Source organism: Brevibacterium metallidurans, assembly GCF_037101285.1.
In the GTDB taxonomy this organism is placed as follows: domain Bacteria; phylum Actinomycetota; class Actinomycetes; order Actinomycetales; family Brevibacteriaceae; genus Brevibacterium; species Brevibacterium metallidurans.
In genome coordinates, this window is record NZ_BAAAAF010000003.1 from 171,799 (window position 1) to 361,376 (window position 189,578).

173 protein-coding genes, 3 tRNA genes, 1 other RNA gene and 2 pseudogenes (1 of these 179 running past the window's edge) are annotated in these 189,578 nt (G+C 68.5%); 82 read left to right on the top strand and 97 right to left on the bottom strand.

The genetic code is table 11. The features are described from left to right. The 3 genes from truA to AACX88_RS05635 all read left to right on the top strand — a co-directional run. Positions 1 to 603, top strand: the 3' portion of a protein-coding gene (gene truA / locus AACX88_RS05625) for a tRNA pseudouridine(38-40) synthase TruA (protein WP_339392119.1). 252 nt of this gene lie to the left of the window's left edge; only the last 603 of its 855 coding nucleotides appear in the window; its start codon lies beyond the left edge, outside the window; its stop codon occupies positions 601 to 603. Between the two features lie 261 nt (positions 604 to 864). Further along, positions 865 to 1,458 (top strand): DUF1269 domain-containing protein, encoded by a 594-nt coding sequence (locus AACX88_RS05630; protein WP_339392120.1) that lies wholly within the window; start codon positions 865 to 867, stop codon positions 1,456 to 1,458. Positions 1,459 to 1,711: 253 nt separating this feature from the next. Continuing rightward, the gene (locus tag AACX88_RS05635; RefSeq protein ID WP_339392121.1) at positions 1,712 to 4,354 is read left to right on the top strand and encodes a 5'-nucleotidase C-terminal domain-containing protein; all 2,643 of its coding nucleotides are present in this window, start codon (positions 1,712 to 1,714) and stop codon (positions 4,352 to 4,354) included. A 313-nt stretch (positions 4,355 to 4,667) separates the two neighbouring features. Here the strand turns inward: AACX88_RS05635 and AACX88_RS05640 are convergent, their stop codons facing one another. Both AACX88_RS05640 and AACX88_RS05645 read right to left on the bottom strand, forming a co-directional pair. After that, positions 4,668 to 6,941: a hypothetical protein gene (locus AACX88_RS05640; protein WP_339392122.1), complete on the bottom strand. Its 2,274-nt coding sequence runs from the start codon at positions 6,939 to 6,941 to the stop codon at positions 4,668 to 4,670. Further along, positions 6,938 to 9,625, bottom strand: a complete 2,688-nt coding sequence (locus tag AACX88_RS05645; protein ID WP_339392123.1) for a hypothetical protein — start codon at positions 9,623 to 9,625, stop codon at positions 6,938 to 6,940. Before AACX88_RS05645 ends, AACX88_RS05640 begins: the two co-directional genes overlap by 4 nt. Positions 9,626 to 9,948: 323 nt before the next feature. On the opposite strand from AACX88_RS05645, the gene rplM reads away from it, so the two are divergent. From rplM to glmM, 3 genes are all read left to right on the top strand, one after another. After that, on the top strand, positions 9,949 to 10,392 hold the full coding sequence (gene rplM, locus AACX88_RS05650) for a 50S ribosomal protein L13 (protein ID WP_339392124.1): 444 nt from the start codon (positions 9,949 to 9,951) through the stop codon (positions 10,390 to 10,392). A 33-nt stretch (positions 10,393 to 10,425) separates the two neighbouring features. Beyond that, entirely contained in the window at positions 10,426 to 10,929 is a 504-nt protein-coding gene (rpsI, locus tag AACX88_RS05655) for a 30S ribosomal protein S9 (RefSeq protein ID WP_339392125.1), read from the top strand. Positions 10,930 to 11,164: 235 nt separating this feature from the next. After that, entirely contained in the window at positions 11,165 to 12,517 is a 1,353-nt protein-coding gene (gene glmM / locus AACX88_RS05660) for a phosphoglucosamine mutase (RefSeq protein WP_339392126.1), read from the top strand. A 145-nt stretch (positions 12,518 to 12,662) separates the two neighbouring features. Here glmM and phnE read toward each other — a convergent pair whose 3' ends face one another. The 4 genes and pseudogenes from phnE to AACX88_RS05680 all read right to left on the bottom strand — a co-directional run bounded on the left by phnE (position 12,663) and on the right by AACX88_RS05680 (position 16,515). After that, entirely contained in the window at positions 12,663 to 13,520 is an 858-nt protein-coding gene (gene phnE, locus AACX88_RS05665) for a phosphonate ABC transporter, permease protein PhnE (protein WP_339392127.1), read from the bottom strand. After that, a complete protein-coding gene (locus AACX88_RS05670) occupies positions 13,517 to 14,323 on the bottom strand; it encodes a phosphonate ABC transporter ATP-binding protein (RefSeq protein WP_339392128.1) in 807 nt (268 codons plus the stop codon). The genes phnE and AACX88_RS05670 overlap by 4 nt, the downstream gene beginning before the upstream one ends. Continuing rightward, positions 14,323 to 15,228, bottom strand: a pseudogene (locus AACX88_RS05675) (phosphate/phosphite/phosphonate ABC transporter substrate-binding protein). The gene AACX88_RS05670 and the pseudogene AACX88_RS05675 overlap by 1 nt, the downstream one beginning before the upstream one ends. Positions 15,229 to 15,366: 138 nt before the next feature. Then, positions 15,367 to 16,515 carry a TIGR03364 family FAD-dependent oxidoreductase gene (locus AACX88_RS05680; protein ID WP_339392129.1) on the bottom strand — a complete coding sequence of 383 codons (1,149 nt, stop codon included), beginning with the start codon at positions 16,513 to 16,515 and terminating at the stop codon, positions 15,367 to 15,369. A gap of 165 nt (positions 16,516 to 16,680) precedes the next feature. Between AACX88_RS05680 and AACX88_RS05685 the strand changes: the two genes are divergently transcribed. The 3 genes from AACX88_RS05685 to AACX88_RS05695 all read left to right on the top strand — a co-directional run bounded on the left by AACX88_RS05685 (position 16,681) and on the right by AACX88_RS05695 (position 19,661). Continuing rightward, positions 16,681 to 17,457 carry a GntR family transcriptional regulator gene (locus AACX88_RS05685; protein ID WP_339392130.1) on the top strand — a complete coding sequence of 259 codons (777 nt, stop codon included), beginning with the start codon at positions 16,681 to 16,683 and terminating at the stop codon, positions 17,455 to 17,457. Between the two features lie 66 nt (positions 17,458 to 17,523). Continuing rightward, positions 17,524 to 18,213 (top strand): phosphonatase-like hydrolase, encoded by a 690-nt coding sequence (locus tag AACX88_RS05690; protein WP_339392131.1) that lies wholly within the window; start codon positions 17,524 to 17,526, stop codon positions 18,211 to 18,213. A 431-nt stretch (positions 18,214 to 18,644) separates the two neighbouring features. After that, on the top strand, positions 18,645 to 19,661 hold the full coding sequence (locus AACX88_RS05695) for a hypothetical protein (protein ID WP_339392132.1): 1,017 nt from the start codon (positions 18,645 to 18,647) through the stop codon (positions 19,659 to 19,661). Between the two features lie 464 nt (positions 19,662 to 20,125). Here AACX88_RS05695 and AACX88_RS05700 read toward each other — a convergent pair whose 3' ends face one another. Next, entirely contained in the window at positions 20,126 to 21,988 is a 1,863-nt protein-coding gene (locus AACX88_RS05700) for an ABC transporter ATP-binding protein (RefSeq protein WP_339392133.1), read from the bottom strand. A 314-nt stretch (positions 21,989 to 22,302) separates the two neighbouring features. After that, entirely contained in the window at positions 22,303 to 23,340 is a 1,038-nt protein-coding gene (gene coaA, locus AACX88_RS05705) for a type I pantothenate kinase (protein WP_339392134.1), read from the bottom strand. Between the two features lie 206 nt (positions 23,341 to 23,546). Here coaA and glmS point away from each other — a divergent pair, with 206 nt between their 5' ends. The 8 genes from glmS (at position 23,547) to AACX88_RS05745 (ending at position 32,162) form a co-directional block, all read left to right on the top strand. Next, a complete protein-coding gene (gene glmS / locus AACX88_RS05710; RefSeq protein WP_339392135.1) occupies positions 23,547 to 25,421 on the top strand; it encodes a glutamine--fructose-6-phosphate transaminase (isomerizing) in 1,875 nt (624 codons plus the stop codon). Between the two features lie 124 nt (positions 25,422 to 25,545). Then, entirely contained in the window at positions 25,546 to 25,953 is a 408-nt protein-coding gene (locus AACX88_RS05715; RefSeq protein WP_339392137.1) for a holo-ACP synthase, read from the top strand. Positions 25,954 to 26,158: 205 nt separating this feature from the next. Next, positions 26,159 to 27,436 (top strand): M20 metallopeptidase family protein, encoded by a 1,278-nt coding sequence (locus AACX88_RS05720; RefSeq protein WP_339392138.1) that lies wholly within the window; start codon positions 26,159 to 26,161, stop codon positions 27,434 to 27,436. Between the two features lie 60 nt (positions 27,437 to 27,496). Continuing rightward, entirely contained in the window at positions 27,497 to 29,107 is a 1,611-nt protein-coding gene (locus AACX88_RS05725; protein WP_339392139.1) for a bifunctional ADP-dependent NAD(P)H-hydrate dehydratase/NAD(P)H-hydrate epimerase, read from the top strand. Beyond that, positions 29,104 to 30,348, top strand: a complete 1,245-nt coding sequence (gene alr / locus AACX88_RS05730; protein WP_339392140.1) for an alanine racemase — start codon at positions 29,104 to 29,106, stop codon at positions 30,346 to 30,348. The genes AACX88_RS05725 and alr overlap by 4 nt, the downstream gene beginning before the upstream one ends. Continuing rightward, the gene (tsaE, locus tag AACX88_RS05735) at positions 30,345 to 30,956 is read left to right on the top strand and encodes a tRNA (adenosine(37)-N6)-threonylcarbamoyltransferase complex ATPase subunit type 1 TsaE (RefSeq protein WP_339392141.1); all 612 of its coding nucleotides are present in this window, start codon (positions 30,345 to 30,347) and stop codon (positions 30,954 to 30,956) included. The genes alr and tsaE overlap by 4 nt, the downstream gene beginning before the upstream one ends. Next, a complete protein-coding gene (gene tsaB, locus AACX88_RS05740) occupies positions 30,953 to 31,654 on the top strand; it encodes a tRNA (adenosine(37)-N6)-threonylcarbamoyltransferase complex dimerization subunit type 1 TsaB (RefSeq protein WP_339392142.1) in 702 nt (233 codons plus the stop codon). The genes tsaE and tsaB overlap by 4 nt, the downstream gene beginning before the upstream one ends. A gap of 10 nt (positions 31,655 to 31,664) precedes the next feature. Further along, positions 31,665 to 32,162: a GNAT family N-acetyltransferase gene (locus AACX88_RS05745; RefSeq protein WP_339392143.1), complete on the top strand. Its 498-nt coding sequence runs from the start codon at positions 31,665 to 31,667 to the stop codon at positions 32,160 to 32,162. Here the strand turns inward: AACX88_RS05745 and AACX88_RS05750 are convergent. Then, positions 32,159 to 32,815, bottom strand: a complete 657-nt coding sequence (locus AACX88_RS05750; protein ID WP_339392144.1) for a biliverdin-producing heme oxygenase — start codon at positions 32,813 to 32,815, stop codon at positions 32,159 to 32,161. The genes AACX88_RS05745 and AACX88_RS05750 overlap by 4 nt on opposite strands. Positions 32,816 to 32,873: 58 nt before the next feature. Here AACX88_RS05750 and AACX88_RS05755 point away from each other — a divergent pair, with 58 nt between their 5' ends. The 4 genes from AACX88_RS05755 to AACX88_RS05770 are packed head-to-tail and all read left to right on the top strand — an operon-like array spanning position 32,874 to position 36,058. After that, entirely contained in the window at positions 32,874 to 33,821 is a 948-nt protein-coding gene (locus tag AACX88_RS05755) for an aldo/keto reductase (RefSeq protein ID WP_339392145.1), read from the top strand. After that, the gene (locus AACX88_RS05760) at positions 33,818 to 34,447 is read left to right on the top strand and encodes an SRPBCC family protein (RefSeq protein WP_339392146.1); all 630 of its coding nucleotides are present in this window, start codon (positions 33,818 to 33,820) and stop codon (positions 34,445 to 34,447) included. Before AACX88_RS05755 ends, AACX88_RS05760 begins: the two co-directional genes overlap by 4 nt. Continuing rightward, entirely contained in the window at positions 34,444 to 35,523 is a 1,080-nt protein-coding gene (tsaD, locus tag AACX88_RS05765; RefSeq protein ID WP_339392147.1) for a tRNA (adenosine(37)-N6)-threonylcarbamoyltransferase complex transferase subunit TsaD, read from the top strand. The genes AACX88_RS05760 and tsaD overlap by 4 nt, the downstream gene beginning before the upstream one ends. Continuing rightward, positions 35,510 to 36,058, top strand: a complete 549-nt coding sequence (locus AACX88_RS05770; protein WP_422614411.1) for an NUDIX domain-containing protein — start codon at positions 35,510 to 35,512, stop codon at positions 36,056 to 36,058. The genes tsaD and AACX88_RS05770 overlap by 14 nt, the downstream gene beginning before the upstream one ends. 49 nt (positions 36,059 to 36,107) lie before the next feature. Here the strand turns inward: AACX88_RS05770 and AACX88_RS05775 are convergent, their stop codons facing one another. Further along, entirely contained in the window at positions 36,108 to 37,235 is a 1,128-nt protein-coding gene (locus tag AACX88_RS05775) for a glutamate--cysteine ligase (protein WP_339392149.1), read from the bottom strand. Positions 37,236 to 37,363: 128 nt separating this feature from the next. Here AACX88_RS05775 and AACX88_RS05780 point away from each other — a divergent pair, with 128 nt between their 5' ends. Then, entirely contained in the window at positions 37,364 to 38,956 is a 1,593-nt protein-coding gene (locus AACX88_RS05780; protein ID WP_339392150.1) for a glycoside hydrolase family 3 N-terminal domain-containing protein, read from the top strand. 35 nt (positions 38,957 to 38,991) lie between these two features. Here AACX88_RS05780 and AACX88_RS05785 read toward each other — a convergent pair whose 3' ends face one another. Then, the gene (locus tag AACX88_RS05785; protein WP_339392151.1) at positions 38,992 to 39,693 is read right to left on the bottom strand and encodes a M15 family metallopeptidase; all 702 of its coding nucleotides are present in this window, start codon (positions 39,691 to 39,693) and stop codon (positions 38,992 to 38,994) included. An 86-nt stretch (positions 39,694 to 39,779) separates the two neighbouring features. Here AACX88_RS05785 and AACX88_RS05790 point away from each other — a divergent pair, with 86 nt between their 5' ends. After that, positions 39,780 to 40,454, top strand: a complete 675-nt coding sequence (locus tag AACX88_RS05790; protein ID WP_339392152.1) for a response regulator transcription factor — start codon at positions 39,780 to 39,782, stop codon at positions 40,452 to 40,454. Further along, complete coding sequence (locus tag AACX88_RS05795) at positions 40,447 to 41,598, top strand: sensor histidine kinase (protein WP_339392153.1); 1,152 nt, start codon at positions 40,447 to 40,449, stop codon at positions 41,596 to 41,598. The genes AACX88_RS05790 and AACX88_RS05795 overlap by 8 nt, the downstream gene beginning before the upstream one ends. A 74-nt stretch (positions 41,599 to 41,672) precedes the next feature. Here AACX88_RS05795 and AACX88_RS05800 read toward each other — a convergent pair whose 3' ends face one another. Further along, positions 41,673 to 42,506 carry a sulfurtransferase gene (locus AACX88_RS05800; protein WP_339392154.1) on the bottom strand — a complete coding sequence of 278 codons (834 nt, stop codon included), beginning with the start codon at positions 42,504 to 42,506 and terminating at the stop codon, positions 41,673 to 41,675. A gap of 120 nt (positions 42,507 to 42,626) precedes the next feature. After that, the gene (locus tag AACX88_RS05805; protein WP_339392155.1) at positions 42,627 to 43,862 is read right to left on the bottom strand and encodes a class I SAM-dependent methyltransferase; all 1,236 of its coding nucleotides are present in this window, start codon (positions 43,860 to 43,862) and stop codon (positions 42,627 to 42,629) included. Positions 43,863 to 44,036: 174 nt separating this feature from the next. Here AACX88_RS05805 and rsmA point away from each other — a divergent pair, with 174 nt between their 5' ends. Genes rsmA through AACX88_RS05820 form a run of 3 tightly spaced genes read left to right on the top strand, consistent with a single transcriptional unit; the run spans position 44,037 to position 46,662 of the window. Then, the gene (gene rsmA / locus AACX88_RS05810; RefSeq protein ID WP_339392156.1) at positions 44,037 to 44,882 is read left to right on the top strand and encodes a 16S rRNA (adenine(1518)-N(6)/adenine(1519)-N(6))-dimethyltransferase RsmA; all 846 of its coding nucleotides are present in this window, start codon (positions 44,037 to 44,039) and stop codon (positions 44,880 to 44,882) included. After that, complete coding sequence (locus AACX88_RS05815; RefSeq protein WP_339392157.1) at positions 44,879 to 45,829, top strand: 4-(cytidine 5'-diphospho)-2-C-methyl-D-erythritol kinase; 951 nt, start codon at positions 44,879 to 44,881, stop codon at positions 45,827 to 45,829. Before rsmA ends, AACX88_RS05815 begins: the two co-directional genes overlap by 4 nt. After that, positions 45,829 to 46,662 carry a FadR/GntR family transcriptional regulator gene (locus AACX88_RS05820; RefSeq protein WP_339392158.1) on the top strand — a complete coding sequence of 278 codons (834 nt, stop codon included), beginning with the start codon at positions 45,829 to 45,831 and terminating at the stop codon, positions 46,660 to 46,662. Before AACX88_RS05815 ends, AACX88_RS05820 begins: the two co-directional genes overlap by 1 nt. A 129-nt stretch (positions 46,663 to 46,791) precedes the next feature. On the opposite strand, the gene AACX88_RS05825 is transcribed toward AACX88_RS05820, so the two are convergent. Further along, positions 46,792 to 48,195: a GntP family permease gene (locus AACX88_RS05825; protein WP_339392159.1), complete on the bottom strand. Its 1,404-nt coding sequence runs from the start codon at positions 48,193 to 48,195 to the stop codon at positions 46,792 to 46,794. Further along, positions 48,192 to 48,749, bottom strand: coding sequence for a gluconokinase (locus tag AACX88_RS05830; protein WP_339392160.1), 558 nt, complete (start codon positions 48,747 to 48,749; stop codon positions 48,192 to 48,194). Before AACX88_RS05830 ends, AACX88_RS05825 begins: the two co-directional genes overlap by 4 nt. 123 nt (positions 48,750 to 48,872) lie before the next feature. Between AACX88_RS05830 and gndA the strand changes: the two genes are divergently transcribed. Then, positions 48,873 to 50,396, top strand: coding sequence for an NADP-dependent phosphogluconate dehydrogenase (gndA, locus tag AACX88_RS05835; RefSeq protein ID WP_339392161.1), 1,524 nt, complete (start codon positions 48,873 to 48,875; stop codon positions 50,394 to 50,396). A gap of 341 nt (positions 50,397 to 50,737) precedes the next feature. After that, positions 50,738 to 51,895, top strand: coding sequence for a pyridoxal-phosphate-dependent aminotransferase family protein (locus AACX88_RS05840; RefSeq protein ID WP_339392162.1), 1,158 nt, complete (start codon positions 50,738 to 50,740; stop codon positions 51,893 to 51,895). A gap of 571 nt (positions 51,896 to 52,466) precedes the next feature. On the opposite strand, the gene AACX88_RS05845 is transcribed toward AACX88_RS05840, so the two are convergent. The 4 genes from AACX88_RS05845 to AACX88_RS05860 form a co-directional block, all read right to left on the bottom strand. Next, positions 52,467 to 53,516 carry a homocysteine S-methyltransferase family protein gene (locus AACX88_RS05845; protein ID WP_339392163.1) on the bottom strand — a complete coding sequence of 350 codons (1,050 nt, stop codon included), beginning with the start codon at positions 53,514 to 53,516 and terminating at the stop codon, positions 52,467 to 52,469. 326 nt (positions 53,517 to 53,842) lie between these two features. Further along, entirely contained in the window at positions 53,843 to 54,157 is a 315-nt protein-coding gene (locus AACX88_RS05850; RefSeq protein WP_339392164.1) for a hypothetical protein, read from the bottom strand. A 55-nt stretch (positions 54,158 to 54,212) separates the two neighbouring features. Then, positions 54,213 to 54,566 carry a TraR/DksA family transcriptional regulator gene (locus AACX88_RS05855; RefSeq protein ID WP_339392165.1) on the bottom strand — a complete coding sequence of 118 codons (354 nt, stop codon included), beginning with the start codon at positions 54,564 to 54,566 and terminating at the stop codon, positions 54,213 to 54,215. A gap of 135 nt (positions 54,567 to 54,701) precedes the next feature. After that, positions 54,702 to 56,576 (bottom strand): ABC-F family ATP-binding cassette domain-containing protein, encoded by a 1,875-nt coding sequence (locus AACX88_RS05860; RefSeq protein WP_339392166.1) that lies wholly within the window; start codon positions 56,574 to 56,576, stop codon positions 54,702 to 54,704. A gap of 294 nt (positions 56,577 to 56,870) precedes the next feature. Between AACX88_RS05860 and AACX88_RS05865 the strand changes: the two genes are divergently transcribed. From AACX88_RS05865 to AACX88_RS05905, 9 genes and pseudogenes are all read left to right on the top strand, one after another. After that, on the top strand, positions 56,871 to 57,944 hold the full coding sequence (locus AACX88_RS05865) for a BMP family lipoprotein (RefSeq protein ID WP_339392167.1): 1,074 nt from the start codon (positions 56,871 to 56,873) through the stop codon (positions 57,942 to 57,944). Positions 57,945 to 58,018: 74 nt separating this feature from the next. Continuing rightward, positions 58,019 to 59,626, top strand: a complete 1,608-nt coding sequence (locus tag AACX88_RS05870) for an ABC transporter ATP-binding protein (protein WP_339392168.1) — start codon at positions 58,019 to 58,021, stop codon at positions 59,624 to 59,626. Continuing rightward, entirely contained in the window at positions 59,623 to 60,855 is a 1,233-nt protein-coding gene (locus AACX88_RS05875; protein ID WP_339392169.1) for an ABC transporter permease, read from the top strand. The genes AACX88_RS05870 and AACX88_RS05875 overlap by 4 nt, the downstream gene beginning before the upstream one ends. Before the next feature lies 1 nt (position 60,856). Continuing rightward, positions 60,857 to 62,137 (top strand): ABC transporter permease, encoded by a 1,281-nt coding sequence (locus tag AACX88_RS05880; RefSeq protein WP_339392170.1) that lies wholly within the window; start codon positions 60,857 to 60,859, stop codon positions 62,135 to 62,137. Positions 62,138 to 62,239: 102 nt separating this feature from the next. Then, positions 62,240 to 62,689, top strand: a pseudogene (locus tag AACX88_RS05885) (cytidine deaminase); the annotation flags it as partial. A 179-nt stretch (positions 62,690 to 62,868) separates the two neighbouring features. Further along, positions 62,869 to 64,158 (top strand): thymidine phosphorylase, encoded by a 1,290-nt coding sequence (locus AACX88_RS05890; RefSeq protein ID WP_339392171.1) that lies wholly within the window; start codon positions 62,869 to 62,871, stop codon positions 64,156 to 64,158. A gap of 53 nt (positions 64,159 to 64,211) precedes the next feature. Next, positions 64,212 to 64,865, top strand: a complete 654-nt coding sequence (gene deoC, locus AACX88_RS05895; RefSeq protein WP_339392172.1) for a deoxyribose-phosphate aldolase — start codon at positions 64,212 to 64,214, stop codon at positions 64,863 to 64,865. A 58-nt stretch (positions 64,866 to 64,923) separates the two neighbouring features. Further along, positions 64,924 to 65,154: a hypothetical protein gene (locus AACX88_RS05900; protein WP_339392173.1), complete on the top strand. Its 231-nt coding sequence runs from the start codon at positions 64,924 to 64,926 to the stop codon at positions 65,152 to 65,154. A 5-nt stretch (positions 65,155 to 65,159) separates the two neighbouring features. Then, on the top strand, positions 65,160 to 65,561 hold the full coding sequence (locus AACX88_RS05905; RefSeq protein WP_339392174.1) for a type II toxin-antitoxin system VapC family toxin: 402 nt from the start codon (positions 65,160 to 65,162) through the stop codon (positions 65,559 to 65,561). 141 nt (positions 65,562 to 65,702) lie between these two features. Here AACX88_RS05905 and AACX88_RS05910 read toward each other — a convergent pair whose 3' ends face one another. Beyond that, positions 65,703 to 67,490, bottom strand: a complete 1,788-nt coding sequence (locus AACX88_RS05910; protein WP_339392175.1) for a phospho-sugar mutase — start codon at positions 67,488 to 67,490, stop codon at positions 65,703 to 65,705. Between the two features lie 10 nt (positions 67,491 to 67,500). After that, positions 67,501 to 68,310, bottom strand: coding sequence for a purine-nucleoside phosphorylase (locus tag AACX88_RS05915; protein WP_339392176.1), 810 nt, complete (start codon positions 68,308 to 68,310; stop codon positions 67,501 to 67,503). 46 nt (positions 68,311 to 68,356) lie between these two features. Here AACX88_RS05915 and AACX88_RS05920 point away from each other — a divergent pair, with 46 nt between their 5' ends. Then, positions 68,357 to 69,397 (top strand): GNAT family N-acetyltransferase, encoded by a 1,041-nt coding sequence (locus AACX88_RS05920; protein WP_339392177.1) that lies wholly within the window; start codon positions 68,357 to 68,359, stop codon positions 69,395 to 69,397. On the opposite strand, the gene AACX88_RS05925 is transcribed toward AACX88_RS05920, so the two are convergent. The 8 genes from AACX88_RS05925 to AACX88_RS05960 form a co-directional block, all read right to left on the bottom strand. Then, entirely contained in the window at positions 69,358 to 73,197 is a 3,840-nt protein-coding gene (locus AACX88_RS05925; RefSeq protein ID WP_339392178.1) for an FtsK/SpoIIIE domain-containing protein, read from the bottom strand. The two genes, AACX88_RS05920 and AACX88_RS05925, sit on opposite strands and share 40 nt — an antisense overlap. 168 nt (positions 73,198 to 73,365) lie before the next feature. Continuing rightward, positions 73,366 to 73,821 (bottom strand): pilus assembly protein TadG-related protein, encoded by a 456-nt coding sequence (locus AACX88_RS05930; RefSeq protein WP_339392179.1) that lies wholly within the window; start codon positions 73,819 to 73,821, stop codon positions 73,366 to 73,368. A gap of 4 nt (positions 73,822 to 73,825) precedes the next feature. Beyond that, complete coding sequence (locus tag AACX88_RS05935; RefSeq protein WP_339392180.1) at positions 73,826 to 74,329, bottom strand: hypothetical protein; 504 nt, start codon at positions 74,327 to 74,329, stop codon at positions 73,826 to 73,828. Then, positions 74,322 to 74,720 (bottom strand): TadE/TadG family type IV pilus assembly protein, encoded by a 399-nt coding sequence (locus tag AACX88_RS05940; RefSeq protein WP_339392181.1) that lies wholly within the window; start codon positions 74,718 to 74,720, stop codon positions 74,322 to 74,324. Before AACX88_RS05940 ends, AACX88_RS05935 begins: the two co-directional genes overlap by 8 nt. A gap of 176 nt (positions 74,721 to 74,896) precedes the next feature. Further along, on the bottom strand, positions 74,897 to 75,175 hold the full coding sequence (locus AACX88_RS05945; RefSeq protein WP_422614412.1) for a hypothetical protein: 279 nt from the start codon (positions 75,173 to 75,175) through the stop codon (positions 74,897 to 74,899). 127 nt (positions 75,176 to 75,302) lie between these two features. After that, positions 75,303 to 76,241, bottom strand: a complete 939-nt coding sequence (locus tag AACX88_RS05950) for a type II secretion system F family protein (protein ID WP_339392182.1) — start codon at positions 76,239 to 76,241, stop codon at positions 75,303 to 75,305. Then, positions 76,238 to 77,167, bottom strand: coding sequence for a type II secretion system F family protein (locus AACX88_RS05955; RefSeq protein ID WP_339392183.1), 930 nt, complete (start codon positions 77,165 to 77,167; stop codon positions 76,238 to 76,240). Before AACX88_RS05955 ends, AACX88_RS05950 begins: the two co-directional genes overlap by 4 nt. After that, positions 77,164 to 78,387 carry a TadA family conjugal transfer-associated ATPase gene (locus tag AACX88_RS05960; RefSeq protein ID WP_339392184.1) on the bottom strand — a complete coding sequence of 408 codons (1,224 nt, stop codon included), beginning with the start codon at positions 78,385 to 78,387 and terminating at the stop codon, positions 77,164 to 77,166. Before AACX88_RS05960 ends, AACX88_RS05955 begins: the two co-directional genes overlap by 4 nt. A 291-nt stretch (positions 78,388 to 78,678) precedes the next feature. Between AACX88_RS05960 and prfB the strand changes: the two genes are divergently transcribed. The 6 genes from prfB (at position 78,679) to ssrA (ending at position 83,963) form a co-directional block, all read left to right on the top strand. Further along, positions 78,679 to 79,797, top strand: a complete 1,119-nt coding sequence (gene prfB / locus AACX88_RS05965) for a peptide chain release factor 2 (RefSeq protein ID WP_339392185.1) — start codon at positions 78,679 to 78,681, stop codon at positions 79,795 to 79,797. A gap of 154 nt (positions 79,798 to 79,951) precedes the next feature. Then, complete coding sequence (gene ftsE / locus AACX88_RS05970; RefSeq protein WP_339392186.1) at positions 79,952 to 80,641, top strand: cell division ATP-binding protein FtsE; 690 nt, start codon at positions 79,952 to 79,954, stop codon at positions 80,639 to 80,641. After that, on the top strand, positions 80,638 to 81,552 hold the full coding sequence (ftsX, locus tag AACX88_RS05975) for a permease-like cell division protein FtsX (RefSeq protein WP_339392187.1): 915 nt from the start codon (positions 80,638 to 80,640) through the stop codon (positions 81,550 to 81,552). The genes ftsE and ftsX overlap by 4 nt, the downstream gene beginning before the upstream one ends. Position 81,553: 1 nt before the next feature. Continuing rightward, complete coding sequence (locus AACX88_RS05980; protein ID WP_339392188.1) at positions 81,554 to 82,783, top strand: peptidoglycan DD-metalloendopeptidase family protein; 1,230 nt, start codon at positions 81,554 to 81,556, stop codon at positions 82,781 to 82,783. A gap of 137 nt (positions 82,784 to 82,920) precedes the next feature. Then, on the top strand, positions 82,921 to 83,391 hold the full coding sequence (smpB, locus tag AACX88_RS05985) for an SsrA-binding protein SmpB (RefSeq protein ID WP_339392189.1): 471 nt from the start codon (positions 82,921 to 82,923) through the stop codon (positions 83,389 to 83,391). A 194-nt stretch (positions 83,392 to 83,585) separates the two neighbouring features. Further along, positions 83,586 to 83,963, top strand: a transfer-messenger RNA (tmRNA) gene (gene ssrA / locus AACX88_RS05990). Between the two features lie 64 nt (positions 83,964 to 84,027). Here ssrA and AACX88_RS05995 read toward each other — a convergent pair. Beyond that, positions 84,028 to 85,680 carry a thiamine pyrophosphate-binding protein gene (locus AACX88_RS05995; RefSeq protein ID WP_339392190.1) on the bottom strand — a complete coding sequence of 551 codons (1,653 nt, stop codon included), beginning with the start codon at positions 85,678 to 85,680 and terminating at the stop codon, positions 84,028 to 84,030. 470 nt (positions 85,681 to 86,150) lie between these two features. On the opposite strand from AACX88_RS05995, the gene AACX88_RS06000 reads away from it, so the two are divergent. The 5 genes from AACX88_RS06000 to AACX88_RS06020 all read left to right on the top strand — a co-directional run bounded on the left by AACX88_RS06000 (position 86,151) and on the right by AACX88_RS06020 (position 90,149). Next, positions 86,151 to 86,738 carry an alternate-type signal peptide domain-containing protein gene (locus tag AACX88_RS06000; RefSeq protein WP_339392191.1) on the top strand — a complete coding sequence of 196 codons (588 nt, stop codon included), beginning with the start codon at positions 86,151 to 86,153 and terminating at the stop codon, positions 86,736 to 86,738. A gap of 69 nt (positions 86,739 to 86,807) precedes the next feature. Then, a complete protein-coding gene (locus AACX88_RS06005) occupies positions 86,808 to 87,371 on the top strand; it encodes a hypothetical protein (protein WP_339392192.1) in 564 nt (187 codons plus the stop codon). Between the two features lie 53 nt (positions 87,372 to 87,424). Beyond that, positions 87,425 to 88,540 carry a hypothetical protein gene (locus tag AACX88_RS06010; RefSeq protein WP_339392193.1) on the top strand — a complete coding sequence of 372 codons (1,116 nt, stop codon included), beginning with the start codon at positions 87,425 to 87,427 and terminating at the stop codon, positions 88,538 to 88,540. After that, entirely contained in the window at positions 88,537 to 89,493 is a 957-nt protein-coding gene (locus AACX88_RS06015) for a hypothetical protein (protein WP_339392194.1), read from the top strand. Before AACX88_RS06010 ends, AACX88_RS06015 begins: the two co-directional genes overlap by 4 nt. A gap of 161 nt (positions 89,494 to 89,654) precedes the next feature. After that, positions 89,655 to 90,149: a signal peptidase I gene (locus AACX88_RS06020; RefSeq protein ID WP_422614409.1), complete on the top strand. Its 495-nt coding sequence runs from the start codon at positions 89,655 to 89,657 to the stop codon at positions 90,147 to 90,149. A gap of 137 nt (positions 90,150 to 90,286) precedes the next feature. Here AACX88_RS06020 and AACX88_RS06025 read toward each other — a convergent pair whose 3' ends face one another. From AACX88_RS06025 to speB, 3 genes are read right to left on the bottom strand one after another with little or no spacing between them, the layout of a single operon-like run. Further along, positions 90,287 to 91,882 carry a sodium:solute symporter family transporter gene (locus tag AACX88_RS06025; RefSeq protein WP_339392196.1) on the bottom strand — a complete coding sequence of 532 codons (1,596 nt, stop codon included), beginning with the start codon at positions 91,880 to 91,882 and terminating at the stop codon, positions 90,287 to 90,289. A 23-nt stretch (positions 91,883 to 91,905) separates the two neighbouring features. Beyond that, positions 91,906 to 93,621: a thiamine pyrophosphate-binding protein gene (locus AACX88_RS06030; protein ID WP_339392197.1), complete on the bottom strand. Its 1,716-nt coding sequence runs from the start codon at positions 93,619 to 93,621 to the stop codon at positions 91,906 to 91,908. Then, positions 93,614 to 94,624 carry an agmatinase gene (gene speB, locus AACX88_RS06035; RefSeq protein ID WP_339392198.1) on the bottom strand — a complete coding sequence of 337 codons (1,011 nt, stop codon included), beginning with the start codon at positions 94,622 to 94,624 and terminating at the stop codon, positions 93,614 to 93,616. Before speB ends, AACX88_RS06030 begins: the two co-directional genes overlap by 8 nt. A 134-nt stretch (positions 94,625 to 94,758) precedes the next feature. Between speB and AACX88_RS06040 the strand changes: the two genes are divergently transcribed. Then, positions 94,759 to 96,168 carry a PucR family transcriptional regulator gene (locus AACX88_RS06040; protein ID WP_339392199.1) on the top strand — a complete coding sequence of 470 codons (1,410 nt, stop codon included), beginning with the start codon at positions 94,759 to 94,761 and terminating at the stop codon, positions 96,166 to 96,168. Between the two features lie 47 nt (positions 96,169 to 96,215). Here AACX88_RS06040 and AACX88_RS06045 read toward each other — a convergent pair whose 3' ends face one another. From AACX88_RS06045 to AACX88_RS06075, 7 genes are read right to left on the bottom strand one after another with little or no spacing between them, the layout of a single operon-like run. Then, the gene (locus tag AACX88_RS06045; protein ID WP_339392200.1) at positions 96,216 to 97,367 is read right to left on the bottom strand and encodes a histidinol-phosphate transaminase; all 1,152 of its coding nucleotides are present in this window, start codon (positions 97,365 to 97,367) and stop codon (positions 96,216 to 96,218) included. Between the two features lie 31 nt (positions 97,368 to 97,398). Continuing rightward, the gene (locus AACX88_RS06050; RefSeq protein ID WP_339392201.1) at positions 97,399 to 98,199 is read right to left on the bottom strand and encodes a tetratricopeptide repeat protein; all 801 of its coding nucleotides are present in this window, start codon (positions 98,197 to 98,199) and stop codon (positions 97,399 to 97,401) included. After that, positions 98,196 to 99,365 (bottom strand): vWA domain-containing protein, encoded by a 1,170-nt coding sequence (locus AACX88_RS06055; RefSeq protein ID WP_339392202.1) that lies wholly within the window; start codon positions 99,363 to 99,365, stop codon positions 98,196 to 98,198. The genes AACX88_RS06050 and AACX88_RS06055 overlap by 4 nt, the downstream gene beginning before the upstream one ends. Beyond that, on the bottom strand, positions 99,362 to 100,336 hold the full coding sequence (locus AACX88_RS06060) for a vWA domain-containing protein (RefSeq protein WP_339392203.1): 975 nt from the start codon (positions 100,334 to 100,336) through the stop codon (positions 99,362 to 99,364). Before AACX88_RS06060 ends, AACX88_RS06055 begins: the two co-directional genes overlap by 4 nt. Beyond that, positions 100,327 to 100,779 carry a hypothetical protein gene (locus AACX88_RS06065; RefSeq protein ID WP_339392204.1) on the bottom strand — a complete coding sequence of 151 codons (453 nt, stop codon included), beginning with the start codon at positions 100,777 to 100,779 and terminating at the stop codon, positions 100,327 to 100,329. Before AACX88_RS06065 ends, AACX88_RS06060 begins: the two co-directional genes overlap by 10 nt. Next, positions 100,766 to 101,650, bottom strand: a complete 885-nt coding sequence (locus AACX88_RS06070; protein ID WP_339392205.1) for a DUF58 domain-containing protein — start codon at positions 101,648 to 101,650, stop codon at positions 100,766 to 100,768. Before AACX88_RS06070 ends, AACX88_RS06065 begins: the two co-directional genes overlap by 14 nt. Before the next feature lie 12 nt (positions 101,651 to 101,662). Beyond that, positions 101,663 to 102,658, bottom strand: coding sequence for an AAA family ATPase (locus AACX88_RS06075; protein WP_339392206.1), 996 nt, complete (start codon positions 102,656 to 102,658; stop codon positions 101,663 to 101,665). 527 nt (positions 102,659 to 103,185) lie between these two features. Between AACX88_RS06075 and nrdH the strand changes: the two genes are divergently transcribed. From nrdH to nrdF, 4 genes are read left to right on the top strand one after another with little or no spacing between them, the layout of a single operon-like run. Beyond that, positions 103,186 to 103,434, top strand: coding sequence for a glutaredoxin-like protein NrdH (gene nrdH, locus AACX88_RS06080; RefSeq protein WP_339392207.1), 249 nt, complete (start codon positions 103,186 to 103,188; stop codon positions 103,432 to 103,434). Continuing rightward, a complete protein-coding gene (nrdI, locus tag AACX88_RS06085; RefSeq protein WP_339392208.1) occupies positions 103,434 to 103,847 on the top strand; it encodes a class Ib ribonucleoside-diphosphate reductase assembly flavoprotein NrdI in 414 nt (137 codons plus the stop codon). Before nrdH ends, nrdI begins: the two co-directional genes overlap by 1 nt. A gap of 5 nt (positions 103,848 to 103,852) precedes the next feature. Next, positions 103,853 to 105,979 (top strand): class 1b ribonucleoside-diphosphate reductase subunit alpha, encoded by a 2,127-nt coding sequence (gene nrdE / locus AACX88_RS06090; protein ID WP_339392233.1) that lies wholly within the window; start codon positions 103,853 to 103,855, stop codon positions 105,977 to 105,979. A gap of 59 nt (positions 105,980 to 106,038) precedes the next feature. Further along, on the top strand, positions 106,039 to 107,010 hold the full coding sequence (gene nrdF / locus AACX88_RS06095) for a class 1b ribonucleoside-diphosphate reductase subunit beta (protein WP_339392209.1): 972 nt from the start codon (positions 106,039 to 106,041) through the stop codon (positions 107,008 to 107,010). 317 nt (positions 107,011 to 107,327) lie between these two features. Here nrdF and AACX88_RS06100 read toward each other — a convergent pair whose 3' ends face one another. From AACX88_RS06100 to AACX88_RS06120, 5 genes are all read right to left on the bottom strand, one after another. Further along, positions 107,328 to 108,254 carry an amidohydrolase family protein gene (locus tag AACX88_RS06100; RefSeq protein WP_339392210.1) on the bottom strand — a complete coding sequence of 309 codons (927 nt, stop codon included), beginning with the start codon at positions 108,252 to 108,254 and terminating at the stop codon, positions 107,328 to 107,330. A 23-nt stretch (positions 108,255 to 108,277) separates the two neighbouring features. Then, complete coding sequence (locus tag AACX88_RS06105) at positions 108,278 to 110,233, bottom strand: acetoacetate--CoA ligase (RefSeq protein WP_339392211.1); 1,956 nt, start codon at positions 110,231 to 110,233, stop codon at positions 108,278 to 108,280. After that, positions 110,230 to 111,102: a fumarylacetoacetate hydrolase family protein gene (locus tag AACX88_RS06110; protein WP_339392212.1), complete on the bottom strand. Its 873-nt coding sequence runs from the start codon at positions 111,100 to 111,102 to the stop codon at positions 110,230 to 110,232. Before AACX88_RS06110 ends, AACX88_RS06105 begins: the two co-directional genes overlap by 4 nt. A gap of 5 nt (positions 111,103 to 111,107) precedes the next feature. Continuing rightward, the gene (locus AACX88_RS06115) at positions 111,108 to 111,989 is read right to left on the bottom strand and encodes a VOC family protein (protein ID WP_339392213.1); all 882 of its coding nucleotides are present in this window, start codon (positions 111,987 to 111,989) and stop codon (positions 111,108 to 111,110) included. Positions 111,990 to 112,053: 64 nt separating this feature from the next. After that, positions 112,054 to 113,856 (bottom strand): FAD-dependent monooxygenase, encoded by a 1,803-nt coding sequence (locus AACX88_RS06120; RefSeq protein WP_339392214.1) that lies wholly within the window; start codon positions 113,854 to 113,856, stop codon positions 112,054 to 112,056. Positions 113,857 to 113,977: 121 nt separating this feature from the next. Here AACX88_RS06120 and AACX88_RS06125 point away from each other — a divergent pair, with 121 nt between their 5' ends. Both AACX88_RS06125 and AACX88_RS06130 read left to right on the top strand, forming a co-directional pair. Next, positions 113,978 to 114,646, top strand: a complete 669-nt coding sequence (locus tag AACX88_RS06125; RefSeq protein WP_339392215.1) for a GntR family transcriptional regulator — start codon at positions 113,978 to 113,980, stop codon at positions 114,644 to 114,646. A 339-nt stretch (positions 114,647 to 114,985) separates the two neighbouring features. Further along, a complete protein-coding gene (locus AACX88_RS06130; RefSeq protein WP_339392216.1) occupies positions 114,986 to 115,204 on the top strand; it encodes a hypothetical protein in 219 nt (72 codons plus the stop codon). 100 nt (positions 115,205 to 115,304) lie between these two features. Here the strand turns inward: AACX88_RS06130 and AACX88_RS06135 are convergent, their stop codons facing one another. The 7 genes from AACX88_RS06135 to sdhC all read right to left on the bottom strand — a co-directional run bounded on the left by AACX88_RS06135 (position 115,305) and on the right by sdhC (position 123,082). Next, on the bottom strand, positions 115,305 to 116,732 hold the full coding sequence (locus AACX88_RS06135) for an amidohydrolase family protein (RefSeq protein ID WP_339392217.1): 1,428 nt from the start codon (positions 116,730 to 116,732) through the stop codon (positions 115,305 to 115,307). Between the two features lie 774 nt (positions 116,733 to 117,506). Continuing rightward, positions 117,507 to 117,671 carry a hypothetical protein gene (locus AACX88_RS06140; RefSeq protein WP_339392218.1) on the bottom strand — a complete coding sequence of 55 codons (165 nt, stop codon included), beginning with the start codon at positions 117,669 to 117,671 and terminating at the stop codon, positions 117,507 to 117,509. Between the two features lie 549 nt (positions 117,672 to 118,220). After that, entirely contained in the window at positions 118,221 to 119,489 is a 1,269-nt protein-coding gene (locus AACX88_RS06145; protein ID WP_339392219.1) for a D-alanyl-D-alanine carboxypeptidase family protein, read from the bottom strand. A gap of 203 nt (positions 119,490 to 119,692) precedes the next feature. After that, the gene (locus AACX88_RS06150) at positions 119,693 to 120,484 is read right to left on the bottom strand and encodes a succinate dehydrogenase iron-sulfur subunit (protein ID WP_009379493.1); all 792 of its coding nucleotides are present in this window, start codon (positions 120,482 to 120,484) and stop codon (positions 119,693 to 119,695) included. Then, complete coding sequence (sdhA, locus tag AACX88_RS06155; protein WP_009379491.1) at positions 120,484 to 122,244, bottom strand: succinate dehydrogenase flavoprotein subunit; 1,761 nt, start codon at positions 122,242 to 122,244, stop codon at positions 120,484 to 120,486. Before sdhA ends, AACX88_RS06150 begins: the two co-directional genes overlap by 1 nt. A gap of 9 nt (positions 122,245 to 122,253) precedes the next feature. Further along, a complete protein-coding gene (locus AACX88_RS06160; protein ID WP_009379489.1) occupies positions 122,254 to 122,703 on the bottom strand; it encodes a succinate dehydrogenase hydrophobic membrane anchor subunit in 450 nt (149 codons plus the stop codon). Position 122,704: 1 nt separating this feature from the next. Continuing rightward, positions 122,705 to 123,082 carry a succinate dehydrogenase, cytochrome b556 subunit gene (sdhC, locus tag AACX88_RS06165; protein WP_009379486.1) on the bottom strand — a complete coding sequence of 126 codons (378 nt, stop codon included), beginning with the start codon at positions 123,080 to 123,082 and terminating at the stop codon, positions 122,705 to 122,707. 270 nt (positions 123,083 to 123,352) lie between these two features. On the opposite strand from sdhC, the gene AACX88_RS06170 reads away from it, so the two are divergent. Next, positions 123,353 to 124,462 (top strand): mannose-1-phosphate guanylyltransferase, encoded by a 1,110-nt coding sequence (locus AACX88_RS06170; protein ID WP_339392220.1) that lies wholly within the window; start codon positions 123,353 to 123,355, stop codon positions 124,460 to 124,462. Between the two features lie 11 nt (positions 124,463 to 124,473). Here AACX88_RS06170 and AACX88_RS06175 read toward each other — a convergent pair whose 3' ends face one another. Beyond that, a complete protein-coding gene (locus tag AACX88_RS06175; protein ID WP_063249140.1) occupies positions 124,474 to 125,682 on the bottom strand; it encodes a globin domain-containing protein in 1,209 nt (402 codons plus the stop codon). A 187-nt stretch (positions 125,683 to 125,869) separates the two neighbouring features. Here AACX88_RS06175 and AACX88_RS06180 point away from each other — a divergent pair, with 187 nt between their 5' ends. From AACX88_RS06180 to AACX88_RS06200, 5 genes are all read left to right on the top strand, one after another. Beyond that, the gene (locus AACX88_RS06180; RefSeq protein WP_167560066.1) at positions 125,870 to 126,508 is read left to right on the top strand and encodes a helix-turn-helix domain-containing protein; all 639 of its coding nucleotides are present in this window, start codon (positions 125,870 to 125,872) and stop codon (positions 126,506 to 126,508) included. Positions 126,509 to 126,601: 93 nt separating this feature from the next. Next, positions 126,602 to 127,933, top strand: coding sequence for an amidohydrolase (locus AACX88_RS06185; RefSeq protein ID WP_223289953.1), 1,332 nt, complete (start codon positions 126,602 to 126,604; stop codon positions 127,931 to 127,933). Positions 127,934 to 127,971: 38 nt separating this feature from the next. Beyond that, entirely contained in the window at positions 127,972 to 129,120 is a 1,149-nt protein-coding gene (locus AACX88_RS06190) for a BMP family ABC transporter substrate-binding protein (protein WP_190247143.1), read from the top strand. Between the two features lie 43 nt (positions 129,121 to 129,163). After that, a complete protein-coding gene (locus AACX88_RS06195; RefSeq protein ID WP_009379474.1) occupies positions 129,164 to 130,270 on the top strand; it encodes an adenosine deaminase in 1,107 nt (368 codons plus the stop codon). A 53-nt stretch (positions 130,271 to 130,323) separates the two neighbouring features. Next, positions 130,324 to 130,698: a hypothetical protein gene (locus tag AACX88_RS06200; protein ID WP_223289954.1), complete on the top strand. Its 375-nt coding sequence runs from the start codon at positions 130,324 to 130,326 to the stop codon at positions 130,696 to 130,698. Positions 130,699 to 130,710: 12 nt separating this feature from the next. Here the strand turns inward: AACX88_RS06200 and AACX88_RS06205 are convergent, their stop codons facing one another. From AACX88_RS06205 to AACX88_RS06215, 3 genes are all read right to left on the bottom strand, one after another. Further along, positions 130,711 to 131,421 carry a hypothetical protein gene (locus tag AACX88_RS06205; RefSeq protein ID WP_144589035.1) on the bottom strand — a complete coding sequence of 237 codons (711 nt, stop codon included), beginning with the start codon at positions 131,419 to 131,421 and terminating at the stop codon, positions 130,711 to 130,713. Positions 131,422 to 131,558: 137 nt separating this feature from the next. After that, complete coding sequence (locus AACX88_RS06210; protein ID WP_144589033.1) at positions 131,559 to 132,281, bottom strand: GNAT family N-acetyltransferase; 723 nt, start codon at positions 132,279 to 132,281, stop codon at positions 131,559 to 131,561. 3 nt (positions 132,282 to 132,284) lie between these two features. After that, positions 132,285 to 132,779: a MarR family winged helix-turn-helix transcriptional regulator gene (locus AACX88_RS06215; RefSeq protein ID WP_009379468.1), complete on the bottom strand. Its 495-nt coding sequence runs from the start codon at positions 132,777 to 132,779 to the stop codon at positions 132,285 to 132,287. A 214-nt stretch (positions 132,780 to 132,993) separates the two neighbouring features. On the opposite strand from AACX88_RS06215, the gene sucC reads away from it, so the two are divergent. The 4 genes from sucC (at position 132,994) to AACX88_RS06235 (ending at position 138,159) form a co-directional block, all read left to right on the top strand. Continuing rightward, positions 132,994 to 134,163, top strand: a complete 1,170-nt coding sequence (gene sucC, locus AACX88_RS06220; RefSeq protein WP_063249139.1) for an ADP-forming succinate--CoA ligase subunit beta — start codon at positions 132,994 to 132,996, stop codon at positions 134,161 to 134,163. Positions 134,164 to 134,181: 18 nt separating this feature from the next. After that, entirely contained in the window at positions 134,182 to 135,084 is a 903-nt protein-coding gene (gene sucD, locus AACX88_RS06225) for a succinate--CoA ligase subunit alpha (protein ID WP_144589031.1), read from the top strand. 444 nt (positions 135,085 to 135,528) lie between these two features. Further along, entirely contained in the window at positions 135,529 to 136,845 is a 1,317-nt protein-coding gene (locus tag AACX88_RS06230; protein WP_101624894.1) for a collagen binding domain-containing protein, read from the top strand. Positions 136,846 to 136,998: 153 nt separating this feature from the next. Further along, the gene (locus tag AACX88_RS06235) at positions 136,999 to 138,159 is read left to right on the top strand and encodes a threonine aldolase family protein (RefSeq protein ID WP_339392221.1); all 1,161 of its coding nucleotides are present in this window, start codon (positions 136,999 to 137,001) and stop codon (positions 138,157 to 138,159) included. A gap of 59 nt (positions 138,160 to 138,218) precedes the next feature. Here AACX88_RS06235 and AACX88_RS06240 read toward each other — a convergent pair whose 3' ends face one another. Then, entirely contained in the window at positions 138,219 to 138,623 is a 405-nt protein-coding gene (locus AACX88_RS06240) for a universal stress protein (protein ID WP_009379462.1), read from the bottom strand. A gap of 110 nt (positions 138,624 to 138,733) precedes the next feature. Between AACX88_RS06240 and AACX88_RS06245 the strand changes: the two genes are divergently transcribed. Next, complete coding sequence (locus AACX88_RS06245) at positions 138,734 to 139,993, top strand: class I SAM-dependent methyltransferase (RefSeq protein ID WP_063249136.1); 1,260 nt, start codon at positions 138,734 to 138,736, stop codon at positions 139,991 to 139,993. 43 nt (positions 139,994 to 140,036) lie between these two features. Further along, complete coding sequence (locus AACX88_RS06250; protein ID WP_144589027.1) at positions 140,037 to 140,609, top strand: hypothetical protein; 573 nt, start codon at positions 140,037 to 140,039, stop codon at positions 140,607 to 140,609. 54 nt (positions 140,610 to 140,663) lie between these two features. Here the strand turns inward: AACX88_RS06250 and AACX88_RS06255 are convergent, their stop codons facing one another. Next, entirely contained in the window at positions 140,664 to 142,019 is a 1,356-nt protein-coding gene (locus AACX88_RS06255) for an APC family permease (protein ID WP_009379459.1), read from the bottom strand. A gap of 14 nt (positions 142,020 to 142,033) precedes the next feature. Continuing rightward, the gene (locus AACX88_RS06260; RefSeq protein ID WP_009379458.1) at positions 142,034 to 143,674 is read right to left on the bottom strand and encodes an amidohydrolase; all 1,641 of its coding nucleotides are present in this window, start codon (positions 143,672 to 143,674) and stop codon (positions 142,034 to 142,036) included. A gap of 94 nt (positions 143,675 to 143,768) precedes the next feature. Here AACX88_RS06260 and AACX88_RS06265 point away from each other — a divergent pair, with 94 nt between their 5' ends. Further along, positions 143,769 to 144,389: a TetR/AcrR family transcriptional regulator gene (locus tag AACX88_RS06265; RefSeq protein ID WP_040342135.1), complete on the top strand. Its 621-nt coding sequence runs from the start codon at positions 143,769 to 143,771 to the stop codon at positions 144,387 to 144,389. A gap of 14 nt (positions 144,390 to 144,403) precedes the next feature. Here the strand turns inward: AACX88_RS06265 and AACX88_RS06270 are convergent, their stop codons facing one another. After that, entirely contained in the window at positions 144,404 to 145,108 is a 705-nt protein-coding gene (locus AACX88_RS06270) for a hypothetical protein (protein WP_009379454.1), read from the bottom strand. 111 nt (positions 145,109 to 145,219) lie between these two features. Beyond that, complete coding sequence (locus AACX88_RS06275) at positions 145,220 to 145,684, bottom strand: GNAT family N-acetyltransferase (protein WP_063249135.1); 465 nt, start codon at positions 145,682 to 145,684, stop codon at positions 145,220 to 145,222. A gap of 96 nt (positions 145,685 to 145,780) precedes the next feature. Here AACX88_RS06275 and AACX88_RS06280 point away from each other — a divergent pair, with 96 nt between their 5' ends. Next, entirely contained in the window at positions 145,781 to 146,026 is a 246-nt protein-coding gene (locus tag AACX88_RS06280) for a hypothetical protein (RefSeq protein WP_009379447.1), read from the top strand. After that, positions 146,023 to 147,012, top strand: a complete 990-nt coding sequence (locus AACX88_RS06285) for an SRPBCC family protein (RefSeq protein WP_063249134.1) — start codon at positions 146,023 to 146,025, stop codon at positions 147,010 to 147,012. The genes AACX88_RS06280 and AACX88_RS06285 overlap by 4 nt, the downstream gene beginning before the upstream one ends. On the opposite strand, the gene AACX88_RS06290 is transcribed toward AACX88_RS06285, so the two are convergent. From AACX88_RS06290 to AACX88_RS06305, 4 genes are all read right to left on the bottom strand, one after another. After that, on the bottom strand, positions 146,993 to 147,340 hold the full coding sequence (locus AACX88_RS06290) for a TfoX/Sxy family protein (RefSeq protein ID WP_063249133.1): 348 nt from the start codon (positions 147,338 to 147,340) through the stop codon (positions 146,993 to 146,995). The genes AACX88_RS06285 and AACX88_RS06290 overlap by 20 nt on opposite strands. Before the next feature lie 37 nt (positions 147,341 to 147,377). Continuing rightward, positions 147,378 to 147,737: a nuclear transport factor 2 family protein gene (locus AACX88_RS06295; RefSeq protein WP_063249132.1), complete on the bottom strand. Its 360-nt coding sequence runs from the start codon at positions 147,735 to 147,737 to the stop codon at positions 147,378 to 147,380. Between the two features lie 65 nt (positions 147,738 to 147,802). After that, positions 147,803 to 148,246, bottom strand: a complete 444-nt coding sequence (locus tag AACX88_RS06300) for an SRPBCC family protein (protein ID WP_063249131.1) — start codon at positions 148,244 to 148,246, stop codon at positions 147,803 to 147,805. Beyond that, positions 148,239 to 148,562, bottom strand: a complete 324-nt coding sequence (locus AACX88_RS06305; RefSeq protein WP_063249130.1) for an ArsR/SmtB family transcription factor — start codon at positions 148,560 to 148,562, stop codon at positions 148,239 to 148,241. Before AACX88_RS06305 ends, AACX88_RS06300 begins: the two co-directional genes overlap by 8 nt. Positions 148,563 to 148,765: 203 nt before the next feature. Here AACX88_RS06305 and AACX88_RS06310 point away from each other — a divergent pair, with 203 nt between their 5' ends. Next, positions 148,766 to 149,146: a hypothetical protein gene (locus AACX88_RS06310; RefSeq protein WP_063249129.1), complete on the top strand. Its 381-nt coding sequence runs from the start codon at positions 148,766 to 148,768 to the stop codon at positions 149,144 to 149,146. A 342-nt stretch (positions 149,147 to 149,488) separates the two neighbouring features. Here the strand turns inward: AACX88_RS06310 and AACX88_RS06315 are convergent, their stop codons facing one another. Then, on the bottom strand, positions 149,489 to 150,196 hold the full coding sequence (locus AACX88_RS06315) for an alpha/beta fold hydrolase (protein WP_339392234.1): 708 nt from the start codon (positions 150,194 to 150,196) through the stop codon (positions 149,489 to 149,491). Positions 150,197 to 150,249: 53 nt separating this feature from the next. On the opposite strand from AACX88_RS06315, the gene AACX88_RS06320 reads away from it, so the two are divergent. Continuing rightward, positions 150,250 to 150,948 carry a helix-turn-helix transcriptional regulator gene (locus tag AACX88_RS06320; protein ID WP_339392223.1) on the top strand — a complete coding sequence of 233 codons (699 nt, stop codon included), beginning with the start codon at positions 150,250 to 150,252 and terminating at the stop codon, positions 150,946 to 150,948. A gap of 46 nt (positions 150,949 to 150,994) precedes the next feature. On the opposite strand, the gene AACX88_RS06325 is transcribed toward AACX88_RS06320, so the two are convergent. The 7 genes from AACX88_RS06325 to AACX88_RS06355 all read right to left on the bottom strand — a co-directional run bounded on the left by AACX88_RS06325 (position 150,995) and on the right by AACX88_RS06355 (position 157,948). Next, a tRNA-Leu gene (locus AACX88_RS06325) sits at positions 150,995 to 151,076 on the bottom strand. Between the two features lie 69 nt (positions 151,077 to 151,145). Next, on the bottom strand, positions 151,146 to 151,619 hold the full coding sequence (gene bcp, locus AACX88_RS06330) for a thioredoxin-dependent thiol peroxidase (RefSeq protein ID WP_101624893.1): 474 nt from the start codon (positions 151,617 to 151,619) through the stop codon (positions 151,146 to 151,148). Between the two features lie 92 nt (positions 151,620 to 151,711). Further along, a complete protein-coding gene (locus AACX88_RS06335) occupies positions 151,712 to 153,463 on the bottom strand; it encodes an acetyl/propionyl/methylcrotonyl-CoA carboxylase subunit alpha (protein WP_339392224.1) in 1,752 nt (583 codons plus the stop codon). A 3-nt stretch (positions 153,464 to 153,466) separates the two neighbouring features. Beyond that, positions 153,467 to 155,119 (bottom strand): 5-oxoprolinase subunit B/C family protein, encoded by a 1,653-nt coding sequence (locus AACX88_RS06340; RefSeq protein ID WP_339392225.1) that lies wholly within the window; start codon positions 155,117 to 155,119, stop codon positions 153,467 to 153,469. Beyond that, positions 155,116 to 155,886: a putative hydro-lyase gene (locus AACX88_RS06345; protein ID WP_095376003.1), complete on the bottom strand. Its 771-nt coding sequence runs from the start codon at positions 155,884 to 155,886 to the stop codon at positions 155,116 to 155,118. The genes AACX88_RS06340 and AACX88_RS06345 overlap by 4 nt, the downstream gene beginning before the upstream one ends. After that, positions 155,883 to 156,671: a LamB/YcsF family protein gene (locus AACX88_RS06350; RefSeq protein WP_095376002.1), complete on the bottom strand. Its 789-nt coding sequence runs from the start codon at positions 156,669 to 156,671 to the stop codon at positions 155,883 to 155,885. The genes AACX88_RS06345 and AACX88_RS06350 overlap by 4 nt, the downstream gene beginning before the upstream one ends. Positions 156,672 to 156,673: 2 nt before the next feature. Beyond that, positions 156,674 to 157,948 carry an NRAMP family divalent metal transporter gene (locus AACX88_RS06355; protein WP_201672006.1) on the bottom strand — a complete coding sequence of 425 codons (1,275 nt, stop codon included), beginning with the start codon at positions 157,946 to 157,948 and terminating at the stop codon, positions 156,674 to 156,676. Between the two features lie 235 nt (positions 157,949 to 158,183). On the opposite strand from AACX88_RS06355, the gene AACX88_RS06360 reads away from it, so the two are divergent. After that, positions 158,184 to 158,822 carry a GntR family transcriptional regulator gene (locus tag AACX88_RS06360; RefSeq protein ID WP_009379415.1) on the top strand — a complete coding sequence of 213 codons (639 nt, stop codon included), beginning with the start codon at positions 158,184 to 158,186 and terminating at the stop codon, positions 158,820 to 158,822. A 77-nt stretch (positions 158,823 to 158,899) separates the two neighbouring features. Here the strand turns inward: AACX88_RS06360 and AACX88_RS06365 are convergent. From AACX88_RS06365 to AACX88_RS06385, 5 genes are all read right to left on the bottom strand, one after another. Then, positions 158,900 to 158,975, bottom strand: a tRNA-Lys gene (locus tag AACX88_RS06365). A gap of 102 nt (positions 158,976 to 159,077) precedes the next feature. Further along, a complete protein-coding gene (locus AACX88_RS06370; protein WP_009379413.1) occupies positions 159,078 to 159,398 on the bottom strand; it encodes a GroES family chaperonin in 321 nt (106 codons plus the stop codon). After that, complete coding sequence (locus AACX88_RS06375; RefSeq protein WP_009379411.1) at positions 159,391 to 159,678, bottom strand: DUF3618 domain-containing protein; 288 nt, start codon at positions 159,676 to 159,678, stop codon at positions 159,391 to 159,393. The genes AACX88_RS06370 and AACX88_RS06375 overlap by 8 nt, the downstream gene beginning before the upstream one ends. 174 nt (positions 159,679 to 159,852) lie before the next feature. After that, on the bottom strand, positions 159,853 to 161,394 hold the full coding sequence (locus AACX88_RS06380) for a hypothetical protein (protein WP_339392226.1): 1,542 nt from the start codon (positions 161,392 to 161,394) through the stop codon (positions 159,853 to 159,855). A gap of 108 nt (positions 161,395 to 161,502) precedes the next feature. Further along, entirely contained in the window at positions 161,503 to 163,302 is a 1,800-nt protein-coding gene (locus AACX88_RS06385; RefSeq protein ID WP_063249118.1) for a hypothetical protein, read from the bottom strand. A 224-nt stretch (positions 163,303 to 163,526) separates the two neighbouring features. Between AACX88_RS06385 and AACX88_RS06390 the strand changes: the two genes are divergently transcribed. Further along, positions 163,527 to 163,602: transfer RNA gene (locus tag AACX88_RS06390), tRNA-His, on the top strand. Here the strand turns inward: AACX88_RS06390 and AACX88_RS06395 are convergent. The 8 genes from AACX88_RS06395 to AACX88_RS06430 all read right to left on the bottom strand — a co-directional run bounded on the left by AACX88_RS06395 (position 163,595) and on the right by AACX88_RS06430 (position 171,387). Next, a complete protein-coding gene (locus AACX88_RS06395) occupies positions 163,595 to 165,274 on the bottom strand; it encodes a recombinase family protein (protein WP_144589013.1) in 1,680 nt (559 codons plus the stop codon). The genes AACX88_RS06390 and AACX88_RS06395 overlap by 8 nt on opposite strands. 176 nt (positions 165,275 to 165,450) lie before the next feature. Further along, positions 165,451 to 165,657 carry a hypothetical protein gene (locus tag AACX88_RS06400; protein WP_144589011.1) on the bottom strand — a complete coding sequence of 69 codons (207 nt, stop codon included), beginning with the start codon at positions 165,655 to 165,657 and terminating at the stop codon, positions 165,451 to 165,453. Between the two features lie 3 nt (positions 165,658 to 165,660). Further along, positions 165,661 to 166,224, bottom strand: a complete 564-nt coding sequence (locus AACX88_RS06405; RefSeq protein WP_374935762.1) for a hypothetical protein — start codon at positions 166,222 to 166,224, stop codon at positions 165,661 to 165,663. A gap of 11 nt (positions 166,225 to 166,235) precedes the next feature. Further along, a complete protein-coding gene (locus tag AACX88_RS06410; protein WP_026926260.1) occupies positions 166,236 to 166,673 on the bottom strand; it encodes a single-stranded DNA-binding protein in 438 nt (145 codons plus the stop codon). An 82-nt stretch (positions 166,674 to 166,755) separates the two neighbouring features. Continuing rightward, positions 166,756 to 168,534, bottom strand: a complete 1,779-nt coding sequence (locus AACX88_RS06415) for a type IV secretory system conjugative DNA transfer family protein (protein WP_144589010.1) — start codon at positions 168,532 to 168,534, stop codon at positions 166,756 to 166,758. Next, positions 168,531 to 169,079, bottom strand: coding sequence for a hypothetical protein (locus AACX88_RS06420; protein WP_026926262.1), 549 nt, complete (start codon positions 169,077 to 169,079; stop codon positions 168,531 to 168,533). The genes AACX88_RS06415 and AACX88_RS06420 overlap by 4 nt, the downstream gene beginning before the upstream one ends. After that, on the bottom strand, positions 169,076 to 170,560 hold the full coding sequence (locus tag AACX88_RS06425) for an ATP-binding protein (RefSeq protein ID WP_144589008.1): 1,485 nt from the start codon (positions 170,558 to 170,560) through the stop codon (positions 169,076 to 169,078). The genes AACX88_RS06420 and AACX88_RS06425 overlap by 4 nt, the downstream gene beginning before the upstream one ends. Then, on the bottom strand, positions 170,557 to 171,387 hold the full coding sequence (locus AACX88_RS06430; protein ID WP_144589006.1) for a hypothetical protein: 831 nt from the start codon (positions 171,385 to 171,387) through the stop codon (positions 170,557 to 170,559). Before AACX88_RS06430 ends, AACX88_RS06425 begins: the two co-directional genes overlap by 4 nt. A 115-nt stretch (positions 171,388 to 171,502) precedes the next feature. Between AACX88_RS06430 and AACX88_RS06435 the strand changes: the two genes are divergently transcribed. Further along, positions 171,503 to 172,564 (top strand): CHAT domain-containing protein, encoded by a 1,062-nt coding sequence (locus tag AACX88_RS06435; RefSeq protein WP_144589004.1) that lies wholly within the window; start codon positions 171,503 to 171,505, stop codon positions 172,562 to 172,564. Between the two features lie 2 nt (positions 172,565 to 172,566). On the opposite strand, the gene AACX88_RS06440 is transcribed toward AACX88_RS06435, so the two are convergent. The 3 genes from AACX88_RS06440 to AACX88_RS06450 are packed head-to-tail and all read right to left on the bottom strand — an operon-like array spanning position 172,567 to position 175,735. After that, positions 172,567 to 174,036, bottom strand: coding sequence for a PrgI family protein (locus AACX88_RS06440; protein ID WP_144589002.1), 1,470 nt, complete (start codon positions 174,034 to 174,036; stop codon positions 172,567 to 172,569). A 3-nt stretch (positions 174,037 to 174,039) separates the two neighbouring features. Then, the gene (locus AACX88_RS06445) at positions 174,040 to 175,407 is read right to left on the bottom strand and encodes a conjugal transfer protein TrbL (protein ID WP_144589000.1); all 1,368 of its coding nucleotides are present in this window, start codon (positions 175,405 to 175,407) and stop codon (positions 174,040 to 174,042) included. Positions 175,408 to 175,438: 31 nt separating this feature from the next. Next, a complete protein-coding gene (locus AACX88_RS06450; protein ID WP_375544631.1) occupies positions 175,439 to 175,735 on the bottom strand; it encodes a DUF6112 family protein in 297 nt (98 codons plus the stop codon). Between the two features lie 187 nt (positions 175,736 to 175,922). Between AACX88_RS06450 and AACX88_RS06455 the strand changes: the two genes are divergently transcribed. Next, positions 175,923 to 176,789 carry a TIGR02391 family protein gene (locus tag AACX88_RS06455; protein WP_144588998.1) on the top strand — a complete coding sequence of 289 codons (867 nt, stop codon included), beginning with the start codon at positions 175,923 to 175,925 and terminating at the stop codon, positions 176,787 to 176,789. An 8-nt stretch (positions 176,790 to 176,797) separates the two neighbouring features. On the opposite strand, the gene AACX88_RS06460 is transcribed toward AACX88_RS06455, so the two are convergent. Both AACX88_RS06460 and merA read right to left on the bottom strand, forming a co-directional pair. Next, the gene (locus AACX88_RS06460) at positions 176,798 to 177,064 is read right to left on the bottom strand and encodes a DUF6112 family protein (protein WP_144588996.1); all 267 of its coding nucleotides are present in this window, start codon (positions 177,062 to 177,064) and stop codon (positions 176,798 to 176,800) included. A gap of 445 nt (positions 177,065 to 177,509) precedes the next feature. Further along, positions 177,510 to 178,940, bottom strand: a complete 1,431-nt coding sequence (gene merA, locus AACX88_RS06465; protein WP_144589450.1) for a mercury(II) reductase — start codon at positions 178,938 to 178,940, stop codon at positions 177,510 to 177,512. A gap of 94 nt (positions 178,941 to 179,034) precedes the next feature. Between merA and AACX88_RS06470 the strand changes: the two genes are divergently transcribed. Beyond that, positions 179,035 to 179,424 (top strand): heavy metal-responsive transcriptional regulator, encoded by a 390-nt coding sequence (locus AACX88_RS06470; RefSeq protein ID WP_144589451.1) that lies wholly within the window; start codon positions 179,035 to 179,037, stop codon positions 179,422 to 179,424. Between the two features lie 403 nt (positions 179,425 to 179,827). Here the strand turns inward: AACX88_RS06470 and AACX88_RS06475 are convergent, their stop codons facing one another. The 6 genes from AACX88_RS06475 to AACX88_RS06500 all read right to left on the bottom strand — a co-directional run bounded on the left by AACX88_RS06475 (position 179,828) and on the right by AACX88_RS06500 (position 186,560). Then, complete coding sequence (locus AACX88_RS06475; RefSeq protein WP_318547303.1) at positions 179,828 to 182,296, bottom strand: heavy metal translocating P-type ATPase; 2,469 nt, start codon at positions 182,294 to 182,296, stop codon at positions 179,828 to 179,830. 41 nt (positions 182,297 to 182,337) lie between these two features. Continuing rightward, a complete protein-coding gene (locus AACX88_RS06480) occupies positions 182,338 to 182,547 on the bottom strand; it encodes a heavy-metal-associated domain-containing protein (RefSeq protein WP_144589453.1) in 210 nt (69 codons plus the stop codon). 56 nt (positions 182,548 to 182,603) lie between these two features. After that, a complete protein-coding gene (locus AACX88_RS06485; RefSeq protein ID WP_144589454.1) occupies positions 182,604 to 183,086 on the bottom strand; it encodes a heavy metal-responsive transcriptional regulator in 483 nt (160 codons plus the stop codon). A 330-nt stretch (positions 183,087 to 183,416) separates the two neighbouring features. Then, complete coding sequence (locus tag AACX88_RS06490) at positions 183,417 to 185,081, bottom strand: hypothetical protein (RefSeq protein ID WP_144589455.1); 1,665 nt, start codon at positions 185,079 to 185,081, stop codon at positions 183,417 to 183,419. A gap of 7 nt (positions 185,082 to 185,088) precedes the next feature. Beyond that, complete coding sequence (locus AACX88_RS06495; RefSeq protein WP_144589456.1) at positions 185,089 to 185,433, bottom strand: helix-turn-helix domain-containing protein; 345 nt, start codon at positions 185,431 to 185,433, stop codon at positions 185,089 to 185,091. Then, entirely contained in the window at positions 185,430 to 186,560 is a 1,131-nt protein-coding gene (locus AACX88_RS06500) for a tyrosine-type recombinase/integrase (RefSeq protein ID WP_144589457.1), read from the bottom strand. Before AACX88_RS06500 ends, AACX88_RS06495 begins: the two co-directional genes overlap by 4 nt. Positions 186,561 to 187,043: 483 nt before the next feature. Between AACX88_RS06500 and AACX88_RS06505 the strand changes: the two genes are divergently transcribed. From AACX88_RS06505 to AACX88_RS06515, 3 genes are read left to right on the top strand one after another with little or no spacing between them, the layout of a single operon-like run. Continuing rightward, a complete protein-coding gene (locus AACX88_RS06505; RefSeq protein ID WP_272027574.1) occupies positions 187,044 to 188,546 on the top strand; it encodes an MFS transporter in 1,503 nt (500 codons plus the stop codon). A gap of 25 nt (positions 188,547 to 188,571) precedes the next feature. Then, positions 188,572 to 189,165, top strand: coding sequence for a TetR/AcrR family transcriptional regulator (locus AACX88_RS06510; RefSeq protein WP_339392227.1), 594 nt, complete (start codon positions 188,572 to 188,574; stop codon positions 189,163 to 189,165). A 2-nt stretch (positions 189,166 to 189,167) separates the two neighbouring features. After that, positions 189,168 to 189,530, top strand: a complete 363-nt coding sequence (locus AACX88_RS06515) for a hypothetical protein (RefSeq protein ID WP_339392228.1) — start codon at positions 189,168 to 189,170, stop codon at positions 189,528 to 189,530. Positions 189,531 to 189,578 lie beyond the last annotated feature (48 nt).

The window sequence follows — 189,578 nt, forward strand, 5'->3', positions numbered from 1 at the left end:
GCGCTGCTCTCCCGTCTGCGCGGGGTCCTCACCGTCGACGGCTCCGATGACCTCGTCGTCCACGCCGTCACCGAGGCGCCCGAGGACTTCGACGCCCGCTTCTCCGCCCTGTGGCGCTCCTACCGGTACCGGCTCGCCGACCATCGGTCCTTCCTCGACCCCCTGCTCACCGAGGTGACCCCGCGTCACAAGGGAGAACTCGACGCCGAGGCGATGGCCGAAGCCGCGGCAGAGGCCCGCGGACTCCACGACTTCCTCCCCTTCTGCAAGCCACGGGAGGGGGCGACGACGATCCGCACGCTTCACGACCTCGACGTCGCCCGTGACGACGACGCCGTCATCACCATCGACCTGCGCGCCGATGCGTTCTGCCATCACATGGTCAGGGCGCTCGTCGGCGGCCTCATCCGGGTCGGGTCCGGTGCCTGGCCGGTGACCCGACCGGCGGAGATGCTCGCCGAGGCGGATGCCGGGATCACTGCCGAGACCCCGATGTTCGTCACCCCGGCCCATGGCCTCGTCCTCACCGGAGTCGGCTATCCGCCCCCGGAGGACTACGCTGCCCGGGCCGCCCAGACGATGGCCCGCCGCGACCTCGACTGACGCCGAGCGGCGGCGCGAGATCGCGCGCATGAGGTCACGAGCACGTGCACACGCGCAGGCGGACCAGCGTTCTCGACAATGTGCTGCCGAGCGAACAGTGCGGCTTGCGTTCCTGACCGCCTCCTGGGAGAACGATCCGTGTCGGTGGCCGAGGCCTTGACCGCCCACTGCAGGGGTGGTGGACTTGGTGGCCCGGCACCGGCGAGCCGAGCCTTCCCCGACCGCCACACCCACCCACCGTCACATGCGAAGGAAAGCGCAATGTCGGAAAAGAACATCATCCTCCTCACCTGGGACAACTCGAGCACCGCCTACGAAGCATTCAGCAAATTCCGTGACCTCGACTCCGCGGCGATCACGATCGTCGCCTCGGCCGTCGTCGAACGCACCGAGAACGGCCAGCTGCGCGTCACCGACGGGCAGGACAACGAGATCGGACTCTCCACGCTCGGAGGTGGGGGCATCGGAGCCCTCATCGGCATCCTCGGCGGGCCCTTGGGCATGCTGCTGGGATTCGCCACCGGCGCCCTCATCGGATCGACCGTCGACGCCGAGCGATCCTTCGACGCCGAGGACGCGCTCTCCGTCTTCAGCAGCGCCCTGCCCTCGGGCAGGACCGGTGTCATCGCCGAGGTGGACGAGACCGATCCCGCCGTCCTCGACGATTTCGCCGCCACGACCGGAGCGACCCTGCTGCGCCGCCCCGAGGACGAGGTCCTCGACGAGGTCGCCGCCGCCGAGGATGCCGCCCTGGCCGCCGCCGACGCCGCCCGGGAGAAGGCTCGGGAGGCGAAGAAGGCCGAACGCAAGGAGAAGCGTCAGGAGCGGATCGACAAGATCAAAGCGAAGTTCTGACCGCTGGCAGTCGCTGCGGCGTCCGACTCGGCCCGAGTCGGACGCCGCAGTCGCGTGTGCTCATTCGCACCGCCTGCCTTGCCGTCATTCACGACGAGTTTGTGAGGAATCCTCTTCCCAGATGTGAGAATCCTGTGTAGATTCACGTAAAGGTCACTCGTCGTTCGCTTCCCTGCGACACGATGAGTTCGCTCGATCCTCTTCTCTCTCCGCCCTCGACGCGGCGGACGTCATGACCAAAGGATGCGAATCTATGTCGAAGCTTCTCACCAAGGCGCTGGCAGCCGGTGCGGCCGTGTCGCTGCTGACCCTGCCGGGCATCGCCCCGACCCAGGCGGCCACGCTGGGCAGCACCCCGGAGTCGGGGCCCGTCCAGGAGTCCGAGGTCGGATCCGGAAGCACCGCCCCGGAGACCGCTCCCGCCGAGGCTGAGGCCGGCACACCGGGGGCCGCGGAGTCGACGAGTGAGCCCTCGGCGGCGCCCAGTGCCGACCCCTACGCTGCCCCCGCGGGCACGAAGGTCCAGCTCATGGGCATCACCGACTTCCACGGTCGGATCGTCGAAGCGGGATCGCAGGTCGCCTCGGTCGTCGAAGAGGAGCGGGCGAAGTTCGCCGGTGTCGAGGGTGCGGCCGGCACGGCCTTCCTCTCCGCCGGTGACAGCATCGGCGCCTCGACCTACGTCTCCTCCTCGCAGCAGGACTCGCCGACGATCGACGTCCTCAACGCGATCGGCCTGCAGGGATCGGCGACGGGCAACCACGAATACGACAAAGGCATCGACGATCTCACCGGTCGGGTCGCCTCGGAGGCGGACTTCCCGTACCTCGCCGCGAACGTCTACGACAAGGGCACGACGAACGTTCCCGACGGTCTCGAGGAGTACACGACGATCGATGTCGGCGGCGTGAAGATCGCCGTCATCGGCGTCGTCACGAAGGACACGACCTCCCTCGTCTCACCCGACGGCATCGCCTCGGTCGACTTCGGCGACCCCACGGATGCGGTCAACCGGGTCGCCGACGAGCTCGACGCCCTGCCGGAGGACCAGCAGCCGGACATGACGGTCGTCGAGGCCCACCTCGGCGCCTCATCGACGGAGAGCCTCGCAGCGGCAGAGGCCTCGAACGCGGAGTTCAAGAAGCTCGTCACCGAGGCGGACCCGTCGATCGATGCCCTGCTCACCGGGCACACGCACCTGCCCTCGAACTTCGACGCTCCCGTCCCCGGCGATCCCGACCGCACCCGCCCGGTGATCCAGGCCGGCAACTACGGGTCGGTCGTCGGGCAGCTCCAGCTCGAATCCGACGGTGCCGGCAACTGGACGACGACGAAGTCCGACCTCATCTCGACGAAGGACAAGGACTACGCCTCACCGGTCGTCGACAAGGTCAAGCAGATCGTCGCCGACGCCGACGAGAAGGCCAAGGGACCGGGCTCGGTCGTTGCGGGCACGATCACCGAGGACATCACCCGCGCGACGAAGGACGGGGCCGAGGACCGGGGTGCCGAGTCCACGCTGGGCAACCTCGTCGCCGATGCGCTCAAGTCAGGCGTCGCGGACTCCCAGCTCGCGCCCGCCGACTTCGGCATCACCAACCCGGGCGGTCTGCGCACCGACCTCAAGTGCGATGACATCTACAACACGGAGAAGCGCTGCGAGGTCACGGCCGCCGAACTCAACGCGGTCCTGCCGTTCGCCAACGACCACGGAGTCGTGACGATGAAGGGCTCGGACGTCATCGGGGTCTTCGAGGAGCAGTGGCAGCCTGAGGGTGCGTCCCGTCCGTTCCTCCACCTCGGCATCTCGAAGGAGCTCGACGTCGTCTACGACTCGAGCGCCGAACGAGGCCAGCGCGTGAAGTCGGTCAAGGTCAACGGCAAGGAGATCGACCCGAACAAGGACTACCGGGTGGCGACGTTGAGCTTCCTCGCCGCCGGCGGTGACAACTTCTCCTCGTTCGCGAAGGGCAAGTTCGAACTCTCCGGTCTCACCGACTACGAGACGTGGACGAAATACTTCAACGAGAACTCCCCGGTCGCCCCCGACAAGTCCGAACGTCAGGCCGATGCCGCGAAGGACGTCATCACCACCGGTGACCTGTCCGTCGACTTCACCGCGCCGGAGACTGGGATCGTGGCAGGAGCCTCGGGCGACTTCCTGCTCAAGACGGATGCGAAGACCGAGATCCCCGGACCCGTCGACGTCACCGTCGACCTGCCCGAGGGGTACACGGTCACCGCGCAGTCGGGTGCGGGTCGGTCGAGCGGCGCGCAGTCGGGTGGAGCTGCGTCGAACGGTGCGCCGTCGGCGAAGGTGAAGGCGGCGGCAGCGGGACAGGCGACGATCACGCTGACGTCGATCCCGGCGGGGACGAGCGAGGTTGCGCTCACCGTCACAGCGCCGCAGGATGCCTCGGGTGAGGTCACGGCGAAGGCCACGCTCATCGCCGGTGACGCCCAGTGGTGGGACAACAATCCGCTGCCGCTGCCCCGCTCGTTCGAGGCGACCGCGAAGGTCACCGCCGATGGGGGCGCCGATGCCGGGGGCGGATCATCCGATGCGGGCGGTTCGGCAGACGGCGGTGCCGCTGACGGCGGTGGCTCGGCTGACGGTGGCTCGGCTGACGGCGGTGCTGACGGGGCCGGGTCGAACGGCGGGTCGGATTCGACCGGGTCGTCGGATTCGGCCGGCGGCTCGAACGCCGCGGGCGGTTCGGATTCGTCGGGTGGCTCGGACGGCGGCTCCGAAGGCGCCGGGTCGAAGGACGGCGGGAACCTGCCGCGCACCGGTTTCGAGGCGATGAACCTCGTCGCCGCAGCGCTCGCGCTCATCATCGCAGGTGGTGCGGTCGTCACCGCGATCCGCAGGCGCAAGGCCGACGTCGAGGTCTGACCTCGGCAGAACGAGCCGCACCGCGCAGCGTATGAGGGCCGGGGATTGCTCCCCGGCCCTCTTCCGTGCGCGGACCCGTGTCCTAGGGGAACGCTTTACGCACCTCGGCGGGGCGGACTGGACCTCACACCTCGGCGGGGCGGACTCGATCTCGCACCTCGGCGGGCGGACTGGACCTCGCACCTCGGCGGGCGGACTGGACCTCACACCTCGGCGGGGAGGTCTCGGCCTCCACACCTCGGCAGGGCGGACTCGATCTCACACCTCGGCGGGGAGTGCTCGCCCTCCGTACCTCGGCTGGGCGGACTCGACCTCACACCTCGGCGATGGTCTCAGTGGTCGACGGACGGGAGGGGGTGGCGGTCGGTGGGGCCGCCTCGGCGGGGGAGTCCGGAATGCGGAACGTCTCGAGGTGGGCGAGGACGGGGACGAGGAAGAGGATGCCGACGGCGGGGACAACGATGCCGGAGTCGTTGATGATCGTGCCCACGCCGAGGAGGATCGCGAGGCTGACCATCCCCGCGCGCAGCAGCGGGATGCGCGCGTAGAGGTCGACGAGGCCGCCCAGGGCGAAGCGCTGCGGCATGAGCGCGACCCAGAAGACGGCGATGATGATGAGCGGGAGGATCACGGTCATCCACGACTGGGTGAGGATGTCGATGTTCATGTCGATCTTGCGGGCGAGCACGCCGAGGGCCTCGCCGCTGATGAGCGAGTCGAAGAACCGCCCGAAATGGGTGCGCTGGTCAGCCGGGCGCAGCCAGTCGAGGAAGAGGACGAGGAGCATGACGAAACCGGCGATGCCGACGGTGAGACCGAGCCGTTTGAGCGAGAAGCGGATGCCCGCCGAGGCCAGCGCGAGGTAGGCGACGCCGATGATGAGGGTGGGCACCGACCCGAACTTCGTGCCCAGGCCCGGTGCGGCGAGCAGCACACAGGAGACGAGGACGGGGACGAGGACGATCGCGATGCGCACCAGGGGCCTCGTCGCCATTGAGGCGAACCCGGCGACGGCGAGCAGCAGCGCACAGCAGTAGAGTGCGAGCGCGGAGTTGCCGATCCCGTAGAACCGGGAGGCGATGAGCAGAGGCTCGCCGAGCAGCGTCGACATCTGCAGCTGAGACCCGGTGATGACGTCGTAGGCGAGGACGAGCACGGTGACGACGCTGACGAAGAGCACCGGACCCAGCCGGTGTCTACGCCAGGGCCCGAGCAGTGCGAGCGCCCCGAGGACCAGGGCCCAGCCGACGAGTGCCCCGAGCATCGCGATGTCCGGGTTCGTCGCCCGCTCCCACGGCAGCACGTTGACGAGATAAGTGGAGACCGGCAGCGCCGCGAAGACGATGCCGAGGCGGTAGGCCGTCGAGTGGACGAGCTCGGCGTTCCTGCGCCGCAGGAACCATGCGAGGGCGAGCAGTCCAGCCATGAGTGAGGCGACGACGGGGAAGAACCACGTCGAGATCTCGTTCTGCGTCTTCACCGCCACCTGCCGGTCGAGCACCGACTGGTAGCGCGACTCCCACGACCCTCCGGGATTCGATGACATCGGGGCCCCGGCGACGTTGCCCATCGGCTCCCCGCCGGAGAGCTGGACGAGTGTGGGCGCGATGTCGGGCACCTGGACGAGGCCGGGCTGCCTCGTCGACGAGGAGGTGAGGAGACCGGGATCCTCACCGGGCCTGAGCATCATCGTCGCTTGCATCGAGGAGCCGTCGTGCGTGCCGTCGGCGATCGAGGAGAAGATCACGGGGGTGGTGCCCTCTCCGAGGCCGTCGGAAGCATCCCCGGTCGCCCAGCCTGTTGCGGCGAGGATCGCACCGACCCGGCGGTCGAGGTCGCGCAGGGAATAGCCGTCGGCCTCGGTGTTGCCGAGGTCGACGATCGTGAGGTTCCCGGATGCCGACGCCGAGGCGGCCTGCGGTCCGATGTCGTCGCCGATCGGCGACCAGTCGTCGATGGCGCCGGTGGGGTCGGCGGCCGCGATCGCGGCCCCGGGTCCGAAGGCGGAGATCCGCGGCACCGCCTCGGCGAGCCCGCCGAGCGCGGCATCGTAGTTGTCACCGCGGGCGACCTGCGCGTAGACGTCCCAGTCGGCGACCCAGCCGTCGAGCGGGGGCTGGGGGACCCGGCACTGCCGGCGGGGTTCGTCGGCCGCGCGTCTGCCCGAGCCGACCGCGAGCCATCCGTCGACCGGGCAGCTGACCGACCGGACGCTGCGCGGGGTCATGGTCCCGATCTGCGCGGACTGCATCATCGCCCAGAGGTGCGGCGTCGTCTGCGGATCGAGGTCCTCGAAGGTGAAGCCGGAGCTGCCGATGAGGATGGTTCCCCGTTCCGCGGGGGCGGGCGTGGTGCCCGACTGAGTCGGTGAGGTCGTCGCGGCCGATGCCGGCGCCGAGGTCGTCGTGGCGGCGGCCTGGGCGGGTGCGGCTTGGGCTGGTAGGGAATGTGCGGTGGGCGCGGCCTGGGCCGGTGGGGACTGAGCCGGTGCGGCTTGGGCCGCCTGGGGGAGACCGACGATGACCACGGCGACGGCGAGGCAGAGCATGAGGGCGCGGACGAGCCGCGAATGCAGGAGGCCGGTCATCGTCGCGGCCGCCCGCTCGTGTCAGTGCCGTGCGTCACACTGGCGGCATCGAGGGTGGACCCGGCGGATCCACCAGGGCCGCGGTCGCCACTGACCGTGTCGCCACGGGCCGTGTCGTCGCGGGCGGTGTCGCTGCGATCGTCGCGGTCCTCGGCGCCGGTCTCCTCGAGGCGAGGGTCGGCGCACAGGGAGAGGAGGTAGGGAAGGAGGACCATCGCCCCGGTCGAGGGCACGGCGATGCCCGAGTCGGTGAGGATGAGCCCGACGGTGAGGCCGGTGACGGCGGCGAGGAACCCTGAGTGGAGGTCCTCGTCGGCGAAGAGAGCGGGCAGTCGGCCGCGCCAGTGCCCGAGGACGCGTGCGGTGCGGGTCCGGCCGCGGAAGCGCGGGAAGTGAAGGAGGTAGCGGAGGAAGACCAGGATCGCGATGATCGCGAGCGGCGTGACGATCGCAAGCGCCGGGTTGATCTGGATGATGTGGAGGTTCGCGCTGAGCTTGCGACCCACGACCTGGAGCGCCTCTCCCGTGACGAGCTGATCGAAGAAGTTCCCGAAGTGAGAGCGGCTTCCCGAGGGGCGCAGCCAGTCGAGGAAGGCGATGCCGATGAGCACGGCGAGGGACGCGATGCCGATGAGTCCGAGGCGGACAATCGAGAGACGGATCCGACTGACGAGAGCGAGGAGGACGAGGAGACCGGCCAATGTGGCGATGGTGCCGCCGAACTTCGCACCCCATGAGGGATTGCCCGAGACGAAGACTGCGAGGAGTCCGACGGCGGCAGGGACGAGGACCACCGCACGACGATGACCGCCTGCCCGCAGACGGGAGATGACGAGCCCGAGGAGGATGAAGAGACTGACGATGAAGATCGCCGCGCCCTGATTGCCCAGACCGTAGAACCGCCCACCGACGATCGGGTTGTAGCCGAGCAGCGAGTTCGCCTGCAGCCGCGACCCGGTGGCGAGGTCGACGGCGATGACGACGACGGTCACCAGGCAGAGTGCTGCCACCCGGCCCTGCCACGTCCGACCCCACGGCGGCAGCAGGGCGATGACGAGCATCGCCGCCGCGCCGAGGAGCACGGAGACGGTGAGTCCGAGCTCAGGAAGCGGGAATCGCGCCCACGGCAGGAGCCCGGCGAGGAACGCGCCCATCGGCACGGTCGCGAGCACGAGGCCGATCCACCCGAGCAGTCGGTGGACTCCCATGCCGAGACCACTTCGTCCGCGGTCCGCCCCGGCGACCGGTCCGGCTGTTCCGGTGGCAGGTGCGTTCGCTGCGGCGGCAGGTCCGGCTGTTCCGGCGGCCGATGTTCCGCCTTGCCCGGAACCGGACCGTCCCCGGGAAAGACGCTGAGACACGAGGCGGGTGAGCCTCGGCGCCCACCGGTCGGCGAAGGCCGCGCTGAGCAGGAGCCCGCAGAGGACGAAGAGCACGTAGAAGGCGATGTCGAGGGTGAGTGAGAACGTCGAGAGCTGCTCGTACACCGTCTCGGCCTTCGTCGCCTCGGTCTCGAGGTCGAGGAGCCTGTCCTCGGCCGAGGCCTCCGACTCGTCGACGTCGAAGGCGATCCCGCTGGGGGACTCGATGCCGAGCAGTCCGAGGATCCCGGGTGCGAGGTCGGTGAGCTGGAGGAGACCCGGGCTGCGCGTCGACGCCGAGGACACGGTGCCCGGAGAGAAACCGGGCCCGGCACCGATGAACGCGCGCAGCCGCGGGGAGCCGGAGCTGTCGCCGAGACCCGCGACGATGACCGTCGGGTCGTCGCCGGAGGCGTTGCTCAGCGCATCGAGCTTCGCACCGAGTCGGCGGTCGGCCTCGGCGACAGCGGTCTGCCGGTCGTAGTCGACGGGCACGGTGTAGGAGTAGTTGGGAATCGGATCGTAGAGCCACGACCGGGACCCGATCGCCCCGAGGTCGATGAGCGAGAGCCGACAGCCCGCGGCGATCGCATCGTCGGTGTAGTTCTCCACAACCCCCTCGGCATCGGCGGCCGCATATGCGGCACCCGGCCCTTCGTCTGCCACGCACGCGGGACCGTTCGACCCTGCCGGCGCGGCATCCCGGACGAAGCGAGCGAGCATCCCGTAGTCGACGGTGTACCCGGTGCCCGCGTTCGGCTCCTTGACGGAGGCGAAATCGGGAATGCGCGCGGTCACGGCACGACCGGGCGCCTCGGCGAGATCTTCGTCACCTGCCGACGCACTCGCTGCGGCATCGTCCGCCTCGGCTCCAGAGGCGGAGTCCGCGGCCTGCGCATCCGTCGTCGGGGCCATGAGGGCCGGGCAGCGGGCAGGATTGTCGACGTCGGGCTCATGCTGCGGACCCGCCTCGGCGCGGGCCCCGGAACCGAACGACAGCCAGCCGGAGGCCGGACAGGTCGCAGAACCGATCGTGCGGACGTTGAGGTTGGCCACCGCGCCGCGGGAGGCGAGGGCGAAGAGGTTCGGTGTGCGTTCGGGATCGATGTCGCCGATGGTCAGACCGGGTATGCCGATGACGACGGTGCGCTTCGACGTCCCCTCGCCCGCGACCTTCGCACCGGTTCCGTCGGTCGGCTGCGGTGACTGCTCGGTCGGCTGCGATGACTGCGCGGAGCCCGGGGTGCTCGGTGTCGACGCCGCCGCGGGAGCGGCTGTAGGGGAGACGAAGAGCGCCAGGAGCCCGACGAGGATTCCCAGCACCAGGATTCGGGGAGCGGGAAGGCGAAAGGGCAGGAAGGAGTCAGGCGGCACAGGACAATGGTATCGGGTGCCGCATCTCACCCTGCTGGCATCGCCCTGGACGTTTGCTCCGCGGCCCGGCGGCCATGTATATTTGATTGTCGTTGTGTGCGCTCGTCGTCCTCCCTTGCATAGCCTCTTGCGTTGCAGGCCCGTAGGTGGGGAAGCGAACGACGGACGGACCCGATTGAAGACAGACAGCGCCTGAACGCATCAGCCTCACGACCCGATGAGTCAGCAGGCGCTGGACCCAGAGATACACAGATACGAAAAGAAGGCTACTTTTGCGTACGTACACCCCCAAGCCCGGCGATGTCGAGCGCCAGTGGCACGTCATCGACGCCACTGACGTTGTGCTCGGTCGTCTTGCCACCCAGGTTGCACGCCTGCTGCGCGGCAAGCACAAGACCACCTTCGCTCCGCACATCGATTCCGGTGACTTCGTCATCATCATCAACGCCGACAAGGTCGCGCTGACCGGTGCGAAGCTCGAGCAGAAGCGCGCTTACCACCACTCGGGTTACCCGGGCGGCCTCAAGAGCGTCAACTACGCCGAGCTCCTCGCCTCCAACCCCGAGCGCGCAGTCGAGAAGGCTGTCGCCGGTATGGTTCCGAAGACTCGTCTCGGACGTGCCCAGATGCGGAAACTCAAGGTCTACGCGGGTGGCGAGCACCCGCACGCCTCGCAGAACCCGCAGCCGTACGAACTCAGCCAGGTCGCGCAGTAAGCGCCCCTAGCTCTAGACCTACCGAGGAGAACCGTGGCTGACACCGCCAACGCGACCGAAGTCGAAGAACTGACCGAATACACCTCCGAGACCCCCGCAGAGGCCGGCCTGGGCGACCAGACCGCCGGTGGACGCGGACAGTCCCTCACCGCCCCCGGGAACGGAGTGGGCCGCCGCAAGCAGGCGATCGCCCGCGTCCGCCTCATCCCGGGCTCCGGCGAGTGGACCATCAACGGACGCACTCTCGAGGAGTACTTCCCGAACAAGCTGCACCAGCAGCTCGTCAACGAGCCCTTCCGCCTGCTCGACCTCGAAGGACGTTTCGACGTCGTCGTGCGCATTTCGGGTGGCGGACCCTCCGGACAGGCTGGCGCCGTCCGTCTGGGCATCGCTCGTTCGCTCAACCAGATCGACGCCGAGTCGAACCGCCCCGAGCTGAAGAAGGCAGGCTTCCTGCGCCGCGACGCCCGCGTCAAGGAACGCAAGAAGGCCGGTCTCAAGAAGGCCCGCAAGGCTCCGCAGTTCTCGAAGCGCTGATCCGCTTCGACCGACCGCGCATGGTCTGCCACTGATGCGCGACCGGTTACGCAAGTGCGGCCCCGAACCCGTTCGCCCCCCCACTTCGTGCATTCACCGCCCGCAGCACATCTCGCACCCATGACGCCTTCCCGGGACACGGGAGAGTGCGCATCACCGGGTGAGAGGGACAGCCGCCTCGGCGGGCGATGCCGATGCACTACGATCGAACAGAACTGTGAGAAAGGACCTGCCCATGGCACGACTCTTCGGAACCGACGGGGTGCGCGGCCTCGCCAACCGGGACATCACGGCGAAGCTGGCCCTCCAGCTCTCCGTCGCCGCCTCCCGAGTGCTCACCCGGACCTGGAACGGAGACCGACGTCCCTTCGCCGTCGTCGGCCGCGACACCCGCGTCTCCGGTGAGTTCCTCTCCGCCGCCACCAGCGCCGGGATCGCCTCGGCCGGAGTCGACGTCCTCGACGCCGGCATGCTCCCGACCCCGGGCATCGCCAGCGTCGTCCGCGACACCGGCGCCGCCTTCGGCGTCGTCATCTCCGCCTCCCACAACCCGATGCCCGACAACGGCATCAAGTTCTTCGCCGCCGGCGGCACGAAGCTCGACGACGCCGTCGAGGACGAGATTCTGGCGATCCTCGACCAGGAGTGGGTCCGCCCCACCGGCGCGGACGTCGGACGGATCTCCCGCTACCCGGCCGCAGCCGATGAGTACACGGAGAAGCTCGTGCGCTCGATCGCCCCCGACGGGGTCAGGCCCCTGTCCGGGCTCAAGGTCGTCGTCGACTGCGCCCACGGTGCCGCGTCGATCGTCGGACCCGCGGCCCTGCGTCAGGCCGGCGCCGAGGTGATCGTCTCCGCCGCCGAACCCGATGGTTTCAACATCAACGACGGGGTCGGTTCGACCCACCTCGAACCGCTCCAGCGCCTCGTCGTCGAAACCCAGTCCGACCTCGGCGTGGCCTTCGACGGCGACGCCGACCGCTGCCTCGCGGTGGACTCCCTGGGCCGGGTCGTCAACGGCGACCAGCTCATGGGCATCCTCGCGATCGGACTCAAGGAGCTCGGCGTCCTGGCCGGGAACACCCTGGTCACCACCGTGATGTCGAACCTCGGGCTGCGCCTGGCCATGGACCGCTACGACATCGCGACCGTGCAGACGGCCGTGGGCGACCGGTACGTGCTCGAGAAGATGCTCGCAGACGGCTACTCCCTCGGCGGCGAGCAGTCCGGTCACCTCCTCATGCTCGACCACGGCACGACCGGCGACGGCGTGCAGACGGCCCTGCATCTGATGAAGCGGATGGCTGACGCCAAGCGCACCCTGGCCGACCTCGCCGCAGAGATCCCGCAGCTGCCGCAGGCACTCGTCAACGTCAAGGGCGTCGACAAGCACCGGGTCGACCACCCCCATGTCGCCGCCGAGGTGGCCGCCGTCGAATCCGAACTCGGCGGCACCGGCCGTGTCCTCCTCCGCGCCTCGGGGACCGAACCGCTCATCCGCGTCATGGTCGAGGCCGAGACCGAGGAGATCTCCCGCGCGCAGGCCGAGCGCCTCGCCGCCGTCGTCAAGGAGCACCTCGCGCTCTGAGGCACGCGCTCTGAGACTCCGGTGAACCGCCTCGGCGGGGACGCAGACGGACAACGCAGGCCCGGGACGAATGATCGTCCCGGGCCTGCGCCGTGCCTGCCACTCCTTGAGTGCCTGCGCCGCTCACGCGCTCAGGTGCCTGCGCTCAGAGCGCGAGCTTCTTGCGCACCCCGGCGGAGAAGAGGTCGACGGCGATGATGAGCACGAGCACGATGAGGATGTACGTGAGCATCGAGTCGAACTGGAAGGACTTGATCGACTGGTTGATGAGCAGGCCGATGCCGCCGGCACCGACGAGCCCGAGCACCAGGGATGAGCGCACGTTGACGTCGAAGCGGTAGAGCAGGAGTCCGAAGAGCTGGGGGACGACCTGCGGGAACGTCGCGTTCGCGACGATCTGCGCCCGCTTGGCCCCGGCCGTCGTCAGGGCCTCCGAGGGACCCGGGTCGATCTCCTCGATGGCCTCCGACCACAGCTTGCCCATGACGCCGGTGTTGTGGAAGATCAGCGCGAGCACGCCGGGGAAGGGGCCGAGGCCGACAGCGGTGACGAAGACGAGGGCGAAGACGATGTCGGGCACCGCGCGGAGGAAGGACATGATCGCGCGGGCGACCTGGTAGACGACCGGGTGCGGTGAGGTCGTGCGCGAACCGAGGACGGCCAGCAGCGCCGAGGTGGGGATCGACAGAGTGGTCCCGAGCAGTCCGATCCACAGGGTGATGCCGGTGGCCTGGATGCCCGGCCACACCGTCTCGGTCCAGTCGAGGTTGGGTGGGAACGCCTCGGCGAGGAAGTTCGCCATCCCCTGCCGACCGTCGACGAGGGTGACGAGGGAGAAGTCCGTCTCCCGCAGGGCGACGACGTGGAGGAGGACGATGACGACGATCGCCGTCGCCAGCTGCCAGCCGCCGAAGCGGCGGATCGGCGGCTGCAGCGCCGGCGGCGTGTTCGTCAGCGGCACGGTGCGCAGCGTGGTGCCGCGCGTGTCGGGAATCGTCTTCACTTGCTCTCCGAATTCGTCATGGGGGTGTAGAGGCCGGTGATCTCCTCGGCGGGCACCTCGCTCGCGCGCCCGCGGAGGACGATCTCACCCGAGCGCAGGCCGATGACGGTGTCGGCGAACTCGCGGGCGAGGTCCGGCTGGTGGAGGACCGCGGCGACAGCGAGGCCCTCATCGTGGGCGAGGTCGCGCAGCAGGCCCATGACCGTGCGTGCTGCCTCGGGGTCGAGGGCGGCGACGGGTTCGTCGGCGAGCAGGACCTCCGCACCCTGGCACAGGGCGCGGGCGATCGCGACCCGCTGCTGCTGTCCGCCCGAGAGCGTGCCCGCCCGCAGTGTGGCCTTCTCTGCCAGGCCGACCCGGTCGAGGGCGACCATCGCCTCCCGGCGGATCGCTGCCGGATAGAACCAGGGGTGCAGCGAGGACGCCACCGGCATGCGGGAGAGCGCTCCGGCGCAGACGTTGTCGAGCACAGAACGGCGGGCGACGAGGTGGATCTTCTGGAACACCATCGCCGGACGGCCGTGCTCCCCGCCGATCTCGATCTTCCCGCCCTGATGCGGGGTGAGACCGGCGACGGCACGCAGCGTCGTCGATTTGCCCGAGCCGTTCGCGCCGAGGAAGGCGAGCAGCTCGCCGGGGGAGACGGAGAAGCTGACGTCGTCGAGCACGGTCGTCGACCCGTACGCCACGGCGAGGCCGGAGACCCGCAGCAGCGGGGCCGCGGCAGCCTCGGCCCCTGAGGCGGACCCGGCGGTCGTCGCCGAGCCGGGGGCCGCCTCGGCGGGAGTGGTCTTCGCTGCCATCAGACGTCCTCTTCGGTGAGGTTCATCGTCTTCGCGAGGTCGAACAGCGGCTGGTAGGTGGCCTTGTCGACCTCGATGAGCTGCCCGGCCGGTTCGACGCCGAGGTAGTCTGCGACCTCGGCGATGTCGTCGGCCGGGAGGTTGAGCAGGGCGTCCTTGACGGCCTTCTTGAACTCGGGGTCGGCCGAGGCGGCGACGGTGATCGGGTCGTTCGGGATGGGCTCGGACTTCCAGATCTGGCGGAAGTCCTCCTGCTTGAACGTGCCCTCCTTGATCGCGGTGCCCATGGTCTGGGAGTTGATCTGGGCGGCGTCGACGGTCTTGTTGGTCAGGGCGAGGAGCGCCTACGGGTGGCCGCCGGCGTAGTTGAGGTTGAGCTCGGATTCCTTGATCCCGGCCTGGGCGAGGGCATAGCGGGGCAGGGCGTCGCCCGAGGTGGAGCCGACGCTGCCGAGAGCGAGGTCCTTGCCGCGCAGATCCTCGAGGCTCTGGATGTCGGAGTCCTTGGGCACCCAGATGCCGCCGGTGTACGAGCTCAGCTCGCCCTCGGCGGTGCCGAAGGAGGCCAGCGGTTCGGCGCCGGCGCGCTCGGAGGCGAAGACGTAGCCGAGGGGACCGAACTGGCCGATGTCGAGCTTGCCGTTCTGCATGGCGAGCACCTCGGCGGAGTAGTCCTCGAGGACCTGGACCTCGACGGGGCAGTCGAGCGACGTCGACAGCGATTCGGCGACGGCCTTGTAGGCGGGTTCGAGCTTCTTCGGGTCCTCAAACGGTTCGATGCCGAAGGTGATCTGGCCGTTGGGGCAGGTCGCGGATTCGGCCTGCGCGGAGGTCGAGCAGCCGGAGAGGACGACGGGGGCGAGGATGACGGCGGCGGAGGCGAGGGCGATGTGGACGCGCTTCATGATGTTCCTTCGTGGTGTGAGCGTGGGTGTGTGGATGTGGTCGAGCATGGTCGTGATCGTGCGTGGTCGTGCGGTCGTGGTCGGTGGTGCGGTCAGGCGGGCCCGACCCGGTCAGGGGGACCCGACCCGGTCAGGTGGTCAGGCGGTCAGGCGCAGTGACGGGCGGATGTCGGCGAGTGTGCGCTCGGCGAGACCGAAGGCGATGGTCATGCCGATGCCCGTGGCCACGGTGGCCACGGTCGTGCGCTCGTCGACGGTCTCGATGAGCAGCGGCCGGGTCGGGCTCGAGGCGTAGATGCCCTGCCAGCGCTGCCGGATCGAGAACCCGGTGGGCTGATCGAGGACGGCGGCCGCCTCGGCGAGGAGGACCTCCGTCGTCGACTCCGGAATGAACGGATCGACGCTGCGGCCGTACTCGTGGGAGTCGCCGATGATGATCGTCCCGTCCGGGCGGGGCCCGAACATGACGTTGGCGCCGACGGCGATGAGCTCGGGGGCGCTGCGGGCGACCTCGTCGCGGACCGCCTCGGCGGCGCGCATCGACGCGAACGCGTCGTAGCGCAGCAGGGAGGTGCGGGAGAGGACCGCGGCCTCGGTGCGGATGTGCTCCGGGGTCGCGGCCAGGGTCATCGACAGCGCGCATTCGACGAGTTCGGCCTCGGCGGCGAGCTCAGGGAAGAGCGCGGGCAGTTCGTGGCCGGTGCACACGATGACGTGGTCGGCGGTGAACGCGCCCACCGAGGTCTCGACGGTGCCCTCGCCCACCCGGGTGACGCGGACTCCGGTGCGCAGGTCGACCGCCGAGGTGGCCGCCAGGGTCTGCGCGAGCCGCGGTGCCGCTGTGCGGGGGTCGACGCGGAGGTCCGCGGTCAGGTGGGCGCCGCCCACGGCCCCGCGCAGGCGGGCGTGGGGGTCGCCGGTGACGGCCGCACCGAGGCGATCGGGGGTGAGCAGGTCGATCGCGGCCGCGCCCTTCGCGGCCCGCGCCTGTTCGAGGATCGCCATCTGCGCCTGCGAGGAGGCGACGACGAAAGCGCCGGTCGGCGCGGCCCAGAAGTCGGCTTCGGCGGCGGCGTCGAGCCAGTGCTGGCGCCCGGTCGCGGCGAGCTCGGCGAACTCACCGGTCTGACCGGTGATGCAGGCGTGGCCGAAGTTGCGCACCGAGGCCCCGCGCGGGGCCTGGTCGGCTTCGAGGATCGTCACGCTCAGGCCCCGGCGGGCGGCGGCCCGGGCGTGGGCGAGGCCGATGATTCCGGCCCCGACGACGATGATGTCAGAATGGGTCATGCTTCGAGACTGCCGTGTCCGGGAGGCCGGAGACAAGCGGATTCGGGGCATGTATATATAAGTTGGCGAGCCGTTCATCTCCCAGCATGGAGCTGGGGTGTCTGTTCATCCGGCGTTCAATCGCGGAGGCTGGAAAGCCGCGACAGGTGGGTTAGGGTCGAACCTATGATGACAAGTTCACGTTCACCTCTCGAGCCGCGTGCGGCCCTCCACCGGGTCATCGGCGACGAGCTGCGGGCGCGGATCACCGACGGGCGCCTGCCCATCGGGGCGGCGCTGCCGAGCGAAGCCGAGCTGTGCCGCGAGTTCTCCGTGTCCCGGGGCCCCGTGCGCCAGGCACTCGCCGCCCTGCGGGCCGAGGGCATCATCGCCGGCGGCCAGGGCGCGGTGGCGCATGTCGTCGGCTCCGTGCCGACGCAGTCGATGACGAGCTTCCTCTCATTCTCCGAGTGGGCGCAGTCGACGCAGCGCAGGCCTGGTCAGCGGACGGTCGAACTCGCCAAGCGCGCGGCCACCGAGGAGGTCGCGGCGGCGCTGTCCGTCCCGGTCGGTGAGCTCGTCGTCGAGATCATCCGCCTGCGCCTCCTCGACGAGGTGCCGGTCATGGTCGAACGCACGAGCTTCACGCTCGAGGCGGGCCGTCATCTCTTCGACTTCGACACCGACAGCGGGTCGATCTTCGCCCACCTCAAGGGCAACGGCGTCGAACTCGTCGCCGCCCGCCACACCTTCGACGCCGTCGCAGCCGAGGGCATCGACGCCGAGATGCTCGACGTGCCCTCCGGCTCGCCGCTGCTGCGGGAGCGGCGGATCACCTCGACCGGCGCCGGGGTGCCCGTCGAATACTCCGACGACCGGTACGTGCCCGGACAGGTGACGTTCACGATCAACAACACCGCCGCCTCGGGCAGCTCCGTCGTCCGCCTCGTCCCCGACCAGTGACAGTCCACCGCATTGGCTTTTGCTTCCACCTCTTTGAAGCTTCCACCCCTTTTGAAGGAGACCACTATGACCACGATCGAACTCGCCGTCTTCGATATGGCCGGCACCACCCTCGAGGAGCACGGTGACGTCTACCGGGCTCTGCGGCAGAGCGTCGAGGAGACCGGCACCGAGGTGACCGAGGAGAACCTGCAGACCTGGATGGGCACCGACAAGGTCGAGGCGATCCGCAACCTGCTCCGCCTCGGCGGACACAAGGGCGACGAGGCGACGGTTGCGGCGTGCTTCGACCGCTTCCGCGCCCTCCTCGGCGAGTTCTACGCGGCGACGCCGCCCGAACCGCTGCCCGGTGTTCCCGAGGCACTCGCGGCCCTGCGCGCGAACGGGATCAAGGTGGCCCTGACCACCGGGTTCTCGACCGATGTCGCAGGCCCCCTGCTTAAGGGGCTCGGCTGGGCGACGGGGGAGGACGGCAACCTCGACGCCGTCGTCTGCTCCGACGAGGTGGCCGCCGGCCGGCCGTACCCGTACATGATCCAGCGGGCGATGGAGCGGACCGGGACGAAGGACGTCCGCACCGTGCTCGTCGCCGGTGACACCGTCGTCGACGTCGAAGCAGGTTCCGCGGCTGGGGCCGGGGTCGTCCTCGGCGTCGAGACCGGCAAGCTCACCGCCGACGACTTCTCAGCCCTCGACGGGGCGAAGTCGCTGCCCTCGGTCGCCGAGATCCCGGCCTTCCTCGGCCTTCGCGCCTGAGCACAGGCGAACCCAAGGACAGCCGCACCGCCTCGGCGGCCGTCAGCCGGGGTCGTCGCGTTGCCCGGCGTCCCCGCGCGATCCACGCGCACTCCACGCACACCAGACAGCGTGCGCCCCGACTCGGTCTCCCAGCTCGATCCACGCGCAGCCTGGAATCCGCGTCGCCCGTGACGCGGATTTCCGGCGCGGCGTGGATCGGCGCCAAGCGGCGTCGTGGGAGCGTCGACTTTCGTGCCCAGCGTTGATCGAGCGCCCCGACCTTCCCGCCGAATGGCGTTCGAATCGCCTCGCCGAGGTGGTCGAACGAAAGCTCGAATCGCCGTCGACGGCGCCTGGATTCGTCGGGTCTGTGACCACGAGTGCCGAGTTGTCCACAGGCCTCGACGCCGCTCTTGCCCGGGCTGACCAGCATTGACGAAGCTGTATGTATGTTCGCATGCCTGTCCGTCGCCGAGCTCGAAGCCGCCGGCTTGACGACCTATCAGATCGCGTTGGCAGAGGAATGCTGTCTGCGCAGATCCCGGCGCGGACACTACGTCATCACCAGAGTCTGCGCTGATCCTCGCCATCGATTCATCTCCGCGCTCGCCTCGGCGCAGACCACTCATCTGCCGAAGGAGTCCGCGGGACTGCGCAAACGCAAGGAGGACCTGCGGATCCTCGTACGTTCGTATGCGAGGTCGCTGCCGCCGGAAGCGGTCTTCTCGCACCGGAGCGCCCTCATCGTCCACGGCCTGCCGATCCCCTTCTTCGAGGACGGAGAGACGATCTGTGCGGAGACCGCGCATCCGCGCAACGCCGTGCGGAGACCGACGATGCTCATCAGACGCCGCCAGTTGGAACCCGGTGACACCGTCGAGGTCGGTGGTGTGCCTGTCACCTCCGTGCTGCGCACTCTGTTCGACATCTCCCGGGACTGTCCGCTGGCGTTCGCGGTGGCAGTCGTCGACGATGCCCTGCGGTGCTCGCTCGTGACATTGGACGAATTTCGGGAGTTCTGTGCTCGACATCCTGTGCGCACCCACCAGGCGCGCATCGACGCGGTGCTCGACAACGCCGACGGGCGGAGGGAGACCGTGGCGGAATCGATCTGTGCGATCCGTTTCGTCGAGCATTCGATCCACGGCTTCGAGCCCCAGGTCGTCATCGAAGACGAGCAGGGTGAATTCATCGCACGCACCGACTTCGCCGACGAGGCCGCGAAGGTCATCGCGGAGTTCGACGGTGCGGGCAAGTACTTCCTCGACGGGGCCGATCCGAAGGAATCGTTCGAGCTCGAACGGCGTCGCGAGTACGCACTGCGCAATCTGGGTTACACCGTCTTCAGGATCACCTGGGCCGACCTCTTCGCCGCCGACGTGTTCCTCCGCATCAAAGATGCGATTTCGCGCCGCACCGCGAGCCCTGCAAAGGGTCTCGATTCGCGCGGCGGGTCTCAGCGCTGACCGGCATTATCTGACAGGCCGTTTCGCCCTCGATCCACGCCGCGCTGGAGCGTTCAGCTAGCACGATCAGCGACCGCCTCTCCCTCGATCCACGCGTGGCCGGAAATCCGCGTCACGGGCGACGCGGATTTCCTGCTGCACGTGGATCGGCGCCAAGCGGCGTCGGCGGAGCGTCGATATTCGTGCCTGGCGTGGATCGGCGCACAGGCGGACCCGAAGAGAGTCTCAGCGTTGACCGGCGTTGTCTCACCGACCTGTTCCTCGTCGATCCACGCCGCGCCGGAGCATGCAACTTGCACGATCAGCGACCGCTCCGCCCTCGATCCACGCGTGGCCGGAAATCCGCGTCACGGGCGACGCGGATTTCCTGCTGAGCGTGGATCGGCGCCAAGCGGCGTCGGCGGAGCGTCGATATTCGGGCCAGACGTGGATCGGCGCGCAGGCAGCGTGCGCCCCGGCCCGCCTCAGCTGTCGGAGAACTGCGTCGCGTAGAGCTCGGCGTACCGGCCGCCGCGGGCGATGAGTTCGCTGTGCGAGCCGGATTCGACGATGCGCCCGGCTTCGACGACGAGGATCGTATCGGCCTGCCGGATCGTCGAGAGCCGGTGGGCGATGACGAGCGCCGTGCGCCCGGCCATCGCATGGGCGAGCGCCTGCTGCACGGCCGCCTCGTTCGTCGAATCCAGCGCCGAGGTGGCCTCGTCGAGAACGACGATGTCGGGGGCGGCCAGCAGCATCCTGGCGATCGTCAGCCTTTGCCGCTCACCGCCGGAGAGGCGGTAGCCGCGCTCGCCGACGACGGTGTCGAGGCCGTCGGGCAGGGCCGAGATGACGGAGTGCAGCTGCGCGCGGTCGAGTGCGTCGGCGAGCTCCTCCTCGGTGGCATCCGGCTTCGCGAGCAGCAGGTTCGACCGGATCGACTCGTGGAAGACGTGCCCGTCCTGGGTGACGACGCCGACGGTGCGGCGCAGAGTCTCGGCGGAGAGTTCGCGGACGTCGACCCTGCCGATCGTGATCGCGCCCTCCGTCACGTCGTAGAGCCTGGGCAGCAGTGAGGCGATCGTCGACTTGCCCGCACCCGAGGACCCGACGAGCGCCACCGTGTGCCCGGCCGGGATCGTGAAGCTGAGGTCGTGGAGGACCTCCTGACCGCCGCGGGCGTCGAGGACCGAGACGTCCTCGAGGCTTGCGAGGCTGACCTGTTCGGCGCTCGGGTAGGCGAAGCTCACGTGGTCGAATTCGATGTCGAGTCCGCCCTCGGGCAGCTCCTTGGGCTCCGTCGGCTGCTTGATGAACGGGACGAGGTCGAGGATCTCGAAGACCCGCTGGAAGCTCACGACCGCGCTCATGATGTCCAGGCGCGCATTCGCAAGCATCGTCAGCGGCGTGTAGAGGCGGGTGAGGAGAAGGGCGAGGGTGACGACCTGACCGGCGTTGAGGTGGCCGAGGACCGCCTGCGCGCCGCCGATGCCGTAGACCAGCGCGAGAGCGAGCGCGGAGACGAGGGTGAGGGAGGCGACGAACGTCGACTGGAGCATCGCGACCTTGACGCCGATGTCGCGGACCTGACCGGCACGGTCGGCGAACTCGCGGTTCTCCGTGGACGGATCGCCGAAGAGCTTGATGAGCGTGGCGCCGCCGGCGGAGAAGCGCTCTGTCATCCGCGTCGACATGTCCGCGCTGTTCTCCGCGGCCTCGAACTGGAGGGAGGCGAGCCTGCCGCTGAGCATCCGCGTGGGGATGATGAACAGCGGCAGGAGGAGGAACGACAGGGCCGTGACCTGCCACGAGATCGTCACCATGACGCCGACGGTGAGCGCGAGTGAGACGATGTTCGACACGATGCCCGAGAGCGTGTTCGAGAACGCGCGCTGGGCGCCGATGACGTCGGTGTTGAGCCGGGAGACGAGCGCTCCGGTGCGGGTGCGGCTGAAGAAGGCGATCGGCATCGACTGCACATGCTCGTACACGGCGGTGCGCAGGTCGAAGATCAGGCCCTCGCCGATCTGCGAGGACAGGTACCGGTTCGAGATGCTGATCGCGGCGTCGGCGATCGCGAGCGCGCCGATCGCCACGGCGATCCAGACGACGGTGGCGACGGGACCGCCGCCGGTGATCGCGTTGACGACGTCGCCGGCGAGGACCGGGTTGAGCACGCCGATGACCGCGGAGCCGACGGAGAGGGTGAGGAAGACCGCGAGCTTCCTCTTGTGCCGCTTCGCGAACCCGACGATCCGCCGGTAGGTTCCCGGCTGGATCTTCGTCTCCGGGGTGCGCTTGCTCTTCACCGAGGTGTACATCACCCGATGCGCTGAATTCAGACTCATCCTCGCCTCATCTCCTCGTCTCGCCCGGCGCGCCGCAACGCTGCGACCCGGGCGAAAACGCATCGCCTCCTCGGGCATCCGAACGGTGGGGCGTTCGAATCGTGCACCCTGTGCAACTGCGCTCGCGCGCGTTATATTTCCCCGTGCAGTTCGCTTCCCGCGAACCTGTCGTCCTCCCTCGCCGAGGCGGCTGTTCAGCCCCAGCGTCACCGAAGACCCAGCCCGGCCGGCTCGAGCGGCCGTGACCGGCCGGCTCCAGGCGGCCAGCCCAGCCCTCCTCCGCGGCGCGCGCGTGTTCCGCGGCGCGCGTGCCCTCAGAGCTTGCGCAGCTGGATCTTGCGGATCGTATGGTCGGCGGACTTGTGGAGGACGAGGTCGGCGCGCCCACGGCTGGGCAGGACGTTCTCCCTCAGGTTGGGGAAGTTGATCGAGTCCCAGATCTCCGTGGCCAGGGTGACCGCCTCGTCGTCGCTGAGCTTCGAGTACCGGTGGAAGTACGAGTCGGGGTCCTGGAACGCACCGTGCTTGAGTTTGAGAAACCGCGAGACGTACCACTCGCGGATGTCCCGGGACCGGGCGTCGACGTAGACGGAGAAGTCGAAGTAGTCGCTCGTCGACAGCCCGACCGTGCCGTCCGAGCGGGGCCGGGCCGGCTGGAGGACGTTGAGCCCTTCGACGATGAGGACGTCGGGGGAGCGGACGACCACCTCGGCGCCGGGGACGATGTCGTACGTGTGATGGGAGTACACGGGGGCCCTGACCTCGGGCGCGCCGGACTTCACGGCGGAGAGGAAGCGCAGCAGCCGGCGACGGTCGTAGGACTCGGGGAAGCCCTTGCGGCCGCCGAGGTGACGGCGCTCGAGCTCGGCATTGGGGTAGAGGAACCCGTCGGTGGTGATGAGTTCGACGCGCGGGGTGTCGGGCCAGCGGGCGAGCAGCTCACGCAGCACACGCGCCGTCGTCGACTTGCCCACGGCCACGGAGCCGGCGACGCCGATGACGAACGGTGTGCGCTTGGCGTCCTGCGGCTCGAGCCCCTGATCGTGGAGGGGAGAGAAGAACTCGCGCGTCATCTGGTGCTTCGCCTGCCGGGCGGAGACGTAGAGGTTGAGCAGGCGGGAGAGCGGCAGGTAGACCTGGGCCACCTCGTCCAAGTCGATGCGATCGCCGAGGCCGCGCAGCCGTTCGATGTCCCGCTGCGTCAGCGGCAGCGGCGTCGACTGCGCGAGCGTGCCCCACACGTCCCGGTCGAACTCCCAGAACGGCGAACTCGGCTGGTCGTCGAGTCTCCGGGCAGTGTTGAGTCCGGCGAGGCGGCGCGCACGGTCAAGCTGTGGGTCGACATGAGGCATGGGGACAATTGTGTCATGCGTCATCGGTCCGTCATCCCGCAGTCAGGTGCTCGCGCAGGTGCCCGCTCAGGTGCCCGCGCTCACATGCCTGCGGTGCCCGAGCAGGTGCCCGCGCTCACACCCGGTCAGTGGGGTCCGTCACGGCGGGATCGAACCTGGGTACCCGCCTCCAACCGGGCTTGACTCGGCCCAGTAAAATTCCTCTCATGTGTGGAATCGTAGGTTATGTCTCCAGTGCGCCGGTCGCCGATGTCGACCATACTGCGCTCGACGTTGTGCTCGCCGGTCTCAAACGGCTCGAATACCGAGGATATGACTCCGCTGGAGTCGCCCTCGTCACCCCGGACGGCGAACTCGCCACCGCGAAGAAGGCAGGCAAGCTCTCCAACCTGACCGACGACCTCGAGGCGAACGCGCTGCCGCTCGCGCAGACGGGCATCGGTCACACCCGCTGGGCGACCCACGGCGGTCCGACCGACGTCAACGCCCACCCCCACCTCGCCGACGGCGGGCGCCTCGCGCTCATCCACAACGGCATCATCGAGAACTTCGCGCAGCTCAAGGCCCCGCTCGTCGCCGAGGGCTTCGAGTTCACCTCGGAGACCGACACCGAGGTCGCAGCCGCGCAGCTGGCGAAGAACTACCGCGCCACCGGGGACCTCACGGCTGCGATGCGCGAGACCGCCGCCCAGCTCGAAGGCGCCTTCACGCTGCTGGCCGTCCACGCGGACCTGCCCGGCACCGTCGTCGCCGCACGGCGCAACTCGCCGCTGGTCATCGGCCTCGGCGAGGGGGAGAACTTCCTCGGCTCCGACGTCGCCGCATTCATCGACTACACGCGCACGGCCGTCGAGATCGGCCAGGACGAAGTCGTCACCATCACCCCCGACTCGGTCGTCATCACCGACCTCGCCGGCAAGGTCGTGCCCGGTGAGCAGTTCGAGGTCGACTGGGACACCGCCTCGGCGGAGAAGGGCGGATTCTCCTCGTTCATGGACAAGGAGATCCACGATCAGCCGCAGGCCGTCGGCGACACCCTGCTGGGCCGCTTCGACACCGAGGGCAAGCTCAGCCTCGATGAGATGCACATCGACGAGAACGTGCTCAAGTCCATCGACAAGATCGTCGTCGTCGCGTGCGGCACCGCCGCCTACGCCGGTCAGGTCGCGAAGTACGCGATCGAGCACTGGTGCCGGATCCCCGTCGAGGTCGAACTCGCCCACGAGTTCCGCTACCGCGACCCGGTGGTCAACGAGAAGACCCTCATCGTCGCGATCTCCCAGTCGGGGGAGACGATGGACACGATCATGGCCGTGCGCCACGCCCGCCAGCAGGGCGCGAAGGTCATCGCGATCTGCAACACCTTCGGCTCGACGATCCCGCGCGAATCCGATGCCGTGCTCTACACGCACGCCGGACCGGAGATCGCCGTCGCCTCGACGAAGGCGTTCCTCTCGCAGGTCGTCGCCTGCTACCTGCTCGGCCTCTACCTCGCACAGCTGCGCGGGAACAAGTTCCGCGACGAGATCGCGCTCATCCTCAAGGAGCTGCAGACGATCCCGGAGAAGATCCAGCGCATCCTCGACGAGGGCAAGGATCAGGTGCTCGAGCTCGCCCGTCGCAACGAGGACGTCGGTTCGGTGCTCTTCCTCGGCCGTCACGTCGGCTACCCGGTGGCGATGGAGGGCGCACTCAAGCTCAAGGAGCTCGCCTACATCCATGCCGAGGGCTTCGCCGCGGGCGAGCTCAAGCACGGGCCGATCGCGCTCATCGACGACGGTCAGCTCGTCATCATCGTCGTGCCCTCGAAGCGCGGCCGCGATTCGCTGCACGCGAAGGTGATCTCGAACATCCAGGAAGTGCGCGCCCGTGGGGCGAACACGGTCGTCATCGCCGAGGAGGGTGACGAGGATGTGCGCGAGTTCGCCTCCGAGGTCATCTACGTCCCCGAGACGACGACGCTCATGGCCCCGCTGCTCACGACCGTTCCCCTGCAGATCTTCGCGATGGAGCTCGCGACGGCCAAGGGACTCGACGTCGACCAGCCGCGCAACCTCGCGAAGTCCGTCACCGTCGAGTGATCCCTCCGGTGCTCCCGGTGCGCGGCATCGGGGGCACCGGTCCGGCGGGTCCGTCAGTCGCGGCGGCGGGTCGCCGAGGACCGCAGAGCATCATGGTTCCACACAGCGTCAGAGGAGGCGCAGCATGGCCATTCTGGGAATCGGCACCGACATCGCCGACGTTCCGCGCTTCGCCGAGCACATCGAGCGTGTGCCCGAACTCCTCGACCGCCTGCTCACCCCGGCTGAACAGCTCAAACGCAACGGCAAGCGTCGCACGGACGCGTCCCTGGCGGCCCGGTTCTCCGCCAAGGAGGCCCTGAAGAAGGCGATCGGCTTCCCCGGATGGCTGCCCTGGCAGTCCGCCGAGGTGGTCCCCGCCCGCTCCGGCGCCCCGTCGTTCCGTCTGCGCGGGCTTGTGCTCGAGCACTTCCGGGCCATCGGCGGCACGAACATCCACCTCTCGATCACCCACGATGCGGACGTCACGGTGACGTTCGTCATCGCCGAGGGTGATGGCCCCTCGCTCAGCCCCGGCATCGACTGGGACTGAGCCGCCGCAGCTGCTCGCGCCGACGCGTTGCCGCACACGCGCGCCCTGCGCCCCGCGAGAAGTCTGCCGTCCACGCGCCCGCACTCCGCGCGAATCCTGGACGCTCGGTGTCGAAATCGCGGCGCAGAATCGTCACTGAGCGTCCGGGGAACGCGATCGGCGACGTCCGGAAACCGTGTCTGGCGCGGAGGCATAGACTCAGCTCATGAGCACTCCTGACGCGGCCCCATCGTCCCTGCCTTCCTCCGCCGAGGTTCGCGCCTCCCTGCCCACTTCCGCCGAGGCGGCCGCGGTTGCCGGCGACCTCGCCGCCCTGCGCCGTGTCCTCCACGCCAACCCCGAGGTGGGCCTCGAGCTGCCGGCGACCCAGCAGCTTGTCAAGGACGCGATCGCGGGTCTCGACGTCGAGATCACCGAGGGCACGGCGCTGTCGTCCCTCGTCGTCGTCCTCCGCGGCGGCAGTCGCCGGGAGGACTCCACCGGCGTGGTCCCCGCCGTGCTGCTGCGCGGGGACATGGACGCCCTGCCCGTGACCGAGGCGACCGGCTTCGACTTCGCCGCGACGAACGGGAACATGCACGCGTGCGGCCACGACCTCCACACCGCGGGCCTCGTCGGGGCCCTGCGCCTCCTCCACGACCGGCGGGCAGAGCTCCCCGGGGACGTCGTCTTCATGTTCCAGCCCGGTGAGGAGGGCTACGACGGGGCCGGGAAGATGCTCGACGAGGGCGTCCTCGATGCCGCGGGGCCTCGGGTCAAGGCCGCCTACGGCGTTCACGTGTCCGCTGATCAGGACCTCGGCGTCGGGTCGTCGCGGCGCGGTTCGTACATGGCGGCGTTCGCGAAGATGACGATCACCGTCCACGGCAAGGGCACGCACGCCTCCCGGCCGGCCACCGGCAGAGACCCCATCCAGGTCGGGGCGATGCTCGTCGGCCAGCTCCAGGAGTACGTCACCCGCCGCTTCGACATCTTCGACCCCATCGTCGTCACCGTCGGCCAGTTCACCGCGGGCACCGCCCCCAACGTCATCCCCGACCTCGCGACCCTCGTCGTCGGCGTCCGCACGTTCTCCGAGACCGCGACGACCCGCGCCGAGGCGGAGCTGCCACAGCTCGTCAGCGGGCTCGTCGCCGCCCACGGTCTCGAGGCCGAGGTCGACTATGAGCGGATCCTGCCCCCGACGATCAACGACGACGCCGAGGCGGACTTCTTCCTCGAGACCTTCGCCGACCTCTTCGGCGACGAGCGCACCGTGGTCCGCCGTGACCCGCTGCCGGGGTCAGAGGACTTCTCCCGTGTCCTCGCCGAGGTGCCCGGGGCGTACGGCCACTTCGGCGTGGCCCTGCCCACCCTGCCCGTCGAGGAGCGCGAGGCCAACCACTCTCCGCGCGCCCGACACAGCGACGCGGGACTGCCCGACCATGCCCTCTTCCTCGCCCACCTCGCCGGTCGCAGGCTCCACCAGCTCGCCCGGGAGTGAGGTCGCAGCGCCGACCCGACGAGAACGACGTCGACCCGTCCAGTCAGAGAGGAGGCACCCGTGCCGACCTACGCGTATCCGAGTCGCACCGTGCGCGACGCCGAGGTGCCCCTGCTTGAGGCCGGTGTTCCGCTCATGGCGCATGCCGCGGCCGCCCTCGCCCGCTTCTGCGCCGACCGGCTCCGCGTCGATCGCGGCCAGGTCGCCGGTGCCCGCGTGTGCGTGCTCGCAGGTCCCGGCAACAACGCCGGTGATGCGCTCTTCGCCGCTGCCGCCCTTGCTCGCCGGGGCGCCCGGGTCGGCGTCATCGTACTCTGCGGCACCACGCACGACGCCGGGCTCGCCGCCGCACTCGCCGCCGGCGCCGACCGCATCGACGTCTCCGCCGACGACAGCCCCAGCACCACAGCCGGCAGCCCCAGCACTACAGTCGCCGCCTCGACCGCCTGGGCTGCGGCCCTGACCGATCTCGACCGCGCCGACCTCGTCCTCGACGGCGTCCTCGGCACCGGCGGCCGGCGCGGCCTGCCCCCGCACATCGCCCACCTCATCCGCGACTGGCGGGAGCGCGAATCCGGCGGCACCGTCATCGCCGTCGACCTGCCCTCCGACCTCGACCCCGACCCCGCGGAACCCGCTCACGCACGCATCCACGCCGACGCCACGCTCACCTTCGGCGGCCTCAAAGCCGAACTCGTCGACCCCCGCACCGCAGACTTCACCGGCGACATCCACCTCGTCGACCTCGGCCTGCCCCTCGACGCGGACGCCGCAGTCGCCGAACTCCTCGACCCCAGCGACCTGCGCGCGGAGTTCCCCCGCCCGCGCCCCGAGTCCCACAAGTACTCCCGCGGCGTCCTCGGCATCGTCGCCGGCTCCCGCGACTTCCCGGGCGCAGGCGTCCTCACCGCCGGCGCCGCCGTCAACGCAGCCCCCGGCATGGTCCGCTTCCTCGGTGACCGCGATGTCGGCGACCGCATCCTCGACCGCCACGCCGAGGTGGTGCTCACCCCCGGACGCCTCGACGCCCTCGTCCTCGGCTCCGGCGACCCCGAGACCGGACTCGTCGAGACCGCACTGACCGCGATCGGCGACACCGTGCCCGTCCTCCTCGACGCCGGGGCCCTCGAGATGGTCGGCCACGCCGAGGCGGCACCCCTGTCCGGAGGTGCGCACCGACTGCGCGGACGACCCGTCGTCCTCACCCCGCACGCCGGTGAGCTCTCCCGGCTGCTGAGCCGCCTCCTCGGCGAGATCATCACCGCAGGCCGGGTCACCGCCGACCCTCTTCTCTGGGCTCGGAGGGCGGCAGCCGACACCGGCCACATCGTCCTCCTCAAAGGCTCACGGACCGTCATCGCCTGCTCCGACGGCTTCGTCGTCCTGCCCGCACGCGGCCCTGCGAGCCTCGCGACCGCCGGCTCCGGCGACGTGCTGGCCGGGATCATCGGGACCCTGCTCGCCGCCGCACACGCGGCCCGACGCACCGCCGGCGACGACGGGCCGCTGTCGGACCGGGAGGCAGCGCACGCCGCCGGCCTTGGGGTGCTCCTCCACAACGCCGCCGGTGAGCGCGCGGTCAACGCCGAACAGCTCGTCACCGCGGTGGGGCAGGTGACGCTCGACCTCATCCACGGCGAGGACCCGTCGGACGGTATCCTTGTCCAGTGACTTCCAGCGACACTCCGCCTGCCGGCTCGCTCGTCAGAGCTGAGATCGACGCCGCCGCGCTGCGCGCCAACGCCGCAGCCCTGGCCGCCGACATCGGCCCGGCGCGACTCAAATGCGTCGTCAAGGCCAACGCGTACGGCCACGGCGTCGACCTCGTCGCCCCCATCCTCCACGCCGCCGGGCACCGCGAGTTCTGCGTGGCCACCCTCGACGAGGCGATGAGCCTGCGCAGCCTCCTCGGTGAGGACGCGACGATCATGGCCTGGCTCTACGGACCCCAGACCGACCTCGACGCGCCGCTGACCGCCGGCATCGAACTCGGCGTCTCCACGGCGGGCGCCCTCGACCGGATCCTCGTCGCCGCCGCGCGCACCGGCGTGCCCGCCCGCATCCATCTCAAGATCGACAGCGGCCTGGGCCGCAACGGGCTCGCCCCCGACGACGTCGCGACGGTCCTGGCCACGCTCAAGGAGTGCGCAGGCGAGGAGCGCCCGCGCGTCATCGTCGCCGGCATCATGAGCCACTTCGCCGTCGCCGACGAACCCGAACGCCCCGAGACCGCGCAGCAGCAGGAGGTCTTCGAGACCGCCCGCCGGGAGCTCACCGCGCTCCTCGACTCAGCAGGGGGCCGCCTCGGCGAGGCCGACGACCTCGACGTCCACATCGCGAACTCCCCGGCCGCGCTCACCCTGCGACCGGTCCCGGGCACCTCCGCGCGGGTCGGACTCGCCCTCTACGGACTCTCTCCGCTCACGGATTCTCAGCCCGCCGACCTCGGGCTCGTCCCCGTCATGCGCCTGGTCTCCGAAGTCGTCAACCTCAAGGGCATCCCCGCAGGTCACGGTGCCTCCTACGGGCTGACCTACACCGCCGAGGCGGACACCCGGTTCGCGCTCGTGCCAGGCGGCTACGGCGACGGACTGCCCCGGTCGGCCTCGAACCGCGCCGAGGTGAGCATCCGCGGACAGCGGTTCCCGATCGTCGGGCGGATCGCGATGGACCAGTTCATCGTCGACGTCGGCGACGCCGAGGTCGCGATCGGCGACGAGGTCGTCCTCTTCGGCCCCGCCGGTCCCAGCGCGACCGACTGGGCCGACTGGGCGGAGACGATCAACTACGAGATCGTCACCCGCATCAGCGCCCGCGTCGACCGGATCGCGGTGAATGCCGAGGCCACCGGCACCGGCCAGGGGACCGGGTCCGTGCCGGAGACAGAACAGCCGACGGCGGGGGCGGCATGAGGCTCCGCATCCGCTCCCTGACGGAGATGCGCACCCTCGCCGAGGTGATCGCCGGGTTCCTCCGCGCCGGTGACCTCCTCATCCTCGCCGGCAACCTCGGGGCGGGGAAGACGACGTTCACGCAGTCCCTGGGGGCCGGCCTCGGTGTGGGTGGGCGGATCGCCTCCCCGACGTTCGTCATCGCCCGCGAACACCCCTCCCTGCACGGCGGGCCCGCCCTCGTCCATGTCGACGCGTACCGGCTCGGGGCCGCCGAGGAGCTCTCCGACCTCGACCTCGACTCCGAACTCGAGGAGTCGATCACCGTCGTCGAATGGGGCGAAGGACTCGCCGAGCAGCTCAGCCAGGACTACCTGTCGCTGACGATCACCCACAGCGGGGGCGCCGACGTCGAGGACTTCGACGATGAGGATCCGGCCGACGACGAGTACCTCGTCGACGAGGAGCGCCTCGTCGACCTCACCGGCCACGGCGAGAGGTGGGCCGAACGCCTCGGCGCGCTCACCGCCGCACTCGCCGAACGGCTGCCCGGGGCTGAGGAGTCTGGGGCAGCGGAGTCCGGGCCGGCAGACCTCGCGGCGCCTGAGCCACCGGAGGAGGACGGATGATCATTCTCGGAATCGACACCTCGCAGGCGGCCTCGGTCGCGCTCATCGACAGCGGCACCGGCGAGATCCTCGCGGCCGAGCAGGCCGCCGACCAGCGCCACCACGTCGAATTCATCGGCCCCGCTCTCGCCCGCGTGCTCGCGCGCCCCGAAGCCCCCGAGCTCGTCGTCACCGGCACCGGGCCCGGTCCGTTCACGGGGCTGCGCGTCGGCATCGCCGCGGGCATCGCCGTCGGGCTCGCCCGTGACATCCCCGTGCGAGGGCTGGCCTCGCAGGCCGCGATCGCCGAGGAGTACCGCCGTTCGCGCGACACTGACGTCGCCGTCGGGGCCGGCCTCGTCCTCATCGCCGGGGACGCCCGACGCAAAGAGGTCTACGCCAGCGTCTGGGACTCCGGTGCCGAGACGATGCTCACAGGCCCCCTCGTGGCCAAACCGGCCGACCTCGACACGGAGCTCACCACCCACGACATCAATCCCGCCGAGGTGGGGGAGAGGTTCGGTCGCGGCTTCGCCCTCTACCCCGACATCCTCGGTGAGCCGACCCGACCCGACCTTGTCGATCCGCGTGCCGAGTTCCTCGCCTTCGCCGCCGCCCGAGCCCTCGCCGCCGGTGCCGAGCTCAGCGAACCGGTGCCGGAGTACCTGCGCGAGCCCGACGCCGCGGCGACCCCTGTCCGGCAGAGCCTGCTCAAGTAGGACGCGGGCGATGACAGGGGGCGTGCGCATCGGGGAGCTGCCGTGGTGGGAGCTCGGCGAGGTGGCCGACGCCGACGCCCGGATCTTCGGGCCCACCGCGTGGAGCGTCCAGTACTACTGGGCCGTGGCCGCGCAGCCGGGGACGGCGATGATTCTCGCGCGACTCGTCGACGAGGCCGACGAAGCCGACCCACCAGCACCCAAGGATCCGGGCACATCCGGATCTCTCGCGGGCTGGATCGTCATGTCCGCCGTCGGCACGGAGGCCGATGTCATGACGATCGCCACCACCGAGGCGGCTCGCGGCCGCGGAATCGGGCGCGCCCTCCTCGGCGAAGGGATCGACTGGGCGATCGACCAGGGTGCGTCGACCATCCACCTCGAGGTCGACGAAGGCAATGGTGCCGCGCTCGGACTCTACCGGTCGCTGGGGTTCGAGGAATGGGGGAGGCGACCCGACTACTACCCGGGTGCCGACGCCGTCCTCATGCGCCGCAGCGCCCGCTAGGCAGCGCGTTCCCGGGTGAGCTCGCTGAGCAGCGCCCCATTGACCTCGAAGGCCGCGATCGCCTCATCGAGGACCGCCTGCTCATCCCCACCGGTCGCGGCGATCTCATCGAGGCGGCCGCGGTAGTCGTCCTTGAACGGCTTCGTCTTCCCGAGCTCGGAGAAGTCCCACATCGTCAGGGCCCCAGCGCCGATGCCGTAGTGGCGGGCCATGAGCGTGCCGATCGCCTGACCCCCGGAGAGATCGCCGAGGTAGCGCGTGTAGTGGTGGGCGATCATCGCCTCGGGCGTTGCGATCGCCGACAGCCTCAGCGCATAGTCCCGGGCTGCGGGAACAACCCCGGAATCGACCGCCGACCCAGGTCCGGACCCGACCGCGACTCCACTGGATTTCAGGGCTGCGAGATCGGCGACGATGCGCGCATGGCGGTCGAGCCGGGGGTCATGGAACGCCGCGAAGACCGGATCGTCGGCGAAGGCCCGCGCGCGTTCCTCGAGGGCTGCGTAGATGACCTCGTACTGGGTGAGCAGCGTCGCGTACGCCTCGGCGTCGAGCCTGCCCTCCATGAGATCGACCATGAAATCGGTGTGCTCGACATCGTCGTGGATGGTCGCAGTGCCCTGTCTCAGGCGCGCAGAGAACTTCTCGGTCATGACGGCTCCTCCCTGTGGCCCGGTGCACCGATTCTATCGCCCCGAGTAGGCTGGAGGCATGACACGAGTGCAACTGGCTGACACGAATCTCATGGTCCATCCCCTCCAACTCGGCGGCAACCCGTTCGGGTGGGGTGCCGACCGCGACGAGAGCTTCGCCGTCCTCGACGCCTACGCCGAGGCGGGTGGGAACTTCATCGACACCGCCGACGCCTACTCGGTGTGGGTCGAAGGCAACACGGGCGGGGAGTCGGAGACGATCATCGGCGAATGGATGGCCTCCCGCGGCAACCGCGACGAGATGGTCATCGCGACGAAGGTCGGCATGCATCCGAAGCACAAGGGTCTCGACCCGGTGAACATCCGCGAGGCGCTCGACGCCTCCCTGCGCCGCCTCGGCACCGACCGCATCGACCTCTACTACGCCCACGCCGACGACGAGAAGGTCGACCAGGTCGCCGTGGCCGAGACCTTCGACGCCCTCGTGCGCTCCGGCAAGGTCAGCTACCTCGGCGCCTCGAACTTCAGCCTGGGCCGGCTGAAGTCGGCGATGAAGGTCAGCGAGAAGTACTCCCTGGCCCACTACCGGGTCGTCCAGGACAAGTTCAACCTCGTCTCCCGCGGCGCCGTCGACGCCGAGAAACAGGAGTACCTGCGCTCCCGCGGCATCGCCGAACTGCCCTACCACTCCCTGGCCTCGGGCTTCCTCACCGGCAAGCACACCGGCGGGGACGCGACCGGCAGCGTCCGCGCCGACCGGGTGAGCGAGATGCTCGATGACCAGCAGGCCCTGCGTGCCCTCGAAGTCCTCCACGACATCGCGAGCAGCCACGACGCCTCGATGACGGCGACCGCGATCGCCTGGCAGCTCAGCCACGACTTCATCCCCGCCACGATCGCCTCGGCGCGGGTGCCCGACCAGCTCACCGAACTCCTCGCCGGCACCGAGCTCACGCTCACCGACGACGAGGTCCGTGCCCTGGGCGACTCCTGGACCGAAGCATGACCGTCCCCGCGCCCCGCCTGGTGACCTGGGAGAACGGCACCGACCTCGTTATCGAGATGCCCGTGACCCGCACCCCCGCCGAGGTGTGGGAGGTCCTCATCGACGGCAGCGCGGCAGGTGCCTGGTTCGCTCCCTTCACCGTTGCCGAGGAGACCGTGAGCGTCGACCTCGGCGGGGAATCGGTCATGACCGGGGAGATCCTCAGCTGCGAGGCCGAAGAGCATGTGCTCGTCGAGTTCCCCGACTTCGGGGTCCTCGGTGTCCAGCTCCTGCCCGTCGACGTCGTCCCCGACCTCCCGGCGGATGCGGCCACGGAGATCGCGGCCCTTGCCGCGACCGGTCAGAACCCGGAAGGCACCGTCATCGTCTTCACCCAGTCCGCGCCCGACGAGGTCCGCGCCCGGCAGAACGCCGCGGACTTCGGACCGATGTGGGACACGCACCTGCGGATGCTCGCCCGCACCCTCGGCGTCGACGTCCCCGAGGCCGAGGAGACCGACCTCGACGCCGTCTACTCCGCCCTCGACCTCGAGATCGACGACGCCGAGGAGGACGCCCTCGGCGATGATGACCTCGGCGACGATGACCGCGGCGATGCCGACCGCCTCGGCGGGGGTCCGCGATGAGCGGACCGCTCGTCCTCGGCATCGAATCCTCGTGCGATGAGACGGGGGTGGGGATCGTCCGCGGCCGGCAGCTGCTGACGAACACCGTGTCCTCGTCGATGGACGAACACGTGCGCTTCGGGGGAGTCGTGCCCGAGGTCGCCTCCCGGGCCCATGTCCAGGCGATCGGGCCGGCCATCGTCGCGGCCTGCGACGAAGCCGGAGTGGAGCTGTCCGAGCTCGACGCGATCGCCGTCACCGCAGGCCCCGGGCTCTCCGGGGCGCTCATGGTCGGCGTCGGCGCGGCGAAGGGGCTCGCCGCCGCCCTCGACCTGCCCCTCTACGGGGTCAATCATCTGGCCGCGCACGTCGCCGTCGACCTCGTCGCCGACGACGTCGACGGTCTGACCACGCCGACGATCGCCCTCCTCGTCTCCGGGGGCCACACGGAGATCCTGCGCATCGGCGACATCGTCGACGACATCGAACTCCTCGGTGCGACGATCGACGACGCCGCGGGGGAGGCCTTCGACAAGACCGCGAGGCTGCTGGGTCTGAGCTACCCGGGTGGACCGAATGTCTCGAAGGCCGCCCTCGGCCTCCTCGACGGCACAGGGATCCCCGGGGACCGGCGGGCGGTGCGCTTCCCCCGCGGGCTGGCGAAGAAGAGCGACCTGCGCGATCCCGACCGCCGGTACAGCTTCTCCTTCTCCGGGCTCAAGACCGCGGCCCTGCGCGAGGTGACGAAGGCCGAGACCCTCGGCACCGACCTGCGGGTCGCCGACATCGCCGCCGGCTTCGAAGACGCCGTCGTCGACGTCCTCGTCACGAAGACCCTGCTCGCGACCGCCGACACCGGCATCGACCACGTCGTCCTCGGCGGCGGGGTGGCCGCGAACGCGCACCTGCGGGACGTGCTCGCCACCCGCTGCGCCGAGGCGGGGGTGACCCTGCGGGTGCCGCCGCTTGCCCTGTGCACGGACAACGGCGCCATGGTCGCAGCCCTCGGCGCCGAACTCGTGTCCCGCGGCGCCGCCCCGAGCGACCTCGGACTCGCCGCCGTCTCATCCCTGGATGTCGACCATGTCCTCGTCTGAGAAGGAGACGCCCTCGGCCGAGCCCGTCTCACCGGCGGAGTCGACGCACCTGCCGGAATCTCTGCCGCCTCGGCGCTCCGGGGACGGCTGGACCGTCGGATCCGACGGGGAGAAGCACTGGGGGCTCAACGGGGCGGCCGGGCTCATGCTCATCGACCCCGAGCGCGGGGTTCTCATGCAGCACCGGGCGCTGTGGTCCGTGGCCGGCGGTACCTGGGGCTTCCCGGGAGGGGCCCGCGACATGGGGGAGGCCGCGATCGACGCGGCGATCAGGGAGTCCTTCGAAGAGGCCGGGGTGCCCGACCCGGACGGTGAGGACGTCGACATCCTCGACTGCCACGTCCTCGACCTCGGCACATGGTCGTACACGACGGTCATCGCTGCGGCCCGGCACCGGCTCGACCCGGTGATCAGCGACCCCGAGAGCATCGAACTGCGCTGGGTGCCGCTGGATCAGCTGCGCGACCTCGACCTCCACCCGGGAGTCGCTGCGAGCCTGCCCGAACTCGAGGCACTGCTCGCCCCGCACCTCTAAGGCGATCAGGTCGCACTTTCGGACGCGCCGAACGGCCGCCTCGGCGCGACTACTCGTACGAGGTGCGCAGGTCCCGGATGAGGGAGCGGGTCACCTCGGTGAGCGACCCAGTCGTGTGGAAGACGTCCTCGAGACGCTGGTAGGGCACCCCGCGCTCCATGAGGCCGGTGATCGAGGCGAGTTCGCGCGCGCACCCGAGGCGCTCGGCCACGGGGGCGAGACGGGCGAGCTCATCGGCGATGCACTCGGTGACCAGCCGCTCATCTGCCTCGGCGTTCTCGATGATGATCGCCTCCATCCCGTAGCGGGCGGCCCTCCACTTGTTCTCGTCGTGGAACCAGTCGGGCATCGTCGGCAGGGTCTCCCCGGCATCGAGACGGGCGGAGAAGTCATCGACGAGGCACTGGATGAACGCCGTGATCGCCGTGATCTCCTCGAGCGTCGGCAGGCCGTCGCACACCCGGACCTCGACGGTGCCCCAGTTCGGGGCCGGCCGGATGTCCCAGCGGATCTCGTTGAGATGGTCGATGATGCCGGTCGTGAGCATGTCCGAGACGTACTTCTCATACGCCGGCCACGAATCGAACTGGAACGGCAGGCCCGCGGTCGGCAGCTGCTGGAACATCATCGCCCGATTCGAGGCGTAGCCGGTGTCGGTGCCGCCCCAGAACGGCGAGGAGGCGCTGAGCGCCTGCAGATGCGGGACGTAGGAGAGCAGGGCGTTGATGATCGGCAGCACCTTGTCCCGGGAGTCGATGCCGACGTGGACGTGGACGCCGAAGATGAGCATGTTCCGCCCCCACCACTGGGTGCGGTCGACGAGTTCGAGGTACCGGTCCTTCGCCCGGACCTCCTGCATCTGCCACTGCGCGAACGGGTGGGTGCCCGCCGACATCAGCTCGATGCCGCGCGCCTCGGTGAGTGTGCGCAGCGCCCCCATCGAGGTCGCCAGGTCCTCGGCGATGTCGGAGACCGTGGTCTGGACCCCGGTGACGAGTTCGATCGTGTTCGTGAGCATCTCGCCGACGATCCGCTTCTCGAACTCCGGCGCCCGCTCGGCGACATCGGCGAGCAGGGTCTCCGCGGCGGGGGTGAGATCAAGGCTCTCCCCGTCGAGGAGAGCGAGTTCCCATTCGACACCGAGGGTGGAACGGGGGGAGTGAGCGAAATCGACCATGGACCGATTCTAGTGGTGCCCGCCACCGACTCCGTGCGACGTCTTCGCTGGCGGACTCCCGCCCGCGGATCCGGGGGCGCTCCAGCGCCGGAGACGATCGCCGAGGCGACGGCGGCTAGCATGGGACCATGCCAACTCGCACCCGCATCGCGGCACTGACCACGGCACTCGCCCTCCTCCTCACCGGCTGCTCCGGCGCCGGGGGCGCGGAATCGGATTCGCAGACGCAGGCAGGTCCGACATCCTCGGACGCGGCACCGAGTCCCACCCCGATCACCCCGGCCGACTACGCCGAGGAGGCCGCGACGATCGTCGGCGACTTCACCGAGGACGAACTCGCCGGCTCCCTCATCATCGGCACGTGGGCCGGCACCGAGGCGCAGACCGCGGTGGACATGGTGAACAAGAGCAGCCTCGGCGGGGTCATCGTCATGGCCGACAACCTCACCGAGACCCCCACTCCGAAGGAGGTCACGGCGCTGACGAAGGCTGTTGCCGGGGCGCGGACGAAGGGCCAGCCCGTGTCGATCGGCATCGACCAGGAGGGCGGGCCAGTCTCCCGGCTGAGCACCGCGGCTCTCCCGTTCCCGCCGCTCATGGCGCTCGCGGCCACGGATGATCCGAACCTGCGGACGCAGGCGACGACGGTGCAGGCGCAGAACCTCGCCGACCTCGGCTTCACGATCGACTTCGCCCCGGACTCGGACGTGACGATCGGGCCGAAGGACGTCGCCATCAACGTCCGGTCCGCTGGCGGCGATCCGCAGGCCGTCGCCGAGGTGGTCGCCCAGGCCGTCGACGGCTACCAAGCCGGGGGCGTGGCGAGCTCCGCGAAGCACTTCCCCGGCCACGGCCGCCTCACCGTCGACTCCCACGAGGCGCTGCCCGTGTCGACGAAGTCGATCGACGAACTCGAAGACAGCGACCTCGTGCCGTTCAAGTCCGCGGTCAAGGCCGGAGTGCCCATGGTGATGATGGGCCACATCGGGCTGCCGGACGCGAAGACGACCCCCGCGAGCCTCAATGAGAAGGCGTATTCGGCGCTGCGGGACAAACTCGACTTCGACGGCGTCATCGTCACCGATGCACTGAACATGAAGGCAGTGACACAGAGTGCGAAGGGCTCGGAAACCGTCGCCGCGCTCGCCGCCGGGGCCGATCTCGCGCTCATGCCCCCGGATGCCGCGGCCGCGCAGCAGGCCGTCGTCGCAGCGCTCGGCGACGGGACTTTGAAGAAGGACGACCTCGTGGAGAAGGCGAAGCGCGTCGTCGCGATGCAGCTGGCGACCGCGGCGAAGCAGAAGCAGGACGGGGCGGCGGGGGAGTCAGCCGACCCGGCCCCGGTGCTCACCGAGGTCGCCGAGAAGTCCGTGACCGTGCTCAAAGGCGAATGCGCGTACCCCGGCACGCAGGCGATCTCGATCGTCGGCGGCAGTGAGAAGGAGAAGGCCGCGCTGGCGAAGGCCGCGGAGAAGGCCGGTCTGCGCGTCGGCTCCGGAACCACCGTGAGCCTGAGTCCCGGCACCTCCGCCGAGGTGGCCGTCGGCACCGCCGCCCCGTGGACGATGCGCTCGAGTCCCGCGCAGACCGCGGTCACCGCCTACGACTCCAACCCGTACGCCCTCGAAGCTGTCGCGAAATGGCTCAAGGGCGATCTCACCGCCACCGGAACGCTGCCCGTCGAGTATGAGGGCAGCGACAAGGCCCCCGACTGCGGGTGAGGCCCGCTGCGGGTGGGGCCCACGACTGCGGGTGATCATCCGCGCATGCGCGGGTCCTCGGTGGGGTCGGAGTACTGCGCCGGGCAGCCGGACTCAGCGGCCTCGGGCCGCAGCTCGTAGTGCCACATCTCGTTGCCGTAGATCTGGCACAGCCCGTAGTCGGCGCCGTGCTGGGAGAGCCAGCTCGAGGCGTCGACGGGACCGATGTCGACGGCCTTGCCGCGCACATGCGGGGATGACTCCGGGGAGGCCACCCAGCGTGCGGCTTCCGTCCGCGAACCGTACGTGGCGACCGCATCATCGAGCAGTCCCTTCTGATACGCCGCGGAGCGCCAGCCGCTGTTGACGGTGAAGTCGACCCCGTCCTCGCGGGCATCGGCGGCCGCGGCCTCCACAGCCTTCCGCAGGTTCGCATCGAGCTTCGCGACGCCGGGCAGGTCGCCGTCGTCGATGCGCGCATCGGCGGGCAGTGCACCGTTGTCGAGGTCGAGGCCGGATTCCGTGACACTCACGGTCGCCTCGGCGCGGTCCTCTGTCTGCATGGGGCTGGGACTGCAGCCGGCGGCACTGACGAGTGCGGCCGCGAGGGCAAGGAGGGCAGCAGTCCGCCGGGCGCCGCTGACGGGATTCCGACCGCCGCGGACGGGACTCTGACCGGCGCGGACGGAACCGGGGTGGCCCGGATTCCTGTGGGCGCTGTCGGCGGACGGATGGGCGGGAGCGGGTCGTGTCATCATGCCCTCAGTCAACGCGGGCCCGGGTTGCGGGGGCGTATGCGGAAATCGATACACGGGCGATACGGGCCGGCCGATACGCTGAGCAGATGCGTGTGCTGATCGTCGAGGACGAACCCGATATGGCCGAGGCCGTGCGCAGTGCCCTGCGCCTCGAGGCCATCGCCGCCGACGTCGCCGGGGACGGTGACACGGCGCTCGAACTCCTCGCCGTCAACGACTACGACATCGCCGTCCTCGACCGGGACATCCCCGGCCCGAGCGGCGACGAGGTGGCCGAGCGCATCGTCGCCGCCGGGACCGGGATGCCGATCCTCATGCTCACCGCCGCCGACCGGCTCGACGACCTGGCCACGGGGTTCGCGCTCGGCGCCGACGACTATCTCACGAAGCCCTTCGAGATGCGTGAACTCGTCCTGCGGCTGCGCTCCCTCGACCGGCGTCGCGCTCACCACCGGGCTCCGGTCCTCGAGGCCGCCGGCCTCACCCTCGACCCGTTCCGCCGCGAGGTCTACCGTGACGGCCGCTATGTCGCCCTGACTCGCAAGCAGTTCGCCGTCCTCGAGGTCCTCATGGGCGCCGACGGCGGGGTCGTCAGCGCCGAGGAGCTGCTCGAGAAGGCGTGGGACGAGAACGCCGACCCGTTCACGAACGCCGTGCGCATCACGGTCTCCGCCCTGCGCAAACGCCTCGGACAGCCCTGGCTCATCGTCACCGTCCCCGGTGTCGGCTACCGCATCGAAGGGAGCGGGTCCGGTGCGTGAGGGACTCCCGCCGAGGCGGCCGGGCCTGAGCGTGCGATGGAAGCTCACCCTCAGCTACGCCGGGTTCCTCCTCGCCGCCGGCATCCTCCTCCTTCTCGTCGTGTGGATCTTCCTGCTCCGCTACGTCCCGAACGTCCCCATCAACGCCCCCGACGGTTTCGTGCCCAACCGCACCCACCTGCAGCGCGCGTTCTTCCCGGCCGCGGCCGCCACCCTCGGCTTCCTCCTCGTCGTCGGCCTCCTCGGCGGGTGGATCCTGGCCGGGCGCATGCTCACTCCGCTGCAGCGGATCACCGGGGCGGCCAGGCGCGTCGCCGCGGGGCAGCTCTCGCACCGGATCCGCATGGGCGGGCGCGCCGATGAGATCCGCGAACTCGCCGATGTCTTCGATACGATGCTCGACCGCGTCGAGGACCACGTCGCGGAGCAGCAGAGGTTCGCGGCGAACGCCTCCCACGAACTGCGCACGCCGCTGGCGATCTCGCAGGCGATCCTCGAGGTCGCCCGGACGGACCCGGACCGGGACCTGCGCGGGGACCTTGATCGCCTGTACGCCGTCAACGCCCGATCCATCGCCCTCACCGAGGCGCTGTTGCTCCTCAGCCGAGCCGGCAACGCGCCCGCTCGGACCGAGCGCACCGATCTCTCACTGCTCACCGAGGACGCCGTCGAAACGCTCGTGCCGATCGCCGATGAACGGGGACTGCGGGTCACCGTCGACACCGCGGACGCTCCCGTCCGCGGAGACCCCGTGCTGCTCACGCAGATGGCGTCCAACCTCGTCCACAACGCGATCGTCCATAACCTTCCGGGGCACGGCTCGATCACGGTGTCGACGGCCGCCGGGGGCGGTAGCGCACGGCTGATCGTCGAGAACACGGGCCCGGTGGTCTCGGCCGAGCAGGTCGCCACGCTCACCGAGCCCTTCCAGCGCGGCGGCGAGCGGACCCGGGGCCGCGACACGTCCCGCGGCGGCGATGTGTCCCGGGGCGGCGACGTGTCCCTGGGCAGAGACCATGCGGGCGTCGGTCTGGGGTTGGCGATCGTCTCGACGATCGTGCGTACCCACGGCGGTTCACTCACTCTCACACCCCTGGCCGGGGGCGGGTTGAGAGTCGCCGTGATCTTGCCGTCCGCTCCCTGAGGCGCGCGGTGTCCTGAGCCCGGCGGTGCCCTGAACCGGCTGTTGCCACCTGAGGCAGGCGGTGGCTTCTGGGCCTACCCGCCGGTCGCGACGGTGCGGCTCGGATCGGACGACCAGCCCGACCAGCTCGCCGAATACAGGCTCGAGCCGACGCCGAGGGTCGCGAGCACCATCGCATTGTGGCAGGCCGTGACCCCGGACCCGCAGTAGACGGCGACCGGGTCCTCAAGTGCCCCGAGACCCGCGAAGCGCTCCCGCAGCGCCTCCTCGGAGAGGATGCGGCCGTTCTCGGCGTTCTCGCTCACCGGGGCGTTCGTGGCCCCGGGGATGTGCCCGGCCCGCGAATCGAGGGGCTCGGTCTCCCCGCGGTAGCGTTCGGGGGCGCGTGCGTCGAGGAGCACACCGTCCCAGCGGGCGGCCTCCTCGGCGTCGATGACGGGCATCGACCCGGGGGTGATGACGACCGTGGACGGGTCGACGGGTCGGCTGTCCCCGATCTCGAGGTCCCCGCCGGTGGCCACCCAGGCGTCGATGCCGCCGTCGAGGACGCGGGCGCGCAGTCCCGCCCAGCGCAGCAGCCACCACGCGCGGGCGGCGCCGAGACCCGAATTGTCGTCGTAGACGATGACCTCGGTGTCGGCCTCGATGCCCCACCCGCGCACGGTCGCCTCGAACTGCTCGGGACTCGGCAGCGGATGACGGCCGGCCGTCGGGTCCGACCGGTCGGGTGAGGCGAGATCGGTGTCGAGGTCGACGTAGAGCGCGTGCGGCAGGTGACCGCGGGCGAAGTCGTCCCGGCCGTCGGGTTTGAGCAGGGTCCACCGGACGTCGAGCAGCCTCGGCGGGGTCCGCCGCGAGGTCAGTCCGTAGAGCTCCTCGGCGGTGATGAGGACGTCGGAGCGGGTCATGGGATCTCCTTCGATCGGTTCCCCACCGACTCTACCGGGGCACTCCGTATCGACTCCACCGGTGCGCTGCCCCCGACGGAACGCAGTGCCCTGCCTCCGCCGGAACCCGGGACCGCCGGGTCAGCTCTCGACCTCGACCGGCCGGGTGAGGAGGACGATGTGCCTGTCGCCGAGGCGGGTGAAGACGAGCGTCGCCTTGTCTCCCTTCGGCAGCTTGAGCTGGCGTCGCACCTGGTCGGGGACGATGTCGGCGCCGCGTTTCTTGATGACGACCGAGCCGATGCCGCGCGCCACGAGCTCCTTGCGCAGGCTCGGGACCTTCGCCGGCAGGACGTCGAGGATCTCGTAGGCGCTCACCCCTGCCGCGGCCGGGCCCGTAGGGGCGACGTCGCTGGTGAGGTAGGCGATCGACGGGTGGAGGCGGCGGGCCTGCAGGGGACCGGTGAGGGCGGTGACGAGGCCGGCCCGCACGATCGCCCCGTCGGGTTCGAGGAGGTAGGACCCGAGTTCGCCGAGGCGGTCCTCATCGGTCTCGGGCACATCGTCCTCGTGGACGAGGAGGGTGCGCTCGCCCATGACGAGCGCGCTGCGTCCGGGGCGCTGCCGGGCCGTGCCGAAGTAGAGGCAGACCTCGACGACGTCACCGGAGTGGGAGACCCACTGAGCTTCGACTGACGCTGGAATGAGGTCGTGGTCGAGGGCGGGACCGAGCTTGACCCCGGCCGCGGGAGCCTGCTGCGCCTGTTCGATGACCCAGGTCAGGGACGGGGAGAACTCGTCGGGGTCGGTGATCCGCGACGTCGACCCCCGCGCGTTGCCGCGGCCGATGCGACGCCGGGCCGGATCGAACCACAGGGTGTCGAACCCGCTCGTGTCGACGTCCTCGGCCAGGGCGTTCTCGACGTGGGCGTCGGGCAGGTGGCGGAGGTTGAACGCGGCGATCGCGGCGGTCACCTCGTCGGCGTCGACGGCCTCGACGCTCGCACCGAGGCCCGCGAACGCGAACGCGTCGGCGCCGATCCCGCAGCCGAGGTCGGCGATGCGCACGGTCTCACCGGCACCCGGATCGCGCCCGGCGAGCAGGCGCCGGGCATGGTGGGCGGCGACGGGCAGGCGGGTGGCCTGGGCGAGGCCGTCGCGGGTGAAGAGCATCTCGGCGGCGTAGGGCCCGAACTTGCCGACGGCCTCGTTACGCAGCTGAGCCTGCGTGAGCAGGGCCGCGGTCACCTCGGCGGAGAAGCCCTCCCTGCGCAGTGCCGTCGACCGGGCGAGGTCGCCTGCGGGCAGGTCGTCGATCGTCTCGAGGCGGTCGAGGACGCGCACGTCGAGGAGTTCGGTCAGGGTCGTACGATCCATGGGTGCCAGCCTATCGTCGGCGGGGGTACGGGCAATGACCCGGTCGTGCCCGCACGGTGACCCAGCCGTCCTCGCGGCGCGCGTCCGATGCCCGATGGCCGACCTTGACCTGCGCCGACCTGGTCGGTGTGTTCGACGGAGGCGGGCCGGAATCTGTGCGGTAGGTTGTGGGGTGTGACGTTACTGACCGCACGCGACATCCGCGAACTCGCCGCTGACATCGGTCTGCGCCCGACGAAGCAGAAGGGCCAGAACTTCGTCATCGACCCCAACACCGTGCGCTCGATCGTCACGACCGCCGGCCTCGAGGGGAAGCGCCGCGTCGTCGAGATCGGACCCGGGCTCGGTTCGCTCACCCTCGGCCTGCTCGAAGCCGGCCACGATGTCACCGCCGTCGAGATCGACGACGTCCTCGCCGCCCGCCTGCCGGCGACGATCGCGGACTTCGCCGGCGACGACGCAGAGCGTTTCTCCCTCGTCCACGCCGACGCCCTCAAGGTCACCGAGCTGCCCGCACCCCCTGAGGCGCTCGTGGCGAACCTGCCCTACAACGTCGCCGTGCCCGTCCTCCTGCGCTTCCTCGAACTCTTCCCGAGCCTGACCACCGTCCTCGTCATGGTCCAGCTCGAAGTCGCCGAACGCCTCGCCGCGGCCCCCGGCTCGCGCACCTACGGGGTGCCCAGCGTCAAGGCCCAGTGGTACGGGGAGGTCTCCCTGGCCGGGCGGATCGGGAAGAACGTCTTCTGGCCGGCCCCGAACATCGACTCCGGGCTCGTGCGCATCGACGTCACCCGCACCGAACGCGATCCGGAGGCCCGCACCCGCCTGTTCTCCCTCGTCGACGCCGCATTCGCTCAGCGGCGGAAGACCCTGCGGGCGGCCCTGTCGTCGTGGGCGGGCAGTCCCCAGCGCGCCGAGGAGGTCCTCGTCGCCGCCGGCATCGACCCGAAGACCCGTGGTGAGGCCCTCGGCGTGAGCGATTTCGAACGCCTCGCCGAGGCGGCGGGACACACCCCATGAGCGCCCCGACCCCCGTGCGACCGGGGACCCCGGCCCCGGTGAGCGTGCGCGCGCCCGGGAAGATCAACGTCCACCTCGGCGTGGGCGGGGTCGACGACGACGGCTACCACGCACTCGCCACGGTCTTCCAGGCACTCGGACTCTCAGAGACCCTCACCCTCATCCCCGGCGGGACGGGGTCGATCCTCGTCCAGGGACGCTACGCCGACGATTCCGTGCCGGTGGGGGAGTCGAACCTCGCCAGACGCGCGATCGACCTGCTCATCAGCACCTTTGCGGCTGACCGGGACGTGTCCGTGCTGCAGGGCCTCGACATCGTCATCGACAAGCAGGTGCCCGTGGCCGGCGGCATGGGCGGAGGATCCGCCGATGCCGCGGCGGCCCTGGTCGGCGGCGCGCACCTCATCGGCGGGCTCGACTCCGCTGTTCTCCACGATCTCGCCGTCGAGATCGGCGCCGACGTGCCCTTCCTCCTGCGCGGTGGCACGGCCATCGGCCACGGACGCGGGGAGAGGCTGAGCCCCGTGCTCACCCGCGGTCAGTTCCACTGGGTCATGGCCACCTCGGCGGGGCAGCTGTCCACCCCGGAGGTCTACGGCCGGTTCGACGACCTCACCCCCGACCCCGATCCCGTCGAGGTGCCCGCCGAGGTCCTCAAGGCGCTCGCCGCTGGTGATGTCGACGGACTCGCGGGCGCCGCCGGCAACGACCTCACCGAGGCGGCCCTGTCCCTGCGGCCGGAACTCGCCGAGGTGATGGAGGCCGGCCGTGAGGCCGGTGCGCTGCTGCCCCTGCTCAGCGGTTCGGGTCCGACGATCGGGTTCCTCGCCCGTGACGCTCGGCACGCCCTCGACCTCGCCGTCCTCCTCCAGGCCACGCGCGGGGTCAAAGAGGCGCTGCGGACGACGGGCCCCGCGGCCGGCGCGCACATCGTGCACGAGAGCTGATGAGCGGCGAGGCACACCCGGTCGGGGGCGGGAAGCCGGCGGCCCCGCGCGGACGCGACGGCGAGTCGCGCGGACGCGGTTCGGCATCGCGCGGGGACACGGACGCCGACTCCCGCACTCTCAGGGCGGGGGCGAACCTCCATGAGCGCGTCCTCGACGCGGTCGGGCGCGACATCGTCTCCGGGGCCCTGCCGCCGGGCGTCGTCGTCACGACCGAAGAGCTGCGCAGCCGTTATGAGGTGTCGCTGTCAGTGGTGCGCGAGGTCGTCCGGGTCCTCGAATCCTTGGGGATGGTGCGGCCGGTGCGGCGGCTCGGCCTCGTCATCCTTGCGATGTCGGAGTGGACGATCCTCGACCCCCTCGTCATCCGCTGGCGCATGACGCTGCGCCCCGCACGACTGCTGCGCTCCCTGACCGAGCTGCGGGTCGCGATCGAACCCGAAGCCGCTGCGCTCGCCGCAGCCCACGCAGAGCCGGGCGCGGCCGAGGAGATCATGCTGCTGGCCGCGCGGATGCGCGCGGCCGGACGGACAGGGGACGTCGAGGCGTTCCTCACCGCCGACGCCGCCTTCCACCGGGCCGTGCTGCGGGCCGGAGGCAATGAGCTCTTCGCGTCCTTCGACACCGTCGTCGCCGAGATCCTCGCCGGCCGCACCGCCGAGGGGCTGCAGCCGACCCATCCCCATCCTGAGGCCCTGCAGTGGCACGTCGAGGTCGCCGATGCGATCGGGGCCCAGGACCGGGAGCGGGCGCGCGAGGCGATGGCGAAGATCGTCGCCCGCGCCTTCGACGAGATGGCCCCGGTCTGGGCCGACGTCCCCCGGGACGGGTGAACGGATCCGGCGGACCGCCTCGGCGAGGCCGGGGTCCGAGGACGACAACCCGGCCAGCGACGACCCGGCCGACGATGCCAGAGCCGGCGGAGGTGCAGCCGACAGAGCTGCAGCGAAAGTCGGGACCCGTCAGAGGAGGCCGGCGACGGCGTAGAGGACGAGGCTGAGGGCGAAGCCGACGAGGCCGAGGAGGGTCTGGCCGACCGTCCACGTCTTCAGCGTCGTCTTCGTGTCCATGCCGAAGAAGCGGGAGACGAGCCAGAAGCCGGAGTCGTTGACGTGGCTGGCGACGACGGAGCCCGCGGCGAGTGAGAGCACGATCGCGACGACCTGCAGGCTCGAGAAGTCCGGGCTGCCGACGACGATCGGCTGCATGAGGGCGGCCGCGGTGGTCAGCGCCACCGTCGCCGACCCCTGGGCGACGCGGACGATCGCTGCGATGACGAAGCCTGCGACGATGACGGGCAGGCCGAAGGCGGCGAGCGTGTCGGCGATCGAGTCGCCGATGCCGCTGGCCCGCAGCACCCCGCCGAACATGCCGCCGGCACCGGTGATGAGGACGATCGAGCACACCGGGCCGAGCGCGGAGTCGACGACGGATTCGACGAGGGAACGGCCCTTGCGCTGCCGCCAGCCGAGCAGCCACATCGCCGTGAGCACCGTGATGAGCAGGGCGATCGGCGTCTCACCGAGCATCCGCAGGACCGTCACCGGCGTCGACTCAGGATCGACCCACCCGGCTTCGGCGGCGAAGCCGAGACCGGTGTTGAAGGAGATGAGGACGAGCGGGAGGACGAGGAGCACGATGACGGACCCCAGCCTCGGCGTGGACCGGAAATCGGAGAAGTCGGCGCTCGAACCGGAGGAGAGGATCGTCGGTACGGGCACCTCGATGCGCTTGCCGATGAACAGTCCGTACAGGTAACCGCACAGGTACCACGCGGGGATCGCGATGATGAGCCCGCAGATGAGGACGAGGCCGACGTCGGCGCCGAGCAGCCCCGAGGCCGCGACGGGACCCGGATGCGGGGGAACGAAGATGTGCATGGCCGAGAACGCCATCGCCGCGGGCATCGCGTAGAGGAGCAGCGACCCGCCGAGGCGGCGGGCGACGGTGAAGATGATCGGGAGCATGACGACGAGGCCCGCGTCGAAGAAGATCGGGAACCCGAAGAGCAGCGAGGTGACGCCGAGGGCCAGAGGCGCCCGCTTCTCACCGAAGATGCCGATGAGGCGGTCGGTGAGCACCTCGGCGCCGCCGGAGAGTTCGAGCATGCGCCCGAGCATCGCCCCGAGTCCGACGAGGAGGGCGACGCTGGCCAGGGTCGAGCCGAACCCTTCGTAGAGGACGGTGACGAGATCGGCGGGGCGGATGCCGGAAGCCAGGGCCGTGATGACGCTGACGACGACGAGGGCGACGAAGGCGTGGAGGCGCAGGCGGATGATGAGAATGAGGAGCAGGCCGATCGCGGCGGCGGCGATGCCGAGGAGGGCCGGTGCGGGAAGCGTCCAGGCGAGGTCGAGCTCGGTCATCGGTCCTCTTCTCTCGGGCGGGTGCGGCGGTGGAGGGCGATGCGGGCGAGTTCGACCGGCAGGAGGTCGAGGATCGTCTGCCGCACCGCAGGCAGGCTCTGCTCGATCGAGACGACCATGTGCGCCTCGTCGGGGGTGAGTGCCTCCAGGGTCGCCAGCTGCGAGTCGAGCAGGGTGGGCGACATGAATTCGTGGGCGCGCCTGGCCAGGTGGTCGGCGATGACGGCGCGGGGACCGTCGAGGTGGATGAAGAACGTGCTCGGTGCGTCGATGCGCAGCCGGTCGCGGTACCGGCGCCGCAGTGCCGAACAGGCGATGAGCGGGGCGGGTCGGCGGCTGAGCTCGGTCGCGATCGCGGCCAGCCACGGCATCCGGTCGGCATCGGTGAGCGGAATGCCCGCGGCCATCTTCGCCTTGTTCTCCGGGGTGTGCAGGTCATCGCCGTCGATGAATGCGACCCCGAGAGCCTCGGCGACCTGCCGGCCGACGACGGTCTTGCCCGTCCCCGACACCCCCATGATGACGAGTGGTGGAAGGGTCTGTCCCAGGTCCATACGAATCTCTCGAAAACATCTGATGATATTGATATGCTCTGCAGAATAAATCAGAGTTATTGAACCGTATTTCCTATGGGGAAGACTGTCAACAACACGCCCCTGCAACGAAGAGGACTGCTGATGAACGCCGATGTCGCTGTGATCGGGACCGGAGTGATGGGCTCGAACCTCGCCCGGAACCTCGCCGGACAGGGGGGTCAGCGCGTTGCGCTCTACGACCTCGACGTCGATCGGGCCCGCGGTGTGGCCGAGGCCCACCCGGAGGCGGAGTTCCTCGTCGCGTCCTCTCCCGCCGAGCTCGCCGGCATGCTCAGGACTCCGCGCGTGGCGATCCTCATGGTCAACGCGGGTCCGGCGACGGATGCCGCGATCGGTGCGATCGCCGAGGTGTTCTCGCCCGGCGACATCATCGTCGACGGCGGCAACTCCCTCTTCACCGACACCATCGCCCGTGGTCAGCGCCTGGCCGACACGGGCATCGAGTTCGTCGGCGTCGGGATCTCCGGCGGTGAGGTCGGGGCGCTCGAAGGGCCGTCGATGATGGTCGGCGGCTCCGAGGCGGCCTGGGCGCGTCTGCGTCCCCTCCTCACCCCGATCGCCGCCCGTGCCGAGGTCCCCGGTGCCGCCGAGGCGGTCGCCTGCGTCGCCCACATCGGCACCGACGGTGCCGGGCACTTCGTCAAGATGGTCCACAACGGCATCGAGTACGCGGACATGCAGCTCATCGCCGAGGCGTGCACGATACTGCGCGACGACCTCGGACTGTCCCCGGCCCGCATCGCCGAGGTGCTCAACCAGTGGAACGCCGGGGAACTCGAGTCCTATCTCATCGAGGTCACCGCCGAGGTCCTCGCGCACACCGATGCGCAGACCGGTCTGCCCTTCGTCGACATCGTCGCCGATGAGGCGGGGGCCAAGGGCACCGGGGCGTGGACGGCGAAGGTCGGTCTCGACCTCGGCGTGCCCGTGCCCACGATCGCCGAGGCGGTCTTCGCCCGGTCCCTGTCCCAGTCCCGCGATCTGCGTGCGCAGGGGGAGAGGATCGCAGGACCCGCGGCTGACGGGCAGGCCGGCGCGGGCGCGGGGGAGCACGACCGCCTCGGCGAGCGGATCGAGACGGTCCGGCAGGCGCTGTTCGCGGGCAAGATCCTCGCCTACGTCCAGGGCTTCGATGAGATCGCGGCCGGGGCCAGGGCGTACGGGTGGGACATCGACCTCGGCGAGCTCGCCTCGATCTGGCGGGCCGGGTGCATCATCCGGGCCCGCGTCCTCGATCGGATCGTCGCGGCCTACGCCGCTGCGGGGGACTCCTCGGGGGGAGACTCTACGAACGGGGGCGCTACAGACAGCGAGTCAGCACGCGGACTGAGCTCGCTGCTTGCCGACGACGAACTCCGGACCGATGTCGGGCAGGCACAGGCGGCTCTGCGGCAAGCGGTCGTCGGAGCGACCCTGCGGGGGATCCCGGTTCCCGCGCTGTCCTCGGCGCTGGCCTACCTCGACGGGATCCGCGCGCCGCGCGCGACGGCCGCGATCATCCAGGCGCAGCGGGACTTCTTCGGTTCGCACACCTACGGCCGCGTCGATCGGCCGGGCACCTTCCACACGCTGTGGTCGGGGGACCGCACCGAAGTCGAACTCTGAGACGACCTACGGCCACGATCGGGCCGGCACACGACCGGCCGCGGACGGCGGGCGGGCGGGCGCCGGACGGCGGACGGCGGGGTCGGCGGGCGCCGGAGGGCGCACGGCGGGCGGTGGTCGGCCCACGGTGGACGGTCGACCAGTGTCGGCGGACGGTCGACCAGTGTCGGCGGACGGTCGACCAGTGTCGGCGGACGGTCGACCAGTGTCGGCGGACGGTCGACCAGTGTCGGCGGACGGTCGACCGGTGACGGCGGACGGTCGACCGGTGACGGCGGACGGTCGACCGGTGACGGCGGAACCCGGTGGCCCGATCCGGGCGAACGTGGCACTGTGGGACTATGACTGAGCCCCAGCACCCGACCCTGCCCCACGACGACGTCGACCCCGACGGCCTGCTCGAGTACTCCGTGGTCTTCACCGACCGCTCCCTCAACCACATGTCCGCGCGGTTCGTCTCCGTCATGCAGGACATCAATCGGATCCTCCGCACCGCCTACGATGCCGAGTCCGCTGCCATCGTCCCCGGCGGCGGCAGCTATGCGATGGAGTCCGTGGCCCGTCAGATCGCGACGGGGAAGAAGTGCCTGGTCATCCGCAACGGGCTCTTCTCATTCCGCTGGTCGCAGATCCTCGACGCCGGGTCGATCGCGAGCGAGACCGTCGTCCTTCCCGCCGTGCCCGACTCCGATGACGTGCAGGCGGCATGGTCGCCGGCCCCCATCGCCGAGGTGGTCGCCGCAATCGAACGGGAACGCCCCGCCGTCGTCTTCGCCCCGCACGTCGAGACCGCCTCGGGCATGCTGCTGCCCGATGAGTACATTCGGGTGCTCGCCGATGCCGTCCACGCGGTCGGCGGGGTCTTCGTCCTCGACTGCATCGCCTCGGGCGCGGTGTGGGTGTCGATGACCGAGCTCGGCGTCGACGTCCTCATCAGCGCCCCACAGAAGGGGTGGAGCGGGTCGCCGTGCGCGGGCTACGTCATGCTCAGCGCGAACGGGCGTGCCGCGGTCGAGGCCGGGACGTCGACGAGCTTCGCGATGGATCTGAAGAAGTGGCTGTTCATCGCCGACGAGTACGAGGCCGGACGTGCGCCCTACCATGCGACGATGCCCACGGATGCGCTTGCGCACAACGCCGCGCTCATGGCCGAGACGGAGGCTCGCGGCTTCGACAAGCTCGAGACCGCGCAGTTCGAACTCGGCGAGCGGGTCCGCGCGGTCTTCGCCGCCCGGGACTTCCCGTCGGTCGCCGCGTCCGGCTACCAGGCGCCGAGCGTGGTCGTCGTCCACACGAAGGACCCGCAGCTGAAGTCCGGTGCGGCGTTCAAGGAGATCGGCGTCCAGATCGCCGCGGGCGTTCCCCTGCACACGGGGGAGCCGGAGGAGTTCTCGACGTTCCGCATCGGGCTGTTCGGTCTCGACAAGCTCGGTGACATCGACGGCGCGGTCGCCCGCCTCGAGGCCGCCCTCGACGAGGTCGGCGTCGTCACCCAGTAGCCCTCGCCCGCCGGTCTTCGCGCGTCGGCCCTCGGCCCTCGAGCGCCGACCCCTCGACCGCCGGCCCCTCGACCGCTCCTGGCCACTCGACCACGACTGGTCACTTGCGCCGGCCCTCGACCACCGAGTGGCGACCGGCGCTTCGAGGCGAATCGGTCTACGGCCCACCTCGGTCTCGAGAGCCCAGTTCGCGAACTGAGCTCTCGAGACCGAGGTGTGCTCAAACCAACGGGCGCTGGGAGCACAACCCTGTTCGCGGCCCTCGCGCGCAAACCTGCGACAGGGGCGCCGACCACCGGCTGCTCGACCGCTTGCCACTCGACCGGCGCGCCTCGGCCGCCGCCCCCTCGCCACTCGACCACCGGCTAGCGGCCCTCGACCGTCGCTTCGAGGCGAATCGGGCTTCGGCCCAGTTGAGTCTCGAGAGCCCAGTTCGGGAACTGAGCTCTCGAGACTGAGGTGTGCTCAAACCGAGGGGCACCGAGAGCACAAGCCTGTTCGCGGCTCTCGTGCGCCGACCACCGGCCCTCGACAGCCGACCCGCGCCCGCCCGCGGGCTGGCGCGATCCCCCTATGCGCGGTCGCCGAGGGCGACGACGTTCTCGGCGAGGCGCTCGTTGTCGCCGTACATGAAGTGGTTGCTCATGTTCTCCGAGAAGCGGCTCGCCTCGGTCGTCAGTCCCACGGCCTCGGCGACTTCGCGGATGTGCATGGGTGTGGCCCCGCAGCACACGCCGATGTAGTTGACGCCCAGGTCATGCGCCTCCTTGGCGAACGCGCCGATCTCGTAGCGGTTGGTCTGCAGCGGGTCGAGCGCGGTGGGGAAGGTGCGCCCGTGCGGGGAGGGCACGGCGGCATGCGGATCCGAGAGGTTGAAGAAGGTCGGCTCCTCCTCGGTGGTCCGGTAGGGGATCGGCAGGGCACCGACATGACAGGACACGGCTTCGCGGATCTGCTTGAGCCACGGCATCATCGTCGCGGGCCCTCGGAAGCAGTTGAGGCCGACGACGTCGACGCCGAGCTGTTCGAGCCGCTGGGCGGTCTCGACGATGCCGACCCCGTCGGCCATCTCCTGGAATGCCATCGGCGCGAGGGTGAGGACGACGGGCAGGCCCGAAGCCTTGGCGATCTCGGCGGCGGCGATGGCTTCGCCGGCGAAGTAGAAGGTCTCGCCGATGATGAGATCGGCGCCCTCCTCGACGGCCCAGCCGACCATCTCGGCGAACATCGCGCGGACTTCGTCCTGCTTCGCGGTCTCGGCCGGATCCCAGATGTTCGAGTTCGAGATGTTGCCGGCCATGAAGTTCCCGGGCACCTCGTCGGCGACGCTGCGGGCGATCTGCAGGGCCGAGCGGTTGAGCGGCTCGAGGAGGTCCTCCTTGCCGATGACCCGCATCTTCTCCCGGTGGCCGTTGTACGTGAAGGCTTCGACGATGTCGGAGCCGGCGCGCTGGAAGTCGACGTGGAGGCTGCGCAGGGCGTCGGGGAATTCGAGCGCGACCTCGGGCACGAATTCTCCCGCGGAGAGGTATCCGCGCTTCTCGAGTTCGAAGAGGAAGCCTTCCGCGCAGATCACGGGGCCGGCGTCGAGGCGCTGAGTCAGGGCGTTGGTCTGTGTCATGAGTTCTCCCGGTAGAGCTGAGGTGGGCCCGGCGAGCCCCGCGGCGGTGCGGCCGACTGACCGAGCGCCGTCGCGTTGAGGACTCAGCCAGCACACCACAGTGCCCGCCGTCGCCTGCCGCGGGCCGTCACAGAAGGTCAGAATCGCGCCGCATTCCGTCACAGAAGGTCATGTCGCCGAGGCGACCGCCCCGTTGACGATCAAAGTCGTGCCGTCTCTGCGGCGGCCGGTCCTTCGCCGAGGCGGCCGTTCCGTCCTGGGGCGACCGCCCCGTCCAGCGCCGGCAGCTCCACCCCTCGCTTGCCGATGCGTACCGGGCGACGCCGTCAGCTGCCGCGCTCGTTGCGTCGCTTCGCCGCGAACTCGACGAGGAGGGCGACGCCGAGGAAGAGCACGAGCCAGGCGAACCCGAAGACGAGCGCGAGCAGGGGGATGAAGACGATCCCGTACTGGATCGGCAGCCACGGGCCGACACCCGCGATGAGTGCGAAGCCGAGGACCCCGATCGCTGCGACGAGGCGGAAGGCGAACCCGACCGCAGACGCCGTGCGGGGTCGACGCAGCGTGGAGACGAGGAGGATGACGCCGATGCCCGCGAGCACGAGTGCAGGCATGAACAGGGTGGCGACCGCTGCGCTCATCGTCGGTCCCGCAGTCCTACACGCAGAGCTCGAGCCAGGTGCGCCCGTGCGGCTCTCATCGTCGTGCTCCGCTCGCGCAGGTCACGCACAGAGCCGCGTACGGCCGGGCCTCGAGGCGCGCCTCGGCGATGGGCTGCCCGCACTCGGTGCAGATGCCGAATGTTCCGGCCTCGACCCTGGTCATAGCCGCCTCGATTTCGTCGAGGCGCTCGGTCGCCTGCTTGCGCATCGCCGAGGCCTGGGAGCGTTCGAAGGCGATCGTCGAGCCCTCGGGGTCGTGCTCGTCGTCGCTGTTGTCGCCCTCCCTGGCCGCGGAGAGACCGTCGATCGAGGCGCTGAGTGCGCGGATGAGGGCGCGGGTCTCCGCTTCCTCGTTGTTGAGGCGAACGCGCCAGCGGTCATCGGCCATGCTCGTGACCCTAATCCCGCAGCGCGAAGCGCACCACCCCTGCGCGCTGCCCTCTTCGCGAAGCACCCCGTTCTTCCGCCTTGGGAAAGCTGGCCGACGCCTGCCGCGATGTCGCTTCGCGGGGCAACACTGCGGTCAGGCTTCGAGCGCCTCGGTCGCCTCGAGCCAGCGTTCCTCGAGGGCTGCGTTCTCGTCCTCGAGCTCGCGGACCTGCGCGGTCAGCGCAGCCAGGCCCTCGAAGTCCGACTGATCGTGGGCGGCCATGTCGGCGTGGAGGGCGTCGATCCGGGAGCTGAGCTTCTCCATCTTCCGCTCGATCGCCGAGACCTCCTTCGCCGCCGCCCGGCGCTCGGCCCCACTGAGCTTCGGTGCCGCAGAACCGGAGTCATCCGCCGAGGCGGCCCCCGCCGAACCCACGCTGCCCGCACCACCAGCCGACCCCGCACCACCCGCCGACCCCGCACCACCCGCCGACCCCGCACCGCCCGAAGCGCTGCCCGCAGCACCCTCGCCTGCCCGCAGCCGCAGGTATTCGTCGACGCCGCCGGGCACATGCCGCAGCCGGTGATCGAGGATCGCGTACTGCTGATCAGTGACGCGCTCGAGCAGGTACCGGTCGTGGGAGACGACGATGAGCGTGCCCGGCCATGAGTCGAGGAGGTCCTCCATGGCCGCGAGCATGTCGGAGTCCACGTCGTTCGTCGGCTCGTCGAGGATGATGACGTTCGGCTCCGACATGAGCAGCATGAGCAGCTGCAGCCTGCGCTTCTGCCCGCCCGAGAGCTCATTGACACGGGCGGACAGGTGCTCACGCGCGAACCCGAGACGCTCGAGCAGCTGGGCGGGGGTGAAGTCCCTGCCTTCGATCGTGAACGTCGTCTTCGCCTCGGCGAGGACCTCCCGCACCCTGCGCCCGCCGATCTCGGCAAGGTCCTTGAACTGCTGATCGAGGACCCCGACCTCGACGGTCTTGCCGCGCTTGACCCGGCCCTCACTCGGCTCGATCGACCCGGCGATGAGACCGAGCAGGGTCGACTTCCCGGCGCCGTTGGGACCGAGGATGCCGGTGCGCTCACCGGGACCGATGCGCCATGTGACATCGTCGAGGACGTCCTTGTCACCGAAGTGCACGGACACGTCGAGGAGGTCGACGACGTCCTTGCCCAGGCGCGCCGTCGCCATCTTCTTCAGCTCGATCGGATTGCGCACCTCGGGGACGTCGGCGATGAGCTGATTGGCCGCCTCGATGCGGAACTTCGGCTTCGAGGTCCGCGCGGGCGCACCCCGGCGCAGCCACGCGAGCTCCTTGCGCATGAGGTTCTGCCGCTTCGCCTCGGTGGCCGCGGCGATCCGGTCGCGTTCGACCCGCTGGAGGACATAGGCGGCGTACCCGCCCTCGAAGGGCTCGACCATGCGGTCGTGCACCTCCCACGTCTTCGTGCACACCTCGTCGAGGAACCACCGGTCGTGGGTGACCAGCAGCAGGGCACCGGAGTTCCGCGGCCACCGGGACTTCAGGTGCGCCGCCAGCCACGCGATGCCGTCGACGTCGAGGTGGTTCGTCGGCTCGTCGAGGATGATGAGGTCCCAGTCCTCCACGAGGAGGGCGGCGAGGGCCACCCGCCGGCGCTGCCCGCCGGAGAGGCTGCCGATGGTCGCCTGCCAGTCGAGGTCGGCGATGAGTCCTGCGATGATGTCGCGGACCTTCGCATCGCCGGCCCATTCGTAGTCGGGGCGGTCCCCGACGACGGAGTGGCCGACGGTCGCCGAATCGTCGAGGTCGTCGCGCTGGGTGAGCATGCCCAATCGCAGACCGCCGCGGTACGTCACACGTCCGGCATCGGGGGTGATCGTGCCCGCGAGCATCCCCAGCAGGGAGGACTTGCCGTCGCCGTTGCGTCCGACGATGCCGATCATGTCCCCGGTGTCGACGCCGAGGGTGACCGAGTCGAAGACGATGCGGGTGGGATATTCGAGGTGCAGGGACTCAGCCCCGAGAAGATGTGCCATAACGTACTCAAGGGTAGAGCACCCCGCCGAGGCGGTCGCCCGGAACCGTGACCGCGGGGGGAGTCCTCGACCCGGCCCCCACCTCGGCGAGCGAGCATGACGGTTGATTGCGTTTTCATATCGGTGTCGGAGATTCGAGTGCTATACGCGCGGGAGACGTGGCTCACGTGCATTAGACTGGCCGAAAACTCACCGAAATGTGACCGATCACCCAGTGGTCTCACATCTTCGCGACGAGTCGGCCGGTGGTCCACCACCGTTGCCGGTGTTGGTTCTTCGAGAAAAGAGTAAACCTTGAAAAAGCTCGCATCTGCGGTCTCGATGGTCGCCGTATCCGCCCTTGTCCTCTCCGCCTGCGGCTCCGGCGGCAGCGGCAGCGACACGAACAGCGAAGACTACCTCGCCTGCATGGTCTCCGACTCCGGCGGCTGGGACGACCAGTCGTTCAACCAGTCCGGTCGTGCCGGTCTCGACGCTGCGACGAAGAACCTCGGCGTGAAGCAGCAGCTCGCAGAGTCGCAGGGTGACGCCGACTTCACCCCGAACGTCGACAACATGGTCCAGCAGGGCTGCAACCTCACCTTCGGCGTCGGCTTCCTCCTCGAGGACGCGATCCAGACCGCCGCCGAGGCGAACCCCGACCTCAACTTCGCCCTCATCGACTCGACGTTCTCCGACGCCGACGGCAAGCCGGTCACTCTGGACAACGCGAAGCCGCTGGTCTTCAACACCGCCGAGGCCGCCTACCTCGCAGGCTACGTCGCAGCGGCGATGTCGAAGTCGGGCAAGGTCGGCACCTTCGGCGGCATCCAGATCCCCTCGGTGACCGTGTTCATGGACGGCTTCTCCGACGGTGTGAAGAAGTTCAACGACGACAACGGCAAGAACGTCGAACTCCTCGGCTGGAACAAGGACAAGCAGGAGGGGTCGTTCTCCGGTGACTTCGAGAACCAGGGCCAGGGCCAGGAGCTGACCAAGCAGCTCATCTCCCAGGGTGCCGACATCGTCATGCCCGTCGCCGGCCCTGTCGGCCTCGGCGCTGCGGCCGCGGCGAAGGAAGCCGGGGACGTCAAGCTCATCTGGGTCGACACCGACGGCTACAACTCCACGGAATACGGCGACATCATCCTCACCTCGGTGGTCAAGGAGATCGCCAACGCCGTCGAGGACACCGTCAAGGAGGGCACCGAGGACAAGTTCACCTCCGAGCCCTACGTCGGCACGCTCGAGAACGAAGGCGTGGGACTCGCCCCGTTCCACGACTTCGACAAGGACGTTCCGCAGGACGTGAAGACGAAGCTCGACGAGCTCAAGAAGCAGATCATCGACGGCACCATCAAGGTGGAGTCGGAGAACTCGCCCAAGTGATCAGCTGAGTTAAACTGCAGGGTCGATACGTTTCGACCCTGCAGTTTTCAAATGTGTGAGGAGTGCTCCGAGCTGTGAAACTCGAGCTTCGCGGGATGACGAAGGTCTTCGGATCGTTCGTCGCCAACGACCACATCGATCTCACCATCGAACCGGGCGAGATCCACGCCCTGCTCGGTGAGAACGGTGCCGGCAAGTCGACGATGATGAACGTCCTCTACGGTCTCTACGACCCCGATGGGGGAGAGATCCTCATCGACGACAAGCCGGTGAGCTTCTCCGGTCCCGGCGACGCCGTGGCCGCCGGCATCGGCATGGTCCACCAGCACTTCATGCTCGTGCCCGTGTTCACCGTCGCCGAATCCGTGGCTCTCGGCTACGAGCCGACGAAGGCGCTCGGACTCATCGACCTCGCCGAGGCGCGGGCGAAGGTCACCGAGATCTCCGCGCGGTTCGGGTTCGACATCGACCCCGACGCGCTCATCGAGGACCTGCCCGTCGGCGCCCAGCAGCGGGTCGAGATCATCAAGGCGCTCTCCCGCGACGCCGAGATCCTCATCCTCGACGAGCCCACCGCCGTGCTCACCCCGCAGGAGACCGACGAGCTCATCTCGATCATGCGCCAGCTCAAGGAGCAGGGCACCTCGATCGTCTTCATCACCCACAAACTGCGCGAGGTCCGCGCGATCGCGGACTCGATCACCGTCATCCGGCGCGGAAAGATCGTCGGCGAGGCCTCCCCGGAATCCACCGAGGCGGAGCTGGCAAGCCAGATGGTCGGCCGCGAGGTGTCCCTGACGACGCAGAAGACGCCCGCCGATCCGGGGGATGCGACCTTCCAGGTGCGCGGACTCACCGTCGTCGACAAGACCGAGAACGTCGTCGTCGACGATGTCAGCTTCGACGTCCGCCGCGGTGAGATCCTCGCGATCGCAGGCGTCCAGGGCAACGGGCAGACCGAGCTCGCCGAGACGATCATCGGGCTGACCGAACCCCGGCTGGGCACGATCACCCTCGACGGGAAGAACCTCGTCGGCTCCACCGTCAAGGACCGGTTGGGCACCGGCATCGGCTTCGTCCCCGAGGACCGCTCGACCGACGGCATCATCGCCGAGTTCGCGATCCGCGACAACATGATCCTCGACGTCTACGACCGGCCCCCGTACGCGAAGGGCCTCAACCTCAAGCCGGGCGTCATCACCGCCGAGGCGAAGAAGAAGGTCGAGGAATTCGACATCCGCCTCGGCAGCGTCGCCGACCCGATCGCCACACTCTCGGGCGGCAACCAGCAGAAGGTCGTCCTCTCCCGCGAACTCGGCCGCGAACTGCGCCTGTTCATCGCCAGCCAGCCCACCCGCGGCCTCGACGTCGGATCGATCGAATTCGTCCACAAACGCGTCATCGCCGAACGCGACACCGGCACCCCGTGCATCATCGTCTCGACCGAACTCGACGAGGTCTACGGCCTCGCCGACCGGATCGCCGTGATGTACTCCGGACGCATCGTCGGCATCGTCGGGCCGGAGACCTCCCGTGAGGCGCTGGGTCTGATGATGGCCGGTGTCCCCGCCGAGGAGGCCCTGGCCACGGCCGCCCCCACCGCGGAATCCGCCGGCCCCGCCGCCACCTCGGCGGGATCGGACCCCGACTCAGCCACCACCTCGGCGGAGGAGAACGAATGACGACTGACATTTCCCCGGCCGCGCCCTCTCCGGCCCCGCCGCCGACCGCCGAAGCGAAGCCGGGCAGGCAGCAGACCCTGCTCCAGGAGATCCTCTCCGGGTCGTGGCTGGTCTCCCTGCTCGCGATCGTCCTCGCCCTCCTCGTCGGCGGTGTCCTCATCGCCGTCGCCAACGCCGAGGTCATCGCCGCGGCGAAGAACTTCTTCTCGGCCCCTGGTGCCTTCTTCTCCACCGCGTTCTCGACCGTCGGCGACGCCTACTCGGCGCTCTTCCGCGGCGCCGTCTTCGACTGGAACGCCCGCACTCCGGAACGCGCGATCCGCCCACTCACGGAGTCCCTGGTCAGCGCCACCCCGCTCATCCTCACCGGCCTCGGCATCGCCCTGGCCTTCCGGTCGGGCCTGTTCAACATCGGCGGTCAGGGTCAGGTCATCCTCGGCGCCACTGTCGCCGGCTTCATCGGCTACGCCCTGCCGCTGCCCCCGGTCGTCCACATGCTCGTCGCAGCGGCAGGCGGCATCATCGGCGGCGCGATCTGGGCGGGCATCGCCGGTGTGCTCAAGGCGAAGACCGGCGCCAACGAGGTGATCGTGACGATCATGCTCAACTCGATCGCCGGCTACCTGCTCGGCTACCTGCTCAAGCAGTCGTGGTTCACGCACACGCAGTCGGCGAACCCGCAGTCGCGGACCATCGACGAATCCGCGCAGATGTTCCTCCTCCTGCCCCCGCCCTTCCGCCTCCACTTCGGGTTCATCCTTGCGATCCTCGCGACGATCTTCGTGTGGTGGCTGCTCGAGCGTTCGACGGTGGGCTTCGAGTTCAAGGCCGTCGGCGCGAACCCGCATGCCGCGCGCACCGCGGGCATCTCGGTGGCGAAGGTGACGGTCCTCGTCATGGTCATCGCCGGTGGTCTCGCCGGACTCGGCGGGGCCGCGCAGGTGCTCGGCACCGAGGACAAGCTCACCGGCGGCATCGCCGGCTCCATCGGCTTCGATGCGATCACCGTGGCACTCCTCGGGCGCTCGAAGCCTTTGGGGACGTTCTTCGCGGGTCTCCTCTTCGGTGCGTTCAAGGCCGGCGGCTACCTCATGCAGTCGCAGACGGGCACGCCCATCGACATCGTCCTCGTCGTCCAGTCGATCATCGTCCTGCTCATCGCAGCCCCGCCGCTGGTGAGGTCGATCTTCCACCTGCCGGCCCCGGTGCTCAAGCGGAAGGAGTCCTGATATGAGCGCACAGACTCTTGAGGCCCCGAGCGGAAACAAGGTGCTCGCCCCGATCGCGTGGAAGTACCCGATCGTCTATTCGATCCTCGCGCTCATCGCACTGGTCTTCTTCGGCATCATCGGCCGGGCCGGGGACACGACGTTCCGGATCGCGACGAGCGGTGACTTCTTCGCGATCCCCGACCTCGTCGTCTCCGCGAAGGCCGCGGGCCTCGTCCTCTCCTTCATCCTCGTCGTCATGGCCGCCGTGGCCGTCTGGTTCGCCGTGCAGCGCCGCGACCTCGAGTCGTGGTTCCCGATGACCTTCGGGATCGTCTTCGTGCTCTCGTTCCTCGCGTGGGCCGGCGGCGGCAGCGGCGGCGTCATCCCGCTGACGACCCTGCTCGCCGGAGCACTGGCACTGTCGGTGCCGCTGATCTTCGGCGCGATGTGCGGTCTCATCGGTGAGCGTTCGGGCATCATCAACATCGCGATCGAAGGCCAGCTGCTCGCCGGCGCCTTCCTCGCCGCGGTCGTCGCCTCGGTTGTGAAGAACCCGTACGCGGGTCTCCTCGCCGCCCCCGTCGCCGGTGCGCTCGTGGCCGTGGTGCTCACGTTCTTCGCCGTGAAGTACTGGGTCAACCAGATCATCATCGGCGTCGTCCTCAACGTCCTCGTCGTCGGCCTCACGAGCTTCCTCTACTCGACGGTGCTCACGGAGAACCCCGAGCTGTGGAACGCCCGACAGAAGCTGCCGAACCTGCCGATCCCGCTGCTCTCGGACATCCCGATCCTCGGGCGGGTGCTCTTCGACCAGAACATCCTCGTCTACCTCATGTACGTCGTCGTCATCGCCCTGCAGATCTTCGTCTTCCGCTCGAAGTGGGGTCTGCGGATGCGGGCCGTCGGCGAGCACCCGAAGGCCGCGGACACCGTGGGCATCAAGGTCAACTTCACCCGGGTGCGCAACACGATCATGGCCGGTGCCATCGCCGGCCTCGGCGGGGCGTTCTTCACGATCGGCTCGGGCCTCGCCTTCGGCAAGGAGATGTCGGCCGGACAGGGCTACATCGCCCTGGCCGCGATGATCCTCGGCAAGTGGAACCCCAAGGGCGCGCTCTTCGCAGCACTGCTCTTCGGGTTCTCCAAGAGCCTCGGCAACACGCTGCAGTCGATCGGCACGCCCGTGCCCAACGAACTGCTGCTCATGCTGCCCTACATCGTCACGATCCTCGCCGTCGCCGGCTTCGTCGGACGGGTCCGCCCGCCCGCGGCCGAAGGCGTGCCGTACGTGAAGTCGTGATGATGCGGGGGCGGCTCGCCGAGGCGGGGCAGGGCAGATCCCGCGCCCGTGCCTGAGGCCCAGAGACCGTCCCCCGCAGTCGCCTGAAGATCGGAGGAAGCGATGACCTCGAGACCGAGAGTCGACGACCCGAACTGGTCCGAACCGGTGCGCGTGCGCCCCGCCGAGGTGACCGAGGAGACCTGGCAGCTTCTGCGCGCCTCCGCGGTCGCCGCGATGGAGAAGGCGTATGCGCCGTATTCGGCGTACCCGGTCGGGGCGGCCGCGCTCGTCGACGACGGGCGGATCGTCAGCGGCTGCAATGTCGAGAACGCCTCGTACGGGGTGACCCTGTGCGCCGAGTGCTCGCTCGTCTCCGACCTGCACATGACCGGCGGGGGTCGCCTCGTCGCCTTCGACTGCGTCGACGGCCAGGGCAACACCCTGGTCCCGTGCGGGCGCTGCCGGCAGCTGCTCTTCGAACACGGCGGAACCGAACTCGTGCTCAACATGCCGGCGGGTCGGGAGACGATGGCCGTCGTCCTGCCCGACGCGTTCGGGCCGAACAACCTCGGCGAGCATGTCGGCCGGCATGCCGACGATGCCGGCGATGGCGGCGGTGACATCGGTCCGGATGCCGACGACGCCGACGACAACCTCGGCGACGGCACTGTCCCGGACACGCACCCGAAGCACTGACCGCGACCACCGAACACCCCGAAACCAGCGACCCCGATGACCGGAGGACCACCGTGACAGTAGAGGCATTCGACGCAGTCGACGTCATCGCCGCCAAGCGCGACGGCAGGACGCTGTCGAAGGACCAGATCGACTGGGTCATCGACGCCTACACGCGCGGGGTCGTCGCCGACGAGCAGATGGCGGCCCTGGCGATGGCGATCTTCCTCAACGACATGGGAGCCGAGGAGATCGCGCATTGGACGCAGGCGATGATCGCCTCGGGGGAGCGGATGGACTTCTCCTCCCTGTCGCGCACGACCTCGGACAAGCATTCGACCGGGGGAGTGGGCGACAAGATCACCCTCCCGCTCGCCCCGCTCGTCGCGGTCTTCGACGTCGCCGTCCCGCAGCTCTCCGGGCGCGGGCTCGGGCACACGGGCGGCACCCTGGACAAGCTCGAGGCGATTCCCGGCTGGCAGGCAGGGTTGAGCAATGAGGAGATCCTCGGCCAGCTCGAGGACATCGGCGCCGTCATCTGCGCGGCCGGGTCCGGTCTGGCACCCGCGGACAAGAAGCTCTACGCGCTGCGGGACACGACGGCCACCGTCGACTGCATTCCGCTCATCGCCTCGTCGATCATGTCGAAGAAGATCGCCGAGGGCACCGCCGGTCTCGTCCTCGACGTCAAGGTCGGCTCCGGGGCGTTCATGAAGGACATCGAGAAGGCGCGCCGGCTGGCCCGTACGATGGTCGACCTCGGGGTGAGAGCCGGAGTGAAGACCTCCGCCCTGCTCACGGACATGTCGACGCCGCTGGGGCTCACCGTCGGCAACGCGCTCGAGGTCCGCGAATCCGTCGAGGTGCTCGCAGGAGGCGGGCCCGCCGACGTCGTCGACCTCACGGTGGCCCTCGCCGAGGAGATGCTCCGCCTGGCGGGAAAGACCGACGTCGACGTGCGGGCGGCCCTGGACGACGGACGGGCCATGGACAAGTGGAACGCGATGATCCGCGCCCAGCACGGCGACCCGGACGCCCCGCTGCCCGTGGCGAAGGACACCGAGGTCGTCTTCGCCCCCGAGGCGGGGGTGCTCACGAAGCTCGACGCGCTCTCCGTCGGGGTCGCCTCGTGGCGTCTCGGCGCGGGACGGGTCCGCAAGGAGGATCCGGTGCAGGCCGTAGCCGGCATCGAACTCCACGCGAAGCCCGGTGACACCGTCGCCGCAGGTGACAAGCTCATGACCTTGCACACCGACACTCCCGAACGCTTCGAACGCGCGCTCGAGGCGCTCGTCGGCGCGTACGAGATCGGCGGCGACGCCGCATCCGTGCCTGCTTCGATCGTCCTCGAGACGATCACGTAGATCCCTCTCCGACAACCCCGACCACACCAGCTCAGATTCCCTTGGAGGACACCATGACCAGCCGCTCCGACGTCGCGAAGATCATCGACCATACTCTGCTCAAGCCCGAAGCGACGACCGCCGACGTCGAGGCCCTCGTCGCCGAGGCGAAGGACCTCGGGGTGCTGGCCGTGTGCGTCTCGCCGTCGATGCTGCCGCTGTCCGATACCGGTGACCTCGTCGTCGCCACCGTCGTCGGGTTCCCTTCAGGCCAGGTCAAGCCGGAGATCAAGGCTGCGGAGACCGAGCGCGCTGTTGCCGATGGGGCCGATGAGGTCGACATGGTCATCAACATCGGTCAGGCGATCGCCGGGGACTACGATGCCGTCGAGGCCGACATCCGCGGCGTCGTCAACGCGAGCGGGGACGCCCTTGTCAAGGTCATCATCGAATCTGCTGCCTTGAGCGATGAGCAGATCGTCGAGGTCTCCCGCCGCGCCGAGGCGGCCGGAGCCGACTTCGTCAAGACCTCGACCGGCTTCCACCCGGCCGGAGGTGCGAGCGCGCACGCGGTGGCCCTCATGCGTGAGACCGTGGGCGACCGTCTCGGCGTCAAGGCCTCCGGCGGCATCCGCACCGTCGAGGCCGCGGAGGAGATGATCGCCGCGGGAGCCTCCCGTCTCGGGCTCTCCGGTTCCGCGGCCATCCTCGCCGGACTCTCGGACTGAGCGAGGCGCCGGCAATCATGTGCATGCAATGTGCATGCACGGGGCGTAGGCTTTCACCATGACTGCCATTCAGATTCGGGACGTTCCGACCGAAGTGCGTGATCAGCTGGCTGCTCTTGCTCGCGCAAGAGGTCAGAGCCTGAGCGCCTACCTGCGCGACGTGATCGTCCGGGAGGCCCGGTTCGCGAAGAATGTTCGCCTGATCGACGAAGTCTCCACCTGGCAGAGCCGCCGAGACTTCACGATCGATGACATTCTCGCGGCACGCGACGCAGATCGGCCGGCCTGAGACCGATGATCGTGCCTGATGCATCGGCCGTTGCCCTCCTGTTCGCCGATCCTCATGCGGAACCGCGTTGTCTATCGGCGATCGAGATTCTTCGGGGTGACCCGGAATGGGTGGTCCCAGAGCATTGGCGCACCGAGATGCTCTCGGTCATCAGGGGGCTGAGGATGGGCGGGAGGATCGACGACTCCAGCGCGGAGAACGCCGTGAAGTGGCTGGCGCAGCTGGTCGTCCTCACCGAGCCCACGGCCCCGCTTCTCCAGCGGATGTGGGAACTGGGAGACAACCTGAGCAGCTACGACGCTGGATATGTGGCGGTGGCAGAGACACTCGATCTGACTCTCGTGACTGCTGACGTGCGCATCGCTCGATCCGGTGTCGCCCGATGCCCGCTCCTCGTCATCTCCTGAGAACCTCGGGCCCTCCGGTTCCGCGGCGATCCTCGCCGGTCTCTCGGACTGAGCAGGGCACCGACACTCACCAGCACGGCGACACCGCACCAGCACGGTGCACGAACCGTGCTGGTGCGGTGTCACCGCGCTGGTGTTCAGTCAGAGGCCGAAGTAGGCCTTGAGCTCCGCGGAGATCGTCGACAGACGCTGAGTGAGCGCCGGACCCAGAGCTGCGAGCTGGGGCGCGCCGACGACCTCGAGATAGCACTTGAGCTTCGGTTCCGTGCCTGAGGGGCGGACGATGACGCGCGAGTTCGACTCCGAGAGCAGGAGGATGCCGTCGGTCGGCGGCAGACCGTCGTACCCGGTCGAGAGGTCGTGGACTTCGGCCACCGGTGACCCGGCGAGGGCCGTCGGCGGGTTCTCCCGCAGCTTCGCCATCGCCGCGGCGATGAGGGAGACGTCGTCGAGGCGGAAGCTCAGCGGAGCCGTGGCGAAGTAGCCGTCGCGGGTGCGGATGCGGTCGAGTTCGGACTCGATCGAGGATCCTTCCGCTTTGAGCCGTGAGGCCAGGGCGGCGAAGGTCACCGCCGCGGAGATGCCGTCCTTGTCACGGACGACGGTGGGATCGACGCAGTAGCCGAGCGCCTCCTCGTAGCCGAAGACGAGTCCGGGCACCCGCGAGATCCACTTGAAGCCGGTGAGAGTCTGCACGGCCGCGAATCCATGTGCCGCGACTGCTGCGGCCAGGCCCCGGGAGGAGACGATCGAGTTCGCGAACACGGGACCCGCCTCGTCGCTGGGATCGTCGGCCCGCCCCTCGGTTCGCGGATCGCCCTGACCCGCCAGCCTGCTCGCGATGTCCTCGCCGAGGAGGAGACCCACCTCGTCGCCGGACAGCTGCCGGTACCCGCTGCCCGCCGACGCATCGGGGATCGCGGCGGAGAAGCGGTCCGCGTCGGGGTCGTTGGCGATGATGAGGTCGGCGTCGATCTCTCGGGCCAGGGCATAGGACTCGTCGAGTGCCCCGGCCTCCTCCGGGTTGGGGAACGACACCGTCGGGAAGTCGGGGTCAGGGGCCTGCTGACTGCTCACAGGGTGGACGTCGGCGAACCCGGTAAGGTCGAGGGCCGCCTCGGCGACACCGGCACCGACCCCGTGCAGGGAGGTGAGGACGATGCGCAGGTCGGCACTCGAGCGCACCCCGAGGTCCGTGACCGAGTCGAGGTAGGCGGCGACGATCGAGTCGTCGAGGTGCTCCCACCCGGTCTCGGCACGGGGGACCGAGGCGACGGAGTCGACCGCGGCGATCTTCTCTGCGATGAGGGCATCGGCCGGCGGCACGATCTGCGCCCCGGCTCCGGCCCGGGCCGCGGTCGGATCGGGTTCGATCGCGAGCAGCGGGCGCTCACCGAGGTAGACCTTGTAGCCGTTGTCAGCCGGCGGGTTGTGGCTGGCAGTGACCATGACGGCGGCATCGGCGCTCAGATGGGTGAGCGCGAACGCGGTGAGCGGGGTCGGCAGCTGTTCGGGCAGCTGGATGGCCACCCCACCGGCGGCGGTGACGACGGCGGCGGTGTCGCGGGCGAAGTCGGCGGATTTGTACCGGGCGTCGCAGCCGATGACGACACGGAAGCCCGAACCCACGGTCTCTGCAAGGAACGCGGAGAGTCCCGCGGCGGCACGGATGACGACGGAGCGGTTCATCCGGTTCGGGCCCGCCGCGATCTCACCGCGCAGCCCCGCGGTGCCGAAGGCGAGGGGACCTGCGAACCGGTCCTCGAGGTCGGCCAGGGCAGCGGCGTCCCCGGATTCCGCCTCGGCGAGGATCGCGGTCAGGGCCGTCGCGGTCTGCTCATCAGGGTCGTCGGCGATCCACGCGCGGACGATCTCGGCATCGAAGCCGGAGGTGAAACGGTCGGCCACTCGGTGCGTCGGTGTGCTCATCGGCCCGGCCTCAGAGCTGTCCGACGATGTCGGCGAGCAGCTGGGAGATCCGGGGGGCCGCGGCGGCACCGGCTTCGATGACCTCGGCGTGGGAGAGCGGGGTCTCCTGGATGCCGGCGGCGAGGTTCGTCACGAGCGAGATGCCCATGAGTTCGAGTCCGGCCTGACGGGCGGCGATGGCCTCGAGCGTCGTCGACATGCCCACGAGGTCGGCGCCGAGGATCCCGGCCATGCGCACCTCGGCGGGGGTTTCGTAGTGGGGTCCGCGGAACTGCGCGTAGACGCCTTCGTCAAGGGTGGGGTCGATCTGCTTGGCGATCGCTCTCATGCGCGGGGAGTAGAGATCGGTGAGGTCGACGAAGTTCGCCCCTTCGATCGGGGAGGTGCCGGTGAGGTTGATGTGGTCGGAGATGAGGACCGGGGTGCCGGGCTTCCAATGGCGGTTGAGCCCGCCGCAGCCGTTGGTGAGCACGAGGCTCTGGCAGCCGGCGGCAGCGGCGGTGCGCACACCGTGGGCGACGGCGCGCACGCCCTTGCCCTCGTAGTAGTGGGTGCGGGAGCCGAGGACGAGCGCGTACTTCCCGGAGGATTCGATCCGCACGGTGCGCAGGGTCGCACCGTGGCCTTCGACGGCGGGAGCGTGGAATCCGGGGACTTCCGCGGCGGGGACTTCGCTGATCGTCTCGCCCAGCAGGTCGGCCGCTCCGCCCCATCCCGATCCGAGGACGAGGGCGATGTCGTGGGACTCGATCCCGGCGGCGGAGTTGATGGTCGTGGCCGCTGCCTGCGCGGCGGCGGTAGGATCGCTTAAGTCAGTCATGACGCCAAGATTATCAACATCTGACATGCCGCTAGGAGCGCTCCCCATGCCGATCAGACCACTTGCCGACGGTGACGATCTGCGACTGAATGAGGTGTTCGCGGATGCTCCGACGCCGGCGGCGCACATGGCGCGATCCCTCTTCCGGCCGTCCGCGGATGCCCCTCTGCTGCGCTCCGTCCTCGCCGAGGTGGTCCCCGGAGTTCCCGTCGGCGCAGCCGCGATCGCGGAGTCCCCTCTGCACCCGTTCCGGGCGTGGGTGAACGTCGAGGTCGCCGCCGAGGAGCGCGGGCACGGGCTCGGTCGTGAGCTCTTCGAGGCGGTCTCCGCCGAGACTGCGGGCACTCCATTGGAGGGCCTCGATCTGCGCGCTCGCGTCGAGGCGGGCAGTGACGGGGAGAAGTTCGCCGAGGCACTCGGGTTCTCTCCTCTGACGACGACCCGGGTCATCAAGGTCCCTGCCGGTGCGCTGCCGCCGAGCGGCGGTGGTCGTGCCGAGGATCTCGAGATCGTCTCGACGGGGTCGGTCAAACTGACGAAGGCGTTCCTTGAGTGGTACATCGCCGTCAACCGCAACGATGCGGTAGCGCCGCTGACGATCGGTCAGGTGAGCCAGGCGTTCCTCTCCGAGGCCGCCGGTGCCCACGGTGCGGCGATGCTCATGAGCGACTCGGCAGCTGCCGGATCCGGCGACGCCGGGTCGGGTTCTGCGGCAGCGAGCGGTCTGAGCGCCTTCGCCGTCTCCTATGCCCGCGAAGCCGACCCGGCCGCGGTAGGCGGTGCCCAGGACGCTTCGGCGAATCTGCCCGGAGAGGGCGAGGAGGAGCCGGCGACCGAGCTCATCCTCGGGTCGATATTCGAGACCCGTGAGGATGTCGCGGGTGCCACGGCCGAGGAGTTCGATGCAGCCGTCTCCGATGCCGAGCTGCTCCTGGCCCGGCTCTCGGTCGACGCCGACGTCGTCATCGAGGTGACGAGCGGGATGCCGGTCGTCTCGGCGCTGGCCGACCGGCTGCTCGCCGCCGGGCAGGCGAGTGAACTCTACCGTTATGAGACTCTCACGGGACCTCCTGCGGACTCGGTCTGAGGCACCGCCGCAGACGGACCCACCGCTGAATGCGATGTCTGGGTCGGGCAGACGGTAGGTGCCTCGGCACGAAACAGTCTGACGGCACGGGCACCCGATTCGGTGACGAACCATCCAGTGCCCGGGTCTCCATCGAGCGGCGGAAGCCGGAGGATGCCCAGGCTGGTCAGGTCCTGACGGCTGTGGGTGCCGAGCACGAGCAGCGGACCCGACGACTGTGCCTTCGTCAAGGGCGAACCGTAGCCCGGGGTGAACCGCAGCGGCATCGTCACCACATGGACTCCGCCGTCGAGAAGATCCGGTGCAGCCTCGGCGAGCAGGTGCGCGTCGTCATGAACGGTGATCGATGGCGTCAGCGACCGCAGCATCCTGGCAGCCTCGGTCTTTCCGCCGCCGGACGATCCGCGCACCGTGAGGACGGGACCGTCGCGAACGGGATCCCACATGACCGGCTCGCCGAACGGGTCGATGCCCACGGGGATCCTGCCATCGCGTCCCATCTTCAGCCCGTCACCGTCACGGGGATCGCTGCCCAGCCCCTGCCACCTCGGCGTGAACGGGATGCGACCGCGCGGAGCATCGACGTCGGGATCGTAGGGCGCGAGTTGGACATCGGCACCGTCGCTGCCGGTGTCAGCGACGCGGGGTCCGAGGAGGACGGCTCGAAGCCGCGGCCAAGTGCCGAGGAACCGCTGTCGGGAGAGCCCGACGCTGAGGCCGTCGGCGCCGCTGCTGGGCGGGAAGACCAGCCGCGAGGAGAACCCGGCAGTCCCGAGCAGTGCTGATCGGCAGCCTGAGAGGAGGAAGGTGAGACCGAGACCGCGGGCGTGAGTGAGGAGCCTCTCGAGCCCTGCCGCGGCATGATGGTCGAGGGAGTCGATGAGTTCGCTCCAGTTGTCACAGACGACAAGGGTTGGAGCATCGGCTGTTGCGTCGGCAGGAACCGCGCCGGCAGGGAACTCGCGGGCGGGAACCGAGCCGGCAGAGACTGTGCCGGCGGAGACCTGCCCGTGGTGAGCGGCGAGGTGATCGACGATGACGTGGAGGCGCCATCCCGCCTTCATGCCGCAGCGGATCTCCGCCCAGTCGATGATCTCGGCGATGCGGCCGAGAGCGACGACGCGATGAGAGCGCGCCGCCGCTGACGCCATCCGGGCCAGAGCCGAGGCGGCATCGGGTCCCGCGTCTCCGAGAAGCACGGTCGACCCGTCGACGAGCGGGTCATAGGTCCACACGGTCTGCCTCTGCGCGGTGGGGATGTCGATGATGCCCGTCACCGGAAGTGGGTTCGCGTCCGAGCCCACCGTTGGTTGCCGACCGTCGTCGAGCTCGGAGTCGAGTCCGATGCCGGGGCCGGCGACGAGTCCGACGCCGAGGCCGACCGTGTTCATGGCGGACGCACAGGCGGCGACATCGTCGGACTCCGGAAGGGGCGGAAGGACGACCCGCCTCGAGGGTGCTGTACGGGCGTCCTGGGCCGCGGCAACGATGTTCGCGGCGGCGATGCCGCGCACGACGCTGGGGCAGTTCTCCGGGGAGTGGTCCGGAGTCCACGGCCGCAGTCGGGGCCGGTGAACCAGGGAAGCGTCGACCGCCTCGGCGAAGGGGACCGCAACCCGGAAGGACAGGGGAGCCGTCCCAGCATCGAGGAGCGCCGAACCGGGCCGACCCGGCGGCAGGTGAGCGGCGTCGGGCACGCCGAGGACATCGAAGGAATCCGCTTCGTCTCGCACGCGCAGGCAGATGCGGATGTTGATGTTCGCCTTCATCTGACCGGTGACGATGCCCAACGGCCGCTGAGTGGCGAGGATGAGGTGGACGCCCAGGGACCGCCCGAGCGCCGTGAGGTGTTCGAGGAGGTCCGCGGCCCGCGGATGGGTCGCCATGAGGGCGTGGAACTCGTCGATGACGACGACGAGTCGCGGCGGAGGAGCCTCCAGCTCATCGATCGAGGCGCAACCATGGTCGGCGAGGAGCTGTTCCCTGTGGGTGATCTCGGCGCGGACGGAGACGAGTGCTCTGAATGCCGCCGCGGAGTCGAAGTCGTCAAGCACGCTGTCGGTGTGGGGAAGGGCCGCGAGCGGGGCGAAGGTGGCGCCGCCTTTGAAGTCGATGAGGACGAATGTCACCCGGTCGGGAGGGTTCTCCAGGGCGAGGGCGAGCAGCCACGTCTGGAGCAGCATCGACTTCCCGCTACCTGTGGTGCCGGCGATGAGAGCGTGCGGCCCGTCGCGGAAGAGGTCGAGGCCGACCTCACCGGCAGGTCCACGTCCGATGAGCGCCGGAGCAGCATCCGCACCGGCCCACCGGCGAGCGATCGCCGTCGGCGAATCGTCGTAGTGGTCGTGCAGGCCGTGCCGCTGATCGGACTCGGGCGGTGAACCGCGGCCGCGGTCCGACAGCAGGGTGAGGAAGCGGCCCGGGGGCATGAGCGATGCGGTGAATGTCCGGCCGGGAACCGGACCGGCCGATGCCGTCGAGGACGTCGTGTGCGCTTGGCCGAGGGTGCCGAGAACCACGGAGACCGTCGCTGACGGTGAGGGTGCGTCGAGCCGGAGGGTGACGGCGGATCCCGTGGTGCTGAGGTCGACGACGATGGACGGAGACGAGCGGGAGTCGGTGGTCGCGTCGTCCTCTGAGACTGCGCCGAGCAGCTCGGGCATCGTTCGAAGGGCAGGCGACGGTCGCCACGGCCAGCGGGTGTCGGCCAGCCAGGCGAGGAGCATTGAGATCAGCTGCTCGCGGGCACCGGTGACGGTCACCGAGGTGCAACGCGGGTCGATGGTGATGGGGCAATCGGCGATGACGGCATGACCGTCGACGTGGTCGACGCGGTCACCGAGATCGGGGGCAAGGGTGATGGCGCTGAGACTCGCCCCGAATCCCAGACACAGTCCGGAGATGTCCGACGAGGAGTTCCGCTCGGCGGCAATGAGACGACCCGCCCGGTCGACGGCCTCGTCCACGGCGTGCGCGGAATCGATGAGGTGCTGCGCGGTGTCGCGAGCGAACCGTCGCTTCTCCATTGCGTGGGCGAGGTATCCCGACAGCGGCGCGGAGAGGCTGAAGAGGAGGAACCACCACATCCCGGTGAGCAGGGCCAGCGCGATGCCGATGCCGATCGGGATGAGGAAGGCCCACCACTGCGGTGGTCGGGCGGGTCTCGGTTCGTCGACGGTGGCGGCAGCGACGCGAACGCCCGCCTGCGCATGCCGCTGCGCCGGCAGTGGTCGTTTGCCGGGGTCGATGACGTCGCCGGGCACGATGACCGAGGAGCCGCGGATCGTGTGGGTCTCGGCTTGCGCGGATCCGAGGTCGAGTCGGGTGGGGGAGCGGGAGAGGCACGGGTCGGCCACGAGCAGGCAGTCGGGCAGGGGGAGTCGGCTCAGCCGGGTCGATCGGGGGTCGATGTGCAGGGTGTAGCCGGAGTCGGGTCCGGCGACGACGGAGACGGTCGTCGGGCCGTGACCGCGGAGGAAGTGGGTGCCTCCGAGCACGGTGACGGGATGGCGGGTTCGCCATTCGCCCCAGGTCATGGTGTTCATGCGGCGCAGATCATCGGCGAGTGCGGTCTCATCCCTCGGATACTGGGAGGTGACCTGCGTCGGATGTTCGGAGGACCGACCCTGGTCGGGGGAGGGGGCCGCGGGATTCGACGCTGCCACCTCGTCGGCGGTGATGGGCGTGCCCAGCACGGTCTCGAGCACGGCGAGCAGCGGCAGGTCCCCGTCGGCTTCGAGGACGTCGGTGCGCACGTGACCGGTGCTCGAGATCTGCTGGAGGATCCCTGTCGTCGTCATCGGATCAGCGTCGCCGAACCGCAGCCTGCTGGCAAGGGCGATTCTCTGCCCTGTGGATACCGGGTCGGCGTCCACAGGTCTGGAGCACACGAGTGAGCGCCGGTTCCACAGGGCGATATGTCGAAGTCGGACGGCAACGTCGGTCTCGGTGTCGAGTGCTGCAGGAGACTACGAGATCCGCAGCGATCCTCGTGCGTAGGCGGTGGCGCTCAGGTCGATGAGGCGGGGTACGAACGGTGAGAGGAATGCCGGCGTGTAGTCGGCACGGAGGCGGATGATGACCGAATGCTCACCGTCGACATCGGCGTCGACGCCGATGTTGCGCAGATCGTCGGGCACAGGCACGGCGGAGACGTAGCGCTGCGCTGCGCGTTCGGCGGCAACCGGGGAGAACACGAGTCCGGGCTCGTCACCAGGGGCGGGTTCGAAGGAATCGGAGGCGGCGAGTGCCGCGGAATCCGCGACCGCCTGCAGTTCGCGGCGGGCCATGTGCAGGTCGGTGAGCGCCGCGATGAGGAGGGCGAGGAGAAGGGCGATGATGACGAAGCCGATTGCCAAGGGAGTGATCGAACCGCGATCGGCGCGCTCGCCTCCCTCAGCTTCCGGGTCCTCGGACGCCATCATCGACTCACCCCTGGACCGTCGTCGCAACGACATCGGAGTGGGTGGCGCGCATCGTGATGTGCGGAGAGTTCGCGGACCCGAAGAGAAGCGGGATCCCCGGCAGGGGAACCTTCGTCTCGACGTTCGCGGTGATGAGCGAGCCTGCCTGTCCACACGGTCCCGAGCACGAGTAGGTGATCGTCACAGGGACGTCGGGGAGTCCGAAGTCAGCGAAGTGCATGGCGGCGACGTCCTCGGCACGCCGCTCCGACGGGTTCGCATCCCGCGCGGCGATCCGTGAGGCCGAGACCGCCGCCGAGGTGGTCGCATAGCTGGCGGCCTGCAGCTGGGAGAGCGCGAGCATGAGGTAGACGACGGGAATGAGGAGGACGATCGCCGCGAAGATGAATTCGATGACCGCGGTTCCCGAATCTGCACGGTCGAGAGCCTCGCTGACACGCGAACGTTCTGGTCCGGTCGACCGCGCAGTCGCGCTCGACACCTCGAACCTGGTCGCATTCTCAGTCACCGTCGATGTCCTCGACGAGGGAGCGTCCGCTCAGTTCCCACACCTCGGCGGGACCCCACAGGCCGACGACGGGAAGCGGCGTGCGGACGCGGACTTCGACGATCTCCACGCCGCCGCGGCTCTCCGATGTCACGGTGATCTCCTCGGCGTAGCGGCCGCCGAGGGCGGCGGTGATGAGTTCGGCGGTGAGCCGGGCGCCGTCTCCGTCGGTCTGATCGGCCAGACCGGCCTGCCGAGCACCGGCGATCGCGGAGTCGATGACGGTGTTGCGGACGTGGATGACCAGGCCGATCTGCAGTGCTCCGGCGAGGACGAGAGCGAGCAGGGAGGCGACGAGGGCGAACTCCGCGATCGCGGAGCCGGCGTCCTTGCCGGTGAGATCGCCCTCCACTCTTCTCTTACAGCACACTGCTCCCGCGTCGTCAGCACGATCCGCACGGTCAGCACGACCCGCACGGTCAGCACGGCCCGCACGGTCAGCGCGTCCCGCGCAGTCGGTCGGGACCTGCACGAGGCCTGCCCGGTCGGTGCCGCGGCGACGCCGGGCCGCCTCGGCGGGCGATCGGCTCACCCGGCACCTCTCACCTTGTTCATCGCGTCCTCGAACATCGTCGTGAACGCTTCACCGGCAAGAGCCCAGAGGGCGACGACGAGTCCCGCGGTCATCAAGGTGATGAGCACCCAACCGGGGACGTCACCGCGGTCGGGTCGGTCGTGCCCAGGTCTGTTGTGCCCGGTTCGCGCAGGGGAAACGCCCGAACCGCGGCCGCCATCCGGGCTGCGTCGCTGTCGTGTCGTCCGTCGGGGGCCCGGCGGATCGTCGTGCGCCCACCCGAGCGTGAGCAGGGTGAGACTCGTCGTGAGGTGATGGAACATCGTGCCTCCTTCTTCGGGGACTGCGGATCGGGGCCTGAGGGTCGGGGATCGTCGGGTTGGTCAGAGGTCGAGGGTCGCGGTGCGGGGACAGGGGCGGTCAGGGGCTGAGGTCGAGGACGGCGAGGGAGGGGAAGACGGCGAAGATCACCGTGACGGGCAGGACGAAGACGACGACGGGTACGAGCATCCCGATCTCCTTGCGTCCGGAGAGTTCGAGGAGTCGGCGTCGGGACTGCTCCCGGACGTCGGCGGCCTGGGAGCGCAGCACCTCGGCGAGCGGGGTGCCGCGGGTCATCGACACGGCGAGTCCGTCGACGAACTGGACGATCTCGGGGATGGCGATGCGGGTCGCCATCTGGTCGAGGGCGTCGACGAGGGGAGTGCCGGTGCGGGTGGCTGCGAGAGCGGTGCGCAGTTCGTCGACGAGGTCGCCTGAGCACGTGCGGCACACCCTCTCCAGTGCTTCGACAATGCCCTCACCTGCGGTGATGGACAGGGCGAGGAGTTCGGCGACGGTGGGGAACTCGGCGAGGATGCGCGATTCGTGGCGGGTGATCGCCTGACTCAGACGCCAGTCGTTGACGATGTGTCCGGCGACTCCGCCGCTGACGACGAGGACGATGACGACGATCGGGGAGAACCCTCGCCCGGCGGCGATGAGACCGGCGAGTCCGCCGCCGACGATCATCCCGGTGAGGATGCTGAGGATCTGATTCGTCCGGAACCGTTCGATCGATGCCCGCCCGCCGAGGCGGCTGATCCGCAGGCTCAGCGTCGCGTCGGTGGTGATGCGGGAGGTCACCCACAGTGTCGTCGTCATCGCCGCCGAGGTGAGGACGCCGAGGAGTCCTTCGCGGCGCGGGGTCGGGGGAGCGTAGACGTCGACGAGCGATTCCTGATCCCGCAGGTACGGTTCGATCCGCGAGGACAGGGTGGGTCGACGCAGGGGCGGCAGGGAGAGGACGAAGAAGCTCAGCGCCAGCCCGTTGACCGTGCCGAGGACGAGGACGGTGAGCGGATCGGTCAGCGCGGTCACGTCGGTTCACCCGCCTCGGCGCCGCGAGGGAAGGGCGAGCGGGTCAGGGACGATCCGGCGATGACACGCGGTTCCTGGGGCAGGCGCCCGATCTTCTTCATCGCCTGGTAGGCGAGCAGCGAGACGACGAAGCCGGCGGCGAGGAGGATGAGTCCGGCCTGGGAGTTGTAGGCGGCGGCGGTCTCCGGACGCGTCGAGAGGAAGGCGAGGACGACCCACGGAGCTGCGACGGCGAGTCGGGCGCCGTTGACGGTCCACTGCTGTCGGGCCGAGAGCTCGTTGCGGGTGCGGGCGTCGTCGCGGACGAACTGGGCGAGGGCTCGCAGCATCGTGCCGAGGTCGCTGCCGCCGACCTGGCGGGTGACGCTGAGTGCCGCGACGATCCGGTCGGCGACGGGGTCGGCGGCGACCTGCCGGAACCGTTCGAGGGCGATCGCGAACGACCCGCTGGCCCGGTACTCCTCGGCGAAGACCTCGAAGAGCGGGCGCAGGGGCTCGGGGCCACGGTGGGCGAGCGAGCTGAGCGCCTCGGGCAGGGACAGGCCCGCCCGCACGCCCGAGTTGAGGTGGTCGAGGGTTTCGGGCCACAGCTCCCGGCGCAGCACCTGCTTGCTGCGGGCGCGGTGCTGGAGAAGCCGATAGGGCAGCCACGAGGCGAAGAGCCCGAAGCACAGGGCGATCGCCCACGACCGGGTGAGCGCGGTGGCGACGACGGTGACGACGATGAACACGGCGACGGTGACGAGGGCGAGCTGGAGCGGGTGGAGGCGCGGGAAGCCCGCCGTGGTGAGCATGTCGTCGACCTCGCGGACCCATCGCCTCTGTGTGCGCGTCTTCGGCCTGCCCTCCCACAGCGACATCCACACGAGCAGCAGTCCGGCACCCAGACAGGCACCGATGAGCAGGCTCATCTGCGAATAGCTCATGTCGATTCCAGGATCGCGTGGAGGTCCTTGCCGATCGTCGCGAAGCGCTCGCCGAGGTGGCCGAACCCCTGCCCGCGCACGAGCGTTCCGTGGGGTGAGTGGAAGATCGTGTCGAGTTCGATGACGTCGCCCTCGACGCCGCCGGGGACGGCGCAGATCTCGCTGACGAGGCGGGCACCGGAGGCGTCGCGCCGGAGATGGACGACGAGGTCGATGCTCACGGCGACTGTGGGCACGACGAAGGAGGAGGAGATGTTCGCGCCGGCGAGCAGCGGCAGGGTGGAGATCTTCGTGATCGCCGCCCGGGCGGAGTTCGCGTGGATCGTGCCCATGCCGGGCAGGCCCGAGTTGAGGGCGATGAGGAGGTCGAGGCTCTCGGCCTCTCGGACTTCGCCGACGATGATGCGCGTGGGGCGCATGCGCAGCGCCTCCTTGACGAGCGCCCGCAGTGTGACCTCTCCCGTGCCTTCGAGGGAGGGCTGTCGGCACTGCATCGGCACCCAGTCCCGGCTGGGCAGGTTGAGTTCGAAGACCTCTTCGCAGCTGATGATGCGTTCACGGGCGGGGATCGAGCCGGCCAGCGCATTGAGCATCGTCGTCTTGCCTGCCTGAGTGGCACCGGAGACCAGGACGTTGGCGCCGCAGGCGACGGCGGCGTCGAGGAAGCGGGCAGCAGACGGGGTGAGGCTGCCTTGGGCGACGAGGCCTGCGAGGTTGCGCGGGCGCTGGATGAATTTGCGGATGTTGACCGCAGGCGAGGTGCGCGTGATGTCGGGGAGGACGACGTGGAGGCGGGATCCGTCGGGGAGCATCGCGTCGACGAAGGGCTGGGAGAGATCGACGCGCCTGCCCGAGGTGCGCAGCATGCGTTCGATGAGGTCGTCGAGTTCGCTCGCGGTCAGCTTCGTCGTCGTCAGCTGGTGGGCGCCGTCGACGGCGATGAAGACCTCGCTGGGGGAGTTGATCCAGATCTCCTCGACGCGGGGATCCTCGAAGTAGTCCTGCAGGGCGCCGAAGCCCGAGAGCTGGTGGTCGATGAAGCGGAACGTCGCCTCCCGGTCCTCGAGCGGCGGAAGATTCGCGGTGAGACTGCGTTCGTCGTATTCGGAGATGACGGTGCGGATGACCTCACGCGACCGCTGCACATCGACCCGAGGATCCACGTCGAGGTCTCTGATCCTCTTGTGGACCTCGCTGGTGATGACCTCGGTGGCTTCCACTGTGAACCCCTGGGCGGCTGTCGGCGAGTCCGCTTATCCGGCAATGCGATTGGCTGTCAATTGGTGTCAATGTAATCGCGAATTTCCCATTTATCCAGACTTTCTGCCAATCTGTGGATAACTTCCGGTGACGTTAGGGAAATGCCATACGTGTAGTTTGGGACGTTTTCATCGGTCACTGTCGCTGGGCTGTCGATGCTCGATCGGGGTCTTCGATGCGCGGTGGGCCGATCGTGACCGCGCCGAGGTGGGACGACCGGGGCCCCGCCCATGGACTAGAATCGAGGCATTATGGCCACTACTGATCACGCTTCCGAAATCGCCAGCCTCCGCCAGACCTACCAGGCGATCCTCGACGTCTCCGACCTGCCGACCCTGCGGGACGAGGTCGCCGAGCTCACGGAGGAAGCGTCGTCGCCGACGTTCTGGGACGATCCGGATTCGGCGCAGAAGACCTCGGCCAAGCTCTCCCACAAGCAGGGCACGCTGGAGAAGCTCGAGAAGTTCGGGGAGCGCATCGACGACGCCGAACTCCTCATCGAGATGTCGGAGGCCGAAGGCGACTCGGATTCGCTCGTCGAAGCCGAACGAGACATCGCCAAGCTCAAGGACCAGCTGAGCGAACTCGAGATCTCCACGCTGCTCTCCGGAGAATACGATGAGCGCTCCGCGGTCGTCACCGTCCGCTCCGGCGCCGGCGGCGACGACGCCACCGACTGGGCGCAGATGCTCATCCGCATGTACATCCGCTGGGCGGAGTCCCGCGGCTACAACGTCCAGGAGCTCGACACCTCCTACGCCGAAGGTGCGGGCATCAAGTCCGCGACGATCCAGGTCAACGCCCCGTACGCGTACGGCACCCTGTCCGTCGAGGCCGGCACCCACCGCCTCGTGCGCATCAGCCCCTTCGACAACCAGGGCCGCCGCCAGACCTCCTTCGCCGCCGTCGAGGTCGTCCCCCTCATCGAATCGACCGACCACATCGAGGTCGACGAGAACGACCTGCGCATCGACGTCTACCGCTCCTCGGGCCCCGGCGGCCAGTCGGTGAACACGACCGACTCCGCCGTGCGCATCACCCACCTGCCCACCGGCGTGGTCGTGAGCATGCAGAACGAGAAGTCCCAGATCCAGAACAAGGAAGCCGCGATGCGCGTCCTCCAGTCCCGCCTCCTCGAGCGCAAACGCCAGGAAGAGGCGGCGCAGAAGAAGGAGCTCGCCGGCGACATCAAGGCCAGCTGGGGCGACCAGATGCGCTCCTACGTCACCCACCCGTACCAGATGGTCAAGGACCTGCGCACGAACTACGAGGTCAACAACCCGCAGGCCGTCTTCGACGGCGACCTCGACGGACTCATCGAGGCCGGCATCCGCTGGCGCAAGCAGCAGGAGAACGCCGAGGAGGACTGAGCCGCCTCGGCGGGCGGGGACACGCTGTCCCGCCTCGGCGCGACTGTGAACTTCATCAGATGCGCAACACACGCCCAGCCGCCTCCCCGAACATCACGGAACTGTTACGTACAGTGGAAGCGGCCGAGCACCCGCTGACTGATTGAAGACCCTCTTGATCACATTCGACTCCGTTTCGAAGTCCTACGACTCCCGCACCCGCAAGGCCCTCGACGACATCTCGTTCACGGCCGACCGCGGGGAATTCGTCTTCCTCGTGGGAGCCTCGGGATCGGGCAAGTCGACGGTCATCCGCCTCATCCTCCGCGAAGAGGTGCCGACGAAGGGCCGCATCGCCGTCGCCGGCAAATCGGTGGTGAAGATGCCGTCGTGGCGCGTGCCCTACCTGCGGCGGGGGATCGGAACGGTGTTCCAGGACTTCCGTCTGCTGCCGAACAAGACCGTCTTCGCCAACGTCTCCTTCGCCCTTCAGGTCATCGGCAAGTCACGCGCGGCGATGTCGACACTCGTGCCCGACGTCCTCGAGACCGTGGGACTGGCCGGCAAGGAGAAGCGCTACCCGCACGAACTCTCCGGCGGTGAGCAGCAGCGTGTGGCCATCGCCCGCGCCGTGGTCAACAAGCCCGGCATCCTGCTCGCCGACGAGCCGACCGGCAACCTCGACCCCGTGACGAGTGCTGACATCATGGCGGTGCTCGAGAAGATCAACCGCAACGGCACCACCGTGCTCATGGCCACCCACGACGGTGAGATCGTCAACCGCATGGCCAAGCGCGTCATCGAACTCTCCGAGGGTCGCATCGTCCGCGACGTCGAGCACGGCACGTACGGAGTCGCCTCATGAGGGCCGGCTTCATCCTCTCCGAGGTCGGCTCCGGCCTGAAGAAGAACTTCTCGATGGTGCTCTCGGTCATCCTCGTCACCTTCGTCTCCCTCCTCTTCGTCGGCGCGGCCATCCTCCTGCAGATGCAGGTGGGGCAGATGAAGGACTACTGGTACGACCGCGTCCAGGTCTCGGTCTTCCTCTGCCCGCCCGACTCCGAGGCGACGAACTGCGTCGACGGCGAGGTCACCGACGCGCAGAAGAAGAACATCGAGGACGCCCTCGCCGGACCCGAGCTCGCCCCCTACGTCGACACCGTCTACTTCGAGGACAAGGCCGAGGCGTACAAGCACTTCCAGGACCAGTTCAAAGGCACGAGCCTCGAAGGCACCGTGCCCGAGTCCGATATGAACGAGTCGTACCGGATCAAACTCAAGGACGCCGAGAAGTACGAGATCATCAAGGAGTACTTCTCCTCGACCCAGGGTGTCGAGGAGGTCGTCGACCAGAACCAGCTCCTCGACCGGCTCTTCGGGGTCCTCAACGTCGCCACCGTCGTCGCCGTCGTCATCGCCGGCATCATGCTGCTGTGCGCGATGCTGCTCATCGCCACGACGATCCGGCTCTCCGCGTTCGCCAGACGCCGGGAGACCGGGATCATGCGCCTCGTCGGCGCCTCGAATTCATTCATCCAACTGCCGTTCCTCCTCGAAGGCGTCATCGCCGCGGCGATCGGTGCGACCCTGGCCGCCGGCACCTTGGGACTCCTCGTCCACTTCGGGGTCAGCGGCTGGCTGCAGGAGCAGGCGACCGGCTTCAACCTCATCTCCGGCGTCGACGTCCTCATCGTCGCCCCGATCCTCATCGCCATCGGCGTCGTCATGGCCGGCGCATCGTCGCTGATCACCCTGAACAAGTACACGAAGGTCTGATATGAAACGCAGGCTTCCCCTTCTGATCACGGCCGCGGTCCTCGCTATCGTCCTGCCCGCCACCTCGGCGACGGCGGATCCGCGCGACGACAAGAGCAAGGTCGATGACCGGGTCAAGGAGCTCCAGCAGGAGTTCGAGGGCCTCGACGAGGAGCTCGCCCGCGTCATCGCCGAACGCGACGAAGCGCAGAAGGCCCTCCCGGACGCCGAGGAGGCCTCCCGGCAGGCCGATGACGCCCTGGCCGAGGCGATCCAGAAGGATGAGGACCTCGCCGCCCGGCTCACCTCGGCGGAGAACGCCCAGACCGACCTCAAGGACCAGATCAAGTCGGGCGCCGAGGAGATCGACAAGCATCGCACCCAGGCGGCGCGCATCGGTCGCCAGGCCTACCAGAACTCCGGCATCACCTCGGACCTCGCGATGCTCCTGCAGATGGCGCAGGGCACGAGCGCCGACGGCGGGATCGGCCGCGTCGACTCCGCGGTGCGCTCCCAGCAGCGCACGATCGATGACCTCTCCGAGCAGCGGGCGCTCAACCAGAACAACGAAGAGCGGCTGTCCGGGGTCACCGACGAGATCTCGGGACTCAAGGACGAAGCCGCCGAGGCGGTCATCGCGAAGGAGGCCGCGCAGGCCGACGCGAAGAAGAAGGCCGACGACCTCAACAACCTCATCTCCACCAAGGACGCGGCGGAGAAGACGATCTCGGACAACAAGGACAAGACCGAGAAGCAGCTCGAGGACGAACGAGCCGAGCAGGACCGGTTGGCGAAGAAGGTCCGCGACTGGGAGAAGGAGCAGGAGAAGAAGGGCAACTTCGTCTACGGCGACGGTGTGCTCGCCAACCCCGCGAAGGGCTTCCCGATCACCTCCCAGTTCGGCTACCGCATCCACCCGATCACCGGCAACCGCAAACTCCACACCGGCACCGACTTCGGCGTGCCCTGCGGCACCCCGATCCGCGCGGCCGGTGACGGCATCGTCGTCTCCGCGGGCTGGGCCGGCGGATACGGCAACCGTGTCGTCATCTCCCACGGCAAGATCAAGGGCAAGTCGATCGCCTCGACGTACAACCACAACACGAGCGTGAAGGTCCGCGACGGTCAGAAGGTCAAGAAGGGCGACGTCATCTCGATCTCGGGCACCACGGGCGCCTCGACCGGCTGCCACCTCCACTTCGAGATCATGGAGAGCGGCGACTACGTCAACGCAATGCCGTTCATCTCGTAAGCCGGCAGGACGGGGTCGCAGCCGCGGTTCCGCAGAGCGCGTGCGTGCGATAGACTTGTCCGTCTGTGTGCGCAGGCGAATGCGCACGTGGGATGCGTCGTCAGCCGTATCCGCTGAGACCTGAGAGGAGGCCGGTCATGCCGAAGGACACCGGGAAGAAAGTCATCGCGAGGAACCGCAAGGCTCGCCACGACTATCACATCGAGGACACGTGGGAGGCCGGTCTCGTCCTCACCGGCACCGAGGTGAAGTCCCTGCGCGAAGGCCGGGCCTCGCTCACCGACGGGTTCGCGCTCATCTTCCAGAACGAAGCGTGGCTCGAGAACGTCTACATCCCCGAATACCTCCAGGGGACGTGGACGAACCATGCCGCGCGCCGGCGCCGCAAGCTGCTGCTCCACCGCGAGGAGATCCTCAAGATCTCCCAGAAGGTCAAGGAGTCCGGGCGCACGCTCATCCCGCTCGAACTCTACTTCGAGGGATCGCGGGTCAAGGTCGAGATCGCCCTGGCCCGAGGCAAACGCGAATGGGACAAGCGCCAGGCGCTGCGCGAATCGCAGGACAAGCGCGAGGCCGAGAGGGCCATGAAGTCCAAGCAGTACCTCTGAGACGTACGCGGACACCTTCCGCCGAGGTGGAGCCCAGGTTCGAGTGGAACCGGAGTCCCCGGCGCGGAAGTCTCCGACACAGTCGGGAATGCGATTGGCCCGGCCGGTGTTGAGAGAGTATGCTGGTGTTCCTGTCGCCGGCAGGATCCTGTCATTGCAGGTGAGAGTGGCGAACAGGATTGGCAACAGAATATGGGGATGATCGGTTTCGACGTTGGACACTGCGTCGGGAGAAGCGGGCCGAGAATGCAGAGTCATCTCGTTAATGTCCTCTGCAAAACAATAGGTGCTAAATCTGAAAACCGCACCGATTTCGCCCTCGCTGCCTGATTGAGCGCGAGCTGCGAATCCGTCAGCCTAGAGTTGCCTCTGCTCTAGTTCCTGGCGTCGCTTAAGAGGCCACTGCTTCAGATGCACGTTGGGGGCATCTGAGGGACTCTTACCCAAATCCGTTCGTTGGTCTACGTGTTCGTGCGATGGCCAGAACCTAAGAAACTGCTTCACGAACTGCGCCCGGAGAAGTCCTGACAATCTGCTGACGGACGCGGGTTCGATTCCCGCCATCTCCACTCAAGGACAAGCCCCGTCCGCCTGGTTCCGACCAGACGGACGGGGCTTCGTCATACCCGCAGACCGTCACGCGTTCACGCGGATGACCTCCTCCTGGTACGGTGCGACGACTGTGCCGGAGATCCGCAGGTCGAGGACGAGGAACCTCCGCTCGTCCACCGGGGTCGACGCCCACTCGGTGACGACGTCGAGATCGGCGAGTTCGCGCACGACCACGCCCTGGCCGCCCGCAGCCGTGGCCAAAGCCGCGAAGTCGATCTCGTCGATGAGCATCGGTTCCTTCGCCAGGCCCTTGAGCCCGTAGAGGTGCACCTCGGCACCGTAGGCGGCGTCGTTGAAGACCACCGCGATGCCGCGCCCGCCGGCCGAACGGATCGCCGTGTCGAGATCCGACAGAGCCATCACCCCGCCGCCGTCCCCGGTGGTGAGCACGACCGTCGAATCCAGGTTCGCCCGTGCCGCCCCCGCCACACTGTGCCAGCCCAACCCGATCGACTGGAAGGCGGTGCCGACCATGGCGATCCGGTCCGGTGCGCTCGGCTCCCAGAACATGTTCGCCCACGCGATGAAATGGCCGCCGTCGGAGACGATGACCCGGTCCTCCGGCAGCAGCTCGCCGAGGCGGGACGCCGCCGCCCGCGGATCGAGCCGACCGTCCGAGCCGAACTCCGACCCCACCGCGTACACACGATCGGCCGCCGTGTCCACCGACTCCCGCCACCCGCTCGGACTCGCACCCGCCTCGGCGAGGCGACGGGTGAGCTCCGCGGTCGCCAGCCGGGCGTCGGCGCGGACGAATCCGCCGACCCGAGCATGCGTGGCGCGCTCATCGGTGTCGATCTGCCACACCGCGGTGGTCGGGGCGAAGAGCTCACCGAAGCGCATCGTGAACTGATTGAGCGAGGCCCCGATGACGACGGCGACATCGGCCTCGCGGACCCTCTCCATCGCCCCTGGTGCCCCGAAGCCGCCCGCCACACCGAGATCGAACTCGGCGGCCGGGAACACCCCGCGGCCCAATGCCGTCGTCACCGTCAGCGCACCGGTCGCCTCGGCGAGCTCGCCGAGCTGCGCCGATGCCCCGGCCAGCCACGCGCCGCGTCCGGCGAGGATGACCGGGCGCTGCGCCTCGGCGAGAGCCTCCGCCAGACGATCGAGAGCGGCCTGCGCGGAGGCGCCGTTCGGGGCCAGGGGTGCACGCGTTCCAGGGCCGGGGACGTCGGGGATCTCACCGATCTCGAGCGTCGCGACATCGTAGGGGATCGCGAGGACCACCGGCACCCGGTAGGTCAGGGCGTGCTCGATCGCCGTCACCGTGGCCGCAGCAGCGTCGACCCGGCCCACTGTGTACGTGCGGACGCCGACCGCCGAGGCCATGGCGATCTGATCGACGTCCCACGGCCGAGGTCCCGAGGTGGGTTCGTCCCCGACGACGAGGACGAGGGGCACCTTCGCCTGTGCCGCCTCGGCGAGGGCCGTGAGCGTGTTCGTGAAGCCCGCACCGTACGTCGTCGTGGCGGCCGCGAGTCGACCCGAGGTGCGGAAATGCGCATCGGCGGCGACGACCGCGCCGGCTTCGTGCCGGACCGGAGTGTAGGTCGCCGAGGTGGTCGTGAGCAGGGCATCGAGGAAGTGGGCGTTGCCGTTGCCCATGAGTCCGAAGACCTCGTCGATGTGACGGGTCAGAGTGTGGGCGACGTGCGCCGAGGTGTGCGCCATGAGGGCGGCCTTTCGCAGCTGAGGGATATGGAGAGTGATCCATATGTGTCTCACGCAACAATGCCGCTTCGCGTTCCTTTTTCGAACGCCGGACCCCCGGCTGCGCGAGCCCGCGCAGCGACAGTCCTGACCGTGTCGAATATAGGGCACCGGCGGTTCCGTGCCAAGTCAGAGGTGCTGTCGACCGAAAAACTGCGGCTGAGAAATGAATCCGGGAAACGGGAAACTATACCCGAATTCATTCAAGTGTCATTTTCCTAACAAAGATTGAAGCATTAACTACTAATGAGTAGATACAATAATGAAGTAGTCATTCAAGGTAATGATGTGATAAATTCAGAATACGGAGGATGTCGGAAGTGCGGTGCGGTCAAACTCCATAGGTGAATTATGAATTCACTTGCTCGTCTGTCCGATGTTTCCGTCTATTCATCATGAATGGCATCGGTAGTGCCGGAAAGCGAAAATATATGAGAATCAATAAGAAGGCCGTCGTTGCAGGTGGAGCCGCTGCTGTGCTCCTCATCGGGGGAGGCCTCACCTTCGCCCGCTGGTACGACGAAGCCTCATTGGGCAACCAGGCTGCAGAGGTCAAATCCGGTGAACTGAGCTTCGCGATCGACAATCTCGCGTGCCAGTGGGCCAACGGCGGCGATAATGTCGCCCCCGGTGACCTCATCGCTCCGGGAGACACCATGCAGTGCACCGGCAGCTCGCAGGTCGTGACGAACATCAAGGGCAAGAACCTCAAGGCCACGCTCTCGGCCGTTCCGACCGGCAAGCTCGCCGAACTCGTCAATGACGATTTCGCCGTGCTCAAGGCGACAGTCAACGGCAGCACGGAACCCGTCGCACTCACCGCGGCCAATGACGGTGACACCTTCGACGTCGGTTTCTCAATCTATTTCAAGGAGTTCAAGGACTCCGTGGACAACTCGCTCAATCGCGACAAGCCCACCACCGACACCGCGCAGTGGTGGGGTGAGGAGAAGCAGAATTCGGACTACTCGTTCAACACCGGAGACATCAAGCTCCAGCTGGTGCAGAACGATCGCTGACGCCGAGACCTCCGGCACGGGATCCCCGTGCCGGAGGACGGTGCGTCCTCAGCCGACCTCGGAGATCCTATGAGAGTGCGAGCGCTTGCGGCAGCCGGTGCCGCCCTGGTCCTCCTCTCGAGCGGTCTGGGCACCGGAGCACGGTGGTACGACGAAGCGAACTTCGATAAGCAGTCGGTCGAGGTGCGCTCCGGAGAGCTCAGGGTCACAGCGGCACCGGTCTCCTACCGCGTGCAGAGCAAGTACACGACCGACGCGCGGTTCGCCGACCTGCAGTCGTGCGACGCCGACCAGGGTTTCACCCGATGCGCCCGACTGAGCAAGGGGCAGGTCGAGGACTTCCGCTTCATGCGCGGCGACCGTCTGACGATCGCATCCCGTTTCGACGTCAGTGCGAAGGGCACGAACCTCCGCTATGCGGCAACCCTGACATCCGACCAGCCCGATCCGCCCCCGGCATGGACTGCGGAGGCGACGGTGAGCCCCGAGGGTCCGCTCGAGGGCGCACAGACGATCACCTCGCGGCGGACCTTCGACTTCACCGGCCAGGTCAGCGCTGACGCCTGGCCCCGGGTCTTCGACGATCTCAGCGTGGCCGGAGTCAGCGTGGCAGTCGTACAGGAGGACCGATGACCGACCGGCAGACCGAACACCGGCAGCGGAGACCCAGGCTCCGGACAGGAGTCATGCCCGTGCTGGCCGGTGCGTGCGTGCTCGCCCTCGTTGCCGCGATCGTCGCGATGGCGATCATGCCCACCGGTTCGACGCTGGCCCGCTTCTACTCCGAGGCCAGCGACGACACTGAGATGACGCTCCAAGCGCAGGGCATCGAGGCCGGAACCGCCGGTGTCGTCACCCCTGACTACGGGTCATGGAACTGGTTCGACCGGCAGATGAACGAGACCTCGCTGACCCTGAAGAACACGTCCCCGACGACAATGGTCGCGAGCATCAGGATCGCGTCCGTGGAACTGGCCGGGACGAACATCTCCGAAGCGTGGGGGAAGGCTGCGGCCTTCATCGTCGACGACGGCGGTGTGAAGCGGGAGATCTCGAACTACGTCACGGCCGACACCTCGACGAAGCAGTTCTCGGAGACCGAACTCCGATGGACCCTGGCTCCCGGTGCCGAGCAGTCCGTACCCGTGCTGGTCGAAGGACGGAACTCGCGACTGCTCTATCAGGATCTCGCTCGAGCCTCCGGGGTCCGCTTCGACTTCCGGTTCGCCGTCGACTGGCGCATCGACGGACTCTCGGACACCGAGACGGCCCAGCTCTATCCCTACGGCGCTCTGGGACCAGAGCCCGGCGACCGCCCGGCCTGCCCGCCCGGGGCAAGTGCCGCGCAGGAGTGCGTCGGGGTGAGCGCCACGGTGAAGAAGCCCGCGATCACCGTCGACACCGGGCAGGACGGCTCCGGCGCCTGCTACGGAGTGTTCAACGTCGACAACTCGCACACGTTCGTCGTCAACACCTCCGAACTGCCCGAATTCGCCCGCATGGCCAAGACCGCCCGGCGTCTCGCCGGCGACCCTGCCGCCTTCGACTCCTACGTCGCGATCCCCGAGGTCGGCTCCGACTTCACCGGCAACGACGTCGAAGTCTCCAAACAGCCCCTCAACTACCTCTTCGGCTACGACGTGACGGTCCGCTTCGTCATCCGCGGCACCGGTGGGGCCGGCGGTCACAACCCGGGACCCAATGGCGATCGGCCCACGCAGTCACCGATCTACGACCTGCAGATGACCCAGGAGGCCTTCTCGTCCGATGTCTCGTGCACCGTGAGCCGGGTGACACTGTGATCGGATTCCTCGTGCCCTCGACCCTGGCCCGCGCCGTCCGCCGCCGGCGGCGGCGCTGCGCGGCTGCTTTCGTCCTCCTCACGGCGGTGACCGTGGCGATCCTGGGAATCGCCGCCCCCGCCTCGGCGAAGGAGTGCCCCACCTCGATCGCCGAGGCGGTCCGGGTCTCCGAGACCGACGGCAGCGGGGAGAGCGCCCCGGACGATCTCCAGCGGGCCTTCCCCGACGTCCCCGAGCTGATGGCGCCCGGGTCGGGCGGAGACGATGAGCTGCGTGTCCGATCGATCGCCGAGGTGCCGGTGACCGCCGTGCTCATCGTCGCCCCGGAGACCGCCGGGGTCGCCGACCCGGCCCATGACCTCCAGGTGTCGATCACCTGGGCGGGACGGACCGTGGCGAAGGACTCGTACCGTAAGGTCGTCGGACAGCGCTTCGCCCTCGGCGAACTGGCACCCGATGCCGATGCGACGCTGCGCGTGAGCGTCGACCTGCCTGCCGTCGGGGAACGGGACAACGACACGCAGACCCGCACGTGGCCGCTGCGGTTCTCGCTGGGGCTGAGCACCGGGGTCGAGTGCGCACCCGGCGGCAGCGACGCGGGAGGCAGCGCGGCCGAAGCGGATGACAGTGGGGGAGGCACCGCCGCCGAGGCGGAGACCAGAGCGGACTCCGACGGCACCTCGGCCGCGGGCTCGAGCTCGGAGGCTTCGAGTTCTGGTTCCTCGGGAATCTCCAACTCGTCGGCGGGAAGCGCCGGCGGCGCCGGGAGCGCCGATGGAGGGTGGGCGCTGCCGAGGACCGGATTCGGCGGGGCCGGACTCATCACCCTCGCGGCGGCAGCGATCGGTCTCGGACTCGCCCTCGTCGCTGTCGCCCGTCGCAGACGTGCAGGCCAGAGGCATGTCGGCACGGAACGTGCCGGCGGGGACGCACGACAAGGAGGCGCGTCATGACCGCAGTGACGAGGCAGAGGACACCAGGCTCGCCCGCGTCGAGTTCGCCTGTACCGGACTCCACCGCACAGGCTCCGGTCGAAGAACCGTCAGGCGACTTGCGGCGGCCCCGGCCACGGCGGCGACTGCGAAGAATCGTCTCGTGGGTCTGCGGGGTCCTCGTGGCGGTCATCGCCGGCGTCCTCATCGCCACGGTGGCGCTGCCCCTGGCGATGGGATGGATTCCGCTCACCGTGACCACCGGTTCGATGGATCCGACGATCCCGCCCGGCTCGCAGGTGATCGTCAAGCCGCTCAAGCCCGCGCAGGCGCAGACCCTGGACAAGGGCCAGGTCGTCACCTACCAGCCCAACTCCGGTCAGCGTGACCTCGTGACGCACCGCATCATCGACGTCGCCAGGGTCCACGGGGAGACCGTCTACCGGACGAAGGGCGACAACAACAACGCCGCCGACCCCGACCCGGTGCGCAGCGTCCAGGTCCGCGGGGTCGTCCGCTACCACGTGCCCTATGTCGGCTACATCGCGCAGCTGACGAACCCCGAGGAGAAGCGGATCGGCATCTGGATCATCGCCGGCGCCCTTGTCGCCTACGCGGTCTGGGAGATCGCGAAGCCGAAGCGGCGAAAGGGCGGGACGAACCGCGGAAAGCACTGAGCCGCCGCAGACCTCAGGGTCCGCGGCGGCTCAGGCCGGTCTGTCCAGGGCAGCGGCTCGGGCCGGCCGACTCAGGCCGCCCGGTTCCAGTCGACCGTTCAGGCCGCCCGGTTTCCGCCGGCCGTGACGCCCGGCGACTACCGGCTCAGGCGTTCCCTCCACTCAGCCATGATCTCCGGCGGCGTCGGCTTCGAGACCAGTGAACCGACGACATAGCCGAGCAGAGAGGCGAGCAGGCCGAGGTAGATCGCCTCGTTCGAGTAGATGCCCAGGGTGATCATGAGCACGATCGTCGTCACCGAACCGAGGATCATGCCGGCCATGACGCCGACGATCGTCCCGCGGCGGAAGATCAGGCCGCCGAGGATCGGGATGAAGAGCCCCGCGACGAGGAGGTTGTAGGCCACCGTGAGCGCTTCGACGACGCTGGGCATGATGAGGGCGAGGGCGAGAGTGACGATGCCGAGGCCGATGAGGTAGATCCGCGAATCGCGCACCTCGTCACCGGTCTCCCGGACGAGCGACTGCGTGAGCGCAGAGGTCGTGCCCCCGCCCGAAGCCGTGCTGCCCGACCCGACGGCAGCCGAACTCACGGCAGCCGAACCCACGCCCGAACCGACGACGCCCGAACCGGCGTCGGTCGAACCGGCGTCGGTCGAACCCAGGCCTCCCACCTCGGCGCCGGCACGCACGGCCGGGACGATGTCCCTGCGGGCGAGGAGAGGCTCGACGATATCCTGCCGGCACACGGTCGAGGCGGCGAGCAGCGACCCCGAGGCCGTCGACATCATCGCAGCGAGAGCCGCGGCAAGGACAAGACCGGCGAGCACGGGCGACATCGCGGCATCGACGACGGCGACGAAGACGTCGTCGGCGACCTCGATGCCCGGCACGATGCGGGCCGCAGCCATGCCGATGAGCGCTCCGGCGACGGCGTAGAGCAGGCAGTAGACGCCGGCCGAGAGCCCGCCCCAACGGGCGACGCCGGGCGAACGCGCGGTGAACACGCGCTGCCAGATGTCCTGGCCGATGAGGAGACCGAGGGTGTAGATGAGGATGTAGCCGAGGATCGCCTGCCAGCCGATGCCCACAGGGGACGTCTGCTCGGCCGGCAGGGCGGAGAACAGTTCGCCCAGGCCACCGGCCTTGTTGAGGACGATCGGGAGCATGAGGAGGAAGATGCCCACGGTCTGGATGAGGAACTGCACGAAGTCGGTCAGCGTGATCGACCACATGCCCCCGAGCATCGAATACGTGATGACGATGCCGCCGCCGATGATCACCGACCAGAACTTGTCGAGGTCGAAGAGCGCATGGAAGACCGTGGCGTAGGCGACCGTCGACGTCGTCGAGATCATCAGACCGTACGCGGTCATGATCGCCCCCGACACGAGCCGCGAGCCCTTGGCGTAGCGCAGTTCGAGCATCTGCGAGACCGTGTAGATCTCGAGCTTCTGGATCTTCGGGGCGAAGAACAGGGAGAGGACGATGATGCCCATGCCGATGCTGAAGACCAGCCACATGCCCGACAGTCCCGAGGTGTAGCCGAGGCCGACCCCGCCGATCGTCGAGGCGCCGCCGAGGACGACGGCCGACATCGTGCCCGTGTAGAGCAGACCGCCCAACCGGCGACCGGCGACGAGGAAGTCGTCCTGGTTCTTCGCCTTGAAGCGACCCCAGATTCCGAATCCCACCATGGCGGCGAGATAGATGATGACAACGAGTGAGTCCACAGTGACTCCTCCTTCGGGTCGGGTCAGTTGCCGACGGTGATGTGGACGATGGTGGGCACGTCGCGGCTCAGCGCCTCGGCGACGACGTCGGGCAGCTCGGCGGTCATCTCCGACTCCCGCATGCTCACCCCGACCCCGCCCATCGAGGCCCCGAGCTGCGCGAAGTCGGGGCGGGCGAGGCGGACGGCGAAGGGCTCCATGTTCCGGTCGACCATCTGCTCCTCGATCTCCGCGTACCCGCCGTTGTCGACGACGACGAAGGGGATGCCGAGTCCGAGTTCGGCAGCGGTCATGATCTCCTGGACGGAGAACATCGCCGCCCCGTCGCCGAGGACGCAGACGACCGGACGCTCCGGTGCGGCGACCTTCGCCCCCAGCGCTGCGGGAATGCCGTAGCCGAGTGTCGCGAAGCCCGGCATGTAGAGCAGCTGGTCAGGGGTGCGGGCGGTGAGCGCGTGGATCGACCCGTCGTAGGTGACCTGCGAGGAGTCGCCGGCGATGACGACCTCGGGTCCGGCGCCCTCGGCGACGAGTCGGGTGACCCGGGCGCCGATCTTGTCGAAGTCGAAGTCCGCATCCCAGCCGGCCCGGATCGCTGCGACCCGGTCCCTCGCCGAGGCGGCCGCCCCGTCGGACGCGACCGTGCCCTCAGCCGTGCGCTCAGAGGCAGCACCGAGCTCGGTGCTCAGGGCCGCGAGGAACTCCCCGGTGTCGGCGCACACGAGGATGTCGCCGTCCAGGTTCTTGCCCAGCTGGTCGGGGTCGATGTCGCAGCGGATGACGGTCTGCTGTGCCGTCTCGTCGCGCACACCCGGCGCGGTCTGCGCGCCGATGACTCCGCCCCACAGGTCGGAGTCGGCGAGTTCGGAGCCCAGGACGATGAGGACATCGGCGGCTGCGGTCTCGGCCTGGACGCTCGGGAACCGGACGTTCGCACCGAGCGAGAGCGGATGGTCCTCTGCCACGATGCCCTTGCCGTTGGCCGTCGTCGCCACGGGAGCATCGATGGACTCGGCGAGGAGAGTCACCTCGGCGGCGGCATCCCGGGCGCCGCCGCCGGCGACGATGACCGGACGCTTCGCGGACCTGATCGCCTCGGCGGCCCGGCTCACGGCGCGGGCGTCGAGGCCTGGTCGCCTGGCCGGGACCGGTGCCGGGACGCTGCCGTGCCAGTCGCCCTCGAGGACGTCGAGGGGCACCTCGATGTGCACGGGACCCGGACGCGAGGACGCGAAGAGGGCGAACGCCTCGGCGACGGCCTGCGCTGCGCCTTCGGCGGTGCGGGTGCGCTGGGAGGACACGAGGAGGTGGGACAGGGCCCCGGAGGAGTCCTTCGTCTCGTGGAGCATGCCGATGTCGGCCCGCTCGAGTCCGGTGGGCACACCGGGGGAGAGGATGAGCATCGGGCGTGACTCCGCATACGCGGTGGCCGCTGCCGTGATGACGTTCGTCAGCCCCGGTCCCGAGGTCGTGATGACGACCCCGGGCTTGCCGGAGAGGAGGAAGTAGCCGTCGGCGCCGTAGCCTGCTCCCTGTTCGTGGCGCGGCGTGATCGCCCGGATGCCGAACTCGGGCAGATGCCGGTAGAACTCGAGGTTGTGCGTGCCCGGGATCCCGAAGATCGTGTCGACGCCGTTGGCGGCGAGCGTCGCGATCACGGCCTTGCCGCCGTTGCGGAAGCGCTCGGTCGTCGTCGACGCGGTCGCCTCGGAGGGCCGGGCTGCTGTGGTCTCAGACACCGAGGGCCTCCCCGCTGGGACCGGACGGGCCGGTGAGGCCGTTCTGCTCGGCCGCCCACAGGGAGAGGATCTCGTAGCCGCAGTGCGCGGCGGCCAGCCCCGTGATCTCCGCATGGTCATAGGCGGGGGCGACCTCGACGATCTCCGCGCCGACGACATTGAGTCCTTGGAGTCCGCGGATCGAGTTGAGCAGTTCGCGACTCGTCATGCCTCCGGCCTCGGGGGTGCCGGTGCCGGGTGCGGCGGCCGGGTCGAGGACGTCGATGTCGATCGAGAGGTAGACCGGGGCATCGCCGAGGCGTTTGCGGATCCGGGCGACGACCTCTTCGACGGAGGTGAACTGGTAGTCGTCGCTGCGGATGATCTGGAAGCCGAGTACCTCGTCGTCCTCGAGGTCCTTCTTCCCGTAGAGGGGACCGCGGATGCCCACGTGCATCGAGGCGGTGAGGTCGATGAGCCCCTCTTCGCTCGCGCGTCGGAACGGGGTGCCGTGCGTGTACGGGGCGCCGAAGTACGTGTCCCAGGTGTCGAGGTGGGCGTCGAAGTGGAGGACGGCGATCTTCCCGTGCGTCTTGTGCAGCGACCGCAGGTTCGGCAGGGCGAGCGTGTGGTCGCCGCCGAGGGTGAGGACCTTCGCACCGTCGGCGCGCAGGGCATCGGCGTTCTCCTCGACCGTGGCGATGGCCTCTTCGATGTCGAAGGGGTTGACGCCCAGGTCACCGCAGTCGGCGACCTGCTGCCACGTGAAGGGGTGGACGTTCGTGGCCTGGTTGTAGGGACGCAGCAGCTTCGAGGACTGACGGATGTGCGCGGGCCCGAAGCGAGCGCCGGGACGGTAGCTGACACCGGCGTCGAAGGGGATGCCGACGATCTTGACGTCGATCTTCTCTCCCGGACGCTGGGACTCGACCTCGTCGAGGCGGGGGAGGAGGCCGAAGGTCGGGGGCCCGGCGAAGCGGGGTGTCTGACTGTAGTCGGCAGGGCCGAGGGGCTGAGACGGCATTGACTCTCCTTGGTCGTGATGGGGTGATCTCGCTGGTGGCGTGCCATCAGCCTAGGACCTGTCATCCCCGTCACAGATATCCAGCGTGGACAGTCAGCCGCATGTGCATAGCCATGCCGGATAGGATGGGCCGCATGGTCACCTTGGGACAGCTGTGGGCGCGGCGTGAACTCGCCCTCGAGATCGCCGTCGATCCGCCGGGAGCACGGGAGCAGGAGGTGACGATCGTCCACTCCTCCGAACTGCCCGAAGTCGACGAATGGCTCGCCGGTGGCGAGGTGCTGCTGACGATCGGCGTCGGCCAGGATCTCACCGCAGACTCGGCCGGTGACTACATTGCGAGACTCAAGCGGGTCGGGGTCCACGCCCTCGGGATCGGCCTCGGCAGCGACCTGCCGTCGGTCCGGCTGCCGGACTCCCTCATCGGCCATGCCCGCGAGCACGGTCTCGCGCTCTTCGGGGTGCCCGAGCCCGTGCCGTTCGTTGCCGTCGTCGACGCGTTCACGCGGATGCGCGAAGAGGAGACGAACCGTGAGGTCACCCGGGCCAGCAGCGCCGGGCGACGGTTCGCCACCGCGCTCGCCCGCACCGGTCCGGCCGCCCTCATCGCCGATCTCTCAGCGACGCTCGGCAGCGAGGTCCAGCTCGTCTCCCCGACCGGTCGGGGTCTCACCGGCGCGAACGCACCCGCGGCCGTGCGCACCGAGCTCATCGGGGAGGCGCTCGGCGCCTCGCTCGCCCCGCGCCTGCTGCGGTCGGGCGGGGGCGGTCTCGAAGCCGTGCCGCTCGGCGACGAGCAGGTGGTCGGGTGGATCCTCACCGCCGCCGAGTCGGCCGTGAGCTCGCGCATCCGCTCCCAGCTGCTCTCGACCGCCGCGGCCCTGCTCGGTCTCGCCGTCTCCGAGGGACCGCCTCGGCGCGGGGAGTCGCGCCTGTTCACGACGACCCTGAGCCCGGCGGAGGCCCGCACCGAGTGGGTGCTGCGCACGGGTTCGCCCGCGGTCTCCCGGGCCGAGTTCACGATCTTCGGCGAGGTGCGCGGGGAGAGTGCCGAACATCTGCTCGCCGACCTCGGCGCCGACACGCTGCTCGCCCGGTCGGGGTCGATGATCGCCGTCGTCCACACCGGCGACAGCCTCGTCGATCGGGTCGCGGCGGTGACCGGGCTGGAGAAGCTCTTCCACAAGCCGCTGCCGCTGACCCAGGTCCATCACACGTGGACGGTGTGGCGGACCCAGCATGAGACGGCGAACTCCGATGTCAGGGCTCTGCTGTCCTCGATCGACGAGGCGGCTGCGGTGCGCTTCGTCGATCGCGTCCTCGGTGACCTGCTCGCGTCGAAGGACGGCCGGGAGCTGCTGCTCACCCTGCGGACGTTCATCGCCGCCGGGGGAGTGCGGGATGCGGTGGCCGCCGAGCTCGGCATCCACCGGCACACGGTCCGTGCCCGACTGCAGCGGATCGAGCGGCTGCTCGGCCGGGACCTCGGGAACCCGGAGACGACGCAGGCCGTGGCGCTCGCCCTCGAACTCGCCGAACTCTAGGCCGGCTTGCGGCGACGGGGACCGCGCTCAGCCGAAATGGGCTGCGCTCAGCCGAAATGGGCTGCGCGGAAGTCCGCGGCGATCTCGAGCACCCGGTCGAGGGCGGCGCGCGGACCGATGCTGATCCGCACTCCGTCGCCGAAGTTGCGCACCGCGATCGCCTGCTCCACACAGGCGTCTTCGAAGGCGTCGGACAGCTCCCCGAGCGGCAGCCACACGAAGTTGCCCTGCGCTTCGGGCACGTCCCAGCCCTGACTGCGCAGGGCTTGGGCGAAGTCGTCGCGGACGCCTGAGATCACGGCGGCGCGGGCCATGACCTCGTCCCAGTGGCGCAGCGATGTCAGGGCAGCGGCCTGGCTGAGGTCGGTGACGCCGAAGGGGATGACGGCCTTGAGCAGGCCGGCGATGACCCGCGGATGTCCGACGCCGTAGCCGACACGCAGGCCCGCAAGCCCGTGGGCCTTGGAGAACGTGCGGAGGAGAACGAGGTTGGGGTGGTCGGCGAGCAGGCCGAGCCCGTCGACGGTGCCGCCCGCGGTCGCGAACTCCCAGTACGCTTCGTCGAGGGCGACGAGGACACGCTCGGGAACGGCCGCGAGGAAGTCCCGGACCTCGGCATCGCGCAGGGCCGGCCCCGTGGGGTTGTTCGGGGAGCAGAGGATGATGAGGCTCGTCGCCTCGGTGACCGCTGCCGCCATCGCCGCGAGGTCGTGGGTGCCGTCAGCGCGCAGGGGCACCTCGATGCGGGTGGCCCCGGCCAACCCGGTGGTCTGCGGGTACATCTCGAACGAGGGCCACGGGTAGACGGCCTCGGTCGTGCCATCCGAGGTGATCTGCGTGAGCGCGACGAGGAGTTCGCTCGCCCCGGTGGTGACGACGAGGTTCTCGATCCCCACGCCGAGGCGCGCGGCGAGTTCCGTGCGCAGCGCGGTGGCGGCGTCGTCGGGGTAATGAGCGGGATTGCCCACATGCTCGGCCATGGTCTCGAGCACCGAGGGAAGCGGCGGGAGGTGGTTCTCGTTCGAAGAGAGCTTGAAGGACTCGAGGCCCGGGACCTCGCGCGGCGGTTTGCCCGGAATGTAGGGCGGGAACGTCTCGAGCGCGGCCCGCAGACGCGGCACCTCTGCAGATCCTTGAGGATCGGCAGATCCCTCAGGCTCGGCGGATCCCGGCGTCGACGCGGATGCGGTGTCGGTCATGGACTCATGATCGCACAGGCCTCGACCCGGCTCACCACGGCTTGTCCGGGGTCGTGCGTCCGCCGTTGCCGCCGGGTCCCTGCTGCTGCTGTTCGCGGTTGGAGTCCTCGCCGCGCTGCTTGAGCTCTTCGCGCTTCTTCTCCTGCTCGGTCTGGCCGGCGCCGTCGTCGGTGTTCTGATCACCGGTGTCGGAGTTGTCGTTCGATCCCTGGTCGTTCGAGCCCTGCGAGTCGTCACCGGACTGCTGATCGTCGTTCTGCGAATCGTCGGAGCCCTGGGAGTCGTCACCCGATCCGCTGTTCTGGGACTGGCCGCCCTGCTTCTTGTTCTCGACGCGCTGCTTCGCCTCGTCGCTCTTCTGCTGCGTCTCGCTCTTGTCGGGGCGGCACTCCTCGGGTGCGTCGTCGAGTGTGGCCAGGGCCTGGTCGTAGAGTTCACCGGACTTCTTCTCGTCCTGGCCGGCGACCTGGTCGGCGAGCTTCTCGTAGACGTAGGAGAGGTTGATCCGCACCGCGCACTCGTCACGGGGCGGGGTGATCTCGAGTGCGGTCTCGAGGTCCTCCTGCGCGGGTTCGAAGTCGCCGACGGCGGCCTTCGCGGTGCCGCGGTTGTAGTAGCCGATGTGCCTCTCGAGCGGACTGAGCGCAAGGAACGTCGTCGCGGCCTTCTGGGCGCCGGGGAAGTCGTTGGAGTCGTAGCGGACCTGCGAGGCCGCCCCGAAGTACACGGTGGTGCCGAGGTAGGCGAAGGCGAGGAGGATCGCGGTGCCGACGACGAGGTTGATCTTCGTCAGCAGCCGCAGGCCCGACCATCGTCTGAGCATCCGTCTCATGGTCGGCCTCCGCTCTGTCCGCTGCCTGCCGTTCCGGACGCGACCAGTCCCCGCGCAGGATGGTTGCCGGCACCCGGACCGGGAGGACCGCCGGATCCGCCGCGACCGCCTCGGCGAGAGGGCATGACCGACCGCAGCCGGAGGAACTCGCGGAAGGCGAAGACCATCTCGACGGCGATCCAGACGAAGACGAGGGTGAGCGGGATCCAGTAGTACTCGTCGACGGTGACGCGGCCGTCCTTCTTCACGAGCTGCTGATCGTACTTGGGGGCGGTGTAGACGGCCGAGACCGGGCTGCTGCCGTCGCGCTGGAAGTAGGGCAGGCCGAGGTCGGAGCCGATCTGCCTGAGATTGCCTTCGTCGATCTTCGAGATCCCGGGGTTGCCCTGGGCGTCGCGGATGTACTGATCCCCGGTGCCCAGACCGTTGCCGTTCTGACCGCCGCCGTTCTGGCCGCCGTGGTCGGTGTCGCCGGGCAGGCCGCCGTAGCCGAAGGGCTGGGACTCCTTCATCTTCCCGCCCTGCGCGGTGCCGTAGCCGAAGACGGCGCCGCTGTCGATGTTCGCGGCGAACGAGGTCCACGAGTCAGGGGATCCCGAGGCCGTCTGCTCGCCGTCGCCGAAGTAGAACACGAGCCGCTTGTTGTCGGGGCGGTCCTCCGCATTGGAGTCCATGCGCGCCTTGAGCTCGTCACCGGCCTCGGTGATCGAGGAGCCGTTGGAGTTGAGCGACATCTCCGGGGTGAGGACGTCGACGGCCGAGGCGAAGGCCGCATGATCGGTCGTCAGCGGCATCGCCGTCGAGGCGGTCGAGGCGAAGGTGATGATGCTCAGGCGCGCACCCGGCAGCTGCTTCGCGAGCTCGAGCATGTCCTTCTTCACACCCTCGATGCGCGGGGTGGTCCCGTCGTAGTCCTCGGCGGCCATCGACGTCGTCGTGTCGACGAGGAAGTAGACGTCGGCGGCCGCCTCGTACTCCTCCGTCGTCGACTTCTGGGCGATGCCGGGACGGGCGAGGGCGAGGGCGAGGACTGCGACGACGCCCATGCGCACGAACCACTTCCACTTCGGCCCCTCACCGCGGATGACGGGGATGAGGCAGAGCGTGAGGAGGACGGCGGTCATGAGGCCGAGGCCGATCCAGCCGAAGAGCGGGTCGAAGATCATGAGCGCACCCTCCAGGCGAGGACGAAGACCCCGATGAGTCCGAACACGGCGATGAGCAGCGGGGCGGCGGGCATGTCGTGGACGATCGTGTACGACCGGCCCGGAGTGTTCTGGGCCTCCTGGCTCTGGATCTCCGAGACGATGCGGTCGATCGTCGTCGCCGAGCCCATGTCGAACTGCTTGCCCCCGGTCCGGTCGGAGACGGACTTGAGCTCCTGGGTCTGCGTGGTCGCCAGGATCGAGGGCGGGGAGAGGCTGTAGACGCGCACCTTGGCATCGACGGCGATGTCGGCGGCCTCGTTGAGTTCGAACAGGGGCTCACCGGCGAGCATGTTGTCGGTGGCGAAGACGATCGAGCGGGACCGGTCCTCGTCCTTGCGGTCGAAGTTGTCGACGCACGAGACGAGGCCGTCGCCGATGAGGGAGGAGCCGCCGATGTTGGGCGGGGACGTCGACCACGAGTAGTCGGTGCCCTGGGAGCCCCACGTCCGGAACCCCTCCTCGGCGTCCTCGAGGTAGTTCTGCACCATGTCGTAGTCGTCGGTGAGCGGGAACGCAGCCACGGCTGTGGCGTTGAATACGGTCAGCCCGATGCGCTCCCCGTCGAACCGGTCGACGAGCTCCTGGTAGGCCGCGAGCAGGTCGGCGTCGTAGCCGAGCATCGACCCGGACACGTCGAGGCAGAGCATGACGTCGCGCAGCTTCTTCTCCGGGTTGACCGTCTCGATCCACGCGGGACGAGCCACACCGGCGAGCGCCCCGAGCCCGGTGAGCGCGATGACGCCGAGGAACGCGATGGTCGTCATCATCTTCCTGCGCATCGCCCGGCGGAAGCCCGGCAGGCTCGTCATGCGGCCGCTGTGGGCCACCGGCAGGGACGACTCGGTGCGCCGAGGCTTACGGAAGATGAAGACGGCGAGGGCGGCGAGGAGGAGCAGGGCCAGGGCCAGCCACCAGAACATCAGGACCATCTGGCCACCAGCTTCCTCGCCTCGGCGATCTGGGGGGCGAGATCCACGGACTCCACCTCGGCGAACTCAGCCGTGTAGAGCCCGCGCAGGGAGTCGGCGAGGTCGTCGAGACCGGCGACCGCGGCATCGCGGTAGGTCAGATGCTCGGCCCGGACACCCCACGCGTCGCGGGCGAACTCGCGCACGATCTTCGCCAGCTGCCGCGCCGACTCGCGGACGTCGGTCTCTCCCGACGCGAGGTTCGCCTCGACGTCGCTGATGCGCGACATGTAGGTGCTGCGCACGGGGATGGGGATCCGCGGCTGGGCCCGGCCGGTGGCGCCGGCGGCGGCGCGCAGGAGCGGGGCGAAGAGGTTGAGGAGGGCCAGGAGGAGGACGAACGCGGCCGCGACGTACCACCAGACCGAGATCTGGAGGGGACCGACGAGCTCAGCGGGACCCACGGCGATGCCTCCAGAGCAGGGAGTGGAGGCTGCCGAGCGCCTGTTCGGGGTCGGCGATCTCCGTGTGGGCGATGCCGAGCTTCGCGAGCAGGTCGCTGCGCTGGGTCCGGCGGGCCGCCTCGGCGACGATGTACTCGGCCTGCACGCGGGGGTCGGCCATGACCGTGGCCGGCAGCCCCACCTCGGCGCGGGAGACGTCGAACGGCGCCGAGGCGGTGGGCAGGTGGGCGAGATCCGCGTCGGTGATCGTCATCCACAGCATCTCGTGCTGGGCGCGCAGCCGCTTGATCGTCGCCTCCTCCGCCGGGCCCAGGGGAGCCTGGTCGGAGATGACGACGATGAGCATGCGGTGGGTGATGTGCCCGGCGATCCACTGCAGCTGGGCGTCGATCGACCCGTCGACCTCGTCACCGGATTCGGCGAGGATCTGCTGGAGGAGGTTCTCCAGGTGGGCTTCGCTGCCCTTGCGGGGCGAGGCGATCGTGCGTTCGGCATTGCCGTGGATGAGCATGACGTCGTCGCCGTGGCGCACCGCGAGGTATCCCGTCATCCCGGCCATGAGGATCGCGAGCTGACGTTTGTCCGCCCCGGCCGAGGTCACGGCGTCGAAGCCGCGGGAGGAGTCGACGACGAGGGCGAGGATGTGCCGGCGGTGGGCGACGTAGCGCTTGACGAGGGGATCGGCGTGCCGGGCGGTGGCCTTCCAGTCGATGTCGCGGATCTCATCGCCGGGGATGTAGTCGCGCAGGTCGTCGAAGTCGAGGCTGTGGCCGTGGAAGACCGAGGAGTAGTCGCCGTCGAGGAGACGGCGGGTGCGCCGGTGGGCGTGAATGGTCATCCGCGCTTTGATCCGGTTGAGCAGGGCAGTCATCTCAGCACCGGGTCACGGGGTGGGCACGGCCATGAGGAGGGCATCGACGACCTGGGCGCTCGTGATGTTCTCCGCGGCGGCTTCGAAGTTGAGCTGGATGCGGTGGGCGAGGACGCGGTGGGCGAGGTCCTTGATGTCCTCGGGGATGACGTAGTTGCGTCCGCGGATCATCGCCAGCGAGCGGCCGGCGTTGGTGAAGGCGATCGAGGCGCGCGGGCTCGCACCGTACTCGATGTAGGGCGAGAGCCGTCCGAGGTACTTCTGCGTGTTCCTCGTCGCGTGGACGAGTTCGACGAGGTAGCGGGTGATCGACGGGTCGATGTAGATGGTGCGCGCGTAGCGCTGCATCGTCATGACGTCCTCGAGCGTGCAGCTGGCCGCGGGCACCGAGTCCTTGTCGAAGACCCCCGAGTCGAGGCGGGAGAGGATCTCGACCTCCTCGTTGGGGCTGGGGTGGGTGAGGAGGTCCTTGATCATGAAGCGGTCGAGCTGGGCCTCGGGCAGCTGGTACGTGCCCTCCTGCTCGATCGGGTTCTGCGTGGCCATGACGAGGAAGGGCTTGGGCAGGTCGAAGCGCTGGCCGCCGATCGTCGTCTGCCGCTCCTGCATCGCCTCGAGCATCGCCGACTGCGTCTTCGCCGAGGAGCGGTTGATCTCGTCGAGGAGGACGATGTTGGCGTGCACGGGTCCGAGCACCGTGTTGAACGATCCCTCGCGGGCGTTGTAGATCTGCGAGCCGATGATGTCGGCCGGCAGCAGGTCCGGGGTGCACTGGATGCGGGAGAACTTGCCGTCGACGGCGTTGGCGAGAGCGGCCGCGGCCGTCGTCTTCGCCAGGCCGGGAACGCTTTCGAGGAGGAGATGTCCGCCGGAGAGCAGACCGATGAGGAGGGACTCCCGCAGTCGCTGCTGACCGACGACGAAATGGTCGAGATAGGATTCGAGCCCGCCGAGGAGGGACTTCGCGTGGGCGATCTCCTGCGTGTTGGCCGGTGCCGTTGCGGTCATGCGTTCTCTGACCCTCTCATCGTCGGTGCCGTGGTCGCAGCCCGCCGGGTGGCCCGGCGTGCTGTCCGTCACCCCCAGCATAGGAGCGGACCCTGACATGCGACTGGGTGTTCTCGTGTCAGTACCGACACATAGTGTGGAAGTCCGGACACAGTCCTCGACACGCCGAGGCGACATGCCCACAGGGGACGAATTTCCCCTGTGGACAGCGGTGGATAACTCGGCCCGGAAACGGGTCGTCGTCGGCCGCCTCGGCGGGAGAGGCCCGTGTCCTCGCAGGTGATCGAACTACACCGATGTCGTTCACACCCTGTGGACGGCTGTGGAGGGCTGAGGACACAGGGTGTGGACGGGTCGAATCACACTGGTGTAACACTGGATATAGGGGTAGGCTCGTACCCGAACACAACATCTAGTGGTCATCGTCGGTCCCCTTCACCGTGATCCCTCCCACGTCGGAGGCCGCGGAGCCGACATGATCGAGCAGCAGTCAACCCATACTCAAGCGCAGAAATCGAGGAGTCGCCATGATCACCGTGTACACCAAGCCCTCTTGTGTCCAGTGCAACGCCACCTACCGTGCGCTCGACGCCAAAGGACTGAAGTACACCACGGTCGACCTCAGCGTCGATGAGAACGCCCTCGACGTCGTCAAGGCCATGGGCTACATGCAGGCGCCGGTCGTCGTCACCGACAGCGACCACTGGTCGGGATTCCGTCCCGACAAGATCGCCGCGCTGGCCGGTCAGCAGACGGCGGCCTCCGTCGTGGCCTGATGCTCGTCGTCTACTACTCCAGCACGTCCGAGTACACCCACCGCTTCGTGGGCAAGCTCGATCATCCCACCCGCCGTCTGCCGCTGCTGACGAAGGATGAGACGTTGCTGGTCGACGAGCCGTTCGTGCTCGTCACCCCCACCTACGGGGCCGGTCCCAACCGCGGGGCCGTGCCCAAGCAGGTGATCAAGTTCCTCAATATCGAATCGAATCGTCGGCACCTCGTCGGCGTGATCGGCGCCGGAAACACCAACTTCGGCGCAGAGTACTGCCGGGCGGCGAAGACCGTCGCCGCGAAGTGCCGTGTACCCCTTCTGTACCGCGTCGAACTCCTCGGCACCCCCGAAGAGGTCGCGGATGTGAACCTAGGATTGGACAAACTGTGCGAGAGCTCGCTGAAGACCGCAATGTAGAGGACATCATCCGCGAAGAGACGGATCTGGACTACCACGCGCTCAATGCCATGCTGAACCTCTACGACATGGACGGGCGGATCCAGTTCGAGAGGGACAAGCAGGCCGCGCGCCAGTACTTCCTCCAGCATGTGAACAACAACACGGTCTTCTTCCACGACCTCAAGGAGAAGCTCGACTACCTCGTCGAGAAGGACTACTACGAGCCCGAGGTCCTCGAGCAGTACTCGTTCGACTTCATCGCCGCCCTGTCGAAGCGCGCCTACTCGCACAAGTTCCGCTTCCAGACCTTCCTCGGCGCGTTCAAGTTCTACACCTCGTACACGCTGAAGACCTTCGACGGCAAGCGCTACCTCGAACGCTTCGAGGACCGCGTCGTCATGGTCGCCCTCTTCCTCGCCCGCGGCGATGAGACCCTCGCGACCCAGCTCGTCGACGAGATCATCACCGGCCGCTTCCAGCCGGCGACCCCGACGTTCCTCAACGCGGGCAAGAAGCAGCGCGGCGAGCTCGTCTCCTGCTTCCTCCTGCGCATCGAGGACAACATGGAGTCGATCGGCCGCTCGATCAACTCCGCCCTGCAGCTGTCCAAGCGCGGCGGCGGCGTGGCGTTCAGCCTGACGAACATCCGCGAGTCCGGTGCCCCGATCAAGAAGATCGAGAACCAGTCCTCCGGCGTCATCCCCGTGATGAAGCTGCTCGAAGACTCCTTCTCCTACGCCAACCAGCTCGGCGCGCGCCAGGGCGCCGGTGCCGTCTACATCCACGCCCACCACCCCGACATCTACTCCTTCCTCGACACGAAGCGGGAGAACGCGGACGAGAAGATCCGCATCAAGACCCTCTCGCTCGGCGTCGTCATCCCCGACATCACGTTCGAGCTGGCCAAGCGCAACGAGGACATGTACCTCTTCAGCCCCTACGACGTCGAGCGCGTCTACGGGATCCCCTTCTCCGACGTCGACGTCACGGAGAAGTACGAGGAGATGGTCGACAACGCCTCGATCCGGAAGAAGAAGATCAACGCCCGCGAGTTCTTCCAGACCCTCGCGGAGATCCAGTTCGAGTCCGGCTACCCGTACATCATGTTCGAGGACACCGTGAACCGGGCGAACCCGATCGACGGCAAGATCATCATGTCCAACCTGTGCTCGGAGATCCTCCAGGTCTCCGAACCGTCGAAGTACGACCAGGATCTGGGCTACGACGTCGTCGGCAAGGACATCTCCTGCAACCTCGGTTCTCTCAACATCGCCCTGACGATGGACTCCGAGGACTTCGGGCGCACCGTGGAGACCGCGATCCGCGGCCTCACCGCCGTCGCCGAGACCTCCGACATCCAGTCGGTGCCCTCGATCGCCCGCGGCAACGACATGTCGCATGCGATCGGTCTGGGTCAGATGAACCTCCACGGCTACCTCGCCCGTGAGCACGTCTACTACGGTTCCGACGAGGGCCTCGACTTCACGAACATGTACTTCTACACCGTCGCCTACCACTGCGTGCGGGCCTCGATGGAGATCGCGAAGGAGCGCGGGCGCACGTTCGCCGGCTTCGAGCGTTCGAAGTACGCGACCGGTGAGTACTTCGACAAGTACATCGATGAGGCGTGGACCCCGCGCACCGACCGGGTGGCGGAGCTCTTCGCCGAGGCGGGGGTGCACATCCCGACCCAGGACGACTGGCGCGAACTCAAGGCTGCGGTGGCCGAGCACGGCATCTACAACCAGAACCTCCAGGCCGTCCCGCCGACCGGGTCGATCTCCTACATCAACAACTCCACCTCGTCGATCCACCCGGTGGCCTCGAAGATCGAGATCCGCAAGGAGGGCAAGATCGGGCGCGTCTACTACCCGGCTCCCTTCATGGACAACGACAACCTCGAGTACTACCAGGATGCGTACGAGATCGGGTACGAGAAGATCATCGACACCTACGCCGAGGCGACGAAGCACGTCGACCAGGGTCTGTCCCTGACGCTGTTCTTCATGGACACGGCGACGACGCGCGACATCAACAAGGCGCAGATCTACGCGTGGCGCAAGGGCATCAAGACGATCTACTACATCCGCCTGCGGCAGCTGGCCCTGCAGGGCACCGAGGTCGACGGCTGCGTCTCGTGCATGCTGTGACGCTAACCGACCGCTGAGACCCGCAGATCGTTCGAACTGGAAGAAGAGAGAAGACCGTCTTGGAGAACCTCACCCTGGCCTCGCACGTCGATGCCATCAACTGGAACCGTGTCGTCGACCCCGTCGACGACGACGTCTGGGACCGCCTCACCGGCAATTTCTGGCTGCCGGAGAAGGTGCCGCTGAGCAACGACGTGCCCTCGTGGGCGACCCTGACCGATGAGGAGAAGACGCTGACGATGCGCGTCTTCACCGGGCTGACCCTGCTCGACACGATCCAGGGCACGGTCGGTGCGATCTCGCTCATCCCCGATGCGGTGACCCCGCACGAGGAAGCCGTGATGACGAACATCGCGTTCATGGAGAGCGTGCACGCGAAGTCGTACTCCTCGATCTTCTCGACCCTGTGCTCGACGAAGGAGATCGACGAGGCGTTCCGCTGGTCGCGGGAGAACACGTATCTGCAGCAGAAGGCCGACATCATCCTCAGCTACTACCGGGGTGATGATCCGCTCAAGCGCAAGGTCGCCTCGACGCTGCTCGAGTCGTTCCTCTTCTACTCGGGCTTCTACCTGCCGATGTACTGGTCCTCGCATGCGAAGCTGACGAACACCGCGGACCTCATCCGCCTCATCATCCGCGATGAGGCTGTCCATGGGTACTACATCGGCTACAAGTACCAGCGCGGGCTGGAGTCGCAGTCCGAGGAGCGTCGTGCCGAGCTCAAGGACTACACGATGAACCTCCTCTTCGAGCTCTACGAGAACGAGGTCTCCTACACCCACGAGCTCTACGATTCGGTGGGTCTGGCCGAGGACTGCAAGAAGTTCCTCCACTACAACGCCAACAAGGCGCTGATGAACCTCGGCTATGAGGCGATGTTCCCCAAGGAGGTCACGGACGTCAACCCGGCGATCCTCGCGGCGCTCTCGCCCAATAGCGACGAGAACCACGACTTCTTCTCCGGCTCCGGTTCGTCCTACGTCATCGGCAAGGCCGAGAACACCCAGGACGAGGACTGGGACTTCTGAGACTCTGAGGCGCTCCCGCAGCTGTGCGGGTGACCAGCGGCCCGGACGAGCGATCGCGCTCGACCGGGCCGCTGTCGCATTCACGAGTTGTCGCGGCCGCTGCCGCCTGACCGCGAACAGGAAGTCCCAGCGCCACGGGCAAGTGCGCGGCGCTGGGACATCTGGAAAGCGGTGAGCCGCGGGGCGTGGACGTCCGGCTGACGCACGGACGTCTGACTCACCGGCTCGGGGGTCCACCGGCCAGAGCGTTCACGGGCTCGAGCGTTCAGCGGGTCAAGCGCTCGCCGACCGAAGTGTCAGATCACGGCCGTGTCCGATCACCGCAGTCGTGGGAAGAGGCGTTCCGCGTTGTCGCGATTGATCGCCGCTTTGAGCCCATCGTCCAGGTCGCTGGTGTCGAGCTGTTCGCTGAACACTCGCGGGGACGGGGCGAACGGGTAGTCGCTGCCGAAGACGATGCGCGTCGGATCGCCGAACGCCGTCAGCGATGGCAGAGAGTAGGGCGTCGACGACAATGCGGTGTCGAAGTAGAACCGTCGCAGATCCTCCATCACCGTCTCGGGAGTGATCCCGTCGTTGAATGCCGCAGCATAGGTGAACCGCTGCGCGGCATACGGGAGGAAGCCTCCAGCGTGGGACAGAATGACCCGCAGACCCGGATGCCGTCGGAGGACGCCGTTGGCGACCATGTGCACGGCAGTGCGGGTCGTGTCGAACGGGAAGTCCAGCAGGGGACTGGGCAAGCCCTCGAGCATCGCCATCGGGGGAGCGTCGGGATGGATGAAGACCGGTGCATCCCGACGCTCGAGCTCCGCCCAGAGCGACTCGAACGATGGATCGCCGAGGTAGCGGCCCCGGACGTTCGACATCAGCACCACCCCGTCCGCTTGCAGCTCGTCCAAGGCATGGGCCGCCTCGGCAACGGCTCCGTCGACATCGGGCAGCGGCAGAGACGCGAAGAATCCGAAGCGGTCAGGGCGGTCCTTGACCAGTTCGGCACCGAATTCGTTGACTTTGCGGGCAAGGGTGCGCGCCTGCTCGTCGTCGCCGAAATGAGTGCCGGGCGAGCTGATCGAGACGATGCCGGTGCTGATCTCTTCGGAGTCCATCAGCGCGATGGCGCCCTCGGGAGTCCAGTCGGGAGTCGACCAGCCGCCGGCCGAGACGTGGTTGGCCTCCATTGCGGTCCGGTAGAAGTCCGGGATGTAGTGCTGGTGTGTATCGATCCGCCTCAGATCGGTCATTCTCTTCCCTTCGTGGTTGATCTTCAGTTCGTCTTCGCGTGCTCGGCACGGAAGTCTGCGGCTCGCTGGACGAACCAGTCGAGAGCTGCGGGATTCGCGAGCGCTCCTCGGTCGGGCGCCGGTGCTCCGTCGCCGACGAAGAGCCTCTTCACAGGCACTTCGACCTTCTTGCCGGTGTGCGTGAGAGGAATCGCCGGCACTGCGATGATCTCGTCGGGCACATGCCGTGCTGAGGCACGGCTGCGAATGGCGTTCCTGATCTCGGCGGTGAGGTCATCGTCGAGTGCACGGGTGCCGTCGAGCACCACGAACAGCGGCATCCAGTAATCGCCGCCGGGCACTTCCACCCCGAGCACCATGGAGTCGTGGATTCCCTCGATGTTGTCGAGAGCGCTGTAGATCTCCGCGGAGCCGAGACGGACGCCGCCCCGATTCAAGGTGGCGTCGGAGCGGCCGAGCACTTCGCAGGTGCCGTCGACGCTCTCGACCGCCCAGTCTCCGTGCGTCCAGACATCGGGGAACTGTGCGAAGTACGCATTGCGGTAGCGGGAGCCGTCGGGATCGTTCCAGAAGGCGACCGGCATGGCCGGCATGGGCTTGGTGATGACGAGTTCACCGACCTGCTCACGGACAGGGCGTCCGTCGTCGCCGTAGATCTCGAGGGCGACCCCGAGCATGGCGCCCTGCATGCGGCCCAGACGCACAGGTTCCAGAGGATTGCCGCCGATGAAGCCAGAGCAGATGTCGGTGCCGCCGCTGGAATCGGCGAGCCGGAACTCCGGCGAGAACTGATCGCACAGCCACAGAGCGGAGGGATCTGCCAGCGTGGACCCGGTGGTGATCCCCAGTCTCACGGAGGACAGATCGCTGTCGGTTCCCGGGTTGAGTCCGGATTCCTGCACTGCTCTCAGGTACGCCGCACCCGCGCCGAACACCGTCACTCCGGTCTGTGCCGAGAGCTGGAACTGCCGATCGACTCGGGGGTAGGTCGGCGATCCGGAGTACGTGACGATCGACGCACCGGTGAGCAGGCTGTCGACGAGGAGGTTCCACACCATCCACGAGGTGTTCGCTGCGACCGAGAACCGGTCCTCTTCGGTGAGTTCGCAGTGCAGTCCGAAGAGCTTGAGCCCTTCGAGCAGCATGCCGCCGTGGCCGTGCACGATTCCCTTGGGTGCTCCGGTCGTGCCGGAGGTGAACAGGACCCAGAGGGGGTGATCGAATCCGACCCGTTCGTATTCAGCGTTCCCGGGGACGGCGAGGAGTCCGTCGAAGCCGTCGGGCCCTACGTCGATGAGCTCACGTACAGTGGGCAGGGCTGCAGCGATCTCGCCGAGGTGGTCCCGCCGATCGAGCCACTTGCCGTTGAATTCGTACCCGGTCGATCCGAAGAGCACCACAGGACCCAGTTGGGAGAGCCGGGAGATGGCAGCCGGGGCCGCGAGCTCGGGGGAGCACACCGACCAGATCGCGCCGATCGATGCCGTCGCGAGCAGGGCGATGATGGTCTCAGGAACATTCGGCAGGACCGCGGCGACGACATCGCCGGGACCGACACCGCGAGCGCGCAGCCCGGCAGCGACGGAGTGGACGGATGCCGCCAGGTCCCGCCACGACAGTTCTCGACGTGTGCCGTCCTCGTCGACGACGACGGCCGTGCGATCAGCCTCCGGTCCGTCGGCTCTGCGCAGCAGGTGTTCGGCGTAGTTGAGCCGAGCCTCGGGAAACCACTTCGCCCCGGGCATCCGCTCGCTTCTCAGAGCCGGGCCCGGCCACTCCCCAGCGACGTCGAAATGTCGCCGAATGGAATCCCAGAACCCTGCGATATCGGTCGTCGACCAGTCCAAAGCCGAACGGTAGTCGGCGAGCGGCACGCCTTCGCGTGCGGCGACCTCGTCGAGAAAGCGCCGCATGGGGCCTGCTGGAGTCTCCGGATCGGGCTCCCACAGGCGTGTGACGCCGTGTGTCCCTTCGCTCATGATGCGACGAACGTGTTGGTGATCGTGCCGACGCCTTCGATGGTGCTCTCCAGGACATCGCCTGGGCGCAGGAAGATTCCGCGCGCGGCACCGACTCCGGCCGGTGTGCCGGTGAAGACGAGGTCGCCGGGGTAGAGCCTGACGATCTGCGAGAGGTCTGCGAGGATGCGTTCGACGGAGAAGATCAGATCAGCGGTCGTGCCGTCCTGCACGGTCCACGAACCACCGTGGGGCTCCGCCGTCGGCCCGGTGATCCGCGCTGTGATGCGGAGGGCATCGGGATCGGCGAGCTCATCGCCTGTGACCACGGCGGGACCGAACGGGGCGAAACCGGGGAAGGACTTCCCGAGGCTGAACTGCGGTGCCGGACCGCGCAGCTGCACGGTCCGTTCGCTGTAGTCCTGTCCGACGGCGTACCCGGCGATCGACGACCGGGCTTCCTCCGGGGTCGCCTTGTGGAGTTCCCGGCCCACGATGACGACGAGTTCGGTCTCGTAGTCGACCGTGTCGCTCGGGAGCGCGACGGTGGCGTTGGGTTCGGCGAGCGAGGAGACGAACTTGGTGAATACGACCAGGTCATCAGGCGGATCGAGCTTCGCCTCGTCGGCATGGTCGCGATAGTTCAGACCGATGGCGAAGATCTGACGCGGATCCGGAATCGGCGCTCCGAGATCGTCGGCGTCGACGGCCCGACCCGGACCGAATTCGGCCTTCGTCGCCCACTGTGCGAACTCGGACCAGTCCTCGAATACGCCTCTGGGGTCAGGGCCGAACCGTCCGCCGCTGGCCTCGGCGATGTCGACTGCCCGCTGCGCTCCCGTGCTGCCGGTGAGGACGACGGCTCTGCCGTCGATGTTTCCGATGCGCACCGCGATCAGCTCCTCTCCACTGGGGGAATGCCGAAGTCCATGGCGTTCGGCGGGACCTGCCCGTCCCATTGGTTCAGCCACCACGGGTCGGTCTCCTCCCAGATGCGGGCGGGACGGTCGTCGTCGAAGATGTGCTCCATGTCGGTGTAGAGCTCGATGATGGCACCGCTCGGCTCCTCATAGTAGACGGCGATGTTGTCGCCTGCTCCGTGGCGCACAGGTCCCCAGAGGAGCCGTGAGCCGCGACGTGCGAGGCGATCGGCGAGCCGGCCCAGGTCGATGAGGCTCTGCGTCTCCCAGGCGTGGTGATGAAGCTTGACGACGGGGGATTTGAGGATCGCGACCGCGTGGTGCTCGTTGTTCGCGCGCAGGAAGAATCCGGCATCGGCGCCGATCTGATCCGAGACCCGCAGATCGAACACGTCGACGAGGAAGTCGCGCATCCCCACTGTGTCGGGTGTCTGGACGTTGATGTGGCCGAAGCGATCGGGTCCGACTTCGCCACGTTTGATGAGCGAATAGTCGGCCTGCTCGGTGTACACCTGCCAGGTGTAGCCGCCCGGGCCGATGAACGCGAAGCCGTTGCCGACCCCGGTCTCGATCGAACCCTCGGACAGGATCGCATAGTTGCCGCGATCGACCTTCTCGCGGATCGCTTCGAGGTCGTCTGTGCTGGCGGCGACCATGCCGATGTGGTCGACCGCGTCCTCGGCGGCCTGCGTGTAGACGATCTCCTGGCTCTTGGCCTGGGCCGACAGGGCGGCCTTCTTGGCCGTGCTCTCGACTTCGCTGATGCCCAGCACTTCGACGGCGTTGCGGATGCTGCCGGCGAGGTCGGTGGTACGCAGCGATAGGTATCCGATCTCTGAGATGGATCCGATGGTCATGGTCCTCACTCCTTGGTTCTCGTGGTGGTTGTCGTGTTCGAGTGCCCGTTACGGCCGGGGATGCTCAGACGGTCTGGGATTCCGGGGCGCGCTGTGCTGTGATCCGGCCGAAGACCTCGCGCAGCTCCTGTGCAGGGTCTGCGACCCCGTCGCTGCTGCGGTAGGCGATGTAGCGGTCCGGTCTGACCACGATCGCACCCGTGCGGCCGATCTCCCGTTGCTTGAGCCACGCAGCCCGGACGTCGATGTAGTCGCCTTCGAGGACGCCGACTGTGATTCCACGAACGGGGACGCCCAGCTCGGAGCCGATGGTCTCGGCGGCGCGGATCCAGTCGTGTCCGTCCTCTCCGGCAATGACCAGGAACTCGCCTGCGACCAGCGATCCCAGCGGCACACGATCTCCTTCTCGCTCGACGAAGGCATGCGGCAACGGGTGTCCCGGTCGTGTGCTCGGCACGTACAGCCGGGTCTCATCGAGAGCCGCCGGTGCGGGGGAGCCGTCGGCCACGATGGCCGTGGATTCGTACGTGTAGCCGAATTCGACGTTGTGATGGCGGAACTCCATCGTCTGCGAATCGATGGCGGCGTTGAGAGCGTGGCGCTTCTCGACCGAATCGGGACGCGACTCCCAGAGGGGCATGAGTGCTTCCCAGTTCTCCTCACCCGACTGGTCGGGCGAGACTCCGAGCGCCTGATCGATGGTGAAATGGTTCATCGCATTGCGCAGAGCGTTGTCGACGTTGTGCTGGTCGACGGGACGACGTTCGGTCTCATAGGTGTCGAGCAGCGCCTCCGACGCCTGTCCGCTGAGCACGGCGGCGAGCTTCCACTGCAGGTTGTAGGCGTCATGCACGGCGGAGTTGAGGCCGAGCCCGCCGGTCGGCGGGTGCCGGTGGGCGGCATCGCCGATGAGGAAGACAGGACCGCGGCGGAACTCATCCGCGATGACCCCCTCCAGGACCCATGAACTGATCTTGTGGACTTCGAATTGGTGGTCGGAGAGCCCGAGTGTAGCGCGCATGCGTTCGAGCACGCGCTCCTCCTGCATCGCGTCGGGGTCGTCGGTGGCGTACTGCATGTGGAAGACCCACTCCTCTGAGCTGCCGCCCCAGTGATCGGGTCCCATGGCAACGAGGACACCGCTCCACGATCCTCCGAAGTCGGGATTGACGAACCAGCGGATGAGGACCTCGTCATCGGGCAGCCAGGGTTTGAGGTCCGCCGTCATGTGGATCGAGATCATCTTCTGCAGGTCGGTGGGCCCGGTCATGCCGATTCCGAGCATGCGTCCCACGGTCCGCCCGCCGTCGGCGGCGATGAGGTACTTCGCCTCGATCGTGTATGCGGAACCGTCGTTGTGATCCGCGATGGTTGCGCTCACCCCGTCCTCGCGCACCTCGAGGGCGGTGAGTTCGTGGTTGAAGCGGACGGAGCCGTCGGAGCCCACCTCCTCGGCGCGAGCGAGCAGCAACGGCTCCAGGCGGATCTGCGGAAGATTGGACGTCGCGCAGGGGCTGGCGGCGATGTAGTCGGGATCGGAGTAGCCGCCGCCCCACGCCTCGAGCTTGCCGAGCTGCCGGCCGAAGTGTTCGCGGTCGCCGTTGAGGCCTGCGTACCAGCCGGTATAGCGCATGTTCTCGGGCGGACAGGTGCGTGCGTAGATCTCCTCGGCCACACCCAACTCGGTGAAGATCTCCATCGTGCGCTGATTGAGCACGTGGGCCTTCGGCAGGACCGAGGTTCCTGGTCGCATATTGATCAGTATCGAGGGAATTCCTCGCAGTGACAGCGCGGTCGACATCGTCAGACCGGCACCGCCGCCGCCGACGATGAGCACCGGCACGCTCTCAGTTCTGTTCTCACTCATGTGCATCCTCCTTGACGCTGGCTGTGTTCTCACCTCATCACGAATCTATCGATGAATCAAGAAAAAATATATAATTGGTGAAATTACCGATGATTCTTCCAGGAGTTGCTACTCTGGATCCATGGCAACGGCATCGACACTCACCGAGCAGGTTCTGGCCGGCCTGCGGACGGATATCCTCGCTGGACGCTTCCAGCCGGGGACGAAGCTCAGAGTCAGCGATCTGAGCGAGCGGTTCCAGGTCAGCGCCTCCGCTGTGCGCGAAGCGCTCAATCGTCTTTCGGAGCAAGGACTGGCCGAATCCCTGCCGCATCGGGGATTCCGAGTCACCCCACTGTCCATCGATGATCTGCAGGACCTCACTCGCGCTCGCGTGCTCCTCGAATCGATGCTGCTGCGCGAGTCCATGCGCCTCGGAGACCTCAACTGGGAGGCGACCGTCGTTGCTGCTCTGCACAAGCTGCAGGGGCTCGCGATCCTCAGGTCCGACGGCGAAGTCGACGCCGACTGGGTCGATGCTCACAGCCACTTCCACCACGCCCTGATCGCCGGGGCCGGCACGACCAGACTGACCGACGTCGCCATGAACCTCCGCGATCGCGCCGAGCTGTACAGGCACTGGTCACGCATGCTCGCGGGTGACAGCGACCGAGGGGTCGGGGCCGAGCACGCTGAGATCGCGGAGCTCGCTGTAGCCAGGGACGAGGCCGCAGCGGAAGCTCTGTCGGCGCACATCGAGCGCACGACAGATGCGCTCATCGCTGGTCTTCCGGAGCTCACGCCACCATAGAACTCGATCGGAGCCGCAGGACCTGCGCAGCACCACTGCGGCGTCGCCTGACTGTGAACAGGAAGTCCCAGCGTCACGGGCAAGTGCGCGACGCTGGGACATCTGGAAAGTGGGGCGTGGCGGACTCCGGATTTCGGACCGGCATTCGGACCTCTCGCTTGCGAAGACCGCTCACCGAACCGCGCGCATCTCCTGCGCCGGCTCCTTGACATGTGCGACCACGGGGTTACCATCACGAGTACCCGCAGTGCCGCGCTGTCCGCGCCCAACCATGTCTGCACGCCGAGTTCGGTTGGGGGCACGGAGCAGCAAGCGTTCGCCGTCTCTCAAGGAGGAATCGTGAACTCAGCTCAGTCGTTCAGCGAAGTGCCCGAGCCGGACCGGATGGAGCAGAATCAGGACCTCGACGACCCCGAGGGCGTCGTCGCCTCGGAGGTCACCGGCGAAGACGCCGAGCCCACCGGCTCGCTGCCGGCGGTGCTCGAAGCCGATTCCGCCGACGTGGCCGAACAGTCGGTCGAGGTCGGACTCGGCGACGAGGACCATCCCCAGCAGTGATGACGCCGCCGCTCAGGTGCTCGGGTGCACGGCAGTGGTGTCCCGGGCGCTCAGGTCCTCGCGCGCGGGTCCCTGCTGAGACGAGTCTCCGGCACGCGGGTCATTTCGCGGCCTGGGTGGGGCGATCGCTGCGGTAGTCCGTGTACATGTACGGGTTGTCGAGCACCTTCGTCTCCGGGATCTCCGGATTCATTCCGCTGATCCACGTCTCCTCGCCGAGGCGGGAGCGCAGGTGATCGACGGTCGATTCCGCCCGCGTCCGCAGGGCTGCCAGGTCGACGCCGAGCAGCCGATGATCGTGCTTGACCATGCGCCCGTTGACCAGCACCGTGTGGACGTCGCCGCGACCGGCCTGCAGGACCACATGCCCGTAGGGGTTGACGATCGGGAACCACGTCGGGGACTGGTCGTTCTTGAGCAGGACGACATCGGCCTTCTTGCCCACTTCGATGCTGCCGATATGGGAATCGAGGCCCAACGCCCGAGCGCCGCCCATCGTCGCCCAGTTGACGACCTCCTCGGCGCGCAGAGCACTATGCGTGACCGTCTCACCCGCTTCGTGGGCACGCAGATGCTCACGAGAACGGTCGGCGCCGAGCGTGGAGCGCATCGCGGCGAAGTGATCGCCGGAGAACCACACGCTCGTGTCGACCGACAGCGAGACGGGAATGCCGTGCCGACGCAGCTCCCACGAGGGCGGATATCCCTGACCGCAGCTCTGCTCGCTCTCCGTCGACAGGGACACCGACCCGCCCGTCGCGGCGATGCGCTGATACGAGTCCTCGGTGAACGTCGCAGCGTGGACGTAGATCGACTTCTCGTCCATGAACCCGGCTTCATACATGAGGCGCAGGCTCTCATCGGTCGTCGCACCCCAGACGCCCGCATGCGTGTTCACGGTCAGACCGAGCTCGCGGGCCATCTCGAAGGCACCGCGCTCCGGGAAGGCCGGATCACCCGTGACATCGAAGGCGAGCTGGAAGGAGAGCATCGGGTCCCGGCGGTTGCGGCGATTGACGAAGCTGACGAAATCCGCGCCCTTGGACCATTCCCACGGACTCTTGTAGATGTTGCCCGGGGCGAAGACGAACCGACCGGGAGTGTCCTCGAGCGCATCGAGGGCCGCCTCGGCGTGGTCGACGGTCTCGAGGCCATGCGACCAGTCCACGGTCGTCGTCACCCCGGACTCGAGGGCATCCCATGCCGAGAGCAGGTTGCCCACAGCGATGTCCTCGGGGCGGAAGGCCGTGCCGTGCTCGAGGTAGTACCAGACGAAGTACTGCGTCAGCGTCCAGTCCGCACCGTAGCCGCGCATCGCGGTCTGCCACATGTGCCGATGCGTGTCGACCATGCCCGGCATGAGGATCCCGCCCTTGGCATCGATGACGAACGCGCCGGGCGGCACCTCGAGATCGGTGCCGATGGCCGCGATCGAGTCGTCTTTGATGAGGACGTCGGTGTTCTCGAGCGGCGGCTGCCCATCCATGGTGAGCACTGTGGCATTGGTGAAGAGGACTGGCTGATTCACTTTCACTCCTGTGTGGAAGGTCCAAGGGGACCGCATGCTGGACTGCGGTCCTGGTCTCGTCTACGCAACGGTGCTCCTCACCTCGGGGAGTGTCAAGGACGCGCAAGTCTGCCGGGGGAGTGGCTCGAAGCGGTCCGTACACGCCGAGTGCCTCGTCGCAGAAAAGGTCAACGTCCGACTGTCATTGCTGGTCAGAGGCGTGGAAGACGGGCGGCTGCCCGTGGGCGGGGTTGCCGAGCGGCGACCGGTTCACTCGCGGCGCAGGCGAAACCGCCATGGCAATGCTGCTTGTCATCCACACGTGATGAGATCCCGCATTCAGCGCGTCTCACCGCATTCGATTCCCGCTGTCGATCTCGCAGATCCTCTCAGGGCGCTTCTCCCCGTCGCGGCATCCTCGAGACCGACGATGATCCGTCGCATGCTCGTGAGAGGGTGTTGAGTGGACTCCGACGACGGCCGACGGTCAAGTGCGCGTCGAGAACTCCATCGCCGAGGCTGCTGCCGCGCAGCCTCGAATCGTCAGGCAATTGTTATAGAAACTTCAACTTCTTCGCATTGATCGGGAATCCCAGCCCTGTGACACGACTGGCCGTGAATGCGACGACGCCCGGACCGGGCGCCTCTGACAATGAGGTACCTGGTCCGGGCGTCGTGGCCGATTCTCGGAATCGGAGTGAGCGTCACCGCTCACGACGGGAGGTGCGCTCGCACTGCGTCAAACCCGGCAGTGCGAGGCCTCGTCCCGGTCGAATCCGTCGATCGAGATCGCTCTCAGGCGGCCAGCGGCGTGGTCTCACGCAGCGACGAGCCCGTGAACAGGACGGTGCGGCCGGTGGAGTCACTGATTGTGACCTCCCCGTCCTCCGTGCTGATCTGCGGATCGATGAGGCCGGCGTGCCGGACGGCACGCCGGACCCACTGTGGGAACTCAGACATGGGTTCCTCTCCTTTCTGTCAGCGACCAGGGCAGGCATCGACGCCTGCTCCAGGTCGTGTGGTCGTTTCGGCGATGGGTGGTCGCCGGGTCTCAAAGTCGGCGGATGCCGACGGACGCGAACGGTGATGGGTGGTCACCGCGCGACAGCAGGTCTCAGGCGACTGACGTCGTCGCCTTCTCCTGCGAGATTTCACCGTGATGCGGGTCGGTCCCTACGGTGGCGGGATCGCGATGCGAAGAGACACAGTGTCCGTGGCGGATCATCGTGTGAAAAGTGAACCCGGCGGCCGTCATGAGCGGCCTGCCTTCTCCAACGTCGACCGGTCGATGCTCGCCGGTGCGATGGTCCGATGATGCCGGACGCTTCGAACGCAAGTGATCAGCTTAGACCCTCGCGCGGTCACAAGTCAAAACGACGACCGTTTGTCTGCGTCGGCCGCAATTGGCCTGGCGCCGGCAGCAGCCAGCCGGCCGCAGCCAGCCTGCCGCCTGTCCGCGCCGGCTGCAGCCAGCCTGCCGCCGGCCGCAGCCGCCCGCCGCCCACCGCCTCAGCTCAGCGCCCGGCGCCGCTTCCGCAGCCGCACCCAGAGCACGATCGCCGCGACGAGGAGGAGGACGCCCCCGCCGAGGAGGGCGAGCGGCAGGATCCCGATCGCCACGCCCGTCGATGAGCCCTGTGCTGCCTCGGTGGCCGAGACCGCATCGGCGTCGGCCGCCCCACCGGCATCGCCGCCGCTGCCCGAGGCGGTCGGGGTCGGCGCTGCGGCGGCACCGACGGGCACCGTCGTCACGGTCTGCGGAGAGGTCTGCGCGAAGTCCCATTCGAGGAGGTCGACGGCGGCCTGCCGCGAGTTGTTCTCCGCTCCGAGCAGGGCCGAGACGACCGTGCGGCCGTCGCGTTCGGCGACGGCGATATAGGAGCCCTTCGCCGTCGTCGTGTACCCGTTCTTCAGCCCGAGTCCACCGTCGACCCGGCCGACGATCTTCGTGTGGTTCTGGATCTCGTAGCCTTTGAACTTCTTCTTCGTCTCCGGGTTCGTCCCGCCGGGGAACTTGTACGTCTGCGTGCCGATGATCTCCATGAGCCGCGGGTTCTTCGTCACCGCCCACGCGAGCTTCATCATGTCCGCGACCGTCGTGTACTGGTTCGGATCGTCGAGTCCCGAGGTGTTGGCCGCGCGCGTGTTCGTCATCCCCAGCGCCTGCGCCTTCTCGTTCATCAGCGCCACCGCCTTCTCCTGCCCGCCGGCCGCCCGACCCAGGGCGTTGGCGGCATCGTTGGCACTGGACATGAGCATCGCGTGGAAGAGGGTGTCGACCGTGTAGTCGTTCTTCTGCATGAGACCGACCTTCGTCCCGTCGATCTCCATGTCCTCGAACTCGGCCGTGACCTTCTGCTTCGGATCGTCGAGGACGTCGACGAGCGCGAGCGCCGTGAGCAGTTTGATCGTCGAGGCCGGCGCGTGCTTCTTGTCGATGTTCTGCGCCACCTGGAGCTCCCCGGTGTCGAGGTCCCCGACGAGCCAGGACGTGCCCACCGGCTGCGGCGGCTTCGCTCCATCGCCGAGGTTGTCCGGCGTGACGTAGATCTTCTCTCCCTTCTTCGTCTCCTCGGGCTGAGCCTGCGAGGTGCCGGGGGAGAGGACCAGCTGAGAGACGACGAGGAGGAGCGTGAGGACCGCGGCGGCGAAAATGCGCCGTGAGCGGGGCCGAATGGACCGGGAGGCGGCCGGGACGGCTGTCTCGGGAGCGGGGGAGCGGCCGTGGGCCGCGGTGGAAACAGAAGCAGGTGTGACGGTCGGAGAAGCAGAACGCATGCGGACCAGTGTACGGATCACCGGTGTCGCGCATCCTCAGGTTCGGTGCCGAGCACGTGTCCTGCCGCCGAACATCGACTCCGCCGCCGAACATCGACCCTGCCGCCGAGAGCTGCGGCACCCGGGAACGACGAAGGCGGTCGTGCATGGGCACGACCGCCTCGGCGGATCGGATCAGCGGCGGGGGACGACCCCGCCCCGGATCAGAAGGCGCGCTGCAGGATGGCCTGCTTCACCTCGGCGATGGCCTTGGTGATCTCGATGCCGCGCGGGCAGGCATCGGTGCAGTTGAACGTCGTGCGGCAGCGCCACACGCCTTCCTTGTCGTTGAGGATCTCCAGGCGCATGTCGCCGCCCTCGTCGCGCGAGTCGAAGATGAAGCGGTGCGCGTTGACGATCGCGGCCGGACCGAAGTACTGGCCGTCGGTCCAGAACACGGGGCACGACGAGGTGCACGAAGCACAGAGGATGCACTTCGTCGTGTCGTCGAAGGCCTCGCGCTGCTCAGCAGACTGCAGGCGCTCGCGCGTGGGCTCATGACCGGAGGTGATGAGGAACGGCATGATCTCGCGGTACGACTGGAAGAAGGGCTCCATGTCGACGATGAGGTCCTTCTCGAGCGGAAGGCCCTTGATCGCCTCGACGGTGATGACCTTGTTCGTGTCGAGGTCCTTGAGCAGGGTCTTGCAGGCCAGGCGGTTGCGGCCGTTGATGCGCATGGCATCGGACCCGCACACGCCGTGGGCGCACGAGCGGCGGAAGGACAGCGAACCGTCGATCTCCCACTTGATCTTGTGCAGGGCATCGAGCACACGGTCGGTGCCGTACATCGTGACCTTGTACTCCTCCCAGTGCGGTGCTTCGTCCGTCTCGGGATCGAAGCGGGCGATGCGGAAGGTGCAGTCGAAGGACGGGATCTCTCCCTGGTCTCCGCTCACATGCGAGGGGAGGTCGACCTTCGACGCCGGCTCCGGGGTGGTGGTTTCGGTGCTCATCAGTACTTACGCTCCATCGGCTGGTAACGGGTGACGACGACGGGCTTGGTCTCCAGGCGCATGCCCGGGATCCCTTCGGCCTCCGATTCCGGATCGAGGTACGTCATGGTGTGGTGCATGAAGTTCTCGTCGTCACGGTTCGGGAAGTCCTCGCGGAAGTGACCGCCGCGGGACTCCTTGCGGTGGATCGCTGCCACCGTGATGACCTCGGCGAGTTCGAGCAGGAAGCCGAGCTCGACGGCTTCGAGCAGGTCGAGGTTGTAGCGCTTGCCGCGGTCCTGGATGCCGACGTTGTCGTAGCGGGCACGGAGCTTCTCGATCTCCGCGAGCGCCTCGCGCAGCGTCTCGTCGGTGCGGAACACCTGGACGTTGGCGTCCATGATCTCCTGCAGGTCCTTGCGGATCGCGCCGATGCGCTCGGGTCCGTCGGAGGTCCGCAGGCGCTCGAGCACGGCGACCGTGTCGGCCTGAGGGTCCTCGGGCAGTTCGACCATGTCGGCGCCCTTGGCGTATTCGGCGGCGGCGATGCCCGCACGCTTGCCGAAGACGTTGATGTCGAGCAGGGAGTTCGTGCCCAGGCGGTTCGAGCCGTGGACGGACACGCACGCGCACTCGCCGGCGGCGAAGAGGCCGGGGATGACGGTGTCGTTGTCGGCGAGCACCTCGGAGGCGATGTTCGTCGGAATGCCGCCCATCGCGTAGTGCGCGGTCGGGAAGACCGGCACCGGCTCCGTGTAGGGCTCGACACCGAGGTAGGTGCGGGCGAACTCGGTGATGTCGGGCAGCTTCTCGTCGATGTGCGAGGGCTCGAGGTGGGTGAGGTCGAGGAGGACGTAGTCCTTGTTCGGACCGGCGCCGCGGCCTTCGCGGACCTCGTTGGCCATCGACCGGGCGACGATGTCACGCGGAGCGAGGTCCTTGATCGTCGGGGCGTAGCGCTCCATGAAGCGCTCACCCTCGGAGTTGCGCAGGATCGCACCCTCACCGCGGGCGGCCTCGGACAGGAGGATGCCGAGACCGGCGAGACCTGTCGGGTGGAACTGGAAGAACTCCATGTCCTCGAGCGGGATGCCGCGGTTGTAGGTCACGGCCATGCCGTCGCCGGTGAGCGTGTGGGCGTTCGAGGTGGTCTTGAAGACCTTGCCGACGCCGCCGGTGGCGAAGACGACGGACTTGGCCTGGAAGACGTGGATCTCACCGGTCGCGAGTTCGTAGGCGACGACGCCGGCGGGACGACGGACTCCGTCGACCTCGGTCATGACGAGGTCGAGGACGTAGAACTCGTTGTAGAACTCCACCCCGTGCTTGACGCAGTTCTGGTAGAGGGTCTGGAGGATCATGTGGCCGGTGCGGTCGGCGGCGTAGCAGGACCGGCGCACAGGCGCCTTGCCGTGGTCACGGGTGTGACCGCCGAAGCGGCGCTGGTCGATCTTGCCCTCGGGGGTGCGGTTGAACGGCAGCCCCATCTTCTCGAGATCGAGGACGGCGTCGATGGCCTCCTTTGCCATCACCTCGGCGGCATCCTGGTCGACGAGGTAGTCACCGCCCTTGACGGTGTCGAAGGTGTGCCACTCCCAGTTGTCCTCCTCCACGTTCGCCAGGGCCGCGCACATACCGCCCTGGGCGGCGCCGGTGTGGGAACGGGTGGGGTAGAGCTTGGTCAGGACCGCGGTGCGGGCCCGCTGACCCGACTCGATGGCGGCGCGCATGCCAGCGCCACCGGCGCCGACGATGACGACGTCGTAGTGATGTACCTGCATGTTTCTCCTTTAGGCCTGGCAGAACGACGCGAGCAGCGCGGGGTCGGCTCCGGCAGGGCAGGGATCGAAGGTGAAGATGACGAGCGTGCCGAGCACGAGGATGACCGCCGAGGCGATGTAGAGGATGAGCTGGAGGCTCATCCGGGTGCCGGGCTTCTCGGCGTAGTCCATGATGATCGTGCGCAGGCCGTTGGTGCCGTGCAGCATGGCCAGCCACAGCATGAGGAGGTCCCAGATCTGCCAGAACGGGCTGGCCCACTTGCCGGCGACGAAGCCGAAGTCGATCTGCTGGACGCCTTCGCCGGCCCAGAGGTTGACGAAGAGGTGCCCGAAGATGAGGATGACGAGCACGATGCCCGACAGACGCATGAAGAGCCACGCGAACATCTCGAACTTCGAGCGCGTGGACTTGTGGCGGGAGTAACCGGTGCGAGGCGCCGGAATCGATGTTGTGCTCATATCAGCCTCCGAACGTGTGCATCAGCTGGCGGGGCACGAACGCGACCATGACGATGAGCCAGAGGATCATGACCCCCCAGAACAGCTTCTTCTGGTTCTTCGGTCCGCCCTTGGAGAAGTCGATGAGGATGACGCGCAGGCCGTTGAACGCATGGAAGGCGATCGCGGCGACGAGGGCGATCTCCCCGAAGGCCATGATCGGCGTCTTGTACGTCCCGATGACGGCGTTGTACGCCTCGGGGGAAACGCGAACGAGTGCTGTGTCGAGCACGTGGACCAGCAGGAAGAAGAAGATTCCGACGCCTGTGACGCGATGCGCGACCCAGGACCACATTCCTTCTCCACCGCGGTACAGAGTGCTCGTTGACGCTTGGGCCACGGAGCATCCTCCATCTTGGATGAATCGACGATGTACAACATGAAACTACGCCCAACGCCCCGCAGTTGCCAGTCGGTCCGCCGCTGAGCGGGATGGATCACACCCAGACCCTGGCAGTTCCCTCACAGCGACTGATTCCGCGTGCTGGGACGGCGATTTACCACATATTCATGTGCGGTAATTCGCGGCCCGGTGCGCTCGGGATCTCCTCACCCCGACACGGCGGAGAACTTCGCAGAGGCGGTGCCCGGACTCTGAGACACTGAGGGGGTGAACACGCACTTCCACGCCATCATCCCCGCGGGCGGATCCGGAACCCGGCTCTGGCCGCTCTCCCGCAAGGCATCCCCGAAGTTCCTCCACGACGTGCTCGGCACCGGACGCAGCCTTCTCCAGTCGACGTGGGATCGGGTCGCCCCGCTCGTCGGCGATGACAACGTCTGGGTCGTCACCGGTGAGAGCCACCTCGACCAGGTCGCCGAGCAGCTGCCCGAACTGTGCCCGAGCCGCATCGTCGCCGAGCCTTCGCCGAAGGACTCCGCCGCGGCCATCGGACTGGCGACCCTCCTCATCGCGAAGACCGACCCCGAGGCGATCGTCGGCTCGTTCTCCGCCGACCACTCGATCACGAACGTCGACGAATTCCGTTCCGTCATCGAACAGGCCTGCGCAGCCGCGGAGACCGGTGACATCGTCACCGTCGGCATCATGCCCCGGAACCCCGCGACCGCCTACGGCTACATCAAGACCGGCAGTCTGCTCGGCCTCCCCGGCGCTCCCACCGCCCGCCGGGCGCTCGCGTTCGCGGAGAAGCCGGCCGCGAGCACGGCCCGCCGCTACGTCGACTCCGGCCGCTACCGCTGGAACGCCGGAATGTTCATCGCCAAGGCCTCGGCCTTCCTCGAGATCCTCCGGACGGAGGACCCGACCCTCTTCGAGGGCCTGTCGCAGATCGCCGAGGCGTGGGACACGGAATCCCGTGACGCCGTGCTCGCCGAGGTGTGGCCGGGCCTGGAGAAGCGCGCGATCGACTACGTCGTCGCCGAACCCGCCGCCGAGGCCGGTCGCGTCATCGTCATCCCCGGCGACTTCGGCTGGGACGACGTCGGCGACTTCGACTCCGTCGTCCGGCTGCGTCAGCCCGTGCCCGGCGAACCGCGCGGGGTCATCTCGATCGGCGGGTCCTGCGACCTCCTCGAAGTCGACGCCTCGGGCGTCGTCTTCTCCGAGCAGCCGCGCACCGTCGCCATCGTCGGACTCGAGGACCTCGTCGTCGTCGACACCGAGGACGTCCTCCTCATCATCTCCCGCTCACATGCCCAGGACGTCAAGAAGGCGGTGTCCCTGGCCGGCGAGCGCGGCCTCGACGACCTGCTCTGAGCCTCACCGCCTCACTGCGGGCTCTGCGCCCAGAGGTCGGGTCCGAAGACCTCGTAGTGGATGCGCTCGGCCGGCACGCCCTTGTCGATGAGCGCGAGCCTCGTCGCCTGCATGAACGGCAGGGGACCGCACATGAATACCTCTGCCTCGGCGGGCACGGCGATGCCGCTGAGGTCCATGAAGCCGCTGCGCGCGGGGTGGAGGGTCGGAGCCTCGGTCGCGCCCTCCTCGTACCAGTTGAGCGCCTGCGCATCGGTCATCGCGAGGATCTGCCGGCGCAATCCGGCGTAGAGCGCGTGATGGGCGTGTGAGCGGTCCGCGTGGTAGAGGCGCACCGTGCGGTCGGGCTGGCGCCGCGAGAGGTCCTCCATGATCGCGGCGATCGGGGTGATCCCGATGCCCGCGGAGACGAGGACGAGCGGAGCGTCGGACTCGCCGAGGACGACGTCGCCGGCCGGCTGCGAGAGCTTGAGGACGGTGCCCGGCTCGGCATTGTCGAACAGCCAGCCCGAGACGACACCATCCGGTGCCCCGCCGACGCCGCGGACCCGCTTGATCGTCACCCGCAGCGAGTCCCCACGGGGACCCGAGGAGATCGTGTACTGCCGCGGCTGGGTCGAACCGTCGGGGAGCTCGACGAGAATCGCGACGTACTGACCGGTGCGGTGGCTCGGCACCTCGCCGGAGACGGGGGCGAGCAGGAGGGAGAAGACCTCGTCGGATTCGTCGAAGCGCTCGACGACCCGGTAGTCGCGCCACGGGTGCTCGGGATCCGTGCCGCCCTGCGCGTAGAGCCTCGCCTCCTCGGCGATGAGGGCAGTGGCGAAGAGCCAGTACACCTCGTCCCACGCGGCGGCGACCTCGTCGGTGACGGCATCGCCGAGCACGGTCTTCACCGCGCCGAGCAGGTACTTGCCGACGACGAGGTACTCCGAGGCCCTGATCCCGAGCGAGACGTGCTTGTGGGCGATCCGATTGAGCACCGGGGTGAAGTCGGGGGCGTCGGGGTCGATGAGCTGGACGGCGAAGGCGACGACCGAGGCCGCGAGGGCCTTCGGCTGCTCGCCGACGGCCTGATTGGCGGTGTTGAAGATGTTGAGAAGCTCGGGGTGGGCCTCGAACATCGAGGGGTAGAACACCGAGGTGATCTCGTCGGCGTGTGCGGCGACGACGCCGGCCGTGGCCGCCACGATCTCGTGTGACTGCGGGCTGAGCTGCATGGGGATCCTTCGTCAGGGGGCGGTTCGTTGGCTCCAGGGTGGCAGCGGGGCGCGCAGCATGCTCGGGCTTCGACCGTGTTTATTCGGCCGTGACCGTCCGTTCGGCGCTGTGACCACAGCCGTTGTCCCACTTTTCTACGCGGCGTAGAATAGTGGTGCGTTCGACGCCGACGAACAGGATGCCGCCATGCCGCGCAGGACCACCGACTACAGAGGACTCACCGAGCCCAACCGGGTGCGCCTCCTCGGCGCCGTCCAGGAGCACCCCGACCGCTCCCTCAAGGAGCTCGCCGAGGCGGTGGGCCTCCACGTCAACACCGTCCGCGACCACCTCGGCGTCCTCATCGCCGAAGGCCTCGTCAGCTCCCGGCCCCGGCCCTGCGGCACCCGCGGCAGACCCCCGACCGTCTACCGGGCCGTCGACGATGCGCAGATGAACCCGGCGGCGCGGAAGCGCATCGATGAGGCCCGCCGCCTCGGTCCGGTGCTGCGGCGGATCGGCATGTCGTGCCGGCCGCAGCGGGTGCGCGACCTCGGCGAGGACGCGGGAGACCAGTTCGAGACCCTTTTCGAGCACCTCGACGACTCCGGACTCGAGCCCGTCGCCGACGAGACCGAGCTGCGCGTCTCGCTCGCCGCGTGCCCGCACCTCCAGCTCGACGGTGACGAGCGGACCATGGCGTGTGCCGTCCATGCGCGGCTGCTCCGCGACATCCTCGCCCAGGTCCCCGGACCGCTGACGATCGACGAGGTCGAACCGTTCCTCACCCCGGACTCCTGCGAACTCCGCCTCCTCGCCGCCCGCTCGAGCGCGCAGACCGCCTGAGGGGCGCGGCTGGGGAGGGAACGAAGTCACCGAACGTGTCGAATTTGGTCACGAGGGGTCCAAACCCGCGCGCCAGTGTCTAGCATGGCCTCAATGTCACTCAACCCCGATCCCAGCACAGCGATCCACGACGGAGAGCCTCCCAGCGTCGCAGGCACCCGGTCGCGCGCGAATGCCGCTGGCTCCCAGCAGCGCGTCACCGCCGACGCGACGGCTGCCGCCGACGGCGCCGCGGCGGCGACTCCCGCGAGCGTCATCGCCTCCACGATCGCGGAAATCGGCCCCGAGCTCATCGACTTCCGCCGCGACATCCACTCGCATCCGGAGCTCTCCTTCCGGGAGTCCGCGACGACGGACAAGCTCGTCGCCCGCCTCGAGGCCGCGGGGCTGACCCCGGTCCGCCTCGAGGGAACAGGGCTGATCTGCGACATCGGTGAGGGACCCATCGCGCTCGCCCTGCGCGCCGACATCGACGCCCTGCCCATCGACGACCTCATCGCCGAGGAGTTCGCCTCGACCGTGCCCGGGGTCGCCCATGCGTGCGGACACGACGTCCACCTCACCGGCCTCCTCGGCGCCGGCATCGCCCTGCAGCGGGCCCACGAGAGCACTCCGGGCGGCCTCGGGGGACGGGTGCGCCTGATCTTCCAGCCGGGCGAGGAGGTCACTCCGGGCGGGGCGCTGCGCGTTATCTCCCAGGGCGTCCTCGACGACGTCCCCGAGATCTACGCCGTCCACTGCGACCCCAACGTCGACGTCGGCCGGATCGGTTCGCGCATTGGTGCGATCACCGCCGCCGGCGACACCGTCCTCATCCGGCTCACCGGCCATGGCGGCCACACCTCGCGGCCCCACCTCACCGAGGACCTCGTCTACGCGCTCGGCAAACTCGCCACCGACCTGCCCTCGACGCTCGGTCGTCTCATCGACCCCCGTCACGCGATCTCGCTCGTCTGGGGTGAGATCAGCGCCGGCCACGCCGCCAACGTCGTCCCCTCCGAGGGAGTGCTGCGCGGAACCCTGCGGTGCCTCGACGTCGACGGCTGGAACCAGGTCGCCGAGGTGCTGCCCGACCTCGTCGAGCGCATCGCCGGCCCGTACGGGGTCAAGGTCGAACTCGACCACCGCCGCGGCGTCCCCCCGGTCGTCAACACCGAGGACCAGGTCGCGCTCATCGAAGCGGCCGTGCGGGCCGAACTCGGAGAGCACTCCGTGCAGCTGACCCCGCAGTCGATGGGCGGGGAGGACTTCGCGTGGTACCTCACGCACGTTCCCGGGGCGCTCGTGCGCATGGGCACACGCACGCCCGGGGGCACCACCTACGACCTCCATCAGGGCGACCTCCTTATCGACGAGGACAGCGTCGCGATCGCCGCGCGCATCGTCACGGCCACCGCGCTCAGGGTCCTCGACTCGAAGCGGTGAGGCGGGCGGCACTCAGGCCCGCCCGATAACCTGGAGCGATGAGAACGAACCTCGCGACCCGGGCCGCCGGTGCCGGCCTCGGCGTGCTCAGCCTCCTCGGGGTGAGCGCGTGTGCGGTGTCGACGCCCGAGGCGGTCGCGGACCCGACGACCGGATGCATGATCTCGGCCCCCGCCGGCTTCGACGACCACTCCGCCGGAGCCATCACCCTCGCCGAGATCGAGCTCGCGCGGGCCGCGGGACTCTTCACCGCGACCTCGAGTCAGCGGGTCTCGAACTCCTCCGCCACCTCGGCGGCGCTGCAGCGGACGACGGGGGAGGCGTGCACGCTCACGACCGTCGTCGGACCCGGCGGCGCGAGCGAACTCGCCGACTTCGCCCGAGGCAACCCCGACGGCCTCTTCCTCGGCATCGCCAGCGGGCACGAGGACTTCCCCGACAATGTGCTCAGCCTCGACTTCGACCTCGTGCCGCCGGCGTTCATCGCCGGCTACATCGCGGCCACGGCGAGCGAATCGGGTGAGGTCTCCGCGTTCGTCTCCCGCGGATTCCCGCAGGCCGAGCAGATCCTCACCGCCTTCGACGCCGGTGTGGCCCTCTACAACAAGGAGTCCGGCGACGAGGTCGAGGACGTCACCTCGTACCGGGAGTCGCGGATCGCCGGACGCACCGTCGACGACACCGACGGCGGCGGCCGCGACTTCTTCGAGTCCGCGCGCAGAGCCGACGCCGATGTCGTCGTGCCCTTCGGCTCGGCCGCGGCGATGGGGGTGCTCGCCGCCGTCACCGAGGAGCGCACCGCCGCGGCCACTGCCACCCCCGACCCCGAGGGCGAGGGTGAGGAGCCGGTGCTGCCGAAGATCATCTGGTACGGCGCCTCGGGCGACTTCAGCGACGCGATCATCGCGACGATCGAACCGAACATCCGCCGCGGGCTGCGGACGATGTTCCCCGAATGGCCGCAGAGCAAGAATCCCGACGAGGTCGTCGAACCCGGTCCCGAGGACCCCGCCGAGATCAACGGCATCCTCGTCACCGAGCACGAGTACAAGGGGACGATCGACAACGGCGGAGTCGGCATCTCCGCCGAGGACGGGTTCCTCAGCCGCGTCTCCGACGCCGGGCGCAGCATCGCGGATCTGCGCGAGCGGATCAAGAGCGGGGACATCGACCCGACCGCGGGGTAGCGTTCCCATGCTCCTCCCGGCCGGCAGCCGATAGACTTGCCCCGTGCATAGAACTCCCGCCGGCGTCGCCCACGACGACCCGATCCTCCAGCTGCCCAAGGTCTCCCTCCACGACCACCTCGACGGTGGTCTGCGACCGGAGACGATGATCGAACTCGCCGAGGCGGTCGGCCATGAGCTGCCCGCCACGGATCCCGAGGCGCTGGCCCAGTGGTTCGCGGAGTCCGCGAACTCCGGTGACCTCGTCCGCTACCTCGAGACCTTCGCCCACACCACCGCGGTGATGCAGACCCGTGAGGGCCTGATCCGCGTCGCCAAGGAGTGGGTGCTCGATCAGGTCGCCGACGGAGTCTTCTACGCCGAAGCCCGGTGGGCACCCGAACAGCACCTCGCCGGCGGCCTCGACCTCGACGACGTCGTCGACGCCGTCCAGGAGGGCCTCGACGCCGGTGTCGCCGAGGCGTCGGCCGACGGCCGGTTCATCCGCGTCGGTCAGATCATCACTGCGATGCGCCAGGCCGACAACTCGATGGCGATCGCCGAACTCGCCATCCGCCACCGGGAGAAGGGCGCGGACTCCGGCGTCGTCGGCTTCGACATCGCCGGCCCCGAGAAGGGCTTCCCGCCGTCGGCCCACCTCTCGGCCTTCAACGCCCTCCACCAGGCCTATGTGCCGGTGACGATCCACGCCGGTGAGGCCGCCGGGAAGGAGTCCATCCACGAAGCGGTCACGGTCTGCCACACCCAGCGCATCGGCCACGGCGCGCGGATCGTCGAGGACATGGACATCGTCGACGGTGAGGGCCAGCTCGGCAGCCTCGCCGCATGGGTGCTCGACCAGCAGATCCCCCTCGAACTCTGCCCGAGCTCGAACCTCCAGACCGACATCGGCGGCACCATCGCCTCCCACCCGATCACCGGGCTGAAAGACCTCGGGTTCGCTGTGACGATCAACCCGGACAACCGCCTCATGTCGGGCACGTCCGTGACCCGCGAGATGCGCCTGCTCGTCGACGAGGCGGGCTGGACTCAGACCGACCTTGAGTGGGCGACCGTCAACGCGATCACCGCGGCCTTCCTCCCCCTCGACGTGCGCGAGCGCATGCTCGACGAGATCCTCATCCCCGGATTCGCCCGGGTGACCGTGTGAGGCCGGCGGACGCAGGCGGGGCGCCCGGGTCTCCGGATCCGGACGGTCACGGTGTGCCCACCCCGCGGGCGATGCTCCTCGTCGTCATCGTCCTCGGTCTGCAGGCGCTCGTGCTCATCGGCACCGCGATCTCGTTCGTCGTCACCGCGCTGGGCGCCGGGGCGCTCGCGAGCTCACTCATCGGCCTCGCGGTGATGTTCCTCATCTTCGCCGCCGGGCTCCTGGCCGCGGCGCGGGGATCGTGGCGGCTGCATCGGTGGGCGCGGCCCGCGGCGATCGCCTTCGAGCTCCTCGTCATCGTCTTCGGCATCAGCGTCATCGGCGGATCACTGTGGCTCGGCCTCGGATGCCTCATCACCGCGATCGCCGTCATCGTCGGCTACTTCACCCCGCCGGTCGTCGACGCCTACAACCGGGCGCTCGCGTAGCCGAGGTCGACGTCACTGACCCAGGTAGGCTCCGCATGCCTCGGTGAGGTAGTCGCCGGCGACGCCGCCCTCTTCACCGAGGCTCCGCGCGGTCATCTGGATGCCCCACCACACCTGCGGGGATGCACCCCACTGCTGGCGGAACTCCTCGCGCTTCGACGGATCCGCGGAGAGGTCGTCGGCGGCCAGGGAGATCCGGTCCTGGGCGTCGTCGGCCGTGCACCGGGCCTCGTCGTCGGGTCCCTGCGGATCGAGTTCGGGGATGTCGTCGGAGTTCACGGTCGTGAGTGTGTACGCGGACTCGCCGATCTCCTCGACGTCGAAGAGGCCGTGGATGAGGACGAACGGGGCCTTGTCCGTGGTCACGTTGCCCGCATCGAGGGTGACGCTGACGCTGTTGGGGCTGTCGGGGGTGACGGTGACCTCGCCGGAGTCGGGGAGGTCGGGGTTGGCCGTGTGGACCCACGTCTTGAGGTAGGCCGGCTTCTTCTCTGCGGCGGCCTGCGCGAGGCCCTGCCACAGCGGGTCGGACTCCTTCGCTCCGCCGGGGGAGGAGTCGACGACGGAGATCTCCGGCGCATCGTCTGGCGTGGCGATCGGAGTGACCTCCTCGGGACTGACCGAGGGGCGCGGCTGGGGCCGCGTCTCCGTCGAGGTCGGCACGCAGGCGCTCGTGGTGAGGACGGCGGCAGCGGTCAGGAGGGCAAGGGAGCGAAGGCGCATGGTTCCTCGAACGTCGGAGTCGTGTCGGACATCAGCTCCAGCCTATGCCGACGGGCCGTCCGGGCCCGGCGGGACGCGCCGATCTCAGCGCCCTGTGGGCTCTCTGTGTCCTGTGTCGACCCGGCGTCTGTCGGTGCTCAGCGTCCCCGGAGTTCGCGCAGACTGCGCTTCTGCACTCCGGCCTCGTCGAAGTTCGCCGGATCGAGCCATGCGGCGAACCCCTTCCGCAGCTGCGGCCATTCGGAGTCGAGGATCGAGAACCATGCGGTGTCCCGGTTGCGCCCCTTGACGACCATGTGCTGGCGGAAGACCCCTTCGGGAGTGAAGCCGAAGCGCTCCGCCGCCCGTTTCGAGGGGACGTTGGCGTCGTTGCACTTCCATTCGAAGCGGCGATATCCGGAAGTGAAGACCGCGTCGGCGAAGAGGAAGAACGCCTCGGTCGCCCCGCGGGTGCGCGCGAGGTCGGGACCCCAGAGGATGTTGCCGATCTCGATGACCCCGTTGGCCGGATCGACGCGCATGAGCGCCTGGCGTCCCACCGCGCGCCCGGTGGCGCGGTCGACGACGGCGAAGAAGAGGAGATCGGGCGAGGCCGCGACCGTGGTCAGCCAGTCGGTGAACTCACCGCGATCGGTCGGTGGGACCTCGGGCAGATAGGCGAAGCGCTCCTCGGCTCCCTCGGCAATCGAGGCAACGAAGAGGTCATCGCCGTGGCGAGCGGGGTCGAGAGGTTCGAGATCGACGATGGTGCCGTGGATCGTCTCCCGCCGAGGCGGCGCCACCCCGGTCCAGTCGCGCAGGGACCCAGCGGCCACCTCGGCGGGGTGGAGCACCTCGGCGGGATCTGTCGAGTCGGTCATCGTTCAGTCCTCGTCGCCGTCGAAGCCGGTGGAGAGCTCGCGCAGGAGTGCGGCGAGCTTGCGCCGTCCCGCGGGGGTGAGGCCGGCGAGGATGTCGCGCTCCTTGACGAGGAGGTCGGCGAGTGCCGAGTCGACGGTCGCGCGTCCGGTCTCGGTCAGGCGCACGAGCACCCCGCGGCGATCGGCAGGATCGGGGAGGCGTTCGACCCAGCCGGCGGTGACGAGGCGGTCGATGCGGTTCGTCATCGTCCCCGAGGTCACGAGCGTCTCCTGGAGGAGCGTGGAGGGGGAGAGCTGGTAGGGCTCGCCGGAGCGGCGCAGGGCGGAGAGCACGTCGAAGGCCCAGCCCTCGATGCCGTACTCGGCGAAGCTCGACTTCCGTGCCCGGTCGAGCTGACGGGAGAGCCGAGTCACCCGGGAGAGGATCTCCATGGGGGAGACATCGAGGTCAGGACGCTCGTGTCGCCACGCAGCGACGATCCTGTCGACCTCATCCATGATCCGATTTTACGTCCAGATCAAGAATCTTGACGACCAAGATTCTTTTTCGCGAGACATTCCTTACGTACCGGGCCTGCGAATTTGGTTGCTCGAGTGCGGTTGGGAATAAAGTGGTCTGTGGTTGTTGCATCCGTCAACGCTCTTGCGGGGCCAAAAGACCCCGCACGAATGCTGGGTGAGAACGCCCTGCAGACGAAACGAAGGAAGACACGTGGATCTTTTCGAGTATCAAGCACGTGACCTGTTCGAGAAGCACGGGGTGCCCGTGCTCAAGGCTCAGGTCGCCACGACACCAGAAGAAGCGAAGAAGGCAGCCGAAGACCTGGGCGGCGGCGTGGTCGTCGTCAAGTCGCAGGTGAAGATCGGCGGCCGCGGCAAGGCCGGCGGCGTCAAGGTCGCGAAGAATCCTGACGAGGCGGAAGCGCGTGCCAAGGAGATCCTCGGTCTCGACATCAAGGGACACATCACGAAGAAGGTGATGATCGCCGAAGGTGCGGACATCGCCGAAGAGTACTACTTCTCCGTCCTCCTCGACCGCTCCAACCGCACCTACCTCGCGATGTGCTCGAAGGAAGGCGGCATGGAGATCGAGCAGCTCGCGGTCGAGCGCCCCGAAGCGCTTGCGAAGATCCCCGTCAGTGCCATTGACGGGATCGACGAGGCCAAGGCCAAGGAGATCGCCGAGGCGGCTGGCTTCGATGCCGAGACCGCTGCGAAGGTCGCCCCCGTGCTCGTGTCCCTGTGGACCGTCTTCGAGAAGGAGGACGCCACCCTCGTCGAGGTCAACCCGCTGGTCAAGACCGGTGCCGGTGACATCATCGCCCTCGACGGCAAGGTCTCGCTCGACGAGAACGCCGACTTCCGCCACCCCGACCACGAAGAGCTGCGCGACATCGACGCCGAGGACCCCCTCGAGCTCAAGGCCAAGGAACTCGACCTCAACTACGTCAAGCTCGACGGCGAGGTCGGAATCATCGGCAACGGTGCGGGCCTCGTGATGTCGACCCTCGACGTCGTCGCCTACGCAGGCGAGAAGCACGATGACGTCAAGCCGGCGAACTTCCTCGACATCGGCGGCGGCGCCTCGGCGGAGGTCATGGCCAACGGACTCGACGTCATCCTCGGCGATGACCAGGTCAAGGCCGTCTTCGTCAACGTCTTCGGCGGCATCACCGCGTGCGACGAGGTCGCCCGCGGCATCGTCAAGGCTCTCGAGATCCTCGGCGACCAGGCGACCAAGCCCCTCGTCGTCCGCCTCGACGGCAACAACGTCGAAGAGGGCCGCGCGATCCTCGCCGAGGCCGCTCACCCGCTCGTCACCCAGGTCGACACCATGGACGGTGGAGCCGACAAGGCCGCCGAACTGGCTGCTGCGAAGTAAGGAAAGGTCTCCATACCCATGTCAATCTTCCTGAATTCCGATTCGAAGATCATCGTCCAGGGCATCACCGGCGGCGAGGGCACCAAGCACACCGCCCGCATGCTCGCGGCTGGTTCGAACGTGGTCGGCGGCGTCAACGCCCGCAAGGCCGGCACCACTGTCAAGCACGTCGACAAGAACGGCGATGACATCGAGCTTCCCGTCTTCGCGACCGTCGCCGAGGCGATGGAGGCCACCGGTGCCGACGTGTCCGTCGCCTTCGTCCCGCCCGCGTTCTCGAAGGACGCGGCGATCGAGGCGATCGACGCCGGCATCGGCCTGCTCGTCATCATCACCGAGGGCATCCCGGTCCAGGATTCGGCCGAGGTCTGGGCGCGTGCCCAGGCGGCCGGCAACAAGACCCGGATCATCGGCCCCAACTGCCCGGGCATCATCTCGCCCGAGCAGTCGCTGGCCGGCATCATCCCCGCGAACATCACGAAGAAGGGCAAGCTCGGGCTCGTCTCGAAGTCGGGCACGCTCACCTACCAGATGATGTACGAACTCCGTGACCTCGGCTTCTCGACTGCGATCGGCATCGGCGGTGACCCGGTCATCGGCACCACGCACATCGACGCCCTCGAGGCGTTCGAGGCCGACCCGGAGACCGAGGCGATCGTCATGATCGGCGAGATCGGCGGAGACGCCGAGGAGCGGGCCGCCGCCTACATCAAGGAGAACGTGTCGAAGCCGGTCGTCGGCTACGTCGCAGGCTTCACCGCTCCCGAGGGCAAGACCATGGGCCACGCCGGCGCCATCGTCTCCGGCTCCTCGGGCACCGCCCAGGCGAAGAAGGAGGCCCTCGAGGCCGCCGGCGTCAAGGTCGGCAAGACCCCGACCGAGACCGCCGAACTCATGCGTGAGCTCCTCGCCGGCAAGTGAGCCGCTGACACCCGGCCGCTGAGACCGGGTCGCCGCGGTCAGCACTGCGAAGCCCGCCTCCGATCATCGGAGGCGGGCTTCGTGCCGTCTGCACTCGCCTCAGCCCCTTCATCCCGCACCCGCAGCGCCACGTCATCCCCGGAGCGTCACGTCATCCCCGGAGCGTCACATCATCCCGGCAGTTCTCCACCCCGCACCCGCAGCGCTGAAAACACCCGGTGCACGGGTAGTTCTTGGTGCTCCAAGTGCGGAATCCGCAGCTGCACACCCTCATCACCGCCGGCAGCACCCCTCATCTCTGAGAGCCGACTGGGCAGAATTCGTGTGCAAGTTGTGATCATCGTGTCCAACTTGTAATGTTTCGCTTTGAGTCCCCACTCAGCACCGATCTCCGGTCCCCTCCCGGATAGTCGACGGTGCTGTCCAACATACAAAGGAATCCCCATGACGCACGTACTTCCACGCGTCGGGGCGGCCATCCTCGCGATGTTCGCCCTGCTCGCAACGGTACTGGTCGCAATCCCCGCGAATGCTGCGCCGCCGTACCAGACCAACGCCTCGATCGACTCCCTCGAATTCCAGCAGGACGAGATCAAGAGCGGCTCCGTAGCCCGCATCGACGGCACCTGGAGTCTCCCCGACAACCCGACGACGCCCGCGGGCTTCGTCGTCGACCTGCCTGCCGAACTGCAGGGCCGTGTCGACGCGTTCGACCTCCTCGATCCCGAGGGCGTCGCAATGGGCGAGTGCACCGTGACCGAGACGCAGATCTTCTGCGACTTCGACTCGCAGTACCTCGCCGACAACCCGCTCAACCTCAAGGGCACGTTCTACTTCTGGGTCTCCGTGCAGACGGAGACGACCGAGACCAAGGAAGTCACCTACGACTTCGGTGAGGTCTCCGACACCGTCACCGTCACTCCGCCCGACGGACCCTGCGAGGGCGAATGCGAGTGGAAGGGCCAGGACTCCTACAAGTGGGGCAGCTACGACCGCGAGAACGACATCATCCAGTGGCACGTCAACATCGCCTCGCCCGCCGGCGGGATGAAGGGCGACCAGAAGGTCACGGTGACCGACCTCGGCGGGGAGAACATCGAACTCATCCCCGGTGAGACCCGTCTGGCCGGCACGAACCAGTTCAACGAGAACGGGCAGCCGGTGGGCTGGGGGCCGAAGCCCGAGGACTTCTACACCGTCTCCGAGGACGGCTCGACCGTGAGCTTCACCTCGGAAGAGGGCTGGGTCTACGCCGTCATCTACCGCACGACGGTCACCGACGGCGGCAAGGCCGGAACCTACACGAACTCGGCGAAGTTCGAGATCGAGGGCGAAGAGACCGTGATCAAGAAGGGCGAGGTCGTCCGCCAGGGCGGCGGCGGCACCGGCGACGGTGACGAGGGCTCCACCCCGACCCCGACCGACACCCCGACCGACACCCCGACTGAGACTCCGACTGAGACCCCGACCGAGACGCCCACGGGATCGCCGACTCCGACGGACAGCCCGGCCCCGACGGACACTCCGACGGACAGCCCGGCCCCGACGGACACTCCGACGGACAGCCCGGCCCCGACCGAGACCCCGACCGCCCCGGCTCCGTCGCCGTCCGAGACGCCGACGGCCCCGGGCCCCGGCGGTGACCTGCCGCGCACCGGTGTCGAGACCATCGGCACCCTCGCTGCCGGCGCGGCGCTGCTGGCCGCCGGTGCCGTGACGCTCATGCTCGTCCGTCGCCGGAAGATCAGCGAGGAGAGCTGAGACCGCGATTGACGGCTGAGACCGTCTGAGCCGGAAGGGGGGAGTGATCGTCGATCGCTCCCCCTTCCGCCATTCACCGCTCACTCGCCGAGGCGGGATGTCGGTCCGCGGCCCCGCCTGCACGGCGGTGGGGCAGGGCGATACGCTGAGCAGGTGAACGACGAGACTCGCAACGACGCCCCCTCACCCGCCGACCAGGTCCTCGACCCCTCGGCCGAACCCGCCACGCCCGAGCAGCCGCACCTTGCCGACCGCGTGAGCACGGATCCCGTCGACCACCCCCGCAACTTCGGTTCGGACAACTGGGCAGGCGCGCATCCCGAGGTCATCCAGGCGCTCATCGACGCCAATGTCGGGCACACCCCCGGCTACGGCGGGGATCCCTGGACCGCGCACTTCCACGGCGTCATGGAAGGACACTTCGGGGCGCGGGCGCAGGCGTTCCCCGTCTTCAACGGCACCGGCGCCAACGTCCTTGCCCTCCAGTCGGCCCTGCCCCGCTGGGCCGCGGTCATCACGGCCGCGAGCGCCCACATCAACTACGACGAGACCGGCGCACCGGAGAAGGTCGGCGGGCTCAAGATCGTCGCCGTCCCGACCGCCGACGGCAAGCTCACCCCGGAGTCGATCGCCTCTGCGATGGTCGGCCGCGGCAGCGAGCACAATGCGCAGCCGCTGGGCGTGAGCATCTCCCAGTCGACGGAATGGGGGACGACCTACCGGCCCGAGGAGATCCGCGCGATCGCCGACCACGCCCACGCGAACGGGATGATCCTCCACGTCGACGGCTCCCGCCTCGGCAATGCCGCCGCCTTCCTCGGCACCGACCTCGCCACCCTGACCACGGACGTCGGCGTCGACATCCTCAGCCTCGGCGGGACGAAGAACGGCCTCCTCGGCGCTGAGGCCGTCGTCGTCCTCAACCCCGAGATCGGGCAGGGGATGCGCTTCCTGCGGAAGATGAACCTCCAACTGTCGTCGAAGATGCGCTTCCTCTCCGCGCAGCTCAACGCCCTCTACGACGGGGACCTGTGGCGGAGGTCGGCGGACCACGCCAACGCGATGGCGCGGTACCTCGAGACCAGGCTCGCCGAGGTGGCCGCCTCCGGCCGTGTCCCCGGGCTCGACCTCGTCCAGCCCGTCGAGGCCAACGTCGTCTTCGTCCGCATGCCCGCCGAGGTGGCCGCCCGGGCCCGACAGCGCTTCGCGTTCGCCGACTGGCCGCTCGAGCGGGACATCGTCCGCCTCATGTGCGCCTTCGACACGACGACCGACGATGTCGACGCCCTCATCGCCGCCATCGCGGGGGAGTGAGCGTCACCGCACGGACGCGGTCGATGCCGATCGGTCGGCGTCTGCGGCGGTGAGAGCCGTCAGCGGGAGCGATCGGCCTTGACGGAGACGACGGGGACCTCGGCTTCGAGGATGATCCGCTGCGCGGTCGAACCCATGATGAGCTTGCCGACGGGGGAGCGGCGACGGGAACCGATGACGATCATGCGGGTGTCGTCGGTCGCCTCGGCGAGGGCCAGGAGCTCCTCGACGGGGTCGTTGCCGCGGAGGAACTGGAGGATCTCGTGGGAGACCTCGGAGTTCAGCAGGGTCTGCTTGAGTTCATCCATGTCGGCGTTCGTCGCGACTCCGTGCTCGTCGGGCGTCTCCCCGATGCCGGCGTTGAGGACGATGAGGGTGTCGTCGAAGGCGCGAGCCTGCTCGATGCCGAATGCGACCGCGGCCTTGCCTTCGGGCGAGGGGGAATAGCCGACGAGAATGGTCATGGTCTCTCCTGGTGCGTCGGGGGATGAGGCTCCCTCAATTAGTAGCACATCTCACGCCGGGCCCGGTCGCCGACAGGTGCGCACGAGCGGGCGCGCATTAGACTGAGCGGATGCCCGCCTCCCTCCTCGCCTCCGACTCTGCGGCCCTGCGCACCCGCGACGACCTGCTCGCCCGGATGCCGTGGCCCGCCGACGCCCCGGGGCTCGCCCAGGCGCGGCTGCTCGCCGACTATGTGATCGGGCGTCGCACCGGTGAACTCGACGTCTCCGGACGGTCGAGCGAGGGGACGTTCACCGCCCCGAGCGCTGCCCCCGACGAGGTCATCCTCGTCGACGACCCACTCGGCCTCCAGACCCGCGTGCTCTCCGAGCTCACCGCCGTGCGCACGTACAACGACCGCCTCGACGAGGCACGGAACGTCGCCGCGGAAGCCCCGGGTGCCGAGCCCGTCGCCGACCTCGCCGACGTACAGCGCACCGAGAGCGGGGACGTGCCCGGCGAGACCTGGGCGGTCGTCGATGCGCCGAAGGCGACACATGCCCTCGCCGAGGCGATCACCGTCCTCCACCCGCTCGTCACGACACTCATCGTCATCGGCCGCAGCGACGTGATGAGCCGGGCGGTGAACAAGGAGCTCGCCCGCGCCTTCGGTCGCGTCGACGTCTCACCGGGAGTGGGGAAGAACCGTCTGATCATCGGCAGCCGCCCCCTGACCTCCCCCTCGCTCACCCGTTTCCCGCGCACCGGGGTCATCGACACGCCCGCGACCGGACCGCTCACGGTCAGCGCCCACGGCGCGTGCTTCTCCGGGACGAAAGCCGACGAAGGGTCATCGCTCCTGCTCACCGCCCTCGCCGAGGCGTCCGCTTCCCCGGATGCAGTCCCCGCGCTCGCCCGTCCGGCCTCCGTCCTCGACCTCGGAGCGGGCAACGGCTGGCTGCTCACAGCGGCGATAGCCGTGACGGGAGCGGACACGGGAGTCGGCGTCGACGTCTCGAAGGCGGCGGTCGCCTCGGCGAGGGAGACGGCGGAGGCCAACGGAACGGCCGTCGACATCATCCTCGCCGATGCGAGCGGTGCCGATGCCGGCGATACCGACAGCGGCGGTACCGACGACCCGCTCGGGGGAGCGTACGACCTCATCCTTCTCAACCCGCCGTTCCACCACGGCACAGCGATCGAGACGGACACGGCGGCGGGGATGATGCGCACGGCTGCAGCCCACCTGACCCCCGGCGGCCGCGTGCTCACCGTCTTCAACTCCCACCTGCGCTACCGGGATCGGCTCGAGGACCTCATCGGTCCGAGCGTGCAGCTCGCCCGGACGGCCAAGTTCACGGTCGTCGAGAGCCGCCTGCCCGGAGAGTGACCCACGTCACCTGCTATTCACGTCGTCGTCCTAGTCTCGGGGCATGAACGACTTCGATCGGATCGAATACAGCCAGCTCGACGACATCCTCTCGTGTGAGAAGGACAGCTCCCACCCCGTTCTGCTCACGCAGGAGGCCCTCGATGGCACCGCCGCAGAACTCGTCGACTGCAACCGCGGAATCGTCGCCGGTGCACTCGATCGCGTCGATGACACCGACGCGATTTCCCAGGACGCCCTGCGCAGCAGCTATGTCGACCTCTACCGTGCGGCGGTGAGCGAGCACGGGCTCGCCTGGTACCGGACGCACGTCCCCCGACCCGCCCGAGAGCTCGCGCTCCAGGGGCTGCGGCTGATGAGCGCCCCCGAACACCTCGACCTCGCCGTCCGGGCGATCGAGTCCGACCTCGACGACGAAGCCTTCGCGGCGGCCTTCGCCTCCGCCGAGGCGGAGCTCCCGCTCGAGGAAGCCAACGCCGCGTACCTGCGCGACCTGCCGGCGATGAGCATCCTCAAGGACGCGGACATCCCCACCGCGATGAGCATCGAGTTCACCGGCTCCGGGGCGTCGAGTGACTACCCGCGCTGGAACGGAAACCTGAGCGTCCTCGGGTGATCGGGGGGCCATACTCCTTGAGGTCGAGCGCCTCACTCGGCGAGATCGAGCGCCTCACTCCTTGAGATCGAGCGAGGGTGTGGGCCGGCGGAAGCCGCGGGTGACGAACGCGAGGTAGGCGACGCCGAGGGCCAGCCACACCAGCCCGATGATGAGCGTGCGCGGGGACAGGCTCGTCCACAGCCACACGGTGAGGCCGAAGCCGATGCCGGGCAGGACGACGTAGCTGAGGATCGCACGACCGCCTCGGCGACCCCTGTCGATGACGAAGTGCTTGATGACTGCGAGGTTGACCGCGGAGAACGCCATGAGCGCGCCGAAGCTGACCATCTCCGAGATGAACGTGAGGTCGACAGCGAGCGCGAGGAGGGAGACGACGCCGACGGTGACCGTCGCGAAGACCGGGGTGAGGAAGCGCTTCGACAGGCGCCCGAAGAACCCGCGCGGAAGCACCCCGTCGCGGCCCATCGCGTAGAGGATGCGCGAGACCGAGGCCTGCGAGGTCAGTGCCGACCCGCAGGCGCCGGCGACGTAGGCGGCGGTGAAGAAGATCGTGAGGAACTGCCCTCCGGCGGCGGCCATGACGTCGAGCGAACCGGACTCGGGGTCGGCGAACGCGTTCGACGGGAAGACGAGCTGGGCGATGAACGAGAGCACGATGTAGATGAGCCCGCCGGTGAGCGTGGCGATGACGATCGCCCGCGGCACCGAGCGCTTGGGATCCTTCGCCTCCTCCGACAGCGTCGAGACGGCGTCGAAGCCGAGGAAGGACAGGCAGAGGATCGCGGCACCGGCCATGACGGCCCCGAACCCGTCGACGGTGCCGTCGCCGGTGAACGGGGCGGCGAGATCGACCGAACCCGAGCCCGAAATGGTGGCGAAGGAAAGGACGGCGAAGGTGAGGATGAAGATCCCCTGGGCGGCGATGATGACGATGTTCGCGCGCGCCACCGAGACGATGCCGATGATGTTGAGGATCGTGACGAGGACGATGGCGACGAGGACGAAGACCCACGAGGGGACCATCGGCAGGGCGGCATTGAGATAGAGGCCGATGACGAGGTAGTTGATCATCGGCAGGAAGAGGTAGTCGAGCAGCAGCGCCCACCCGGCGACAAAGCCGACGCCGGCGCCGAAGGTCTTCTGCGTGTACGTGTACGCGGAGCCGGCGAAGGGCAGCTCGCCGGCCATCTTCGCGTACGAGCGGGCGGTGAAGACCATCGCGACGAGGGTGATGACATAGGCGAGCGGCACGCGCCCGCCGGTGATCTCGGTGACGATGCCGTAGGTCGTGAACACCGTGAGCGGGACCATGTAGACGAGGCCGAAGAAGACGAGTGAGGGAACGCCGAGGGCGCGGCGCAGATGCCCGGTCTCGGCGGGAGCGGTGGTGCCGTGGTCGTCGGACATGACGGTCCTTCCGGTCAGACTGTCGGGGCGGCGAGGCTGCCGCGCAGGTAGGTGGCGCGCACGCGCAGGGCTGCGAGTTCCGCGGCGGTGAGCGTGCGCGGGTCGGCGTCGAGGATGACGAGGTCGGCGCTCGCCCCGGGACGGATCTCACCCCAGGGTGTCGGCGCGCGGTCGGCGAAGGCCTGATGGGCCACGGACTGAGAGTACGCGTCGAGGGCGGGCCCGATGCCGACGATCTCATCAGGTGTCCATCCGCCTGCCGGTTCGCCGTCGGCGGTGCGCCTGCTCGTGGCGATCGCAAGCCCCTCGAGCGGGGCTCCGGAGGAGACCGGCCAGTCGGAGCCGAAGGCGAGTCTCGCTCCGGAGTCGAGGATCGAGCGCATCCGGTACTGCTCATCGGCCCGATCCTCGCCGAGACGGGGGACCGTGAGCACGGTCATGAGCGCATCGAGCTGTGCCCAGAGCGGCTGCATGGTCGCGATGACCCCGAGCTCGGCGAAGCGGCGCAGGTCGGCTGCGTCGACGAGCTGGGCGTGCGCGATGACGGGGCGGCGGTCGCGGGGACCGTTGATGGTGATCGCGGTCTCGATCGCATCGAGGGCCTGTCGGACGGCGGCATCGCCGATCGCGTGGATGTGGATCTGGAAGCCCTCGGCGTCGACGGCGGTGACCGCCTCGGCGAGGGAGTCACCCTCCCACACGCGCATGCCGTGGTTGTGCAGGGATGAGCAGTACGGTTCGAGGAGGGCACCGGTCTCGTTCTCGACGACGCCGTCGGCGAAGAACTTCACGGTCTCCGCGGTGAGCAGGTCAGACCCGGCGGCGCGGACTCGCGCACGGGAGGCGACCATGCCCGGCAGCTGTTCGGCGAAGTGCCGGGGGTCGGCGTAGAGGGCGAGGTTGACGCGGATGCCGAGGTCGCCGGACCTCGCGGCGGTGAGGTAGGTGTCGACGTCGGCGGGTTCGACCCACGCGTCCTGGACCCACGTCACCCCGCGGTCGAGGAGGTAGCGGGCAGCGCGGTCGAGCGCGCGGAGGCGGTCGTCTTCGGACTGGGGTGGGCGGACGGCGTCGATGAGGTCGACGGCACCCCATTCGCGGAGGATGCCGAGCGGGGAGCCGTCGGGCAGGCGGGGGATCTCGCCGAGGACGGGGTCGGGGGTGTCGGCGGTGATGCCGGCGAGCTCGAGCGCCCTGGAGTTGCACCACACCGTGTGGTAGTCCCACGCGCGGAGGACGACCGGACGGTCGGCCACCGCCTCGTCGAGCCAGCGGGCGTCGAAGAGTCCGCCCTCGACGAGGCTGCCGTCGTACGAGGCGCCGACGATCCAGTCGGCCTCGGGGTTCGCCTCGGCGCAGCGTCGGACCTCCGCGACGATCTCATCCACCGAGGTGCATCTGCGGACCTGGGGGCCTGCGGCCTCGAGCCCGCCGAACATCGGGTGCGCGTGCCCGTCGCCGAAGGACGGCATGAGGAACCCGCCGGCAAGGTCGACGTGTTCGACTGCGGTGTCGGCGGGAAGTTCGCCGAGGCGGGCCGCGACGTCGGTCGCCCCGACGGCGATGACGATGCCGTCACTGATGAGGAGGGCGTCACTGGGCTCGCTGCTCGCACCGCGCCAGATCGTGCCGCCTGAGAAATGGGTTGTCGTCACAGGACTCCCTTTCGCTCCATTGCGTACGAACAGTGTTCGTATTTGTGACCCTCAGCACGATACACTCTTCACGGAGTCAGGGGAAGTGGTGATCATGCGACTCAATCGGGACCGGCTTGTCAGTGCCGCCCTCGATCTCGTCGATGTCGAGGGGGCCGAGGCGCTGTCCATGCGCGTCCTCGCCGATCGGGTCGACCGCCAGGTCTCCTCGCTCTACAACCACGTCAGCGGGCGCGATGACCTCATCGAGGCGATGCGCGCGCGGATCGTCACGGGCATCGACGTCAGCGCCTTCGCCGAGTCGTCGGGTCTGGCCTGGGACGAGGCAATCGAGGTGTGGGCGCGTTCGTACCTGCGGGTCTTCGCCGCCCACCCCAACCTCATCCGCCTGCTCGCGACGACCTCGATCCGGGACCGGTCGACGTATGCGATGTACGACGCGGTCGTCGCGGGCCTGCGCCGAGGCGGTTGGCCGGAGTCCGAGGTCATCGCGGTCGTCCGCACGGTTGAGGCGCATGTGCTCGGGTCGGCGCTCGACATGGTCGCCCCCGGTGACCTCCTCGCGCAGGAGGCCGCCGATGAGCAGTTCCCTGCCGTCCATGCGGCGCTCGCCGCTCACAATGCCGACTCGTACGGGGCGGAGCCGTCGTTCGAGCTCGGGCTCGCTGCCCTTCTCGACGGGTTGCGGGTGCGACTGGCAGCCCGAGTGGCGTGAGCGGCGTTCGCGTCCTATAGGCGCGGTTCGCCCCAGATGCCCATCGCGAGGAAGATGACGGCGGCGAGCAGCGTGAGCGCGGTCGCCCAGGGGCGGAGGTTCGCGTTCGCGATGCGGGTGAAGAACGCAGAGAGTTTCGCAGAGACCTTCGGGAAGCGGTTCCATGCCCAGGTGAGGAGCACGTAGGGGGCGATCATCGCGGCGATGAAGACGAGGTAGACGATGCCGCGGATGATGATGTCCTCGCTCACGGCGCGGACGATGCGGGCGACCATGTACATCGTCGCGAAGTCGCTGAAGCTGATGACGGTGTTCGAGATGCCGATGAGGACCATCGCCCCGGCTTTGCCGGTGGGCTTCCTGTGCGGCCTCTTCGGTTTCGGAGGTCGGCGCAGCCGCACGGCCATGATGATGCCGGCGGTGAGGAAGAGGGCGCCGGCGGCGAGGTCGACGCTGTGACGGACGAGGACCTTCTCGATGTCGCGACTGACGAGGGTCTCGAGCGTGTGTGGGTCGATGACCTGGAGGGCGAGGAGGATGACCGTGGCACCGAGGATGAGTCCGAGGAGCATGAAACCCATCGCGCGCTTGGCGCGGGGAACATCGGTGAGGACCCGGAAGGACACGGCGATCGTCGTCGGACTGATGCCCATGACGAGGCCGAGGCCGATGAGGCTGATCGCAGCGCCGACGAGACGCACGAGGTCTGACACGAGCATGGAAGCAAGACTACCGGGGTAGGGTCGGTCCATGGACGACACGAGGCTTGCCGATTTCTGGGCGGGAGCGCGGGCGGCGTCGCCCGTCGTGTGCGAGCAGTTCCGAGTGGTCTACTCGGCAACCGGTGCCGCGTCGTAGGTGAGCCAGTTCGTCTTCGTCGCGACCTGGTCGTAGAGGGCCTGTGCCTGCGTGTTGTCGTCGGCGGTGATCCACCGGACGACCGAACGCCCCTCCTCGGCCGCGATCTCCTGCAGCCGGGCGATGAGCGCGCGACCGGCCCCGGTGCCGCGGGCTTCTGGGTCGGTGAAGAGGTCGTCGAGCCAGAGGCCGACGGTCCCCGTCGATGGACGGGAGAATCGTCGGTAGTCGGCGATCGCGACGATCCGCCCATCCGCCTCGGCGACGAGTCCTTCGCACTCATGGGACGGATCCATCAGCCATCCCCAGACGCGCTCGACGACGTCCTCGGACTCGGGGAGCTTGTAGAACTCCCGGTAGCCGCGGAAGAGCTCCTTCCAGCGGGACTCGTCGGAAGCGGTCACAGGGCGAACGGTGAGGTCGGCGGTTGAGCTCATGAGCCCACTGTAGAGGTCCGCTGAGCCCGCGGGAAGCGACCGCCGGTAAGCAACAATGGTTGACAGGCGGCGCGTTAGCAACGTAAATTGACAGACATGGAATCGACACAGATCGCCGATGTCGCGGCCGACACGAGTGACCCCCGGGCGGGGCTGCGGGCAGTGTCATCGTTGCGCGCACTCACCGAACGCCTCGAACTCGCCCAGGTCGAAGCCGGACTGCGAGCCGGGATGAGCTGGCAGGACGTCGCCGACGCGCTCGGCGTCTCCCGGCAGGCGGTGCACAAGAAGTACGCGAAGAGGATCGATCCGACGATCCCCGTCCCCAGGAGGGCCCGATGAGCAGGTTCACCGATTCCGCATCGACGTCGTACTCGCTGTCGATCACGGCGATGGAGGAAGCCTCGCGCGTCGGCCAGCGTGAAGCCGACATCGACCACCTGTTCCTCGCGCTCACCGTCAGCGAGCAGACCGCCGGTCAGGTGCTGCGCAGTCTCGGCATCACGATCGACGACGCCCGGGAGGCGGTTGCCGCGCAGCATGCCGAACAGCTCGCCGGACTCGGAATCCGCATGGACCCGCCCGAGCCCGGCCGTATCGTCTTCCACGAGACCGAGGGCTACGAGTGGGGTGACCGTGCGGTGAGGATCCTCCAGTCCGCGAACAGCTCCGGCAAGCGAGGTGACGCGGCCGCGGTGCTGCGCGACCTCGTCGTCGAACCGAGCGGCATGATCGAATCGATTCTCCAGCGTTTGGGCACCTCGCCCGAGGCTGTGCTCGCCGAGCTCGACAGAGTTGAGCGTCTGTCGGACCGGCGTTCGGGCTCGACGAGTGCGGATGCGCTGTCGGGCACGGCTGCGGCGTTCGTCCCGGCGCCGATCGATGACGTGTGGCGCCTGATCTCGGACGCCTCGCGACTGCCCGACTGGGATCCGACGATCGACGCCGTTGAGGACGGCGCCGCTGCCACCTCGGCGGGTCAGTCGTGGGCTGCTCGAACGCGCTCGACCCGGCGCGATGGGACGCCGGTCACCGTCAAGCCCCACGTGGTCAACCAGCGAGTGGAGGTCGTCGAGGCCGATGAACCGCGGTTCATCGAATGGCGGGCCACCTACCCCGATGCTGCGCGGGCCAACGCCCGACGCACGTCGATCGCCCTGGAACCGGCGGCCGGCGGCACCCAACTGCACATCGAGTACGCGTGGGTGCGCACCTCGACCAGCCTCGTCCGCCGCCTCCTCGGGCTGGTCCTGCGGCCGCTTCAGCGCTTCCTCATCTGGATCCAGCTGGGGCAGCTGCGTGCCGGGATCAGCCGCGCGTTCCGGTGACGGCCCGGTTGTGCTCGAGGGCCGCATCGACCCACGCGCTCAGCCCGGCGTCGTCGCCGATCGCCGTGGCAGCGACGTCGATCCACCCCGGACCCATCGTCCGTCCGGCACCCATCTCGGCCTGCCGAGCACCCGGCCGGCCGACGAGCTCGTCGTGACGGTCGGCGTCGATGCGCACGAGCAGGCTGCCGGACTTGAGTCCACTCACGGCGATCTTCTCGCTGACCATGAACGACCGACCGCCGAACATCGCGACCTCGCGCACCGCCGGCTCGTCGGCGAGCAGGGCACGGAGTCGGTCGACGAGGGCTCCTTGTTCGGGAGTCATCGCTCACTCCTCACTGGTGTGCACGCGTCGACGTCGATCATGACGGGTTCGGCGGACCGTAGGAGAGCCGGTCGAACATGAGCAGGCTCTCGGTGATCAGACCGTCCCGGACCGTGAAGAGCTCAGCGGCCGGAGTCGTCGACGTCGCAGCGGTCTGCGGGTAGTAGAAGAGGGCGACCTGATCGCCGTCGGAGAAGTCGGTGACCTCCTCGATGCCGGTGAGCATGGGGGCGAAGCCGCCGATGAACTGCCGGTAGGCGTCCTTGCCGGCGATGTCCATGCCGGGGGCGCGGCACGCGATGTCCTCGGCGACGTGCTCCATCGCCTCATCGACGCGGCCGTTCGTCCAGGCCTCGTGATACTTCCTCACGGTGTCGTATGCGGTGGTCTCGGCCATGGGATTCTCCTCATCTCTCGGTGTTCCCAGTTCCTGTGAATAGTCTTCCGTCGGATCGGGCGGAGTCAGTGCGGGCGGTCGGGCAGCGGCACCCACGTGTCGGGTCCCGCGTCGCCGCCGGTCCCGGCGATGACGAGGCGGGAGAGGAAGTGCGACCAACCGTCCGCATGGCCGGGCACACTGACCTCGGGCAGGTCCGAGTGCCGGAGATCGACGCGCGTGCCCGCCGAGGTCGGAGTGAGCCGGAATTCGACGGTCGAGGCGCCGGCGGGCAGATCGTCGCTGCCGGCGAACCCCCACGAGACGACGACGCGGCTGTGGGGATCGACGTCGAGGAACTCACCGCGGACGGGATGGCCGGCGATGTCGACGGCGAACTGACCGCCTCGGCGAGGGTCGAGGTCGGCGAACTCACCCATCCACGCCGTCATCCCCTCGTTCGTCGTGAGATAGGCGAAGACGGCCTCGGGTGGGGCGGCGATGTCGATAGAATCGGTGAACTCAGCCATGATCACTCTCCACGGCGGCCTTGAGGGCGGAGAGCTTGGTGGGCCAGAAGTCATCGAGGTACGTGCGCACCGCAGCGAGGCCGTCGGTGCTCACCGCGAAGAGGTGCCGCGTGCCCTCCCGGGTGCCGACGGTCAGTCCCGCCTTCCGCAGCACGCCGAGGTGGTGCGACGTCGTCTGCTGGGAGAGGCCGAGCTCCTCGGCGATCGTCCCCACCGGTTTCGGGGAAGTGCGGATCGCTGCCAGGATGGCCCGACGGTTCCCGTCGGCGAGCGCGCGCAGCGCCCGATCGAGGTCTGGTGCGGCCTCAGCGTTCATCGCGATCCCAATCGTTCGGACTGTGCTGTGTACCCTCACTGTAACACAAATGAGTGTTTGTACTCATAGAGATGAGTGAATTAGGACTGTGCGCCTGTAGAGTTGAAGTACAACGGCAAGACCTACGACACGTTCACGACCAATGTGCCAGTCTCGTACCGAGGGAAGAACGTGGTTACATCATTCCCTGCAAAGAAGTGCTGATGACTGAGAAGATCCACGACCTTGACTACGTTCTCGCCGGGCGGCTGGCTGACATGGTAGGTGCAGTAGGCGACGTTGAAGTTCATGGCACCGAAATGACATTCCCAATGCGTGACAACGAAGGCTCAATTGTCAGTTTCAGTATCGACGTTCGTGAACTTGCAGACGAAGTCGAGGCGAATAGTTCTGACGCGGTCGTCGCGATGGGAAACAGCCGTGGACGACAGCATGCAGCGCTCGCGCTGATCGCAAACCGAATCCTCGAGGATCATCACGAAGACTGGGACACGTCCTCCAGCGATGAGGTCGAGCATCGCATTGACGATTACGAACCGATCGTGATCGACATGGAGAATTTCCCGTCGAAACGACGTAATTAGCGTCATCTCGTGTAGAACGACCAGCCCCGGGGGCTGTTTGCGTGGGAGACCAGCCGTACTTGGTTCTCCACTTATAGTTCACAGTAACTCTCCCGGGTCAGGCCGCGTGCTGCGAACATGATCGTTGCCGTCCTCACCGCCGACCACATTCTCATGTGCCTGGACCAGGTCCGTGTCGACGTCCTGCACACCACTGAAGTGCGGGAGGTGTGAAAACGGCAGCGGCCAAGAGCGACTGGATCCGGCGAAATGGCAAGGACCTGAAAGCAGCGCGGCGACAAGTGGAAGAACAATCCGTCCGCGTTCTGCGCAGGGTGAGGGCGATGTTGCGCTGCTGACGAATCACTCGGGGCCGGTCGTCTTACGCGGCAGCGTGTCGACGAAGGCGGTGATGGCGGTGGCGAGTCCGGCGGGATCCTCGAGCATGGGCACGTGCCCGGTGGTCAGCTCCCGTGTCCACTCGCCGCCGAGGTTCGCCGCGAAGCGCTTCTGCAGCGCCGGCGGCAGCTCCTTATCGGTCGTCGACATCACGTATCCACGGGGTGCGCTCCACGTGCCCGGGCTGAGGTGATCGCGATAGTAGGCCTGGGGTTCGGGGGTGAAGTCGCTGATGAGACGGTCGACGATCTCACCGTCGAGGCCGCTGGCGAGGTTCTTCCGGATGGCCGACTCGGGCGGCCTGGTCCCGGCGAACCTCATCGCCGCGCCGAGCACCCACCGGTTGGGCGCGGGCATTGCGGAGACGAACGACCCACCGGCCGGCGGCACGATCGCGCTCACCGCGAGGAAGCCGGCGACCCGTTCGGGAGCGAGGCGGGCGATCTCCGAGGCGACGACGCCGCCGGCCGAATGGCCGACGAGGACGACCTGCTCGGTCGGCATCGCGGCGATAGCCGCCTCGGCGTAGTCGCGCAGACGCGCGGATTCCGAGGTGGGGCGTGGGGCGACGACGGAGGTCATCTCCTCGCCGAGGTGGTCGCGGGCCTGATCCCAGATCCACGAGGGGAGGTCCGGCGCCGGAGAGGAGGAGAAGTGACTGCGAGTGCGTATTCATGGAACCATCATGACCGACTCCGATGTCACTGGTATGTCACCATTTATCCATGAATCGCATCGATCGTCTCTACGCCCTGCGCGAGGAGCTGCGCCGGGCCGGTTCGGCGGGTCGGACGGCGGAGCGGCTGTCGGAGATCTTCGAGGTGAGCGTGCGCACGATCAAACGCGACATCTCGAGCCTGCAACAGGGTGGTTTCCCTGTCTGGGCGCAGCCGGGCCCGGGCGGCGGGTACGCCGTCGACGCGGCGGCGACCCTGCCGCCGGTCAACTTCACCGAGGCTGAGGCCTCGGGGCTCGCCGCTGCCGTCGCCGCCCATCGTGGTCAGCCCTTCGACGGCGACGCTCGGGCGGCGCTGGCGAAGGTCCAGGCGGTGATGGACGCACGCACACGGGAGCGGTCGGACCGCCTCGGCGCGCGGATCTGGATCGATCATGCCGATGAACCGGGATCACCGCAGGTGAGGAGGGCCGTCGAACGGTCGCTCGAGGAACGGAGAGTGCTGTCTCTGCGCTACCGCGATCGGAACGGGCGCGAGTCGGCGCATCGGGTCGATCCGATCTTCCTCGCACACACGCAGAGTCGGTGGTTTCTCGTCGCCCACAGTCGCGACCGGGAGGCCATCCGCTGGTTCGTCCTCGACCGGATGCTCACCGCCCACCTCACGGCGGAGCCGGCGGCCGACATCCCCGTCGCCTCGGTCGGTGCCCCGCCGACGACGGCCCGGGCGGTCACAGGCGGGGCCTGAACGACACTGTGCCGCGACACCGATCGGTGTCGCGGCACAGACTGCGTACGCGAGAGGGGACTTGAACCCCTACGTCCGAAGACACTGGAACCTAAATCCAGCGCGTCTACCAATTCCGCCACTCGCGCGTGGCCGCATCAAGCCTAGCAGGACGCGGGCAGGCGGCCGAAAGCCCGAGCTCGCGGGCGAGCGGCCGCTCAGGCGGCGTCGATGCCGAGCGCCTTGCGCAACCTTCCGACGTGACCGGTGGCCTTGACGTTGTACTGGGCGAGTTCGACCTTGCCTTCGGCGTCGACGACGACGGTCGAGCGGATGACGCCCTGGACGACCTTGCCGTAGTTCTTCTTCTCGCCGAACGCGCCCCACTCGTCCATCATCGCCTTGTCCGGATCGGAGAGCAGCTCGAAGGTCAGTCCTTCCTTCTCCTCGAACTTCTTGAGCTTCTCCGGCGAATCGGGGGAGACGCCGAGGACGACGAGACCGGCGCTCGTCAGCGCGGAGAGCGAATCGCGGAAGTCACACGCCTCCGTCGTGCAGCCCGGCGTCATCGCCGCCGGGTAGAAGTAGACGACGACCCGCTTCCCGCGGAAGTCGCTGAGGCTCACGGACTTCCCGTCCTGATCGACGAGCGTGAAGTCCGGGGCGGTGTCGCCGACTGACAGACGTGGCATGAGGTCTCCTCTTCATGATGCTGACGTTTCCGTCCACTCTATCGGCCGGGAAGGACTCGGCACCCGCCGGGACGGACTCTGCCCATCCGACCTCACCGGATCCGGGCGATGGCCTCCCCGACGACGACGACGTCGCCGACCGACGCGTCATGGGTGAGCGTGCCCGCGGCTCCCGCCTGCACCCGGGTCTCCATCTTCATCGCCGAGAGCACGGCGACCTCGTCGCCTTCGGCCACCTCGGCGCCGTCATCAACGAGGAAGTCGACGAGGCTGCCGGGCACAGGCGCGGTCACCGCAGTCGATCCGTCGTCCGAGGCCACTGATCCCTCGGCGCGGTCCCCGTCCTCTCCGGTCCCCGCCGAGGCGGTCCCGCCGACCGACCCGAGTGCTGCGAGCAGCGCGTCGGGCAGGCCGAGTGTCGTGAGCTTCCCGTCGATCTCGATGTCGACGCGGGTGATCCCGTCGCCCGATACGGGCGCGGGCCTCTCCTGCGGGGCGAACTCGGGCAGCAGCTGGGATTCGATCCACTGCGTGTCGATGCCGAGGCTCTCCCCGGCGAAGGCCGGGTGGCGGAGGATCGCCAGCGAGCACGGGAGCACGGTGGCCGGACCGACGACGTCGAGCTCGGTGGCCGCGGTGATCGTTCGCGCGATCGTCGTGGCCCGGTCGGGTCCGTGGACGATGAGCTTCGCGAAGAGGGAGTCGAAGGCAGGCTGGACGGTGTCACCGGCACGGACCCCGGAGTCCCAGCGCACCCCGGGCCCGCCGGGGACGGTGAGGGTCTCAATGCGCCCGGGCGTGGGGAGGAAGCCGCGGCCGGGATCCTCGGCGTTGATCCGCAGTTCGATCGCGTGTCCGCTGACCTCGGGGGTCGCCGACAGGGACAGCCCCTCGCCGAAGGCGATGCGGAACTGCTCGGTGACGAGGTCGACCCCGGTGACCGCCTCGGTGACGGGGTGTTCGACCTGGAGCCGGGTGTTGACCTCGAGGAACGTCATCGTCCCGTCGGCGGCGAGGAGGAACTCGACGGTGCCGGCGCCTCGGTAGTCGACCTCGGCGCAGATCGCCTCGGCCGAGCGCTGGAGGCGTTCGCGCTGCTCCTCCGAGAGGTTCGGGGCAGGAGCCTCCTCGACGAGCTTCTGGTTGCGCCGCTGGGCCGAACAGTCCCGGTCGCCGACGGCGACGACCGTGCCCCTTCCGTCGCCGACGACCTGGACCTCGACGTGGCGGGGGTGTTCGAGGAACTTCTCGACGAAGCATTCGGGACGACCGAACGCCTCGATGGCCTCCCGGGTCGCCGATTCGAAGGCCCCGGCGACGTCGGAGATCTCGCGGACGATCTTCATCCCGCGACCACCCCCGCCGTGGGCGGCCTTGATGATGATGGGCAGGCCGTGCTCGGCGGCGAACTCCTCGACCTCAGCGGCGTCGCGCAGCGGCCGGTCGATTCCCGGCGCGAGCGGTGCCCCGGCCTTCTGGGCGAGCTGCCGGGCGGTGACCTTGTCCCCGAGCGCGGTGATCGAGTCCGGGGTCGGTCCGATCCAGATCATCCCGGCGTCCTCGACGGCGGCGGCGAAGTCGGCGTTCTCCGAGAGGAACCCGTAGCCGGGATGGACGGCGTCGGCACCGGCCTGCCGGGCGGCTGCGATGATCGCCTCGATGCTGAGGTAGGTCTCGGCGGCGGTCGTCCCGGGCAGGGCGATCGCGACATCGGCGAGCTGCGTGTGCAGGGCGTTGGCGTCCTGATCGGCGTAGACGGCGATGGAGGTGTGCCCGTTCTGGGCGCAGGCGCGGATGACGCGCACGGCGATCTCGCCGCGGTTGGCGATGAGGATTCTCGACATGGTTCAGCTTTCGTCGGTGGTGGTGGAGTCGACGGTGGCGGCAGTGTCGGCAGGACCCGAATCCGAACGCCGGAAGCGGATCCGGACCCCCGGGGCGAGCTGGGCTGCGAGGTCGGTGTCGTCGACGCTGCCGATGATCGGATAGCCGCCGGTGAGCGGATGGTCGGGGCCGAAGAGCACGGGCTGACCGTTCGGCGGCACCTGCAGGGCACCGGTGACCGCGCCCTCGCTCGGCAGCTCCCCGGTCCGTGCCCGCTCGAGCGGAACGTCCCCGCTCAGCCGCAGGCCGACCCGGTCGGATTCGTGGGTGACCGTCCACTCCTGGTCGAAGAGGGTGGCGACCCCCGCGGGGGTGAACCAGTCATCGCGCGGTCCCAGGGTGACCGTGAGTTCGACGACCTCACCCGGTGTCGGCAGGTGCCTACCCTCGCCGAGGCGGGGGCCGGGATCGACGAGGAACGGTGCGTTGGCGGGCCCGTGGAGTCCGATCGTGTCCTCGGCCGTGAGCGCTGCGGGTCCGAGGTGCCCGAGGGTGTCACTCGAGGCACTGCTGAGCGCGGTGGTCACCGCCAATCCGCCGCGGACGCTGAGGTACCGGCGCAGCCCACGCTCGCTCGCCCCGATCTCGAGGCGGTCGCCGTCGACGAGGGAGAACGCCTCCCCGACTTCGGGCCGGTGGACGACCCCGTTCGCGCCGGTGAGCGTGATCGGCCCCTCGGCCCCGGTCACCGCGGCGACACCGTCGCCGGTGATGTCGAGGACGGTTCCGCCGAGGCTCTCGAGGGCTGCGGTGTCCTCGGCGTTGCCGGCGAGGCGGTTGGCCTCCCGCAGGGCCGCCCGGTCCGCGGCTCCCGCGCTCGAGACGCCCATCGAGGCGAACCCGGGCCGCCCGAGGTCCTCGACGAGGAGCTGGAGTCCCGGTTGGACGACGGTGAGGGAGTGCGTCGCCGAGGCTGAGCCGGATCCGGAGTCGGAGTCGGTGACAGTCTCCGTCGAGTCCGCGGTCGGTTCGGCGCCCGCGCCCCCGATGCGCACGCTCTCCCGTTCGGCCTCGCGGAAGGTCACGAGGGTGCCGGGGACGAAGAGCGCAGGCGGGTCCCGGTCGAGGTCCCACAGCCGCGCGTCGGTGCGGCCGATAAGCTGCCATCCTCCGGGGGAGCTGCGTGGGTAGACCCCGGTGAACTCCCCGGCGAGACCGACGGAGCCGACGGGGACCCGGGTGCGGGGGTTTGAGCGGCGGGGCACGTCGAAGAGCGGGTCGTCGCCGGCGAGATATCCGAAGCCGGGGGCGAACCCGGAGAACGCGACCTGCCAGCGGGCCCGCTGGTGGCGGGCGACCACCTCGGCGGGGGAGACGTCGAGGAGGTCGGCCACCTCGGCGAGGTCCTCCCCGTCGTAGCGGACGTCGATGGTCACGGTGCGGGCATCGTCCTCGCCTCCAGAGCTGAGGTCGAGACCGCGGATGGTCTCCTTGAGCTCCCGCGCCGAGGTGCGTCCCGGGTCGAAGCGGACGAGCACGGTGCGGGCGGCCGGCACGAGTTCGACGACGCCGGGCAGCCCCGCGGTCTCGAGGCTGTGGTGGAGGCGCATGGTCGCGGTGAGGTCGGCGCACTCGACGAGGAGGTGCTGCCGGGAGGCCGTGTGGAATTCGGTCACTGGCGGTAGTCGCTTTCGGGGGCGTCGGTGATGAACATCCGCCCGGGGGAGTGGGTGAGGGCGAAGGGCGGCGCCGATTCGGCAATGGCGACCTGCGGGGTGACTCCGCACGCCCAGAAGACGGGGATGTCGCCTTCGGCCATGACCGGGGCATCGCCGAAGTCGGGGGAGTCGAGGTCGGTGATGCCGATCGCCGCGGGGTCGCCGATGTGGACGGGAGCGCCGTGGACGGCGGGGAAGCGGTCGGTGATGCGCACCGCCTCGGCGACCTGATGGGCGGGGATCGGGCGCATTGAGACGACCATGTCGCCGGCGATCCGGCCGGCCGGTCGGCATCGGGTCGACGTCCGGTACATCGGGACGTTGCGCCCGGCGTCCTGGTGGCGGATGGGGATGCCCGCGTCGAGGAGTCCGGTCTCGAACGTGAAGCTGCACCCGATGAGGAAGGACACGAGGTCGGGGTGCTCGGCCCAGATCTCGGTGGCGTCGTCGATCTCCCCGGTGAGCTCACCGTGCTCCCACACCCGGTAGCGGGGGAGGTCCGTGCGTAGGTCGCTGCCCTTCGCGAGCGCCGATTCGACCTGTCCCGGTTCGAGGACGTCGACGATCGGGCACGGCTTCGGGTTGCGCTGGGCGAAGAGGAGGACGTCGAAGGCCCAGTCGGCGGGGACGGCGATGAGATTGGCCTGGACGAATCCCGGCGCCATCCCCGAGGTAGGGCCGGTGAAGCCGTGACGGATGCGCTCGCGGGCGGCGGCGCCGGTCACGACCGCGCACCGGCGAACGGAGCGATGACGACGCCGGCCTCCTCGAGGACGGCGCGGGAGGCCTGCGCCATCTCGATCGAGCCCTTCGAATCCCCGTGGAAGCAGATCGATTGGGCGTCGACGGTGATGACACTGCCGTCGATCGCCTCGATCTGCCCGGTCTCGACGAGGCGGAGGACCCGGGCTGCAACGAGCGCCGGGTCGTCGAGGACAGCGCCAGCTTCGGTGCGGGAGACGAGCGAGCCGTCGGGGTTGTAGGCGCGGTCGGCGAAGGCTTCGGCGGCGACGGTCAGTCCCACCTCGGCGGCGACCCGGTTGGACACGCTGCCGGCGAGGCCGAGGAAGGTCAGGTTCGGGTCGACGGCTTTGACCGCCTCGGCGACGATCCTCGCCTGCGCTTCGTCGTGGACGATCGCGTTGTAGAGACCCCCGTGGGGTTTGACGTAGGCGACCGTGCTGCCGACCGCGGTGGCCAGGCCGATGAGCGCACCGATCTGGTACTCGACCTGGGCCTGCAGGGTCGCCGCGGGCACGTCGAGGGCGCGGCGACCGAAGCCCTCGTAGTCGTCGTAGCCGGGGTGGGCGCCGATGACGACGCCCCGGTCGGTCGCCTCGGCGAGGGTGGCCCGAATCCCCTCAGGACTGCCGGCGTGGAACCCGCAGGAGACGTTCGCGCTGGTGACGACGCCGAGCATCGCCTCATCGTCGCTGACGATGCGGTCGGGGACGTTCTCCCCGAGGTCGGAGTTGAGGTCGATCGTGGGTGCGTGCTGGGTTGTGGTCATTCTCAGGCTCCGATTCCGATCATCGCGAAGATGGGGCCGACCGACTGGACGGCCATGTACCAGGACACCAGTGTCGCCGCCGTGCCGAGGACGAGCAACCACTTCGGGTACGAGTCGGTGCGCAGGAGGTTCGGGCGGAACCAGCCGATGTACATGAAGATCGTCAGGCCGATGGGCAGGATGAGGCCGTTGAACCCGCCGACGAAGACGAGCAGGGTCGCCGGTGCGGTACCGACGATGAGGTAGACGACGAGCGAGACGACGATGAAGGCGACCGTGGCCAGCTGCAGCGGCCAGCCGCCGGCGAGCTTCTTCGAGAACGCGGAGAGGAACGTCGCCGAGGTGTAGGCCGCCCCGATGACCGAGCTCAGTGCCGCTGCCCAGAAGATCGCCCCGAAGATCCGGATGCCGGCGTCGCCGAGGACGGCGGCGAAGGCCTGACCGGCGGGGTTGGCGACCTGGCTCTCGAGGTCGAGGACGACGCCGGAGGCGACGACGCCGAAGATCGCGAGGAAGAGGACGTAGCGCATGATGCCGGTGACAACGATGCCCGAGAGCGCCGAGCGCATGACCGCCGGTGCGTTCTCCGGGCCGGTCTTGCCGGAGTCGAGGTAGCGGTGGGCGCCGGAGTAGGTGATGTAGCCGCCGACGGTGCCGCCGACGATCGTCGTGATCGTCGCGAAGTTGATCGTGTCGGGAAAGAAGGACTGGCGCAGGGCCTCACCGACGGGCGGCTGGGAGACGACGGCGACGATGACGGTGAGGACGATCATGCCGACGCCGAGGATGAGGACGACGGTGTCGACGACCTTGCCGGCGCGCTTGAAGAGGAAGATCCCGATCGCGAGGACACCGGTGAGCAGGCCGCCGAGCTTCGGATCGATGCCGAGGAGGGCGTTGAGGCCGAGACCACCGCCGGCGATGTTGCCGATGTTGAAGGCGAGGCCGCCGATCACGATGAGGATCGAGAGCAGGATGCCGGAGCCGGGCACCGCGGACGAGGCGAGCTGGGCTGCGCGTTTGCCCGACGAGGTGATCATCCGCCAGATGTTGAGCTGGATGGCGATGTCGATGAGGATCGAGATGAGGATCGCGAAGGCGAACGCCGCCCCCATCTGCGCGGTGAACGTCGCCGTCTGGGTGATGAATCCCGGACCGATCGCCGAGGTGGCCATGAGGAAGATCGCACCGACGATGGCACTGCGGCTGATCTTCTCGTGCTGCCGGCCGAGCGGACTCTCCTGGTCGGGTGGGGGCGAGACGGGCGTGTGTGACATGGGCTCTCCGATGAGGTGTCGCGGTGTGTGGTCGATGGTGCGCTCGGACGTCGGCGAAGGACGACTGCTGTGTCCTGCTTCACGCGCTGTCCGCTGAATTAGTAAACAATCTACCAACGATTGTTCAACAAGAGTAGACGTGGATCACAGAATCGTCAACGGCGGCGGTCGACACATCAGGGCGAATTGTCGCCCCGTCCAACGTGCTTCGCTGCGCGGTCACTAGGATGGAGATGTGAATCACGAATCCTCCCTGGTCAATCGGCTCACCGATCGCCTCATCGCCGGTGAGCTCCGTCCCGGCGCCCGGCTGTCCGAGGCGGCGCTGGCGAAGGAGTTCGACGTCTCCCGGAACACGCTGCGCGAGGCGTTCCGGGTGCTCGGGGAGCAGGGGCTCGTCGACCATGTTCCCAACCGCGGCGTCTCGGTCGCCTCGCCGTCCACGGCCGATGTCATCGACATCTACCGGGTGCGCCGGACCGTCGAGTGCACCGTGCTCGCCCACGCGCCCCGCAACCATCCGCGGGCCGCGGACATGCTCCGGGCGATCGAGGAGGCGAAGGCCGCCGCCGACGCGGGGGACTGGCTCCAGGTGGGCACGGCGAACATGGCGTTCCACAACGGCGTCGTCGCGCTCTCTGACAGCGTCCGCCTCATGCGGTCCTTCGGTCATGTCCTCGCCGAGCTGCGGCTGGCCTTCCTCAAGGTCGAACTCCTCGATTTCCTCCACGCGCCCTTCGTCGAGCGGAACGAGGAGGTCTATGAGACCTACCTCGGCGACGGCCCCGCGGCCGCCTCGACGCTGCTCGGGAACTACCTCGGCGATTCCGAACGGCAGGTTCTCGGCGCCTACGCCCGCGCCGGCCAGGGGTGAGGCCCGCACCTGCGTCCGCAGTCGACTGAGAATGCGAAAGAACCGCCGTCCGGATGATCCGAACGGCGGTTCTTGGCTGGTGCGCCCCCCGGGACTTGAACCCGGAACCCACTGATTAAGAGTCAGTTGCTCTGCCAATTGAGCTAGAGGCGCCTGTCGCACGTGCCGCGCAACGAGAATTAATACTACTCAGGGGCGCGGCGCTCGTGCAAACCGAGACGGGCCATTATGCGGTTTTGTGACTGAGATCGCAGGTCAGAGGTACATTCCCGCGCTCGACTGCTCGGCGGGTTCGGAGATCGCGTGGACGTCGCGCTCCCGCAGGAGCACATACGCCTGCCCCTCGAGCTCCACCTCGGCGCGGTCCTCGGGATCGTAGAGGACGGTGTCGCCGAGGTCGGCCTGCCGCACATGCGGACCAGCGGCGACGACCTCGCCCCAGACGAGGCGCTTGCCCATCGTCGCGGTCGCGGGGATGACGATCCCCGCCGCGGACTTGCGTTCGCCGGCCTCCTCACCGGGGTCGATGAGGATCCGGTCATGGAGCATTCGGATCGGAAGAGCGGAGTCAGCCACGCCGGTCTCGACCGGAGAACCCGACGACGAGGGCGGCGATGCCGAGCACGGTGCCGGCGCCGAGGGCGATGGCCTCGGGCTTCGGGGACCCGTCCTCTTCGATGACGGTCGACTTCGCCTTGTTGACGGCGCGGGTGAGGAGGACCTTGGGGTGGAGGCGTCCCACCAGTTCGTCGATGTTCTCCGAGAGGCGCTCCTCGCGCAGGCGGATCGACTCCGACAGCTGCGCGGCTGTCGCATTGTCGACGGTCACATCTGAGGTGTAGACGTTGTCTGTCATCGGGTCGCATCCTCCGGATCGCACGTGCATGTCCGCCTGTGACCGGCAGTCACAGGCCCTGCCGCCAAGCTTAGCCGCTGAGTTCTCGCAGTGTCAGTTCGACGCCCCCCGGATTCCCCGCGAGCTGCGTGCCCGACCTCGAAGTTCGCCGCCCCCGCTGAGGCGGTGGGAGGGTCAGGCCGTCTCGTCGCGCCGACTGCGCCGGCCGACGAGGAAGAGGATGAAGCCGACGGCCCCCATGCCGAAGGCGGCGAGGACGAGAACCGGCCACGAGCTCACGATCGTCGAGACGAACGACTCGCCGAACGACGACGAGGCCTGGTTGTTGCCGCGCGGTGCCGGCTGATCGCCACCGGTGATGAGGTCGGTGTCGTCATCGGGGGTGGGGGAGTCGGGGTTGCGCGGGACAGGGTCCGAGTAGTCGGGGTGCGGGCCCTCGCCGGTCGCGCCCGGCAGCCAGTCGGCACCGGTGTCGCCCGGGATGACGTCGCGCCCGGGGCCGGACCCGTTGCCCGTCGAGGGAGCCTCCGTCGTGCGTCCGTCCTCGGACTCGCCGTCCGCGGAGTCCGAGCCCTGGGTGCCGGAGCCGTCGGTGTCGGAGCCGGCACGTGTCGACCCCCCGCTGTCGTCGCCGTTGCCCGTCGGGTTCGAGGCGCCTTCGGAGGAGGCGTCGGCATTCGCGCGGCTCGACGATCCGCCCGAGCCGTCGGCTCGCGATCCGGAGTCCGCCGAGGCGCCCGATCCGGATCCCGATCCCGACGATCCGCCCTCGGAATCGCTTGGGGCGTTGGCATCCGCCGAGGTGGACGAGCCTCCGCCGTCGGATCCGGACCCGCCGCTCGCCGAGCCGTTCGAGTCCGAATCCGCGGAGTCGCCGGAGTCCGTGTACGGGGTGCCGCGGACGACGATGGTGCCGTTGTCGACCTCGAACTTCCAGTTCGGGTTCGAGGTGAAGCCGCTGAAGGTGTAGCGCTCCGAGGAACCGGGCAGGGTGACGTAGCCGTCCGAGTTGAGGGAGAACTCCGTCGGGACCTCCGGTGCCCGCACGTCGATGGGGTTGCCGCTGTCGTCGGTCTCCCCGGTCGAGTCGGCGTCGGCAGGGCTCTCGGTTCCGGAGGCATCGCCCGTCGAATCCGATCCGGAACCGGAGGTGGTATCCGAGGAATCGGTCTCCGCATCGGAGGTTCCCGACTCCGCGGACTGCTGGGCGGGAACACTTTCCGGCTTCGGGCCTGCGAACCGGGCACCGACCCAGCTGACGGGCATATTCGTCGTAGGATCGGAGTTCGTCGTCGGAAGCTTGAGGGTCTTGGCCTTCCCGTCCCAGGTCGCGATGAGAGGGACGGTCGCCGCCACGCAGGGCTCGTCGCCGGTGGCCTCTTCGGGGTTCTCGCAGGCTTCGTCGCCCTTGAACCCGTCGGCGTCGGAGCCGGCGTTGTCCGACCCCTCGGCGTTCGCGTCGCCGTCATCGGCGATGGGATCGCTGCCGGCGTCGGCCGTGCCGTCGCTCGAGGAGTCGGCGCTCGCCCCGGACTCCGCGCTCGCCTCGGACCCCGCGGTCGCACTCGAGTCGGCGGTCGCCTCGGCGGTGGGGGTCGGAGAGGGGGAGGGGGAGGCAGCGACGGGGGAGCCGACGGTCAGGGGCAGGGCCGCGAGGGCAAGCGCAGTGCCGAAAGCGGCCGCGGTGCGGCTGAACTCTCGTGTGGTGATCGGCACTGGGATCCTTCGGTCGGGGTTGCCGGTCATCGGCCCGTCAAGGGGACATGACGTCACGGCACGACGGCCACAATCATAGTGGCTCGGCGTGCGCTCTTAAAGCTCCGCTCATCCGTTCGCGGTCTGCGGGCGCTTCGGATAGGCCCGGATCGTCGAGTCGACGCCGTCGACGATCGCCTGGTTGCCGTTGTCGGTGACGGCGAGGAGGCGGGTGTCGCTGCGGTACGCGGTCTGGCCGGCGATGAGGCACGCCGCCTCGTTGTCGATCGTGCACGGAACGATCGTTCCCCGCGGTTCGGAGAGGTTGACGTCGGCGCGTGTCGTGTCGGCGAGCAGGAGACCGGTCTCGAGGTCGAAGAGGTAGGGTCCGATGTAGGCCCGCTGTCCGCCTTGGCCGCGGACCCACGACATCTCGCCGACGATGTCCGTCGTCGTCGTCACCGTCGAGAGGATCGAGCCGTCGTCGAGGGAGTGGACGACGAGCTGGATGCGGTGCCCGCTGTTCGTCGACGCCCCCTGCTCGCCCCATAGGGCGATGACTTTGCCGTGCCCGGCCGAGATCCATTTGATGATCCGGAGACCGTCGGCAGGGGCTTCGAGGTCGATGTCGCGTTTGTCGCCGGACTCGATGTTCGTCGCCACCACCGGCCCGTCGAAGTCGGCGCTGTAGAGCTCCCCGTTCTCCACCGCCATCGGCGTCGACCCGCTCTCCGGGGTGGGCACGTCGATGAGCCCGTCCTCGCCGAAGGTCGCGAGGCGGTTGCCGGACTTGACGAGCACGCTCGTGCCCGCCGAGGAGATCCGGGTGTTCGGGGGCAGGCTGTAGGACTTCGGGGTGGATTCGCCGTCGAAGAGCGCCTGTGCGGAGTCGCCGACCTGCCAGAGCAGGGCTGCTCGGCCCCCGATCCTCGTGTCGACGGCGAAGGTCGGCGCCTGATCGACCGTGCCCGAGTAGCGCACCGCACCGGTGGCTGAGTCGAGGACTTCGAGCTTGTCGCCGTCGACGACGAGCACGCCGCGATCCGACGCCGTCACCGAGGCGCTGCCGGGGATCTTCGCTTCCCACGTCGGTGTGTTCTCGAACGTCGGGACGATGTCGTCGGTCGTCTCCACGGTGAGATCGGAGGCGGCGTCGAGCTGCTGGTCCGAGTTGATCGTCTGTGGGGATTCGGGGGCGCTGGTGGGGACGATGTTGGGGATGACGAAGGCGCCGATCATGAGGATCGCGATGCCGATGAGGACGAGGCCGGGCACGGTGAGGCGTCCGAGTCGGCGCTGCTTCCTGCCCGCTGGACGCTTCCGCGCGGGCTTCTGCCTCGGCTTCTGCGTGGGCGGGGTCTGGGCTGCCGGTCCCGAGTACGGGGTGCCGAGTGGGTACTCCTCCCCGGCGGCCGCCTCGGTGGACTCCGGCGCACGCCCGGCGTCCGCGCCGGTCGTCGGTGCGGGGTCCGTGCCCATGGCCGCCGCCGGTGCCGCGTCCGCCGCAGTCTCGGAGGAGGGGGAGACTCCGCTCGCCGAGGTTGTGGTCGGGTCGGTCTCCTGAGCAGCCGGTTCGGTCGGGGTCGACTGAGCAGGCGTGGTCGACTGGGCAGCCGGGGTCGGCTGGTCGGGCTGTGAGGTCGGGGCAGGTGCGGAGGCACCGGGAGCCGCGGCCTCGGCCGTCGCGGCAGGTGCGGGCTCCTTCGGCGCAGTGCTCTGGGCGGGGACGATCCGGCCTGCGGCATCGATTTCGACGTCGACGCCCTGGTCGCCGTTGTCGATGGTCACCGACACCGGAGTCTCGGTGGCGCGGGCATAGTCGCCGAGGTAGGTCATCGCCTGGCCCGTGTCCGAGTAGCGACTCGTCGCCCCATCGAGGGACAGGTAGGTGTACCCGTCCTGGGAGACAGAGATCAGCGCACGTGGCATGTACCAGGGGTCCTTGGGAAGTCGACGGCAGGGCGGTGACAATCCTAGTGAATGAGGATGGGGCCTCCCACCGCTTTTCCGAAACCGTTATACATCTCTACGGAATCGTTGCACGTCAGGAGATCTGCGTCTCATTATGCACCTGACCGCCTGTGCGTTTGCCCCACCGCAGTGCGGGACGTTAATATGTATCTTGCTGTCTGCGCCGAGGTGCAGGCTGTGTGGTGGGTATAGCTCAGCTGGTAGAGCGCCGCGTTGTGGTCGCGGATGTCGCGGGTTCAAGTCCCGTTACTCACCCCAAACGGGTCAGGTGTGAACTTGCGACCAAGGGGCCACCCTTGGTCGCGGTTCGCGCCTGGCCCATTCTCTTCGCCTCGGCGGCCCAGCTCAGGGCGTCGGCGTGGAGGCCGGAGAGGCTCAGTCCGTCATACGGGTTCCGGTAGCCGACGCGCACGTCGTTGTCCTCGTCGATGTAGATCGCCCTGAACAGTGCTTGGTTGCACAGTCGGCGGTTCGCGTCGTCGGCGTGCTCGTAGAGGTCGGCTGCGTTGGACAGCAGTTTCAGCGAGTCGTCGAGGTTCGCCCGCGCGTCGGCATAGTGGCCGTGGTGAGCGGTGATCCGGTGCTCGATGGTCTCCAACGACGCGGTGATCCGGTCCTGCTCCTTCTTGAGCAGGTCGAGCGGGATGGCTCCGGCGTAGTGGGCTTGCAGCAACTTCTGCTGCTCGCCTTCGAGTTGGGTTCTCCGGGACGCGAGGTCGGCAAGTTCGGCGGCTCCTTCGGCCATCATCTCGTCGAACCGGGCATGGATCATCGCCGAGACCGCCTGCGTCGTCTCGGGATCGAGCTGCACCTTGGCATAGAAGCGCTCGATGAGCCGTTCGACCTGCTCGATGAGCATCGCCTGCCGGGTGCAGTCGCCTCTGCCACCATGCCTGCTCGCGCACACGAAGTACGGGTAGATCGTGCCCTGGCTGCTCTTGGCGTTGCACACCAGTAGCCGCGAGCCGCACTGGCCGCAGAACACCGTCCCCTTCAAGTAGTGCTCGTGGACTTGCGTTGCATCTGCTGCCGAGCGGTGCGTGCCGAGCATGGTCTGCACCTGGTCCCACACCTCGTTGGGGACGATGGCCTCGTGCGCTCCGGCATAGGTCACGCCCTGGTAGCGGACGCTGCCCTTGTAGTACGGGTTCGTCAGCATCCGATGCACCGACGACTTCCCGATGGGTCGGGACGGTCGCCGCGGCGACGCCGCTGTCGTGAGCCCGCGCGCTACGAGCTCCTGGTGAAGCTGGCTCGTCGTCCAGTCGCCGGATGCGAACACCTGGAACGCCCACCGCACCAACGGGGCTCGCTCCTCGTCGATCTCGACGGTGCGTACTTCCCGCCCGAACTCGTCGCGCACGCCGACGTTGCGGTAGCCGATGGGTGCCTTCGTCACGGTGCCGCCCTGCGCGGCCTTCTGCGACAGACCCTTGACGACCTCGGTGGCGAGGTTGCGGGAGTAGAACTCCGCGATCGAGGACATGATGCCGTGCAGCAGCATCCCGGACGGGGTCTCGTCGATGTTCTCCGTGGCCGACACCAGCGTGACGCCGGCGTCCTTGAGGGCGAGGTGGATGGTCACGTCGTCGGCTCGGTTGCGGGCGAGCCGGTCGACCTTGTGGACGATGCAGTAGTTCGTCTTGTGCTTCGCGACGTACTGGATCATCCGCATCAGTTCGGGCCGGTCGGCCTTGCGCGCGGACTCGCCCGCGTCGACGAACTCCTCGATGATCGTTGCTCCGAGCTGGTCGGCCTTGCGCTGGTTCGCCTCGCGCTGGGCCGGGATCGAGAAGCCCTCCGCCTGGCCGCCCTTCTCCGCCTGCTCCTTCGTGGAGACCCGTAGGTAGGAGACGGCGAATGATCCGGGGAACGGGGTGGGCGCTACGAGGCTGTCTATCGCGGTTCGGTCCGCGTCGATGATCGTCATGGCTCTTCTCCACAGTCACTGGTCCTGCCGACGCGGACTTGTGAGAGCGGATGTTGATCGTGAGAAGAGCCCGAAGGCTGTAGGACTAGGCCGAGTCGGCCACGTTTACTTTGCCTCGCCGTGGCGGCGAAGCGCTAGGACCACAACATCCGCCATCCGCGACGGATGCCTCCATTCTACGACGACGCGCTCGCGGAGGCACGAGGGCGCTTCGGTTGCGTCGATCCCTCCGAACGGCACGCTCCCGACTGTTGGAGCGCCAGGCGGATCAGCAGCTCGCAGAGCTTGTCCAGGTCGGGCGGCTCGTGGAACTCGGCGCGGATCGTCAGCTCGCGCTCGCTCTGTTGACGCTGCCCGGTCTTCCGTTCATAGCGGCGCGCCACGATTCACACCTCGCCCGTCTCCGGGTCGATGCCCGCGAAGAAGGCATCCTCTGCTTCCTGGCGCGCATCCACCATGTCGATCACGAACCGAACGAAGTCTTCGTCGCGATCCGTGATCGGTGAGTCCTCGATGGGCTGAGTGGGGTCTTCACCGGGCCAACTCGTCTGGCGAGTCGGGCGGTCTCGGTCGAGCCGCGTACCGCAGGCCGACACCCAATCACGAAGGCGGGCACGGGCATCGGCGAAGTCGCGGTGCCAGCCGAGCGGTGCCGACCCATTCTGCTCGGGGTCGTATGCGCACAGCCAGTGCAGGTGCAGCGCCGACAGTTCCCAGAGGAGCTCGGGGTGACGGTGCCAGTAGGGCGGAACGACGCTGGCCGGAAGTCCGTAGGTGTGGCGAAGCCAGTCCACCCAACGGTTCAGTTCGAGCAACTCGGCTTCGAGATCGTTGGCGGTCAGCAGATTCCAGTTGACCGGATGCGGCGGCTCGGGCACGTCGAAACGCGGGGACGCGAGACCTGCCTCGGGTGGCATGTCGTCGTGCTCAGGGTGGAACTGATCGCTCATGGCGGGATCGCTCACATTCCGATGGCAGCCGCGGTGGACGGCGCGGCCTGCTGAGGTCCGGTGAACGCCGCGGCGTCTCGGCCGGAAGTGCGTTCGCTGCGATCCACCTCGTAGCGGGTGCGGGCGAGGTCGTGTCCGATGCGCGTCGCGATGAACTCCTCGCCCTCGTACCGCTGGCCGTTGCGCTCGTAGGAGTAGTCGCGCACCCGTCCGTCGGCGATGATGTTGTCGCCCTTGGCGAGCCGCTCGGCTCCCTGCTCGGCAGCACCGCGATACGCAATGAGGTCGTGGAACGTCGTCTCCAGTTGCGTGAAGGAGTTGTCGGGCTCCTTGCGGTAGTGCTCGATGCCGACCTTCATGTAGAGCCGTGCGTCGCCGCGGTCGGTGTAGCTGAGCTGCGGGTCCGAGGCGACAAAGCCGGAGATGGACTGGTGGGTACGAATGGCCATGATGGCGTCCTCCTGAACTCGGGCGACCAGCCGTGTGTGGCCGCTGTGTCAGGCAGGTGCGCTTCGGCACCCAGACGCAGCGTCAGGTGACGGGGCGGTGGCGCAGCAGTGTTTCGAGTTCGTCGCGGTCGCTGCGGAGTTGCGCGGCATCGGGGCGAGTCGGCCAGGCGCGGAGGTCGGTGACGATGGGCGGCGCGGAGCGCAGCATCGCAATGCCGGTGCCGAATGGCAGGGTGCGGATGCGGTCTGGCGGCAGGATCGGGACGCGGCGGATCGAGCGCTGGTTGGAGCGGGTGCCGTGGTCGCCGAGGGTCACGCTGTCGGTGTACTCGTCGCGCTCTCCGATGAGCGTGGAGAGGTCTTGGAGGTCGCGGCTGTTGGATGCGCCGCCGAGGATGATCTTGACGATGCTAGCGTCCCAGATCGCGCCGGCCTGGTGTTCACTCCACCTGTCGCGAGCCTGTGCGAGGGACTGCAAGACCGGCATTGTCGTGATCCCGGTGCCACCGCCTTCGGCCATGAGCGTCGGAAGTGACGGCAGCGGGGCGAGATTCCCGATCTCGTCGAGCGCGAGCAGTAGCGGCGGGTCGAGCCGTGCTCCGGGCGAGCGGGCGGCAAGTCGGCGGGCGGTTTCGATGAGGTCTTCGACGAATGCCGCGACCAGCGATGCCGAGGCTCCTGCTCCTGCTCCGGTGGCGAGCAGGTACAGGGTGCCTTGTTCGGTGAGGAAGGTCTCGGGGTCGAAGTGCTCGTGCGGGCCTGGCGTGACGGCATCGAGTACGCGCGGGTCGGCGAGTGCGGCGAGTGCGAGGGAGACGCCTTGCCAGATGCTGTCGCGGGTCTTGGGGTCGGCGTCGATCATCGCGGCCAGTGAGTCGTCCCAGCCCATCGCGGCGTTCGGGTGTGAGTTGAGGATGGCGACGGCTTCGGACGCGGCGCTGGGGTCGAGGGTCCATCTGAACAGCTCGGCTGGCTGGCGGCCGTCGAGCGCGGCGGCATGCAGCAGGCTTTGGAGTGCGGTGCGGGTTTTGCCTTCCCAGAACCCGCCGGACTCGACCCCTCCGGCGCTGAGTCCTGTGGCGGCTGCGAGGCCGTTAGCGCGGATCATCGCGGTCAGCGGATCGTCACAGCCGCGAATGGGCGACCAGCGCAGCCCGGCGGGGATGCCTTCGGCGAGGTGTTGCGGGTCGAACACCGCGACCGGTCCGCCCCTGCGGCGTCGGGCGCGGAGGGTCGCGGTGAGGTTGTCGGGCCTGGTGCTGGTGGTGACGACCGCTCCGGGTGCGTCGAGGATCGCGTTGATGACGACATGTAGGCCCTTGCCTGAGCGGGGTGGGCCGATCAGCAGGATCGAGTCCTCGACCGATGCCCAGACCTTCGTTCCACGACTCGCCCCCAGCAGGTAGCCGACATCCTGCGGTGCTGGCGAGTCCAAGGAGGGCCGCAGCGTGGCCGCGCGGTGAAGCAGTGCCTTTGCGGATGCGGCGGTCTTGACCTCGTGGCTGGTCGCGATCCCCGCCAGTCGGTGCGGGTCGGTCTCTGTCTTCCGCGTGTGGCGGCGCAGCACGATCCACACCCAGACGATCCCAGCAGCGAGTCCGCCGAGCAGTGCCGCGCTGACGAGCCAGTAGGCGACCGGGTTGAGACCGTCGGCACCGAGCGCGGTTGCCGGGTCGCCGGGGTTGAACAGCACGGCGAGTCCCGCCGCTGCGCCGGCGTCTGGCTGGGGTGTGCCGGTGAGGAACGCGGCGACACTGCCACCGGCGCGGAGAACGAGGGCGATCCCGAACATGCCGATCAGCCCAATGAGGGCGGCATTGGTGAGTTCGTCGCCCATGCCCCCGGCCTGCCGCTGGTTCATGTCAGCCGCCGCACCGCGAGCGTGCCCGAGATGCGCCCGAACAGGATCACCTCGTGTGTGCCGTCGGGTAGGTCGTCGAGGTCGATGAGCGTCCGGGCTTCGCCGGTCCCGGTAGCGTCGGTGTGGGAGACGATCGTCGCGACAGCGACATCCTCGCCAGGCACGAACCCGCCCGCGGTGACCTCAGCCAAGCGCGGCACCCGTCGGGCGTGGCGACTTCGACGAGTTTCCGGCGCAGGGGTCTCGGACGGTGCGACTGCGCGTCGGGGTTTGCGGGTGCGGAGGATGTCGGTGAAGACGCTGCCGTCGTTCTCGCGCACCTCGACTCGGACTGCGATGGTGCGGTCGTTGGTGATGGCATCCATGAGCGGCCCGAACGTCGCGCGCGTCCAGTCGCCCGCGTCCGGCGACGCGAACGGTGTTCCATCGACCGTGGCGGTGAGGGTGCCGTCTGCGGCGACGGTGACGAGGACGTGCGGCAGCTCGACGGGAGCCGTGGCATCGTCTTCGTTCGGGGTGGATCGGCGCGGGCCGGTGAGGTTCATCGGTGTCCTCCTGCGGCGCGGCTGCTGGTGTCGAACAGGGCGAGTTCGTCGGGGTGGAGTTGGTGCTGGCAGACGAAGCTCCTGGCCTTGATCCGCCACAGCCCTTGGCCGACGCCAAGGTTCGGCAAGAGCTGCTGCTCCGTGCCGGTCAGACCGAGGGCGGTCGCGGTCGGTCCGAGCTGGTCGGACTCCTGCCGGTACACGATCCGCGTTTCCGCGTTCGCGAGTAGTGAGTTCGCCAGGGAGCGCATGGCTGAGCCTTGGTCGCCCACGTTGTCGAGGTCGGTGAGCTTGTGGAAGATCAGCATGTTCGCGATCCCGTAGTGCCGCGCGAGTCGCCAGTGCGCATCCATCCGCCGCAGCAGCGCGGGATGGGACATGAGCCGCCAAGCCTCGTCGTAGATCACCCACCGCTGCCCACCGTTCGGGTCGAGCAGCGCGGACTCCATCCACGCCGACGAGCACGTCATCAACACCGAAATGAGCGTCGAGTTCTCGGTGACGCGCGAGAGATCGAGCGAGATCATCGGCAGCGACGGGTCGAACGCGACCGTCGAAGGCCCATCGAACAGTCCGGCCAGGTCGCCGGCCACGAGACGGCGCAGCGCGTGGCCGACGAGCCTGCCGTCCTCGGCCAACCGGCCGTCGGCATCCGCGCTCGGGGCGAGGATGCGGTCAACGACCATCGGCAGGATCGGCACATCGTTCTCCCGCACCGTCTGGGTCAGGGCGATGTCGATCGCGGTGTGCTCCAACGGCGACAATCCCCGCGCGAGCACGGTCTCCGCGAGTGCGCCGATCAGGTCACGCCGCCGGGCCGCGACGGTCGAGGCCCACTGCACGTCCGACAGGCCGCTCGGTCGGTGGCCTTCATCGAGCGGATTCAGGCGAGTGTTGAGTCCGTGACCGAGGACGATGGCACGTCCACCGACAGCATTGGCGACGGCGGTGTGTTCGCCCTTCGGGTCGCCGGGCACGTACACGCGCCGCCCGAACGGCAGCGACCGCGTGTAGAGAGACTTGGCCAGCGATGACTTGCCGGAGCCGACGATCCCGGCCAGCACCACGTTGGGTGCGGTAATGATCCCGCGCGCGTAGAGCACCCACGGGTCGTAGACGAAACTCCCGCCCGAGTAGAGGTCCTGGCCGACGAACACGCCATCGGCACCGAGCCCACCCTCAGCGACGAACGGGTACGCGCCCGCCAGCGTCGCCGATGTGTCCTGATGCCGCGTCAGATGGAACCGACCTGGGGTGCGCAGCCTCGCGGCACCGGGCTCGCCGGCCTTCGGTAGGTAGATAGTGGCGCGGCGCTCGGCGCGCTCTTCCTCGGCCTTCGCCTTCGCTGCGGCGATCGCGGTTCTTCGCTGCTCGGCGTGGAGTCGGGCCTCGGCCTTGCGGCGCTGCTTGCGGAGCTTCCGCCGCTCCTTCGACGGTGCCACCAGAACGGCGGTGTGCAGCCGCGCGCGATCCTCGGTCACAGCACCAGCCCCCGCGCCTGCTTGACTGCGGTGATCTTGGCCGGCTCGAACCACGACCCATCCCGTGTCGGTGCGGGCAGGTCGGCCCGCTTCGGGGCACCCGGCGACGAGTACGACACCAGCAACTCCGGCCCGGCCTGTACCGGCGCGGACTCGACCTGTTCGGCATCCTGGGGCTCTGCCTCTGGTTCGGTGTAGCGGCGCAGCAGCGAGACGTAGCCGACGTGCGGGTTCACGACGAGCGCGTAGTCGCCCGAGAGCGCCACGCGGTCGTTCGTTCCCTCACCGGGCTCGTCGTAGACATACCCGTTCTCCAGCGCGGCCTGCGTGGTCTCGTCCCCGTAGTCCCACTGCGCGAGGAAGTCCACCGCATCGACATGCCCCAGCTCGCCGAGGATGCGCAACGGCCGGTCGGCCTCCTCGCCCTGGAGGAACACCACACTGACCCACCGCGACGGCACGGGCTTCTCGACGGCGGGCTCCGGGTGCCACGCGATCCGCCCCGCGGCGATGGACCCTTCCGCGAGCCGGTCGTACGCCCGGTCGACGAGATTCGCCGCCTGACGCAGTTCCTCCGCAGTGGCGAGAGCGTCGCGCACTCCCGCCTCGTGGCTCCCGGCGTCGTTGAACGCGTGCGCAGCCTTGCGCTCATGGGCATCGGCGACCTGGTCGAGCGCCTGCCGCAGCGAGCGCATACCCGAGGACAGATCACCGATCACCCCATACATCTCGGCGGGCTGATCGAACCCCCGGCTCGCGTGCGCGAGGCCGCGCAAGGCCTCGGACGCCTCGGCGGCGTCAGCAGTCGAATCGAAGAACGTAGGCATGGTGACCTCCTGGTGCCGTATGACGGGGAGGTGCGCACCAGCGAACGGAAAATGTCGGTGGTCAGGCCTAGCGTTGTAGATGACACGAAAGCAACCGAAGCAGGAGCACGACAGAGTGAGCGCAAGTCAGTACCGAGGACAGCTTGACCGCAAGCGCAAACAGCGGATCGACGCGGACAAGAAGGCGGGTGAGTACCGGTCGAAGGAGTCCTCGAAGCGAGCCGATGCCGCCAAGGCACGGCAGGCTGCCGCAAAGACGACGAGCAGTTCCACCCGCAGCAGCAAGTTGCGAGAAGCCGAGCGCCGAGAGAAGGAAGCGGAGACTGCGGGCAAGGAGGCCAGCCGCTGGCAGACACGGGCAGCCGGCTACGCGAAGGACGAGGCCGCGCTACAGACCAAGCTCTCCCGCGCCGAACAGTCGGAGGCCGATGCCGCCGAGAGACGCCGAAAGAGCGAGCAGCAGCGTGCCGACCGGCGGGCGGCGGCTGAACGTGCCCAGCTTGAATCGCGGATCAGCGGTGCCGAGGTAGCCGTCAGCCACGCGCTGCGTCAGCTCCCAGCGCCCAAGCCGGAGAAGCTCAGAGTGCTCATGCTGGGTGCTTCGGCCGAAGGTGACCTCCGCGTTGGAAGGGAGCAGAAGCGCATCCGGGCAGCGGTCGAGTCGGCTTTGCACCGTGACCAGATCGAACTCGATGTGCGGCCAGCAGCAACCACGGCTGACCTACTGGACGGCATCACGAAGTTCCGCCCTCACGTGGTCCACTTCTCGGGCCACAGCAACGACGACCTGATCGTCTTTGAGGATGAAGCAGACGAACCCCACGAGGGAGTGATCGTGACGGCGCGAGCCTTCGCACGCGCGATCAGCGCAACCGACGATCCTCCGCTCCTCGTCCTGCTGAACTCCTGCCGCTCCGCAGCCCAGATCGACGATCTGGTGGCTCAGGTCGTGCCGTTCGCTATCGGGATGGCGGACAGCATTGAAGATGCCGATGCGATCAACTACGCCGCACAGTTCTACGCGGCAGTCGCGAACGGGCAGTCCATCAACTCTTCCCACCTGTCGGGACAAGCTGCGCTCGAACTCGCGGGACTGGAAAGCGCCGACCTGCCGACCCTTGCCTGGGCACCCGACGTCGATCCATCAACCGCGATCCTTGTCAGCCCCGAAGGCTGAACTCAGACCCGTCGGCAGAGCGGTAGTGCGGCGGCTGTGAATGCGGCGGCTTGCTGGCCGACGAGGAGCCGGGTCTCGCAGGAGGCTTGGATCGCTGCTTGCTCGATGGCGGCGACGGCGGCGTCGAGTTCCTCGACGGTGGATGCGGAGACGGCGATGAGGCCGGTGTAGCGGAGGATGCCGTGGCCGGCTGTGAGGTCTGCTTCTTGCTGGAGCACGTCGTGATACTCCGCCGTCTGGGAGGCGTCCTCGATCTGGCCGATCTTCGCCCGCTGGGCCTGGTCGGAGATGTGCTCGACCTTCTTCTTGCGGATGTCGCGAGCAGCGGCATCGGAGCGCATCGGGGTGCAGATCAGCGAGAACGACCGCTGGATGCCGGTGGACAGCAACACCGGCGACAGGAATCCCGGATAGACGAGCGACCGCGGCCACTCGCTGACCCAGAGCACCGCGTGGTGAGCGGAGTCGGTGCGCAACCTGCCCCAGGTCTCGGTGACCGCAACCGGCCCCGCGGTCGCGAGGGACTGGCCGAGCCTGCCGTGGCGTTCCAGGGTGGCGGCGATGGCCGGGTCGTAGGCCGAGCGCAGCATCACCGCGATCTGCCCTGGTGTCAGCCACCCCGAGGGCGAGAGGTCGGCGGAGCGCAGCGCGGCGACGAGTGTGTTCATTTCCTGCCGCAGCACGGCGGCAGCACCGCGCATCCCGGCGCCCGCGGTCCTGATCTGCCGAGCGCTGGTCTTCATGTCCAGTGACAGCGAGAGGGTGGTGGCGTGGCGTTCGCCGGCGGGTCCGGCGCGGTCGATGAGTTCGGCGTAGGTGTCGGCCGCCCATGATCCGTCTGGGGTGCCGTGGGTAGCCCACCATTCTGCGAGTCCGGTGCCGGAGTCTGGGAGGGTGCGTTCGAGGACTTGCAACGTGGCGATCCGCCCGGAGCGGCAGACGGTGGCCAGCACGCGGCCCCAGGAGCTGACGCGGCGTTCCTGCTCGCCGGGATCGAGGAGCACGAACGCGGGATGCGTGACCTCGCACACCACGGTCAACGTGGCGGCGTGGGGGTCGTGGATCATCCCCGCTCCGGTGTCGGGGTCGGTGTACTCGCGCAGTCGCGCCATGTCGCCGGGCAGTGCGAGGGTGCCGACGGGGCGCGGGACGACGATCCTGCGCCGGTACAGCAGTTGTCCGCCGGTGGTACGCCACAGCCACCAGCAGGCGATGGGCAGCCACTCCACGATCGGCCGGCCCGCGATCGGTATCCAAGTCAGCGCGGCGGCGAGTACCCAGATCGGGGCACTGTAGGCGAGCAGCATCCCACCTCCGGCGTAGAACGCGCCGATGAGTGTGGCTCCGCCGATGGCGAGTGTGATGAGCTGGGTCAGCGACAGGCCGAGGAGGACGCCGCGGCGGGTGAGGCGGGAGAACTTCACCGGCACGAGTTCACCCGCAGTGGGCCGGTCGTGGTTCGTGCTGCTCATCATCTACTCCTTTGGTGGGCGTGGCGCGGGCGGCGGGGGCTGCTTCGGCGGCGGTGACGGGTCGGTGCTCGGCGGTCGTGGTGCCGAGACTGACGGCGGTGCCGCAGGTGAGGCGGCGGGCGGTGGCGTTGTCTGCGCGGCTGCGTCGGCGGCGTGCTCACCCTGGGCTCCCAGCGCCGTTCCGGCCTTCGGCCCGGCGGTCGCGGCACCCTTGGCGACACTCGCCCCGACCACCACCCCTGCGGCCACGGGACCGGCTGCGGCCGCGCCGCCGCTCGCTGCGGCACCTCCACCAGCCGCGCCTCCGCCGCTCGCGGCGGGTGCCGGTGCCGGGGTCTTCGGCGGTGGCGGTGCGCTGCTTCCTCCGCCGGAGCCTCCGCCCGCGCTCCCGCCGCCGGTTCCGTCGAGCACCTTCTTCGGATCGCCGCCGCCCTGCGGCTTGGTCGGGACGGGGATCGGGCGGTTGAGTGCGCTCTTGGCGTCCTGCTCGGAACCGATCGCGTGGTACATGTCGAACCCGACGAACGCGATGAACTTGTACGTGAGATACGGGGCGAACGCGGCCATCGCCATCAGCACGATCCCCGCGATGGGATCACTTACCGAGGCGAGGTCGGCGTCGATCGGTGCGGAGACCTGGGTGATCGCGACGAGGAACATCACGACGAGCACGAGCTTGGAGCAGATCAGCGCGACGACGAACATCGCCCACTTCCCGATCCAGCCTCGCGAGGCGTCCCACGAGGCACCAGAGAAGGCGAGCGGCGCGAACGCGACCGCGACCAGCAGGAGTGCTTTCCTGACGAGGAGGGAGAGCCACACGATCGCGGCGGCGGTGATCGCGAGGCCAGCCATGAAGATCGTGATGATGGCACCGACGCCGGGAGCGGCGATGTTGATGCCGACCAGCCCTGCGGCGAGGAGGGCGATCTTGTCGCCCATCGACTGGGTGGTCTCTCCGGCGGCCTGCACGATCCCGATGCACAGTTGATCGACGATTTCCAGCAGCAGCGCGGTCAGCGTGATGACCACGAATGACCCGAGGACGGACTTCGCCAGGCCGAGGGCGGCGCGGGTGAGTGCGGTGGGGTCGCGGCGGATCAGCCCGGTGATGAGTTGGAGGCAGAAGAAGATCAGCATCACGAAGACCGCGATGCCGAACAGCAGGTTGTAGACGGCGATGTAGCCGGGCTTGGTGACATCCACAAGGGTCGTGGTGTCGAAGACCGACCAGACCGCCTCGAACAGCCACCCTGCGGCGGCACCCATCGCCTGGGCGAGCCAGTCGAACGGGGCCGCGACCAGAGACGCGGCTCCTTCGCCGACGGCATCGCAGACCGAGGAGATCACGGGAACGTCGCACACGCCCATCACGAACACCAGCTCTCGCCGACGGGGCGGGTCAGACGGACTGGCCGACGTTCCAGAAGAAGTTGATGAGCGTCACGCTCGCGCCGCAGATCACCGCTGCGCCGCAGGAGACGAGGACGCCGATCTTCCCGCGCGAGGCGAGGTGCGGGTTGGAGGAGTTCGCACCGAAGCCCCACACGATCGCGGACACGATCAGCGCGAGCACGGACAGGATGAGGCCGACGGTCATCACCGCGCCGACGATGGTGCGCAGCTGATTGATCCCCGGCAGGCCGTCGGTGTTGGGGTCGATGTTGATGTCCATCGGCACCAGTAGGGGCGCGGACATGACGTTGGTGAGCAGATCGAACACGGTAGGTCTCCTTGGCGACGGGCGGTCCGCCCGCGAACTCGCAGACGGGTACACGCGACAGGTGCGCTCTCGTCGCCGTCCCTGTCGGTGGACGCCCGTAGCCTCGGAGTATCTGTGCGTCGCTCGCCCGCACGGGACCGCTGAATCGAGGGGTGCAAGGAACATGAGTCAGTACGGGGTGGATTACCTCCAGCGATTGCGTGCCGCTGTTGAGAAGTTCGAGGAAGCGTTCGACGCCTGGATGAGCACTCAGGTTGAGTCGGATCACATGTCGGCGCGCGGCCTCTTTCCCACTGTGTGGACAAAGGAAGGCCAGGATCAGAGCGAGGTTCAACGTCTCGAACTCGGTGTCGCGGAGGCTGCTGGCCTGGCGGCGAGCGCTGTGTCAGTGACCGGCGCCTACATTGGGATCGCTGGTCTCGGAGCGATCGACCCAATCTCCAACTGGTCATTTATGTCTGCACCCAAGGCCCCCATCGCGCCTCGGGATATTCGGACTACTACCGCCAACGTCAAGGGCAGGCTCGACGCGATGATCGTCGACGCCGAGTCACGTACGGACTCTGACCTTCCGACGTTCGCTCCCGCACAGTTTCACCCCGTGGTCTGGGCTGGTGCCTCCGCCCATTGGACGACGCATCAGTACCGAGTTGCAGTTCGTGAAGCGGCCGAAGGCCTCACGGTCCACTGGAAGGAACGTCTCGGCAGGAACGATGTCGATGACACGGTCTTCTGGCAGCAGACGTTGTCGCCAGGCGCACCTGAACCGGGCAAGCCGAAGCTCACCTGGCCGGGAGGGTCGGATGACAAGACGGTGAAGAGCATGCGCGGTGGTCTTGAGCCGCTCGCGAAGGCACTCAACGCGCTGGCCACTGGTCTGAACCTCACGGTCCGCAACGTGACGACCCACACGCGCACCGAACTGTCCGAGCAGGAAGCGATGGAGCGCCTCGCGGCGTACAGCTACCTCGCGCGCCTGCTCGACCGGTGCGAAACAGCGAGCGCCGACGCGGAGGAATCGGATCAATGACCGCAACGCTACAAACTCGACCCGACTGTGAGTAGCCAGTTCATCCAGGCGACGCCGCCTCCGGCGAGGACGGCGGCACCGACGGCGACGAGGACTCCGATGCGGCCTTTGCTGGCGGTGGCGTAGTTGCCGTGGGCTGTCGCGATGGCCCAGACGATCGCGGAGACGATCAGCATGAGGATGGCGTCGATGAGGACGAAGGTCAGGAGCGCGCCGACCACGGCGCGGAGGTCGCCGATGCCGCCGAGCCCGTCGAAGTCGGGGAAGACACCCATCGTCGATCACCCTACCGGCAGGGTCGGATGATCGAAGTGCCCGAATACGGGGGTAAGTGAGTGGCAGGTGCATGTCACTCAGGTGCGTCGGGGCTGCCCACGATCACCGGACGGTCGGCAGCAGGAATTGGGGGGGGCGGTCGTTCGGCGGTAGGTAGAACCCTGATGTCCTGGGTGGGGGTCTGGTGGGTGGGGGTCTCGGTCGGGCGTCGGCGCGTCAGCGTGGTGATCACGGCGACCCAAGGACAGCTGTGATGCCGGCGGTGAAGACTGACGGATGAGTATGACGTCAGCGAAACCGGTCAGCACTCCAGCAGCAAAGAGGGTTGGCCCGGGCGCCAGCAGGCGATCACCACGATTGCGGCTTCGGCTCTCTCCAGAGAAGCCGCCACGGTCCGTGGACTGGTGGTGCTGCTTGTTCACCACGCCGGGTCCGCACGGGGCGTCATACCGCGCAGCAGGAAAGTTTGGAGACGTCGGTGGTGAATGATTGGGCGGCGATCTTAATGCCTTCGGCCATCGTCAGATACGGCGCCCAGCTCCGGGAGACCTGTTCGAGTGTCATCTCGCCTTCGAGGATGTAGACACCGGCCGCGGCGAGTTCACCGGCGTCCTTGGCGACCGCAGTGAGTCCGAGGATGCGACCGGTGTCGGCGTTGACGACGATCTTGATCAAGCCGCGGGTGTCCCGGTTGACCAGCGCGCGGGGCACGTATGTCAGGGTCAGGACCCGGCAGTCGCAGCGGATCCCCGCAGCGAGGACGTCTGCTTCGGTCATGCCCACCGCTGCAAGGGCGGGACTCGTGAACGTCACTCGTGGCAGGCGGGCGTAGTCGACAGTGCGGTCGGTGCTGGTGAACGCATTGTCGACGATCATCGCCCCGTGTTGCGCGGCGACATAGACGAACTCGTGGTGCCCGGTCACGTCCCCGGCAGCCCAGACCCGCCGGTTCGTCGACTGGAGCTGGTCGCTAACCACGACTTCTCCGGCCTCGCCGGTCTTGACCCCGACGGCATTGAGGTTGAGTCCCTCGGTGACCGGGCGACGGCCGGTGGCCACCAACACCCGGTCGGCTCGGAACTCCTGCTCGGTGCCGGAGACGTTCGCCGTCGCGACGACCCCGCCGCTGGCCATGTCGTGGACCACGGAGATGACCTCGGCGGGTCGAACAACGTGGATGCCTTCGTCAGCGAACACGTCCTCCAGGGCCCAGGAGGCTTCGGGTTCCTCTTTCGACGCCAGCCGGGAGCGGACCAGCATGGTGACCCTGGCGCCGAGTCGGGCGAACAACTGTGCTTGTTCCATCGCCACGTAGCCGCCACCGAGCACGAGCAGGGAGTCGGGGACCTCGGTGAGTACCATCGCGGTGGTCGAGGTCAGATAGTCCACGGTGGCCAGCCCGGGGATTGGTGCCGCCCAGGGGGCTGATCCCGTCGCGATCAGGTAATGATCGGCCCTGATCGCCTCGACTTTGCCGTCACCGGTGACGGTGTGCAGCAACGGGCCGTCCGGGGTCCCGGCGAACGAGGCGTCGGCGTGCAGGACCCGCCACCCATACGCGTCGGCCAGGTCCTCGTACTTCTCACCGCGCAATGACTCCACCAGTGACTGAGTGGCACCGACCAGGCCCGGCATGTCCACGGGGCCGGCCGCGGCCGCGATCCCGGGAAACCGCGCGGCATCGGACGCTATATGCAGCGCCTCGGCGGCTGCGAGCAGGCTCTTCGAGGGAATGCAACCAGTGTTCACACAGGTGCCCCCAAACGTTGACCGCTCGATCATCACCACCGACTTGCCCAGCCCGGTGGCCCGGATCGCTGCCGCGAAGGCCGCGCCGCCTGATCCGATGATCGCCAGATCGACCTTCGAGCCCATGATGTGTTCCTCCCAGACGTCGGTTCTCGCCTCCGACCATCATTCTCAACCTTCCACTACACTGGAAGGTCAAGCGAGAGCGGAGGAAGACGTCATGCGTATCGGGGAACTGGCCCAAGCGGCGGGTACCACTGCCAAGACGCTGCGATTCTACGAAGACCAGGGACTTCTGCTGCCTGCAGCGCGAACCGCATCGGGCTACCGCCATTATGGCCCGGAGACTCTCGCCCGGCTCGACTTCATCCATCGCGGCCAAGCCGCAGGACTGACTCTTGCGCAGATCCGACAGATCCTCCAGATCCGCGACAGCGGGACGGCCCCATGTGACCACGTCCGGGAACTGCTGGATATGCGCCTGGCCGAAGTCGATGAGCAGATTGCCGAACTCGGCCGACTGCGTGCGACCATCGCCCAGCTACGGACGGCAGCTGAGAACGTTGAGCCCGAGACGTGTCAGGCCGGCGCGGTCTGCGCCTACCTTTAACGATCTCAGGCGCCACTCGCCTGTGGGGTCCTGTCACCTCGGAGCGGTCGCGTAGCTGTTCCAGGCGGGCACCGGCGAGCCAGGCCCATCGGGTGGCGGCGTCCGATGTCGACACCGATGACGTTGGCGAAGACGGCTGGCGGGGTGGTCGAGGCCAGGTGCAGCAAGGCGGTGTTGCGGCTGGCCCGGATGGTCATCCCGAGCCGGCTCATCCGGCCATGAGCGAGAGCGGCTGGAAGTGCACCGCGTAGCTCAGAGTCGGTGCCCTCGGCAGCGGTGTCGGTGGCGTGTAGGGGCGAAGGCGTGCAGCGTTCTCGTCTCGTGGGCGCCAACCGGACCGAACCGACCCACAGGCTGGCCCGCGCGCACTCCTGTTGCGGGACTGTGAGCTTGACACGCTTGGTTATCTCAGCCGGTTACCCGCGGCTCGATCGAGTTCGGTGTCTTGCGGGTGGGTGCGTCCGACGCTGCCGATGGCCTCGAATAGCAGGGAGGGTCGGCCGCCGAGGGAGTTGATGAAGATCGTGGTGACGGACAGCGCCATCGCGACCATCGCCCACACCGGGTAGACCAGCCCCGTGGTGGCGGCGATGATCCCGGTGCCGTTGAACAAGAACGCCAGGGCGACGTTCTGCCGGGTGCGGCGGTAGCTGGAGCGGCTCGTCTCCCGCGCAGTCAGGATCGCGCGCAGGTCGTCGCGGACGATGACGACGTCGGCGGACTCCACGGCGATGTCGGTGCCGCCGCCCATGGCGATGCCGACGTCGGCCTGCATGAGCGCGGGGGCGTCGTTGATGCCGTCCCCGACCATGGCCACCCGGGTACCACCGGCCTGCAACTCGCGCACGAGGTCAGCCTTGTCCTCAGGCAGTACCCCGGCCCGGACGTCCTCGATGCCGACCTGCGCGGCGACGTGGGCGGCGGCGCGGGCATTGTCGCCGGTAGCCAGCACCGGAGTGATGCCTGCTGCTCGCAGCTGCTCGACGGCCCGGACCGCCTCGGAGCGAAGCTCGTCACCGAGGCCGATGACCCCGAGCAGCTCCCTGTCGGCAGCGACGGCCACCACGGTCCGCCCAGTGCTCTCTAGCCGCGTCACGGTGGCTGCGAGGGGGGTCAGATCAATGCTGTGGTCCGTCAGGAAACGAGGCCGGCCGACCAACACGGCGCGCCCCTCGACGGTGGCGGTGACACCGAAGCCGGTGACCGAGGTGAAGTCCTGGGCCGTCGGCAGGGTCAGACCGCGAGTGGTGGCGGCGGTGACGATGGCCCGGGCCAGCGGATGTTCGGACGGGTTCTCGGCTGCCGCGGCGGTAGTGAGCAGGTCCGCCTCGTCGGTGCGGGCCTCGATTTCGCGGACGGCGGGTCTGCCCTCGGTGAGGGTGCCGGTCTTGTCCAGCACGATGGTGCGGACCTGGCCGAATGTCTGGAACGCCTCCCCGGTACGCATGATGATGCCCTGATCGGCGGCCTCACCGGCGGCGCGCACGATGGCCAGCGGGGCGGCGATCCCCATCGCGCACGGGTAGCCCATGACCAGTACGCCGATGCCAGCGAACACCGCTCGGCGCACCTCCGGCTCCCCGGCTAGTGCCCAGGACCCGGCCAGCCAGCCGGCCAGTGCGAGGGCGGCCAAGATCAGCACGGCCGGGGTGTAGACGCGCAGCACCCGGTCCACCAGGTGGAGGATGCCGGGCTTGAGCGCCCGGGCGTCCTCGACATGCCTGGCCACCTGGGCCAAGAAGCTGTCCGTCCCGACCCGGGTGGCCTCCACCAGCAGGGTGCCGGCGCCGTTGATGGACCCACCGATCACCTCTTCGCCGGCCGATCGTTCGGCCGGGACAGGTTCGCCGGTAACCAGGGACAGGTCGAGGGTGGAGTAGCCGTCAACCACCCGGCCGTCGACCGGAACTCGGTCTCCCGGACGGATGCGTACCAGGTCACCGACCGCGACGTCGGCAACGGGCACGTCCTCCTCGGTCCCGGCGCGGATCAGGCGTGCGGTGTCCGGCTGGAGATCCAGCAGCTTGCGCACGGCTTGGCTGGAGCGGGTCTTGACCAGCAGTGAGAGCCACTCGGAGAAGATGTGGTAGTTCGCCACCAGCACGGTCACGGCGAAGAACGGCGCGGTCGGGTAGTCCGAGAAGACCCCGGTCAGGCCGATGATCCCGCCGGCGATGCCGGCGAAGGCGCCGATCTCCAGCAGCACGTGCTGGTTGAGGATACCCCGCCTTCCGGCCTGGTAGGCCATCCGCAGGATGTGCGGGGCGACGGCGAACACCACCGTCAGGGCCAGGGCGCCGGTCACCCAACCGGCCGCCGTCTCCCCAATCCACCCCGCCTGCCGGCCCGCATAGGCCAGCGCGGCCGGGGCGAGCATCGCCACCGCCCCGAACCCGGCGCGGACCCGGCCGGCCGGCCGCAAGATCGCGTAGGAGACCGGCACCATCAGCGCCACGACCGAGGCGGGTACCAGCACCGACCAGATGCCGGAGACCTCCAGGATCAGGGCGATGGTGGTCAGGCTAGCCACGATCGCGGCCAGCAGGCGCTTGCCTTCGCGGACGAGGTCGGCTTCCTCGTCCTCGAACGGGCGCAGCTTGCGCGGGTCGTACAAGTCATAGCCGATGTCGCGCAGCGTGCCGAGGATGTCCTCGGGTCCGATGAGGTCCGGGTCGTAGTCGACCAGGGCCTGTTCATGGGTGAGGCTGACCGCGACCTTGTCCACGCCGGGCTGGCGGCCCAGCGCCTTCTCGATCGTTCCGGTGCACAGGGAGCAATGCAGGCCCGCGATCCGAGCCCGGATGCGGGCGTGCCCGGCCAGATGGCTCGGCTCCTCCGCCCACAGCTGGCCTGCCTGTTCCGTCTGCGTCACAGTCCTTGTCCCCGTTCCTTGGTCGTCTGCCGCAACGTCTCTTAACCGATGACCGGGTAACCGGCCGTGGCGAGCCGCTCGGCGATCTGTTCGGTACTGGTCTGTGACTCGTCGTAACGCACCGTCACTTGGTTGGTGGCGGAGTCCGCGGCGACGTCGCTCACCCCGCCAAGACGGGTCAACGCCTTGCCGATAGCGCTCTCACAGCCGCCGCAGTGAATGTCTTCGACACGGAACGTATGAGTGGACATGGCACACCTCCTCGTTGGGTTGCTACCAAGCGTAAACGTTCCACTCGACTGGAAGGTCAAGCGAGTTCTGTCCCGCGACGGCCACGAGGTCGCCCCGGCCGTCCCTGCCCCACAGGGGATCGCCCGGCCTGCTCGGCCGTGGCCGGTTTGTGTCGAACGTGTTCGATCAGCCGGCAGGTCCCGCCGGCCTCCGGCAGGCGGTCGGCTTCGGCCACCAGTTCGGTGAGCTGTCGACGAAGGTCTCCCAACTCCCGGATGCGCCGGTCGATGGTGTCCACCTGGGCGTCGAGCACTCCACGGACGTAGGAGCATGGGGCCATGCCTCGTTCGCGGAAGGTGAGGATCTCTTTGACCTCGTCCAGGGCGATGCCCAGACGCTGGGCTGTGCGGATGAACGTCAGCCGGTCGGCGTATGTCTCGTCATAGTCCCGGTAGCCCGACGGTGTGCGAGCCGGTTCGGGCAGCAGCCCGATGGACTCGTAGTAGCGGATCGTCTTCGGATTCACGTCACCGAGCCGAGCCAACTCCCCGATCTTCATGCTCCCATGTTACAGCCAGGTGGAAGGTTTGGGTGAGATGACCGCCACCCAGTAGCGCGTCGGCGTCGAGCTTGACGAACCTGTTCTCTCGCCGTGCGCGGCCGATCAGGCCGTGGCCGAACGCCAGCGCGCCGACGATTCATCAGAGTCCCGATGCGGCCGAAGTTTTCGAAGTACGTTCCCGGTGTATCACTGCCTGTTGACCTGGACCAGCAGAACTCCGAATGCCTGAAATCCATGCCTGTGAAGCGCGGAGCGCCGAAAGCGTGGCCGAGCCGCGTTGCCGGCGGCTCGCAATGCTGCGCGGTCGGCAGCCCCGGGCGATCTGAGTCAGCTGCGTGTGGTCGCGTAGGTGTTCCAGATTGCCCCGGACAGTTCGGTCCACCGGGTCGCGGTGCGAAGGTTTACGCCGATGAGGTGCGCGAAGACGGCTGGCGGGGTGGTCGAGGCGAGGTGCAGCATGGCGGTGTTCCGACTGGCCCGGGTGGTGATACCGAGCCGGTTCATCCGGGCCATGAGCGAGGGTGGCTGGAGGTGGGTACCGGCGTTCTTGCCGCTAAACAGCCACCTCGGGTCGGCCAGGGCGCTTGCGGTGCCGAACTGCTTGGTTTCGGGCAGCGCGGTGATCAGCGCGTCCAAGGGCGGAAGGAGCAGCAGGGGTTCGCGGCCCAGGGTCAGATAGGTGTCGCCGGCGGCGGCGCGGATGTCCGCGGTGGTGAGGGTGACGATCTTGGTGATGGGTTGGGCGTAGAGCAGGACAAGGCAGGCCGCGGCGCGGTCCTCGATGCTCGCACTGTCGGCATCGTGCAGGAGCCGTCGGGCTAGGTCGAGTTGCTGGCAGGGGTCGATGTCGTGCCGCGGGTCCTTGCCGGGGACGGGTTCGGGCAGTCGGGTGCGGGGCAGGTATCCGCCGCGTTTGAGCCATCGGATGAAGCCCAGGCGTCTGCTGCGGTCGACGGTGATCCAGGCATCGAGGCAGCTCTGGGGGCAGTTGTCCAGGTCGTGGTGGTGGGCGGTGAGGTGGTCTATGAAGGCTTTGGCGGTCTGGATGTCGCGGCGGCACCGGTCGGCGGTGGCTGTGGAGATTTCGCCGTGGCGGTTGGTCTTGGCGCGGCCGACGACGTGCCAGCGGGCGTACCGGGTGAGCACGCCGCGCAGCTCGGGATCGTCCACGCCGGCGACGGCGTGGGCAGCGTAGCGGTGCAGGCGTGCGGCGTTCTCGTCCCGCGGCGGCAGCGCGTCGGCGGCGACGAGCATGGCGCGCAGGTAGGTCACAGAGAACGTCTGCGGCCGGGCATCGAGTGCGTCGTGGGTCAGGCCGAGCTGGCCTTGGGCGATCTCGGCCAGCAGGTGCAGGCTGGCGAGGTCGTGCCAGTTGGTCAACAGCGATCGTGGGCGGCTGGTGGCGGTGAGAGCGTCGCGCACGGGCAGGAGCTCGGGCCGGATCAGCCCGTTGGGGCCGGTCAGCGCGGCGTCGATCTGCGCGGTGGCTTGGCAGGCGAAGCATCGTGGCCGGCCGTTGTTCGTGGTCCGGCGGCCGAGGGCTTGCTGGCCGCAGATGGAGCAGTCGATGACCGGTGCCTGATAGCAGGTCGGGCAGACATCCGGGCTGGTCGCGGTGGCCTTGAGCGCGATGCGTTTGAGCCGGCCGCAGATGCCGCAGGGCCGTCGCGGGTTCCGGTAGCAGCGGGTGCAGAGATTCCGTGACGCTTCGCCCTTGCCGCCGGCTCTCGCGGCGAGCGGCCCGATGGCTCCGCACTCCTCGCAGCCGTCGTCGCCGGTGCGGGTGCGGGCGTAGCAGGTCACGCAGAGTGCCCCGCCGTCTGGAGTGCGGGCATTGATCCGGCGCTGTCGTCCGCAGCCGGTGCAGGTCTGCTGCGGTGCGCGGCTGGCGCGGCAGGCTCGGCACTCGCCCCGGTCCAGGCTGTGGTTCCAGCGCAGGTTCTTCTCCCGTCCGCAGCGGAAGCAGGCGCCGCGGACGATCGTGCTGGCCACCAGTCGGTCAGTCCTCGGCCGGCTTGATCACCGCGCGGGTCGGGCGGTTCTTGGTGCCGGCCTTCGGCGCCTTGGCCGTGCCGGTGGTGCCGGTCTTGCGTCCGCGCCGGGAGCTGGAAGCGACGTAGGGCTCGATGAGGTCGTTGGGGGTGGCGCCGAAGAGGTCACACAGGGCCGCGAGGAGTTGCATGTTTAACCGCTCCGGGGTGCCGGTGACGATCCGGTAGACCTGCGTGGAGGTCATCACCACGCCCCGGTCGGCCAGCAGCGGCACGAGGCTGGTGGTGGACTGCATGCCGTGCTCGTTCATCACCTTGCGCAGGTGCCAGTGGTAAGCGACGGTCTTGGTCATCGGCTTGAGCCTTCCTGGATCGCGGTTGGCGGGGTGAACGCGGCGTCGAGGGCGCGGCGCAGGGTGCGGTTGCGGTAGTCGCCGGAGACCCCGGTGTAGAGGGCGGTGGTCGAGCCCCAGCGGTGGCCGACCTGCTGCTGGACGAACAGCGGATCGAAGCCGTCCTCGATCAGATGGGTCACATACGAGTGCCGCAAGCAGTGCGGGTGTAGCACCGGGTCCAGGCCGAGGTCGTCGCGCCAGTCGGCGAACCGGTCGTCGATATGGTCCAGGCGGATGCGGCTCTGCCGCTCGGTCGGCCACAGGACGGACTCGTCGGCGGTGCCGAAGCGGGGCCGGACCTCGGTGACGTACTCCTCGATCACCGGTCGGGTCCAGTCGAACACCGCCAGCACTGCCCGGCGTCGCGGTTGGGAGCCGCGCATCGCCTTGCCCCAGCGGACGTTGCAGACCCCGAACCGGCCGAACTCCGGGCCTTTCGGGTTGCGGGTGAAGTCGTGCAGGTCGAGCATCGCCGCCTCACGGCGGCGCAGGCCGAAGGCGTAGATGATCTTGAACAGTGTCGCATCGCGGAACAGCGTCTGCCAGCCCTTGCGGCCCGACGAGCGTGCCCGGTCCACCAGATCGTCGGCGTAGTCGAAGAACGCCTGCAACTCCAGCCTGTTCAGCGGTCGCACTGCCGGTCGCGCCTCGTGATCGCTGGTGTGGATGACGGTGTTCCACTCGTGGCAGACCTGCACCGGGTGGGTGCCGAACAGCTCCTCGCACCGATCCGCCCACCCGTAGCGGTGGTCGGTCAGGTAGTCGCAGAACAGCGCCACCGAGTTCTGGTACGCCCGCACCGTAGAGGTCGACAACGGCCGCGCGCCCGAGACCAACGAGGTCGTCCACTCCTCGACATCGGCTGGGGACCACTCCCACGGCGGCGTGCCGCAGAAGTCACCGAACCGCCGCACCTGCGAGGCCCTCGTCTTGATCGTCTGCGTCGTCAGCATCCGGGAGGTCTGCTGAGCCGTCCAGCCGGTCAGCATCTCATCGAATAACTGCTCCGCCGGGCGCAGCAGCGTCACCTTGCCAGCCGGTACCGAGGCCCCGGAGCCAAGCCCCTGGCCGTCCATGAACACCATGCGATCACCTTACATTAGATGTAAGAATCATGCATCGTATGTAAGGTCGGTGGTGAAATACCTGGTCAGAGGCGGCCGTGGGTGCTACGTTCGAGGAGTCCGCGATCCCGGTGGTGGGTGTGAGTCCGCCGTACATTTAACGTAAGAATCATACATTAGGTGTAACTTCCGAGATTAAACCGGCGTAAGCAAGTATTCGAAGCGTTCGTAATCCATGCTGTTCAGGTGTGCATCGGGGTGCAGGGGGCGTCAGCTGGGTGGGGTCGTTGGTGCGGCTGTTGCGACGGGTGGTGTGCCGGTTCTCGGGAGGCTCTGTTGGGACTGCTGCACGTGCGCGCTGTCCGCTTCGGTGTCTTTCTGAGGGTCCGGGTTGTGCGTTCAAGGCTGGTGTGGAGCCCGGCCACCTATCACCAGTCGTAACTGTACCGTACGTATGGTATAGTTACGGGTGGTGATAGTTCGGTTCCGGAAAGGTGTGATGACGTGAGTTTGAGCAAGCGGCAGCGGTGGGGTCTGCTGGTGACGGTGGCGGCGGGGCTGCTGTTGATCACTCTGGACAACTCGATCCTGTATACGGCGTTGCCGACGTTGACCGAGGAGTTGGGGGCGTCGGGGTCGCAGAGCTTGTGGATCATCAACGCCTATCCGGTGGTGATGGCGGGCCTGTTGCTGGGCTCGGGCACGCTGGGGGACCGGATCGGGCACCGGCGGATGTTTTTGATCGGTCTGGTGGTGTTCGGGGTGGCGTCGTTGGGGGCGGCGTTTGCGCCGTCGGCGGGTCTGCTGATCGCGGCGCGTGCGGTGCTGGCGGTGGGCGCGGCGGCGATGATGCCGGCCACGCTGGCGCTGATCCGGGTCTCGTTCGAGGTTGAGCGTGAGCGCAATTTCGCGATCGCGGTGTGGGGGAGCCTTGCGGTGGTGGGTGCGGCGCTGGGCCCGATCGTGGGCGGGGTGCTGCTGGAGCACTTCTGGTGGGGCTCGGTGTTCCTGATCAACGTGCCCGTGGTGATCGCCGCGTTGATCGCGGCGGTGCTGATCGCACCGCCCAACGACCCCGACCCGTCCAAGAGGTGGGACCTGGTGTCGTCGTTGCAGGCGATGGTCGCGCTGGTGGGTGCGGTGTTCTTCATCAAGGAGCTCGCGCATTCCCCGCAGAACTGGGTGATCGTTGGTGCGGGCTTGGTGGCCGCGGTGGTCGGGTCGGTGCTGTTCGTCCGCCGTCAGCGGGGCTTGGAGCAGCCGCTGCTGGAGTTCTCGATCTTCCGCAATCCCGCGTTCAGCGCCGGGGTGCTGGCGGCGGCGTTCTCGATGTTCGCGATCGGCGGGTCCCAGCTGGTCACGACCCAGCGGTATCAGCTTGTGGAGGGTTTCACCCCCCTGGAGGCCGGGCTGCTGGTCGCGGCGGTCGCGATCGGGTCGCTGCCCACCGCGCTGTTGGGCGGGGCGTTCCTGCACAGGATCGGCCTGCTGCCGTTGATCGCCGGGGGCCTTGCGGTCGCCTCGCTCGGGGTGGTCGTGGTGATCATCGGTGTGCAGGCCGACGTGTTCGGTGTGTTGGTTGCCGGGCTGCTGGTTACCGGCGCCGGGCTGGGTGGGGCGATGTCGGTGGCCTCGACCGCGATTGTGGGCAATGTGCCCGCCCGCCGTGCCGGGATGGCGTCCTCGGTCGAGGAGGTGTCGTATGAGTTCGGGTCCCTGACCGCTGTCGCGTTGTTGGGCAGCCTGCTCACCTTCGTTTACACCACCACCGTGCGGCTCCCGGCCGGCGCGCCGGAGGGTGCGCACGAGAGCCTGTCGGATGCGCTGGCGACAGCGGGCGGGGACCGGGCGATCATCGAGGCGGCGAGCAGTGCCTTCGACACCGGGTTCTTGGTCACGATGATCATCCTCGCCGTGGTCCTGGCGGTCGGGGCCGCGGTCACCGGACGGTTGCTGCGCCACCACGGGCCGGGGACTCAGTCGCAGGCCTTCTCGGGCAACCACTGACCGGGCGGGAGTGGAGGCAGAGGCTATGCGTCCCAGCAAGCGGACCGAGATCCTCGATGCGGCCCTGGGGGTGATCGAGGCCGGCGGGGTCACCGCGGTGACCTTCGAGGCCGTGGCCGAGGCCGCGGGCATGACCAAAGGCGGGCTGCTGTATCACTTCGGCACCCGCGAGGTCATGCTGCAGGCGCTGCACGAGCACCTCGCCGAACAGTGGGAGACCGCTCTCACCGAGGCCGCGGGCAAACCCGCCGAACGGGCCAGTGATGCTGAGCGTCTGGCCGCCTACGCCCAGGTCGCGACCCACAGCGCGACCCGGGCCGAGTTGTTGCTGATGCTCGAAACCGTCAACGACCCCGCCATGCACGCCCCCTGGAACGGGGTCCTGGCCCGGTGGACCCCGCCACTGCCCGAGCATGCAGACATCTCCCCGGGTGAGTTGAGCCAGCTCATCGCCCGCCTGGCCGCCGACGGGCTCTGGCTCATCGAGTTCCTCACCACACCCCTGCACCCCTCTATGCGGGCCAGGATCGCGAACCACCTCACCACCCTCGCCTACACGACCGAGACCCCCAGTGCACCCGGCACATCCGGCGGGGGCGGCGCACGTGATCCGCGGTGACTGTGGGGCTGCTGCTCACCCTGGTGGGCTTGGCGTTGCTGGACTCGGTCAACGTCTCCACGATCTGGATCGTCGTGGTGATCCTGCTGGCCGCCAAGCGGCCCGCGGCCACCGGGTGGGCGTACGCGGTCGGGGCGTTCGTGACGTTCGGGACCTTCACGCTGCTGCTCTACTTCGGGCTCAACGCCGCCGAGACCTGGCTGGACGGGTTGACGCTGTGGCTGCGTCGCATCCTGTTCACGATCATCACGGTGGTCTTCATCGTTCTCGGCGTCCGCCGGTTCACCGTGTCAAGCCCCGGGTTTCGTAGAGGCTCCTATTCTTGGTTTCCTAAGCAGCCGCGGGTTCTGTCCCGGACTGGTTGATCCATTCGGAATGGACCTCGACGGGCGGTCGGTAGTTAATCGCTGAAT

Bases quoted from the DNA above. Each gene is read 5' to 3' on its own strand.
- ftsX (WP_339392187.1), top strand. From the start codon at position 80,638: ATGAGGGCCGGCTTCATCCTCTCCGAGGTCGGCTCCGGCCTGAAGAAG.
- AACX88_RS06115 (WP_339392213.1), bottom strand. From the start codon at position 111,989: ATGACCATCGGATCCATCTCAGAGATCGGATACCTATCGCTGCGTACC.
- AACX88_RS06415 (WP_144589010.1), bottom strand. From the start codon at position 168,534: ATGAACCAGCGGCAGGCCGGGGGCATGGGCGACGAACTCACCAATGCC.
- AACX88_RS05995 (WP_339392190.1), bottom strand. From the start codon at position 85,680: ATGGCGCACACCTCGGCGCACGTCGCCCACACTCTGACCCGTCACATC.
- AACX88_RS06420 (WP_026926262.1), bottom strand. From the start codon at position 169,079: ATGAACCTCACCGGCCCGCGCCGATCCACCCCGAACGAAGACGATGCC.
- AACX88_RS06250 (WP_144589027.1), top strand. From the start codon at position 140,037: ATGAACGACTTCGATCGGATCGAATACAGCCAGCTCGACGACATCCTC.
- AACX88_RS06010 (WP_339392193.1), top strand. From the start codon at position 87,425: ATGCCCGTGCTGGCCGGTGCGTGCGTGCTCGCCCTCGTTGCCGCGATC.
- AACX88_RS05925 (WP_339392178.1), bottom strand. From the start codon at position 73,197: ATGACGACGACAGGGATCCTCCAGCAGATCTCGAGCACCGGTCACGTG.
- AACX88_RS05875 (WP_339392169.1), top strand. From the start codon at position 59,623: ATGACGACTGACATTTCCCCGGCCGCGCCCTCTCCGGCCCCGCCGCCG.
- AACX88_RS05750 (WP_339392144.1), bottom strand. From the start codon at position 32,815: ATGACCGAGAAGTTCTCTGCGCGCCTGAGACAGGGCACTGCGACCATC.
- deoC (WP_339392172.1), top strand. From the start codon at position 64,212: ATGACCAGCCGCTCCGACGTCGCGAAGATCATCGACCATACTCTGCTC.
- AACX88_RS06050 (WP_339392201.1), bottom strand. From the start codon at position 98,199: ATGAGACGGATGCTCAGACGATGGTCGGGCCTGCGGCTGCTGACGAAG.
- bcp (WP_101624893.1), bottom strand. From the start codon at position 151,619: ATGCCACGTCTGTCAGTCGGCGACACCGCCCCGGACTTCACGCTCGTC.
- AACX88_RS06105 (WP_339392211.1), bottom strand. From the start codon at position 110,233: ATGAGCGAAGGGACACACGGCGTCACACGCCTGTGGGAGCCCGATCCG.
- AACX88_RS06290 (WP_063249133.1), bottom strand. From the start codon at position 147,340: ATGACTCCCGAACAAGGAGCCCTCGTCGACCGACTCCGTGCCCTGCTC.
- AACX88_RS06480 (WP_144589453.1), bottom strand. From the start codon at position 182,547: ATGTCCACTCATACGTTCCGTGTCGAAGACATTCACTGCGGCGGCTGT.
- AACX88_RS05690 (WP_339392131.1), top strand. From the start codon at position 17,524: ATGACCACGATCGAACTCGCCGTCTTCGATATGGCCGGCACCACCCTC.
- AACX88_RS06430 (WP_144589006.1), bottom strand. From the start codon at position 171,387: ATGCCTACGTTCTTCGATTCGACTGCTGACGCCGCCGAGGCGTCCGAG.
- AACX88_RS05785 (WP_339392151.1), bottom strand. From the start codon at position 39,693: ATGATGACACGACCCGCTCCCGCCCATCCGTCCGCCGACAGCGCCCAC.
- AACX88_RS05900 (WP_339392173.1), top strand. From the start codon at position 64,924: ATGACTGCCATTCAGATTCGGGACGTTCCGACCGAAGTGCGTGATCAG.
- AACX88_RS05800 (WP_339392154.1), bottom strand. From the start codon at position 42,506: ATGACCCGCTCCGACGTCCTCATCACCGCCGAGGAGCTCTACGGACTG.
- AACX88_RS06070 (WP_339392205.1), bottom strand. From the start codon at position 101,650: ATGACTGCCCTGCTCAACCGGATCAAAGCGCGGATGACCATTCACGCC.
- AACX88_RS06410 (WP_026926260.1), bottom strand. From the start codon at position 166,673: ATGGCCATTCGTACCCACCAGTCCATCTCCGGCTTTGTCGCCTCGGAC.
- sdhA (WP_009379491.1), bottom strand. From the start codon at position 122,244: ATGCAGGTACATCACTACGACGTCGTCATCGTCGGCGCCGGTGGCGCT.
- AACX88_RS06000 (WP_339392191.1), top strand. From the start codon at position 86,151: ATGAGAATCAATAAGAAGGCCGTCGTTGCAGGTGGAGCCGCTGCTGTG.
- AACX88_RS05700 (WP_339392133.1), bottom strand. From the start codon at position 21,988: ATGAGTCTGAATTCAGCGCATCGGGTGATGTACACCTCGGTGAAGAGC.
- AACX88_RS05680 (WP_339392129.1), bottom strand. From the start codon at position 16,515: ATGACCCATTCTGACATCATCGTCGTCGGGGCCGGAATCATCGGCCTC.
- AACX88_RS06240 (WP_009379462.1), bottom strand. From the start codon at position 138,623: ATGACCATTCTCGTCGGCTATTCCCCCTCGCCCGAAGGCAAGGCCGCG.
- AACX88_RS06045 (WP_339392200.1), bottom strand. From the start codon at position 97,367: ATGACCGACACCGCATCCGCGTCGACGCCGGGATCCGCCGAGCCTGAG.
- AACX88_RS06180 (WP_167560066.1), top strand. From the start codon at position 125,870: ATGCCGCGCAGGACCACCGACTACAGAGGACTCACCGAGCCCAACCGG.
- AACX88_RS05830 (WP_339392160.1), bottom strand. From the start codon at position 48,749: ATGGACCTGGGACAGACCCTTCCACCACTCGTCATCATGGGGGTGTCG.
- AACX88_RS06510 (WP_339392227.1), top strand. From the start codon at position 188,572: ATGCGTCCCAGCAAGCGGACCGAGATCCTCGATGCGGCCCTGGGGGTG.
- AACX88_RS06335 (WP_339392224.1), bottom strand. From the start codon at position 153,463: ATGTCGAGAATCCTCATCGCCAACCGCGGCGAGATCGCCGTGCGCGTC.
- AACX88_RS06470 (WP_144589451.1), top strand. From the start codon at position 179,035: ATGCGTATCGGGGAACTGGCCCAAGCGGCGGGTACCACTGCCAAGACG.
- AACX88_RS05850 (WP_339392164.1), bottom strand. From the start codon at position 54,157: ATGAGCGCAGCGGTCGCCACCCTGTTCATGCCTGCACTCGTGCTCGCG.
- AACX88_RS06265 (WP_040342135.1), top strand. From the start codon at position 143,769: ATGCGACTCAATCGGGACCGGCTTGTCAGTGCCGCCCTCGATCTCGTC.
- glmM (WP_339392126.1), top strand. From the start codon at position 11,165: ATGGCACGACTCTTCGGAACCGACGGGGTGCGCGGCCTCGCCAACCGG.
- AACX88_RS06460 (WP_144588996.1), bottom strand. From the start codon at position 177,064: ATGGGTGTCTTCCCCGACTTCGACGGGCTCGGCGGCATCGGCGACCTC.
- AACX88_RS06450 (WP_375544631.1), bottom strand. From the start codon at position 175,735: ATGTCCGCGCCCCTACTGGTGCCGATGGACATCAACATCGACCCCAAC.
- prfB (WP_339392185.1), top strand. From the start codon at position 78,679: ATGGCCACTACTGATCACGCTTCCGAAATCGCCAGCCTCCGCCAGACC.
- AACX88_RS06230 (WP_101624894.1), top strand. From the start codon at position 135,529: ATGACGCACGTACTTCCACGCGTCGGGGCGGCCATCCTCGCGATGTTC.
- AACX88_RS05915 (WP_339392176.1), bottom strand. From the start codon at position 68,310: ATGACTGACTTAAGCGATCCTACCGCCGCCGCGCAGGCAGCGGCCACG.
- coaA (WP_339392134.1), bottom strand. From the start codon at position 23,340: ATGCCTCATGTCGACCCACAGCTTGACCGTGCGCGCCGCCTCGCCGGA.
- AACX88_RS05845 (WP_339392163.1), bottom strand. From the start codon at position 53,516: ATGACACAGACCAACGCCCTGACTCAGCGCCTCGACGCCGGCCCCGTG.
- AACX88_RS05695 (WP_339392132.1), top strand. From the start codon at position 18,645: ATGTTCGCATGCCTGTCCGTCGCCGAGCTCGAAGCCGCCGGCTTGACG.
- AACX88_RS06355 (WP_201672006.1), bottom strand. From the start codon at position 157,948: ATGTCACACACGCCCGTCTCGCCCCCACCCGACCAGGAGAGTCCGCTC.
- AACX88_RS05880 (WP_339392170.1), top strand. From the start codon at position 60,857: ATGAGCGCACAGACTCTTGAGGCCCCGAGCGGAAACAAGGTGCTCGCC.
- AACX88_RS05860 (WP_339392166.1), bottom strand. From the start codon at position 56,576: ATGGCACATCTTCTCGGGGCTGAGTCCCTGCACCTCGAATATCCCACC.
- AACX88_RS06210 (WP_144589033.1), bottom strand. From the start codon at position 132,281: ATGACCGACTCGACAGATCCCGCCGAGGTGCTCCACCCCGCCGAGGTG.
- AACX88_RS06150 (WP_009379493.1), bottom strand. From the start codon at position 120,484: ATGAGCACCGAAACCACCACCCCGGAGCCGGCGTCGAAGGTCGACCTC.
- AACX88_RS06495 (WP_144589456.1), bottom strand. From the start codon at position 185,433: ATGACCAAGACCGTCGCTTACCACTGGCACCTGCGCAAGGTGATGAAC.
- tsaE (WP_339392141.1), top strand. From the start codon at position 30,345: ATGAGGCTCCGCATCCGCTCCCTGACGGAGATGCGCACCCTCGCCGAG.
- AACX88_RS06125 (WP_339392215.1), top strand. From the start codon at position 113,978: ATGGCAACGGCATCGACACTCACCGAGCAGGTTCTGGCCGGCCTGCGG.
- AACX88_RS06055 (WP_339392202.1), bottom strand. From the start codon at position 99,365: ATGATCTTCGACCCGCTCTTCGGCTGGATCGGCCTCGGCCTCATGACC.
- AACX88_RS06350 (WP_095376002.1), bottom strand. From the start codon at position 156,671: ATGACCACAACCCAGCACGCACCCACGATCGACCTCAACTCCGACCTC.
- AACX88_RS06375 (WP_009379411.1), bottom strand. From the start codon at position 159,678: ATGACAGACAACGTCTACACCTCAGATGTGACCGTCGACAATGCGACA.
- AACX88_RS05720 (WP_339392138.1), top strand. From the start codon at position 26,159: ATGAGCACTCCTGACGCGGCCCCATCGTCCCTGCCTTCCTCCGCCGAG.
- AACX88_RS06285 (WP_063249134.1), top strand. From the start codon at position 146,023: ATGAGCAGGTTCACCGATTCCGCATCGACGTCGTACTCGCTGTCGATC.
- AACX88_RS05815 (WP_339392157.1), top strand. From the start codon at position 44,879: ATGAGCGCCCCGACCCCCGTGCGACCGGGGACCCCGGCCCCGGTGAGC.
- AACX88_RS05980 (WP_339392188.1), top strand. From the start codon at position 81,554: ATGAAACGCAGGCTTCCCCTTCTGATCACGGCCGCGGTCCTCGCTATC.
- AACX88_RS06295 (WP_063249132.1), bottom strand. From the start codon at position 147,737: ATGGCCGAGACCACCGCATACGACACCGTGAGGAAGTATCACGAGGCC.
- AACX88_RS05930 (WP_339392179.1), bottom strand. From the start codon at position 73,821: ATGATGGCGTCCGAGGACCCGGAAGCTGAGGGAGGCGAGCGCGCCGAT.
- AACX88_RS05910 (WP_339392175.1), bottom strand. From the start codon at position 67,490: ATGAGCACACCGACGCACCGAGTGGCCGACCGTTTCACCTCCGGCTTC.
- AACX88_RS05840 (WP_339392162.1), top strand. From the start codon at position 50,738: ATGACTGAGCCCCAGCACCCGACCCTGCCCCACGACGACGTCGACCCC.
- AACX88_RS06440 (WP_144589002.1), bottom strand. From the start codon at position 174,036: ATGAGCAGCACGAACCACGACCGGCCCACTGCGGGTGAACTCGTGCCG.
- AACX88_RS05745 (WP_339392143.1), top strand. From the start codon at position 31,665: ATGACAGGGGGCGTGCGCATCGGGGAGCTGCCGTGGTGGGAGCTCGGC.
- AACX88_RS05630 (WP_339392120.1), top strand. From the start codon at position 865: ATGTCGGAAAAGAACATCATCCTCCTCACCTGGGACAACTCGAGCACC.
- AACX88_RS05715 (WP_339392137.1), top strand. From the start codon at position 25,546: ATGGCCATTCTGGGAATCGGCACCGACATCGCCGACGTTCCGCGCTTC.
- AACX88_RS05685 (WP_339392130.1), top strand. From the start codon at position 16,681: ATGATGACAAGTTCACGTTCACCTCTCGAGCCGCGTGCGGCCCTCCAC.
- AACX88_RS06120 (WP_339392214.1), bottom strand. From the start codon at position 113,856: ATGAGTGAGAACAGAACTGAGAGCGTGCCGGTGCTCATCGTCGGCGGC.
- AACX88_RS06385 (WP_063249118.1), bottom strand. From the start codon at position 163,302: ATGCCACGTGCGCTGATCTCTGTCTCCCAGGACGGGTACACCTACCTG.
- AACX88_RS06175 (WP_063249140.1), bottom strand. From the start codon at position 125,682: ATGCAGCTCAGCCCGCAGTCACACGAGATCGTGGCGGCCACGGCCGGC.
- AACX88_RS06275 (WP_063249135.1), bottom strand. From the start codon at position 145,684: ATGAGCTCAACCGCCGACCTCACCGTTCGCCCTGTGACCGCTTCCGAC.
- tsaD (WP_339392147.1), top strand. From the start codon at position 34,444: ATGAGCGGACCGCTCGTCCTCGGCATCGAATCCTCGTGCGATGAGACG.
- AACX88_RS06145 (WP_339392219.1), bottom strand. From the start codon at position 119,489: ATGCGTTCTGCTTCTCCGACCGTCACACCTGCTTCTGTTTCCACCGCG.
- AACX88_RS06245 (WP_063249136.1), top strand. From the start codon at position 138,734: ATGCCCGCCTCCCTCCTCGCCTCCGACTCTGCGGCCCTGCGCACCCGC.
- AACX88_RS05955 (WP_339392183.1), bottom strand. From the start codon at position 77,167: ATGAGCTATTCGCAGATGAGCCTGCTCATCGGTGCCTGTCTGGGTGCC.
- AACX88_RS05780 (WP_339392150.1), top strand. From the start codon at position 37,364: ATGCCAACTCGCACCCGCATCGCGGCACTGACCACGGCACTCGCCCTC.
- AACX88_RS06160 (WP_009379489.1), bottom strand. From the start codon at position 122,703: ATGAGCACAACATCGATTCCGGCGCCTCGCACCGGTTACTCCCGCCAC.
- AACX88_RS06215 (WP_009379468.1), bottom strand. From the start codon at position 132,779: ATGGATGAGGTCGACAGGATCGTCGCTGCGTGGCGACACGAGCGTCCT.
- AACX88_RS05770 (WP_422614411.1), top strand. From the start codon at position 35,510: ATGTCCTCGTCTGAGAAGGAGACGCCCTCGGCCGAGCCCGTCTCACCG.
- AACX88_RS06140 (WP_339392218.1), bottom strand. From the start codon at position 117,671: ATGTCTGAGTTCCCACAGTGGGTCCGGCGTGCCGTCCGGCACGCCGGC.
- AACX88_RS06040 (WP_339392199.1), top strand. From the start codon at position 94,759: ATGGTCACCTTGGGACAGCTGTGGGCGCGGCGTGAACTCGCCCTCGAG.
- AACX88_RS06320 (WP_339392223.1), top strand. From the start codon at position 150,250: ATGAATCGCATCGATCGTCTCTACGCCCTGCGCGAGGAGCTGCGCCGG.
- AACX88_RS06270 (WP_009379454.1), bottom strand. From the start codon at position 145,108: ATGCTCGTGTCAGACCTCGTGCGTCTCGTCGGCGCTGCGATCAGCCTC.
- AACX88_RS06445 (WP_144589000.1), bottom strand. From the start codon at position 175,407: ATGGGCGTGTGCGACGTTCCCGTGATCTCCTCGGTCTGCGATGCCGTC.
- AACX88_RS05670 (WP_339392128.1), bottom strand. From the start codon at position 14,323: ATGGCAGCGAAGACCACTCCCGCCGAGGCGGCCCCCGGCTCGGCGACG.
- AACX88_RS06280 (WP_009379447.1), top strand. From the start codon at position 145,781: ATGGAATCGACACAGATCGCCGATGTCGCGGCCGACACGAGTGACCCC.
- AACX88_RS06255 (WP_009379459.1), bottom strand. From the start codon at position 142,019: ATGTCCGACGACCACGGCACCACCGCTCCCGCCGAGACCGGGCATCTG.
- AACX88_RS05755 (WP_339392145.1), top strand. From the start codon at position 32,874: ATGACACGAGTGCAACTGGCTGACACGAATCTCATGGTCCATCCCCTC.
- tsaB (WP_339392142.1), top strand. From the start codon at position 30,953: ATGATCATTCTCGGAATCGACACCTCGCAGGCGGCCTCGGTCGCGCTC.
- AACX88_RS05825 (WP_339392159.1), bottom strand. From the start codon at position 48,195: ATGACCGAGCTCGACCTCGCCTGGACGCTTCCCGCACCGGCCCTCCTC.
- AACX88_RS06310 (WP_063249129.1), top strand. From the start codon at position 148,766: ATGACTGAGAAGATCCACGACCTTGACTACGTTCTCGCCGGGCGGCTG.
- AACX88_RS06305 (WP_063249130.1), bottom strand. From the start codon at position 148,562: ATGAACGCTGAGGCCGCACCAGACCTCGATCGGGCGCTGCGCGCGCTC.
- AACX88_RS05920 (WP_339392177.1), top strand. From the start codon at position 68,357: ATGCCGATCAGACCACTTGCCGACGGTGACGATCTGCGACTGAATGAG.
- nrdH (WP_339392207.1), top strand. From the start codon at position 103,186: ATGATCACCGTGTACACCAAGCCCTCTTGTGTCCAGTGCAACGCCACC.
- AACX88_RS06190 (WP_190247143.1), top strand. From the start codon at position 127,972: ATGAGAACGAACCTCGCGACCCGGGCCGCCGGTGCCGGCCTCGGCGTG.
- AACX88_RS05790 (WP_339392152.1), top strand. From the start codon at position 39,780: ATGCGTGTGCTGATCGTCGAGGACGAACCCGATATGGCCGAGGCCGTG.
- speB (WP_339392198.1), bottom strand. From the start codon at position 94,624: ATGCCGTCTCAGCCCCTCGGCCCTGCCGACTACAGTCAGACACCCCGC.
- AACX88_RS06075 (WP_339392206.1), bottom strand. From the start codon at position 102,658: ATGACCGCAACGGCACCGGCCAACACGCAGGAGATCGCCCACGCGAAG.
- AACX88_RS06300 (WP_063249131.1), bottom strand. From the start codon at position 148,246: ATGGCTGAGTTCACCGATTCTATCGACATCGCCGCCCCACCCGAGGCC.
- nrdI (WP_339392208.1), top strand. From the start codon at position 103,434: ATGCTCGTCGTCTACTACTCCAGCACGTCCGAGTACACCCACCGCTTC.
- AACX88_RS05820 (WP_339392158.1), top strand. From the start codon at position 45,829: ATGAGCGGCGAGGCACACCCGGTCGGGGGCGGGAAGCCGGCGGCCCCG.
- AACX88_RS05775 (WP_339392149.1), bottom strand. From the start codon at position 37,235: ATGGTCGATTTCGCTCACTCCCCCCGTTCCACCCTCGGTGTCGAATGG.
- sucD (WP_144589031.1), top strand. From the start codon at position 134,182: ATGTCAATCTTCCTGAATTCCGATTCGAAGATCATCGTCCAGGGCATC.
- AACX88_RS05905 (WP_339392174.1), top strand. From the start codon at position 65,160: ATGATCGTGCCTGATGCATCGGCCGTTGCCCTCCTGTTCGCCGATCCT.
- AACX88_RS06185 (WP_223289953.1), top strand. From the start codon at position 126,602: ATGTCACTCAACCCCGATCCCAGCACAGCGATCCACGACGGAGAGCCT.
- AACX88_RS06500 (WP_144589457.1), bottom strand. From the start codon at position 186,560: ATGGTGTTCATGGACGGCCAGGGGCTTGGCTCCGGGGCCTCGGTACCG.
- AACX88_RS06100 (WP_339392210.1), bottom strand. From the start codon at position 108,254: ATGACCGATCTGAGGCGGATCGATACACACCAGCACTACATCCCGGAC.
- AACX88_RS06005 (WP_339392192.1), top strand. From the start codon at position 86,808: ATGAGAGTGCGAGCGCTTGCGGCAGCCGGTGCCGCCCTGGTCCTCCTC.
- AACX88_RS06205 (WP_144589035.1), bottom strand. From the start codon at position 131,421: ATGCGCCTTCGCTCCCTTGCCCTCCTGACCGCTGCCGCCGTCCTCACC.
- AACX88_RS05635 (WP_339392121.1), top strand. From the start codon at position 1,712: ATGTCGAAGCTTCTCACCAAGGCGCTGGCAGCCGGTGCGGCCGTGTCG.
- AACX88_RS06405 (WP_374935762.1), bottom strand. From the start codon at position 166,224: ATGAGCGATCAGTTCCACCCTGAGCACGACGACATGCCACCCGAGGCA.
- AACX88_RS06485 (WP_144589454.1), bottom strand. From the start codon at position 183,086: ATGAAGATCGGGGAGTTGGCTCGGCTCGGTGACGTGAATCCGAAGACG.
- AACX88_RS05760 (WP_339392146.1), top strand. From the start codon at position 33,818: ATGACCGTCCCCGCGCCCCGCCTGGTGACCTGGGAGAACGGCACCGAC.
- glmS (WP_339392135.1), top strand. From the start codon at position 23,547: ATGTGTGGAATCGTAGGTTATGTCTCCAGTGCGCCGGTCGCCGATGTC.
- gndA (WP_339392161.1), top strand. From the start codon at position 48,873: ATGAACGCCGATGTCGCTGTGATCGGGACCGGAGTGATGGGCTCGAAC.
- merA (WP_144589450.1), bottom strand. From the start codon at position 178,940: ATGGGCTCGAAGGTCGATCTGGCGATCATCGGATCAGGCGGCGCGGCC.
- AACX88_RS06455 (WP_144588998.1), top strand. From the start codon at position 175,923: ATGAGTCAGTACGGGGTGGATTACCTCCAGCGATTGCGTGCCGCTGTT.
- AACX88_RS05640 (WP_339392122.1), bottom strand. From the start codon at position 6,941: ATGACCGGCCTCCTGCATTCGCGGCTCGTCCGCGCCCTCATGCTCTGC.
- AACX88_RS06395 (WP_144589013.1), bottom strand. From the start codon at position 165,274: ATGACGATCATCGACGCGGACCGAACCGCGATAGACAGCCTCGTAGCG.
- AACX88_RS05805 (WP_339392155.1), bottom strand. From the start codon at position 43,862: ATGGATCGTACGACCCTGACCGAACTCCTCGACGTGCGCGTCCTCGAC.
- AACX88_RS06060 (WP_339392203.1), bottom strand. From the start codon at position 100,336: ATGGTCCTGATGTTCTGGTGGCTGGCCCTGGCCCTGCTCCTCCTCGCC.
- AACX88_RS05855 (WP_339392165.1), bottom strand. From the start codon at position 54,566: ATGGCCGATGACCGCTGGCGCGTTCGCCTCAACAACGAGGAAGCGGAG.
- smpB (WP_339392189.1), top strand. From the start codon at position 82,921: ATGCCGAAGGACACCGGGAAGAAAGTCATCGCGAGGAACCGCAAGGCT.